Below are 226249 nucleotides of genomic sequence, written 5' to 3'. Positions count from 1 at the left end.
CCGCGGCCAGCCGCAGGCGCGCGTCGGCGAGTCCCGCGGCCTCCTGGGCCGCGTCCGGGACGATCCGCTTGGCCGCGTCCGTGGGCGTGGAGGCGCGCAGGTCGGCGACGTCGTCGAGGACCGGGCGGTCCGCCTCGTGGCCGATCGCCGAGACGACGGGCGTGCGCGCCACCGCCACGGCACGCACCAACGCCTCGTCCGAGAAGGGGAGCACGACCTCCTCGAGCGCCCCGCCGCCGCGGGCGATGACGATGACGTCCACGGTCGGGTCGGCGTCGAGCTCGGCGAGCGCGGCGGCCACCTGCCGAGGGGCCTCGGCGCCCTGCACGGCGACCTCACGGATCTCGAACTCGGCCGCGGGCCAGCGCAGCAGCGTGTTGCGCAGCACGTCCTTCTTCGCGTCCGAGTCGCGGCCGGTGATGAGCCCGATCCGGTGGGGGAGCAGGGGCAGGGGTCGTTTGCGCGCGGGGGAGGTCAGCCCCTCCTCGGCGAGGGCCCGGCGCAGCAGCTCCACGCGGGCCAGCAGATCGCCGAGGCCGACCGGGCGCATCTCCTGTACGTTCATGGACAGGCGCCCGGCCTTGAGCCAGAAGTTCGGCTTCACGCGCGCCACCACGCGGGAGCCCTGCTGGACGGTCCCGTCCAGGGTCGTGGCGACGTTCCGCCAGGCGGTGAGCGGCAGGGAGACCTCCTCCTCGAGGTCCCGCATGGTCATGTAGACGTTGCCGCGGTTGTTCTTGAACTCGATGAGCTGGCCCTCGATCCACGTGGCGGGCGCGCGCTCGATGTGGGCCTTGAGGTTCTCGGAGAACCGGCGCAGGGGCCACGGCCGCTCGGCGGAGGTCTCGCCCGCGCGGGCGGGCGCCGAGCCGGGCACGTCCGACGCCGCCGGGGCGCCCTCGGTCACGGGCTGGTCCATCCGGGTCCCTCCTGTCCGCGCCCGGTCCGCCCGGGCACGGGCCCACCGTACCGCCCTCGCCGGACGCGCAAGACGGCGCCCGGGCGTCCCCCGGGGCCGCCGCCGGACCGGTCGGGTGCTCAGACCGGGGAACATCCGGCCGGGATCAGTACGCTCGACGGGGTCGGAACGGAACGGAAAGGACCTCATGCGCACCACCCTCAGCTTCCTCGTCGCGGCCCTGGCGGGCCTGCTGGCGGTGCTCGCGACGGCCGGTGCCCTCGTCGACGAGGCGACGCACCGCCCGGAGCTGCTGCGCGGGGTGACGGAGCAGGTCGCGGTGGACCCCGAGGTCCGCGCCGCCGTGCCGGGGGTGATCGACGACGTCGTGCACGACGCCATCCCCGAGCAGGTGCCCGGCCCGCTGGCCCAGGTGGCCGAGGACCTGCTGCGCCCGCTGGCCCAGCGCGTGGCGGACGACCCGCAGGTGGTGCAGGGCTGGTCCGACACCGCTGACGAGGCCCGGCGCGCCTGGCTCGCCCAGCTCGAGGACCCGCAGGGCGCGGACGAGCCCGGCTCGGGCGCGGACGTGACCATCCCGTTCGGTCCCGTCGCACAGTCCGGGATCACCGCCGCCCTGGGCGACATCGAACGTGACCTGCGCGAGGACCGGTTCGACCTGCCCGGGCAGGCGCTGCTGGAGACGATCGCGGGCGCGGACGTCGGCGACTGGGCCGCGGACACGCTGCTGGCACCCCTGTACGACCGCGCCGCGGACCTGCGGGACAGCACCGCGCTGCGCATGGACGCGCGCATCGACGCCCTGGCCGGCACGGATCGGGCCACCGTGCACCGCTGGGTGGACGCCTCCGCGCACTGGCGTTGGGCTGCCGCCGCCTCCGTGCTGGCGCTCGTGGGCGCCCTGCTGCTCGCCCCCCGAGGGCGGCGGGGCCTCGCCGTGGCCGTGGCGGGTGCGGTCGCCCTGGCCGGCGGACTGATCGGCGGCGCCCGCCTGGGTCCGGACGCGGTCCACCTCACGGCACCCGAGGGGGCCTCCCCCGGGGTGGCCGCGTTCGTCCAGCAGATGGAGGAGGCCGCCCGCCCGGCGTTCGCGGCCGCCGTCGCCCCCTACCCCCAGACCCTGACCACCCTGGGCTGGATCGTGCTGGCCGCGGGCCTGCTGCTGGCCCTGGCCGAGCTGTGGGTCGCTCGGCGTGGCCGGGTCCGTGCCGCCCGGGCGGACGGTCCCCCCGCGGTGGGCCGCTCCCACACCGCCGCCGACGTCACGTCGCGCTGAGCCCGCGGCGAAGCCCGGGCCCGGTCTGCGTCCCGGCCGATAGCATGGAGGGCATGTCCGCTCCCTCCGTCTCCGCCCGTCCGTCCGCCGTCGGCCTCGGGATGCCGCAGGTCCCGCGCGTTCGTCGTTCCCGTGAGGAGGTGGAGGCGGCCGCGCCCGTGTCCGGTGAGAAGCGCGTGCTGCTGGCCGCCCCCCGTGGCTACTGCGCCGGCGTGGACCGTGCCGTCGTCGCCGTCGAGAAGGCCCTCGAGCACCACGGCGCCCCCGTGTACGTGCGCAAGGAGATCGTCCACAACCGGCACGTCGTGGACACCCTGACCGAGCGCGGCGTGGTGTTCGTTGACGAGCTGGACGAGGTGCCCGAGGGCGCCCTGACCGTGTTCTCCGCGCACGGCGTGTCCCCGGCCGTCGTCGAGGAGGCCGCCCAGCGCAACCTGCGCACCATCGACGCCACGTGCCCGCTCGTGACCAAGGTGCACCGCGAGGCCGTGCGCTTCGCCAAGCAGGACAAGCGGATCCTGTTGATCGGCCACGACGGCCACGAGGAGGTCGAGGGCACGTTCGGCGAGGCGCCCGAGCACACCACGGTGATCAACGACGTCGCCGAGGCCCGCACCGTCCAGGTGGAGGACCCGGACAACCTGATCTGGCTCTCCCAGACCACGCTCTCCGTGGACGAGACCCTCGAGATCGTCTCCGTGCTGCGCGAGCGGTTCCCGAACCTGCAGGACCCGCCCTCGGACGACATCTGCTACGCCACCTCCAACCGGCAGGCGGCCATCAAGTCGATCTCGCCGGAGTGCGACCTGGTGATCATCGTGGGCTCGGCGAACTCCTCGAACTCGGTGCGCCTCAAGGAGGTGGCCGCGGAGTACGGGGCCTCCCGCGCCGAGCGCGTGGACTTCGCCAACCAGGTGGACGAGTCCTGGTTCGAGGGCGTGGCCACCGTGGGCCTGTCCTCGGGCGCGTCCGTGCCCGAGGTGCTGGTCCAGGAGGTGCTCGCGCTGCTGGCCGAGTACGGCTACGGGCAGGTGGACGAGGTGGTGACCGCCGAGGAAGACATCATCTTCTCCCTGCCCAAGGAGCTGCGCGCCGAGATGAAGCGCGTGGGCGACGACGGGCGCGCCCTCGGCGGACGCCGCCGCGCCGCCGAGGCCTGAGCGCGCCCCTCGTCTCCTCGCTGAGGCCCGCAGACTCGCCGTCACGACGCCGGCGAAGCGGCGAGTCTGCGGGCCTCGGCGTGCCCGGGCCTCAGCGTGCCGGGCCGGCGGGTGGTCAGGACTCAGAGTCCGAAGACCCAGACGAGCAGGGTCATCGACGCGATGGAGATGAGCACGGCGGCGATGATGTTCAGCCACACGCCGCCCTTCACCATCTGGCCGATGGTCACATAGCCGGAGCCGTACGCGATGGCGTTCGGCGGGGTGGCCACGGGCAGCATGAACGCGCAGGTCGCGGCGAGGGCGACGGGCGCGGCCAGCATGAGCGGGGCGACGCCGGTGCCCAGGGCCACGCCGGAGGCGACCGGCAGGAACGTGGCCGCGGTGGCCGTGTTCGAGGTCATCTCGGTCAGTAGCAGGATGCCGACGGAGGCGATCACCACGAGCACCCACACGGGGATGTCACCGAAGCCCTTGACCTGCTCACCGAGCCACGTGGACAGGCCCGACTTGGAGAACTGACCGGACAGGGCCAGGCCGCCGCCGAACAGCAGGAGCACGCCCCACGGCAGGTCCTTCGCGGCCTCCCAGTCGAGGAGGCGCACGCCGCGCCCGGCCCCGCCACCGGCCGGCAGGAGGAACAGGATGAGTCCGACGACGATGGCGATGGCCGCGTCCGAGAGCAGCGGGGACTCCAGGTCCAGGACGTATTCGGAGATCAGCGGCACGGTGATCCAGGCCAGCGCGGCGAGGACGAAGACGGCGAGGACCTTGGCCTCGGGGGCGCTCATGCGGCCGAGGCGGGCCAGCTCGGTGGCGATCAGGTCGCGGCCGCCGGGGACCTCGTCGATCTCCGGGCGGAACAGCACGCGGGTGAGCAGGAACCAGCACGCGAAGAGCAGCACGACGGCGATCGGCACGCCGACCAGCATCCACTGGCCGAAGCCGATCTGCACGCCGTGCTCGGCGGCCATGTGGCCCGCGAGCAGGGTGTTGGGCGGGGTGCCGATGATGGTGCCGAGCGAGCCGATGGACGCGGCGTACGCGATGCCGAGCATGAGCGCGGTGCCGAAGTTCGACTTCGTGAGGGAGCGGATCTCGGCCTGCGTGGGGGCCTCGCCGGCCGCGGATGCGGGCGCGGCGGGGCGGTCGACCTGGTCCGCTCCCTCGTCCGCAGTCAGGGCGCCGTCCGTGCCGTAGCGCTGGACGAGCACGAGGATGGACACGCCGATGGGGAGCATCATCACGGCGGTGGCGGTGTTGGACACCCACATGGAGATGAACCCGGTGGCGATCATGAAGCCCAGGATGAGATTCACGGTCCTGGCGCCCATGAACGTCAGGACGCCGAGCGCGATGCGCCGGTGCAGGTTCCAGCGCTGCATGGCCAGGGCGAGCATGAAGCCGCCCATGAACAGGAAGATGATGTTGTTGCCGTAGCTCGCGCCGACGGCGTCGAAGGTGATGCCGCCGTCGGACTCCTCGGCGGGCACGCCGAGCGGGAAGACGACGAGCGGCAGCAGGGCGGTGGCGGGGATGGGCAGGGCCTCGGTCATCCACCACACGGCCATGAGCACCGCGGTGGCGGCGACGAGGCGGGGCCAGACGCCGAGGTCGCCCGGCATCAGCAGGAACAGGGCGACGGCGAGCAGGGGGCCGACCACGAGGCCGATGATGCGCTTGACGTTCTCGCCGCCGGGCAGCGGCTCGTCACGCATGCCCGGGGAGAGCTCGTGTTCGAACTCCTGGGCGGCCGCTCGGGGGTCGAAGCGGGAGACGTGCTCGTTGACGTTGCTCGGCGGGGGGAGTGGGCGGGACTCCATGGGGCCTCCTCTTCAGGTCAGGCCCTTGGCGCGGCCTGGCAATTCTCTGTGAGTTTCACGGTAGCAAGTGGCCCGGGACACGGAAAGACGACGTCGGGGCCGCGACGGCCCACCCGCCCGGCCCCCGTGCGGCCCCGCTCACGCCTCCCGCGCCGACTCCGCCCGACGACGGCGCAGCTCGTCCTCCTCCACGCCCGCGACCAGTTCCGGGGCGGCCAGGGGCCGGGGCGCGGACTCGAGCGTGCGGATGTCCGGCGTGGGGGCCAGGCCCGGGTCGGCGTCGCGGAGGCGCCGGGCGGCGGGGAGCACGCGCGACTCGACGCTGCCGACGAGCTGGTTGTAGCGGTCCACGGCGGTCTTGAGGGAGCCGCCCATGCGGTCCAGGTGAGTGCCGAGCGTGCCGAGACGCTCGTAGAGGTCCTTCGCGCTGGCCACCACGGTGTGGGCGTTCTCGGCCAGGGTGTCCTGCCGCCACGCGTAGGCCACGGACTTCAGGGCGGTCAGGAGGGAGACGGGGGCGACGAGCGCGACGTTCCGGGAGAACGCGTGGTCCAGCAGCCCGGGGTCCGCGTCCAGCGCCGCGGCCAGGAGCGACTCGGCGGGCAGGAAGCACAGGACCAGCTCGGGGGAGTGCTCGAGGCCGTCCCAGTAGGACTTCGCGGAGAGCTGGTCCACGTGGCGGCGCACGGCCGCGGCGTGCTGGGCGGCCAGCGCCTGGCGCCGCTCGTACGCCTCCTCGCCGGGCTCGTCCGCGAGGGCCTCGGCGGCCAGCGCGTCCCCGATGGGGGCCTTGGCGTCCACGGCCATGGCCTTGCCGCCGGGCAGGGACACCACGAGGTCCGGGCGGAGGCGCTCGCCGTCCCTGCCGGACAGCGTGGCCTGCTCCGTGAAGTCCACGTGGTGGAGCATGCCCGCCGCCTCGACGACCCGCCGCAGCTGCGCCTCGCCCCAGTGGCCCCGCGCGGAAGTGGACTTGAGCGTGGCCATGAGCGACGTGGTCTGGTTCAGCAGGTCCCGGTCGGTGGCTGCGGCGGCGCGGAGCTGCTCCCCGAGCCGGCCGAACTGGGACGCCCGATCCCGTTCCAGCACGCTCACCTGCTCCTGGAGCGCCGCCAGCCGCTGGCCCAGCGGCGCGAGCGTGGACATCACCTGGGACTCCGCGCGTTGGCGTTCGGCGTCCTCGGCGCGCGCGGCCGTGAGCGCACGCTGCTCCGCCCGGGCGGCCGCGAGCGCCTCTCGCGCCCCCTGGTGCTCGGTGCGCAGCGCGGCCAGCTCGGCCTGGGCCCGGCGGGCCTCCTCACCGCCGTCGGCCGCCCGGCGCCACATGAGCCACGCGCCCAGCAGGGCGCCCAGCACGAGTCCGAGGGTGAGGGCGAGCAGCAGGCTGAGGATCTCCATGACCCCACCCTCGCAGGCTGCACGGACACGGTAGGCCGCGGCGCGCCGTCGTCGTGGCGGGCGGCTCAGCCGAAGAGCGGGTTGGGGCCGTTGGCCACGACCTGCGGGTCGCCGTCGACGCGGGCGGCGATGCCCGCCGCGGCCACGCCGGGCAGGTACGGGAAGACCATGCGGGTCGAGGCCAGGGCGGCGGCGTCGAAGGCCTCCACCGCGACGGCCGGGCGGGGTCCGTCCGCCGTCTCGATCTCGCCGTCGAACACGGCCACCGCCCGCGTGGGGCGAGGGCTGATCTTCGCGACCGTGGCGGCCGCCTGCTCGGGCTGGAGGTCCGGGTGCTCCCACATGCCGCGCTGGCCGTCGGCCGTGACGGCGAGGATTGTGGGGGCGAACACGGGCTGCCGGCCGAGCGTGTTGAACACGTGCTCCACCGCGAGGCTGATCAGCGGCAGCAGCTCGCCGCCGGGAGGCGTGGGGGTCGGTCCGGTGGGCGTCGGGGTGCTCATGGGGCCGAGGCTACCGGCCCTGTCCGACGGCGCCCACCCGCGCCTAGCGTGAACCCATGCAGCTCACCATCGCCCCCGGGGACATCACGGCCACGCACGCGGACGCCGTCGTCAACGCCGCCAACTCCACCCTGCTCGGCGGCGGAGGCGTGGACGGCGCCATCCACCGGCGTGGCGGTCCCGAGATCCTGGCCGAGTGCCGCCGCCTGCGCGAGACCGACCTGCCGGAGGGGCTGCCCGCCGGCCAGGCCGTGGCGACGACGGCGGGGCGCCTGCCCGCGCGCTGGGTCATCCACACGGTGGGCCCGGTGTGGGCCAAGACGATCGACAAGTCCGACACCCTCGCCTCGTGCTACCGCGAGTCCCTGAAGGTGGCGGCCGGGCTCGGCGCCCGGACGGTCGCGTTCCCGGCGATCTCCGCGGGGATCTACGGCTGGCCCATGGAGGACGCGGCGCGGATTGCCGTCGAGACCTGCCACGCGATGGCGGACGAGGTGGGCGACACCGTGGACGAGGTGCTGTTCGTGCCGTACGGCGAGACGGCGGAGGCCGCGTTCCGTGCGGCGCTCGGGCACCTCGAGGCCCCCCAGACCACCGATGACGAAGGAGACACCGGACGATGACCATGCGTTTCTGGACCAGGACCGTCGCCGTGACTGCGGCGAGTCTGCTCGCGCTCACCGGCTGCGCGACGGGAGGGGAAGAGGCGGCGACGTCGTCCTCCCACGGCGGGCACGCGGGCCACGCGATGGACGGCGGCCCCGCCCCCGAGGGCATCGAGCCCGCCGCGGACCCGGCCCACCCCGTGGGCACCGAGGTCACCCTCATGGCGGACCACATGCCCGGGATGGAGGGGGCCGCCGCCACCGTCGTGGGCGCGTACGAGACCACCGCCTACTCCGTGGACTACCGGCCGACGACGGGCGGGCCCGAGGTGACGGACCACAAGTGGGTCGTCCAGGAGGAGCTGGAGGACGCGGGCGCCGAACGCCTGCCCGACGGCGCGGCGGTCACCCTCGCGGCTGACCACATGCCGGGCATGCAGGGTGCGGAGGGCACGGTGCACTCCTCGACGGATGAGACCGTCTACATGGTGGACTACGAGTCCGACGGCATGCGGATGAGGAACCACAAGTGGGTGGTGGAGAGCGAGATCGCCTCGGCGGGCTGACCCCGGGCCGGGAGGGTCCTGACCGCCCGCCTGGAAGTTGATCGAACTTCACGTAGATTTCTGGAATAGGCTCGCCGGGCGTGCTGTTGTAGTGGTCAGACGCCGCGGTGTCAGCGGCGCCCACCCGAATCCCGAGGAGAGTGAACCGACATGGCCCGTCCTATCGATCCGTTCCGTGAGATGGAGCGCCTGGTGAACGGTCTGACGCCCCGCGCGACCGGCACCGTGTCCATGCCCATGAACCTGTACCGCGAGGGCGACGTCTTCGTCGCCGAGGTCGAGCTGCCCGGCGTCGACCCGGCCTCCATCGACGTGGACGTGGAGGAGCGCACCCTCACCGTCCGCGCCGAGCGCAAGGAGGACCCGGCCCGCGAGGACCGACGCTGGCTCACCCGTGAGCGTTCCGCCGGCACCTTCGCCCGCCAGCTCACCCTGGGCGAGGGCCTCGCCCTCGACCGCATCCAGGCCGACTACAGCGACGGCGTCCTGACCCTCACCATCCCGGTGGCGGAGCAGGCCAAGCCCCGCAAGATCTCCGTCACCCACGGCGGTGCTGCCCCCGTGGCCGGGCAGACCGTGGAGGGCGAGACCGCCGAGACCACCGGCGAGTGACCGGCCTCTGACGGAGCCGCGCGCGGCCGGCGTGACCGGCGCGCGGTCCGTCCCCCGAACGCAGATGCGGCGGGCCCCCCACCGGGGGCCCGCCGCATCTGCGTGGCGGTCAGGCGCGATCGGCCAGGATCAGCTGCGCCGCCTTCTCACCGATCATGACGCACGTGATGTTGGGGTTCACGGTCACGTGCTCGGGCATCACGGAGGCGTCGGCCACGCGCAGACCCGTCACGCCCTTGACGCGCAGGCGGGCGTCCAGGGGGCTCATGGCGTCGTCGTCGGCGCCCATGCGCACCGAGCCCACCGGGTGGTACACGGTGTTGTGGGTGCGGCGCACGTAGTCGGCGATCTCCTCGTCCGTCTGCGCCTGCTCGCCCGGGGCCAGCTCGCGCCCCGCCCACGCCGCCATGGCCGGCTGGGAGACGATCTCCCGGGCCAGTCGGATGCCGGCCACCGCGACGGCCATGTCATGGCCCTCCGGGTCGGTGAAGTAGCGCGGGTCCACGGCCGGCTTGTCCCGGTAGTCGTTGAAGCGCAGGCGCACGGTGCCGCGGGACTTGGCGTCGGGAGGGCCCGGCGGCCCTGCGGTCTCGGCTGTCGTCCTCTGGTCGGCAGACACGGGTGTGCTTACTGTCGACGGGGTCTGGGCGGCCCGTCCACCCTACGGATCGGTCATCTGGACGGGGATGCGTGCTGGGCGGTGCGGGTCTCTGGGTTCCGTGGGCACGCCGGGCTGGGGCTGGGGCTGCCGGGCCCCGTGGCCGCCGGGCCTCTGGGTTCCGTGGGCAGAAAAGCAAGGGTTTCTGCCCCCGGAAGCGAAAACCCTGCCGGTTCTGCCCCCGGAACAGGGGAGAGCGCGCTTTCTGCCCACGGAGCGGGCGGGGCTGCCGGTTCTGCCCACGGAACGGGGCCGGTGCGGGACGCCTCCGCCGCGGCGGGCCCGCCGGTAGACTGCCGGACTGTGGCTTTGACTATCGGATTCGTGGGACTGCCCAACGTGGGCAAGTCGACCCTGTTCAACGCGCTGACGCGCCAGACCGTGCTCGCGGCGAACTACCCGTTCGCGACGATCGAGCCGAACGTGGGCGTGGTGAACCTGCCGGACGAGCGGCTGCCCCAGCTGGCCGAGATCTTCGGCTCCGAGCGCATCCTGCCGGCCACGGTGTCCTTCGTGGACATCGCCGGCATCGTGAAGGGCGCCTCGGAGGGGGAGGGCCTGGGCAATCAGTTCCTGGCCAACATCCGTGAGGCCCACGCGATCGCCCAGGTGGTGCGCGCGTTCGACGACGGCGACGTCGTCCACGTGGACGGCAAGGTGGACCCGGCCTCGGACATGGAGACCATCAACACCGAGCTGATCATCGCGGACATGCAGACCGTGGAGAAGGCGATCCCGCGCGTCGAGAAGGAGGTCAAGGGCAAGAAGAAGGAGCCCGCCGACCTCGAGGCGCTCAAGGCCGCGCTCGCGGTGCTGGAGCGGGGCGAGACGATCTTCGCGGCGAAGGACAAGGACAAGCTGGACATGGACCGGCTGCGCGAGCTGAGCCTGCTCACCGCCAAGCCGTTCATCTACGTGTTCAACTCGGACGAGGGTGTGCTGGGGGACGAGGCCAAGCAGCAGGAGCTGCGCGATCTGGTGGCCCCCGCCGACGCCGTGTTCCTGGACGCCAAGCTCGAGTCCGACCTCGTGGAGCTCTCCGAGGAGGAGGCCGCCGAGATGCTGGAGATGGCCGGGCAGGACGAGTCCGGGCTGGACCAGCTGGCCCGCGTGGGCTTCTCCACCCTCGGCCTGCAGACCTACCTGACGGCCGGGCCGAAGGAGACGCGCGCGTGGACCATCCCCGTCGGCGCGACCGCTCCGGAGGCCGCCGGCGTGATCCACACCGACTTCCAGCGTGGCTTCATCAAGGCGGAGATCGTGAGTTTTGATGACCTGATCGCCGCCGGGTCGATGGCCGATGCCAAAGCCGCCGGCAAGGTGCGCATGGAGGGCAAGGACTACGTCATGAAGGACGGCGACGTGGTGGAGTTCCGGTTCAACGTGTGATTCGTTGAAATCATGCGGTTTTTGGCGCCGTTAGTCTGTGGCATGACGCAGAATTATGGCGAGCCTATGGCAGTCGTGTCGTAGCGGTGGATGCCCTCACTGGCTGGTTCTGGTGGGGGCTTCGTCGTCTGTGGGACGTATGCACGTAACGTATATGTGGCACCCTCGGTCATGCCGCGTGAGCGGTCATGTGGTTCATGATCAGCTCGCACTCCACCGGGGCTAATCGGCCTACACTCATGACCTAAACGTAGCGCCCGTTGCGTCCTGACCCCGGAACGAAACCCGGGGCGCTGGAGGCACCTCGGCAACGGCCTTCACATGCGCGGGGCACACCACCTTTTCATGCGGGGATTGTCCCACGGTATCCCTGCAAATCAGTCTGCATGAGCCGCACCAGTGGCCAATCGACGAACTGATTTTAGACCCCATGCCCGCTTACGCGGTGTGACCAAGAATGTCACCTTTACGTGCATCAGTTCCAGGCGCGCCTCCAGTACCCTTGCGGGGTGAACGGCCGAGCATCACTTTTGTCGACATCTACACACCCCTACGCAGACACTCCGCGAGCAAACAATTCCGCCTGCTCGATCACCAGCTCGATTGCCTTAGCTTCCGCATCAGGCGGGTAGTCGTACTTGGCGAGGATGCGGCGTACCTTTGAGCGCATCGCAGCCAGCACAGACTCCTTCAGGTTCCAGTCGATCGTTGCTGATTGCCTGACAGACGTCACGAGCTCTTGAGCGATCGCCTTGAGTGTCTCGTCGCCCAGCTCCATCACCGCAGAGTCGTTCTGCACTACCGCGTCATAGAAAGCGACCTCATCTTCGCGCAGTCCGAGCTCCTCGTGCCGTTTCTGAGCGTCGCGCATCTGCTTCGCAAGTTTCACCAATTCCGCGATGATCTCAGCGGTCGTCAACGACCGGTTCGTATAGCGGTTCACGGTCTCTTCGAGCATCTCCGAGTACTTGCGCCCTTGGACGACGTTCGTTCGCTGCACCGTACGGATCTGGTCGTTCAGGAGACGCCGCAGCAGCCCCATCTGAAGGTTCGGCCTGTCCTTCTCCGCGAACGAATCGAGGAACTCCTCACTGAGGATTGAGATCTCGGGCGTCTCGATCCCAGCGAGCATGTACACGTCCACTACCTGATTAGCTGTGACCGCCTCGTTGAGAAGCTGACTGAGTGCTGTATCGACCTCTACTGCGCCCGAACCGCCTCGGCCAGAGTCGGGGTTTTGGATCTTCAGGATCGCTGCTCGGACGTCCGTGAATAGTCGGACATCGTTCCGGATCGCGGCTGCCTCATCGCGCGCGCCCGCCAGCGCGAACGCCTTCGCCAGAGCCAGCACCTGGTCATTGAACCGCGAGGTCCGGTCTGGGTCCGCCATGACGAAGTCGAGGACCTTTGCGTACTCGTTCAACCGCTGGGCAGCTGTCAGCTCCGGGGAAGAGTCGAACTGGACTCCGTGGAGGAGTCCGCGCACGATGTCGTGCTTCTCCAGCATCACCTGGACCATCTCGTCGATGGGCACGCCAGCCTGGTCGCGGTCGGACGGCGAGTATTCGCTCAGCGCGTTCTGGAGGTTCGCGAACACTCCGATGTAGTCGACGATCAGCCCGCCGGGCTTGTCACGGAACGTTCTGTTCACCCGAGCGATGGCCTGCATGAGCCCCGCGCCCTGCATGGTCTTGTCGACGTACATCGTGTGCATCGACGGGGCATCGAAACCGGTCAGCCACATGTCCCGGACGATGACCAGTTCCAGCGGGTCGTCCGCGTTCTTCGCCCGCAGCTTGAGGTCCTTGCGCACGTCCTTCGAGTGGATGTGCGGCTGGAACTCAGCAGGATCAGACGCGGACCCGGTCATGACGACCTTGATCTTGCCCTGCGCCGGATCATCCGAATGCCAGTCGGGTCGCAGTGCGATGATCTTCTCGTACAGCCGCACGGCGATCCGGCGACTCATGGTGACGATCATGCCCTTGCCGAACAGGGATTCGCGGCGCTTCTCCCAGTGCTCCACGATGTCGCGGGCCACGAGATCAAGTCGTGCCTCCGCTCCGACGACCGCTTCCAACCGCGACCAACGTGACTTCGCAGCTGTTGCGGTGTCTTTCTCGACGGACTCGGTGATCTCATCGGCGAGGTCGTCCAAGGCAGCGAGGTCCGCTTCCGACAGCTCGATTTTTGCCAACCTGGACTCGTAGAAGATCCGGACAGTCGCACCATCCTCCACTGCCCTTGTGAGGTCGTACACGTCCACGTAATCGCCGAACACAGCCCTTGTGGATTTGTCGTTCGACTCGATCGGAGTGCCGGTGAAACCGAGGTACGTCGCGCCGGGGAGCGCGTCGCGCATGTGCTTGGCCAGCCCGGACTTGAGTCGACCGTGGCGGTCGAGCGTCTCGCTGAATCCGTACTGACTCCTGTGCGCCTCGTCGGCGATCACGATGACATTCCGACGGTCAGTGAGCACGGGGTTGGCGTCTCCGTCCTCGCCCGGCGCGAACTTCTGCAAGGTGGTGAACACGATCCCACCCGACGCGCGCTTCAGCTTGGCCCGCAGATCCGAGCGCGTTGCTGCCTGCACCGGCGTCTCCGGCAGGATGCGCGCGGGGGCGAAAGTCTCGCCGAACAGCTGATCGTCGAGATCGTTGCGATCGGTTATGAACACCAGCGTCGGGTTCGCCATGCGCGGGTCGCGCATGATCTTTGCAGCGTAGAACACCATCTCGAAGCTCTTGCCGGAGCCCTGGGTGTGCCACACCACGCCGCCGCGTCGGTCCCCATCAGGGCTTGACGCTTGCACCGTGGACTCGACGGCAGCGTTGATCGCCCAGTACTGATGGTACTTCGCCACACGCTTCAAGAGCGCCCGCGTGGGCTGTCCTGTCGACTTGTCGGTGACTGTCTCGTCACTGAACACCACGAAGTTCTTCAGTAGGTCCAGGAACCGCTTCGGCTCGAACACGCCCTTGATGAGAACCTCAAGTGCTGGCCGGTTGCTGACGACCTCACGACCCTCGATGGTCTTCCACGGCGCGTAGTGCTCGAACGCACCCGAGTAGCTGCTCATCGCCGCCGACGTTCCGTCAGAGATCACTGTCACCGCGTTCGGCACAAATACCGACGGGATGTCGTGTCGGTACGTCTGCACCTGGTTCCACGCCGACTTTAGCGTCGCGTGCCCAGCGGCCGGATTCTTCAGCTCCAACAGCGCGAGCGGGAGCCCGTTAACCATCACGAGCACGTCAGGGCGGCGGTTCTTGCCGTTCTCGACGATCGTGAACTGGTTGACAGCCACCCAGTCGTTATTCGCCGGCTCGTCGAAGTCCACCAGCCACAAGCGTGTTGTGCGCAGCAGGCCATCGTCGCCGCGATGCTCGACAGGTACACCCTCCGTGATGAGCTTGTGCAGGCGAGCGTTCTCGTCTACAGCGCTCTGCGACCCGGCACGCTGCACGGTCTTCACAGCCTCGGCGATCAGCGCGGCGTCAGCGCTAGTGTTGATCCGCCGAAGCGCATCACGCAGACGCCCCCACAGCACGACGTCCTCGTACGAGTCCCGCTCTGCGTCAGGCTCTCCCGGCGCGATCTCAGGGGCGTGCACACGTCGGTAGCCCAGCTCGGCGAAGTGCTCTAGAGCGGCCAGTTCGACGACGTTCTCGTTGAAGGTGCTCATCCGCCACTCCTCACTGCGGCAGGCGACGTTGGTCCAGTGCGCTTCGCCAGATAGACCTCGACGAGGAAGCTCGCGACGGTCTTCGCTGAGTTCACAGCCACCCGGGCATGTCGCGCTTGTGGCTGCACGTGACGCGCGTGTCCGTCACTCGCCATGTTCCGGATCGCTGCCAGACCGTTGACGATCTGGACCAGGCCGCGTGCGATCTGCTTGAACCCTTCGTCGACCTGGTCATCCTTGTCGTCGATCCGAAGAATCTTCGCAACTGCCTTGTACTGTCGCTGGAGGTCACCGGCGTAGTTTCCGCTCTGGCCTGTTAAACGAATCTCCAGCTGTTCCAACACCGCCTCAACCAAGGTGCGCGACACTGTGATCGCCCCTTCGAGGTCTGAGGCTGCGAGACGACGCTCCGCCTTGTCGGACAGTTCTCGGACATACGCCAGCGTGAGAACTTCCGGTGCGACCGGCGCAGCACTCAACGGGACGGCGACGCCTTCCAGTCGCGAGACGATCGCGCGATACTTATCGATCGAGGCACTTTCATCGTCTCCGTCTTGCTCGCCTCTGTATTCGAGAAGTGCATGTAGAACACGAGCGCACTCTGACGTCGAAGCAGAGCGAAAGAACGCACGTAAACGCTTAGCCTTCGAGAGGCCGGAGTCTTCTGGCTCGATCTCGACATCCAGATCAGCAAAGAAATCCGCGAAGGTGCGGTTACTGAAGTCGAGTACGTAACCGTCACCCATGTCGAGGACTTGTTCAACGATGCGCATATCTGTCGCGCTCAAGACAGGTGTTTTCATGACGTCACCGGAACTCGTAGACCACCTGAGAGTAGTTCGGGGAGGAGAGCGTCGCGAAGAGCGACAAGACGATGAGACTCGAACGTCAACTGCGTGAGACGCTCAACGAGCGGGTCTACACGGGCTGATAGCTCGATTCGTTCGGTGGCGGTCAGGACCGGAACTCGCCATGCCGCGAGGTCTTTCCAAGAGGCACGGGGCATTCTTGTCCCAGTAGAACTGGCTGACAAAGAATCGATCAATGCATCAGATGCTGCGACGGCTGTCACCAAGGCAATGTCGCGAGGACTCTTCGGCCGGACTACCAAGATGTCAGTCGAGCACACGCCATCGATAGGCGCAATACCCACCTTCTTGAAGTACGGGCGAAGCTTACCGAAGAGGAGGTCCCCTCGCTTAAAGGCAGTCTTATTACTGCCAAGACCCTTAGCTTTCTTCCATTCAGTCAGGAAAATTGATCCTCTGGGCATGTGTTCAAGCCCAATATAGTTGTCATCGGGATCAATCTTGTCTATTTCTACTGGGGCCTTCACCAGTGCGCAATAATCGCCCAGTGTTCCGTCCTCGCCCTCGGAGGCATCGAGCGTAGATTCGACAACCGCGCGGATAAGAGATTCCCCAGTGGCCATTGCTTGTCGGTTCGACTCGATCTTGTCGTCGAACGCGCCGAGTGTCGCAGCGATCGCGCGTTGCTCCGGGAGGGACGGGACGTGCACCGGAATGTCTGCGAGAAGTTTTTGGCTCAGGTATGGAAGCGCGCTCCCTTGAGCCCATTCCGCGATATGGACACTTTCGATCAGATAGATCAAGAAGCCGCTATCGACAACAGCGGGCTTGGGTATGGCAGCCATCATGTTGTTGTCCATCGCGGTCGGTACCGTGATCCGCCTCAGGCGCTCAGCCTTCAGTCCCTCGCCAATTTTTGCGAATGCTACGGCGCCGGGAGGTGTTAGTTTCAACTTCATTCGCGCCGCGGTTTCAGCCGACACCCAGTTATTTGCCTCAATGATCCGTATGCTGTTAGCAGGAAGAGTCATATCGCTGACCTTGATGAACGGATGGTCGCCGGTCAAATGTCCTTGCTCGTGTCTCGGAAAAGCTCCTCCTGCCTGGAATGTACAGAGTTCCCCGAGCACGCTTTCCATCCACTGCGCGGTCACGAGAGCGATCCCATGCGCAGTCGAACCTCATTTTCCAGCTCGCGCCCACGCTCGAACTCCGCTAACAGCTCGTTCGTGAGGCGTTCAATCTTCTCATCGATCGGTTCGTCGTCGACTTCCGCCTCAGCTGCACCGACGTACCGGCCGGGTGTGAGGACGAATTCGTGTTTCTCAATCTCCCCGATCGTGGCCGACTTCGCGAAACCGGGGACGTCTTCATAGCAGCCGTCGTGGTTGCGCCATTCGTGGTAGGTGTCCGCGATCTGCGCAATGTCGTCGTCCGATAGCACGCGCAGGCGTCGCGACTGCATAGCTCCGAGCTTGCGGGCGTCTATAAACAGCACCTCACCTTTGCGCGCGCGGTGCCCATTGCCGTCACGCCCCTTGGAGATGAACCACAACGACACGGGGATGCCTGTGTTAAAGAAGAGCTTGTCTGGCATTGCGACGATGCAGTCGACCAGGCCAGCCTCGACGAGCCGCTGACGGATCTCGCCCTCGCCACTGCTCTTGGAGGACAGTGACCCGTTGGCGAGCACGAAACCTGCTGTGCCGTGAGGCGCAAGATGGTGAAGGAAGTGTTGCACCCATGCGAAGTTCGCGTTGCCCTTCGGTGGTGTCCCGTACTTCCATCGGGGGTCGTCGGCGAGCTTCGCATCCCACCAGTCAGAGACGTTGAAAGGCGGGTTCGCGATCACGTAGTCAGCACGCAGGTCGAGGTGAAGGTCCTCTGTGAACGAGTCCGCAGAATGCGAGCCCATGTCCGCCTCGACGCCACGCAAAGCCAGGTTCATCTTCGCGAGCTTCCATGTCGTATCGGTGAACTCCTGCCCATATACCGAGATGTCGGTGCGTTTGCCGCCGTGAGCCTTCACGAACTCAGCCGACTGTACGAACATGCCGCCCGAGCCCGCAGCTGGGTCGTACACGCGACCCTTGAACGGTTCCAGCATCTCGACAAGTGTCTTGACCACGGAGCGAGGCGTGTAGAAGGCTCCCGCATCCTTGCCGGTCTCCTTGCCTGCGAACTGGCCAAGGAAGTATTCGTACACGCGACCGAGCACGTCGTCTGCGCCGTGATCGTCGGTCTCAGTAAAGCCGATCGACCCGATGAGGTCGACCAGCTCACCGAGGCGTCGCTTGTCGAGGCCATCACGGCCATAGTTACGGGGCAGCACGCCGCGAAGCGACGGGTTCTCCTTCTCGATGAGATCCATCGCTTGGTCGATCTGCTGACCGATCTCCGGCTGCTTGGCCACCGACTGCACGTATCCCCACCGGGCGAGAGACGGCACCCAGAAGACGTTCTGACTCGCGTACTCGTCCCGATCCTCCAGGAACGACTCGATCCGCTCGGGCTTGATGCCCTCGGCGGCCAGCTCGTCCTTGAGCTGCTCGCGGCGCTCCTCGAACCGGTCGGAGACGTATTTGAGGAACACCAGGCCCAGCACGACGTGCTTGTACTCGCTGGGCTCCTGGTTGCCCCTGAGCTTGTCAGCGGCATCCCACAGTGTCTGTTCGAGCGTTTTCGCCGGCTTCGCTTTCGCGGCCCGTCTCGCCATAGTTCGTACTCCTTCGCGCGAGAAACGCGCCTTCGTCTGCAATTTTCAGCTCCATCTCAGGATACCGAGCACCACGGGCATCGTAGGGTCTCCAGGCAGCTGGCGCGCCGCGGAGCGGCGCCCGGGGGTCGACGTGAGAGCGGTTGACGCGGCGTAAGCGCGTCATTCCATCAGAGCCTGACTGCCTGTCGCGTTCGCCGCTCTCCTCGATCCGAGGAGGAGACCCATGGACACGGACACCCTGGACAACACGCCGCGCGTGTGGATCGGCTGCCTGCACTGCTACAACTCCGGAGGCCTCGTCGGGGAGTGGTTCGACGCCGTCGATGCCGAAGAGGTCACCCTGACCCATGTGCACCGGGGCGCGGGCGGTACCGCGCCGGTTGCAAGGAGTTGTGGTGCTTCGACCACGAGAATCTGCCCGTGCGCGGCGAGATGAGCCCGCACGAAGCCGCCGAGTGGGGCAGCTTGCTGGCATCAGTCCCGGAGCACCAGCGCGAGGCGTTGTGCGCGTGGGTGAGGAGCGGTGACTACGTGGCTGAGGGCACGGGCGACCTGCCGGGCATCCCGGACTTCGAGGACCGCTACTGCGGCGAGTGTGCGTCATTCCGCGAGTACGCGGAGGAGCTGGCCGACGGCACGGGCTTATTGTCGGCAGTCTCGGACGATGTCGCCTGGTACTTCGACTGGTCGATGCGGACCCGTGACCTGGCGTTCGACTACACGGTCGGGGGTGCCGAGCATCGCCAAGCGCGTGCTTGTCATGGCAGGGGATATGAGCATGCGCCAGGTCTAATGCGACCCGGAGCACGGGCCGTCGTCGAGCAAGCCGGCGGAACGCTCGGCGAGGGCACCGATCTCCTCGGCACTGAGCAGCTCCGCAAGCCGCCAACCATCCCACCCTCAAGTGCATCGATATCCTGCCCCACGCCGTCGCGCTTCTCCTCGGTCAGCTTCTCGCCCAGCCATCCCCACAGGACGGTGCGCAGCTTGTCCTCCATATGGAAGGTCAGCCCGTGGTCCACCCCGTGATGGTGCCCGCCGGGCACGGTAAGGATATGGGCGCCCTTGCGGTCGGCGTTGCTGAGGATCACGTCGAACACCGCCATGCGGCGTAGCGCCGCCGAGTCCTCGTGGGCCAGGGTCAGCCGATGCCCGCCCTCACCCTCCTCAACGTCTGAGCCCGGCGGGGGAGCAGGCCATCACCAGCCGCCCGACGTCGCGGGCGGTCGCGGTCAGGTCCTCTGCCGTACGACGGATCGCTGTCGCCAAGTCCTGGGGCCCGCGGCCGATGGGCACGATCGCGGTGATGCCCTCGTCGTAGAGGGTGTCCGTGTCCTGTCCCACGGAGCCGGCGAGGACGATCACCGGGATCGCACGACCGGCTGCGCGCACGGCCTGGGCCACGCCGATCGGCACTTTCCCGGCCAAGGACTGACCGTCAATGCGCCCCTCCCCGGTGATGACGAGGTCAGCGGTCTTCACGAGGTCGTGGAAACCCGCCGTCTCGAGGACGACGTCGATGCCCGGCTTCAAGGTGGCCCCGATGAAGGCGTGCAGGCCACCGGCCAGACCTCCCGCCGCCCCCGAACCGGGGAGCGCATCGATCGCGACCCCGAGGTCTCGTTCGACGATGCCCGCGAGATGGACCAGTCCGGTGTCCAGGCTCGCCACTGATGCAGGATCCGCCCCCTTCTGGGGGCCGAACACGTGGGCTGCACCCTGCGATCCCGTGAGGGGGTTGCTGATGTCGCACATCACCTCCACGTCGACGTCGCGGAGCCGGTCTCGTGCCGGGCTGGAGTCGATCCGCGCAATCCGGGTGAGGGTGTGGCCGGTGGGGACGAACTCCTCACCTGCGGCGTCCAGGAACCGGACGCCGAGGGCTGCGGCAGCGCCCGTGCCGCCGTCCGTCGTGGCGCTCCCGCCTGCCCCGACGATGACTCTGCCCGCGCCAGCGGACACCGCGTCGAGGATCTGCTCACCGACACCGAACGTCGTGGCCCGTCCCGTGTCCTCGCGTCCGGAGGCGAGAGGGAGCCCGGCACATGAGGCTGTCTCGACCACCGCCACGTCCGGGTCGATCAGTCCGTAGTGGACGGGCACGCGTTCGCCGTAGAACACCCCGCAGACGGTCGCGGATCGCAAGGCGCCCCCTGCGGCGGCCACGAAGGCCTCGACGGTGCCTTCCCCGCCGTAGGCGATGGGCACCACGAGAACTTCGGCGTCGGTGACCGACGCGAGACCCGCGGCGATCGCGGAGCCCGCCTCCCGCGACGACAGGGCCCCCTTGAACGAGTCTGGGATGACGATGATGCGCTGCACGCGTGGATCTCCTGAGTCAGGTGACGGGGTCAGACGAGGACGAGGCCGAGGAGCCAGATGAACACGATGGAGGTGAGTCCCATCAGAAGCGTGACCATCGTCTGGGTGCGGTAGCCCTGCGAGGGCGTCATGCCGCTGAAGTTGGTGACCACCCAGAAGTACGAGTCGTTGGCGTGGGAGACGGTCATGGCGCCGGCCGCAATGGCCATGACCACGAGCGCGCTGGCCACCGGGGTCTCGAAGCCCAGTGCAGGCATCATCGGGAAGACCATGGCCGACGTGGTCGTGAGTGCCACTGTGGAGGAGCCCTGCGCGGTCTTCAGGACGGCGGAGACGAGGAAGGGGAAGAACAGTCCGATGACCGACAACTGTGCAGCGTTGCTCTCGATGAAGGTGACGAGGTCGGTGGCGGCGATGACGCGCCCCAGCACACCGCCGGCCGCCGTGATGAACAGGATGGGGCCGACAACCCGGAGGGTCTCCTCTGTCAGGTCGTAGAACGTCTCGCCACGGCGCACGCTGAACAGCAGGCCGACTGCGCAGAGGGTGCCGACGGCGAGGGCGATCATCGGCGTGCCGAGGAATCGGGCGAAGTCACCCGCGGGGCCGGTCCACTTCAGGACGGATGCGAGCGAGCCGAGAGCCATGAGCAGGATGGGGGCGATGATGGGCGCGAAGGAGGCAGCAGTCCCAGGCATCCGCCCGTAGGACCGGCGTAGCGCGTCGTAGGCCGCCTCGAGCTCGTCCGCGTCCTCCGTGCCGGTCTCCTCAGGGGAGGTCACCCGCTTGCCGATGTAGAGGGCGTACAGGTACGCGACGAGGAGTGCGGGGATCGAGACGAGGACGCCGAGGCCGATCACCAACAGAAGGTGGTCGCCGATGCCGAGGTTCTGGGCGGCTGCGATGGGCCCCGGGGTCGGTGGAATGAAGACGTGCGAGGTGTACAGGCCCGCGGCCAGGGCCACGGTCATCGCCACGGGTGACGCCCCGGTGCGACGGGCCAGGGCCTTGCGGATGGGGTTGAGAATGACGAATCCGGAGTCGCAGAACACGGGGATGGAGACCACCCAGCCCATGAGCTGCATAGCCAGGACGGGGTAGCGCTTGCCGACGACCCTCACCAGCGCATCGGCGATCCTGAAGGCACCGCCGGTGCGCTCCAAGATGAGTCCGATGAGCGTGCCCAGGATGATGACGATGCCGATCGAGGTGAAGATCCCGGAGAATCCCTCCCCGATCACGTCGGCGATGCCCTTGACGGGCGCTTCCCCTTCGGCGCCGGTCGACTTCACCAGCGGGATCCCACCGATGATCCCCAAGGCGAAGGCGACGACCATGATCGAGAGGAAGGGGTGGATCTTCCATCGGGAGATCATGACGATCATCAGGGCGATGGCGAGGATGAAGACGAGCAGAAACGGTATTCCAGTCATCGGAAGTCCTTTGTGCGGCAGGGGATTCCAGCCAGAGTAGGACCGATGGGACTTCAGCGGCGATGTTCTGACGAACAGGGTTCGGCCGTCTCAATGGCCCTCTGCATCCCGCAGGGTGCCTCCTGAGTTCCACCTCACCGACTGGTACCATAAGCAAGTACCACATCGCACCCGAGGAGGCCAGCATGTCCATCAGCGCCAGTGAAGCCCGCAAGACCCTGTTCCCGCTCATCGAGCGAGTGAATGCGGACCGCGACGCCGTGGAGATCGTCTCCCGCAAGGGGAATGCCGTCCTCATGCCCGCGGACGAGTACGCCGCCTGGCAGGAGACCGCCTACCTGTTCCGCTCCCCGGCCAACGCCCGCCGGCTGCTGGACGCCTACGAGCGCGCCCGCGCAGGGAGCGTCGAGGAGCACGCTCTGGACCGCATGGACGGGGACGCCTGAGTGCGCCTCGTGTGGGACCGCTCGGCCTGGGAGGACTACACGCACTGGCAGACCACGGACCGCAAGGTTCTCAACCGGATCAACACCCTCATTGACGCCGCCCTGCGTGATCCCTTCGAGGGGATCGGCAAGCCCGAGCAGCTGAAGTACGGCGCAGCCGGGGCATGGTCCCGACGCATCACGGAGGAGCACAGGCTCGTCTACCTCGTCGACGGCGAGGACCTGATCATCCTCCAGGCGAGGTATCACTACTGACATGCGCTTCACCCAGGCCGAGCTCCAGCAGTTCCGCGACCGCACCGTCCCCGACCTGCTGCCGGACCCGCTGCGGCTGCTGTTCATCGGCATCAACCCCGGCCTGTGGAGCGCCGCCACCGGTGCGCACTTCGCCCGCCGCGGCAACCGCTTCTACCCGGCCCTGCACCGCGCCGGGCTCACCCGACACCTGGTCGACGCCTCCGACGGCTACAAGGCCGAGGACCTCGCCGAGCTGCACGCCCGCGGCATCGGGATCTCCAACCTCGTCCCGCGTGCCACCGCCCGCGCCGACGAGCTCACCGCGGAGGATCTCGCCGCCGCCCCCGCCCGCCTGGACGCGCTCGTGGCAGCGCATGCGCCGGCCGTCGTCGCCGTGTTGGGGGTGACGGCCTACCGGCAGGCCTTCGGACGTCCGAAGGCGGCGCTGGGGGAGCAGCAGACGCCGTGGCCGGGCACGCGGCTGTTCGTGGCGCCGAACCCCAGCGGGCTCAACGCTCACGCCACCCTGGACTCGCTCGCCGCGGATTACCGCGCGGCCGGTGCCGCGGCGGGGCTCGTGGACTGAGTGCACCCGCCGTCCCTGCGGCCGCGCTGGACGCCCGCTGGGATCTCCGATCGGGTGGGCGCCGTGCGCACACGAGTCACCATCTCGCTCGTGGGCCTCGGCCTGAGCGCCGCGGCCCTCGGGCGCTGCCAGACGTAGACGTGGACCTCGACGTGCTCCACAGATACCACCGTGCGCAGCTGCGGGATCTCCGTGTCAGGCAACGCGTTCCAGGACCTGCCCTTCCCCGTCTCCGGGCCGATCCTCGGCAGCGTCGGCGAGCGATTCCGGCTCGAGACGGCGAGCGATGAGGGGACGGCCACCTTCTCCGCCGGCGGCACCGAGGGGGGCACCTACTCCTGCGGAGCGGGGCAGACGCTCCTGATCGGCGACAGCGCGCTGCTGTGCCGCGCCGTCGGCGAGAACTCGCTGGACTTCACGATCAGCCGGCCGCGCTGACGCCTCAGGCCCGTCAGAACAGCGGCCAGGGCACGGCCGGCGTCAGCCCGCTCGGGGCAGGGAAGATCCCGTCGTCGAGCAACTGGGCACAGCGTGCGGCAAGGGCTTCGACTTCCTCGGCACCCAGCAGCTCCGCCAGCCCCTGCCCCAGCTCACCGTCGAGCCCGTCGAGAACCCGGGCGACGCCGTCGCGCTCCTCCTCGCTCAGCGCCTCGCCCAGCCACCCCCAGAGCACGGTCCGCAGCTTGTCCTGCACATGGAACGTCAGCCCGTGGTCCACGCCGTGGCGGTGGCCGCCGGGCATGGCGAGGATGTGGGCGCCCTTGCGGTCGGCGTTGTTGACGAGCACGTCGAACACCGCCATGCGGCGCAGCGCCGCCGAGTCCTCGTGGGCCAGGACCAGCCGATTCCCGCCCTCGTCCTCACCCTCCAGGACCGTGAGCCATCCCGAGGCCGGCACTTCGTCCGCCGGGAACAGGTCCACGGCGTCCTGCTCAGGATCCTGCTCCTGCCAGAGCTGCACCATGCCCTTACCGAACGGGCCGTCGCGCAGCCAGGTGCGCGGCACAATGTCCCACCCCAGCGCCTCGGACACCAGGGACGCGGCCACCTCCCGGCGGGCCAGGGTTGCGGCGGGGAAGTCCCAGAGCGGGGCCTCGCCGGCCACCGGCTTGTAGACCACCGGGGTGTCACCGATCGCGCCGAGGAACGTGGCGTTGGACGCCGTCGTGATGCGGCCGGTGAGCGTCAGCTCCCCGGACATCAGCTCGCCGGCGGGCACGTCCGCGGCGCTCATCAGGAGTCGGGGAGAGTGCAGTCGTGGCCGTCGGGGTCGATGGGCTGGCCGCAGTCCGAGCAGATCGGGCGCCCGGCGTCCACGACCTCCCGGGTGCGGCGGGCGAACGCCCGGGCGGCACCGACGGGCATCCGCACGCGCACGGCCTCGGCGTCCGCCTCGAGCGCCGGGGCGGCGTCGTCGTCGGTCAGCGGGTGCGCGTCGATGAGCACCTGCGCGGTGGTGGGGTCCCAGCCCAGGCCGATGGCCCCCACCCGGAACCACTCCTGCACCGGGTCCAGCGGATCGTTGTCCACGAGTTCCACGGGCGTGCTGGCCGGGACGCTGTGCGGATTGCCCTCCAACGCCATCAGATCGTCGAGGATCTCGTCGAGCATCTCCGCCATCAGGGCCGACTGCTGCTTCTCCAGGGCCAGGCTCACCAGCCGGGGCCCGGTGCGCACCTGCAGGTAGAACGTGCGGGCTCCGGGACGCCCGAGCGTCCCGATCACGACCCGATCCGGCCAGTCGAACTCATGGGCGGGGGCAGGTGCATCACTCATGCCACGATCCTAGGCGTCCGCTCGTCCACCGCGCCGGGGCCGGTGCCCGCGCCGCCGCCCACCGGGGCGTCGTCGGACGGGCCGAGGGCCGAGAGCCAGGACAGGTCCCCGGCGTCGGTGTTGGTCGCCCAGACCCGCGGGCGGCTCGGCCCGTAGCTCACGATGGACACGGAGGCGGGTCCCACCTCGATCCGCTGGAACAGATCCAGGTGCGTGCCGAGCGCGTCGGCCAGGATCGACTTGATGACGTCCCCGTGGCTCACCGCCACCCACACCGCCCCGGGCCCGTGCTCGGCCTCGACGGCGGCGTCGTGCCGGCGGATCGCCGCCACCGCGCGGGCCTGCATGCCCGCCATGGACTCCCCGCCGGGGAAGACGACGGCGGACGGCTGGGTCTGCACCGTCGCCCACAGGGGCTCGGTGGCCAGGTCGCTGAGCGCGCGTCCCTGCCACTGGCCGTAGTCGCACTCGGTGAGGTCGTCGTCGACCAGCGAGGGCACCGTCTCCGGCTGGCGATCGAGGAGGGCGTGGGCCGTCTGCGCGCACCGCTCCAGGGGGCTGGCCACCACTGCGGCCACGGGCACGGCCGCGATCCGATCCCCGGTGCGGGCCACCTGCTCCCGTCCATGATCGTCCAGGCTGACCCCGGGGGTGCGGCCCGCCAACAGTCCGGTCGCGTTGGCCGTGGTGCGGCCGTGCCGCACGAGAAGTACCGTCGCCATGGCCTCAGCGTAGCGAGGGGATGCCCGCCTCTCGCGGACAAAGCCTCGCGGCCATGACGCAAAGGGTCAGTGACGCAACGCGAGCACGCCTATGCCCGGCAAGGCTGACGCCCGTCTGCAGGCCTCGAACGCCCGGAGCAGGCCCTCGAGGCCTAGGACGGCGCCCTGCTGCTGGTCACCCACGACCGCCGCATGCTCGAGGCCGTCCGACTCGACCGCCGCTGATACCCTCCCCCGGTAGTCAACCTCCTGCTCTCGGTGACGTTCGCGTGCGGCGTGGCGATCGCCGGGCTCCACGTGGTGAACCGGCGGTTCATCGCGCCGATGTACGACGTCGTCCTCAACCTGGCCGCGTTCCTCGCCGCCGTCGCCTCCTCCGTGCTCCTGGGGCACGTGCTGCCCGCGGTGTTCGCCGCGCTGGCCGTGCTCGCCTGGCTGATCCTGGCCGTCCGCACGGTGCGCGCCCGCCGCGCGGGGCACGAGCCCGCCGGCCAGCGCCCCGCCGGCGCCCGCCTCTAGGCTGGCGCCATGTCCTTCCTGATTCCTTCCGTCCCCGTCTCCTGCGGCTGCCTCCTCTTCGACGAGGCCGGCCGCCTGCTCGTGCTCAAGCCCACCTACAAGAAGGGGTGGACCATCCCCGGCGGGATCATGGAGGACGACGGCGAGACCCCCTGGGACGGCTGCCGCCGCGAGGTCCGGGAGGAGACGGGCCTGGAGGTGACCGCCGGGCGGCTCGTCGCCGTCGACACGCGGCCCAGCAAAGCCAACGGCCGGACCGGCCTGCGCTTCCTCTTCCGCGCCGTCCACCCGCTCACTGCCGCGGACGTCGCCGCCATCGGCCTGCAGGAGGACGAGGCCTCCGAGCATCGCTTCGTGACGCGCCAGGAGGCCCGGAAGCTCCTGCGCCCGGCGATCGCCCGCCGCGTCGACGCCGCCTGGGACGCCGCGCACTGCGTCTACCTGGAGGACGGGCGTCCCGCCGCGGGGGTGGATCAGCCGGCGGGCTGAGGCCCGGCCCCCGGCCGGACGAGCGGTGCCCGGCGGCGTCCCCGTCCTGGATGAGGGCCGCCGTCTGATCTGCGGAGGTGATCGTGGCGGCCCGGCCAGGAGAGTGGACGCGGGACGAGACGGTGCGCCCAGGCAACGGCGGGACGGTCCCACGGACGGCGCTGCCGTGGCAGCGGAAGAGGTCGAGGACCCTCCGGGGAGGATGCCCCGGCTCGGGTACCGTAGCGAAAGGATCCCACCCCCCAGACCTTCTGACAGGACCACCATGAACGACTCCCCGCTCGTCTCCAAGCTCTCCGCCGAGCTCCTCGGCACCTTCGTGCTCGTCTTCGGCGGCGCCGGTGCGGCCGTGTTCTCCGCCTCCGTGATCGACGACGCCACAGGCGTCAACATGGGCATCGGCTTCCTCGGCGTCGCCCTCGCCTTCGGCCTGACCGTGGTGGCCATGGCCTACGCCGTAGGCCACATCTCCGGCGGTCACTTCAACCCGGCCGTCACGCTGGGTGCGGCGCTCGCGGGTCGTCTGCCGTGGAAGCTCACTGTGCCGTACTGGATCGCCCAGCTCGTGGGCGGCGTGGCGGCCGGCGGCGTGCTGCTGGCGATCGCCTCCGGTCGTCCGGGCTACTCGCTTGCGGAGAACGGCCTGGCCACCAACGGCTATGGCGAACTCTCGCCCGCGGGCTACTCGATGGGCGCGGTGTTCCTGACCGAGGTGCTGCTGACCGCCGTGTTCCTCTACGTCATCCTCGGCGCCACGGACCGCCGTGCTCCGTCCGGCTTCGCGCCGCTGGCCATCGGCCTGACCCTCACGCTGATCCACCTGATCTCCATCCCCGTGTCGAACACCTCCGTGAACCCCGCTCGCTCCTTCGGCGTGGCCCTGTTCGCGGGCGGGGACGCCCTCGGCCAGGTCTGGCTGTTCTTCGTGGCCCCGTTGTTGGGCGCCGCGGTCGCCGGTCTCAGCTACCGCTTCGTCTTCCCCAACACCTCCCGGGTGACCGAGGAGCTGCCCGAGCCCGCCGCCGACGGGACGCGGGACGCCGTCTGATCCCTGTCATTCGGGCCCTGCCCTCACCGCCCCGTCTCTTCCCGCACCTCCTTGGAACGCAGCAGGCGCGGCGCCGTCGTCAGCGCCAGCCCGCCGAGGATGTTCAGGGGGATCACCCACCACACCCAACTGAGCCACTCGAGCCACCCCACGCCGTGCGCTCCGGACAGGATGGCTCCGATGATGAGGATCGAGTCCATCACCGAATGGAAGAGCGAACCGCCGGCGAGGACGATGGCTCCGGCGACGGACGCGACGATCATCGCCGTCGGGCTGTCCGTCCCGGCCTGCATCCGCGTCACGAGGGTGATCGCCACCCCGGCCAGGACCGCCAGGGCGGCGCCCTGCCAGCTGAAGCCGATGTCCAGGAAGTGGTGGGCGCTCTCGGCCAGGGTGCCGTGCAGGTCGGGGAACCCCGCCACCACGAGGGCGATCATCACGGTGCCGCCGAGGAGGTTCATCACGAGGGTCACCGCCCACAGACGCAGCAGCTCCATCCACGTGCCCCGGCCGGCGGCGATCGCGGTGATCGGGTAGTAGAACCCCTCCGTGAAGAGCTCGGAGTGGGCGAGGAACAGGCTGACCAGGCCGATGGAGAACGCGAGTCCGGCCAGAAGGTGGCTGCCCGTCTCGTGGAGCGTGAGCAGGTACGCGAGCAGGCCGATCGTGATCTCGACGCCGCCCAGGAACCCGGTGGTCGTCAGGACGGTGAGGGACCGATGCAGGCGTTCCGCGCCCTCGTCTGCCGCCGCCCTGTGGGCCGCCGGCCTGCCGGAGACGGACTGACCGGCATCGCTCCCTTCACGGTCATGTCCGTGGCACACTGGGCCGATGATGCATGACGAACGGCCCACGGGTCGGCTGGGCCTCGCCCTGGGCGGCGGAGGAGCGCGCGGGCTGTGCCACATCGGGGTCTGGCGGGTGCTCGAGGAGCTCGACATCCGCCCGGACGTGCTCGCGGGAACGAGCATGGGCGGCCTCCTCGGCGCGCTCATAGCCGCCGGTCATGACGCCGCCTCGCTCGAGAAGATCGAGCGGAGCGTGGACTGGCCGCGGCTCATCAACTGGGGCCTGACCGGCGGCATCCTCTCCAGCGAGAGGCTGCGGGCCTGGCTCCGCGAGCTGCTCCCGGACACCTTCGAGGAGCTGCAGATTCCCCTGGTGCTCACCGCGGCCGACGTCGTCGAGGGCCAGACCCGCTACCTGCACACCGGGGACCTCATCACCGCGATCCAGGCGACCACCGCCTACCCCGGCGCGCTGGAGCCGGTGACCGTGGGGGACTCCGTGCTGGTGGACGGCGGCATCCTCAACCAGATCCCGGTGGACGGGGTGCGCTTCCTGGGCGCGCAGCGGGTGATCGCCGTCGATGCCACCACGCTCGAGCCCCTGGAGCGGCCGGAGCCCGGGGCGCGCACCCGCACCCGCCGTTCGCCCGCCACGTCGCTGCGCCAGGCCATGCGGGCGATCGACGTCATGCAGGCCCAGCTCACCACCGTCCGGCTCTCGCTCTACCGGCCGGACGTGCTCATCAGCCCGCCGATCGAGGGGATGACGGTCGCGGACTTCCGCAGCTCCGGCGTCGCCATCGCGGCGGGAGAGGAGGCGACGCGCGCCCGGGCCGAGAAGCTCGTGGAGCTCAGTCGCGGCAGAATGGCCTGACGCCCGCCGCACTTCCGTCAGGAGCACCATGACCGCCACCCTTGTCGCCTCCGGCCTCGCCGGCGGCCACGGCCACCGCACGCTCTTCGAGGATCTGGACCTCACGGTCGCGCCCGGGGACGTCGTCGGCGTCGTGGGGGCCAACGGCGCGGGCAAGTCCACCCTGCTGCGCATCCTCGGCGGGGACCTCGCGCCGCAGGCCGGCACGGTCAGCCTGGCCCCGGCCGACGCGTTCGTGGGCTGGCTGCCGCAGGAGCGCGAGCGGGTGCCGGGGGAGACGGTCGCCGGGTACATCGCCCGCCGCACCGGCTGCGCCGAGGCCACTCGAGAGATGGACGCCTCCGCTTCGGGCCTGGCGGACCCGGACGTCACGGACGCCGCCGCAGACCGCTACAACACCGCCCTCACCCGCTGGCTGGCCTCCGGCGCCGCGGACCTGGAGGAGCGCATCCCCGCCGTCCTGGCCGACCTCGGCCTCGACCTCTCCGCCTCCCCGGAACAGGTCCTCATGACCTCCCTCTCCGGTGGGCAGGCCGCCCGCGTCGGCCTCGCCGCGCTGTTGCTCTCCCGCTTCGACGTCGTGCTCCTGGACGAGCCCACCAACGACCTGGACCTCGACGGTCTGACCCGCCTGGAGGCCTTCGTGCAGGAGCTGCGCGGCGGCGTCGTGCTGGTGAGCCACGACCGCGAGTTCCTGGCCCGCTGCGTCACCCGCGTCCTGGAGCTCGACCTCGCCCAGCGCACCAACCGCGTCTACGGCGGCGGCTACGAGGCCTACCTCGAGGAGCGGGCCACCCTGCGCCGCCAGGCCCGGGAGAAGTACGAGGAGTTCGCCGAGCAGAAGCAGGACCTCGTCTCCCGCGCCCGCATCCAGCGGGAGTGGTCCAGCCAGGGCGTGCGCAACGCGATGAAGAAGTCCCCGGACAACGACAAGCTGCGCCGCAGGGCCAACAGTGAGTCGAGCGAGAAGCAGGCCCAGAAGGTCCGGCAGATGGAGAGCCGCATCGCGCGCCTGGAGGAGGTGGAGGAGCCGCGCAAGGAGTGGAGGCTGGAGTTCACCATCGGTGCGGCGCCGCGCTCCAGCTCGGTGGTCGCCACCCTCAACGACGCCGTCTTCCGGCAGGGAGGCTTCACGCTCGGCCCGGTGTCCCTCCAGGTGAACGCGGGGGAGCGGATCGGCATCACCGGGCCCAACGGGGCCGGCAAGTCCACCCTGCTGCGCGCGCTGCTGGGCCGCCAGGCCCCGGACGAGGGCACGGCCGCCCTGGGGTCCAGCGTGCAGATCGGGGAGATCGACCAGGCGCGCTCGCTGCTGGCCGGGACCGTCCCGCTCGCCGCGGCCGTCGAGGCGCTCGTGCCCGAGATGGCCTCCGGGGAGGTGCGCACCCTGCTGGCCAAGTTCGGCCTCAAGGCCGACCACGTGAACCGCCCCGTGGACGAGCTCTCGCCCGGCGAGCGCACCCGGGCATCCCTGGCCCTGCTCCAGGCCCGCGGGGTGAACGTCCTGGTGCTCGACGAGCCCACCAACCACCTGGACCTGGAGGCCATCGAGCAGCTCGAACAGGCCCTGGAGACCTATGAGGGCGCCCTGCTGCTCGTCACCCACGACCGCCGCATGCTGGACACCGTCCGCACCGACCGTCGCTGGCAGGTCCAGGACGGGCGGGTGACGGAGCGCTGACGACCCGGGCACCGTCACCCTTGCCCGAGATTCGGTTGTGTACGACCATGAGAGTTCAGTCCCCACCGACGAAAGGGCCCCAGACATGTCCCGCATCCTGATGATCCTCACCTCGCACGACCAGCTGGGCGACACCGGCCGCAAGACCGGGTTCTGGCTCGAGGAGTTCGCCTCGCCCTACTATGTCTTCACGGACGCCGGCCACGAGGTCACCCTCGCCTCGCCCCGCGGCGGCCAGCCGCCCATCGACCCGACGAGCTCGAAGCCGGAGATGCAGACCGAGGCCACCCGCCGGTTCGACCAGGACGAGGAGGCCAAGGCCGCCCTGGCCCACACCACGCCCCTGGCGCAGGTGGACGTGGACGGGTTCGACGCCGTCTTCTACCCGGGCGGTCACGGCCCGCTGTGGGACCTGGTGTCCGACGCCGACTCCACGCGGATCATCCTCGACAGCGACGCGGCCGGGCGCCCGCTCGGCCTCGTCTGCCACGCGCCCGGGATCCTGCACCCGATCACCGCCGCCGACGGCACCCCGTTCGTGCGCGGCCGTCAGGTCACCGGGTTCACCAACGGCGAGGAGGAGGCCGCCCAGCTGACGGACGTCGTCCCGTTCCTCGTCGAGGACTCGCTGATCGCCGCCGGCGCGGACTACCGCAAGGGCCCGGATCAGGAGAGCTTCGTGGTCACGGACGGCACCCTGGTGACCGGTCAGAACCCGGCCTCCTCCGCCGACGCCGCCCGCCGCGTCCTCGACCTGCTCGCGCGCTGACCCCCCCCGCCGAGCCCACCACTTCGACCCCGAGGAGACCACTCGATGAGCACCCCCACCCGCACGCGCGAGATCCACCTCGCCTCCCGCCCCCACGGCGCCCCGACGCCGGAGAACTTCCGCCTCACGGAGGTCGAGCTCCCCGAGCTCGCCGAGGGCCAGGTCCTCGTGCGCAACACCGTGATGTCCGTGGACCCGTACATGCGCGGCCGCATGAACGACGTCGAGTCCTACGTGCCCCCGTTCCAGCTCGACGCCCCCCTCGACGGCGGCGCGGTGGGCACCGTGATCGCCTCGCGCCACGCGGACGTGCCGGAGGGCACGTCCGTGCTCCACGGCCTCGGCTGGCGCGAGCACGCCGTCCTCGACGGCGACACCGTCCAGGTCGTGGACACCTCCCAGTTCTCGGACAGCACCTACCTGGGCGTGCTGGGCATGACGGGTCTGACCGCCTACACCGGCCTCGTGCACGTGGCCGAGATGCAGGAGGGCGACGCCGTCTTCATCTCGGGCGCCGCGGGGGCCGTCGGCTCGGTCGCCGGCCAGATCGCCCGCCTGCTGGGCGCCTCGCGCGTGGTCGGCTCGGCGGGCACGCCCGAGAAGGTGGCGCGGGTGAAGGAGCTGGGCTTCGACGCCGCGTTCGACTACCACGACGGCTCGCCCACCGATCTGCTGGCCGAGGCGGCGCCGGAGGGCATCGACGTCTACTTCGACAACGTGGGCGGCGACCACCTCGAGGCCGCCATCGCCGCGATGCGGGTCGACGGCCGCGTGGCGATGTGCGGCGCGATCGCCCAGTACAACTCGACGGAGCCGCCGGCCGCCCCGCGCAACCTCGCCCTGGCGATCGGCAAGTGCCTGACCCTGCGCGGCTTCGTCCTGCAGAAGTACGCAGCGCAGGTCCGCCCCGAGTTCCTGGAGCGCGTGGGCCCGTGGGTCGCCGCCGGGAAGATCCAGTGGGACGAGACCGTCCGGGAGGGGCTGGAGAACGCACCCCAGGCGTTCATCGACCTGCTCGAGGGTGCCAACACGGGGAAGATGCTCGTCCGGCTGTGACGGGCGACGGCGCACTCGGGGGCGGCATGGACACCTTCCGGCATCAGGGCCTGACCTTCGACGTCCGCGACGGCGGGCCGGCCGAGGGGGAGGTGGTCCTGCTGCTGCACGGCTTCCCGCAGGACGCCACGTCCTGGAGGCATGTCGAACCGCTGCTGCACGCCGCGGGGCTGCGCACGCTCGCCCCGGATCAGCGCGGCTACTCCCCGGGGGCCGCTCCGCGGGCGACGGCGGCCTATCGCCTCCCGGCGCTCGTGGGGGACGCCGTCGCGCTGGCGGACGCGGCGGGGGCGCGGCGCGTCCACGTCGTCGGCCATGACTGGGGTGGCGCCGTCGCCTGGGCGCTGGCCACCGCCCACCCCGAGCGCGTCGCGTCCCTGACGGTCCTGTCCACGCCGCACCCGGCCGCCCTGGCCCGCGCCCTGCGCGGCCCGGACCAGCTGCGCCGCAGCTGGTACATCGCCGCCTTCCAGGCACCGGCCCTCCCCGAACGGATCCTCTCGCGAAGGCTGGGCTCCCTGCTGCAGCGGGGGCAGGTCCCCGGGGCGGAGCACTACGCCCGCCGGTTCTCCACCCCGCAGAGCCTGCGCGGTCCGGTGAACTGGTATCGGGCGAACCCGGATCTGGTGACCACCACGCGCAGCGCGCCCGTGTCGGTCCCCACCACGTGTGTGTGGGGCACCCGGGACGCGGCCCTGGGGCCGCGGGCCGCCGAGCTCACGGCGGGGCAGGTGGCGGGGGAGTACCGGTTCGTGGCGCTCGACGCGGACCACTGGCTGCCCGAGCGCGAGGCGGACGCCGTCGCCCGGGCGATCCTGGACCGGGTGCGCTGACCCGCGCTCCGCGCGGGCCGCTCCCGCCGTCTCAGCGTGGCCCGACGGCCTCGGTGATCCGGTTCAGCTGGTCCATGAGGGCCCGGCGCTCGGCGACGTCGAGGGGGATCCGGGTGAGGGCGTCCGCCGGGACCGTCCGGGCGGACGCCCGCAGCGCCCGCCCCTCGTCCGTCAGCCGCACCAGCACGCGCCGCTCGTCGTGGACGTCGCGCTCCCGCGTGACGAGCCCCATGCCGGCCAGGCGCCGCACCAGGGGTGTGATCGTCCCGTTGTCCATGCCGAGCCGGTCCCGCAGCGCGCCGACCCCCAGCGCGCCGGCGGCGTCCGACGTCGACGCCTCCGTCTCGGCCGAGGCGTCACTCTCCACCTGCCACAGGGTGAGCATCACGAGGTACTGCGGGTAGGTGAGGCCGAGGCGGGAGAGCAGGGGGCCGTAGCCGCGCGTGACGGCGCGCGCCGCCCGGTGCAGGGCGAAGCAGAGCTGGTCCTCGAGGGCGAGGCTGGGGGTCGGCGCGGCATCCATGGGAGCGATTCTAGTGGTCGCTGGGGAGCGACTTGGTTGCGCGCGACCTAGCTGTTGTGGGTCATGAGGTTCTTGCCACGGGGTACGGGCTGAGATGAGACGAGCGGGCCTCTCCGGGCGTGTCAGATGGTCTGTGTAAGCCGTACCGAGAGGAACGGTAAGAATCATGACCATGATCGACGAGAAGAACCCAGGCGAGCCCTCGGGCCAGGACCTGGTCGAGCAGCTGAAAGCCTCAGGGCAGCTTGATGCCCTGTTCGCGCAGATCGACGCGGGCGGCGTCGAGCTCACCGGTGACGGCGGGTTCGTGCCCGCGCTGGTCAAGGCCGCGCTCGAGCGGGGCCTGCAGGCCGAGCTGACCAGCCATCTGGGCTACGAGAAGGGCTCGAGCGAGGCGCTGAAGCACGCCAACTCCCGCAACGGGACCACCCCGAAGACCGTGGAGTCCGAGGTCGGGCCGATCGAGCTGGACGTCCCGCGAGACCGGGGCGGGTCGTTCACCCCGCGCCTGGTGCCCAAGGGCCAGCGGCGCCTCGGGGGCCTGGATGACATGATCATCAGCCTCTATGCCGGCGGAATGACGATCCGGGACATCCAGCACCACCTGGCCTCCACGATCGGCACGGACCTGTCGCACGAGACGATCTCCAACATCACCGACGCCGTGAGCGAAGAGGTCCTGGCGTGGCAGTCGCGGCCGCTGGAGGAGTTCTATCCGGTGATCTATCTCGACGCAATCCGGATCAAGATCCGAGAGAACAGCCAGGTCCTCAACCGTGCCGCCTACATCGCCGTCGGCGTGGACCTCGAGGGCATCAAGCACGTGCTGGGGATCTGGGTCCAGGACACCGAGGGCTCGGCGTTCTGGGCCCACGTCTGCGCCGATCTCGCCAACCGGGGCGTGCAGGACGTGCTGATCGTGTGCTGCGACGGGCTCAAGGGCCTGCCGGAGGCGGTCGAGGCGACGTGGCCGGACTCGATGGTCCAGACCTGCGTGGTTCACCTGATCCGGGCCGCGATGCGGTTCGTGGCCTACCAGGACCGCAAGAAGGTCGCCGCCGCGCTGAAGCCGATCTACACCGCCCCCAACGAAGAGACCGCGAGGAAGGCGCTGGCCGAGTTCGAGGCCTCCGAGCTCGGCACGAAGTACCCGTCTGCAGCCGCGACCTGGGCGAACTCCTGGGAGCGGTTCATCCCGTTCCTGCAGTTCCCACCCATGCTCCGCAAGGTCATCTACACGACCAACAGCATCGAGTCGCTGAACTTCCAGCTACGGAAGGTGACCAAGAACCGCGGCCACTTCCCCTCGACCGAGGCGGCGGTGAAGCTGCTCTGGCTGGCGATCTGCAACATCGAAGACAAACGCGCCGCCGAACGCGCTCGGGACCGGGGCAAACCCGCCGGCCAGCGCAAAGCCCAGGGCCGGCTCGTCGAAGGTCAGGCCGTCACGAACTGGAAGCAGGCCCTCGCCCAGCTCGCCGCGGCCTACCCCGACCGGATCAACCCCTACCTGTGACCACCCCGCTTACACAGACAAGTTGACACGCCCGCCTCTCCCGCAGGATGGAAGTTCCTCAACAACCCACCTGCCCGAAAAGACCCACTCATGACTCACGCTAACGCACCCCTGACCCCGACCGGCCGTCTCAGGATGGTCCACCGCCACCTGCACGACGGGATCCCGCAGGCACACGTGGCCGCCGAGTTCCGGGTGAGCCGGCCCACGGTGGCCACCTGGGTCGCCCGCTACCGCGCCCAGGGAGAAGCCGGCCTTCAGGACCTGCCCAGCCGGCCGCACCGTTCACCTGCCCAGCTCGACCCCGAGGTGGTGGCCCAGATCCAGACCCTGCGCCGGGAGCGCAAGTGGTCAGCCCGCCGCATCCATCACCACCTCGTCTCCGAGGGCCACCGGGTGTGTCTTCGTACCGTGGGACGGTGGCTGCACCGGGCCGGGATCTCCCGCCTACGGGACCTGACCCCGGCCGGAGAAGACCTGCGCCAACGACCCCAGAAGATCACCGCGAGAGGGCCGGGGCACATGGTGCACCTGGACGTGAAGAAGATCGGGCGCATCCCCGAGGGGGGCGGCTGGCGTGCTCACGGCCGGGACTCCGAGAACGCGCGAGCAGCCAAGCGCGGGCCTGGCCGACGGGTCGGCTACACCTACCTGCACTCGGCGATCGACGGGTTCACCCGCCTGGCCTACACCGAGGCGTTGGAGGACGAGAAAGCGGTGACCACGATCGGGTTCTTCTGCCGGGCGCGGGCGTTCTTCGCCGCCCACGGGATCCGGATCGACAGGGTGATCACGGACAACGGCAACAACTACCGGGCCGTGGACTTCACCCGGAAGGTGGTCTCGCTCGGGGGCCGGCACCACCGGATCCGCCCCTACACCCCGCGCCATAACGGGAAGGTGGAGAGGTACAACCGGCTGATGGTGGACGAGGTCCTCTACGCCCGCCCGTACACCTCAGAGCAAGCTCGGCGTGAGGCCCTGGCGGTGTGGGTGAACCACTACAACTACCATCGGCCTCATACCTCCTGCGGAGACGCTCCTCCGGCCTCACTGGCCCCGGCCCGAGTCAACAACGTCATGCCCTCCTACACCTAGCCGGGTGGCAGGCTGGAGCCGACTCGTCCCGCACGGGGCGGGCGGATGAAAGGACCTCCCATGGAGACCATCTACACCGCCGAGGCGCTCAGCACCGGCGCCGGCCGCGACGGCCATGTCCGCACCACCGACGGGCGGGTCGACCTCGACCTCGCCGTGCCCACCGAAATGGGCGGCTCCGGCCAGGGCACCAACCCCGAGCAGCTGTTCGCCGCCGGCTACGCCGCGTGCTTCCACTCGGCCCTGCAGATGGTCGCCCGTGCCTCCCGTGCCGACATCACCGACTCCTCCGTCGGCGCGCGCGTGGGCATCGGCCGCCAGGGTGAGGGCTTCGGCCTGGAGGTCACCCTCGAGGTCGTGATCCCCAATGTCCCCGCGGATCAGGCCCGCGCCCTCATGGAGCAGGCGCATCAGGTGTGCCCCTATTCGAACGCCACCCGGGGCAACATCGACGTCGTCCTCGAGCTCGGGGAGGCGTGATGACGAAGCACCGGCAGTCCGTCCCCCTCTCCCAGACCGCCGCCCGCCTCGGCCTCGGTGGGTTCATGACCGCCGCGGGGCTGTCCCACCTCACCGTGGCGCGCCGTGAGTTCCGCGCCCAGGTGCCCTCGTGGGTCCCGCTCCCGGCAGACCTCGTGGTGCTCGGATCCGGCGTGGCCGAGATCGGCCTCGGGGCCGCTCTGCTGGCGCTCCCCGGGCAGCGCCGCCTGACCGGCACCGCCCTGGCGGCCTTCTACACCGCGATCTACCCCGGGAACATCGGGCAGTACGCCGAGCGCAAGGACGGCTTCGGGCTGGACACGGACGGTCGCCGCCTGGCGCGGCTGTTCGGCCAGCCCGCCCTCATCGCGGCCGCCCTGTGGGCCGCGGGAATCCCCGAGCGGGAGCAGGGCGGGCGCGGCTGACGCCGTCGCCGGTCCTGCGGCCCTGGGCCGGCTCCGGGCACGTGCCCGGAGCCGGCGTGATCTCACCCTGCCGCGAGGCGCGGCCCACTGTAGGGTGCCCCGTCGCAGGTGTCCCGCAGGTGTCCCGCAGGTGTCCGGACCGGCGGGCCGTCAGCCGTGACGCATCGTCCCGGTCTCGAGGAAGCGCTGGTGCCAGGACAGGGCCTCGCCCAACAGGTGCGGGGTGTGCAGGCCGCCCGACTCGCGCATCGCGCGGTCGAAGTAGTCCCGCAGCTGCTCCCTGTAGTCCGGGTGCGCGCACGTGTCGATGATCGTGCGGGCGCGCTGCTTGGGGGAGAGGCCGCGCAGGTCGGCCAGCCCCTGCTCCGTCACCACCACGTGCACGTCGTGCTCGGTGTGGTCCACGTGCGAGACCATCGGCACGATGCAGGAGATGTCCCCGCCCTTGGCCGTGGAGGGGGTGAGGAAGAACGACGTGAACGCGTTGCGGGCGAAGTCGCCGGAGCCGCCGAGACCGTTCATCATCTTCGTGCCCATCAGGTGCGTGGAGTTCACGTTGCCGTACAGGTCGGCCTCGAGCATGCCGTTCATGGCGAGGATGCCGAGGCGGCGCACGAGCTCGGGGTGGTTGGAGATCTCCTGGGTGCGCAGGATCAGCTTGTCCCGATACTTCGCGGCGTTGTCGTTGAACCGTTCGGCGGCCTCGGTGGACAGGGAGAACGCGGTCGCGGACGCGGTCGCCAGGGTGCCGGAGTCCAGGGCGTCGAGCATGCCGTCCTGCACCACCTCGGTGAACGCGGACAGGCCCGTGAACCGGGACTTCACCAGCTCGGACATCACCGCGTTCGCGATGTTGCCCACGCCCGACTGCAGCGGCAGCAGCCGCTCGTCGTACCGGCCCTGGGCCACCTCGTGCTCGAAGAAGTCCACGAGGTGCTGGGCGATCGCGATCGAGTCCGCGTCGGCGGGCTTGAAGGGGGAGTTGCGGTCCGGGGCGTGGGTCTCGACGACGGCCACCACCTTGGCCGGATCGCACCGCAGGTACGTCTCACCGATGCGGTCCGCGGGGTGGGTGAGCATGATCGGCGTGCGGTGCGGGGGCAGCGCGGTGCCGTAGTAGACGTCGTGCAGGCCCTCGAGGTCCTCGCTCTGCCATGAGTTGACCTCGAGGATCACCTGATCCGCCAGGTCGATCCAGGACTTGTTGTTGCCCACGGAGGAGCTGGGGACGAGACGGCCGTCCTCGCGGATCCCGGACACCTCGATCACCGCGGTGGTCATGGGCCCGTAGAAGCCGTTCCACACGGTCTGCGCCAGGTGAGACAGGTGCGTGTCGATGTACTCGATCGCGCCCGCGTTGATCTTGGCGCGCATCGTCGGGTCCGACTGGAACGGGGTGCGCAGCGCGACGGCGTCCGCCTCGGCCAGCGCACCGTCCATCTCCGCGGAGGTGGACGCCCCCGTGTGGAGGTTGATGCGGAACTCCTCGCCGCGCGCGTGCAGCTCCTTGGCCCGCTCGGCCAGCGCCATCGGCACGGCCTTCGGGTAGCCGGACCCCGTGAACCCGCTCATGCCCACGGTGGTGCCGTGCTGGATGAACGCCGCCGCCTCCGCGGCGGACATCACCTTCGACCGGAGGCCGGGGTGGTGGATGCGGGACGACATGGGTGAGGCCTCCGTGCGGGTGAGACGAGTCGAGCGAGAGCGCTGTGACGTGGAACAGCGATCAGCGTACCCGCGTCACGGGTGGCCGTGGGGATGATCACGCCGGAGGTCGCCGAGCCCGACCTGCGTGATCGACGACGGCGAACAGGGCTCGGCACTCCGGGTCGGCGCGCCTAGGCTCGGCGGCATGCGAGCACTCGTCCTCCAGTCCTACGGTGGCCGTGAGGCCATGGCCCTCACCGACGTCCCCGCCCCCACGGCCGGCGCCGGCGAGGTTCTGATCCGCACCCGCGCGGTCGGCCTCAACCCCGTCGACGCGATGCATCGCGAAGGCGACTTCAAGGCCATCGCCCCCGACGACTTCCCCACGGTCGCCGGCAACGAGCTCAGCGGCATCGTCGAGACCGTGGGCGCCGGGGTGACCGCGTTCGCCCCGGGTGACGCGGTCATCACCCGCGTGGACCCCTCCGGCCACGGGGCGTTCGCCGAGCTGGCCGCGGTGCGCGCGGACTGGGTGGCCGCCGCGCCCGCCCGCATGCCCCTGACGGACGCGGCCGGCCTGCCGCTCGCCGGCCTGACCGCTCAGCAGGCACTCGGCCCGGAGCACCTGGACCTGCGGCCCGGGGAGCGGCTGCTGATCACCGGGGCCGCCGGCGGCGTCGGGCTGATCGCCACGCGCCTGGCACACCTGCGCGGCGCGCACGTGACCGTGACCGCCTCCGCGGCGGGTGAGCCGTACGTCCGCGAGGCCGGCGCCGACGCGGTGATCGACTATCGCGCCCGCACCGTCGCAGAGGGGGGCGAGCGCTTCGACAAGGTGTTCGACCTCATCGGCGGTGATCAGATGGCCGAGCTGCTCGGCTCGATCGAGCCCGGCGGCCGGCTGGTGACCATCGCGGGCCCGCCGAGCCCCGGCAGCCTTCGTGAGACCGCGCGCCCGTCGCGTCGGCCGCTGGCCGCCGTCGTCTCCCGGGTGGCCAGTGCGAAGGTGCGCCGGGCCGCGAAGAAGGCCGGGGTGACCTACGAGTTCTTCCTCATGCATCCGGACGGGGCGGGCCTGGCCGAGCTCGTCCGGCTCGTGGACGCCGGCGAGCTGGCCGTGACCGTGGACAGCCGCTACCCCCTGGCCGACTGGGAGCAGGCGTTCGAGCGTCTCGAATCCCACCATGCCAAGGGCAAGGTGCTGCTCGAGTTCTGACCGGCGGGCGCGTCGGCGCCGGCCTGCCCGGGCCGGCACCGCCTCGTATCCTGGCCTCGTGCACCCGTCTGTGAGCGAGCCCCTCACCCGACTGCCGGACGGCACCGTCAAGCAGCGCAACCCCTTCACCGGCACCGAGGTCTGGACCGTGCCCGGCCGCGGCCACCGCCCGCTCGGCCTCGTCCGGCCCGCCCCGCAGCCGCTCGACCCCGCCCAGCACGGCCGGCACTGCGCCTTCTGCGAGCACCGGATGCTGGAGACGCCGCCGGAGAAGTCACGCATCGTCTCCATGAGGGCCGACGACGGCGCCCCGGCCTGGCAGATCCTGCGGCACCCGGCCGCGGAGCGGCTCGAGGAGACGACCCCGGCCTTTCGCCGGGTCCCCAACCTCTTCGAGATCCTCAGCTACGACTACTGGCGTCTCAACCACGGCTATGAACTTCCCCCGGACGCGCGCCGCCGCCGTGACGAGTACCTGGCCACCGAGGCCGGCCGCGCCCACGTGCGCGCCGTCGTCGCCGCGAAGCTGCGCGCCTCCGGCCGCTCCGCCGAGGAGGCGGCGGCGATGTCCGAGGCGGAGCTGATCGGGGCGTCGGCCGCATTCTTCGGCGGCACGCACGACGTCGTGATCGCTCGGCGGCACTTCGTCGACGGGGCCGTGGACGACCACCAGCTGGCCTCCTCGGGCACCCTCACCCCGGACGAGCACCACGCGTTCCTGGCCCTGACCGCCGACGCGATGCGGGACCTCTACGCAACCACGCCCGCCGTGCGGTACGTCTCCGTGTTCCAGAACTGGCTCAAGCCCGCCGGCGCCTCCTTCGACCACCTGCACAAGCAGCTCGTGGCCATCGACGAGGTCGGCGCGCAGAACGTCGCCGCCCTGGACCGGCTGCGGGAGGACCCGCAGGTGTTCAACCACGCCGCGCTGGACGTGGCCGTGGCGCACGACCTGATGATCGCCGCGAACGAGCACGCCGTGATGTTCGCCGGCTTCGGCCACCGGTATCCGACGGTCGAGGTCTACTCCACGAGCCCGGTGGGGCAGCCGTGGCGGCAGACCGCGGCCGAGCTGCGCGCCGTCTCCGACCTGCTGCACGCCGCCCACGCGGCCACCGGGCCCGATGTCCCCTCCAACGAGGAATGGCACACCCGCCCGCCCGGCGTCGCCTCCCCGATGCCCTGGCGCGTGATGCTCAAGTGGCGCGTCTCCACCCTCGCCGGCTTCGAGGGCGCCACCAAGATCAACGTCAACACGATCAGCCCGTGGGACGTGCGGGACCGGGTGCTGGCGCGGCTGCGGGAGCTGCGGGCGGCGGGCGCGCTCGCGGACGGGATGCGGATCGGGGCCGACGCGCGGGTCCGGCCGGGCGCCCTGCGGTACGCCGACGGAGCGGCGAGACTCACCCCTCCGCGCGGTCGGTAGCGTGGGCGCCATGGCCCTCCACCTGCAGCGCTACCGCGAGATCGCCCACGTCATGGCCCGCAACGGCCTCAGGGCCACGGCCGTGCAGGCCGGGCTCTCCCGGTGGCTGCCCCTCGAGGAGGGGGAGCCGCACCTGGGCATCGACGCCGAGGCCCGCCCCGAGCTGTTCGTGCGCACGTTCGAGGAGCTGGGCGTCACCTTCGTGAAGCTCGGGCAGCTGATCTCGGCGCGCCCGGACCTGTTCCCCGAGGCCTACTGCGCGGCGTTCGCCCGCCTCACGGACAGCACGACGGCGGTGCCCTTCGAGGCCGTCGCCCGGACGGTCGAGGAGGACCTCGGCGCCGACGTCGACACCCTGTTCGCCTGGTTCGACCGGGCGCCCCTGGCCACCGCCTCCATCGGTCAGGCCCACCGTGCGCGCCTGCACGACGGGCGCGCCGTCGTCGTGAAGGTCCGCAAGCCCGGTGTGGTGGAGCAGGCCCAGGCGGACCTGGAGATCCTGCGGACGCTGGCGGCCACGTGGTCGCGGGCCTCACGGACCTTCGCCGACCTGGACGTGCCGGCCATGGTGGACGAGTTCGACCGCTCGCTGCGCGCCGAGCTCGACTACGTGGTGGAGGCGCGGGCCTGCGAGGAGATCGCCGCCGGCTTCCGGGACACCCCGGGCGTGCGGTTCCCGTGGATCGAGTGGGACCTGACCACCTCGCGCGTGCTGACCATGCAGGAGCTCTCCGGGCTGCGCGTGGACGACCTGGCCGGACTCGACGCCGCCGGCATCGACCGGGAGGAGCTGGCGTACCGGGCCGCCGACGTGCTGCTGGCCATGGTGTTCGAGCACGGCGTGTTCCATGCGGACCCGCACCCGGGCAACCTGTTCATCGAGCCGGACGGGACCGTCGGGTTCATCGACTTCGGCTCCGTCGGGCGGATCTCCCCGTCCCTCCGGCGCCGGTTCGCGGGCCTGGCCATGGCGCTGGCCCGGCAGGACACCGACGGGCTGGTGCGGGCCCTGCTGGACATCGCCCCGCCGCGCGGCCCGGTGGACCGCCGTCGGCTCCGGCTGGAGGTGGCCCGGATCGTCGGCCGCCTCGAGGGGCGCGAGCTCGAGGACATCCGCGTGGCGCAGCTGGTCTCGGAGATCTTCGCCCTGGTGCGGCGCCACCGGCTGTCCCTGCCGCCCGAGCTCGTGCAGCTGCTGCGGATGCTGATCATCGTGGACGGCATCGGCCGCCGCCTGCACCCCGGCTTCGACTACACCCGCGTGCTCGACCCCTTCGCCCTACGCCTTGTGGGGGAGCACCTCGACCCCCGGCGGGTGGCGGGCCGGATCGGCCGGGCCACGATCGCGGCGGCCGAGCTCGGCATCGACCTGCCGGAGTACGCCCGCAAGGTGATGGAACGCATCGACGACGGCGGGATCGACGTCACCGTCCGCGCGAGCGAGCTCGAGCCGCTCGTGACGCGCCTCGAGCGGACGGGCGACCGGGTGGTGGCCGCCATGGTGGTGGCCGCGATGATCACCGGCGGCACGAACGTGCTCGTGGCGTACAAGGACCGGCTCGGCCGCTTCGCCGGGCCGGTGGTGGCCGCCGGCGGCGCCGCCCTGACCGGCGGCAGCGCCTATCTGGCCTGGATCAGCCGCCCGCGGCGTCGCCCCCGCTGAGGGCCGTGGGCGGGGTCAGTCGTCGGGATCATGCCCGCACCAGACCGGCCGCGGTGCAGGCCGTCTCGAAGTCGTCGAGGCCGAACGCCTGGATCGGGCTGACGACGCCGGCCTCGCGGGCCTGTCCTGCGGCGAGCTGCCGGGCGCCCCAGGCCATGAGGTCCCCGGTCAACGTGTAGGCGTTGGGGCCGCTCAGGTGGACGTCCGCCACGATGCGGCCGGCCGCGTCGCGCGCGATCGCCCCGACCCGGGAGCCCGTGCGGGCCCGGTCTGCGGCGTCGGGGCCACCCGGGTCGCCGGCCAGGGGCCGCAGCAGGGCCTGCACGCCGCGGGCGACGCCGGGGAGCCACCCCACCGCGCCGAGGGCGGCGGCGCCGATCTGCGTGGGCCGGGCCGGGAACCAGCCGTTGAAGACCTCGACCTCGTCCAGGCCGGGCTGCATCCGCGGCAGGAACAGGGACTCCGTGCCGCCGAACAGCACGCCGCGGCGGTCCTGCCCGTCGACCCGGAAGACGGCCGACCGGCTGGCCGGGCCCGTGGTCGCCAGCCGCCCGCCGCGCCACGTGATCGTCCGCTCGGTGAGGGCGCCCACCATCGTCTGGCGCGTCCCGTGGCTGAGGTCGACGCGCGGGTCCAGCTCGCCGTCGGCGAAGTAGCCGATCTGCAGGGACCGTGCGCGTCCACCGGCCTCCGCCAGCGCGAGCCCGCCCGCGAGCATGCCCGGCGCGTAGTCGAAGCCGAGGGCGGGCAGCAGGGTGGCGCCCGTGCGTCGGGCGGTGGCGTCCAGGTCCGCCTTGAGGTCCTTCACGAAGCCGACCTCACCGGTCGAGTCCACGTAGTGCGCGCCCCGCTCCGCGGCGGCGCGGGCGACCGGTCGGCCGTAGCGTTCGAAGGGGCCGACCGTGGAGACCAGCACATCGCCCTCCGTGACCAGGGCCCTCAGCGAGGCGGGGTCCCCGGCGTCGGCGACGGCGACCTCCAGCCCGTCGTGCCGCCTCGCCGCGTGCTGGAGCGAGTCCCGGTTCCTGCCCGCCAGCACGGGCCGTGCGCCCTGGGCCACGAGGGCGTCCACGACGAGGGATCCGGCGTAGCCCGTCGCGCCGAGCACGATGATGCGGGGGGCGTCGGGGTGGTCGAGGTGCAGGGGAGAATCCGTCATGGCCCCACGCTAGGCCGCGCACGCGGAGACCTCACGGGCTCGGCGACGCCGATCCGCGTGGACCCCCTCTCGCGCTCCCGGACCGGCGGACCCGGACATGGCGAGCCTGGCCCGGCACCCGCCTGCAGGGGCAGACTCGGGGGATGACCCGTACCCCGCCCGCCGTCGCCCCGCCCGCCGCCGAGTCCGGCGGCGAGAGCCTGCTGACCGTCCTGATCGCCCTCGGCGTGAACACGGTGATCGCCGTCGTCAAGTCGATCGTGGGCGCGGTCACCGGCTCAGCCGCGATGGTGGCGGAGGCCGCGCACTCCTGGGCCGACGCCGGCAATGAGGTCTTCCTGCTGCTGGCGGAGCGTCGGGCCGGCCGAGCCCCCGACGCGCGGCACCCGCTGGGCTACGGGCGGGCGGCCTACGTGTGGTCGATGGTCGCGGCCTTCGGCCTGTTCGCGGTGGGCTCGGCGGTCTCGGTCTGGCACGGGATCACGGCCTGGTCCGCCCCCGAGGAGGAGGCGGAGTACACGATCGCGTACATCGTGCTCGCCGTCGCGTTCGTGCTCGAGGGCATCTCGTTCCTGAACGCGCACCGGCGCGTCCGCCGCGACGCGGAGCGGCGGCACATCAGCGATGCCACGTTCCTGCGCCAGACCTCGGACCCCACGCTGCGCGCCGTGTGGGTGGAGGACGCCTCGGCCCTGATCGGCCTGGCCATCGCGGCCGCCGCCCTCGCCCTGCACCAGCTCACCGGGGACCCCCGGTGGGACGCCGCCGGCTCGATCCTCGTGGGCGTGCTGCTCGGGGTCGTCGCGATCTTCCTGCTCTCGCGGAACATGGCGTTCCTCGTCGGCGAGGTCGCCGACCCGGTGATCCGGACCCGGGTGCTGCGCTGGCTGCTGGAGCGGCCCGAGGTGCTCTCCGTGAGCTACCTGCACCTCGAGTACGTCGGCCCGGAGAAGCTCTTCGTCGTCGGGGCCGTGGACCTGGCCGGGGACGAGCGGGAGAGCGAGGCCGCGGTCCTGCTCCAGCGCGTGGAGGACGCCCTCCTCGAACACCCGCGCGTGGCCGCCGTCGTGCTCTCCCTGTCCAACCCCGCCCACGCGCCCCTGGCCCCGGAATCGCAGAACACCCGCGTCTGAGCCCGCGCGGCCGGCGGGCGAGCGGCCTCAGTCGAGGCCGGGGCGGCGGCGCGTGCGCTTCACCTCGGAGCGACGGTGTTTGGCCTCCAGGCGGCGCCGCCGAGAGCCGCGCGTCGGCTTGGTAGCCCGCCGCGGCGTCGGCGGGGCCAGGGCCTCGCGCAGCAGCGCCGCGAGCCGCTCGCGGGCGGCCACCCGGTTGCGCCGCTGGGCCCGGTGCTCCGCCACGCTGACGGTGAGCACCGTGCCGGCCAGCCGGGGTGCCAGCCGTGCGAGGACGCGGGCGCGCTGGACGTCGTCGAGGGCGGAGGTGGCCGCCAGGTCCAGGCTGAGCTGGACCCGCGAGTCCGCCGTGTTCACGCCTTGACCGCCCGGGCCGGAGGCGTGGGAGAAGCGCTCGACGAGTTCGCCCGCGGGGATGACCAGCCCGCGGGGTGCGCCGGGGCCGGGGGTGACGCGCACGTCGCCGGGGCGGGGCTCAGCCACGGGGCGCCGCCGTCCGTGGTCCGCGCAGGTCCGCGAGTGCGACGAGGAGCGCGAGCGCCATGCACCCCGCCACCAGGGTGAAGGCGGCCATGAACGCCCCGTCCCAGTCGGCACCGGAGGCGACGCCCAGGAACACCCCCACGATCACGGCGGTGCCGACGGCCGTGCCGACGCGCTGGCCGGTCTGCAGGACGCCGCCGGCCGTGCCGGAGTGCCGCGGCGGGACCTCGGCCAGGCTGAGGGTCTGGTTGGGGGAGACCACCAGCCCCTGCCCGGCACCCAAGATGGCGAGGGTGAGCAGCAGCCACCACGGGCTCAGGCCGAACTCCCGGTTGGCCCACGCCACCCCGATGGAGCCCACGACGGCGAGCAGCGCCAGCGCGATGCCGAGGACGACGATCTTCCGGCCCGTGCGCAGCACCACGCGACCGGCCACGGTGGACATCACGCTCGACATGACCGCCGAGGGAAGGCCGATGAGTGCGGCGTGCAGCGCCGGGTAGCCCAGCCCGTTCTGCATGAACATGGCGATCACCACGAACATGCTGGTCGAGCCGGTGAAGTAGATGGCGATCAGCAGGGCGCCGCACGCGAAGCTGCGGGTCTGGAACAGGCGCAGGTCCACCATCGGGGCGCGGCCCCGTCGGGCGTAGCGGGCCTCCCAGCGTGTCCAGAGGGCGGCCAGGCCGATGCCGACGGGCACGAGCACGAACCGCCACGGCCCGAGCTCACGGTCCAGGAACGGGAGCATGACGGCCACGAGGGCGCCGGCCAGCAGGACGACGCCGACCGGGTCCAGGTCCGGACGCCGCGCCCGCTCGGGGGCGGTGCGCGGCAGCCACTGGCGGGCCACGATCAGGGCGCCGAGGGCGATGGGCACGTTCACCAGAAAGGTCGCGCGCCAGCCGAGGTCGCCGCCGAGCCACGCGATGAGCCCGCCGCTGAGCAGCGGCCCCACCGCCACGGACACCCCGACGACGGCGCCGAGCGCCCCGAACGCCCGGGCGCGGGAGGCGCCGGAGAACTCGCCCTGGATGAAGCCGGTGACCTGCGGGTTGAGCAGGCCCGCGCCCACGCCCATGACCAGGCGCGCGAGCACGAGCAGGACGCCCGTGGGCGCCAGGCCGGACAGGAGCGCACCGAGCGCGAACACGCCGAGGCCCACCAGGAACAGCCGGCGGCGGCCGAAGAGGTCACCCGCCCGGCCCGCCGGCACGAGCACCATGCCGAACACGAGGGTGTAGCCGGAGATGGCCCACTGCAGCTCCGCGTCGCTGGCGTCCAGGCCCCGCTGCAGGGCGGGCAGGGCCACGTTGATGCTGGACACGGCCAGCAGGGACATGAAGATCGGGATGAGGAGCACCGCGAGGATGCGCTGCTGGTGCGGGGTGAAGACCGAGGACGCGGCGCCGTCGGACGGACGCGGGGCGACGGGCATGCGGTCTCCTTCACAAGGGTGTCTCGGGCGCTCTCCAGGATCGGCCCTCGTCCCGCATCGTGCCAGGTCCGAGGGTCCTCGGCCCGGTGCGGCGCACGGAGGCTGTGACCGCGACCGATGCCCTGCCGCCCCTCACTTCGCGTCCGCGTACGACCCCACGCTGGAGACGGTGAGCGGGAAGTCCACGGGGGCGGGGCCGAACAGCAGGCGGCCGGCGGCGCTCGCGGACTCCGCCACGACCGTCCGCACGGCCTCGGCCTCCGTGGCCGGGCCGTGCAGGACGACCTCGTCGTGGACGAAGAACACGAGTTCCGTGCGCATGCCGGCCGAGCGCAGTCGACGGCGGATCTCGCCCATCCAGCACAGCGCCCACTCGGCCGCGGTGCCCTGCACCACGAAGTTCCGGGTGAAGCGGCCCTGGGAGCGCCGCCGTCGCCGGGCCGCGGACTCGGCGGCCTGGGTGCCGACGTCGGACACGGACTCCTGCCACTTCCGCCCCGGCGCGGGGGACCAGCGGCCCAGCCACGTGGACACCTGGCCGCCTCCCTCGCCGACGGAGGCCGCCCGCTCGAGCAGGCCGATCGCTCGGGGGTAGAGCCGGCGCAGGTGCGGCATGAGCGCCGCGGAGTCGCCCGTCGTCGAGCCGTACATCGCACCCAGCAGGGCGATCTTCGCGCGCCCGCGGTCGGCCAGCGCGGTGCCGGCCGCCCGGCCCTGCTCCGCCACCTCCCGGTACAGGTCGGGCGTGGTCCCGGCACGGGCCAGCGCCTCGTCGGCGGCCATCGCGGCGAGGATGCGCGGCTCCACCTGGGAGGCGTCGGCCACGGTCAGCGTCCACCCGGGGTCTGCGCGGACGGCGTCGCGCACCCCGGCCGGGACCTGCATGGCCCCACCGCCGTGGGCGGCCCACCGCCCGGTCACCACGCCGCCGACCAGGTAGGCGGCGTGGAACCGGCCGTCGTCGCCGATCCACTGGTCCAGCCAGTGCCAGCCGTTGGCCGTCCACAGCCGGGCCAGGGCCTTGTACTCCAGCAGAGGCGCGAGCAGCGCGGCCCGCGCCTCGCGCTCCGCGCCGCCGGCGTCGATCCAGTGCTTCAGGTCCCACTGCCGCGTGGACTCCACGGCCACGCCCGCCGTCTGCAGCGCCCGCAGCAGGCTCGGCTGCGAGTCGGGGCTCAGCCCGGGGGAGCCCAGGACGTCGGCGATGCGTTCGGCCAGGGTCTGCAGGCGGGCCGGACGCTCGCCCGGTGCAGGCCGGGGGCCGAGCTGCTCGGCGAGGAGCGCCTCGTGCACGCCCCGGTCCCACGGCAGACCCGCCGCCCGGATCTCTGCGGCCACGAGTGCGCCCTGCGACTCCGCCGCCGCGAGCAGCCGCAGCCGGTGGGGGTGGGCTGAGCCCTCGACGGCCGCCCGCTGCGCGGCCAGCTCGGCCGCGAGCACGGTGACGTCCGGGGTGGGGCCGGACTCGTCCGGCAGGTCGAAGAAGGACTCCTGACCGGCGGGCACCCGCGCCGGGCGCTCGGGTTCCGTCGGGTCGGCGACCTCGAGCTGCGCCACGGGCGTGTAACGCACCCCGCTGCCCGGCGCCGTTGCCGCGTGCCGCAGGATCCGCTGGACGAGGGCCAGGTCCCAGCACCGATCCACCCGCACCCCCGCCACCAGCCAGGCGGCGTACTCCGTCCCGACGTCGGCGAGCACCCAGCGGACCGTGCTCGGGTCCACGCCCAGGCGGGCGGGCAGACCGGCCACGAGCCCGGCCACGGACCCGGCGGCGCAGGATCCCAGGGGAGAGGCGTCGTCCCCGTCCACGGCCCACCAGGCGCCGGGGCTGCCGACGGAGGCGGGGGCGGGGCCCAGGACGACGAACATGGCCCTCATTCTGCCCCGCCGCCTCCTCTGCGCGGGGCGAGGGGCTGTGCGACTTGCACGCTCGCCAAGCGAAGAACACACTGTGCGGACGCACCGGCGCGCAGCGGGCCGTCGGGCGCCACCCAGAGAGGACCCACCATGACAGCGACCCGGTCCGGCGGCGCCGCGACGTCTCGCCTCAACGCCAAGGTGGTCGGCATCTCGGTCGCCGCCGCGCTCGGCGGCTTCCTGTTCGGCTTCGACACCTCCGTTATCAACGGTGCCGTGGACGCCCTCGCCGGGGAGTTCGGCCTCGGCGCCGGTCTGACGGGCTTCGCCGTCTCGTCGGCGCTGATCGGCTGCGCGCTCGGCGCCTGGTTCGCCGGGCCGATCGCCAACCGCCGCGGCCGCGTGCCCGTGATGGTGATCGCCGCGATCCTGTTCCTGGTCTCCGCCATCGGCTCGGGCCTGGCGTTCGGCGTGGTCGACCTGATCGTCTGGCGCATGGTCGGCGGCCTGGGCGTGGGCGCCGCGTCCGTGATCGCTCCGGCGTACATCGCGGAGGTCAGCCCGGCCCATGTGCGCGGTCGCCTCGGCTCGCTCCAGCAGCTGGCGATCGTCCTCGGCATCTTCGCCGCGCTCCTCACGGGCGCGCTCTTCGCGACGATGGCCGGGGGAGCGGCGCAGCCGTTCTGGCTCGGCGTCGACGCCTGGCGCTGGATGTTCCTGGCCGAGGCCGTCCCGGCGGTGCTGTACGGCCTGTTCGCCCTGAAGCTGCCGGAGTCCCCGCGCTACCTGGTCGCCCGCGGCCGCACGGACGAGGCGGCCGAGGTCCTGCACGAGTTCACCGGTGTGGACCGGGTGAACCTGATGATCGAGGACATCCGGCGCTCGCTGGACTCGGAGCGCCGCGAGTCGCTGGCGGACCTGCGTGGACCGGCGGCGGGCCTGCAGCCGATCGTGTGGATCGGCATCCTGCTCTCGGTCTTCCAGCAGGCCGTGGGCATCAACGTGATCTTCTACTACTCCACCACCCTGTGGCGTTCGGTGGGCTTCGGGGAGTCGGACGCCCTCACGGTCACCGTGATCACCTCGGTCACGAACATCGCCGTCACCCTCATCGCGATCGCCCTGGTGGACCGCGTCGGCCGTCGCCCCATGCTGATCGCCGGCTCCGCCGGCATGACGGTCAGCCTCGGCCTGATGGCACTGGCCTTCTCCTTCGCGCAGACCGGCGGCGCCGAGTCCGTGTCCCTGCCGCAGCCGTGGTCCACCGTGGCGCTGGTGGCCGCGAACGCCTTCGTGGTGTTCTTCGGCGCCACCTGGGGTCCGCTGGTCTGGGTGCTGCTGGGCGAGATGTTCCCGAACCGCATCCGCGCCGGCGCGCTCGCCGTGGCCGCCGCCGCGCAGTGGGCGGCGAACTTCACCGTCTCCACCACGTTCCCGTGGTTGGCGGACATCGGCCTGACCCTCGCCTACGGCCTGTACGCGGTCATGGCGGCGCTGTCCCTGGCCTTCGTGGCGGCCTTCGTCCCCGAGACCAAGGGCAAGACGCTCGAGGAGATGAGCGACGTCGTCGTGCGCTCCCCGGGGCAGCGGCGCGCGGTGCGCGCCGAGGCGGAGCGGGACCTGCGCGGCTGACACCGCCCGTCCCGACGACGGCCCCCTCCCTGAGCTGCAGACAGGGAGGGGGCCGTGGTGTGTGCGGGGCGGGTCAGCCGGCGTCGGCGCCGGTCGCGGCCCCCTCGTCGTCGAGGCGCTCCAGGCCCTCGTCCTCGGAGTCCTCGATGAGACGGTCTCCGGCGATCTTGTCGACGATCATCGCGATGGCGGCGTCGCCGGTCACGTTGGTGGCGGTGCCGAAGGAGTCGATGGCGATGTACGTGGCGACCATGAGCGCGACCTGCGGCTCGGTGAAGCCGAGCATCGAGGTCAGCAGGCCCGAGGCCGCCACGATCGCGCCGCCGGGCACGCCGGGCGCCGCGACCATGGTGACGCCCAGCATGAAGATGAAGCCCACGAACACCGGGACGTCGATCGACTGGCCCGAGAGGAACAGCACCGCGATGGAGAACGAGACGATCTTCACGGTGGAGCCGGCCAGGTGGATCGTCGCGCACAGCGGCACGACGAACGAGGCGATCGGCCGGCGCACGCCGAGCAGCAGGGTCTGGCGCAGGGTCACCGGGATGGTCGCCGCCGAGGACGAGGTGCCCAGGGCCGTCGCGTAGGCCGGCAGCATCGTCTTCAGTGCCGTGAACGGGTTGCGGCCCGCGATCGCGCCCGCGACGACGTACTGGAGGAGCAGCAGCACCACGGTGAGGCCGAAGACCAGCAGGATCACGCCGAGGAACGTGGTGATGACCTTGAAGACCTCGCCGGCGGCGGTCATGTTCAGGAACACGCCGAAGATGTAGACGGGCAGCAGCGGCACGATCAGGCCCATGACGACCCGCTCGATGATCGATCGCAGCTGGTCGAAGCTCTCGTGCAGGGCGCCGCGCGGCAGCATCGTCAGGCCGATGCCGAGCACGAACGCGAGCAGCAGGGCCGTCATCACGCCGAAGGGCGGGTCCATCTGCACCTCGAACAGCGGGCCGAGCAGCGCGTCCTCAGGGTTGGCCATCCCCTCGAAGGACCCGGGCGTGAGGATCAGCGGGAAGACGAGCAGGCAGACCAGCAGGGCGCCGAAGCCGCCGACCAGGGTGGAGCCGTAGGCGATGCCGCCGGTCAGGGCCAGCAGCTTCCCCGCGCCCCGGCCGATGTCGCCGATCGCGGGGGCGACGAGCGCCAGGATCAGCACCGGGACGATGAAACCCAGGAAGTTCGAGAACAGCCCGTTGAAGGTGGCGAAGGCCTGCACGAGCCAGGTCGGCGCGACCAGGCCGACGAGGACGCCGGCCACGATCGCGACGAGGATGCGGGGCAGCAGGCCGACGCGGCGGCGGGGCACGGCGACGGCGCCCCCGGAGTCGGGGCCGGACGCGTCGAGGGCATCGGAGTGGGAGCGAGACATGGCCGACACGCTAGCGCAGGCCGTCCTGCCCGTCGCCCGGTCGGTAGGCCATCCTTGGCGGTGCCGGTGACCCCCTTCGTGGCGCAGAACACAGGGAGCGCCACCATCTCGGGGAGCGTGCAAGAGCACGCCCGACCCACCCGGACCGAAGGAGACGACGATGACGGTCCTGCCCCGCCCCGCAGACGCCCGGGCCGCCCAGGGGTGCGCTGCCGGCGTGGAGGCCGCATGAGCGAGTTCCTCGCCTCACGCTGGCCCGACATCCTCTTCCGGGCGTGGCAGCACGGGTGGCTCGTGCTGCAGGCGCTGGCCATCGCCACCGTGCTCGCCATCGCGCTGGCCGTGATCGCCACGCGGATCAAGGCCCTGACCCCGATCGCGAACGCCTTCACGGCCGTCGGGCTGACCCTGCCCTCCTTCGCGCTCATCGGCGTCCTGATCCCCCTGGTGGGCATCGGGACCGTCCCGGCCGTCGTGGTGGTGGTCTTCTATGCCCTGCTGCCCATCCTCCGCAACGCGCTCGTGGGTCTGCGCGGCGTGGACCCGGAGGTGCTGGAGGCCGCCCGGGGGATGGGCATGGGGCCGGTGGCGCTGTTCACCCGGGTGCGTCTCCCGCTGGCCTGGCCCGTGATCCTCACCGGCATCCGGGTCGCGGGCCAGCTCGGCATGGGCGTGGCCGCGGTCGCGGCCTACGTCCTGGGGCCCGGACTGGGCTCGTACATCTTCACGGGGCTGGTCTCCCTGGGCGGCGCCAACGCGTTGAACTACGCCCTCGTGGGCACCCTCGGCATCGTCGTCGTCGCCCTCGTCCTGGACGGGCTGCTCGTGCTGCTCGGCCGGCTCACCATCTCGAAGGGACTGCGCGCATGAGCACCGACCGTGACGCCGGGGCCGAGATCCGTCTCGAGTCCCTGACGAAGCTCTATCCGGGGCAGGACCGTCCCGCCGTGGACGCCCTGGACCTCGTCATCCCCGCGGGGGAGACGGTGGTGTTCGTCGGTCCGTCCGGCTGCGGCAAGACCACCTCGCTGAAGATGATCAACCGCCTCATCGAGCCCACCTCCGGGCGGATCCTGATCGGCGGGGAGGACATCACACGCCGTGACCCCACCCGGCTGCGCCGTCAGATCGGCTACGTCGTGCAGGGTGGCGGGATGATGCCCCACCTGTCCGTCGCCGAGAACGTCGGCCTGGTGCCGCGCCTGCTCAAGTGGGACCGCCGGCGCATCGCCGACCGCGTGGACGAGCTGCTCGACCTGGTCGGCCTGGACCCGGCGATCTATCGAGACCGTTTCCCGCGCGAGCTGTCCGGCGGACAGCAGCAGCGCGTCGGCGTGGCCCGGGGCCTCGCGGCGGATCCTCCCGTGCTGCTCATGGACGAGCCCTTCGGCGCCGTGGACCCCCTCACCCGCGAGCGCCTGCAGCAGGAGATGCTCGACATCCAGGCCAGGGTGGGCAAGACCATCGTGATGGTCACCCACGACGTGGACGAGGCCGTGCTCCTGGGCGACCGGATCCTGGTGCTCGAACCCGGCGCGCACGTGGCCCAGTACGCCACCCCCGAAGAGGTCCTGGCTCGGCCGGCCACCGAGTTCGTGGCCGACCTCGTGGGGTCGGGGGCGGGGCTCAAGCGGCTGGGGCTGCGGTCGGTCGACTCGCTGCCGCTGCGCCCGATCGCACACCACCCGACGGGCCCGCTGCCGGGCGGGCCCGTGCTCGACGCGGCCACCCCGATCAGCGAAGCCCTCGCGGCGCTGGTCATGGCCCCGACGGAGGAGATCGCCGTGGTCCGTGATGGCACGGTCATCGGTCTGCTCGACTATCCGACACTGCGCGCGCACGCCCGCGCCGCCGACGAGCAGGCTCAGCCATGATCGCCCGGCTGCGTTCGGCCTCCGCCGAAGACCGCCTGCTCCTGATCGGCCTGCCGCTGCTGGTGGCCGCCCTGCTGATCGGGTGGACCGTCTGGGTGCGCGGAGCCGCCCTCGACGACGTCGAGGCCCGGCTGCTGACCTGGCCCACCGTCCTGCGCCTCACCGCCGAGCACCTGGCCCTCGTCGGCGTGTCCACCGTTCTGGTCGTGGCGACGGCCGTCCCGCTCGGCGTGCTGCTGAGCCGCCCCGCCGCCCGGCGGTTCACCCCCGTCGCCATGGGGCTGGCCAACGCCGGTCAGGCCGCCCCCGTGATCGGTGTGATCGTCCTGCTCGCCATGGCGTGGGGGTTCGGCTTCCGGGTCGCCGTCCTGGCCCTGTCCCTCTACGCGTTCCTGCCCGTGCTGGCCAACACGCTGGCCGGGCTGCGGGGCGTCGACCCCACCGTCGTCGAGGCGGCCCGCGGCATGGGCATGTCGCCGCTGCAGACCCTGCTCCGGGTGGAGCTGCCCCTGGCCCTGCCCGTGATCATGGCGGGTCTGCGGACCGCCCTGGTGCTGCTGGTGGGCACCGGGGCGTTCGCGACGTTCATCGACGCCGGCGGCCTCGGCCTGCTCATCCAGACCGGGATCGTCCTGTTCCGTTTCCCGCTGCTCGTCTCGGGGGCGATCCTCGTGGCCGCCCTCGCCCTGATGATCGAGTGGATCGGCCGCCTCGTCGAGACGCTGGCCACCCCGAGGGGGCTCGCATGACCACCCCGCGCGCGACCACCCCATCCCGCCGCCGCGGCCGGACCCCCGCTCGTGCCGCGCTCGCCGCGCTCGGCCTGGCGGCCTCCCTGGTCCTGTCCGGGTGCGGGCTGAGCACCGCCGGCGGCTACCTGCCCTCGGGCACGCCCGCCGGCGACGTCGCCGGGATCGACCTCGAGGGCGCCCACGTGGCGGTGGGCTCCAAGAACTTCAACGAGGGCGTCGTGCTCGGCAAGATCACCGCGATCCTGCTGCGCTCCGCGGGGGCCGACGTCGAGGATCTGACCAACATGCCGGGTTCGCTCAGTGCGCGCCAGGCCCAGGTCGCCGGCGTCGTGGACGTCGAGTGGGACTACACGGGGACGGCCTGGATCACGTACCTGGGCCACACCGATCCGATCCCGGACGCCCAGGCGCAGTGGGCCGCGGTCCGGGACGAGGACGCGCAGCAGGGCCTGGTGTGGCTGCCGCCGGCCGAACTCGACAACACCTACACCTTCTCCGTGCGCCAGGACCGGGCGGAGGAGCTCGGCCTGGAGACGCTCGCGGACATCAAGGACCTCCCCGCGGAGGAGCAGTCCTTCTGCGTGAGCGCCGAGTTCGCCGCCCGCAACGACGGGTTCCTGCCCATGCTCGAGTCCTACGGGATCGAACGGCCCACCGGATCCCGGCTGCGCCAGATGGACATCGGGGCGGTGTTCGCCGCGGTGGCGGACGGGTCGTGCACCTTCGGGGAGGCGTACGCCACGGACGGGCGGATCGCCGCGCTGGACCTGACGACCCTGCAGGACCCGCTGAGCTTCTTCCCGAAGTACAACGCGGCCCCCATCGTGCGCGAGGAGGTCCTGGCCCAGCACCCCGAGATCGCCGACCTGCTGGCGCCCGTGACCGCGCGCCTGGACAACGCGACGGCCGCGCGCCTGAACGCGCGGGTGGACGTCGACGGCGAGGAGCCCACCCAGGTCGCGTGGGACTGGCTCCGCGAGGAGGGCCTGATCACCGACTGACGGCCCGCAGAATCAGGCCGCCGTCAGCGTGCGCGAGTAGACCGTCCGGCCGGCGGCGTTGATCAGACGCACTCGGAACTCGCGGCCGTCCTCGGGGATCTCGACGTGGCCGAAGTACTGGTGCTCGCCGGAGCGCGGTGAGCCCATGACCGGCCCGTGCGCCTCGAAGTCCAGGCGCGGGCCGAAGGTGCCGTCCAGCGTGTTCGGGCCGAACGATCCGGCGTTGATGGGGCCGGCCACGAACTCCCAGAACGGCTCGAAGTCGGTGAACGCCGCGCGCAGCCCGCGGATGAGCCACTGCAGCTGTTCCTCGCCCAGGATCGGGGTCTCGTGGGTCTCGAGACGCTGGGTGTTCTCGCCCTTGTGGGTGCGCATGTCCAGGGCGAACACGTCGAGCGTCGCGCCGCGGGGGATCCTGCGGTGGATGCGGGTGGGCGCGAGGCCGGAGCCGCGGTGCAGGGCCGTGGAGTCGGCGATCGGCATGTACTCCTGCCACGCTCGCCGGGCGCCGTCGTGAAGCGGGCCACGGCCGACTCGCCCAGGCGGCCGGTCTCGTCCTCGAACGCGTACGTCACCTCGAAGCGGGCGCCGGAGGGCAGCGTGTCCGCGAGGATCTTCGCGGTGTGCTCGGCGGCCCCGTCGACCCAGCCGGAGCGCAGGGTCAGCCCGCGAGCGAAGCGGCCGCGCAGCACCAGCCCGTCCTCGTCGACCGCGCGCAGCGTGGCGTGCAGGCGCGAACGGCCGGACTCGGCCAGGCCCCCGGGTGTGTGGCCTCGGGCTGACCCCCGGGTGAACGTCCGACGCCGGCCCCGGCGGCAGCGGGGTCGACCGGCCCGGGGCCGCTCAGCGCAGGGCGGCGACCGTCCGGACGGCGTCGACGATCGCGTCCGCCGCGGCCTCGAGCAGCGGGGCGTCGGCGTCCGGGCCGAACGTGCAGCGCAGGGCCGTGCGGGCCTCGTCCTCGCTGAGGCCCAGCGCGAGCAGGGCCGGGGACGGCTCGGCGTCGTGGGCCGAGCACGCGGACCCCGCCGAGGCCAGCACGCCCCGGCGGGCCGCCTCCTCCAGCACCGACTCGCCGTTCACGCCGGGCAGCACGAACGAGGCGTGGCGTGGCAGCCGTCGGGCGGGATGGCCGGTCAGCCGCGCGTCGGGCACGAGCTCCCGGACGCCGTCGAGCACGCGCGCCGCGAACCGGTCCCGCAGCCCGGCCCACGCGTCCGCGGCCGCGGCGCGCTCCGCCTCGGCCTCCTCGAAGGCGGCCGCGAACCCGGCCGCGCCGGCCACGTTCTGCGTCCCGGACCGCCGGCCCCGCTCCTGGCCGCCACCGGGCACGAGCGGTTCCAGGGCGTGACCCGGGCGCACCCACAGCGCGCCGACCCCCTTGGACCCGCCCACCTTGTGCCCGGACAGCGCCACCAGATCCGCCCCGAGGGCGCGCACGTCCACCGGGATCTGCCCCGCGGCCTGCACCGCGTCCACGTGCACCGGCACGCCCGCCTCCCGGGCGACGGCGGCCAGCTCGGCCACCGGCTGCACCGTGCCCACCTCGTTGTGGGCCAGGTGCACGCTGACCAGCGCGGTGTCCGGGCGCAGGCGGGCGGCGAGGTCGTCCGCCGAGGTCAGGCCGTCCCGGTCCAGCGCGAGGTGCTCGACCTCGACGCCGTGCAGCCGGGCCAGCTGGTCACAGGACTGCCGCACCGCGCTGTGCTCGATCCCCGTGGTCAGCACGTGGCCCGCCGGGCGGCCGGCGAGGATCCGGGCGCGCACCGTGCCGAGCACGGCGAGCGCGTCGGCCTCCGTGCCGCCCGAGGTGAACACGACCTGCCCGGCCCGGGCGCCGATCAGGCGGGCCACCCGCGCGCGGGCGTCCTCGAGCAGGGCCGCCGCCGCCCGGCCGGCCTCGTGCGCCGAGGACGGGTTGCCGTAGACGCCGGTGAGCGCGGGCCACATCGCCTCCAGCGCGCTGCGCCGGACGGGCGCGGTGGCCGCGTGGTCCAGGTCGAGGGTGGTGCTCATCGGCGCGGCGAGCCCTCCTCGACCACGGCGTCCAGGCCCAGGTCCAGGGACCGGACGGTATGGGTCAGCGCCCCCACCGAGATCACGTCCACGCCCGTGGCCGCGATCGCCCCGATCGTCTCCAGGCTCACCCCGCCGGAGGCCTCGACGACGGCCCGGCCCGCCACGAGCTCGACGCCGGCCCGCAGCTCGGCCGGCGAGAAGTTGTCCAGCATGATCGTGCCGACCCCGGCGGCGAGCACCGCCGGGATCTGCTCGAGCCGGTCGACCTCCACCTCCACGTGGGTGGTGTGCGGCAGGCGTGCCATCCCGGCGCGCAGGGCCGCGGTGAGGGCCTCGCCCGGGTCGCCGGCGCCGCCGAACCCCAGCGCGGCCAGGTGGTTGTCCTTGAGCATCACGGCATCTGAGAGGCTGGAGCGGTGGTTGTGCCCGCCGCCGTCCCGCACCGCCTGCCGCTCGAGCACGCGCAGACCCGGGGTGGTCTTGCGGGTGTCCACCACCCGCGCGTGCCCGCCGCCGGCGCGCGCGGCGGCCACGTGGGCGGCCGTCGTCGTGGCGATCCCGGACAGGCGCTGGACGAGGTTCAGCGCCACGCGCTCGGCGCGCAGCACCGAGCGGGCGGGGCCCGCGACCTCGGCGACGACGGCGCCGGGGGACAGGTCGGCGCCGTCGGCCAGGTGCAGGGTGACGGACACGGCCGGGTCGACGAGCCGGAAGGCGGCCTCGAGGGCGTTCGTGCCGGAGAGCACCCCGGCCTCGCGGGCCACCACGCGCGCGGTGATCCGGGCCTGCTCCGGGACGAAGGCCTCCGAGGAGACATCACCCCAGGGCGCGTCCTCGGCGAGCGCGGCGGCCACGATCCGCTCCACGTCCGGCTGCGGGGCCGGCGTCGCCGGGGCGCGGTCGGCCGGGGTCACGTCCCGGCCCCGGCGGACTGCGCGGCCGACTGCTTCGGCGCGACGGCCAGCATCCGCTCGAGCGCGGTGCGGGCCGGGTCGGCCACGGACGCGGGCACGGTGATCCGGTTGACCACGCGGCCGGCCACGAGCTCCTCGAGCACCCACGCGAGGTAGCCGGGGTGGATGCGGTACATCGTGGAGCACGGGCAGATCACGGGGTCGAGGCAGAAGATCGTGTGCTCGGGGTGCTGGGCGGCCAGGCGCTGCACGAGGTTGATCTCGGTGCCGATCGCGAAGGTCGAGCCGGCCGGCGCCGCCTGGATGGCCTTGACGATGAAGTCGGTGGACCCGGAGGAGTCCGCGGCCTCCACCACGGGCAGGGGGCACTCGGGGTGCACGATCACCTGGACGTCCGGGTGCTCGGCGCGGGCCTGCTCGATCTGCGCGACCGTGAAGCGGCGGTGCACCGAGCAGAAGCCGTGCCACAGCAGGACCTTCGCGTCCCGCAGGGCGTCCTCGGAGTTCCCGCCCAGCGGCAGGCGGGGATTCCACGTCGGCATCTGCTCGAGTGGGATCCCCCTGGCGCGGCCCGTGTTCCGGCCCAGGTGCTGGTCCGGGAAGAACAGGACGCGCTGGGCACGCTCGAACGCCCAGTCCAGCACGGCCGAGGCGTTGGAGGACGTGCACACGATGCCGCCGCGCTCGCCGACGAAGCCCTTGAGGGCCGCGGAGGAGTTCATGTAGGTCACGGGCAGCAGGGGCACGCGCCCGTCGTCGTCCGGCTCGGTGCCGTAGACCGCCTCGAGCTGCTCCCACGCGTCCTCGACCGAGTCCAGGTCGGCCATGTCCGCCATGGAGCAGCCGGCGGCGAGGTTGGGCAGGATGACGGCCTGGTCCGGGGTGGAGAGAAGGTCCGCGGTCTCCGCCATGAAGTGCACGCCGCAGAACACGATCGCCTCCGCCCCGGGCCGGCCCTGGGAGGCCCGCGCGAGCTGGAAGGAGTCGCCCACGAAGTCGGCGTGCTGGACGACCTCGTCGCGCTGGTAGAAGTGGCCCAGCACGACGACGCGTTCGCCGAGTGTCTGCCGCGCGGCGCTGATCCGGGCGTGGAGCTCCTCGTCGGAGGCCCGCTGGTACTCCTCGGGGATGCGGCCCTGCACGGGGGCGTCGGCCGGGACGACGTCGTCCTGCGATGCGCCGGGGCCGTAGGCGGGCAGGCCGGCGTCGAACGCCCAGGGGCCGCGGGTCAGGTCGGGGGAACACGAGGAGCCGCGCGCGGCGTCCTTGTCGATCAGGGTCAGGGTGCGGGCCACCGAGGCGGTGGTTCCGGTCGGGGTGGTCATGGGTGACTCCTGGGTCGGGGCTGGTGGGTCAGCGGCGGGCGTCCGGCCCGGCGGGATCGGGGTCGGTCCCGGGCCCGGCGGGCCGGTACCGGTAGAGCTTGGGCGGGCGGTGCGGGGTGCCGCCGCGGACCTCGCCGGTCTCCTCGAGGGTCCCGGCGGCGAGGGTGGCGCGGCGGAAGTTGGCGGCGTCGAGGCCGCGGCCGAGGACGGCCTCGTGCACGGCGCGCAGCTCGGCGAGGGTGAAGGAGGGCCCCAGCAGCGCGTGCCCGACGCCGGCTCGCGGCAGGTCCGCGCGCAGGCGCGCCACGGCCGCCGCCAGGATCTGCGCGTGGTCGAATGCCAGCGCGGGCGGCGCGTCGGCCCGGTGCCAGCGCACATGGACCCCGATGGGCAGCCCGGCCACGTCCGGGTCCGGGCTGGACGCCGGGGCGGCGCCGTCGTCGTCCAGGGCGGGGCTGAGCGCCCAGTGGGCCACCGTGAGGACGCGTCCGGTGGGGGAGCGGTCCACGGCGCCGAACGCCGCCAGTTGCTCGAGGCGACGGACGGGACCGGGCACGCACTCGGCGGCCACGCGTGCGGCGACGTCGGCCAGCTCCTCGTCCGCGCCGAGCCACGCGCCCGGCAGCGCCCACCGGTCCAGGAACGGCTCGCGCATCCGCGGGACGAGGGCGACGCAGAGGCGGGGCACGCCGTGCGGGTCCGGGCGCACGCCGAAGACGGCCGTGGACACGGCGACGCTGACGCGGGCCTCATCGACCGGCATGGGACCTCCCGGAGTGGACTGGCGGGGCTGTTCTGGTCAGTATGACACTGTTCCCGCCCATCTCAGAGGGTCAAGATGACTGGAAGTCGGGGGAGGCGCCGGCGCGGTCCCGCGCTAGCCTGAGTCGGGTGAACACGACCGCCGCCTCCGCCCCGTCCGACGCACCCCTGGCCTCCACCCGCATCGGGGAGGGCCCGCGCCGCGTCGCGTTCCTGCACGGCCTCATGGGCCGCGGCCGGAACTTCACCGGCCCGGCCAAGGAGCTGGGCGACGACTTCACGGTGGAGCTGATCGATCTGCCGGACCACGGCGCCTCGCCCTGGACGGACCGGGTGGACTACCGCGAGATCGCGGACCGGGTGGCCGCCCACCTGCGCGCCGGCCTCGCCGCCGACGGGCCGGTCCACCTGCTGGGCCACTCGATGGGCGGCAAGGTCGCCATGGTGCTCGCCCTGCGGCACCCGGAGCTCGTGGACCGGCTGATCGTGGAGGACATCTCCCCGCGGCTCTCACCGCAGGCCACGGACGAGTTCGTGCACCTGCTCGGCACCATGCTGCGCATGGACCTGGACGCGTACGACACGCGGGCCGAGGCCGACACCGCCATGGCCGAGCACGTCCACGACGCGCGGGTGCGCGGCTTCCTGCTGCAGAACCTGCGGCGCACGGCCGGCCACTTCGCGTGGCAGCCCAACGTGGCCATGCTCTTCGAGCACCTGCGGGAGATCGGCTCGTTCCCGGACCCGGTGGTCCCCGAGGATCCGGAGCGCGTGTTCGACCATCCGGTCCTGTGGCTGGCCGGCGCCGAGTCGGACTACGTCCAGGATGAGGACGTGCCGCGGATGAAGGAGCTGTTCCCGCGCGTCGTGCGCGTGACCGTCCGTGACGCCGGCCACTGGCTGCACGCCGACCAGCCCGAGGCCTTCGTCTCCGCGGTGCGCACCTTCCTCACCGCCGACTGACGGGGCCCGTCGGGAGACGGAGCCAGCGCCGAGGCCCGCAGACGCGCCGCCACGTTCCGTGCGTAGCGGCGCGTCTGCGGGCCTCAGCGTCGGGCGCGGGTGGTGGCGGACCCGTCAGCCGCCGCATCAGTGGGCGGGCGCGGCCTTCTTTCCGCGCAGGCGTCCGACGAGCAGGACCACCCCGAGCGCGACCGAGCCCCAGAGCAGGCCCCACACAGCCGACGTCGCAGTCTCCGTGAGCCAGCCGAGGAACGCGCCGGCGGCGTGCGTGACGGGCTCGACGATCCCGTGCTGCACGGCGTAGGGCCACGGCACGCCCAGCGCGTCCAGCTCCACGAGGGCGATGTGGCCGCCCACCCAGAGCATCGCCACGGTGCCGATGACGGTCACCACGCGCAGCACGTGCGGCATGGCCTTGACCAGCCCGGCGCCGAATGAGCGGCCGCCGGAGGTCGAGGCGTTCTGGTGCAGGTGCAAGCCGACGTCGTCCATCTTCACGATCAGCCCCACGGCCCCATACACGCCCACGGTGATGAGGACGGCCACCACCGCCAGGACCGCCGCCTGCATCCAGAAGCCCAGGTCGGCCACCTCGTTCATGGAGATGACCATGATCTCCAGGGACAGGATGAAGTCCGTGGTGATGGCCCCGCGCACCACGGTGTCCTCGGCCTCCGGACCCCGCTCGACGGCGGGCTCCTCGTCGTCGGCATGCCCGTGGCCGGTGAGCTTGCCCCACACCTTGTGCGCGCCCTCGTAGGACAGGTAGGTGCCGCCGGCCAGCAGCAGCCACGGCAGGATCCAGGGGGCGAGCCAGTCGAGCAGCAGCAGCGCGGGCAGGATGAACACGAGCTTGTTGCGCAGGGAGCCCTTGGTGATCCGCCAGATCATCGGCAGCTCGCGGGCCGCGGCCGCGCCGGCCATGTACTGCGGGGTCACCGCGGCGTCGTCGACCACCACGCCCGCCGCCTTGGCCGCGGCTCGTCCCGCTCCGGCGGCCACGTCGTCCACGCTCGCGGCGGCGAGGCGGGCGAGGGCGGCGACGTCGTCGAGCAGGGCTACGAGTCCGACCATGGTTCCTCCTGGGGTGGGTCCGACGGGCGCGCCGGTGCGCGGGCAGGGCGCAGGTTGAGCATAGCGGCGAGGACGGACACGCACCGGCCCGGTCCCGTGGGGGACCGGGCCGGTGCGTGCGCGGCCGACGAGGCCGCCGGTGGGCTCAGGCGTCGTTCTCGGTGGTCTCCACGGGACGGGAGCCCAGGCGACCGTCGATGCGGAGCAGGCCCGAGCCGTCGTCGCCGACGAGCTCGAGCTGGCCCACGATCTCGGAGACGGTGGCCTCCTCCTCGATCTGCTCGTCCAGGAACCAGTTCAGCAGCGGGCGCGAGTTGAGGTCGCCCGCGGACTCGGTGGCCCGGTACAGCTCGCGGATCGCCTCGGAGACCTTCTGCTCGTGCGCGAGCGCGGCCCGGAAGATCTCCAGGGCCGACAGGCCGGCCTGCACGGGCGGGGCCGGGATGGCGCCGATCGTCGGGAAGCTGTCCCGGTCGGCGACGTGGTCGATGAACTTGTTCGCGTGGACGATCTCCTCGTCCGCCTGGTGCCGCAGCCACGCGGCCATCCCGGACAGGTCCAGGTCGTCGGCGGCGATCGCGAGCTGGCGGTAGACCATGGACGCCTCGAACTCGAGGGTGATCTGGTCGTTGAACTTCTGCAGCAGGTCATCGGTGAGCTTCATGCCTCGAACTCTAGGCAGGCGGCCGGGGCGCGGTGAAGGCGCGCCCGCCCCTCATCGAGGAGCGACGACGGCGGGCGGCCGGTCCCGCCGGATTCGGCGCCCCGCGGACCCGGCCCTAGGCTGGGCGCCGTGTCCGAGACCCACCGCGCCCGCCCGGGCGTCGACCCCGCGTCGGCGCCGCCCTCCGACGTGCCGCGTGGCCCGGGAGGCCGGGACGCGCTCGTCCGCCGCCGCGTGTTCCAGACGCCCCTGCTGCGCCGCGTGGTCTACGCGGTGGTCTTCGAGCTGCTCGCCATCCTCTTCACCACCGGGATCCTGGCGGCGCTCGGCAACGGCGGCGGGCCCTCGCTCGCCGTGGCGGTGGTGTCCTCGACCGCGGCCCTGCTGTGGAACATCGTGTTCAACTCGGTGTTCGAGACCCTCGAACGCCGCCTCGGGATCACGGGCCGACCCTGGTGGGTGCGCGTGGCCCACGCCGTCGGCTTCGAGGGCGGGCTGATCGTGTTCCTCGTGCCCGCGGTGGCGCTGATCCTCGGCATCGGGCTGGGGGAGGCGTTCCTCATCGAGGCCGGCCTGCTCGTGTTCTTCCTCGTCTACGCCGCGGTGTACGCCTACGCGTTCGACTCGGTGTTCGGCCTGCCGGACTCGGCCGCCCGCGCCGAGGCCTGACCCGCCGATCGGAGCAGGCGCGGCTCAGCGGGGCGCCGGCAGCCCCAGGAAAGCGCGGATCGCCGGCATCTCGCGGCGCACCTGGTCCAGGCCGAGCTCGTGGGCGGCGGCCAGCTTGGCCACGGACCGCTCGCCGTTGGCGATGGGCATGGTCTCCGGCACGAACAGATAGGCCCGGCCCTGCCGCTCCATCTCGAACAGGCGCTCGCGGGTCGCGTTGTACCGGCGCCAGCGCGTGAGCAGGGCGTCCGCGACGGCGGGGTAGCGCCGGAAGGTGCGCTGGTAGAACGAGGGGAACCGCTCGGGCCGCTTCACGTACCCGCGCTCCCGGGTCAGGACCACGAGGACCTTCTCGAACCCCGCGTCCTCCGCCGCGGTCAGCGGGATCCCGCCGTCCACGCCGAGGGCGCCGTCCACGAACACGGTGCCCTCGGCGTGCACCGGGGGCATGAGGACCGGCATCGTGGACGACGCGCGGACGCGGACCATCAGATCGGTCAGGGTGGTCATGTCGGAGCGGTCCCACCAGCGGGTCTCGCCGCTCGCGGCGTCGAACCCGCCCAGCACGAGCCGGGCGGGGTTCGCGCGGAACGTGGCGAAGTCGTAGGGCAGGTCCGCCTCGGGCAGGCCGGCGTGCTCGTAGATGTACTCGGCGTTGAACAGGCCCTTGCCGCGCACGAAGCTCAGCCAGTTGCCGAACCGAGGATCGTCGGCGAAGTCCACGAACGAGCGCCGCGCGCGGGCCGGGTCGCGGGACAGGTAGTTCACGGCGTTGGACGAGCCCGCCGAGATGCCGGCCACGAAGTCCACGTGGATCCGCTCGCGCAGCAGCTCCGCCACCACGGCCGAGGTGAGCGCGGCGCGCATCCCCCCGCCCTCGAACAGCAGCGCCGTGTCGGTGACGTTGGACGTCATGGGCTCGGTCATGGTCGGTACCTCCGTGTTCGCCGTCCGCCGAGCCGGGCGCGGAGTGCTCCCGTCCGGCCGCGCCCATCCTAGGCTGTCCCCATGGCGACGACCCACATGAAGAGCACCCCCGTCCACACCGTCGGTGAGCTGCCCCCGGTGGGTGCCCCCGCCCCCGACTTCACCCTCACCGGGGCGGACCTGTCCCCGGTGACCCTGCGGGAGCTGCGCGGCCGCCGCGTGATCCTGAACATCTTCCCGTCCCTGGACACGGGCGTGTGCGCCGCCTCCGTCCGCGAGTTCGACTCCCGCGTCGCGGACCTCGAGGACACCACCGTCGTGGCCGTGTCCGCGGACCTGCCGTTCGCCGCCGCACGCTTCTGCTCGGTCGAGGGCATCGACCACGTCCGCAGCGGCTCCGTGTTCCGCTCGTCCTTCGGCGACGACTACGGCGTGCGCATGACCGACGGTCCGCTCGAGGGCCTGCTGGCCCGCGCCGTCGTCGTGGTCGATGCCGACGGCGTGGTCCGTCACGCCCAGCTCGTCCCCGAGATCTCCGAGGAGCCGGACTACGAGGCCGCCCTGGCGGCCGCCCGGGGCTGAGCGTGACGCCGCCGGGCTGGCCGCCGCGCGCACGACGCGCGCCCCTGGCGTTCGTCATCGCGCTGTTCGGCGTGCTCGGCGCGCTGGTCCTGGCCGGGGGCCTCACCGCGCTCCTCGCCGGCCGGATGGTCGACGTCGCCGCGGACTCCGCCCCGACCGTGCCCGCCGCCGAGGCCCCCGCCCGGGAGGCGGGCGAGCTCGCGGCGGGCCTGACGCACGTCCACGACGGCGTGGCGGTGGACTGGTCCGCGTCGGCCCACGACGGATCGTCCCTGGATCCGGGCCAGCCGGTCGCGGACGCCCCGGGCATCCTCCTCGTGGAGACCGCCCTCGGCGCCCGCACCGGCACGGGGACGGGCATGGTGCTCTCCCCGGACGGACTGGCGGTGACCAACTACCACGTGGTCGAGGACTCCTCGGAGGTGCACGTGGTGGTCGCGGACACCGGCGCGCGGCACACGGCCACGGTGCTCGGGCGCGATGCCGAGCACGACATCGCGGTGCTCGACGTCGAAGGCGTCTCAGACCTGCCGGTGGCCAGCGTCTCGCTGGACCCTGTGCGTCGCGGGGAGACGGTGGCCGCCGTCGGCAACGGCGGGGGCCAGGGCCACCTGACGGCCGTGCGCGGCACCGTGCTCGGCACGGACCGCTCGATCATGGCCGCGGCCGAGGGCACCGATCAGTACGCGCGCCTGTCCGGCCTGATCCAGACGGACGCGGACGTCGTGCCCGGCTACTCCGGCGGCCCGGTGGTGGACGACGCCGGCCAGGTGGTCGGCGTGACCGTGGCGGCCAGCGATGGGACCACCGCAGAGGAGGTGGACGGCTTCGCGATCCCGCTGGACGTGGCCTTCGACGTGGTGGACCAGGTCCTCTCGGGTGAGGAGACGGACACCGTGAGCATCGGCGCGGACGGCGCCCTGGGCATCATGGTCGGCGCGGATCCCGACGTCGGCGTCGTGGTCATGCAGGTGGACGCGGGCTCGGCGGCCGAGCAGATCGGCCTGGTCGAGGGCGATGTGATCCTCGAGATCGAGGGGCGGCCCGTCGGCGACGACGCCTTCCGGATGTCCCGCCTGGTCAACGACCACAACGTGGGGGACCGGATCACCGTCCAGTGGCGCACCGCCAGCGGCGAGGTGCGCGAGGCCGAGGCGGTCCTGCAGCCGGCCCTCGTGAACTGACCGGCGCCCGCGCTCAGGCGAGCAGGTCCAGCGAGAGGGCCATCGCGGCCACGCCCAGCAACACGCCGCCCAGCGCTGCGCCACGGCCCCCGGCCGCCCGGGCGGCGGGCAGCAGCGCGTCGAGGCTCACGGTCACCATCACGCCCGCCACGGCCGCGAAGACGGCGGCCACGAGCGCGGGCGTGAGGAACGGGGCCAGCAGCAGCCAGCCGATCAGCGCGCCCAGCGGCTCCGCGATCCCCGTGAACGCGGCCCACGCGAAGGCCTTGCACCGCGACCCGGTGGCCTGCCGCACGGGCACGGCCACGGCCACGCCCTCGGGCACGTTGTGCACGGCCATCGCGACGGCCAGCGCGAGGCCCACCGACGGATCCTGCAGGGTGCCGGCGAAGGTGACGAAGCCCTCCGGCAGATTGTGCAGGCCGATCGCCAGGGCCGTCACCGTGCCCAGGCGCAGCATCCTCCGCCGGTCCAGGCCGGCCGGGTCGTCGACGTCGCCCGGCATCTCCGAGACGGGGTCGGGGACGGCGCGCTCGAGCAGCACGTAGGCGCCTGCGCCGAGGGCCAGGGCGGCCACCGCGACGGCGGTCGCCGCGGGGCCGACCGCCCCGCCCAGCCCCTCGACGGCGGCCGGCAGCATCTCCAGGAAGGAGACCGCGAGCATGACGCCCGCGGAGAGGCCGAGGGCGGCCCCCAGCCCGCGGCCCGAGGGCTCGCGTCCGACGATCGCCAGGACGCCGCCCAGCACCGTGGCCAGCCCGGCGAACGTCGTGAGAGCGAGCGCGGTCCAGAACGGGTCCACGGGGGAGGGCCTCCTGACGGGCGGCGGGCGGGGTGGGACCATCCTAGGGACCACAGGAGGAGACCATGACCGACACCGCCGCCGGCCCCGGATTCGCGCTGCCCCGGGGCGTCGAGCCGGGCCGCGCCGTCGTCGTGGGCGCCGGCCCCAACGGCCTGACCGCCGCCGCCCTGCTGGCCCGCGAGGGCTGGGAGGTGGACGTGTTCGAGCGGGCCCCGGTGCCCGGCGGCGCGTGCGCGTCCGCGCCGGTGCTGGGGGAGGGGACCGTGGTGGACCTCGGGGCGGCGGGCCATCCGTTCGGCGTCGCCAGCCCCGTGTTCCGGGAGCTGGGGCTGACGGACCACGGGCTCGCCTGGCTGCACCCGGCCATGCCGATGGGACATCCGCTGCCGGACGGGCCGGCCGCCCTCCTGCACCGGGACCTCGAGGCCACCGCCGCGGGTCTCGGCGTCGACGCGCGGGCCTGGCGGGCCGTGCACGGGGCCCTGGTCGCGCACGTCGACGAGATCCTGGCGGGCGCGCTCGGCCCGGTGCTGCGACCCCCGCCCCATCCGGTGGCGATGGCCCGCTTCGGCCTGCGCGCCCCGTGGCCGGCCGATCTGCTGGGCCGGGCGATGTTCCGCACGGAGGCCGCCCGCGCCCTGTTCACGGGCTCGGCCGCCCACGCGATCCTGCCCTCGAGCCGGCCCCTGACGGCGGCGTTCGGTGCGCTCTTCGGCGCGCTCGGGATGAGCTCGGGCTGGCCGGTGGCGCGCGGCGGGTCGGGGGCGATCGTCGACGCGCTCGTGGCGGTGCTGCGGGCGCACGGCGGTCGGCTGCACCTGGGCCACGAGGTCACGGACCTGCGCGCGCTGCCCGCCGCGGACGCCGTCGTGCTGGACCTGACCCCGCGCCAGGTGCTGCGCGTCGCCGGCACGGGCCTGCCGCCGCGATACGCCGCGGCCCTGCGCCGGTGGCGCCCCGGGCCGTCCGTGTCCAAGGTCGACTTCCTGCTCGACGGGCCGATCCCGTGGCGCGACGCCCGGCTCGCGGGCGCGGGGACGGTGCACCTGGGCGGGACCGCCGCCGAGATCCGGCGGGCCGAGGACGACGTCGCGGCCGGCCGGATGCCGACGCGGCCCTTCGTCATGCTCTGTCAGCAGCAGGCGGCGGACCCCTCACGGGCCACCGGGCCCGCCCGGGGGCACACGGTCGTCTGGTCCTACGCCCATGTGCCCCACGGCCACCCCGGCGACGTCCGTCCGCTGATCGAGGCGGAGGTGGAGCGGCACGCACCCGGCTTCCGGGACCGGATCGGGGCCGCGGTCGCGATGCGCCCGGCCGATCTGGAGGCGTGGAACCCGGACCTCGTGGGCGGTGACATCGCGGGGGGATCGCTCGCGGGAGCGCGCGCGCTCCTGCGCCCCACCGCGTCGCCCCGGCCGCACCGGGCGGGTCGGACCGGGCTGTATCTGGCCTCCGCCTCCACCCCGCCGGGCGCCGGCGTCCATGGCATGGGCGGGGCGTGGGCCGTGCGGACTCTGCTGGCGGACCGTCGTCGCTGACCGCGCCGGCGCCACGGACGGGACGGATCCAGATTCGGACTTTCGCGAACCTGAATGTTCCCGCTACAGTGTGCTCCATCTCACGGAACGTCCCGTCTCGACGGAACGGCCCGGGGGTCGTCTCGCACCACCAGGTCCCCACAGGGATGCGGGCGCGCGACGTCCTTGCACCTCTCATGAACGGAAGCACCTTCCATGAAGTACACGAAGCTCTCCGCTGCCGCGGCCCTGGCCGCCGGCTCGGCCCTCATCCTCTCCGCGTGCGCCCCGGGCGGCGGCAATGCAGGCGACTCCAGCAGCAACAGCGCCTCCGGCGCCAGCCAGGGCGGCGACTCGGGCGCCGGCAACGTCATCGAAGGGGACAAGGGTCAGAAGCTCACCGCCGAGGCCTCCGGGCCGGGGAAGGCCGACCTGGGCGACGTCAAGACCCAGGACGGCTCCATCGCGTACTCGGTGGGCGCCGACGACTTCCTGTCCTACAACGGCCTGCAGTCGAACACGTACACCACGTACAACTCGGCCGTCGCGGACCGCATGTTCTCGTCCTTCTGGTACTTCGGCACCGACGGCTCGATCATCCCGGACAAGGACTTCGGCACGTACGAGAAGACCTCGGACGACCCGCTGACCGTGAAGTACACCATCAGCGACGACGCCAAGTGGTCCGACGGCACCCCCGTCACCGCGGGCGACTTCATCGTCCACTGGGCCGCGAACAACGACACGATCAAGGCCGAGGGTGCCGAGACCCCGCTGTTCGACTCGATCTCCTTCGAGCAGGGCAAGTACATCCCGGAGGCGCCCGAGGGCGAGGCCGACGGCAAGGAGTTCACCGTCACCTACCCGGAGCCCTACGCGGACTGGGAGATCCTCATCAGCACCGCGCTGCCGGCGCACATCGTCGCCAAGGAGGCGGGCATGAGCTTCGAGGAGCTCGTCACCGCCGCGAAGGAGAAGGACGTCGAGGCGCTCACCCCGGCGGCCGAGTTCTGGAACGACGGCTGGGACTTCAGCCCCGGCGAGCTGCCGGACGCCTCGCTGGTGCCCTCCATGGGCCCCTACAAGTTCAAGGACGGCGGCTGGCAGGCCGGCCAGTCCATCACCCTTGAGGCCAACCCCGAGTACTGGGGCACCCCGGCGGCCACCAAGGAGCTCGTCCTCCGCTTCGCCGACCCGAAGACCCACGTGCAGGCCCTGCAGAACGGCGACCTCGACGTCATCGAGCCGCAGGCCACCGTGGACACCCTCCAGCAGCTCGAGGGCCTCGGCGAGGACGTCAACGTCCAGACCGGTGACCAGCTGACCTGGGAGCACGTGGACTACAACCGCGGCGAGGGCTCGGTCTTCGCGGACTCCCCGGAGCTGCGCGAGGCCTTCGCCCTCTGCCTGCCCCGCCAGCAGATCGTGGACAACCTGATCAAGCCGATCTACGCGGACGCCCAGGTCATGAACCTGCGCGAGGTCTTCCCCTTCCAGGACAAGTACCAGGAGGTCGTGGACGCGGCCTACCCGAAGGAGATGGACCAGCCGAACATCGAGAAGGCCAAGGAGCTCGTCGAGAAGTCGGGCGTCTCCAAGCCCACGGTCCGCCTCGGCTACCAGGCCGGCAACCAGCGTCGCACCGAGACCGTCGCGCTCATCAAGAGCTCCTGCGACCAGGCCGGCTTCGACGTGCAGGACGCCAACTCGCCGGTGTTCTTCAAGGAGGTCATGCCGGCCGGTGACTACGACGCCGCCCTCTTCGCCTGGGCCGGCTCGGGCCAGAAGGCCTCCGGCGCGAACATCTACCAGTCGGACGGCGCCCAGAACCAGCAGAGCTACAACAACCCCGAGGTGGACGCGGCCTGGGACAAGCTCGCCACCTCGCTGGACGAGAACGAGCAGCTGGAGCAGGTCAAGACCATCGAGAAGCTGCTGTGGGAGGACTTCCAGGCCATCCCGCTGTACGCTCACCCGGGTCTGGTCGGCCACAAGGCCGACGTCGCCAACGTGCGCGACACCGCCGCCCAGTCGGGTGCGCTGTGGAACGTGGAGCAGTGGGTCCGCGTCCAGGAGTGACACCCCGCTGACCTCTGACCCGGCGGTCCGCCTCCCGCGGACCGCCGGCGTCGGGATCGAGGACAGAGCCCGGCCGGGCACCGGCCGGGCTCTGGCCGTGAACCGCGGCGAACCCGCACCCCTCCCTTTCCCTTGCACGCGCACGGAAGGTCACCCCCTGTTGTGCTGAAATTCATCCTCAAGCGCCTCGGCAGCTCCCTCCTGGTGCTGTTCGGCGCGTCGATCCTGCTCTTCTTCCTCGTGGCCCACTCGGGTGACCCCCTCCAGGACCTGCGAGAGTCACAGAACCCCAACCGCGAGACCCTCATCGCCGCCCGCACCGCGTTCATGGGGCTGGACCAGCCCTGGTACGCCCGGTACTGGGACTGGCTCCAGGGCATCGGCGGCTGCGTCACCGGTCAGTGCGACCTCGGCCTCAGCCGAAACGGCCAGTCCGTCGCCGACCTGCTGAGCAACGCCGCGGCCTCCACGCTGCGCCTCGTGGTGCTCGCGACCGTCCTGGCGATCATCATCGGCATCGCGATCGGCATCGTCACCGCGATCCGCCAGTACTCCGGCCTCGACTACGTGGTCACGTTCCTGATCTTCCTCTTCTTCTCGCTGCCCGTGTTCTGGGCGGCCGTGCTCCTGAAGGAGTACATGGGGATCCGGTTCAACGACTGGATCCGCAGCCCCGAGCTGAACTGGCCCCTCCTCATCGGGGTCGCCGTCCTCGCGGGCCTGGTCCTGCAGGCCGTCATGGCGGGCGACCTCAGGCGGCGCGCCTTCACGTTCGGCGCCACCGCCGCGTTCATCCTCCTCGCCGGCTGGGTGCTGTTCGCCGTCGACTTCTGGCGGCATCCGCAGATGGGCCCGGTCGTGCAGCTGGTCATCGGCCTGGCCGCCGCCGTCGGCGCCACCGCGGTGATCTCCGGTCTGCGCAACCGGTCGGTCCTCAAGGCCGCTCTGGTCACGGTCGCGATCGGCCTCGTCGCCTACTACGCCACCTACGGCCTGCTGTGGCGGACGCCGTCCGCACTGCTGCTGGCCGGCCTCGGCGTCATCCTCGTGCTGGTGGCCATCCTGGTGGGCCGGCTGCTCGGCGGCTTCTCCAAGGGCTCGGCCGTGTCTGCCTCGCTGGTGACCGCCCTGATCATGGGCGTGGCGATCGTGGCGGAACACCTGATGAACTACTGGCCGACCTTCCTGAAGGTCAAGCCGCGCCCGATCTCCACGATCGGCTCGGGCACCCCGAACCTGGACGCCCACTTCTGGGTGGTGTTCCTGGACCGCGGTGCGCAGCTTCTGCTGCCCACCATCCTGCTGACCATCATCTCGGTGGCCACGTACTCGCGGTACACGCGCTCTTCCATGCTCGAGGTCTCGCGCCAGGACTACATCCGCACCGCGCGCGCCAAGGGCCTGCCGGAGCGCCAGGTGATCCTGAAGCATGCGTTCCGCAACTCCCTGATCCCCATCACCACGATCATGGCCTTCGACTTCGCCGGCCTGATCGGCGGCGCCGTGATCACGGAGCAGGTGTTCGGCTGGAAGGGGATGGGCGAGCTGTTCGCCACCGGCCTGCGCGACGTGGACCCCATGCCCGTGATGGCGTTCTTCCTCGTGACGGGCACCGCCGCCGTGCTGATGAACCTCGTGGCGGACGTGCTCTACGCCGTCCTCGACCCCCGGATTCGAGTGTGAGCCAGATGACCACCAACAACTCCTCGATGACGGGCGCGCAGCTCGACGAGAAGCAGATCTTCGACCTTGCGGAGGCGGAGGACGCCAAGCTCCGCGCCAAGGCCGGGAAGTCCTACTCCCAGGGCGCCCTGGTCCGCAAGCGGTTCTTCCGCCACAGGGCGGCGATGATCTCCCTGATCGTGCTGGTCTTCATCACGCTGATGGCGTTCTCCTCCATCGGCTTCGCCGGCATCCCCGGCTGGTGGGACAAGTCCTACACGGCCGCGGCCTCCGTGGTGAACGGCGGTCGCCCGACGCTGTCGGTCGTGCCGCAGGCCTTCGGGGGCGAGGGCCTCCGCTGGGGCGAGCACCCCTTCGGCCAGGACACCACGGGCAAGGACTACTTCGCCCTCGTGATGCGCGGGACCCAGCAGTCCATGATCATCGCGGCCATCGTGGGCCTGCTCTCCACCGTGATCGGCGCGATCGTCGGCGCCGTGTCCGGGTACTTCGGCGGCTGGGTCGACTCCGTGCTGATGCGCCTGACCGACCTGATCATCGTCATCCCGCTGCTCGTGCTCGCCGCGGTGCTCGGCCAGATGGCCAGCGGCATGAAGATGGGCATCCTCCCGCTCGCGGTGGTGCTCGGCCTCGTGTCCTGGACGTCCCTGGCCCGCCTCGTGCGCGGCGAGGTCCTGTCCCTGCGCGAGAAGGAGTTCGTGGCGGCCGCCGTCGCCATGGGCGCCAAGCCGGGCCGCCTGATCTTCAAGCACCTGCTGCCCAACACGATCGGCGTGATCGTCGTGAACGCGACGTTCGCGATCGCGGGCGCGGTGCTGCTGGAGACCTCGCTGTCCTTCCTCGGCTTCGGCGTGAAGGCGCCGGACTCGTCTCTGGGCCTGCTCATCTCCGACTATCAGAACGCGTTCACCACCCGTCCGTGGCTGTTCTGGTGGCCCGGCATGATCATCCTGGCGATCGCCCTGTCCGTGAACTTCCTCGGTGACGGCCTGCGCGACGCCTTCGACCCGCGCCAGGGTGCGGGCGCCCACCGCAGGCCCCGCTTCTTCGGCCGCCGCGCGGCCGCCACCGAGGCCGGTGCGACGACGGCGGGCGGTCTGGCCGCGGCCCCGACGGCCGGCCGGATCGAGGCCCCCGTGGAGGCGGCCGGCGGATCCGCACGGATCTCCGACGCGGACGAGGACGGTCAGCGATGAGCGCGAACGACAAGAAAGGCCGATCCATGTTCGGCAAGAAGAACCAGAACGACGTGACCGCCGGCGGGCAGGGCTCGCACGCGGCGTCGTCGGCCGACCTCGAGGCGCGCGGCGCCGCCGTGCCCGGCTCCTCCGGCGCCGGCGGCGTGCCTCCGGGCCCCGCGACGAGCGCGATGGGCGTCGTGGCCCGCCACGACGACCTGGGCGGCGAGCCGGTGCTCGCCTTCCGCGACGTGGACGTGAAGTTCGCGACCGAGTTCGGCGAGGTGCACGCGGTCAAGGGCGTGACGTTCGACGTCAAGCCCGGCGAGGTCGTCGCCCTCGTGGGCGAGTCCGGCTCCGGCAAGTCCGTCACGAGCGCCACCGCCATGGGCCTGCTCCCGGGCAATGCGGACATCACCGGCTCCGTGCAGCTGGCCGGCCGCGAGGTGCTCACCATGACCCCGGGGCAGCTGCGCGACATCCGCGGCGACGAGGTGGCGATGGTGTTCCAGGAGCCCATGACGGCCCTGAACCCCGTCCTCACCGTGGGCGACCAGCTCACGGAGGCCCTCGAGCTGCACGGCATCGCCTACGGCACCGAGGCGGACAAGCGCGCCGTCGAGCTGCTCACCATGGTGGGCATCCCCGACGCCGCCACCCGGCTCAAGCAGTACCCCCACCAGTTCTCGGGCGGCCAGCGCCAGCGCATCGTCATCGCGATGGCGATCAGCTGCTCGCCGAAGGTGATCATCGCGGACGAGCCCACCACGGCGCTCGACGTGACGGTCCAGGCCGAGATCCTGGAGCTGCTGCGCTCCCTGAAGAACAAGATGAACACCGGCATCCTGCTCATCACGCACAACATGGGCGTGGTGGCGGACATGGCGGACCGGGTGTGCGTGATGCTCCACGGCGAGCTCGTGGAGCAGGGCTCGGTGCACCAGGTGCTCCAGCACGCCCGGCACCCGTACACCCAGAAGCTGCTCTCGGCGGTGCCGCGCCTCGGCGTGCCCCTCGAGGTGGCGGAGCCGGAGCCGGTCACGGCCACGCAGACGCAGGCCCGGTACGCGATCGAGGCGGAGAACCTCCACCTCGAGTACGACCACCGCGGCAAGAAGAACCGCGTGGTCCACGACGTCAGCTTCCAGGTGGCCCCGGGCGAGATCCTGGGCCTGGTGGGCGAGTCCGGCTCGGGCAAGTCCACCATCGCCAAGTCGGTGCTCGGCCTGCTCACCATCGCGGAGGGCTCGCTGCGCATCCAGGGCCACGACCTGGCGACGATGCCCAAGGCCGAGCAGCGCGCCCTGCGCAAGAACATCGGCGTGGTCTTCCAGGACCCGGCGGCCTCGCTGGACCCGCGGTTCCCGATCGGCGACATCATCACCGAGCCGATGGTCGTGCACAAGGTGGGGGACCGGCGCTCGCGCCTGGCCCGCGCCGAGGAGCTGCTGGACGCGGTGCGTCTGCCGCGCTCCGTGGTGAACCGGTACCCGCACGAGCTCTCCGGCGGTCAGCGCCAGCGCATCTCCATCGCCCGCGCCCTGACCCTGGACCCCCAGGTGCTCATCGCGGACGAGCCGACCTCGGCCCTGGACGTGTCCGTCCAGGCCGCCGTGCTGGACATGTTCGCGGAGCTGCAGCAGCGCTACGAGTTCGCGTGCCTGTTCGTGTCCCACGACCTCGCGGTGGTGGACATGCTGGCCCACAAGGTGCTCGTCCTCAAGGACGGCCGCCAGGTGGAGCAGGGCCCCACGGAGGAGGTGCTCCACCGTCCGAAGGAGGAGTACACCCGTCGCCTCCTGGCGGCGGCGCCCGTGCCGGACCCGGACCAGCAGGCGGAGCGTCGCCAGGAGCGCCGCGAGTTCCTCGCCTCCCTCGGCGAGGGCGTCTACTGACCGCGCGGGTCGGCGGCGGGCGCGTCCCGCCGCCGACCCCGGGCCCACCGGCCCGCCTGTCCACGGCGGCCCCTGCGCGTACAATCGCACGGGGGCCGCCGTCGTCGTGTGCCTCCACCCCTTTGATGTCGAACCGGACAGGACGCCCATGACCTCGACCGAAACCCGCCGCTCCGATCTGCGCAACGTGGCCATCGTGGCCCACGTGGACCATGGCAAGACCACGATGGTGGACGCCATGCTGCGCCAGACCGGTGCCTTCAACACGCACGGCGACGTCGCCGAGCGGGTCATGGACTCCGGGGACCTGGAGAAGGAGAAGGGGATCACGATCCTCGCCAAGAACACCACGGTGTTCTACTCCGGCCCGTCCGCCCCCGAGGGCGAGACCGTCACCATCAACGTGATCGACACCCCCGGCCACGCCGACTTCGGCGGCGAGGTGGAGCGCGGCCTGTCCATGGTGGACGGCGTCGTGCTGCTCGTGGACTCCTCCGAGGGCCCGCTGCCCCAGACCCGCTTCGTGCTCCGCAAGGCCCTCGCGGCCAAGCTGCCCGTGATCCTTGTGGTCAACAAGACGGACCGCCCCGACGCGCGCATCGACGGGGTCGTCTCCGACTCCATGGACCTGCTGCTCGGCCTGGCCTCGGACCTGGCCGAGGAGGACCCGGACCTGGACCTCGACTCGGTGCTGGACGTCCCCGTCGTCTACGCCTCGGGCAAGGCCGGCCGCGCCTCCCTGACCCAGCCCGCCGACGGCGCCCTGCCGGAGGCCGAGGACCTCGAGGCCCTCTTCAACGTGATCATGGAGCACATCCCGGCCCCGTCCTACACCGAGGGCGAGGTCCTCCAGGCGCACGTCACCAACCTGGACGCCTCCCCGTTCCTCGGCCGCCTCGCGCTGCTGCGCATCTTCAACGGCACCCTTCGCAAGGGCCAGCAGGTCGCGTGGGCCCGCCAGGACGGCGCCCTGAAGACCGTGAAGATCACCGAGCTGCTGGCCACCAAGGGCCTCGGGCGCGTGCCCGCGGAGGAGGCCGGCCCGGGCGAGATCGTCGCCGTCGCCGGCATCGAGGACATCATGATCGGCGAGACCCTCACCGACGCGGAGAACCCGAAGCCGCTGCCGCTGATCACGGTGGACGACCCGGCCATCTCCATGACCGTGGGCATCAACACCTCCCCGCTGGCCGGCCGCGTCAAGGGCGCCAAGGTCACGGCCCGCCAGGTGAAGGACCGCCTGGACAAGGAGCTGATCGGCAACGTCTCGCTCAAGGTGCTCCCCACCGAACGCCCGGATGCGTGGGAGGTGCAGGGCCGCGGCGAGCTCGCCCTGGCCATCCTCGTGGAGCAGATGCGCCGCGAGGGCTTCGAGCTCACCGTGGGCAAGCCGCAGGTGGTCACCCGGACCGTGGACGGCAAGGTCCACGAGCCGATGGAGCGCATGACCATCGACATCCCCGAGGAGTTCATGGGCGCGGTCACGCAGCTCATGGCCGCCCGCAAGGGCCGCATGCAGGAGATGTCCAACCACGGCACGGGCTGGATCCGCATGGAGTTCCTGGTCCCGGCCCGCGGCCTGATCGGCTTCCGCACCCGCTTCCTCACCGAGACCCGCGGCGCGGGCATCGCCTCCTCCTACGCGGCCGGCTACGAGCCGTGGACCGGTGAGATCGAGTACCGCACCAACGGCTCCCTCGTGGCCGACCGGGCGGGCTCCGCCACGCCGTTCGCCATGATCAACCTGCAGGAGCGCGGCACCTTCTTCGTGCAGCCGGGCGCCGAGGTGTACGAGGGCATGATCGTGGGCGAGAACTCGCGCGCCGACGACATGGACGTGAACATCACCAAGGAGAAGAAGCTCACCAACATGCGTGCGGCCTCCTCCGAGTCGTTCGAGGGCCTGACGCCCCCGCGCCGGCTCACCCTGGAGGAGTCCCTCGAGTTCGCCCGCGAGGATGAGTGCGTGGAGATCACCCCCGAGGACATCCGCATCCGCAAGGTCGTCCTGGACGCCAATGAGCGCCTGAAGGCCGCGCGCGCCCGCGCCCGTGCCTGAGCGTCCCCGCCGCCGCGCCCGGCCCGCCGACGTGGTGGGCGGGGCGTTGCTCGGCGTCGTCGCCGGCGCGCTCGGCACCGCCGTCCATCTGAACCTGGCCTCCCTGCCGGGCGGCTGGACCCTGCCCTGGGGTGCGGTGCTGGCGCTTGTGCTCGTGGGCTCGACACAGCGCTGGTGGATGGTCCGACGCGCGGGCCGCGGCGGGCGCGCCCTGCCGGCGGGGGCCGCGGTCGTCGCCGGCGCGTTCACCGTCGTCCTGGCCCTGCAGCGCCTGCCGGTGGACGACGCCCTGGGGTTGTCCTGGACGGCCGGCCTGTGGGCGGCGGCGCCGGGCGCCGTCGTCGCCTCCGTGGCCTGGAACGTCGGCCAGCCGGCGCTCGGTATGGTCCTGTTGGCCGCGGGCCGGCGGCTGGACCGCCGACCCGCGGAGGCCGCCGAGGCCGCCACGCGCCCCCGCCGGGCCACTGTGACCGCCCGCGAAACGCGTCCGGGGGAGCGAGTACCCTGGACCGCAGCCCCGCAACCCCGTGCCCAGAGAGAGGTGGACGGTCAGCCATGACCTACGTGATCGCGTTGCCGTGTGTGGACGTCAAGGACAAGGCGTGCATCGACGAATGCCCCGTGGACTGCATCTACGAGGGTGAGCGCATGCTCTACATCCACCCGGACGAATGCGTCGACTGCGGTGCGTGCGAGCCGGTGTGCCCCGTCGAGGCCATCTACTACGAGGACGACACCCCCGAGGAGTGGGCCGAGTACTACAAGGCCAACGTCGAGTTCTTCGACGACCTGGGCTCCCCGGGCGGCGCCGCCAAGCTGGGCATGATCGCCAAGGACCACCCGATCATCTCCGCTCTGCCCCTGCAGAACGCGGACGCCTGAGCCCCATGCTGACGCTGCCGGACTACCCGTGGGACACGCTCACCCCCTACCGTGAGCGTGCCGCCGCCCACCCGGACGGTGTCGCGGACCTGTCCATCGGCACGCCCGTGGATCCGACGCCGGCGCTGATCCGCCGGGCCCTGACCGAGGCCGCCGACGCGCACGGCTACCCGACGACGCACGGCACGGACGCCCTGCGCCGCGCGGTCGTCGACTGGTACGCCCGGCGCCGCGGGGTGTCCGGGCTGGACCCGGCGGCCGTGGTGCCCACGGTCGGGTCCAAGGAGTTCATCGCGTGGCTGCCCACGCTGCTCGGGCTGGGTGCAGGCGACGTCGTCGTCCACCCCGAGGCCGCCTACCCCACCTATGCGGTGGGCGCGCTGCTGGCCGGGGCGGAGGCCGTGGCCGCGGACGACCTCGACGCGCTGGCGCCCGAGGTGCGTGAGCGGGTGCGCCTCGTGTGGACCAACTCGCCGGCCAACCCCACCGGTGCCGTGCTGGACGCCGCGGCGCTGCGCCGCACGGTCGACGCCGCCCGTGGCGTGGGCGCCGTGGTGTGCGGGGACGAGTGCTACGCCGAGCTCGGCTGGGACGCGTGGGACGGGGCCGTCGTGCCCTGCATCCTGTCCGACGAGGTCTCCGGCGGCGACCTGACGGGCCTGCTGAGCGTCTACTCGCTGTCCAAGCAGTCCAACCTCGCCGGCTACCGCGCCGCGTTCGCCGCGGGGGATCCGCAGCTCGTGGCGACCCTGGTCAACACCCGCAAGCACGCGGGCATGATCGTGCCGGCCCCGGTGCAGCATGCGATGGCCGTGGCCCTGGCCGACGACGCGCACGTCGCGGAGCAGAAGGACCGCTACCGCCGCCGTCGGGACGCGCTGCGCACCGCGCTGGAGGCCTCCGGCCACACGGTGGACCACTCCGAGGCGGGGCTGTACCTGTGGACCCGGCGGGCGGACCTGGACCCGGCCGACGCCACGGCGCAGGACTCGTGGGACCTGCTGGGCGAACTGGCGGACCTGGGCATCATCGCCGGGCCCGGCGTGTTCTACGGTGCCGGCGGCGACGGCTACGTCCGCGTGGCGATCACCGCCACGGACGAGGCGGTCGCCCGGGCCGCGGCGAGACTCACCGCCCGCGGGCCGCGGACCGGCTGAGCCGGGGTCGGGGGCCGTCGTCGGGGGAAGCGACCGCGCGTCCCGGGCCGGTCCTTGATAGTTTGGAGCAGAGTCGTCCCCGCGTGGGCGCGCCCACATGGGCGTGCGAACCCGGGCCATCGAGAAGACAAGACGAGGGAGCACACCCGTGACCCATCACGAGTCCGTCCGGCTGACCGTCGGCGAGCAGAGCCTGGACCTGGGCGTCGAGCACGCCACAGAGGGCAACAACGGCATCAACATCGCCCCGCTCCTGAAGGAGACCGGCGACGTCACCTACGACCCGGGCTTCATGAACACGGCGAACGCCAAGTCGGCCGTCACGTACATCGACGGCGACCAGGGCATCCTGCGCTACCGCGGCTACGCCATCGAGGACCTCGCCGAGCACTCCTCCTTCATGGAGGTGGCCTACCTGCTGATCTACGGCGAGCTGCCCGAGTCCAAGGAGACCCTGGAGGCCTGGGAGACCAACATCCTGCGCCACAACATGGTGCACGAGGACCTCAAGCTGTTCTTCAACGGCTTCCCGCGGGATGCGCACCCCATGCCGGTGCTGTCCTCCTCCGTGTCCGCGCTGTCCACGTTCTACCCGGACTCCCTGGACCCCCACGACCCGGAGCAGGTCCACATCTCCACCGTGCGCCTGCTCGGCAAGCTGCCGGTGCTGGCCTCCTACGCGTTCAAGAAGTCGCTGGGCCAGCCGTTCATGTACCCGCACAACTCGCTGAACTACGTGGAGAACTTCCTCCGCCTGTGCTTCGGCGTGCCGGCCGAGGAATATGACATCGACCCGGACGTGGTCAAGGCCCTCGACCTGCTGCTCATGCTGCACGCCGACCACGAGCAGAACGCCTCCACCTCCACGGTGCGCCTGGTCGGCTCCACCCAGGCCAACCTGTTCGCCTCGGTGTCCGCCGGCATCAACGCCCTCTACGGCCCGCTGCACGGTGGCGCCAACGAGGCCGTGCTGAACATGCTCCGGAAGATCAAGTCGGAGGGCATCACGCCCGAGGACTTCATGGAGAAGGTGAAGAACAAGGAGGACGGCGTCCGTCTGATGGGCTTCGGGCACCGCGTGTACAAGAACTACGACCCGCGGGCCAAGATCATCAAGAAGACCGCCGAGGACATCCTGGGCAAGATGGGCGGCAACGACGAGCTGCTGGAGATCGCCCAGCGTCTCGAGGAGAAGGCCCTCGCCGACGACTACTTCGTGGAGCGCAAGCTCTACCCGAACGTCGACTTCTACACCGGCGTGATCTACAAGGCCATGGGCTTCCCGGAGAAGATGTTCACCGTCCTCTTCGCCCTGGGCCGCCTGCCCGGCTGGATCGCCCAGTGGCGCGAGCTCATGGAGGACCCGGCCACCAAGATCGGCCGCCCGCGCCAGATCTACGTGGGCGAGCAGCTGCGCCAGTACCCGCAGCGCTGACCCGGGGGCGCTGACCCTGGGGCGCTGACCCTGCGTTTGGGGGCGGTTTCGGGTGGTATTCCGACGGAATACCACCCGAAACCGCCCCCAATGCGTTCGCCGGAGCGTCTTCATGTCGAGGCGGAGTGGCCGAGGCGGCGTCGGACCACCGCGACGACGCCACGGAAGTCCTCGCGCCCATCGGCCCAGGTGACGCGGAGCGTCGTCCAGCCGCGCGCCTGCCCGTAGCGGTCCCGGCGGGCGTCGCGCGCCTGCTGCTCCCGCGTGCGGTGCCCCGCACCGTCGTACTGCAGGGCCAGGCGCACGTGACGGTAGGCCACGTCGGCCACGGGGGAGAAGGGGTCCTCGGGTTCGAGCGCGGCCTGCAGCCCCGGCTCCGGCAGCCCGCCGGCCACGAGGGCGAGGCGCAGGCGGGTCTCGGGCGGCGAGTCCGCCCCGACGCGAACGGAATCCAGCGCCTCCCGGGCGGCCGGGCGGCCGTGGAAGCGTCCGGACGCGTGCAGCGCCGACCGCAGCGCGGCGATCGTGGTGGCCGGATCCGTCCGGCCCGCGGGCGTCCACGGGTGCCGGACGGCGTGGTCCCCGGCGGCCACGAGGTCCTCGAACGTCCACGGGGGAGTCAGGGAGCACAGGTCCAGCCAGGTGCGATCGACCGTGGTGACGCGCAGGCCGTGCACGTGCGTGACGAACTCGGGCGCCAGCGGCCGCCGGTGGTCCATCAGACCAGCCCGCCGGACGCGTCGTGTCCCCCGGGCCACGGTGAGGTGAACCGGCGGGTCGACGTCGAGCTCGCCGGTCGCCGGGTCGCGCCGCCGCCAGGCACGCGCGGGCATCGGCAGACCGTGCAGGTGGGCCGCGGTCTCGTGGGAGAGGACGGCATCCGGGCGTCGGCGCAGAAGCGCGGCAAGGTGATCGGGGGAGAAGCCGTGCCCGGGCTCGGGCAGGCCCAGGTCGGCCCATCCCGTGCCAGGGTGCGCCCGCTGCCGGTGGAAGCCCTGTCCGACCCGCTCCAGGTCCGACCGGCGGGCGCGGTCGGGCGGCAGCCCCAGTCGGGCCAGGTCCGTGGCCAACAGGACGGCGGGCTGGTCGGGCGGCAGAGGAGTCACGACGCGCGGCATGCACCCATCGGACGACGCCGGCGGGGCGCCCGGGGCGCGCTGGCCGCGGCACGGGGATGACGCGCGGGGCGGGCGCTGCTGTGCAGGAGCCGACGGCCCGCGCCGCGTGCCGCCGTCGTCGCCCCGCCCCCGGACCGCCGTGGAGCTCCGGGGGCGATAGTGGGCGTTATCCCGACGGGATACCACCGGAAATCGCCCCCAAACGCGGCGCGGAGGGAAGGGTCGCGGGCTGGCAGCCGGGTGCGCCGGGTCAGTTCGCGTGCAGCGCCGCGTTCAGTTCGACGGTCCGGCCGGCGCGGGGGAGGGCCTCGACCCCGCCCGTGGTGGAGTTGCGGCGGAACAGCAGGTTCGGCACGCCGGAGAGGTCCACGGCCTTCACGGTCCGCGCCGCCTCGCCGTCCTGCAGCACGCTCACGCGCGTGCCTGCGGTGACGTACAGACCGGCCTCGACCACGCAGTCGTCGCCGACGGAGATGCCCACGCCGGAGTTCGCGCCGAGCAGCACGTGCTCGCCGATCACGATCCGCTGGGTACCGCCGCCGGAGAGCGTGCCCATGATGGACGCGCCGCCTCCGACGTCGGACCCGTCGCCCACCACGACGCCGGCTGAGATCCGGCCCTCCACCATCGAATGCCCCAGGGTGCCCGCGTTGAAGTTCACGAAGCCCTCGTGCATCACGGTCGTCCCCTCGGCCAGGTGGGCGCCCAGGCGCACCCGGTCCGCGTCGCCGATGCGCACCCCGGAGGGCACGACGTAGTCCGTCATGCGCGGGAACTTGTCCACGCCGTACACCTGCACGGCGCCGCGGGCACGCAGCCTCGCCCGCGTCAGCTCGAAGTCGGCGACCGCACAGGGGCCGTGGTTCGTCCACACCACGTTGGTGAGCAGCCCGAAGACACCGTCGAGGTTGAGCTCGTTCGGCCGCGCCAGGCGGTGCGAGAGGGCGTGCAGGCGCAGCCACGCGTCCGCGGTGGAGGCCGGGGCGGCGTCCAGGTCGACCTCCAGCTCGACGACGGCCTGCGTGGTTCCGCGGTCCGCGTCGTCCGCGGCGAGGGCCCGCAGGGTGTCGCGCAGCGAGGCGTCCGCAGCGGATAGCGGGCCGGCCACGGGGGTGGGGAACCACACATCCAGGACGGCGCCGTTGGCGGCGGTGGTGGCCAGGCCGTGGCCGGAGACGAGACGGGGGGAGGGCTGCTGTGCGGCGGTCTGGGTCATGCGCCTCAGCCTAATGAGCGGCCGGGGCACGCTGCAGGGCGGCGAGAGGCGCGTCCGTAGACTGGACACATGAGTCTCACCCCCGTGTCCCTGCCCGACCTCGCCGATCCGGACCTCGACGTCGCGGCGCTCACTGCCACCCTGCTGGACGTGCGCTCTGTCTCAGGGGAGGAGGGGCCGCTGGCCGACGCCGTCGAGCATGCCCTGCGCGCCCTCGGCGGCCTCGAGGTGCGGCGGTTCGGGGACGCCGTCGTCGCCCGCACCGCTCTGGGGCGGCCGACCCGCGTGATCCTCGCCGGGCACCTGGACACGGTGCCCCTGCCCACCGTGCCGGGCTCGCGCGGGACCGTGCCCTCGGCGTGGGACGGGGACGTGCTGTACGGCCGCGGGGCCGTGGACATGAAGTCCGGCGTCGCCGTGCAGCTGGCCCTGGCCGGCCGCTTCGGCCGCGCGGACGGCCCGACCCCCGTGCACGACGTCACGTGGGTGTTCTACGACCACGAAGAGGTCTCCTCGGACCTCTCGGGCCTCGCCCGCGTGGCCCGCCAGGCCCCCGAGCTGCTGGAGGGCGACTTCGCGGTGCTGCTCGAGCCGACCGACGGCGTCGTGGAGGGCGGCTGCAACGGCACGTGCCGGTACCGCGTCACCTTCTCCGGTGTCGCGGCGCACTCGGGCCGCGCCTGGCGCGGCGACAACGCGATCCACAAGCTGGCCCCCGTGCTCACCGCCCTGGCGGCGTACGAGCCGGCCACGGTCACGGTGGAGGGCCTGGAGTACCGCGAGGGGCTGCACGCGATCCGCGTGGCCGGCGGCGTCGCGGGCAACGTCATCCCGGACGAGGCGTCCGTGGAACTGAACTACCGGTTCGCTCCGGACAAGACCCTCGAGCAGGCCCACGCGCACGTGCGCGCGGTGCTGGAGGGGGCCGGCGTGGACTGGGACGCCCAAGTGCGGATCGACGACGCCTCGCCCGCCGCCCGCCCCGGTCTGGACCGACCGGCCGCCGCCGCGTTCGTCGCCGCCGTCGGGGGAGAGCCCCAGCCCAAGTACGGGTGGACGGACGTGGCCCGGTTCTCCCAGCTGGGCGTGCCCGCGGTCAACTTCGGCCCCGGAGACGCCCTGCTGGCCCACACGGACGACGAGCACGTGTCCCGCGAGGCGGTCCACGCGTGCCTCGCGGCGCTCACGGCCTGGCTGGCCGGCTGACCCGACGACGTCGGCCGGTGCCAGCCGCCCGACCCGCGGGCCCGCCTCGCCCGCCGCCCGGTCAGCCCGCTGTGTCCGTGGGCGCCCCGACGCGCGGGGTCGTGGGGGCGCTGGCGTCGCCGGCCGTCCGCGACGACAGCCGCCGCGAGAGCCGGGTGGCCGCCCAGGTGAGGAGGGAGTTGATCACGATGAAGATCATCGCGGCCACCACGAGGGACTGCAGGATGTTGCCGTTGCCGGAGCCGAGCTGGCGGGCGTAATGCAGGAGTTCGAAGAAGCCGATGAGGTAGCCCAGCGCCGAGTCCTTGAGGATCACCACGAACTGGCTCAGCAGCGACGGCAGCATGGCGATGAGGGCCTGAGGCACCTCCACGAGCCGCAGGGACTGGGTGCTCGTCATGCCCACCGCCGCGGCCGCCTCGCGCTGGCCGCGCGGCAGCGAGCGCACCCCGGAGCGCACCAGCTCCGCGATCACAGACCCGTTGTACAGGGTCAGCGCCGCGATCACCGCGTAGTACGGGCCGTCCTGGGGCTGGATCGCCCCGGAGCGCGCGACCTGTGCGAACAGCTGGTAGAAGAACACCATCATCACGAGCACCGGCACGGCCCGGAAGAACTCCACGACGACGGCGGCCAGCCAGCGCACCGGGCCGACCGGGGCCAGCCGCAGGAAGCCGAACACCAGGCCGAACACCACGGAGGAGACCACGGCGATGCCCGCGGCCTGCAGGGTGAACTGCAGGCCCGGCAGGTAGTAGTTCCGCCACGCGTCGCCGTCGACGGCGGCCAGCCAGCGGCGGCCGGAGAGCTGGCCGGTGGCGTTCATCTGGATCAGCACGAGCACCGCCACGGCCAGCACCGCGGCGAGGGCGACGAGGTTGGCGAGGAGGATCCTCCGGCGGGCGATGGGACCCGGGGCGTCGAAGAGGACGGAGGCCTGGGCGCTCATCGGGCCACCGCCCATTTCTCCGAGGCCCACGTGGTCAGCAGGCCGATGGGGATGACGATCAGGCAGAAGCCGATCGCGAAGGTCAGGAAGATCGCCACCATCACGTCCGGGCTGAACTCGATCATGCGCTTCATCAGGCCCGAGGCCTCCGCCACCGACGCCGCAGCGGCGACGGTGGTGTTCTTGGTCAGCGCGATCACGGTGTTGCCCAGCGGGGTGATGGCCCCGCGCAGCGCCTGGGGCAGGATCACGTGGCGGGCCGCAGGCAGGAAGCCCAGGCCGATGGAGCGGGCGGCCTCGGCCTGCCCGAGGGGGACGGTGTTGACGCCGGAGCGGATCGCCTCGCACATGAACGCCGCGTGGTAGAGCGAGAGGGCGATCACGGCGTAGATGAAGAAGTTCAGCGTGAAGTCGGACGAGAAGCTGATCTTCAGCTGCCCCCAGACGGCGAGCACGCCGAGCAGCATGATGATCGTCAGCGGGGTGTTGCGGACCACGTTGACGTAGCCGGTGCCGAGGGCGCGCAGCGAGGGGACGGGCGAGATGCGGAACAGGGCGAGCACCACGCCGAGGGCGAACGAGCCGAGGGTCGCGAGGAACGCGAGCCTGATGTTCGTCCAGAACGCGAGCGGGATGTCCGCGCCGTAGTCCGCGAGGAGCGAGGAGATCGATTCCATGACTTCTCCGAGGGTCGGGACGGGGCTGACGGGCAGGGGAGCCGCCGGGCGGGCCGAGGGTGACCGTTCAGGTCACGTCCCCGGCCCGACCGGCGGCGGAGGTCGTCAGGCGCAGGGCTCGAACTCGGCGTCCTTGCCGGAGTTCAGCGTCTCGTCGTAGGTGTAGCCCGTGCCCTCGGTGTTGGACTCGAGGGCCTTCTTCCACTCGCCGGAGTCCTTCATCTCCTTGATGGCCTCGTTGATGTCCTCGCAGTGCTCCGAGTCCTTCGGCAGGCCGACGCCGTAGCGTTCCGTGGTGAAGGTGTTGCCGACGACCTTGAACTTGCCCTTGTTGGCGTCGGCGGCGGCCAAGCCCGCGAGGATGATGTCGTCCGTGGTCACGGCGTCCACCTGGCCGGACTCGAGGTAGGTCACGCATTCGGCGTAGCCGCCCTGCTCCACCAGGTTCACGCCGGAGGCGAACTGGTCCTTGATCTTCTGAGCCGAGGTGGAGCCGGTGACGGAGCAGAGGTTCTTCCCGTCGAGGGACTCGGGGCCGGTGATCGCGGTGTCGTCCGCGCGGACCAGCAGGTCCTGGCCGGCCACGAAGTACGGGCCCGCGAAGTCGACGCGCTCCTTGCGGGCGTCCGTGATGGAGTACGTCGCGAAGATCATGTCGACCTCGCCGTTCTCCAGGGCGTTCTCCCGGTTCGCGGACGGGGTCTGGACCCACTCGATGTCCTTCTCGGCCACGCCGAGCTTGCCCGCCACGTAGCGGGCCACGTCCGTGTCGAAGCCGGTGGGCTGGGCCGAGCCCTCGCGGTAGCCCAGGCCCGGCTGGTCGAACTTGATGCCGATGCGCAGGCTCTCGCCGGAGCCGGACGACGTCGACTCGCCGGCCGAGGACGAGCCGGCGGCGTCGCCACCGCCGCCCTGCGACGAGGAGGGGGAGCAGGCGGTGAGGGACAGGGCGGCCGCGGCCGTGACGGCGGACAGGGTCAGGAGCTTCGTGCGGAGCATGGTGCTCTCCTCTGGTTCGGTGCGGTGGGGTGCGACGGGGGACGGGGTCAGTGCGCGAGGATCTTGCCCAGGAAGTCCTGGGCGCGCTCGTGCTGGGGGTTCGTGAAGAAGGTGTCGGGGTCGGTGTCCTCGAGGATGGCGCCGTCGGCCATGAAGACCACGCGGTCCCCGGCCTTGCGGGCGAAGCCCATCTCATGGGTGACCACGACCATGGTCATCCCGCCCTCGGCGAGCTGGACCATGACGTCGAGGACCTCCTGCACCATCTCAGGGTCGAGGGCGGAGGTCGGCTCGTCGAAGAGCAGGGCCTTCGGCTCCATCGCCAGGGCGCGGGCTATGGCCACGCGCTGCTGCTGCCCGCCGGAGAGCTGGGCCGGCATCTTCCTCGCCTGCTGGGCCACGCCCACGCGCTCGAGCAGCTCCATGGCGTGCCGCTCGGCGTCCGCCCGACGCTTGCCCTTGACCTTGATGGGCCCGAGGGTCACGTTCTCCAGGATCGACTTGTGCGCGAAGAGGTTGAAGGACTGGAAGACCATGCCGATCTCGGCGCGCAGCTGGGCGAGCTGCCTGCCCTCGGTGGGGAGCGGCCGCCCGTCGACCAGGATGCGGCCGCCGTCGTCGTCGATGGTCTCGAGCCGGTTGATCGTGCGGCACAGCGTCGACTTGCCGGAGCCGGACGGGCCGAGGACGATCGCCACCTGGCCGCGCGGGATCCGCAGGTCGATCTGTCGGAGGGCGTGGAAGTCGCCGAAGTGCTTGTTGACGCCCTCGAGGACGATCAGGTCATCGCCCGCGGCACCGCGACGGCGCCGCACACCGGCCTCGTCGGGGAGGTGGGCGCCGTGGGGCTGCTCAGGCGTGATCTGCGTCATGCCAATGGAATATAGCGCACGCCACACCCGGCGGGGTGCGCCGTGCGACGCCGGCCCTGGCGGCCCGCCGGCTCGTTAGGCTGACGCCATGGCCCCACATGAGCACCCCTCGGGCGGCGACGTCGCCGCCGCGCCCCAGCGCGTCCGCCGCGGCGGGCAGGTCCTGCGCGGGGAGGCGGCGCACACCCCCACGTTCGACCAGCTCCTCCTCGACGGCCGGCGGCCCGGCGACGCGGCACGCCCCGCCGCCGACGTCACCTCGACGACGTCCGAGGCCTGGCGTGTCCTGCGCATCCAGGCGGAGTTCGTGGAGGGCTTCGGCACCCTCGCGAGGCTGGGTCCCGCGGTCTCCGTGTTCGGCTCGGCGCGCACGCCCGAGGGCAGCGCCGAGTACGCCCTGGCCCACGAGGTCGGGAGCCGCTTGGCCCAGGCCGGGTACACGGTCATCACCGGCGGGGGGCCCGGCACCATGGCGGCCGCCAACCGGGGCGCCCACGAGGCCGGTGGAGAGTCCGTGGGCCTGGGCATCGAGCTGCCGTTCGAGACCGGCCTGAACCCCTGGGTGCACGTGGGCGTGGACTTCCGCTACTTCTTCGTCCGTAAGGTCATGTTCCTCAAGTACGCGCAGGGGTTCATCGTGCTGCCCGGCGGCCTCGGCACCCTGGACGAGCTCTTCGAGGCCCTCACCCTCGTGCAGACCGGCACCGTCACCCGCTTCCCCGTGGTCCTCGTGGACCGCGGCTTCTGGAGCCCGCTTGTGGACTGGATCCGCGGCACGCTCGTGGAGCGCGGCATGATCTCGCCCGAGGACCCGGACCTGTTCCACCTCGTGGACACGGCCGAGGAGGCCGTCGCGTGCGTGCTCCGCTCGGCGGGGAGGGCCGACGCGTGAGCGGGCCGCAGTGGATCGTCCTGGTGGCCGTGCTCGTCGTCGTGCTGGCGGCCCTGGCCGCCGCCCTCGCGGGCCGGCTCACGCTCCGGGCCGACGACCCGGCCGGGCGGACGCCGGGGCACCCCGTGCTGCTGCCGGAGCGGCCGCGCGCGGCGGATGTCGACCTGCTGCGGTTGGCCGTCGCGGTGCCCGGCTACCAGCGGGACCAGGTGGACGCCGTCCTGCTGCGGCTGCGGGACGCCCTGGCGCAGCGCGAGGACGAGGTGACCGCCCTGCGGGCCCGGGTGGCCGAGCTCGAGGCCGCCGACCCGTCCCGGAGCGATCCGGCGGGGCGTGCCTGAGTCGCGGGCCGGGCTCGGTGCGGGCCATCGTTTGGCGCGAGCACGCGGAATCCGCGATAATGGTGATGTGACCGGCCTCGCGCACGCTCGCGTGCGGGGGCGCCGGAGGCGTCCGGACAGTGCCCGCTCCCGCGGTCACCGGACGCCGTGACGGGAACATCATCCAGAAGGGAAGTCGCAATGGCCGCCATGAAGCCCCGCACCGGGGACGGTCCCATGGAAGTGACCAAGGAGGGGCGCAGCCTGATCATGCGCGTGCCGATCGACGGCGGCGGCCGTCTCGTGCTGGAGATCAACGCGGACGAGGCCCGCGAGCTCAAGGAGTGCCTCGAGGGCGTCATCCAGGCCTGAGCCCTGACCCCTTCGACGCGGACGCCCCGCGCACCGTCACGGTGCGCGGGGCGTCCGCATCCGCGTCCCCGCCGCGGATCAGCGGCGCACCGCGATCAGCACGCCCGTGCCGGAGGGGACGACGGCGGACAGCCAGTGCTCGTCCTCCCGGATGAGGCGGTCCACCGCCCGGGCGGACACGGTGGACTCGTCGCGCACGGCGGGCCGGGGAACGCGGTCGCCGTCGAGGGCGTCCACCACGACGAGCACGCCGCCGGGGGCGAGCATGCGCGCGGCCTGCTCGACGTCGAACTGACGTGCGGCCGGGTCCCCGTCCACCAGGACCATCTCATAGGCGCCGCTCGTGAGCCGGGGGAGGACGAGCCGGGAGCGCCCCGTGATCATGCGGGTGCGGCTCGTGGGCAGGCGGGCCTCCGAGAACGCCTCGCGGGCCGCGCGCTGTGCCTCCGCGTCCGGGTCCACGGTGGTGAGGACCGTGCGCTCGGGCAGACCGCGCATCAGGGCGAGACCCGAGACGCCGGCGCCCGTGCCCACCTCCACGACCGCCGCGGGGGCACGCGTGGCCGCCAGCACCGTCAACAGGGCCGCCGTCCCCTCACTCACCGGCGGCACCTCCAGCTCGGCGGCGCGCTCGCGGGCGCGCAGGACGACGTCGTCTTCGGTGGCCCGGCTCTCCGACCAGGCCCAGGACGCGTGCTTGTCGGTGGGCTGGGGCTGCAGGGCGCTCATGGGTGACTCCGGGACGACGACGGCGGGACCTCGCCCGCGGCACGGGCGACGCGGGCCAGTGTACGGGTCGGCACGCGGCCGCGACCCAGAGTTCTCCCAGGAGGCGGGCCGATGATGGGAGATGGCACGAACCGGCTCCCGCCATGTGGGAGGCCGTTCGCCGGGCCGAGGACGCGAGGACCGAGGAGGTGGCCGCATGGGACGTCGACACACCCAGCGCCACATGGACGCCTACCTCGAGGGCGCCCTCCCCGCCGCGTCCCGGGCGCGCATCGCCCGCCACCTGGACCGCTGCCCCGAGTGCCGCGCCACGGTCCAGGCCCGGGCCCGCGTGCTCGACGCCGCCCGCACGGTGCACCAGCGTCCGGCGGGCGCCGTCGTCGCCCCGGTGCTGCGCGCCCGCGGCGTCTCCGGCCGCCTCGTGGTGGGGCTGCTCACCTTCGTCGTCCTGCTCGGCGGGCTGTTCACCGCGGTCTGGGTGGCCGGCGCGCCCCGCGCCACGGCCGTGCGCACGGCCCCGACCCCGACGGACACCGTCGCCCTGCCGGCAGCCGGGACCGCGTCGACGGACCGGCGCGGAACCGTCGCGGAGCTGCGGGGTCAGGGCTGGACGGTGCCCTCCCTCGTGGGGGCCGGCCTGGAGCCGCTCACCGTGGACACCGCCCAGACGGCCGAGGACGTGGAGGTCGTCGTCGGCTGGGGTCGGGACGAGCCGACCGTGACCGTCCGCGAGTGCCGACCCCGGATCGTGGGAGCCGCCCCGGAGGGCTGTGCCTCGACCGCGCCCCTGAGCACGGGGGCGCAGGAGCGTCGACTGGCCGGCGGCGGCGTCTACCGGATCGTCCCGGCGGGGGGCGAGGACGGCTGGACGGCCGAGCTGACCACGCCGCAGGCCGCCTACCGCGTGGAGGCCACCCTGCCGGACGAGCGCGCGGACGCGGTCCTCACCCACCTGCTGGTCTCCGAGCGGGCACGGGTGCTCGAGCTGGGCGGCGGAGACGCCGTCGAGGAGCGCCTCGAGCGAGGCCTCGAACGCATCGCGGACGCCGTGCCGCGCCCCCGCGGCTGAGCCGCCCCGCCCCCGCGGCTCCGGGCTGTGGGGCGGTGCCGCTCTAGTAGAGTTCGGAGGGTGTTAGGTATCAACGGCAGCGAGTTCATCATCTTGGCGGTGCTCGCGATCGTCATCCTCGGGCCGGAGAAGCTCCCCGAGTACACGCGCGCCTTCACCGACTGGCTGCGCGTCATGCGCGACAAGGCCGAGGGTGCCAAGGCGCAGTTCAAGGAGGAGACCGGCACGGACTTCGACGAGGTGGACTGGCGCAAGTACGACCCCCGCCAGTACGACCCGCGCCGCATCATCCGCGACGCGCTCCGCGAGCCCGCCGACGGCTCGTCCACGCCCGCGTCCCGGGCGGCGCAGGCGACGGGCATCAGCGCCGAGGACGTGCACGGCGGCCTCACCCACCAGGACCTGGCGGACATGGATCCGCGCACGCTCTTCCGCCGCCCCGCCGGGGGCGGCAGCACCGCCGCCGCGGAGTCCGTCGCCGCCGCACAGACTCGGTCCACCGCGCCCGCCGCGGGGGCGGCCGCCGTGGGCGGTGCCGCCGCAGCCCTGATGGCCTCCGGCCGCGCCGAGGCCCTCGCAGAGGAGCGTCCTGCCGCCGTCGAGACCGAACCGGACCCCCTCGAGCTGCTCGGGCTGGCGCCCGCCCCCTTCGACGTCGACGCGACCTGACGCCGTCGCGCGCGTCGGGTGCCCCGGCCGGGGCGCCGGCACCCGAGGTCAGCGAGGGGTGAACGGCAGGGGTCGCCCGGCCAGCCCGCGCGGTCGCACGGCCACCCGCTGCGCGATCTGCGTCAGCGCCCGGCCCGCGGGGCTCTCCGGCGCGGACACCACCACGGGTTCGCCGGCGTCGCCGCCCGCGCGCAGCGCCGGGTCCAGGGGAACGGTGCCCAGCAGCGGCACCTGCGTGTCCAGCACCCCGGACAGCCGCTCCGCCACCTCGGCGCCGCCGCCGGTCCCGAACACATCCAGGACGGTGCCGTCTGGCAGGGTCATCGGCCCCATGTTCTCCACGACGCCGGCCACGGTCTGGCCCGTCTGCTCCGCCAGCTGACCGGCGCGCGCGGCCACCTGCGCGGCGGCGTGCTGCGGCGTGGTCACCACGAGCAGCTCCGAGGCGGGCAGCAGCTGCGCCGTCGAGATCGCGATGTCCCCGGTGCCCGGGGGCAGGTCCACGAGCAGGACGTCCAGGTCGCCCCAGTGCACATCCGTGACGAACTGCTCGAGCGCGCGGTGCAGCATCGGCCCGCGCCAGGCCACCGGTCGGTCCGCGTCGAGGAACATGCCGATCGAGATGACCTTCACGTCCCGCACCACGGGGGGCAGGATCATCCGGTCCAGCTTCGTCGGGGTGCCGGTCACGCCCAGGAGCCCGGGGATGGAGTAGCCGTGCACGTCCGCGTCGATCAGGCCGACGGCGAGCCCGCGCGCGGCGAGCGCGACCGCGAGGTTGGCCGTGACCGAGGACTTGCCCACGCCGCCCTTGCCCGAGGCCACCGCGAGGACGCGCGTGAGCGTCCCCTCCCCGAACGGGTTCGTCGGCCGAGTCGCGCGCAGGGCGTCCTGCAGCGCCAGGCGGCGCTCGGGCTCCATGACCCCGACGCGAACGTCCACGGATTCACAGCCGGGCACGACGGCGACGGCGGCGGCCACGTCCGTCTGGATCGTCCCGCGCAGGGGGCACGCGGCGATCGTGAGCAGGACCGCGACCTCGACGACGCCCGGGGCGGTCTCCACGACCGACTCCACCATGCCGAGGTCGGTGATCGGGCGGCGGATCTCGGGGTCCTGGACCGTGGCGAGCCGTTCCAGCACCCGGCGCTCGAGGTCGGTGCGGACCTCGGGCACGGGCAGGCCCAGGGCGCTCATCGGCCGCCCCCGTCCACCGGGCCCGCACCGTCGGCGGTACCGGCCGCCGGACCGGACCCCCCGGCCTCGCGGGCCTCCTGGGCCGCGAGGGTGGCGAGCGTGGTGGTCGTGGGCTCGGCGCCGGCGTCGCCGCGCCGCGCATCCCGGCCGCGGCCCTTGGTCTTCTTGTTCTTGCGGGGCTGGGCCTCGGCGCCCGGGAGGCCGGCGCGCAGCTCCTCCCGGATCTCCTCCCGGATCTCCTCCCGGATCTCCTCCCGCAGCTCGGCGCGCAGCGCCTCGCGGAGGTCGTCCCTGAGGTCGTCCTGGACGCCGCGCAGCTCGCCGCGCACGAAGTCGCGCGTGGCGACCTCCTGGACGGCCAGCCGCAGACCGGCGATCTCGCGGGTGAGGAACTCGGTGTCGGCGAGGTTGCGCTCGGCGCGGTCACGGTCCTCGCGCAGCGCGACTTTGTCCCGGTCGTCCTGGCGGTTCTGCGCCAGCAGGAGCAGGGGTGCGGCGTAGGACGCCTGGAGGGAGAGCATGAGCGTGAGCGCGGTGAAGCCGAGCTCGGCGGAGTCGAACCGCCACTCCATCGGGCCGAACGTGTTCCAGCCCAGCCAGGCGGCGCAGAACAGCGTCATCCAGACGAGGAACTGCGGGGTGCCCATGAAGCGGGCGATGCCCTCGGTGGCCTCGCCGAAGGCGTCCGGGTTCGGGGCCAGCCGGGGCACGCGGCGCCCGCTGGCGCTCAGCGGGGTGTCCAGGCCGGTGCCGCGGCCCGGGCGCAGGTCTCGCGCGGTCTGGGTCATGCTCACACCTCCGGTGTCGTGCGGCGGCGGGCCGCGGGGTCAGGTTGCGGGGCGGGTCTCGGCGTCGTCGAGGTCCATGGCCCGCCAGTCGTCGGGCAGGATGTGGTCGAGCAGGTCGTCCACGCTCACAGCCCCGACGACGCGGTCCTGCTCGTTCACCACGGGGATGCACGTGAGGTTGTAGGTCGCGAGCTCGCGGGTCACGTGGGCGATGGGGGCGAGGTCCGAGACGGCCTCGAGATCCTTGTCCATGATGTTGCCGATCGCCTCCGGCGGCGGGTACCGCAGCAGGCGCTGGAAGTGGACGACGCCGAGGAACCGGCCCGTCGGCGTCTCCAACGGCGGCCGGGCCACGATCACGAGCGAGGCCAGCGCGGGGGAGATCTCCTGCTGTCGGATGGTCGCCATGGCCTCGGCCACGGTGGCCTCCGGGGGGAGGATGACCGGCACGGGGGTCATGAGCGAGCCCGCCGTGCCCTCCTCGTACTCGAGCAGGCGCCGGACGTCCTCGGCGTCCTCCGGCTCCATGCGTTCGAGCAGCAGCTCCTGCTGGGAGTCGGGCAGCTCGTGGAGCAGGTCCGCCGCGTCGTCCGGGTCCATCTCCTCCAGGACGTCGGCGGCGCGGTCGATGTCCAGCTGGGAGAGGATCTGCACCTGGTCGTCGTCGGGCAGCTCCTGGAGCACGTCCGCGAGGCGTTCGTCCTGCAGCTCGCTGGCGACCTCGACGCGGCGCTTCTCCGACATGTCGTGGAGCATGTCCGCCAGGTCGGCGGGCTTGAGGTCCTCGTGCGCGGCGAGGAAGCTCGTGGCCCCCTGCGGGTCGGCCTGCGCCGTCCAGCGGGCCTCGTCCCAGTTCAGCAGGAGGTGCTCGCCCCGCTGGGCGCGGCCGAAGGGGCCGCGGCCGACGATGCGGCGCACGTACAGGTCCGAGACCAGCCAGTCGCCGTTGCGCTGCTGCTCCAGCCCGATGTCCTCCAGGAAGGCCTCGCCCGACCCGTCGGAGAGGCGCACCTTCCGGTCGAAGAGGTCGGCGGCCACCATCTGCTCGGCGCCACGGCGGGAGAACCGGCGCAGGTTGATCAGCCCGGTCGTGATGATCCGGCCCGAGTCCATGGACGTCACCCGCGTCATCGGGACGAAGACGCGCTTCTTGCCGGGGACCTCGATCACGAGGCCGGTGGCGAACGGGGCTGCGGCGGGGCCGCGGTCCAGCACGACGACGTCGCGCAGCCGTCCCAGGCGGTCGCCGAGGGGGTCGAAGACGTCCAGGCCCAGCAGGCGGGCCACGAAGATCTTGGGGGAGCTCACCGACCCAGCCTACGGCGTGCCGGACCGCGGCTCCGTGTCCGCGTACGGCGGACCGCCGCCCGCCCGGGCGCCGGGCCGGGCACAATGGGTCCATGTCGTTCATGATGTCCAACCCTCAGCCCGGCGCCGAGCAGGGCCTGCCCCGCGGAGAGCTGCTGGCCACCTACGCCACCTACGCGCAGGCGCGCGAGCAGGTGGACCGCCTCGCCGCCACGGACTTCCCCGTGAGCGCCGTGTCGATCGTGGGCAAGGACCTGCGGGTCGTGGAGCGGGTGCGCGGCCGGCTGAACTACGCCCAGGTGGCGTTGTCCGCGGGAGTGCGCGGCGTGTTCTTCGGTGGACTGATCGGCGTGTTCCTCTACCTGCTGGCCCCCGAGGCCGGCCCGGGGCAGATCCTCACCTCCATGCTGCTGGGCCTGGCGGTGTGGCTGATCTTCGGCGTGATCGGCTTCGCGATGCGTCGGGGCCAGCACGGCTTCGCGTCCTCGCAGGCCGTCGTGCCGACGGCCTTCGACCTCGTGGTCGCGTTCGACCACGCCGCCCGCGCCCGCCAGGAGCTGGGCCTGGGCGGTGCCGCGGCCCCGACGCCGCAGCCGGCCCCGCAGCCGGCGCCCGCCCCCGCCGCGGAGGAGGCCGGGGGCGGGTCCGTGCAGGCCACCCCGGCCGCCGCGCCGTCGTCGGGCGGGTCCCACGCGGCGCCGGCCCCCGGCGGGCCCGAGGCGTCGGCCCGGCCCACTCCGGAGGCGGACACCGCGCCCACCGGCCTGGACCGCTCCTACGGCGTGACCCTGCCCCCGGAGGAGGTCGCCAAGCTCATCGAGGCGCGCGGCGGCCACCCGCCCCGGCCCCAGGACGAACCGCGCGGCTGAGCCCCGTCAGAGGGACCAGGACTCGAGTCGCCGGAGCATGTCGCGCTTCTTGCTCGCATGACCGTGCATCCGGCCCAGGATGTCGCCGAGGACGGTGACGGCGCGGTCGATGTACGGGCCCTTGTTCAGCATCGCGGCCTCGGCCCGCTGCGCCATCGCGGCGTCCGTGATCTCCGCCCGTGAGGGCAGGCCGGTCTTGGCGAGGGACTCGAGGACCTGGGTGGCCCAGATCGCGGGCACGTGCGCGGCCTCACACAGCCACAGGATCTCCTCCTGCAGCTCGGCCATGCGTGCGAAGCCGGCCTCCACCGCCAGGTCGCCCCGGGCGATCATCACCCCGACGTCCCGCCAGCGCATCGCCTCGAGCAGCATCCGCGGCAGCTGCCGGAAGGCCTCCACCGTCTCGATCTTCAGCGTGATGTCCACGTCCGGCGCGTCCTCGGCCTCGAGCGCGTCGATCAGCTGGGCCACGTCCTCGGCCGAGCGGACGAAGGACATGTTCACCATGTCCGCCTGGCGGGCCGCGAACGGGATGTGGGCGAGGTCCTCGTCCGTGAGGGCCGGGATGTCCAGGTGCGTGTCCGGGAAGTTCACGCCCTTCTCCGCCTTGAGCTTCGCCCCGCGCGGGCCGGCCTGGGTCACCTCGAGGGTGATCTCGTCGTCGGACACCGCCGTGATCCGCGCGCCGATCCGCCCGTCGTCGAGGGAGACCCGGTCGCCGACCGCCGCGTCCGCGAACGCCTGCGCCAGGGTGAGGCCGATCCGGTAGGGCGGCGTGTCGACCGCGGGGACCGGCTCGAGCGAGCGGGCCAGCACGATCTCCTCGCCCTCGTGCACGCGCATGGACTGCTCGAGCGGGGGCAGCGGCCCGACCTCGAGCGGCCCGTGCGGCGTCGTCAGCGCCGTGCCCGTCGCCCAGTAGACCGTCTTGTCCGCCTGCACGAGCACGCCCTCGCCGTCCACCTGCTCGACCTCGAGCCTGCGGTGAGCGCCACGCGCGTCGGTCAGCTCGATCTCGTCGCCGCGCTGCAGGACCGCCAGGGTCTTCCCCTCCGGGTCCGCGAGCGGCACGACGACGGCGCCGTCCGGCCGGTCCGCTGTGGCCACGGCGTCGTGGGGCCCGGCGGCGAGCCACACGCGGGAGGGCTCGGTGACGATCCCGGAGGGGTCCCGGGCGGGCTTCACCTTCACGACGCGCGGTCCCGGCTCGATGGGGCCGGTGCGCACCTTCGGCCCGGCCAGGTCCATCGCGACCAGGGGTGCGGGCCGGCCCGCACCGGCACACCGGCGGACCGCCGCGATCATGGCGGCCCACGCCTGCTCGTCGTCGTGGGCGCAGTTCACGCGCGCCAGGTCCATGCCGGCCTCGGCGATCCGGGCCACGAGCTCTGGGTCCGTGGCGGCCTCGGAGGGCATGGTCACCATGATGCGCGCGTCCCGGTCGCCGCGGGCCGGACCGAGCAGGCTCGCCGCGTTGCGGGCGAGGATGGCGCGGCCCTCGGCGGAGGTCAGGGCGTCGTCCTCGGGCGCGGGGGCGGGGTCGCCGTCGAGCGCGCGGGCGGCGGCCAGCACCGCGTCCACGTGGCCCAGCACGCCGGCCTCCATGCGGCCCAGAGAGGACAGTCCGGCGTCGCTCAGCGCCTCCTGCAGGGGCCGCAGGTCGGTGCCGCGCAGGGCGACGTAGTGCACGAGGTTCCGGGCCGAGGCCCGGTGGCGCTCCCGGACGCGGGAGATGAGGTCGGCGTGCTCCGCCTCGGCGGAGAGGAGGCGGTCGCGGAGGGCGGTGAGCTCGGTGGTCAGGTCGATACCCATGGTCCGAACCCTAGGGGCGCCCTCCGCGCCGGATCACGCCTGGAGCCGCGCCATCCAGGCCTCGATCTCGTCCGGGGTGCGGGGGAGGACCGCGGAGAGGTTCTCGGCCCCGTCCTCGGTCACGAGGATGTCGTCCTCGATGCGCACGCCGATGCCGCGGTACTCCTCGGGGACGGCCAGGTCCTCCTCCTTGAAGTACAGACCCGGCTCGATCGTGAAGACCATGCCCGGCTCGAGCACGCCGTCCAGGTAGAGCTCCCGCTTGGCCTGCGCGCAGTCGTGCACGTCGAGGCCGAGGTGGTGCGAGGTGCCGTGGGGCATCCAGCGCCGGTGGTGCTGGCCCTCGTCCGAGAGCGCGACCTCGGCCGAGACCGGCAGCAGGCCCCAGCCGTCGAGGCGGTCGACGAGCACCCGCATGGCCTCGGCGTGGAGCTCGCGGAACCGGATGCCGGGGCGCACGATCGCGAAGGCGGCGTCCGCGGCGTCGAGGACCGCATGGTAGATGCGGCGCTGCACGTCCGTGAACGTGCCGGACACGGGCAGGGTGCGGGTGATGTCCGCGGTGTAGAGGGAGTCGTCCTCGACGCCGGCGTCGAGCAGCAGCAGCTCACCCGGGCGCACGGCGCCCGTGTTGCGGATCCAGTGCAGGATCGTGGCGTTGTTGCCGGAGGCCGCGATCGTGTCGTAGCCCAGGTCGTTGCCCTCGAGGCGGGCGCGGGCGAAGAAGGCGCCCTCGACCACGCGCTCGCCGCGGTCGTGGCCCACGGCGCGCGGCAGGGCCCGCACGACGTCCTCGAAGCCCGCGATCGTGGCGGCCACCGAGGCGCGCATCCGCTCGATCTCCCACGCGTCCTTGACCAGGCGCAGCTCGGAGAGGAACTCGGCGGTCTGGGCGTCGGCCTCGGCCGCGGCGGCCAGGTCCACGCCGGCCTCGGTCCGGACGGCGGCCAGCAGGGCGTCCACGTCCTGGTCGGTCTCGGCCAGCAGCCGCACCGCGGTGCCGTCCGCGGCCACGTTCTTGGTGACGGCGGACTCGAGCTCCTCGAGCCCCGCCGTGCGCAGACCCGTGCGGGCGGCCAGGCCGGCCAGGGTCGGACGGGGGCCGATCCAGAACTCGCCCGAGCGCGAGTCCGCGTAGAACTGCTCGGTGTCCCGGCCGGCCAGGGGACGGAAGTACAGGGTGGCGGTGTGGTCCGTGCCGTCGTCGCCGGCGCCCGGGTCCGTGGGCTCGAGCACGAGCACGGCGTCTGGCTCGTGGTCCACGCCGAGGCCCGTCAGGTGGGCGAACGCGGAGTGCGCGCGGAAGCGGTAGTCGGTGTCGTTCGAGCGGACCTTGAGGCGGCCGGCCGGCACCACGATCCGCTCGCCCGGGAAGCGCGCGGACACGGCGGCCCGCCGCCGGGCGGCGTACGGGGCCGCGGCGTCGGCGTCGGGCAGGGCGTCCGACGACGGCGCCCAGTCGGAGGCCATGAAGTCGCGGAAGGCGTTCGAGGCGGGGCGCTGCGAGCGGTTGTCGACGCGCTCGGCCAGCGGCTGGGGGTTCACCGCGCCGGTGCCGTCGGCGCCCGCCTCGGGGGTGGCGGCGGGCTGGTCGGGGGCGGTCTGGGCGGGGTGCTGTGCGGCATCGGTCATGCCCTCCATCATGGCACCGGTGGGCGCGGGCGGGTCGGGCCGCCGCGCGCGGGTCTCGGTACCATGGCCGCCATGGCCCGCTACGACCTGCACACGCACTCGACCGAGTCCGACGGCACCGAGCCGCCGGCCGACGTGGTGCGTGCGGCGGCGCGGGCCGGGCTGGACGGCCTCGCGCTCACCGACCACGACACGACCGCCGGCTGGGCCGAGGCCGCCCACGCCGCGCGGGAGACCGGGCTGACGCTCGTGCCCGGCATGGAGATGTCCTGCACCTCCGCCGACGGCGTGAGCGTGCACGTGCTCAGCTACCTGCACGACCCCGAGGACCCCGCCCTGCTGCGGGAGGTCGGCCTGGCCCGCGACGCGCGGCTGATCCGGGCGCAGGAGATGGTGCGGCGCCTGGGCGCGGACTTCCCGATCACGTGGGAGCTGGTCCAGGAGCACGCGGCGGAGAACGCGACGATCGGCCGGCCCCACCTGGCCGACGCCCTCGTGACGATCGGGGCCGTCCCGGACCGCTCCGCGGCGTTCCGGGAGATCCTCGCCGGCCGGTCCAAGTACTACGTGCCGCACTTCGCCCCGGACCCGGCCGAGGCGGTCGCGCTCATCCGGGCCGCCGGCGGGGTGCCGGTGTTCGCGCATCCCCGGGCGCGCATGCGGGGCCGCGTGGTGGGCGACGAGGTGTTCGAGCAGATGGCCGAGGCCGGACTGGCGGGGGTCGAGGTCGAGCACCGGGACAACCCGGCGGAGGAGCGCACCTGGCTGCGCGCATTCGCGGACCGGCACGGACTGTTCGTCACCGGCTCGTCCGACTACCACGGCACCGGCAAGCCCAATCCGATCGGCGAGCACACCACGGGCGCGGAGGTGCTCGCCGAGATCGAGCGGCAGGGCACCGGCACGGCGATCATCCGCGGCTGAGCCCGGACGGCCCGGGCGACGGCGGAGGATCCGTTGCGCGAATGACCCTTCCAGCCGCCGCGCAGGCGGTCAGAAGGGTCATTCGCGCAGAAGATTCCCGGGGCCCGGGAGGGACGGTCAGCCGTCCACGACCTCACCGTTGCTGCGGCGCGTGCGGGTGCGGCCGCCCCGGCGACGACGGGCCTCGGCCCGGGCCTCGGCGCGCTCGGCCCGGCGGGCCTCCGTGAGCTCGACGCCGGCCACCGGCTCCGGCGTCCGGGCCGCGGGGGTCTCGGGGCGTGAGGCGGTGCGCTCGCGGCCCTCGCCGCGACCACGGCCCCGGCCCTCGGCGCGCTGCTCGGCGGGTGCCTCACCACGCCCGCGGCCCTCGGCGCGCGCCTCGTCACGACCGCGAGGAGAACGCTCGGTCCGTTCGCCACGGCCTCCGCCGCGCGCCCGGTCACGGCCCTCGCCGGAGCGCCCGCCCCGGCCTCGGCCGCCGCGCTCGCCGTCACGGGACCGGCCGCCCTCGCGACCCCGTCCGCGGCCGCCGTCGCGCTGCTTCGCCTCGGGTCCGCCCAGGTCCTCGAGCGTCTCGCCCTCGAGGCCCTCGAGCACGCGCTTGGCCTGGGGCAGGCGGCCCTTCGTGCCCTTCGGGATGTCGAGGTCGGAGAACAGGTGCGGGGAGGAGGAGTAGGTCTCCACCGGCTCGGGCTGGCCGAGGCCGAGCGCCTTGTCGATCAGGGACCAGCGCGGCATGTCCTCCCAGTCCACGAGGGTCACCGCCACGCCCTTGTTGCCGGCGCGGCCCGTGCGGCCCACACGGTGCACGTAGGTCTTCTCGTCCTCCGGCGCCTGGAAGTTGAACACGTGGGTGACGTCGTCGACGTCGATGCCGCGCGCCGCGACGTCGGTGGCCACGAGGATGTCCACCTTGCCGTTGCGGAACGCGCGCAGCGCCTGCTCACGGGCGCCCTGGCCGAGGTCGCCGTGCAGCGCGCCGGCCGCGAAGCCGCGCGCCGTCAACTCGTCCGCCACGCGGGCTGCCGTGCGCTTGGTGCGCGTGAAGATGATGGTCCGGCCGCGGCCCTCCGCCTGCAGGGCGCGAGCCACGAGCTCGTCCTTGTCCATGTGGTGGGCGCGGTAGACGAGCTGACGGATGTCCTTCTTCGTCAGGCCCTCGTCCTCCGGGTCCGCCGCGCGGATGTGGGTGGGCTGCGTCATGTAACGGCGCGCCATCGCGACCACGGGACCCGGCATGGTGGCCGAGAACAGCATGGTCTGGCGCACGGCCGGGACGGCGGCGAGCAGGGTCTCGACGTCCGGGAGGAAGCCGAGGTCCAGCATCTCGTCGGCCTCGTCCAGCACCACGGTGTTCACCAGGTCCAGGCGCAGGTGGCGCTGGCGCATCAGGTCGATGAGGCGGCCGGGAGTGCCGACGACGATCTCGACGCCGCGCTGCAGCTCCTCGATCTGCGGCTCGTAGGCGCGGCCGCCGTAGATGGTGGCGATGCGCAGGGGGCGCCGGGCCGCGGCGGCCGTGAGATCGCCGGCCACCTGGACGGCGAGCTCGCGCGTCGGGGCGACGATCAGGGCCTGCGGGGCGCCCGCGGTGCCCTTGGCCTCGAGGCCGTCCCAACCGGGCTCACCCGGGCCGATGGCGCGCTGCAGCGCGGGGATGCCGAAGCCGAGGGTCTTGCCCGTGCCGGTCTTGGCCTGGCCGATGATGTCGTGGCCGCCGAGGGCGACCGGCAGGGTCATGGCCTGGATGGGGAAGGGGTGGACGATGCCCTTGGCCTCCAGGGCCTCGACGATCTTGGGGTGCACCCCGAAGTCGGCGAAGGTCTGCTCGGGGGCCACGGGGGCGGCGTCCTCGGTGACGATGTCCTCCGCGATCTCCGCGACCGTCGGGTCGACGTCGGCGGGGGCGGGGGTGTGCTCGGAGTTCTGGGTCATGGCGACTCGCGTTCCTGGTCAGGCGTCGTCACGGCGGGCGGAAGGCCCGGCTCCGCCGTGCGCGCGGTTCAAGCGGAAGCCGATCGCGAGGCAAGCACGCGGAGCGGCCGACGGGCGGTGCCCCGTGGAACCGGGCGGGCGCGCCGTACGCGGCGGGCCGTGCCGGATCCGGCAGGTCATGGTGCCGTCCCGGGCGTCAGGGGCGCGGGCGGCGGGTCAGGGTGATCAGAGAGCGACCGGTCATCCTGGGTCAGCGTGAGCTGTGCGGCCAGTCTACCCCCGCGGCCGTGATCGCACCCGAGGCACGGTCCACGCCCTCGATCCGCACGCGCACCCGGGTGCCCGCCGGGATGCTGCCCGGCACCCGCAGGCTCACGGCCGGGTCGAGCAGCCACACTTCCGTGCCGTCCTTGGCCTCGCGCACCGCGATCCCCTCGAGCTCCGCGCCGACGCGGGACTCGAGTGCCGCCGCCTCCACGAGGTCCGCCGCCGTCCGGCTCGCGGCCGAGGCCCGGCGGGACGAGTCCGCCATGAGGGCGGGCAGCTCGGGCAGGGCGTCGCGGACCCATGCGGGGGCGGGGGCGCCGACGGCGTGGGCGTGGCACAGGGCCAGGACGAAGCGGTCCACGAGCCGGCGCAGGGGAGCGGTGGCGTGGGCGTAGGGGGCGGCGAGCGCGGCCTGGGCCGGTTCGTCCGGCGGGGTGCGCAGGGCCGGGTCCTCGGCCTGCGCGTCGAAGGCCGTGTACCCGGCGCCGCGGAACAGCCCGGTGGCCGCGTGCAGTACCGCCAGGTGCCGCGCGTCGGCGGGGTCGAGGGAACGCAGGTAGGCGCCGTAGTCCTGGCCCTCGTCCCACGGGGCGCCCAGGGCGCGCGTGCGCTCTCGGAAGGCGGCGACGGCGTCGGTGTCCGGCGCCGGCATCGTACGCAGGATCCCGACTCCGGCGGCCAGCATCAGCTCGGCCGCGGCCATGCCGGTCAGCAGGGAGAGCTGGGCGTTGTGCTCCTCCGCCGGCAACGGCGCCCGGTGCACGAGCTCGTGCGCCCCGTCCTCGGTGACACGGACCTCCTGGTCCGGCAGGTTCAGGGAGGCACCGCCGCGGGCGGCCTCCTGTGCGGCCCGCCGTCGGCCCACCTCCGGCAGCAGCGCCAGCGAGTCGCGCACCTCGGCCGGCCACCCCTCGGCGGCGGCCCGGTCCGCGTCGGTGACCCCGGGGCGCGGCGTCGTCGGCGCCTGTGCCCCCGGCTGCGCGTCGAGGAAGGCCTGCACCTGCCCGTACGTCAGCTGCGCCCGGGAGCGGATGCGGGCGCGTTCGAGGCCGGTCTCCACGACGGCGCCCGCGGCGTCCAGCAGGAACGTCCAGACGAACGCCGGGCGTTCGCGGTCCGGCAGCAGGGAGGCGGCGTCCTCGCTCAGCACCTCCGGGTGCAGGGGGACCCGGCCGTCGGGCAGGTAGACGGTCTGGCCGCGGCGGCGGGCCTCGGCGTCCACGGCGCCGTCCGGGGTCACGAAGGCGGGCACGTCCGCGATCGCGTAGCGGACGAGGATGCCGTCGTCGTCGGCGGGGGTCAGGAGCAGGGCCTGGTCCAGGTCCGTGGAGCCGGCGGGATCCACGGTGACGAACGGCAGGGCCGTGCGGTCCGCGTGGTCCGGGCTCCCGGTCAGGCCCGCGTGCACCTCACGCGCGGCCGCCTCCGCCTCGGCCAGGACGGGGGCGGGGAAGGCCGGCTGCAACTCGAGCTCCGTCCGCAGGGCGGCGAGACGCTCGAGCAGGGCCGGGTCGGCGGGGCCGCGGAGGCCGAGGGCGTGAGGCGACATGGCGATGCTCCTGGGCAGGGGCCGAGACGACGCACGCCCCGGCGGATCACCGGGGCGTGCGGGCGGGTCAGGAGGCGGCGAACCCGAGCGGGCCCGACTTCTTCGCGCCGATCTCCACGAAGCCGATGCGGTCGCCGGGGACGACCACCTGGCGGCCCTTGGCGTCCGCCAGGACCAGCGGGGTGCCGTCGGCGACGGCGGCGTCCACGAGGGAGCGGACCTCGTCCGCCGACTGCTCGCTGTCGATGACGACCTCGCGGCCGACGTGCTGCACACCGATGCGGATCTCCATGGGGAACCTCTTCTCTTCGTCGCGTCCTGTGCGGTCCGCCGTCAGCCTACGGGACCGCTCGGCGGGGTGGACGGGCGCCCACGAGGTTCACCCGCGGGCGAAACGGGCCGGACGGCCGGGTCAGCGCGGCGCGTCGTCCGCGGAGGGCAGCGAGGCGAGGCCGCGCCAGACGAGCGCGTCCACCGTGCGGGCCATCTCGGCGGCGGCGGGGCGGGCGTCGGCGTCGAGCCGGTCCGCCCAGTGGCGGGCGGCGCCCAGGAGATAGCCGACGAGTCCGCGGGAGAGCACCTCGGCCTCGGCCTCGGCTACGGTGGTGTCCGCGCGGATGGTGCGCGCGACCTCGGAGGAGAGCAGCCGGTGGACGGCCTCGCTGCGCGTGCGCACCTCCGGGTCCGCGTCGATGCCGGAGTCGAAGATGAGGCGGTGGGTCCGCTCGGGGGAGGCCATGTACTCGAACACGGCGGCGACGGTGGCCCGCACCCGTTCGCGGTTGTCCCGGCGGGTGTCCATCGCCGCCTCGAGGAGCGCGCGCAGGCTCGCGACCTCGGCGTCCAACAGCTCGAGGAAGAGCTCGTGCTTGCTGGGGAAGTGCTGGTAGAGGACCGGCTTGGAGACCTCGGCCCGCTCGGCGATCTGCTCCATGGAGGCCCCCGCGTACCGCTCGGCGGCGAAGACCGCGCGGGCGCAGTCCAGCAGCTGGCGGCGACGCTCGTGCCGGGGCAGACGACGGCCTCGCCCGGGCTCGTCGGGCGCGGTGGCGGCGGGGTGGGCGGTCACGGGGTCTTCCTGGCGCGGGGCGGGCTCACGCGATGCGCGCGGCGCCGCCGTCGTCCTCGTGCGCGGGGCAGGCCGCCTCGACCGTGCCCACGGCGGGGGCGGGGCGGCCGGGGGCCTCGATCCCGAAGACCGCCTCGAGGGCGTCCTCATAGCGGTCGAGCCGGCCCTCGGCGGCGAGTCGCTTGGCGCGCACGCTGGGTTCGTGCAGGAGCTGGTTCACCATGCGGCGCAGGGCGAACTCCACCTCCTCGGCGGCCGCCGTGCAGCCGTGGCGGGCGCGCACGCGCTCGAGCTCCCGGTCGAGCACGCCGAGGGTGTGGCGGCGCAGGGCCTTGATGGCCGCGTCGGCGCTGCGGCCGCGCTGCGCGGCGCGGTACTCCTCGACGGCGTCGTCCACGAGCGCGCGGGCCTCGGCGACGGCGACCTGGGCCTGCTCGGGGGCGGCCAGCCGCACCGACTCGAGGGTGATGAGATCGACGTCCGGCAGGTCCGCGACGGCGGGGTCGAAGTCGCGCGAGAGGGCCAGGTCGACCACCGTGAGCGGGCGCCGTCCGCCCTCGCGCAGCTCCTGCAGGCGCTCGGGGCTGATCTGGCGCTCGCCACCGGAGGAGCCGATGATCACGTCCGCCTCGGCGACGGCGCCGGCCACGGCCTCGCCGCCGAGCGCGAGGGCCCAGCCGCCGCGGTCCGCGACGAACTGCTCCGCGCGGCCTGAGGCCGAGTGCACGCCGACGGTGGTCGCACCCCGGTCCGCCAGCTGCGCCAGCGTGGTGCCGGCGTAGGCGCCCGTGCCGATCAGCAGGATGGTGGCCCCGGCCCAGAAGTCGCGCTGGGCCGCGGCGTCGGTGAGACCGCGCAGCTCCTCCGCGAGGTCCAGGGCGACGGAGACGACCGAACGGCCGGCCGCGCCGAGCGCCGTGCGGGAGCCGACGTCCTTGGCCGTGCGCGTGGCGGACTCGAAGAGGCGGACGAGCGGGCCCGAGGCGGTGCCGGCCTCCTGGGCCGCCGTCAGGGCGCGCCGTACCTGACCGGCGATCTCGCGCTCGCCCACCACGGCGGAGTCCAGTCCGGCGCCGACCTCGAAGAGGTGACGGGCCGTGGCGTCGGCGTCGAGCGTGCGGAACGCGGTGTGCACGTCCTCGTCCGGCAGGGAGGTGGAGGCGGCGACGGCGGACAGCAGCCCCGTGCGGGCGGCCTCGACGCCGGCCCCGTCGGCCTCGGCGTAGATCTCCACGCGGTTGCACGTGGCCAGCACGATGGCGCCCGCCGCGCCGCTGCCGGGCAGGGCGGGCCCGACCCCGGTCGCGCCGGCGCTGAGGCGGGCGACCGTGTCCAGGTCCAGGTCATGGTGGGAGGCGACGAGAGAGAAGACAGTCACAGCGGGCCAAGTCTAGCCCCGACCGCCCCGCCCGTCCGGGAAGGCGGGCCTGACCCGGGTGCCGTCGGCCAGTGTGACGGCGCTCACGGAGGACGCGGATGTGCCACCGCGACACGACCGGTGGGACACTGGGGGCATGTCCGCCCTGTCCCAGACCCCCGAGACCCCCGCGGCCGTCCCGGCACTGCCCGCCGAGCACCCGCTGCGCACCGAGGATCCGTCACGCTCGACCGTGGCCAGCCCGCTCCTTCGCGCGCTACGCGGCCAGCGCCCCGACCGCCACCCCGTGTGGTTCATGCGGCAGGCCGGCCGTTCGCTGCCCGAGTACCGCCGGGTGCGCGAGGGGATCGGGATGCTCGACTCCTGCCTCATGCCGGACCTGGTCCGGGAGATCACGATGCAGCCGGTGCGCCGCCACGACGTCGACGCGGCGATCTTCTTCTCGGACATCGTGGTCCCCCTGCGCCTGGCGGGCGTGGACGTGGAGATCCAGCCCGGCGTGGGCCCCGTGCTCGGCCAGGCCGTCCGCACCGCCGACGACGTCGCCGCGCTGCCCGTCCTCGAGGACGCCGCCCTGGACGTCATCCGCGAGGCCGTCGCGGCCACCGTCGCCGAGCTGGGCCCGCGCCCCCTGATCGGCTTCGCCGGTGCCCCCTTCACGCTGGCGGCGTACATGGTGGAGGGCCGTCCCTCCCGCGACCACTTCGGCCCGCGGCGCATGATGCACGCCGACCCCGAGACCTGGGCCGCCCTGGCCGGCTGGGCGGCCACCGTGTCCGGCCAGTTCCTGCGCGCCCAGCTCGAGTCCGGCGCCTCCGCCGCGCAGCTGTTCGACTCGTGGGCCGGTTCGCTCTCGGCGGACGACTACCTCGAGCACGTGCAGCCGCACTCGACGGCGGCCCTCGCCCATGTCGCCGACCTCGCCGGGCCCGGCGTCCCCGACGGCGCCCCGCTCCTGCACTTCGGCACGGGCACCGGAGAGTTCCTGCACCACATGCGTGACGCGGGCGCGACCGCCGTCGGCGTGGACCACCGCCTCACGCTCGCCGAGGCGCACCGCCGTCTCAGCGCGAACCCCGGCCCCGACGGACGCGGCGCCGTGCCCCTGCAGGGCAACATCGACCCGGCCCTGCTCGCCGCCCCGTGGGAGGTCCTCGAGGCCCACGTGCGCGACGTCGTCGCCTCCGGCGCCGTCGCGCCCGGTCACGTCGTCAACCTCGCCCACGGCGTGCCGCCGGAGACGGACGCGGCCGTGCTGACCCGCGTGGTCGAGCTGATCCACTCCCTGCCCGTGCCGGAGCGGGAGGGCCAGGACCCGGCACCGGGGGCCGAGACCGCCGAGCGGGAGGAGCGCGCATGAGCGGCACGGCGCTCGTGGTCGGCGGCGGCATCGCCGGCCTCGTCGCGGCCCACCGACTGTCCGCGGCGGGCTGGGACGTGACCCTCGCCGAGGCCACCTCCGTGCTCGGGGGCGCGGTCTCCCCGCGCTTCCTCGACGTCCCCTCGCACGGCGAGACCGGGGCCCCCGAGACCCAGACCCTCGAACTCGACGGCGGCGCCGAGTCGTTCGCCGTCCGCGGCGCCGCCGTGCGCGCGCTCGTGGAGGAGCTCGGGCTGGGCGAGAAGATCGTCGCGCCCGAGCCCCTCGGCTCGTGGCTGCACGGTCCCGCCGGCCCCGTGCGCGCCCCGCGTCTCGGCATCGTCGGCATCCCCGGCGACCTCGACGCCGAGGACCTCGCCGCCGCCCTCACGCCGGCCGGCCTGGAGCGCGCCCGGCAGGACGCCGAGGCCCCCATGGATCGCTGGGCCGCCGCGCTCGCGGCCGGCGAGCCGGTGACCGTCGCGCAGGTCGTGGCCGACCGCCTCGGCGACGAGGTGCTCGACCGCCTCGTGGCCCCCGTCGTCGCCGGAGTCCACTCGGCCGACCCCGCGGTCGTCGAGCTGGAGCGCGTGGCCCCCGGCCTGCTCGCCGCCGCCGTGGAGCACGGCGGGCTGGCCGCGGGCGTCGCCGCGCTGCGGTCCACCGGGACCCCCGGCTCGCTCGTGGCCGGTCTGGACGGCGGCATGGTCCGCCTCACCGGCCGGCTCGTCGAGGCGCTGCGCGAGGACGGGGCCACCGTCCTGCGCGGTGTCCGGGTGGCCGCCCTGTCCCGCGTGCCCGCCACCGGCGGCTGGTGGGCCCAGATCTCGGACCGGGACGACGAGGTCGTCCGCGGGCTCGACGTGGACCGCGTCGTGCTGGCCGTGGACGGCGTCACCGCCTGGGACCTGCTGGCCCCGCTCTCGGCCGAGGCCCTGGACCCCGACGCCGGCCCCGCCCTCGGCGAGGGCATCGCGCTGGCCACGCTCGTCGTCGAGGCCGCGGGCCTGGACGACGCGCCACGCGGCACCGGAGTGCTGGTCGGCGCCGGGACGGACGTGGCCGCCAAGGCCCTGACCCACGTCACCGCCAAGTGGGCGTGGCTGCGCGAGGTCGTCGCGCGTCCGCAGGAGGACGGTGTCGCCCGCCATCCCCACCGCCACGTGCTGCGCCTGTCCTACGGCCGCCAGGGCGGCGGGCCCGAGGCCCTGGGCCATCGCAGCGCGGACGAGGAGCTGCTCGCGCAGGCGCTCGTGGACACGGCGACTCTCACCGGGGTGCCGCTGGCGGAGGAGGACGTCGTCGCCCGCACCGTCACCCGCTGGCGCCGCTCCATCCCGCCGCAGGCCGGCCCCGACCGCGCGAAGGCGGACACGCTGATCGACTGGGCACGGGACGTGCCCGGCCTCGACCTCGTGGGCAGCTGGGTGCACGGCACCGGGCTGGCCGCCGTCGTCGCCGGCGTGGACCGCACCCTCGGCGCCGACGCACCGCCCGCCGGCTGACCTCGCCCCCAGACCACCCCTGACGCAATCGGATCCCAAGGAAGAGGACCATGACCAAGGACAGCACCACCACCCCTGCCGAGGCCGGCAAGGACTGGTTCACCACCTACACCGTGTTCGCCCGCCCGCAGGGCGAGCCAGGCTGGCTGGGACTGGAGGGCCGCGACGCGAAGAAGGCCGCCAAGGAGTTCGACGAGGCCGTCGCGCGGGTGGCCCAGACCGGCGTGACCGTGCGCGGCGTCTACGACGTCTCGGGCATGCGCGAGGCCGGCGACGTCATGGTGTGGATGTACGGCCAGGTGCCCGAGGACCTGCAGGCCGCCATCCGCGAGCTGCGCCGCACCCGTCTGCTCGAGGGCACCACGATGGTGCTCTCGGCCATGGGCGCAGATCGCATGGCCGAGTTCAACAAGGACCACGTCCCCGCCTTCGCCATGGGCCGCAAGGCCCTGAAGTGGCTGTGCTTCTACCCGTTCGTGCGCTCGTACGACTGGTACCTGCTGGACCCGAAGGAGCGGGCCCGCATGCTCCGCGAGCACGGCCAGCTCGGCCAGGACTTCCCGCAGGTGTGGGCGAATACCACCAGCGCGTTCGGCCTGAACGACTGGGAGTGGCTGCTGGGCCTCGAGGCGGACGAGCTGACGGACCTGGTGGACATGATGCGCCACCTGCGCAACAACGAGACCCGCCTGCACGTGCGCAGCGAGGTGCCGTTCTACACCGGACGCCGTCTGGAGACCGCCGAGATCGCGGAGGTGCTGGCCTGATGACTACCGCCCCCGAGCCCCGCGCCAACGCGCCCGTCCACACCGGCCCGGACGCCGGCGTCGCCCCGGCCCTCCGGACGCCCGAGAAGGCCGCCGCCGGCGTCGACTACGACGTGTGCGGCGTGATGGCCCCCAAGGACTACGACGCCCTGCTGCTCGCCTCCTTCGGCGGGCCCGAGGGCCAGGACGACGTGATCCCGTTCCTGCGCAACGTCACGCGCGGGCGCGGCATCCCGGACGAGCGCCTCGAGGAGGTCGCCACCCACTACCGCGCCAACGGCGGCGTCAGCCCCATCAACGCGCAGAACCGCGCGCTGAAGGCGGCCATCGAGGCCGAGCTGGCCGCCCGCGGCCTGGACCTGCCCGTGTACTGGGGCAACCGCAACTGGGAGCCCTACTTCCCGGACACCCTCGCGCGGATGCACGCCGACGGGCACCGCCGCATCCTGACGGTCACCACCTCCGCGTACTCCTGCTACTCCTCGTGCCGCCAGTACCGCGAGGACATGGGCATGGCCATGGAGCAGACCGGCCTGACCGGGAAGGTGGACCTGGACAAGACGCGCCAGTACTTCAACCACCCCGGCTTCATCGAGCCGTTCCGGGACGGCCTGCGCGCGGACCTGGCCTCGCTGCGCGCGGAGCTGGGGGACGACGCGCGGATCCACGTGCTCTTCGCGACCCACTCGATCCCCACCTCCGACGCCGCCGCCGCCGGCCCGCGCGGCCTCGCCGCCGACCTGCGCGCGCAGGCGGGGGCGGAGCCGGGCGATGAGGGTGCGGACGTGTACTCGGCGCAGCACCTCGACGTGGCCCGCGAGATCCTCGCCGGCGTGCCCGAGGCCGCGGACGTGCCGTGGTCGCTCGTGTACCAGTCGCGCTCCGGCCCGCCCTCGGTGCCGTGGCTTGAGCCGGACATCAACGACGCGATGGAGCACCTCGCGGGCGAGGGCGCCGAGACGGACGCGCAGGGGCGTGCCGTGGCGGGCTTCATCGTCGTGCCGCTGGGGTTCGTCTCGGACCACATGGAGGTGGTCTGGGACCTCGACACCGAGGCCAAGGAGACCGCCGAGGGGCTGGGCGTGGGGTTCCGTCGCAGCCCCACCCCGGGCACCGACCCGCGGTTCGTGGCCGGGCTCGTGGACATCGTGGAGGAGCGGCTGGGCCGGCGCGAGGGTCGCGCCGCGGTCGGCTGCTTCCCGGCGTGGTACGACGTGTGCCGGCCGGACTGCTGCGTCAAGGTGATGCGGGACGGCTCGACGCGGCCGACGACGTCCGCTGTCGACGCCGCCGTGCGCGGGCTGGCCGAGCACGAGGCGGGCGCCGCGGCCCCCGCCGAGGAGGCCTGAGACCGTGACCCCCCTGCGCATCGGCACCCGGGGCTCCGCCCTGGCGACCACGCAGACCACCCACGTGGCCGAGACGCTCACGGAGCGCTCCGGCCTGGCCCACGAGCTGGTGGTGATCCGCACCGAGGGCGACGTCACCACCGGCTCGCTGGCCTCGCTGGGCGGCACCGGCGTGTTCGCCTCGGCGCTGCGGGCCGCCGTGCTCGACGGCGTCGTGGACGCGGCCGTGCACTCGCTCAAGGACCTGCCGGCCGCCCAGCCGGAGACCCTCGAGATCGCCGCGGTGCCGGCCCGGGCCGACCTGCGGGACGCCCTGTGCGCCCGCGACGGCCTCACCCTGGCGACCCTGCCCGAGGGCGCCCGGGTGGGCACGGGCTCGCCGCGCCGCGTGGCCCAGCTCAAGGCGCTGCGCCCGGATCTGGAGCTGGTGGACATCCGCGGCAACGTGCAGACCCGCCTGGCCCGCGTGCCCGGGCTGGAGCAGCACGACGATCACGCCCCGGCCGCCGCGGGTTCGCCCCGCGGTGACCTCGACGCCGTGATCCTGGCCTGTGCCGGGCTCGACCGGCTCGGCCTGGACCACGTGATCACCGAGCGGATCGACCCGGAGGTCATGGTGCCCGCCCCCGGGCAGGGCGCCCTGGCCGTGGAGATCCGGGCCGAGGACGAGTCCTTCCTCGGTCGGGCGCTCCTGGACCCCGAGGCGCCGGTCGGGAGGCTGCACGCCGCCCTCGAGCTGGTCGACGATCGGGACACCCACGTGGCGGTCACCGCCGAGCGGGCCCTGCTGCGCCGCCTCGAGGCCGGCTGCGCCGCGCCGATCGGGGCCGTGGCCCGCGTGACCGACGGCGAGGCCGGCGCGCCGCGCATCGAGATGACCGCGATGGTGGCCGCCCTCGACGGCTCGCGCGTGCTGCGCCGGACCTCGTCCGTGCAGCTCGACCCGGTGCCGACCGACGTGGCCGGCGACCCGGCGGCCGGCGACGAGTGGCTCGAGGACACCCTGTTCGTGGCCGCGGAGGCACTCGGCGTGCACGTGGCCGAGCAGTTCGTGGCCGAGGGCGCCGACCTGCTGCCCGGCACGGTGCGCGGGGTGGACCGGGGCGACGGCGCCCCGCGCCCCGACGACCCGGCCTGAGATGCGCGTCCTGCTCACCCGCCAGCCGGCCCAGGCCGGCGACCTCGAGGCCGGTCTCGCCGGCACCGAGGTGGCGGGGCGGCGGCTGCGGGTCGGCTTCCTGCCGCTGACCGACTTCGCACTGCCCGACGACGACGGCCCCCTGCGCGCGCTGCTCGCGGACTGGGCGGGGGCCGACGGTGATGCGGCCGGGCCGGTGCGCTCGGACGGGTCCCGCTGGCTCGTGGTGACGAGCCCCAACACCGTGCGCGCGCTCAGGGCCGTCGGCTGGGACGGCCATGTCCCGGCGGGCGCGCGGATCGCGGTCACCGGACCGGGCACGGCACGGGTGCTGACCGAGGCGGGCTGCGACGCGGCGCCGTGGCTGCCGCCCGAGGACCGCTCCGCCGAGGGCCTGATCGCCGGACTCGCCGCCCTGCATCCCCGCGGCGCCCGCGCGTGGCTGCCCCAGTCCGATCGGGCCCGGTCCCGCCTCGCCGACGGCCTGCGCGCGGCGGGCTGGGACGTGCGGACCGGGCTCGCCTACCGGACGGTGCCGTATCCGGCGCAGGCCGGCAGGCGGCTGCTCGACGGGGCGGCGGACGAGGGCCGGGGGGACGTCGTGACGCCCGCGCGGCTGGCCGAGGTCGCGGCGGGGACCGCCGTGGTGCTCACCAGCTCGTCCGCGGCGGAGGAGTTCGTGGCCGCGGGTCTGACGCCGCTGGTGGGGGAGCGGGTGCGGCTCGTGGCGATCGGCGCGCCGACCCGGGACACATGCGCGCGGCGGGGTCTGCCCCTGCTCGGGACGGCCCCCACGCCGGATGCGGCCGGAGTGCTGGCCGTGCTGCGCGCTGCGGCCTGAGCCGCCCGTCCGCACTCGAGGCGAGGCTCAGTCGGGGCGGCCGCCGTCCGGGTCGGGCGCGTCGTCCTCCGTCGGCGCCGGGCCGGCGTCGTGCCTCTCGTCCTGCGGCACGCCGGTGGCGGCGGCCATGATGTCCACCCGCGGGCCGCGCAGGATGGCGACCGAGACGTTGGTGAAGCCCGTGTTGGCGAGCAGCTCCGAGGCTTCCTCATCCGTCAGGTCGTACGCGTGCGCGAGCATGCGCACGTTCTCCGTGTAGAAGGCGTGCAGGCGGTCGACGCCGCGCAGGAAGTCCAGAGTGTTCCCCATGCCGGGGAGCCTACCGAACGGGCGTGGTGGGCGGGTGGCCGGCGGGTGAACGGCCGGTGGACCGGCCCGCCGGCCGCGGGGGACGACGGGCCGTGCCGCTCAGCCCTCGGCGCGGCGGCTGCGGCGGCGGACCAGCGAGACCTCCATGGTCCGGCCCTCGGTGCGGGTGCGCAGGTACGGCTGGTCCTCCACGAGGGTGGAGAGCTTGGAGTGTCCGAAGTCGCGCGGGTCGAAGTCCACGTGGGTGCGGCTCAGGTGTTGGCCGATCAGGGACAGCGTGGCCCAGCCGTCGTCGGTGCTCGTGGCGTTGACGGCCTTGGTGAGCGCGGCCTGCAGGTCGATGCGCGGGGCGGCGTCGGCCTCGTCGTGCTCGGGCTCGGCCTCGACCGGCACCTCGGGCGGGGTCGGGTCCTCGGTGACGTCCGACGACGACGCACGGCGGCCCCGCCGACCGGCCCCGGACTTCGCCTCCGCGGCCTTCCCGTCCTTGCCGGCGGCGGCGTCCCCGGCGGGCGCCGCGTCCCCGGCGGGCGCCGCGTCGGCGGCGGGGGCCTCGGCGTCCGCGTCCGTGGCCTCGGGGGACTCGGCGGCGTCGGTGGTCTTGGACCCGCGACCGCGGCCTCGACCGCCGCGGCGGGACCCCGAGCGGCCGGAGCCCTCGGACGCCTTGGCGTTCTCCTCCTTGGCGGGGGCGTCCTCGCCGGTCTCGTCGTCGTCGACGTCGTGGTCCGTGGCGGTGCCGAGCAGCTCGAGGTAGATGAACTGGTCCACGGCGTTGCGCAGCGAGGCGGGGGTCTTGCGGGCGCCCAGGCCGATCACGCGCTTGCCGCCCTCGCGCAGGCGGGTGGCCAGGCGCGTGAAGTCGGAGTCGGAGGAGACGAGGGCGAACGCGTCCACGTTGCCCATCCAGAGCAGGTCCATCGCGTCGATGATGAGCGCGGAGTCCGAGGAGTTCTTGCCCACGGTGTAGGCGAACTGCTGGACCGGCTGGATCGCGTGGTGGTTCAGCGCCTTCTTCCAGCCGTTGAGGTTGGTCGTGGTCCAGTCGCCGTACGCACGCTTGATCGTGGGGGTGCCGTAGGTGGCGAGCTCCTCGAGGATCAGGGGGGCGAACTTGGGGGAGACGTTGTCGCTGTCCATCAGGACGGCGATGCGCAGGGATGCGGGGGTGGGTTCGGGCATGTGTCCCACCCTAGTCGGCGGCGGTGCGCCCGTGGCCGGCGGTGACCGGGATCGCCTCCCGCTCGCCCCGGCGCGGGCGGGGCCGCGAGGCGGCGGCCAGCGTGCCGACGACCAGCCCGACGAGCGCCGGGACCACCCAGCCGAAGCCGACCGCGTAGCCGGGCAGCACCCGGCCGGCCAGGCCCGTCAGGGCGGTGACGGGCGGCGTCGTCGCGAGCGCCTCCGGCAGGGCGCCCAGCAGGTCGAAGAAGGCGGCGAGCCCCGTGCAGGCGACCACCCAGCGGGCCACCGCCGGGTGGTCCCGCACCCAGGCCCAGGCGAGACCGAGCAGGATGACGACGACGGCGATCGGGTAGAGGAACATCAGCACCGGGACGGACCAGGCGATGATCGCCTCCAGGCCCAGGTTGGCGAGCGCGAAGGACACGACGAGGAAGAGGCTCGCCCACAGCCGGTAGGACCCGGGGAACATCTCCGCGAACATCTCGGTGCACGCCACGATCAGTCCGATGCAGGTCTTCAGGCACGCGACGACGACGATGGCCGCGATGAGGTACACGCCCGCCGCGCCGAAGAAGTGGCTCGCGCTGCGGGCGAGGACGTCGCCGCCGTTCGCGGCCTGCGCGAACGCGCCGTGGCTCGTGGCGCCGACGTACGCCAGGGAGGCGTAGACCACCGCCATCGCCGCACCGCCGAGCAGCCCCGCCTTGCCCAGCTCCACCGCCATGCGGCGCGGGCCCGTCACGCCCAGGCGCCGGGCGGCGTCGACGATCACGACCGCGAAGGCGAGCGAGGCGAGCGCGTCCATGGTGTTGTAGCCGTCCAGCAGGCCCCGCACGAGCGCCCCGTCGGCGTAGGCGGGGGTCGGCGAGGGCAGGGCGCCCGTGCTCATCGGGGCCACGACGGCGGCCGCCACCAGGGCGCCGAGCAGGACCAGGAACGCCGGGGTCAGGTAGCGCCCCACCCACTCCATGAGCCGGCCCGGACGGAACGCCGCCACCGCGGCGACCGCGAAGAACGCCGCCGTGAAGCCGAGCAGCCGCAGGCCGCCGTCGCCCGCCAGGGGCGCGACACCGATCTCATAGGACACCGTGGCGGTGCGGGGGATGGCGAAGAGGGGGCCGATCGTCAGGTACAGCAGGCACGTGAACGCCACGGCGAAGCGCCGGGAGACGGGCGCCGTCATCTCACGGACCGAGCGCGCCCCCGTCACCGCCGAGGCGACGATGCCCAGGACCGGCAGCCCCACCGCCGTGACGAGGAAGCCGAGCGTGGCCGGCGTGACCGCGGCGCCCGCATCCCGGCCCAGGCCGGCGGGGAAGATCAGGTTGCCGGCGCCGAAGAACAGGCCGAAGACGAGCGAGGCCAGCAGCAGGGTCTGACCGGGGCGCAGGCGCGGGGGCATCACGGGCCTCTCGACGGCGAACGGGGCGCCATGACTGTACCCGGCGCGCGGTCAGCCTCCGCGCCTAGACTGGACGGGTCCCCGAACCAGGAGCGTGTGACCCCGTCATGTCCTTCCCGCTGCACCGTCCCCGGCGTCTGCGCCGGTCCGCCGCGATGCGCCGCCTCGCCGCCGAGACGCGCCTGCACCCCGCCGAGCTGATCCTGCCGGCCTTCATCAAGGAGGGCGCCGCCGAGCCCGTGCCGATCGCCTCGATGCCGGGCGTCGTGCAGCACACCGCGGACTCGCTCAAGGCCGCCGCGGCCGAGGCCGCCGAGCTGGGCCTGGGCGGCATCATGCTGTTCGGCGTGCCGACCACGCGCGACGCCGTCGGCAGCGCCGCCCTGGACCCGGACGGCGTCCTGAACCGGGCCATCCGGGACGTGAAGGCGGAGGTGGGGGACGGGCTCGTCGTGATGTCCGACCTGTGCCTGGACGAGTTCACCGACCACGGCCACTGCGGCGTGCTCACCGCCGAGGGCGCCGTGGACAACGACGCGACGCTGGAGATCTACGCCCGGATGGGCGTCGCGCAGGCCGAGGCCGGTGCGGACGTGCTCGGCCCCTCCGGGATGATGGACGGCCAGGTCCGCGTGATCCGGGAGGCCCTCGAGGGCGCCGGCCACCACGAGACCGCGATCCTCGCCTACGCCGCGAAGTACTCCTCGGCGTTCTACGGGCCGTTCCGCGACGCCGTCGACTCCCAGCTCACGGGCGACCGCAAGACCTACCAGATGGACGCCGCCAACCGGAGCGAGGCCCTGCTCGAGGTCGCCCTCGACCTCGAGGAGGGCGCGGACATGGTGATGGTCAAGCCCGCGATGAGCTACCTGGACATCGTGCGCGACGTGGCGGACATGGCGGACGTGCCCGTCTCCGCGTACCAGATCTCGGGGGAGTACGCGATGATCGAGGCCGCCGCCGCGCACGGCTGGATCGACCGGAAGGCCTCGATCGTCGAGTCCGTGCTCTCCATCCGGCGCGCCGGCGCCGACTCCGTGCTCACCTACTGGGCGGCCGAGCTCGGCCGCTGGATGAAGGAGGGGTCCCTGTGACCGCGTCCCAGCCGACCACCAACGCCGCCGCCTTCGCCGCGGCCCAGGCCGTCATCCCCGGCGGCGTCGACTCACCCGTGCGCGCCTTCGGCTCGGTGGGCGGCACGCCCCGGTTCATGGCCGGCGCACGCGGCCCGTACCTGACCGACGTCGAGGGCAACGAGTACGTGGACCTGGTCTGCTCGTGGGGCCCCATGCTGCTGGGCCACCAGCACCCCGAGGTCGTCGAGGCCGTGCACGCCGCCGTGGACCGCGGCCTCGGCTTCGGCACCTCCACGCTGGAGGAGACCGCGCTGGCCGAGCTGATCGCCTCCAAGGTCCCGGTCGAGCGCGTGCGCTTCGTGTCCACCGGCACCGAGGCCACCATGACGGCCCTGCGCCTGGCCCGCGGCGTGACCGGCCGCAACCTGATCGTGAAGTTCGCCGGCTGCTACCACGGCCACTCGGACGGCCTGCTGGCCGCGGCCGGCTCGGGCGTGGCGACCGCCGCCCTGCCCGGCTCCGCGGGCGTCACCGAGGCCGCCGCCTCCGAGACCCTCGTGGTGGACTACAACGACCGCGCCGCCGTCGAGGCCGTGTTCGCCGAGCACGGTGAGCGCATCGCCGCGCTCATCACGGAGGCCGTGCCCTGCAACATGGGCGTCGTGGAGCCCGCCGAGGGCTTCAACGCGTTCCTGCGCGAGATCACCCGCCGCCACGGCGCGCTGCTGATCTGGGACGAGGTGCTCACCGGCTTCCGCGCCACCGCCACGGGCGGCTGGGGCCTGTCCGGACAGCCCGAGGGCTGGACCCCGGACATCTGGTGCTTCGGCAAGGTGATCGGCGGCGGCATGCCCGCGGCCGCGCTGGGCGGCTCCGCCGAGATCATGGACCACCTGGCCCCGCTCGGTCCGGTGTACCAGGCCGGCACCCTCTCCGGGAATCCGGTGGCCATGGCCGCCGGCCACGCCACGCTCTCCCGCGCCAACGAGGCCGTCTACGCGGCCGTGACGCGCGCCTCGGACGCCGTGCGCGAGGGCCTCGTGGCCGCGCTCGACGCCGAGGGCGTGGACCACTCGATCCAGCGGGCCGGCACCCTGTTCTCCCTGGCGTTCGGCACCTCCGGCACCGGCGTGCGGGACTACCGGGACGCCCAGGGCCAGGAGGTCTTCCGCTACGCCCCGTTCTTCCAGTCGATGCTGGCCTCCGGCGTGTACCTGCCGCCGTCCGTGTTCGAGGCCTGGTTCGTCTCCGCCGCCCACGACGACGCGGCGGTCACCCGGGTGCTCGACGCGCTGCCGGCCGCGGCGAAAGCGGCCGCGGCGGCGACGCCCCAGGGCTGAGACCCGGGTGCGGGTCGGGGCCGGGCGCTCAGCGCTCGGCCTCGACCGGCCAGTGGCGCGAGACGGTGGCCTGCGGGTCCTTGCGTCGCAGGTACTGCTCGAAGCTCTCCGCCTGCTCGGCCTTCCAGCGGACCTGCCGCTCGTGCAGGTCCGTCGGCGCCACGCGCAGCTGCTCGTACCGGGCGGCCAGGGCGTCGGCCACCTGGACGGCGGCGAGGGCGTCCGCCGCGGAGGTGTGCGCGTTCTCCAGGGTCACCCCGTAGTGCTCGGACACCGCGGAGAGCGTGCGCTTGCCCTTGCGGAACCGGTCCACCTGCTTGTCCAGCACGAACGGGTCGATCACGGGGCGGGCCTCGAGCGGCGTCAGCCCGTGGCGGCGCGCCTCCCGGTCCATCACCGTGAAGTCGTACACGCCGTTGAAGGCCACCACGGGGATGCCCGCGGCGAACAGGTCCCGCAGGGTCTCGGTGATCTCCGCGACGCCCTGCGCGGCGGGCATGCCCTCCGCCTGCGCCCGCTCCGTGGTGACGCCGTGGACCTCGGCCGCCTCGGCGGGGATGGGCACGCCCGGGTCCACGAGCCACTCGGCCGACGACGCGGCGCGGCCGTGCTCGTCCACCATCACCAGGGTGGCGGTCACGATCAGCGCGGTGCGCGGATCACGTCCGGTGGTCTCGAGGTCGAAGCCGGCGCGGATGCTCTCATGCCAAGTCACGCGCCTCACGCTACCCGGACCGGCGGACACGACAGGATGGGGTCGTGACCGATCACCCTGTGCTCCCCGGCGCTCGCCACCGCGACGACGGACCGCTCACCCTCGGCGAGGGGCTCGAGGCGCTCGCCCGTCTGGTCCCGCCCGGACGCGCCGTCAGCTACGGGGGGCTGGCCGGCCTGCTGGGGGTCGGCGGTCCGCGGCACGCCGGCCGGGCGCTGGCCGAATCGAGCCCCGGCACGCCGTGGTGGCGCGTGGTCCGGGCCGACGGCTCGCTGCCCCCGGAGCTGGCCGCGCGGGCCGCCGTCGAGCACGAACGGGAGGGCACGCCCCGCACCCCGGCCGGGCGCGTGGACCTGCGCCGGGCCCGCTGGGAGCCCGACGACGGCGCCGCGCGGGCGATCCGTGCGATCGCCGACCGTATCGTGTCCGGGCCCGGTGCGAGGATGAGGCCATGACCAGGGAACACGGGGAGGACCCCGTCGACGACGACGCGGCGGCGCCGGAACGGGCCGCCCGGCTGGTGCGCACGGCCGCCGCGCCCGAGGACCGGATCACGCTCACGGACGAGCAGGAGGCGATCGCCTCGCTCGCCCCCGGGCACGGCGCCGTGCTCGTGCTGGGCGCCCCCGGCACGGGGCGCACCACCGTGGCGGTCGAGTACGCGGCCCGCCGGATCGAGGCGGGGCTGGACCCCGAGTCCCTCCTGCTGCTGGCCCCGAGCCGGGACGCGGCGGCGCGGCTGCGCGACGCCCTGACCCGCCGGCTCGCCGCCGCCGGGCGGGGCACCCGCGCCGTCACTCCCGTGCGGACCTGGTCCTCCTACGCGTTCGACCTGCTGCGCCGTGCCCGCGTCACGGGACCGCTGCGGCATCTGGAGGTCGCCCCCCGGCTGCTCACCGGCGCCGAGCAGGACACGGTCATCGCCGAGCTGCTCGAGGGCTACGCCGCCGGCCTCGCCGCCGCGCCGGACTGGCCGGCCGACGTCGCCCCCGCCGTGGAGGCGAGGGGATTCCGCCGTGAGGTCCGCGAGCTCGTGGACCGCATGAGCGAGCTCGGCCTCGAGCCGGGCCGCCTGCAGGAGCTCGGCACCGCCCACGGGCGCCCCGAGTGGGAGGCCGCGGCCGTGCTGCTGCAGGACTACCGGGACCGGATCGACCTGGGCATGGCCGAGGCGTTCGACGCCGCCGGGCTGCTGTCCGCCGCCGTCCGCGTGCTCACCGAGCGGCATCCCGAGGACCCGGAGCGCGACGCCGCGGCGCAGGCGTTCGTGGCGGCGGAGCGGGACCGCCTGGCCGTGCTCGTGGTCGAGGACCTCCACGAGGCCACCCCCGCCGTGCACGACCTGCTCACCGTGCTCGGACGCGGGCGGGACGTGCTGCTCACCGCGTCGCCGGACACCACCGTGGAGGGCTTCCGCGGCGCCCGGCCCGACCTCCTCGCCCGGTACCCCGGGGTCCTCGACCCCGATCCCGTGCCGGGGGCCGCCCCGCCCGCGTCCCCGGACGGGCGCGTCCGGGTGCTGACGCGCGGGCACCGCATGCGCGCCGAGGTCCAGGACGCCTACCTGCGCGTGGCCCGCCGGGTCCGCCAGCGCACCGCCGGCGTCGAACGGACCCGGACCGAGACCGTCCCGGCGGACGGTGACGGCGCCGTCCGCGCGCACGTCGTGCCCACCCGCGCCCACGAGGACCAGCTCGTCCTCGAACGGGTGCTGCGGGTCCACCACGAGGACGGGGTGCCCCTGGACCGGATCCTCGTGGTCGCCCGCTCCGGCTCCCGTGTGGCCGCGCTCGCCCGCCACCTGGAGGCCGAGGGCGTCCCCGTGCTGCGCGACGCCGCCGGGCTCGTGCTGAAGGAGGAGCCCGCCGTCGCGCCCCTGCTCACGCTGGTGGACGCGGCGGGGGCGCTCGCGGAGGATCCGGAGGCCCGGGTCGAGGACGTGCTCGACCCGGACGAGGTCGTGGGACTGCTCACCGGCCGGTACGGGATGGCCAGCGCGCTGCACGTGCGGCGGCTGCGCCAGGACCTGCTGGCCGCCGAGCGGGGCCGGGGCGGCCGGCGCACCTCGGACGCGCTGCTCGCCGCGGCCCTGCTGGACCCGAGCCTGGCCGGCCCCGAGCACGAGCGGCACCGCGCCCTGCGCCGCGTCCACTGGATGCTCCGGGACGGCCTGGAGGCCGCCCGCGCCCCCTCGGCCTCGCCCGAGACCGTGCTGTGGGCGCTGTGGTCCGCCTCCGGTCGGGCCGAGCGGTGGCGTTCGCTCGCGCTGCGGCCCGCCGAGCACGCGAACGAGCGCCGCGAGTCCCGCCGGGCGGACGCGGACCTCGACGCCGTCGTCGCCCTGTTCAAGGTGGCCGAGCGCTTCGTGGACCAGTTCCCGGGCGCGTCGCCCGAGTCGTTCGCCGTCTACATGGAGTCCCAGGACCTGCCCGTGGACACCCTGGCCCGCCGTGCCGAGTCCGGTGACGCCGTGCACGTGCGCACCCCTGCCGCGGCGGCCGGCCAGGAGTGGGACACGGTGATCGTCGTGGGCCTGCAGGAGGGCGTGTGGCCGAACACCCGGCTGCGCGGCCAGCTGCTCGGCGCCACCGACCTCGTGGACCTCGTGACCCTGCCCGCGGACGCCCCGTGGCCCACGGATCACCGCACCCGGCTGCGCGAGGTGCGTCAGGACGAGCTGCGCATGCTCGCGGCCGCGGTCTCCCGGGCACGGCGTCAGGTGGTCGTCACGGCCGTCCGCTCGCCGGATGAGGGCCCCTCCGACTTCCTCGACCTGGTGGACCCGCCCGAACGGCTGCCCGCCGAGGCGCGCGACGCCGCCGGCGTCCGGCGGCTCACCGCGGTCCCCGACCCGATCACGGCGTCCGCGCTCGTCGGCCGGCTGCGCCGCGTCCTGGAGGCCGGGGACGAGGCGGACGCGGCCGACGGGGCGACATCCCGGGCCGCGGCGGCCGCCGGCCTGGCGGTCCTCGCCGAGGACGGCGTGACCGTCGCGGACCCCCGACGCTGGTGGGGCCTGCTGCCGCTGTCCACCGAGGCCGCGCTCGTCGACCCGGAGCGCGAGGTCGTCGCGCTCTCGCCCTCCCGCGTGGAGACGGCCCTGCGCAATCCGCTGAACTGGGTGCTGTACCACGTCGGCGCGAACGCGGGCGGAACCCTCGCCCAGTCCGTGGGCACGCTCGTGCACTCGGTGGCCGAACACCACCCCGAGGGCGTGCCCGAGGACGTGCGCGCCGAACTGGAACGCCGCCTGCCCGAACTCGGCCTGCCGGAGGGCTGGATCACGGAGATCGAGCACGACCGGGCCCGCGGCCTGGTGGACGCCTACATCGGCTACTGGAGCATCGCCCGGGCGGCCGGGCGTCGGCCCGTGGCCCAGGAGGTGCGGCTCCTCGCGGACCTGACCTGGGGCGGGACCACCGTCCGGATCACCGGCGTCGTGGACCGGCTCGAGGCGGATGCGCAGGGCCGACCCTTCATCGCCGACCTCAAGACCGGCCGCAGCGCCCCCACCGGCGCGGAGATGGCGCGCCAGCCCCAGCTGGCCGCCTATCAGGTGGCCGTCCGCGCCGGCGGTCTGGAGCAGGTCCGGGACGACCCCGCCACGGACCCCGCCCTGCGCGCCGCGCTCGCCGGTCTGGAGCACCCCACGACACCGGCCGGCGCGGCCCTCGTCCAGCTCGGCGCCGGCACCCAGAAGACCAAGGTGCAGGACCAGCCGGCCCTCGAGGACGAGGACACCTGGGCGCTCGAGCAGGTGTTCACGGCGGCCCGCCGCACCACGGGGCCGCGCTTCCTCGCCCTCCACGAGGCCGGCGCCCGCCGGTGCGCGCTGCCCTCCGTCTGTCCGCTCTGCTCCGAAGGAAGGCAGGTCACCGAATGGCCCCGCTGACCGGCGATCCCGCCGCCCAGACCGATCGTCCGCGCGTCGAGGACGCGGTCCACTCGCCGGAGGACATCGCGGCGCGGCTGCGGCTGCCCCCGCCCACGGAGGAGCAGGCCGAGGTGGTCACCGCCCCGCTCACTCCGCGCCTGGTGCTGGCCGGCGCCGGCTCCGGCAAGACCGCCACCATGGCCGACCGCGTGGTCTGGCTCGTGGCCAACGGTCTCGTGCGCCCGGACGAGGTCCTCGGCGTCACGTTCACCCGGAAGGCGTCCGGTGAGCTCGCCGAGCGGATCAACGGGCGCGTGGACGCCCTGCTGCGCTCCGGCCTCGAGATCCCCGGCTTCGACGGGGAGCCCGAGGACCTGGGCCGCGCCTCGGTGTCCACGTACCACTCCTACGCCGGCGCGCTCGTCAGGGACCACGGCCTGCGGATCGGCGTGGAACCGGAGGCGCGGCTGCTCGGAGGCGCGGACGCCCACCGGCTCATGGGCGCCGTCGTGCGTTCGCATCCGGTGGTCGCGGACACCCTCGGCGTGGCCCCGTCCCGGCTCATCACGCAGGCGTTGCGGCTGGCCGGGGACATGGCCGAGCACCTGGTGAGTGCGGACGAGGTGCGCGAGTTCCTCGCCCGGCTGGCCGAGCAGGGGAGCGCCCTGCCGCTGCCCCCGCGCGCCAAGACCCCCTCGAAGGAGATCCAGGAGTTCCTGACCGGCCTGGCGGACCGCGCCCTCATGGCGGACCTCGTGGCCCGCTACGACGAGGTCAAGCGCGAGCAGGACGTGATGGACTTCGGCGACCTGCTGCGCCACGCGGCGCGCATCGCCGTCGAGGTGCCGGCGGCCGGCGAGCAGGAGCGCGCGCGGTTCCCCGTGGTGCTGCTGGACGAATTCCAGGACACCTCCCACGCCCAGATGCGGATCTTCGCCGGGCTGTTCGGCCCGCGCGGCCCCGAGGACGACGCGCCCGGGTTGGGGCACTGCGTCACCGCGGTGGGTGACCCCCACCAGTCGATCTACGGCTTCCGCGGCGCCTCCGCCGGGCAGCTCTTCGCCTTCCCGCACGCCTTCCCCCGACTGGAGACCGGCCCCGGCGGCGCCCCGCGGCGCGTGAACGCGGACGTCTCGCACCTGACGATCGCGTGGCGCAACGAGGAGTCGATCCTGGCGGTCGCCAACGCCGTCGCCGCACCGCTGAACGCCCACGCCGCCGCGACGGGCGGCGCGCCGGTGGAGGTGCGCACCCTGCGGCCCCGGCCGGGCGCGGGGGAGGGCGTCGTCCGGGTGGACCGGTTCGTCACCGCGGAGGAGGAGGCCGCCGACGTCGTCGCCCGCCTCGGCGCCCTCACCGGGTCCGGGCCCGGGGGGACCACCCCGAGCCGCGCCGTCCTGTGCCGCACCCGCGCCCAGTTCGGCCCCGTGCTGGACGCGCTCGACGCCGCCGGCCTGCCCTACGAGGTGCTCGGGCTCTCCGGGCTGCTGGCGCTGCCGGAGGTCGCCGAGGTGCTCGCCGTCCTCCACGTGCTGGCCGACCCCACGCGCAGCGACCAGCTCGTCCGCCTGCTCACCGGCCCGCGCTGGCGCATCGGCGTGGCCGACCTCGAGGTGCTGCAGGAGCGCGCCCGGTTCGTCTCGCGGCTGCGGGCCCGGCGGGCCGGCGGTGGGCGGGAGGACCCCGCCGGGGACGCCCCGGACCCGGCCCGGGACGTGAGCCCCGAGGAGGACGCCGACGCCGCCGCCCTGCTGGAGGCCCTCGACTCCCTGCCCGGGGAGGGGACGGACTGGGTCGGCTCGCGCGGCCGCGGCTTCTCACCCGAGGGCCTGGCCCGGCTGAGGGCCGTCAACGCCGAGCTGCGCCGGCTCTCCACGCGCACCGGGGAGGACCCGGCCGACCTCATCGCGGAGGTGATCCGTGAGACGGGGTTGGACGTCGAGGTGGCCCTGCGGCCCGGCGTCTCCGCGGCCGCGGCCCGGCGGCACCTGAACGCGTTCCAGGACGCGGCCCGCGACTTCGGCGCCGGCACCACGGCGACGGACCTGACGGCGTTCCTGGCCTGGACGGAGTCCGTCCTCGAGCACGAGGACGGCCTCGGCGTCGAGAACGCCGAACCCACCCCCGGCCTGGTCCAGGTGCTCACCGCGCACGCCTCGAAGGGGCTCGAGTGGGACGTCGTCGCGGTCCCCGGCCTGCAGGAGGGCACGTTCCCGTCCACGCGGGCGGACCGCTGGACCAGCCCCCGGGCCGGCGCGCTGCCGTGGCCCCTGCGCGGGGACCGCGCGTCGCTGCCGCAGTGGGACGGCTCGTGGGCGCAGGACCAGCGGGACTGGGTCCAGTCGGCCGGCACCGGATACAGCTCGAAGGCGGCCCAGGAGGGCAACCCGGACCCCTATGCCGTGGCCGTGGCCGCCCACGCCGAGCGCGAGGAGCGGCGCCTGGCCTACGTCGCGTACACGCGCGCGCGATCCGCCCTGTGGCTGAGCACCTCCCTGTTCAAGGGAGTCAACAAGGAGCCCCTGCCGGCCTCGGCCTTCCTCGAGGAGGTGGCCGGTCTGGCGGGGGAGGTGCCCGGCGTCGCGCTCGGCCCCGCCCCGGCCGAGGACGACCTGCCCGAGGCCAACCCCGCCGCGGCCCGGACGCTGGTCGCCCGCTGGCCCTTCGACCCGCTCGACGGCCCGGAGGCCTTCGTCGCCGACCCGGAGGACCCCGAGGACGAGGAACGCTGGCAGCCGCTGCCGCGCCGCTCCCGGGCCCGCCGGCACGGGGTGGAGGCGGCCGCCGCGGCCGTGCACGCCGCGGACCCGGCGGCGCTCGGGGACGACCCGGAGCTGGCCCGCCAGGTGGACTGGGTGCTGCTGCGCCGCCGGGACGTCGCCGGGACGGGCGGGGAGACCGCCCTGCCCGAGCACGTCTCCGTGTCCCTCTACGGCGAGCTCGCCGCCGACCCGCAGGCCGTGGCCGAGCAGCTGCGCCGGCCCCTGCCCCGGCCGCCCGCGCACGCGGCGCGACGCGGCACGGCGTTCCACGCGTGGCTCGAGGAGCGCTTCGGGGCCACCGGCATGCTGGACATCGACTCGGCCGAGGACGCCGCGGACCTGTGGGTCGACGAGGCCCTCGACCTCGGCCCGATGCAGGAGTGGTTCCGCTCCTCGCGCTGGGCGGAGCGCACCCCGGCCTTCGTCGAGGCCCCGGTCGAGACGACGGTCGGCGGGATCACACTGCGGGGCCGGGTCGATGCGATCTACCGCTCCGGCGGCGACCCCCGCCTGCCCTTCGACCCCGAGGCCGACTGGGAGCTCGTCGACTGGAAGACCGGCGCCGTGCCGCGGGGCCGCGACCTCGAGCTCAAGTCGCTGCAGCTGGCCGTCTACCGGCTCGCCTGGTCACGGCTGCACGGGATCCCGCTGGAACGGATCGGGGCCAGCTTCGTGTACGTGGCCCACGGGCAGGAGCGCTCCTTCCCGGACCTGCCGGGGGAGGAGGAGCTCGAGCGTCACATCACGGACGCCCTGGCCCGCCGTTGATCGGCCGCACCACCTCGACGGCGGGCAGCGACCCCGTCTCCGGGTCCGCGCTCCTCACGGCCGCGGCCTCCCGGGCGTCCTCCGCCGCATCCCGGGCGTCCTCGGCGGCGTCGGCGGCCGCGTCGGCCTCCGCCTGGCGCGCGGCCGCCTCCTGCGCGGAGCGCACGTCGCCCTCGAGCTCGGCCAGCATGGCCTCCGCCTCGGCGACCATCCCCTCGTCGTGCCGGTCCAGGCCCCGCGTGAGCCACTGGGCGAGGGCGAACTCGGCGAGCAGCGCCGCACGGCGCATCAGGTGGGCGTCGCCGTCGTCGGCGGCCCCCGCGTCGGCCCGCCGGGCCGCGTAGGCGTCGAGGACGCGGTCGGCCAGGTCCGGGTCCGTGGCGGCGGCCAGCCAGGCGACGTCGCCGGCGGGGTCGCCCACGTGCAGGTCCGTCCAGCCCGTCACGCCCACCACGCGGCCGCGCTCGAGGAGCAGGTTGTCCTCGTGCAGGTCACCGTGCACGGGCACCGGGGTGAACCGCCACAGGGCCTCCTCCTCCATGGCCTCCTCCCAGCGGCGCAGCAGCAGGGGCGGCACGCGGCCGGAGGTGGCCGCCTGGTCGAGGGCGTGGAGGTGACGCTGCCGGATCTGCTCCGCCGTGTAGGAGGGCAGGTCCGCGTGGTCCACGACGTCCGAGGGCAGCGTGTGGATCGCGGCCAGCACACGGCCCACGTCCTGCACCGCGGGCTCGCCGAGCCGGGCCAGCTCGTCCAGGGTGACGGGACGCCCGGGCATGTCCTGGTAGACGAAGGTGCGCAGCCCCTCGAGCCGCACTGCGCCCGCCACGGAGGGCGTGCGGAACGGCAGGCCGGCGCGCACCGCCGGGGTCAGGCCCGCCAGCACCTGCAGCTCCGTCTCGAGACGGATGCCCGCCTCCGGGGTGCGGGGCGAGCGGACCCGCCACCGCTGGCCCTCACCGTCCACGACGACGGCGGTCGAGAAGTCCGCGGGGTCGTCCGGGCTCGCCTCCACGGAGACGGGGGCGAGGCCGGGGACGGCCGCGGCGGCCAGGGCTGCGAGACGAAGGGGCTGACGATCCACCCCTCCAGCCTAGGCGCGGAACGCCCTCCCCCGTCGTCGGGCGCACCGGAGACGGGTCGCTAGCCTGGACGCATGGCCTCCTGCCCCCCGTCGTCGTCCGACCCCACCGCCGCACCGCCCCTGGCCCTGCCGCTGGCCCGCGAGGAGCTGGACCGCGGTGCCGTGGCCCGCCTCGACCCGGGCCACCTGGCGGCGTCCTGGGCGCGCGAGGGGACGGAGGTCCTGTGGCTGCAGGGCGGCCGCGCACCGGTCGCGGACGGCCGGCTCGTCTTCACCGCGCCCTCCGGCCCCGTGCCGGCCGAGGCCGCGTATCTGGGCCGCGGCACCGCGGCGGACCGGGGCCCGCACGGGCGGGAGCGCGAGGTGGTCTCCGTCGCCGTCGAGCCGCCGGCGGCCCTGCCGGAGGACGCGGCCACCGCGCTCGCGGACGCCGTGTGGGTCGGCCTCCGCGATGCGGCCGCCGCCCTCAGCGACGCGGACACCGGGCTGTTCGTGGCCGCTGTCGCGAACGCCAACTGGCACGCCACCCACCGCTTCTGCGCGTTCTGCGGCGGCGCCACGGACGTCGAGGCGGCCGGCTGGGTGCGTCGCTGCCGCAACTGCTCCCGGGAGCAGTTCCCGCGCACGGACCCGGCGGTGATCGTGGCCGTCATCGACCCGGCCGGGCGGATCCTGCTGGGCCGCAACGCGGCGTGGCCCGAGGGGCTGTACTCCTGCCTGGCCGGGTTCGTGGAGCCGGGGGAGTCCCTCGAGCACGCGGTGGTCCGGGAGATCGCGGAGGAGTCCGGGATCACGGTGACGCAGCCGCGCTACCGCGGCTCCCAGCCGTGGCCGTTCCCGCGCTCGCTCATGCTCGGTTTCACCGCGCTGGCCCCGGCCGGTGCCGAGCCGGTCCCGGACGGCGAGGAGATCCTCTCCGTGCGCTGGTTCGAGCGGGAGGAGCTCGCGCATCTGGCCCGCGAGGGCGACGTCACCCTGCCCGGGGCCGTGTCCATCGCGCGGGCACTCATCGAGGATTGGTACGGTGGGACGCTGCCCGATGCGCAGACCCTGATCACCTAGGAGGACTCGTCCCGCATGAGCACTCCCGACGAGATCCTCCGCGGCCTCGACCCGGAGCAGCGCCGGGCCGCCACGGCCCTGCACGGGCCCGTCTGCATCCTGGCCGGCGCCGGCACCGGCAAGACCCGCGCCATCACGCACCGCATCGCCTACGGCGTGGCCTCCGGCGTCTTCGACCCGCACCGCACCCTCGCCCTGACCTTCACGGCGCGCGCCGCCGCGGAGATGCGCACCCGCCTGCGCGACCTCGGCGTGGCCGGCGTCCAGGCCCGCACGTTCCACTCGGCGGCCCTGCGCCAGCTGCAGTACTTCTGGCCCCAGGCCGTGGGCGGGCCCATGCCCTCGCTGATCGAGAACAAGGTGCGCCTGCTCACGGAGGTCGCCCAGCGCATGCGCATGACCGTGGACCGGGCCGGCCTGCGCGACCTCGCCGGCGAGATCGAATGGGCCAAGGTCTCCCTGCACGCCCCCGAGGGCTACGCGGAGGCCGCCAAGGAGCGGGAGATGCCCGCCGGCTGGACCGCCACCACCGTCGCCCGTCTCTACACGGGCTACGAGGAGGCCAAGACGGCCCGGAACATGATCGACTTCGAGGACGTGCTGCTGATCCTCGTGGGGATCCTGTCCACCGAGCCGCAGATCGCGGCCACGATCCGGGACCAGTACCGGGTGTTCGTGGTGGACGAGTACCAGGACGTCTCGCCGCTGCAGCACCGCCTGCTCGACCTCTGGCTCGGCGACCGCGGCGACCTGTGCGTCGTCGGCGACGCCTCTCAGACGATCTACTCGTTCACGGGCGCGACCTCCCGCTTCCTCACCGACTTCCGTGAGCGGTATCCCGCGGCCACGGTGGTCCGTCTCGTGCGTGACTACCGGTCCAGCCCGCAGATCGTGGAGGCGGCCAACCGCCTGCTGGCGGACCGCACCAAGGCGGGGGAGCGGGACCGCACGATGCCGCGCTGGCCCGACCCCCTCGAGCTCGTCTCCCAGCGGCCGGCCGGCCCCGACCTCGTGTTCGCGGAGTGCACCGACGACGAGGCCGAGGCCGGCTGGGTCGCAGACCGGATCGCGGCGCTGATCGACGACGGCGTGCCGGCCTCCGAGATCGCCGTCCTGTTCCGCACCAACGGCCAGTCCCAGGCCTTCGAGACGGCGCTGTCCTCGGCGGGCATCGGCTACCAGCTGCGCGGCGGCGAGCGGTTCTTCTCCCGGCGCGAGGTGCGCGACGGCATCCTGCAGCTGCGGGCCGCCGCCCGCGCCGCCCAGGACCTGACGGGCGACGACGTCACGGACCGGGTGCGGGACGTGCTCTCCTCGCTCGGCTACTCCGCCGAACCGCCGGCGGCCTCCGGCGCGGCCCGTGAACGGTGGGAGTCCCTGCACGCCCTCGTCAACCTCGCCGACCAGCTCGCCACGACGCGCGGGGCCGAGTTCACGCTGACCGAGCTCGTGGCCGAGCTCGACGAGCGCGCCCAGCACCAGCACGCGCCGACGGTGCAGGGCATCACCCTGGCCTCGCTGCACTCCGCCAAGGGCCTCGAGTGGGACGCGGTGTTCCTCGTGGGCCTGTCCGAGGGGCTCATGCCGATCTCCTTCGCGGAGACCCAGGCCGAGGTGGACGAGGAACGGCGCCTGCTCTACGTGGGGATCACGCGTGCCCGCCAGCACCTGTCGCTGACGTGGACGCTCTCGCGGGGCACGGGCGGGCGCTCCACCCGGCGGCCCTCCCGGTTCCTGTGGGCCATCGACCCGACCCTCGGCGGCACCCGCGAGCACGCCCCGGCCCGCGGATCCGCGGCCGGCCCGACGGCGCCGCGGCGCCGGGGTGCGAAGGTCGCCGTGTGTCGCACGTGTGGCAAGCCCCTCGAGACGGGAGCGGAGCGCAAGGTCGGCCGCTGCCTGGACTGCCCCGCCACGTACGACGAGGCGGTGCTCGAGGAGCTGCGCGACTGGCGCACCCGCACGGCCGCCGAGATGCGGATGCCCGCGTTCGTGGTGTTCACGGACGCCACCCTCGTGGCCATCGCCGAGGCCATGCCGAGGACCCCGGCAGAGCTCCTGAAGGTGCCCGGCCTCGGCAAGGCCAAGCTGGAGAAGCACGGACCGGAGCTGCTCGAGCTGCTGCACGGCACCCCGGCGGCCTGAGCCGCGGGCCCGCACCCCGTTCCGCCGGCGGCGCCGACCCTGTCAGAACGCCCAGCCGAGCGCGTCCGGGTCGCAGGCGCAGCCGGGCCGGGGGCGGACCTTCACCCGGCGCGTGCGTCCCGTCACCCGATCGGCCCGCAGCACGCCGGGGGCCGGTCCGGTCCGCAGCGCGTCAACGGTCAGCACGGCGGCCCGCAGCGCCGCGAGCCCGTCCACCTGTCCCCGGTGCGCCGACGGGCCGGGCGCCGTCGGGGCACCGGGGACGCCCGCCGGGTCCACGGGCCATCGGCACAGCGGGCACCCGCGCACCCCGGGGGCGCACCACGGCCCGACCGTGACCGCCTTCGGCCCCACCGTGACCGGCAGCAGCGGGTGGTCGGCGGCCAGGGCCTGCGCGGCCAGGTCCGCGTCGAGCACGGACCCCACCGCCACCGTCGCCTGCCCCACGAGCACCGGCACCGGGCCGTGGTGCGCGAAGACGCGCAGCCCGGGGGCCACATCGCCCAGCCGGCGCTCGAGCGCACCCGCCCGGGGCCGACCGAGGTCCCCGGGCAGCAGGCCGGTCCCCAGGTCCGCGGCGTCGACGGGCCGCGGATCCCACAGGGCCAGGCGCAGCGCCCCGGCCCCCGCCAGCGCGTGGGCGATCGCCGCGCCCACCGCGTCGAGGCCCGCCACGTGGACGTCCGTCGGCGGGGCCCACGCCCCCGGCTCCAGCGCTGACGCGGCGGCATCATGAGGGACGGTGGTGACGGTCTCGGCGACGGTGCGCACGGCTCTCCTCTCGGCTCGGTGCCTCCCACCCTGCCAGGGCGCTCCCGGACCGCGCCGGATTGTCCACAGCCTGCGGCCCATGCCGGACAATGGCCGGATGCGCCCTGTCCCGCCCGCCCCCGGCCGCCCTCCGCGTGCCGTCCCGGCCGCCCACCGCGGTCCCGCCCGCGAGAGCATCCATCTGGACTGGGAGGGCACGCCCGTGCGGCTCGTGCGCTCCACGGCCCGCACCCGCACCGTCTCGGCGGCGTGGCGCGACGGCCGCCTGCAGGTCAACGTCCCGGCCCGGCTCTCGGCCGCGCAGGAGCGCGAGTGGATCGGCCGGATGGTCGCGAAGGTGGGCGCACGCGGCGGGACGGGGCAGCCGGCGGCCGACCCGGACGGCGGCCCCGCCGACGCCCGCTCCGACGACGCGCTCCTGGCCTGGGCGGGACGGCTCTCGGCGGCGCACCTGGGTGGGCGGGCCCGTCCGGTCTCGGTCACGTGGTCGGCCCGGCAGCGCCGCCGCTGGGGCTCGTGCACGCCGGCCCGCGGCACCATCCGGCTCTCGACGCAGCTGCGCGGCATGCCGGACTGGGTGGTGGCGGCGGTGCTCGTCCACGAGCTGGCCCACCTGCTGGAGTCCGGACACGGCCCGGCCTTCCGACGCCTCGTGGACCGGTACCCGCGCTACGCCGAGGCGATGGCCTTCCTCGAGGGGGTCACCTTCGCGGAGGGCCGCGGTCGCACGGCGCCAGACCGGTGGGCGGAGGACGAGGACGCGGGCTGACACGACGGCGGGCGGCCCGCACCCGAGGTGCCGGACCGCCCGCCGCCGTCGTGCCGGGAGGGGCTCAGCCCTCGCGCGGCGCGTCGCCGAAGCCGCCCTCGAGGAGCTTGCGCAGCTCGTCGTCGAGGGACTCGGCGCTGGCGTCCGCGGCGGAGCGGCGCCCGGCGTACCCGGCGGGGTCCTCGAGGTCCTCCGCCGTGGGCTGACGCTCGGGATGGCGCCAGATCTCCTCGCGGTACTCCGTGCCGTGCTCGGCCGTGACGTGCTCCCAGAACGCGGCGGCCTCGCGCAGGCGGCGCGGGCGCAGCTCGAGGCCCACGAGGGCGGCGAAGGCCTGTTCGGCCGGGCCACCCGAGGCGCGGCGGCGGTTCATGGTCTCGCGCAGGGCGGCCGCCGACTCGAGGGGGCGCGCGGCCTCGGCGACCACCACGTCCACCCAGCCCTCCACGAGGGCGACGAGCAGCTCCAGCTGGTCCAGCGCGGCCTGCTGGGTGGCGTCCGGGGCGGCGATGAAGGACGCCCCGTCGAACACGGCCTGCAGGGAGCCGGGGTCCATCGGGTCCACCGACTGCGCGGCCCGCTCGATGCCCTCGGTGTCCAGGCGGATGCCCGCGGCGTACTGCTCGACGGCGGCGTACAGGTCCCGCTCGAGCCACGGCGAGTGCAGGAACAGGCGCATGCGTGCGGCCTCGCGCAGGGCCAGGTAGATGCGGATCTGGTCGTCCGGCACCGAGAGCCCGTCGCCGAACTCCTCGATGTTCACGGGGACGAGGGCGAGACGGTGGCCGGCGACGGGCAGGCCGATGTCCGTGCCCGAGAGCACCTCCTTGCCCAGGGCGCCCACGGCGCCGCCGAGCTGCAGGCCGAACATCGTGCCGCCCATGTTCTTCAGCATGGGCTGCAGCCCGCCGAGCAGGGAGGCGTCCATGCCCTCGGGGAGCTGGCCCGGCAGCTGCTGCTCGATGGCCGCGGACATCGCGCGGGACATCGAGACGGCCACGGGCTCGGTGAGCCGGCGCCACTGGTCCATGGTCGCCTCGACCCACTCGGCACGGGACCAGGCCACGCCGACGCTGCCGACGGGCTCGGTCTGCGTGACGCCGTCGAGCCACAGCTCGGCCAGCCGCAGCGCCTCGTCCACCTCGCGTCGCGCGAACGAGCCGACGGCCGGGTCCTCGCCGGCCACGGCCTGGCGGGCGGCCTGCTTCGCCAGAGCCCAGTTCACGGGGCCGTCCGAGCCGGAGCCGGAGCTCACCATCGCCTGGAACTGGGCCATGGCCTGCTGCATCATGGCCGGATTCAGCTGGGACGGGTCGAAGGGCACCCCGCCGGGGCCGCCCAGGCCCTCCATGGCGCGTCGGACTTCGTCCGGGTCGGGGCCCTGGCCGCCGAAGAGCTGCCGCAGCATCTCCTCCAGGGGGTCGCGGCCGTCGTCGGATCCGGGCGTGCGCGCGTCGTTGCTCATGTCTCCAGCGTATCCGCGTCGGCGCGGCGCGCCCGCCCTCCCGACGTCGCGGCGGCGCGGTTCGCCCATGGCGCACGGCGTCGCGCGGGGCAGGCGGGGGTCGCGGCCCCGCGTAGACTGGTGTGACCGTCGCCGCGCGGCCCGTGCCCGGCGGCGAGGACGGCCCGATCAGGACCCCCAGGAAAGACGGTGTCGCGTGCGCGCAGTGCCCTCGAGGACCACCCGCGCCGCCCGCGTGCCCTTCTCCGGATGGCTCGCCCTGGGCAGCGCCGGGCTGGCACTGCTGGCCCCCACCCCCTACATCCTCGAGGGCCCCGGCCCCGCCGTGGACCTGCTGGGCGAACGCGAGGGTCGACCCGTGCTGCGCGTCGAGGGCGGCGAGGCGGACCCGGGTGAGGGGACCCTGCACATGACCACCGTGATGGTCGGGGGTCCTCCCATCGGCACCACCTCCCTGCTCGACCTCGGCCGCGGCCTGACGGACCCCGCCGTGGACGTGGCCCCGCGCGAGCTGATGTATCCCACCGGCGTCACCTCCGACGAGGTCGGCGAGGCCAATTCGGCGGCCATGTCGGACTCCCAGCAGACCGCGACCGCCGCGGCCCTGCACGAGCTCGGACGCGAGGTGCCCCAGCGGCTCGTCGTGCAGCAGCTCGTGCCCGGCGGGCCCGCCGAGGGCGTCCTGCGGGCCGGGGACGAGGTGATCGCCGCCGAGGGACGGCCCGTGGCCGACCTGGAGGCCGTGCGCGCCGCCGTCGGGGCCGCGGGGCCCGACCCGGTCACGCTGACGGTCCGCCGCGACGGCGTGGAGCAGGACCTCGAGGTGCCGGTGGCGGCCGCCCCCGAGGGCGCGCCCCAGCCGTGGCAGATGGGGGCCCTGATCGAGACCGCCTACGACGTCCCGGTGGACGTCGAGCTGACCGTGCCGGACATCGGCGGACCTTCGGCGGGTCTGATGTTCGCGCTCACCGTGATCGAGCGGCTGACCCCGGGGGCGATGACGGGGGGCGCCCCGATCGCGGGAACGGGCACGATCACGGGGGACGGCGTCGTGGGTCCCATCGGCGGGATCCCGCAGAAGGTGCGCGGCGCCGCCGAGGCGGGGGCCACGACGTTCCTCGCCCCCACGGCGAACTGCGAGGAGCTGGCCGGCCGTGTGCCCGAGGGCCTGACGGTGTACCCCGTGGACACGCTGGGCCAGGCCCGCGACATCGTCGAGGCGGTGGCCCGGGGGGAGACCCCGGCCGCCGCCCGGACGTGCGGCTGAGCCGACGCACACCAGGACCACCAGACCACCAGACCACCAGACCACCAGACCGGACGACATGTCCGGGGCGCAGCGCCCCGGACCGGAGCAGAGCCCCGCGGACGCGGGAGGGAAGAGGACAGAGCAGTGAGCTTCGGACAGGGAGGCGGCGGACCGTTCGGCGGCCCGCCCCGTGACGGCGGCGGGACCGCCGGGGGCCAGTCCGGCCCGTTCGGGGCGTTCGGCCCCTTCGGCGGCGCCCCGCGCGGCCCGGGCGACGACGGCGACCGCGGTCCTGGTGGCCCGTTCGGCGGGGGCGGGTCCTCCGCCGCGCGCGGCAGGGGCCGGCCGGGCCGGCCGAGCGCGCTCGTGCTGACCATCATCGCGGTGGCCGTGCTCGTGGGGCTGTTCGTGGTGTTCACGAACGTCTACACGGACGTGCTGTGGTTCTCGCAGCTGGGCTTCACCGAGGTCTTCTGGACCGAGGTCGTCGCCAAGGCCGCGCTGTTCCTGATCGCCGGGCTCGGGATGGCCCTCGCCGTGTGGCTGGCGATCCGCACGGCCTGGCGCCACCGCCCCGCGGACGCGTCCGCGGCCGCGCGGGACTCGCTCAGCCAGGCCCAGCGCCAGCTGGAGCCCATCCGGCGCCTGGTGTTCCTGGGTGTCCCGCTCGTGCTCGGCGTGTTCGCCGGCTCCACCGCGATGAACGGGTGGAACACGGTCCTGCTGTTCCTGAACCAGGTGCCCTACGGCCAGGCGGACCCGGAGTTCGGCCTGGACCTCATGTTCTTCATGGCCACCCTGCCGTTCCTGACGCTCGTGGTCGGGTACCTGATCTCGGTGGTCCTGGTCTCCGGCATCACCGGTCTTCTGGTGCACTACCTGTACGGCGCGGTGCGCGTGGAGGAGGGCGGCGGCGTGCGGATCACCCCGGCGGCGCGCGCCCACATCGGCATCACCCTGGCCGTGTTCCTGCTGCTGCAGGGCGTCAACTTCTGGCTCAACCGCTACCGCACCACGCAGTCGCAGACCGGCAACTGGGCCGGCGCGCTCTACACGGACGTGAACGCGGTCATCCCGACGTCGGCGATCCTGGCGGTCACGGCCGTGATCGTGGCCGGCCTGTTCGTGTGGACGGTGGTCTCGGGCCGGTGGCGGCTGTCGCTGATCGGCACCGCGGTCCTGGTCATCACGGCGCTCGTGGTGGGCACGGCGTACCCCTTCATCGTGCAGGAGTACCAGGTGAAGCCGTCCGAGCGCACGCTCGAATCCCAGTACATCGAGCGGAACATCGCCATGACGCGCGAGGCGTACGGCCTGGACGACGTCGAGGTGACGAACTATGAGGGCGCCACGGACACCGAGGCCGGGGCCCTGGCGGGCGAGGAGGCCAACACGGCCAACGTCCGTCTCATGGACCCGAACCTGATCTCCCAGACCTTCGGGCAGCTCCAGCAGTTCCGTCCGTACTACGCGTTCCCCACCACCCTGCACGTGGACCGCTACGAGGTGGACGGCCAGACGCGGGACACCATCCTGGCGGCCCGTGACGTCAACGTGGACGACTCCCAGTCGTGGGTGAACCGCCACACCATCTACACGCACGGCTACGGCATGGTCGTGGCCGACGCCTCCGAGGTCGCGGCCGGCGGCCGGCCCCAGTGGCTGCTCTCCGAGATCCCCACGCGCGGGCCGCTGGCCTCCGACCAGGACTACGAGCCGCGCATCTACTTCGGGCTCAACTCGCCCTCGTACTCGGTGGTGGGTGCGCCCGAGGGCGCGCCGGCCGTCGAACGCGACCGGCCGCAGACGGCCGACTCCCAGGAGGACACGGCGTACACCTTCTCCGGCGACGGCGGCCCCTCGGTGGGCAACCTGTTCAACCGGCTCGCGTACGCGGTGAAGTTCGGCTCGCCCGAGCTGGTGCTGTCCTCGGACGTGAACGAGGCCTCGCAGATCCTCTACGACCGCGACCCGGCCGAGCGCGTCCGCAAGGTCGCGCCCTACCTGACGGTGGACACCGCCCCCTACCCGGCGATCGTCGACGGCCGCGTGCAGTGGATCGTGGACGCCTACACGACCTCGGACCAGTTCCCGTACTCCACCGCGCAGCAGCTGGGCGAGGTCACGGTGGACTCCCTGAGCCAGGGCCAGAACCCGGCGCTCCAGGGCCGGGTGAACTACATCCGCAACTCGGTGAAGGCGACGGTGGACGCGTACGACGGCTCGGTGTCTCTCTACGCGTGGGACGACCAGGATCCGCTGCTGCAGGCCTGGCAGAACGTCTACCCGTCCTCGCTGCGCCCGTACTCGGAGATGAGCGCCGGACTCCTGGACCACGTCCGCTACCCGGAGGACATGTTCAAGGTCCAGCGCGAGCTGCTCGGCCGCTACCACGTGACCGATGCGGACGACTTCTACGAGAACAACGACGCGTGGTCCGTGCCCTCGGACCCCACGCGCGAGGAGGACGTCAAGCAGCCGCCGTACTACATGACGCTGCAGATGCCCGGCCAGGACGAGCCGGCGTTCTCCCTCACCAGCAGCTACATCCCGCAGATCACGGACGGTGCCCAGCAGCGCAACGTGCTCTACGGCTTCCTCTCCGCCACCGGCGACGCCGGCTCGGGGGAGGACGGCGTGAAGGCCGAGGGCTACGGGCAGCTCCGACTGCTCGAGCTGCCGCGGTCCACCACGGTGCCCGGCCCGGGCCAGGCGCAGGCCAACTTCGACTCGAACGCGGACGTCTCGCGGGAGCTGAACCTGCTGCGCCAGGGCGCGTCCGAGGTGCTCAACGGCAACATGATCACCCTGCCGGTGGCCGGCGGCATCCTCTACGTCCAGCCGGTGTACGTCCGCTCCTCGGGCGGCACCACCTACCCGACGCTGCGCAAGGTGCTCGTCTCCTTCGGCGACAAGGTCGGCTTCGCGGACACCCTCCAGGAGGCCCTGGACCAGGTGTTCGACGGGGACTCGGGCGCGGTCACCCCGGAGGAGAAGCAGGCGGAGGCGCCCGCGCCGGGCGAGGAGCCGACGGCTCCGGGCACCGTCGAGGAGGAGCTCTCGGCGGCCCTCGAGGAGGCTCAGGACGCCCTGACCCAGGGCCAGGAGCGTCTGGCCGAGGGCGACTGGGCCGGCTACGGCGAGCAGCAGAAGCGTCTCAACGAGGCCCTGAAGCGTGCCACCGCCGCCGACGACGCCCTGGGCGGCGACGCGCCTGCCCAGGAGCAGGCCCCGGCCGAGGCGAGCCCCGCGCCGTCGTCGAGCCCCAGCCCGACGCCGAGCGGCTGAGTCGGCGCCGGCGGGCCGGGCCCGCCGGACCGTCGACGACGGCCCCGGCCACGCACCGCGCGTGGTCGGGGCCGCTGTCGTCTCGGGGCAGGTGGCCGCCGCATGGCCGCCGGGTGGCGGGGTGCTGACGCCGATTTGAACTCGACGGAACAGGTGTGTATAGTTCTAGAAGTCGCCGCGGGGTGGAGCAGTTCGGTAGCTCGCCGGGCTCATAACCCGGAGGTCGCAGGTTCAAATCCTGCCCCCGCAACGAGAAGGAGAAGGCCCCCAGCATCTGCTGGGGGCCTTCTCGCATGTCCGGACCCGGTCGCCCCGGCCCGCCGGCACGGTGCCGGCGGGCGAGCCGACCGCCCTCGGGCGATCAACGCGGGGGAGCGGGAGCGTCAGCGGCTCGAGGCCCGGACCGCCTGCTGGGCCGGGGTGCGGCGGCCCGGGTCGGTGCGGCGCAGCCAGACGGCAGCGATGATCGCGATGACCGCGATGGCGCCCCAGATGCCGACGACGGCCCAGGACAGGCCCGCGAGGAGCAGCAGCGGCACGAAGGACACGGCCGCGATCTCCACGGGCACCACCGGGATGTAGGCCACGCCGAACTGCTCCATGGTCCCGGACTTCAGCTTCGGGTCCACGATGCGCAGCATGGCCACGCCCGTGGCGACGGCGCCGGTGGCCCAGCCCCACGTGAACAGCTGCTTCTCGAACCACGCGTCGGTCATGACGCGCGGCGCCACGACGATCCCCAGGAACAGGGCCAGCGCGAGGCCGATCACGAACAGGAGCAGCAGCGGCTGCCAGTAGTCCACGACCACGGTCGGGGCGATCGCGGCGATGCCGCAGACGATGAGGATGTCCGTGGCGGTGCCGGACACCGAGTTCAGCGAGCCCGGGTCGAGGAACTTCGCCGTCTTCGTGGCCTGGAACAGGACGCGAGCGATCAGGCCGAGGAGGAACGCGATCGCGAACGCGGGGATGATCAGCTGGGGTCCGTCCTCGCCCACGACGCTCGGCCACACGGACGTGATCCAGGAGACCACGCCGTGCGCGGCCGCCGCGATCATCGCGACGACGCCGACCTGGAAGGCCAGTGACTCCACCGAGGCCGCCGAGAAGGTGTGCCGGCCGATGACCGGGCGTTCCTCCACCTGGTTCAGCACCCCGGTGCGCAGCTCCTCCGGGATGGAGGTCAGGCCCGCGAACTCCCGCGCGTGGCCGCGCTGCGCGCCGATCTTGGCCTGGATGATGCCACCCACCACGCCGACGATCATGCCGACGGTGGCCGAGGTGTAGGCCAGCGAGGTGACGGTCGCATCACCGTTGGCCGCGTATGCCTGGCCCACGGCGGCCGCGGAGCCGAAGCCGCCCGCCCAGCCGGCGAACAGCAGGGCGGCGAACGAGTCGGGCGCGTCGAACAGCGGCTGCAGGAGGACCAGCGTGACGAGGGCGCCGATGGCCACCTGGGAGGCGTAGATCAGCACGCCGTAGGACGCGAACGCACCCACGGGGCGGCCGATCTTGCGGACGTCGAAGTCGTCGGTGAGCGCGATGCACACGAACACGATGACGATCAGGATCGAGCCGTACGTGCCCAGCTGGGAGCTGAACGGCAGCCAGCCCAGGCCGTTCGGGCCGAGGACCAGGCCCAGGATGCCGGCGATGACGGAGGCCGGGATCATCAGGGTCTGGAGGGGCGTGATGACGGCACGGGCCAGCGTGCCCACGGCCAGGAGCGCGCCGATGAGGCCGGCGTCGACCAGCACGGACCAGGCCGTGAACTGCTCTTGCATGGGGTTCTTCCTCTGTGCGGGGACGGGGGCGTCCCGCGGAGCGTGCCGAGGGACCCCGGGACAGTACCAAAGGAGCGCGGGGGCCGGGGCGCGTCCGGGAGGAGCACCGGGCCGGGGCGCACGAGGACGGCCCGCCGCGCCGGCGTGGGCCGGGCGACGGGCCGTGGGGAGGGGCGGGGTCAGCCGCGCGCGGTGCCGGTCTCCTCGGCGGTCCCCTCGGCCGCGTAGTCGAGGGTCAGGGTCTCATCGGCGTCGACGTCGCCCGAGGTGAGGGCGGCCTGGCCGGCGCCGCCGGCCTTGAGGGCGGCGAGGCGGGCCTCCACCTCGGTCTTCTCGCCGAGGTCCTCGAGGGACTCGAACTGGGCGTCGAGGGAGGAGGCGGCGATCTCCTGCTGGCCGCGCACGCGGGCCTCCTCGCGACGGACCTTCTCTTCGAAGCGGGAGACCTCGGAGGTCGGGTCCAGCAGGTCGATCGACTTCACGGCGTCGGCCACCGCGGACTGGGCGTGGGCGGACTTGGCGCGGGCGGTCAGCTCGTCGCGCTTGGCGACCAGCTGCTGACGCTTGACCTTCATCTGGTCCAGACCGGTCTTCAGGCGCTCCACGATCTCGCGCTGCGAGGCGATGGTCGGCTCCGCGGACTTCGCCTGGCGCTCGAAGTCCATCTGGCGCTCGATGGCCACCTTGGCGAGGTTGTCGAACTTGTCCGCCGAGGCGGTGTCACCCTTGGTGCGGAAGTCGTCGGCCTTCTGGGAGGCGGCCAGCGCCTTCTGGCCCCAGCTGCGGGACGCGTCCTGGTCCTCGCGGTAGTCGTCCTCGATCATTCGCAGGTTGCCGATCGTCTGGGCGACGGCGGCCTCGGCCTCCGCGATGTTGTTCGTGTAGTCGCGGACCATCTGGTCCAGCATCTTCTGGGGGTCCTCGGCCTTGTCCAGCATCGCGTTGATGTTGGCCTTCGCCAGCGTGCTGATGCGGCCGAAGATGGACTGCTTGACCATGGTGTCTGCCTTTCGTCGGTCTTTCACGTCAGCGCAGACCGTCGGCCTGCGTCCACCCCGTCCCGCGCGTGCGGGCCGGGCCGGCGCCCGGGGCGCCGGAGTTCATGGGGCGGCGGTCAGAAGCCGCCGCCGGAGATGTCGCCGAACCCGCCGAAGTCGCCGCCGCCGAGGCCGCCGCCGTCGAACCCGCCGAAGCCACCGCCGCCCCAGCTGCCGCTGTTCAGGATCGAGTTCATCAGGATGCCGCCGAGCAGTGCGCCGCCGAGGCCGCCGCCGAAGCTGCCGCCCACTCCGGCGCGCGGGCGTGCACCGTACATGCCGCCCACCATGCCGGGGCCGTAGCCGAAGCCCTCGACGTCCGCGCGGGCCAGCTCGCTCGCGCGCTCGGCCAGCTGGGAGGCGCGCTGCGCCTGCTGGAGGGCGGCCACGGGGTCGGTGCGGCCGAGGCTGATCGCCGAACGCAGCGTGTGGTCGGCCTCCGCGAGCCGGGTCCGGGCCTCCGAGCCCACCGCACCGCGCCGGGCGCCGATGAAGTCGGCCGTGCCGTCGATCTGCGCCTGGGCCTGGGCGATCGTGGAGGTGAGCACCTGGGAGGCCTGGCGGGCCTGCTCCCGAGCGTCGCGGACGCCGGCCAGCGGGGTGTTGAGCTGGCGGTGCGCGGCCTCGAGCTGGTGCAGCAGCTCCAGGGGGTCCGGGCGGCCGGCCGCGAGGGCTCGGCGCACCGCGTTCACAGCGTTCTTCATCCCCGCCACCGGGCCGGCCAGCTCGGGGTTCGACCCGTTGGCCACGAGCGCCTCGGCCTCGGCGACGTCCTGCTCGGACTGGGCGAGGCCCGTCTGCAGGTTGCCCAGCATGGCCCGCAGGGACCCCTCGGCCTTGCCCACCGCCTCCGTGAGCGTGTCCACCTGGCTGAGCGCCTCCTCGGCGGCACGCACGGCCAGCGCCGCCGTGGAGCGGTCCTGGGCGTCCCACGCGCTCCGCGCCTTCGCGACGGCGGTCTCCACGAACTCGAGCCGCTCCCGGGCCTGCGCCGCGTTGTCCGCGACCTCGGCGAGGGCGGACTCCGCGTACTGGCCGTGCAGCGCGGCGATCGCCGACTCGGACTCCTGCACCCGGGACCGCGCCTCGGGCAGGCGGGCGTCGACGCGCTCCAGGGCCTCGGGCACCTGGTTCTCGAGGTCGCGCAGGGAGTCGAACTCCTTCTTGTGCGCCGCGAGGGCCGCACCCACGGCCTCGCTGCGCTGGATGATCTCCTTGAGCCAGGCGCGCTGCTCGGCCTCGGTGTCCGGGATCTCGTCGTCGAGCTGGTGCTGGAGCTGGAACGAGGCCCGCATGTGCTCCTTGGCCCGATCGATGTCCTCGCGGAACGTCGCCACGGACTTCTCCCCGTAGGACGCCTCGGCGAAGCCCAGCTCCTGCTCCGAGGAGCGGATGGCGTCGTCCGCGGCCACGAGCTTCGAGCCGGCCTGGGTGCGCAGCTGCTCCACGCTGAGCTCGTCGAGGGGGTCGCGGCGGACCTCCTCGGTGCGGCCCCCTTCGACCGCGCCGCCCTGCGTGCGCTTCCGGCTGCGGGCCACGAGCACGCCGCCGCCCACGGCCGCGGCCACCGCGCCCGCGCCGAGCACCGCCGTCAGGGCCCCGCCGCCGGAGGCGCCCTGGGCCGTGCTCCCGTCGCCCGCGGTGCCGGCCGGCAGGGCACCGGCCGGATCGTACTCGGCCCCGCTGGCCCCCGTGCCGTCGAGCGTGCCGTCGGCGGCGTCGTCGAGCCCCTGCACCGCGGCGGTGCCCGCCGCGAGCCATTCCGCCGAGCCGGGGTCCGTGCCGATCTTGGACAGCTCCGGGCCCACGTAGGTGCGCGTCACCTGGTTCTGCAGGTCCGCGTCCCCGCCGCTGTCCAGCCCATAGGCGCGGTCCTCGACCGCGATCGCCAGGACCGAGTCGTTCGTCCCGAGCCCGCGCTGGCGCGCCACGTCCTGGGCCAGCGTCTGGGCGTCCGTGCTGAACTCATCCACGTAGACGACGTACAGCCCCTGCCCGGTGTCCCGGCGCAGGTCCTGGATCTCCTGGGTCAGCCGCTGCTCATCGGAGGTCGAGAGCACCCCGGCCTCGTCCACCACGTACACGCCCGGCGGCACCGTCACGGCGTGCGAGGCGGGTGCCGCCACCAGGAGGCCCAGGCCTCCCAGACCCGCGGCGGTCACGGCGCGCGCCAGACGGCCGACATCGGCGGGGCGGGTGGGCACGGTCATGCGGGGTCTCCTTCGACGGCGGAGGCGAGCCGCCGCACCGGGCGGACCCGCCGGATCCTGGGGTTGAGTGTAGGGCGGCGTGGGAATCGGGCACCAGGGATCCGGCGCGGCCGGGACCGTGGGAGGAGCGGACGTTCGGCCTCTAGGCGGCGTTCAGTCATGCACGCTAGCGTGGACGTGCCCCGGGGCGCGCGTCCGCAAGACGACGGGCGTCTGTGTCGACCGCCCGGGGCCCGACCCGAAGCGAGGACCCCGTGGACCAGACCGCCGCCCCCACCCAGCCCCCCGTGCCGACGGCCCGCACCGTCGCGCGTCCCCGGCCCCAGTCCCGCGCCCGTGCCGGGGCGGGCCTGCTCGCCGCAGCCGTGCTCATGGTGGGGCTCTCCGGTTGCGCGGTCGCGGAGGACGGCGGCGAGGCCGCGTCCGAGGCCGCGAGCTCCTCCTCCTCGCAGGCGACGGACACCTCGGCCGAGGCCGGGGGACAGCCCGTGGCGGACACCGCCGTCGGGAACGCCGCGAGGACCGCGCTGCCCTCCGTGGTGACCATCTCCGCGACGTCGAGCTCCGCCTCCGGTTCCGGTTCCGGGTCGATCCTGGACACGGAGGGGCACATCCTCACGAACACCCACGTGGTCACCCTCGGCGGCCAGGCCAACGACGCCGAGCTGACGGTGCGCACCTCGGACGGGGAGGTCTACGCTGCCACCGTCGTGGGCACCGACCCGCTGTCCGACCTGGCCGTCATCAAGATCGACGCCCCGGACCTCACCCCCATCCAGATCGGCCGGTCCGGGGATTTGAAGGTCGGGGACGAGGCCGTCGCCATCGGCGCCCCCCTGGGCCTGCCGAACACCGTGACCGACGGGATCATCTCCACCCTGGACCGGACCATCGCGGTGGCGTCCTCCGAGGCGCCCGAGCCGCAGGGCGAGAGCTCCGGCTCGTCCTCCGGCACCGATCAGTACCGTTTCCAGCTGCCGGGCACCCCGCAGGGCACCCGGGGCGAGGTGTACATCAACGTGCTGCAGACCGACGCGGCCATCAACCCCGGCAACTCCGGAGGCGCGCTCGTCGACGCCGAGGGTCGCCTGGTGGGCGTGAACGTCGCGATCGCCTCGGCCGGCCAGGACCCGAGCGAGGCGGGCAACATCGGGGTCGGCTTCGCCATCCCCGTGGACTACGCCCAGCGGGTCGCACAGGACCTGATCGACCACGGCAAGGCCACGCATGCCATGCTCGGCGTGAGCGTCACCCCGGAGCCCGCCGAGGTGCAGGGCGGCAGCGAGAACGCCCGGACCGTGTTCAGCGACGGCGCCCGCGTCCAGCAGGTCGTGGGAGAGTCGGCGGCCGACGCGGCCGGGCTGAAGGAGGGCGACGTGATCACCGCCGTCGGCGACCGCGCGGTGATCGACTCCGAGTCCCTCACCGCCGTCGTCCGCGAGCACCGCGTGGGAGACTCGGTGGACGTCACCTACCTCCGCGACGGCGCGGAGCAGACGACCGAGGTGACGTTCACGGAGGACACCCGCTCGTGACCACCACGCTCACCACCCCCGCCGCGCTCGCGGCCCACCACGGCTGGCGCCGGGTCCTGGCCGTCGGCGCCCACCCGGACGACCTCGACTTCGGGGCCGCCGCCACCCTGGCCGGCTTCCGCGCGGCCGGGCTGCACATCGAGCTGTGCATCGTGACGGACGGGGACGCCGGCGGCTTCGACTCGGAGGGCCCGGAGGCGATGACCGCCCGCCGGCACGCCGAACAGCGCGCGGCCGCCGCCGTCGTCGGTGCCGCCGAGGTCCACTTCCTCGGCGAGCGCGACGGACACCTCGAGCCGGACCACGGCGTGCGCCGCAAGCTCGTGGCGCTGATGCGCCGCGTCCGCCCGGACGTGGTGCTCAGCACCCACCCGGAGCGGGACTGGGAGCGGATGCAGGCCGCCCACCCGGACCACCTCGCCTGCGGCGAGGCCGTGGTGCGCGCCGCGTACCCGGCGGCCGAGAACCCGTACGCGTACCCGGAGCTCGCGGCGGAGGGGCTCGAGGCGTTCAAGGTCCGGAACCTGCTGCTGTACGCCGCCCCCGCCGCGCGCCGGAACACGGTCGTGGACGTCACGGGCCTGGCGGAGCAGAAGCTGCGCGCCCTCGACGCCCACCTCTCCCAGCACCCGGACGTCGACGCGATGCGGCGGCACGTGCTCGCCCAGATGGCCGAACATCACCGGCGCGCCGCCGGCCCGGCCGCCGCGCCGGGTCACGCCGAGGCGTTCCACCTGGTCACGGTCAACGGTCCGAGCACCATCGCCGGGTTCTGAACCGCCCCCACAGCAGAAGGGCCGACGACGCGCCGCGTCGTCGGCCCTTCTGCTCCGGGGACTCAGTTGTTGCTCGGCCGCCCGCCGTAGCGCGGGCCGGTCTGCGCGGTGGGGTCGAGGTCCACGCCGACGACGGGCTCCGACGTCGGCACCTCCGAGCCCGAGCTGGGCTCCACGGAGATGCCCATCGCCGCGAAGCGGTCCAGCCCCCGGAAGGTCACGGGCTCGCCGAAGCCGTTGGCGTCGAACGTGCCGAGCGAGGCCGGGGCCGTGCCGTCCGAGGGGTAGAGCCACAGCTGGTAGGACTGACCCTCCGGCAGCTGGGGCATCCCGCTGATCATCAGGTAGCCGCTGTTCTGCTCCCGGGACAGGAACGCCTGGACCGTGCCGCCGTCCTGGGCCGGGTACTCCGAGGTCGTGAACAGGTCCTTCGACTGGTCGATGCGGTGCACGATGCCCGGCCGCGTGAACTGACTCCACACCGTCCACCCGCCGACGCCGAGCACGAGGGCCGCGAGCAGCAGGAGGGCGGTCACCTTGAGCCAGCGCAGGCGGTCCCGCGGCGGGCCGGCGGGGGCGGACTCGTCGCCGATCAGGTCCATGCCCACGTCCTGGGCGGGCAGGCGACGCAGGACCTCGTCGAGCAGGGCCGACGGCGGCTCGGCCGTCACGGACCGGAACGCCCAGGCCACCGCCTGGCGCGCACCGTCCACCCGGGAGCGCCACCGGGCCAGCTCGCCGCCCCGCCGCTGCACGGCGGAGAAGGCCGCGGTGTGCCCGGCCGTGTCGAGGGCGTGCACGGCCGAGAGGTCGGCCAGCTCGAGTGCGCGGCCGGCGTCCACGTCCTCGCGCACGTCCGCGCCGAGTGCCGGGCCGGTCGCCGGGGCCGGCGCGGACGGCCGGGCGGCGTCCTGCGTGAGGTCGCGGCGGGCCGCCACGACCTGCCGCACGCCGTCACGCAGGAGGGTGCGGGCCTGGTCGGCCGGCAGACCCAGCCGATCGGCGACCTCCCGGTCGGTGCAGCCGCCCAGCCACGCCAGTCGCACGGCCTCGTAGGCGTCCGGGGCCACGCGGTCGACGAGGTCCTCGGGCAACGGCGCGGGCCCGGCCGGGCCGGGACGACGCCCACGTTCCGCCGCGGAGCCGCCGGCGCGGCGCAGCGAGGTCATCACACGGTGGGCGAGGACCTCGAGCCACGTGAACACCTGGCGCTCGCGGTGGGTCGCGTCGTCACGCTCGCTCAGGTCGAGCCCGGCCTCGGAGGCCTCCTCCCATGCCGTCAGGTAGGTGCGGACCGTGGCCGCGGCGGCGTCGTCGCCGGGGCCGAACATCGCTTCGGCCAGGCCGTGCACCCACGGGACCGTGGCGTCGTAGAACGCGGAGAACGCGGCCCGGTCACCCTCGGCGCTGCGGCGCAGGAGGGTGTCCAGGGCGGGCTGGCCGGCGTCATCGGGGCGGTCGGCGTGGGGCTCGGACGCGTCAGGAGTCTGCATGGTGGCCTCAGTCTAGGGAATCGGGGCGGGCAGCGGACCCGGCGAAGTCGTGCTGGCGCCAGGCCTCGTACACGGCGATGGAGACGGCGTTCGCCAGGTTCAGGGACCGACGGGCCGGCTGCATGGGCAGGCAGACGGTCTCGGTGACCCGCGGATCGGTCAGCACCTCCTCGGGCAGGCCGGTGGACTCGCGGCCGAAGAGCAGCACGTCGCCGGGCCGGTAGGCGACCCGGTCGTGCCGCACGGACCCGCGCGCGGTGAAGGCCAGCACACGGGCGGGGGCGAGGGCCGCGAGCGCAGCGTCGAGGTCCGGGTGCACCGTCACCACCGCGAGGTCGTGGTAGTCCAGGCCGGCGCGGCGCAGGTGGGCGTCCTCGAACCCGAAGCCCAGCGGCTCCACGAGGTGCAGCTCGGCCCCCGTGAGGGCGGCGAGCCGGATCGCGTTGCCGGTGTTGCCGGGGATCTCCGGGGTGAGCAGCAGGATCCGGAAGCCGGGGGTGCCGGGCGCCGGGGCGCGGTCGGCGCCCTCGTGCGGGTTCGGTCGGGGTGGGGTGGGGGAGTCGGGCACGCGCCCAGCCTAGTGGGGCGCCGCCGGGCGGGGGCGTGCCTCAGTGGAGCCGGTCGACCAGCGCGCCGAGCGCGCGCCGGTCCACGAGGTCCGGGTCCGTGCCGGTGCCCAGGAAGAGCGCGACCTCGCGCGCGAACGCGATCCCGGGTGCGGGCGGGGCGGTGAGCAGGTCGGCCTGCGCCTCCGGCGCGTCGGCGCCGCGCGTGTGGCGGATCACGGGTGCGTGCCGCGCGTCGCGGTCCGTCATCACGTGCACGAATCCGCCGACGGTGACTTGGGGCAGGGCCTGCTGCCACGCCATCATCGCGGGGCCGAGCAGCGGCGGGGCCACGGGGCGGCCCCGGGAGCGCAGGTCCGCCCCGTCCCAGGTGTAGGTCCCTTCCGGGACCATGACGGAGCCGATCAGCGCCAGGCGGTGGCCGCACAGCACCGCGTGGTCCACGTCGAGGTGCCGTCCCCAGCGCCCGCCCAGCCGCAGCCCGGTCAGGACCCGGGCGGCCGGGAGCGCGTCCGCCACGTGGCGCAGCAGCACGTCGAGGGTGCGGGCCTGCCGCAGCACCCGGTGCTCGTCCGGCAGGATGCCGCGCGGCCGCGGCGCCCCGTGGACGCGTTGGCTCGATCGCGGCAGGTCCAGCACGGTCGGGTCCGTCTCCGCCTCGCCGGGCGGGGGCTCGTAGCGCACGGGGCGGGCGGCACGTCCGCCGGGTCCGGACCGTCCCGACGGTCTCGCCGGCCCTGATCCGGCCGTCGCGCGGGGGCTGCGGGGACCGACGTCCGGGCCGGGCAGCGAGAGGTCGTACCGGCGCCGGGCCTCGGCGTCGCCGAGCAGGTCCCACGCCCGCGTCACGGCCCGGAAGGCGGCGGGGTCGCCGCCGACGTCGGGGTGCGCGGCCCGGGCCGCGCGGCGGTAGGCCCGCCGGACCTCCTCGGCCGTCGCGTCGCGGGGCACGCCCAGGACCTCGTAGGCGGTGCGGTGCTCCTCGGCCGCGCTCACGGCGTGGGGTCCGGGCCGGGGGAGGCGTGCCCCTCGTGGTGCAGGCGCAGGAACAGCATGCCGTCGTCGTGGAGCACCTGGACCAGCTGCAGCCGGGCCGGGAGGCCGGGGCCGTCCTCCCCGGTCAGGACGCGGCCGGGAGCGGGTCCGGCCAGCAGCGGCGCCACGGTGAGGAGCACCTCGTCCACGAGGCCGGCCGCCGCGAGGCTGCCGAACAGGCGCGGTCCGCCCTCGCAGTGGACGACGCGGGCGCCGCGCGCGTGCAGGGTCCCCACCACGGTCTGGGGGTCCACGTGCTCCTCGCCGACCGCCAGCACGTCCGCGCGCGCGGCCAGCGCCGTCGCCCGCTCCGGCTCAGCCGCGAGGGCGGCCCGGGACGTGAGGATCCAGGGGCGCACCGGGGCGGCCGTGAAGAACGCGGACTCCGGGTCCAGGTCCAGGCTGCCGCTGACCACGGCCACGGGCGGGTCCGCGGGCCCGCCGGCCTCCGCGCGTCGACGCCGGTCCTCCTCGGACAGCAGCGCTCCCTCGTAGCCCTCGGCCCGGATGGTCCCGGCCCCCACGAGCACGACGTCGGCGTCGTGCCGGGACAGGGACAGCAGCCGCTGGTCCGCGGGGGAGCCGAGCCCGCCGGCACGGCCGTCCAGGGTGGCCGCGCCGTCGGCGGAGGCGATGAACACGACGCGGACCCAGGGTCCGGGGCCGGTGTCCTCGGCCGCCGGGGCCGCGAGGGCGGCGCGGAGGGCGTCGTCGTCCAGGCCGGGGCCGGTCTCGGTCAGCCGTCTCATGCCCGCCCCCCGCGGTGGGCGCGGTGTCCGGCCAGGGTGCTGCGGTCCGGCGGCGGGTTCTCCGCGCCCATGTTGTGGACCAGGCGCGCCGGCTCGCGCCACCCGAACACGCACTCGAGCATGCGGGCCGCCGAGACGGAGGCGTCGGCGTCGTGCATGCGCAGGATCCGGGCGCCGCCGTACACGCAGGCCGCGGCCGCGGCCAGCGAGCCGGGCAGGCGCTCGTGCCGGTGCCGGTCCAGGCTCTCGCCGATGAAGTCCTTGTTCGAGACCGCGGCCAGCACGGGCAGCCCCAGGGTGGCGATTTCGTCCAGCCGCCGCGTGATCTCGAGGGTGTGCCGGGTGTTCTTGTTCAGATCGTGGCCGGGGTCCACGATGATCCTCTCCTCGGGGACGCCGAGCGCCACGGCCCGGTCGACGGTGCGCCGCAGGTGGTCGCGGACCTCCCTGACGACGTCGCCGTAGGTCGGCCGGGGGACCACGGCCCGGGGTCCGCGCACGTGGGCGAGGGAGTGGGTGACCACGAGGTGCGCGCCCGCGGCGGCCACCACCCGGCCCAGGTCCGCGTGGAACAGTCCCGTGGTGTCGTTGACGACGTCCGCCCCCGCCGCCAGGGCCGCCTCGGCCACGGCCGGCTGGAACGTGTCCGCCGAGAGGATCAGCCGGCGCGATGCCTCGGACGACCCGGCCCCGTCCCCGCTCCGCAGGGCCGCGATCAGGGGGACCACCCGCGCCGCCTCCTCGGTCGGGTCGAGCTCCGCCCCGGGCGCGAACGGCACGCCGCCGACGTCGACCCACTCGGCTCCGGCGTCCGCCGCGGCGTGGGCCTGGGCGAGGGCGTCCTCCAGGACGGCGCCGGCGCCGTCGTCGTAGAAGGAGTCCGGGGTGCGGTTGACCACGGCCATCGTGACGATCCGGCGGCGGAAGTCGATCTCGTGGTGGGCGAACCGGTGCACCGGGTGGACGAGCGGGACGGAGGGGGTCGGCACCCGGCCATTCAACCACCGGCGCCGCACGGTGACAGTGCGCCCCGGAAGGACTATGTTTCCCTCCCGTGACATTTACCTCGTCGCCGCGGGTCGGCCCGCGCCGGCCCCGCATCCGTCCGACCCAGCTCGTGGTCGGGTCCTTCCTCGTCGCCATCGTGACGGGCACCGGCGCACTGCTGCTGCCCGCCTCGTATCAGGGCCGCGCGCCCACCCCGCTGGAGGCCGCGTTCACGGCGACCAGCGCCACCACGGTGACGGGCCTCGGCGTCGTGGACACCCAGACGTTCTGGACACCCCTGGGTCAGCTCGTGATCCTCACGCTCATCAAGCTCGGTGGCCTGGGCGTCATGACGTTCACGTCGCTGCTGGGGCTGGTGATCCTCCGGCGGCTCGGCCTCACCCAGCGCCTCGACGCCGCGGCCTCCACCCGGGCCGAGGGGATCGGGGACCTGCCCCGGGTGCTGCGGGCCCTGATCCTGTACTCCACGGCCGTCGAGGCCTCGGTGGCGCTGCTGCTGAGCCTGCGCTTCTGGCTGGGCGCGGGAATGTCCCCGGGCCAGGCACTGTGGCAGGGGGTCTTCCACGCGGTCTCCGCATTCAACAACGCCGGGTTCGCGCTGTTCAGCGACAACCTCATGGGCTTCGTCTCGGACCCGTTCATCTGCCTGCCGATCGCGGCGGCGATCATCTTGGGCGGCCTGGGCCTGCCGGTCGTGCTGACCCTGCGGCGAGACCTGCGCCGACCCGAGCGGTGGAACCTCACGGTCCGGCTCGTGCTCGTGGGCACCGCGGTGCTGCTGGTGGGCGGCACGCTCATGTACCTCGTCCTCGAGTGGTCCAACCCGCGGACCCTGGGCGGTCTGGACCCGGCCTCGCGCGTGCTCGCGGCGTTCTTCCAGTCCGTCACGACCCGCACCGCCGGCTTCAACACCCTGGACTACGGGCAGATGCACCCCGTGACGCTCTTCGCCACCGACGTGCTCATGTTCATCGGCGGCGGCCCCGCCGGCACCGCCTCGGGCGTGAAGATCACGACGGCGAGCGTCCTGCTGTTCATCGTGCTCGCGGAGATCCGGGGGGAGGGCGCCGTCCATGCGTTCGGCCGCCGGCTCTCCCGGACCACGCACCGCGAGGCGATCACCGTGATCATGCTCTCCGCGACCGCGATCGCCGTCGCCACGATGGCGCTCATGGGCCTGTCCTCGTTCACGACCGACCAGATCCTGTTCGAGTGCGTGTCCGCGTTCAGCACGGTGGGCCTGTCCACCGGCATCACCGCCCAGCTGCCGCCGGCCGCGCAGGGCATCCTGATGCTCCTCATGTTCGTCGGCCGCATCGGCCCCGCCACCGTCGCCGGCAGCCTGGCCCTGACCGACCGCACCCGCCACTTCGAGTACCCGAAGGAGAGACCCCTCATTGGCTGATCTCACCCGTTCCCTGTTCGCCCCCCGCCGGGGCGACCGCCCCACCGTGGCCGTCCTCGGGCTCGGCCGGTTCGGCTCAGGGGTCGCCCGCGAGCTCATGGAGTCCGACTGCCACGTGCTGGGGGTCGACGCCGATGCCGAGGCCGTCCAGGCGCTCAACGGCCGGCTGACCCACGTCGTCCGCGCGGACAGCACGGACGAGGAGGCGATGCGCCAGCTCTCGGTCCACGAGATGGACCACGTCGTCGTCGCCATCGGCGGCGACCTCGCGGACTCGATCCTCACCGTCTCGCTGATGCGGCGGTTCGGGACGCACCAGCTCTGGGCCAAGGCCAATGACGACCGCCACGGCGAGATCCTGCGTCAGCTCGGCGTGGAGCACGTGGTCCACCCGGAGCGGGACATGGGCCGCCGCGTGGCGCACCTGGTCAGCACGTCCTTCCAGGACTTCGTCGAGGTCGAGCCGGGCCTGGCCATGGTCCGGGCCACGCCGCCGTCGCGCCTGCTGGGCAGGGACCTGCGAGCCACCGGGCTCGCGGGGGAGCGGGGCATGCGCGTGGTCGCGGTCCGCAGCCGCGGCACGTGGCTCTACCCGCCGAGTCACTACGTCCTCGAGCCCGAGGACACGATCCTCCTGGTGGGCCCGACCCGCGACGTCGAGCGGTTCCTCGCCCGGGACTGATCCGGGCACATCCGGCGCGGCTCCTAGACTGGCCGGGTGACCACCCCGGACCGCGTGCACCTGGACCACGCCGCCACCACGACGGTGCGCCCCACCGCGCTCGCGGCCCTGGCCGAGGCGGCCGCGCTGCCGGGCAACCCGGCCTCCCTCCACGCCTCCGGCCGCCGGGCCAAGCTGCACCTCGAGGAGGCGCGGGAGCGCATCGCCGCGGCGCTCGGGGCGCACCCCCCCGAGGTGATCCTCACGTCCGGGGGCACCGAGGCGGACAACCTCGCCGTCCAGGGGCTGTACCGGGCCCGCCGCGCGGTCGCGCCGGAGCGCACCCGGATCGTGCTGACCGGCATCGAGCACCACGCGGTCCTCGACGTGGTGGACTGGCTCGCTGCGCACGAGGGTGCCGAGCCGGTGCTCGTCCCGGTCGACGACGACGGGCGGGTCGACCTCGCCGCATGGGGGGCCGCGCTGGCGGCCGCGCCCGAGCGGACCGCCCTGGCCACGCTGATGTGGGCCAACAACGAGATCGGCACGGTCCAGCCCGTCGCGGAGGCCGCCCGGCTCGCGGCCGACCACGGGATCCCGTTGCACACCGACGCCGTCCAGGCCCTCGGGGCGGTGCCCGTGGACTTCGCCGCGTCCGGGGCCGCGACCCTGGCCGTCTCGGGGCACAAGGTCGGTGCCCCCGTGGGTGTCGGCGCCCTGTTCGTGCGCCGGGACGTCACCCTGGAGGCCGTGGTGCACGGCGGCGGTCAGGAACGCCGCCTGCGCTCGGGCACGGTGTCGGTGGCGCTGGCCGCCGCGCTGGCGGCCGCCGTGGCGGAGGCCGTCGCGGAGCAGCCCGCCGAGGCCGCCCGCCTGGGCGGGCTGCGGGACGAGGTGATCGCCGCCGTCGACGCCCTGGACGGGGTGCGCCTGACCGGGCCGCGGGACCTCGACCCGGCGACGGGGGAGCCGCTGCCGCCGGGGACGCGCCGACTGCCCGGCAACGTCCACATCACCGTGCCGGGCCGGACGGCGGACGCGCTGCTGTTCTCCTTCGACATGGCCGGACTGGACACCTCGTCCGGGTCGGCGTGCACCGCCGGGGTGGCCGAGCCGTCGCACGTGGTCGCGGCCCTGCCGGGGCGGACGGAGGCCGACGCGCGGGCCACCCAGCGGTTCACCCTCGGCCGGACGACGACGCTGGCCGAGACGGCCGCGCTCATCGACGCGCTGCGGACGCTGCTGGGGCCGGGCGTCTAGACTGGAGCGCCCGTCCGTCGTCGAGAGAGGAGTCCGCCCGTGAAGGTCCTGGCCGCCATGTCCGGGGGAGTCGACTCCGCCGTCGCCGCGGCGCGTGCCGTGGACGCCGGGCACGACGTCGTCGGCGTCCACCTGGCCCTGTCCCGCATGCCCGGCACCCTGCGCACCGGCTCGCGTGGCTGCTGCACCATCGAGGACGCCTCGGACGCGTGGCGCGCGTGCGAGCGGCTCGGCATCCCCTTCTACACGTGGGACTTCTCCGAGCGGTTCGCGGAGGACGTCGTGGACGACTTCGTGGCCGAGTACGAGGCCGGCCGCACGCCCAACCCGTGCATGCGCTGCAACGAGCGCATCAAGTTCGCGGCGCTGCTCGAGCGCGCCCTCGAGCTGGGCTTCGACGCCGTCTGCACCGGCCACTACGCCGCCGTGCGGCCCGGTCCGGACGGCTCGCTGGAGCTGCACCGCGCCGCGGACGACGCGAAGGACCAGTCCTACGTGCTCGGCGTGCTGACCGCGGATCAGCTCGCCCACTGCCTCTTCCCGCTCGCGGACACGCCGTCCAAGGAGCTCGTGCGCGCCGAGGCGGCCGAGCGCGGCCTGTCCGTGGCGGCGAAGCCGGACTCCCACGACATCTGCTTCATCCCCGACGGCGACACCCGCGGCTGGCTGGCCGAGCGCATCGACCTGGCCCCCGGCCCCATCGTGGACCCGGAGGGGCGGGAGCTCGGCACCCACGCGGGCGCCCAGGCGTTCACGGTCGGCCAGCGCAAGGGCCTGGCCATCGGCCGTCCCGCGCCCGACGGCAAGCCCCGGTTCGTGCTCGAGGTGCGGCCGAAGGAGAACACGGTGGTCGTCGGCGGCCGCGAGCTGCTCGACGTCGACCGCATCACCGGCATCCGCCCGTCGTGGGCCGGCGCCCCGGTGCCCGAAGCCCGCACGGGCGCCTGGTTCGACTGCGCGCTGCAGTTCCGGGCCCACGGCGAGATCGTCGAGGCCCGCGCCCGCCAGCGCGCCGACGCGGCGGGGCATCCGGGGTGGGAGATCGAGCCGGGGCGCCCCCTGCGCGGCGTGGCTCCCGGTCAGACGGCCGTCCTGTACCGGGGCACCCGCGTGCTCGGCCAGGCCACCATCGACACCGCCCGCAATGCCCGGCTGTCGGCCCCCGCGGATGCGTAGGCTTCGGCCATGAGCCCGGACTACGACCCCCACGCCAGCTCGCTGCCCGGCACCGCGGACCCGGCGGTCCTCGACGAGCTCTTCGCGATCCGCGGCAGCATCGACAACATCGACGCCTCGCTCGTCTACCTGCTGGCCGAGCGGTTCAAGTTCACGCAGCGGGTCGGCGCGCTGAAGGCCCGGCACGACCTGCCGCCCTCGGACCCCGGGCGTGAGGCCGCCCAGATCGCGCGGCTGCACCGGCTCGCGCTCGAGGCGGACCTCGAGCCCGCGTTCGCCGAGAAGTTCCTGAACTTCATCATCGCCGAGGTCATCCGCCACCACCGCGCGCTGGCGGCCGAGGGCCGGCCGGACGCCGAGGCGGAGCCGGGGGAGAGCCCCGGGGACGCGGATGACTGAGGCCGCCCACGACGACGGCGCCACCGGCCCCGTCGCCCTCGGCGGCACGCCGTGGCGCGGCACCGACGTCGCCGAGGCGCAGCGCGTCACGCTCGGCGAACTCGGCGCAGACCACTGGCCGGTGCTTCCCGAGCTGCCCGATCGCGGACCCGGCGCCGACGCCACCGGCCGCTCGGCCGCCCTCCTGCAGGAGCTGGCCGTCGACCTGCAGCCGCACGGCTGGCGGGTCAGCCCGCCCGGGGCCGCCGGCTCCGGCCGAGACCGACGCCGCGCCGTCTCCCTCTGGCACGAGGACGCGCACCGCTGGGCGGACACCGCGGGGGCCGAGGGCGCCGTCGTCGAACGTCTGGCCGTGCGGGTGCGCGGCCCGCTCAGCCTGCTCGCCGGCCTCTGGCTGCCCGGGGGAGAGCGCGTCCTCGGCGACCACGGCGCGCGCCGCGACGTCGCCGAGTCCTATCTCGAGGGACTGCAGGACGCCCTGCCCCGCCTCCGGAGGGCCACCGGCGCGGGACGCCTCGGCGTCGTCGTCGACGAGCCGTGGGCGGCGGCCGTCCTCGCCGGGACCCTGCCCACCGCGAGCGGGTACCGCACCGTCCGGTCGCTGCCGCGCGAGGAGGCCCGCGGGCTGTGGCGCGCCGCCCTCGACGGGCTCACCGCCCTGCCCGACGTCGCCCGGGTGTGGCTCGCACCGGGCCGCCGCGCCGCCTCCCCGGGGGCCGAGCTGCCCGGGCCCGCCGCGCTGGCGACGCTGACGGGAGAGTCCCTGCCCAGGCCCGACGCAGCCGCGGACGCGCCCGTCCCGGCCCCGGTCTCCCTCGTGGTGGGCGTGGGCGCCCTCGACGACGGCGCGGACGGCACGCCCGGCACCCGCGAGGCGTGGGAGGCGGCGGCCGGCTGGGCCGACATCGGGCGCGGGCTGACGCTGGCCCCCGAGCCGGGCGTGCGTCCGGTCGACGTCGTCCGCACGTGGGAACGGCTGGGGGTGGACCCCGGACGCGTGGGCGACGTCGGCCTCACGGCGGCGGGGTCGCACGACCCCGCCGTGCTCCGCACTCTGCGGCGGGACGCGGAGGAGCTGACCGCACGGCTCGCCGAGCTGCGCGGCTGAGCCGGCGCCCCGACAGACCGGGGCGACCTCCGGCGTCGTCCGCCGGGGACGGGCCCGCCCGGCGGGTATCATCGGGCTGATCCTGAAAATTTCCTGTGCCCGGGGCCGGTCCCGCCCGCGGCGCCGGGGGGAGCGCTGACGAGGAGGTCAGGATGGGCAAGGCCAAGATCCTGGTGGTGGACGACGACGAGGCGCTGGCCGAGATGATCGGCATCGTCCTGCGCAACGACGGCTTCGAGCCGACGTTCGCCGCAGACGGCACCTCCGCACTGCCCGCGTTCCACCGCGAGCGCCCCGATCTGGTGCTGCTGGACCTCATGCTCCCCGGCATCGACGGCATCGAGGTCTGCAAGCTCATCCGAGCCGAGTCGGACGTGCCGATCGTGATGCTCACGGCCAAGTCGGACACGGCGGATGTGGTGCGCGGCCTCGAGTCGGGTGCGGACGACTACGTGCCCAAGCCGTTCAAGCCCGCCGAGCTCGTGGCTCGCGTCCGGGCGCGCCTGCGTGAGGGGGAGGCCAAGCCGGCGGAGGTCCTGCACATCGGGGACCTCGAGATCGACGTGGCGGGCCACCAGGTCACCCGCGCCGGCGTCGGCATCGCCCTCACCCCGCTGGAGTTCGACCTCCTCGTGGCCCTCGCCCGGCGGCCGCGCCACGTCTTCACTCGCGAGATGCTCCTGGAGGAGGTCTGGGGCTACCGGCACCAGGCCGACACCCGGCTCGTGAACGTCCACGTCCAGCGCCTGCGCTCCAAGGTCGAGCCGGATCCCGAGAACCCGTGCGTCGTGCTGACCGTCCGCGGCGTCGGGTACAAGGCCGGCCAGGGCTGAGCGCATGACCGTGTCCGGCCCGGATGTGAGCGCGGCCCCGGCGGCCGAGTCCGGTGCCGAGCCGGTCGAGCCCGCCGCCGCCCGCCCACGGTCGTGGGGCCCCGGCCCCGCGTGGCGTGCGCTGCGCCGCCGGTGGCGTCGGTCCCTGCGGCTGCGCACGGCGGTGCTCGCGGCCCTGCTCTCGATCCTCGCGGGCCTCGTGGTCGCCGCGTTCCTCACGCAGCAGATCACCCAGGCCCTCTTCGAGGCCCGCTACGAGCAGGTCCAGTCCGAGGCACGCCGTGGCCTGAGCCAGGTGCGCGAGACGTTCGCGCAGACCACCGCCACGGACGCGCAGAGCACGGACGTGCTGGTGACCCAGACCCTGCGCGCCCTCGAAGGCGACTCCGGCACGACGATCCGCCGCCGCTACCACCTCGCCCCGCTGCCGGACTCCGAGTCCGCGTACGTGGGGACGATCTCCTCCGCCGGGCTCGATCCCGCGGTGATCCCCCAGGAGCTGCAGGACGCGGTCGCCTCCGGGCCGGGCGTGTACGACGCGAGCGTGGCGCTGCCGAACCCCGGCGGCGGCACCCGGCCCGGCCTCGTGTTCGGCGCCCAGGTGGTGCTGCCCCCGGGTGCCACCTACGGGCTCTACCTCGTCTACGACCTCGCGGACGTCCAGAGCTCGCTCGACTCGGTGCTCGGGGTGCTGCTGGTGTTCGGCGTCGGCTTCCTGGTGATCAACGTGCTGGTCTCGTGGTGGGTCTCGCGGCGTGTGACCCTGCCCGTGCAGCAGGCGGCCCGGGCGGCCGAGTCCCTCTCGAGCGGCAACCTGGCCGTGCGGATGCCGGTCGACGGTGAGGACGAGATGGCCCGCCTGGGCATGTCCTTCAACCGGATGGCGGACAGCATCCAGGACCAGATCGGCCAGCTCGCCCAGCTGTCCCAGATGCAGCAGCGGTTCGTCTCGGACGTCTCCCATGAGCTGCGCACGCCGCTGACGACCGTGCGGATGGCGGCCGACGTGCTGCACGGCTCACGCGAGGACTTCGACCCGGTCAGCCGACGCTCGACCGAGCTGCTCTACCACCAGGTGGACCGCTTCCAGGCCATGCTCGCGGACCTGCTGGAGATCACCCGGTTCGACGCCGGCGCCGCCACCCCGGCCCTCGAGGCCACGGACATGCTCGAGCTGGCCCGCGACGTCGTGCTCACCTCTCAGCCGCTGGCCGATCAGATCGGCGTGCCCGTGTACATGGTGCCCATGGACCGGGACCGCGCCGACGGCCACGTCGCCTGGGTCGACCCGCGGCGGATCGAACGGATCCTGCGCAACCTGGTGAACAACGCGATCGAGCACGCCGAGGGCCGGCCGGTGGACGTGCTCGTGGCGGCCGACGAGGGGGCCGTCACGTTCGCCGTCGTGGACCACGGCATCGGCATGAGCCCCGAGCAGGTGCAGCGCGTGTTCGACCGGTTCTGGCGCGCCGACCCCTCACGCAAGCGCACCACCGGCGGGTCCGGACTGGGTCTGGCGATCGCCACCGAGGACACCCGGCTGCACGGCGGTCGGCTCGAGGCGTGGGGCGAGCTGGGGGAGGGGTCCACCTTCATGGTGACCCTGCCGCGGGCGCCGCGCCCGGCCACGCAGGGCGCCGAGGCCCCCGAGCCGATCGGCCGCTCCGTGCTGCCCATTCCGCCCCGCTACAGCACGGCGGACCGCCGGTACGCCGATGACCTGTCCCGGCCCGTCCCGCAGGAGGCGGACGCCGACGCCGTCGGCACGGTCGCGGACGTCGCCGCGGCGGCCGCGGCCGCCCCGCCGTCCGCGCGCCAGACCGAGCAGGCCCTGACCGCACCGACCCGGCCGGTGCGCGTGGTCCCTGCGGAGGATCCCGCCCACGGGTCGGCCCCCGGGGACCCGACCGGCGACGACCCGGCCGAGGAGGCCCGATGACCACCGTGGATCCGCAGCCGCCCCGCCCGCCGCGGGTCGCCGTCGTCGGCGTGATCGTCGCCCTGATGCTCGCCCTCAGCGGCTGCACCCAGATCCCCCAGAGCTCCGAGGTGCGCAGCGCCGACCCGGTCGACGGGGCCACCGCAGACGCCGACGCGCCGCAGTTCCATCCGCCGGGACCGGCCGAGTCGGACACGGCGGAGGAGGCCATCCGGGGCTTCCTGCTCGCGGGCACGAGCCCGCAGGACGACTACGCGGTGGCGCGCCAGTTCCTCGACGGGCCCGCGGCCACCCAGTGGACGCCCGGGCAGCGCACCCTCGTGTACTCGGCGGAGCCGCGCATCACCCGGGGCGACGGCGCCGGGGACTACCAGATCCAGGTCGAGGTCGACTCGGAGATCGACGAGTACGGCCTGCGGACCATCGCGCCGCCGGGGACCACGCAGGCCTGGGCGGTCACGGTGCAGGAACGGCCGCAGGGCATGCGGATCACGTCCACGGAGAACGGCACGCTGCTCTCCCAGGCGCAGTTCGGACAGCTGTTCGCCCCGCACGAGCTCGCCTTCTACGACACCGCGAAGCGCTACGTCGTGCCGGACGTGCGGTGGTTCGTCAATCGGGGCACCACCGTGACCGCGGTGACGCGAGCGCTGCTGCGCGGGCCGGCACCGTATCTGGCCGGGGCGGTGGACACGGCCTTCCCGCTGCGCACCGGCACCGACCTGGCCGCACCCACGGTGCCCGTCGACGACGACGGCGTGGCCCACGTCGACCTCACCCAGGCGGCCGCCGAGGGGGCCGACGCCGACCGGCGGCACCGCATGCGGGAGCAGCTGGAGCTGACCCTGACGGGCCTCCAATCGGTCAAGGAGGTCGAGGTGACCGTCGCCGGCGCCCAGCTGTCCACGTCGGGAGACGACGGCCCCGCCCCGGTCCAGACCGACCCCGCCGTCGGCTCAGTCCAGGTGGGCATCGACACGGCGACGGGCGGACTCGTGTACGTGCAGGGGACCAGCGTCACGCCGGTGGGCGGCGCCCCGGACGTCACCGCGCTCGATCCGGTCCGCCCGACCATGTCCGGCGACCGCAGCCGCTTCGCGTTCGTCACCCGTGACCGGACGGCGGTCCACGTCGCCGGCACGGACGGCTCCCTGCGGGAGGTGCTGCGCGGCACCGGGCTCACCGTCCCGTCGCTGGACCTCCTGGGCTGGGTGTGGGCGGCCGACCGGGGCACGACCTCGCGGATCCGCGCCGTCTCGGCCCAGCCCGGCGGGCAGGAGCGCATCGTGACGGCCACCTGGCTGCGCCCCGGCGAGCGGATCGTCGACCTGCGGTTGGCCCGGAGCGGGGCCCGGGCCGCGATGCTCGTCGACGACGGCCAGCGGACCACCCTGCGCGTGTCCGGCGTCGTGCGCGGTTCGGACGGGGTGCCGAACGCCCTGACCGAGCCGATCCTGCTGCCCTCCTCCGGGTCGGAGGACTCGGTGGAGTGGGCCGGCGACACGAACCTGCTCGTCTCGGCGTACGCCGCGAAGCCCGACGAGCGCGTGGTGCCGCGGATCGTCTCGGTCGATGGCACCGTCCGGGAGCTCAACCCACTGGGCGGCCTGCGGGGGATCTCCGCCGGCGACGACGGCGCCTATTACGCGGAGACGGAGGAGTTCGTGTTCCTGCTGGTGGGCTCCTCGTGGCGGGCGCAGGAGCTCGACCGCGGGGTACGCGACCTCTCGTTCCCGGACTGAGCCGGGCCGGCGCCGGGCGCCCATCGTCCATTCCTGCACAGCCGCCCCGTCCCGCACAGTGGCCCGCCCCGGCGCCCGGACGGCGGTGGCGTGCGGTGGACTCATCGCCATGCATTCCCCGCCGTCCTCCCCGTCCCCGGCGTTCGGCGCCCTCGGTCGGGCCCTGGCCGACCTGGTCCTGCCCGCCGAGTGCGCGGTGTGCGCGGCGCCGGGCCACCGGCTCTGCCCGGCCTGCGCGGAGGGACTGACCGCCGCCCTGTCCCGGCCCTTCCGGGCGGAACAGGACGCCCCGGCCCTGCCCGTGGGCCCCGGCGGCGCTCCCCTGCCGGTGATGGCGGCCGGCCGCTACGCAGACCCGCTGGCGGCCGCCGTGCTCGCGTTCAAGGACCATCACGCGCTGCACCTGCGCGGCGTGCTGGGCGAGGCCCTCTGCCGGACCGTCGCCGCGGCGCGCCTCGAGCCGGACCTGCCCGGGGCACCGCACGCCCTGCTCGTTCCGGTCCCGGGCGGCGCGGTCGGATTCCGACGGCGCGGCTACGACCCGCTCGCCGAGCTCACCCGGGCGCTGCCGGCGCCGTGGCTGGTCTCCGACGCCGTCCGCGCTCGGCTGCTGCCCCGCGCGAGCACACTCCGGGGCGGCGGCCCGTCCCATGCGGGCACCGGGGCGGGCCAGCGCCGCCGGCGGGCCCGGGACTGGCGCGTCCTCGCCGCACGGCTGCCGGCCGGCGCGCCCGTCCTGCTCGTGGACGACGTCCTCACCACCGGCGCCACCCTCGCCGCGCTCGCGGAGGCGGTGCGCCGCGCCGGCGGGCACCCCGTCGGGGCCGTCGTGCTCGCGGCGGTGGCCCCGCCGCGGGACCCCGCCGAGCCTGGCCCCCGGCCAGGCCCCCGGGTAGGGTGAACGGCACGGAATCGCCCCTACGGTTCCCGTCCTGCCGACGGCTGGAAGGAGGTCGCCCCCTCGGACCCGACGCCCCCCTGCGGACGCGACACCGAGGCGCACCTCCCCTCCCGAGGCCGGACCCGTGAGAGTCGGACCAGGAGGACGCCATGACCATGGATGTCAGCTACATCGCCCGCAACATCAGCCTCTCGGAGAGCTTCCGCGACCACGTCGTCGAGCGCACCGAGCGCCTCCAGCGGCTCGCCGAGGGCGCCGACACGCTCGAGGTCCGCGTGACGAAGGAATCCCACCACAAGCACTCAGACGAGGCGGTCCGCGTGGAACTGACGGTCCGCGGCCCGCGGGACGTCGTGCGGGCTGAGGCCGCCGCGGACGACGAGCTGGCAGCCTTCGACAAAGCCGCCGCCCGACTGACCGAGCGCCTGCGGCGCCTGCGCGACCGGCGCAAGGACCGTCGCCGCGGCAAGCTCGGCGCCTCCCGCGGCGCGGGCGAGGTCGGCTTCGTGCCACCGCTGCCGCCGTCGGGCGCCGCGCTGGCCGCGGAGGACGCCTCCGCGCAGGACGCCCCCGAGGCGGGCACCCCGGTGCGCATCCGGCAGAAGGCGTTCCCCGCGACCCCCATGAGCGTGGACGACGCCGTGGACGCGATGGAGCTGGTCGGCCACGACTTCTACCTCTTCCAGAACGCCGAGACCGGCGTGCCCTCCGTCGTCTACCGCCGCCGAGGCTGGAGCTACGGCGTGATCCGCCTGGACGAGTCCCTCCCTCAGGATCACGTCTCCGCCTCCGAGGGGGAGCAGGCATACCAGACGCGGGAGGACTGACCGCCCCGCCGACGTCGACCACGACCTGCTGACGCCGCGACGCCCCTCCCCTCCGGGACGGGCGCCGCGGCCCGTCCGGACTCGGCCCGTACACTGTCCCGGAGACCGCGCCACGGCCGCGCGCGAGGGGCATCCCGTCCCGCCCCGGCCACACCGCAAGGGAGCAGAGAACCAGTGCCTTCGATCATCGACCGCGTCCTGAAGATCTCGGACAACCGCGTCCTCAAGCGCATGCAGGCCACGGTGGACGCCGTGAACCTCCTCGAGGACGACTTCCGGGCGCTCAGCGACGCGGAGCTGCGTGCCGAGACGGACACGCTCCGGGCCCGGCATGCGGACGGCGAGTCGTTGGACCTGCTCCTGCCGGAGGCCTTCGCCGCGGTCCGCGAGGCCGCGGGACGCACGCTCGGCCAGCGGCACTACGACGTCCAGCTGCTCGGCGGCATCGCGCTGCACCAGGGCAACATCGCGGAGATGAAGACCGGCGAGGGCAAGACCCTCGTGGCCACCGCTCCGGCCTACCTCAACGCGCTGTCCGGCAGGGGCGTGCACGTGGTGACGGTCAACGACTTCCTCGCCTCCTACCAGGCCGACCTCATGGGCCGCGTGTTCCGCTTCCTCGGCATGCAGACGGGCGTCATCGTGGCGGGCCAGACCCCGGCCGTACGGCGCGAGCAGTACGCCGCGGACATCACCTACGGCACGAACAACGAGTTCGGCTTCGACTTCCTCCGCGACAACATGGCCTGGTCCCTCGACGAGCTCGTGCAGCGTGAGCACCACTACGCGATCGTCGACGAGGTGGACTCGATCCTCATCGACGAGGCCCGCACCCCGCTGATCATCTCCGGCCCCGCCCAGGGCGAGGCCAACCGGTGGTACGGCGAGTTCGCCCGGCTGGTGCGCCGCCTCGAGGCGAACACGGACTACGAGGTGGACCACAAGAAGCGCACCGTCGGCATCCTCGGCCCCGGCATCGAGAAGGTCGAGGACCACCTCGGCATCACGAACCTGTACGAGACGCAGAACACCACGCTCATCCAGTTCCTGAACAACGCGGTCAAGGCCAAGGAGCTGTTCAAGCGGGACAAGGACTACGTGGTCCTCGACGGCGAGGTGCAGATCGTCGACGAGCACACGGGCCGCGTGCTCAAGGGACGCCGCTACAACGAGGGGCTCCACCAGGCCATCGAGGCCAAGGAGGGCGTGGAGGTCAAGCCCGAGAACCAGACGCTGGCCACGGTGACCCTGCAGAACTACTTCCGCGGCTACGAGAAGCTCGCCGGCATGACGGGCACCGCCGAGACGGAGGCCGCCGAGTTCACGTCGACCTACGGCCTCGGCGTCGTCGTGATCCCGCCGAACCGGGAGCCACAGCGTGTGGACCGCAACGACGTGGTGTACAAGAACGAGAAGGTCAAGTTCGACGCCGTCGTCGACGACATCGCCGAGCGGCACGCGAAGGGCCAGCCGGTCCTGGTGGGCACCACCTCCGTGGAGAAGTCCGAGTACCTCTCCACGCTGCTGGCCAAGCGCGGCATCCGCCACGAGGTCCTGAACGCGAAGAACCACGCCCGCGAGGCCGCCATCGTGGCGCAGGCGGGCCGCCCGGGCGCCGTCACCGTGGCCACCAACATGGCCGGCCGCGGCACCGACATCATGCTCGGCGGCAACGCCGAGTTCACGGCGGTGGCCCGCATGCAGGAACTGGGCCTCGACGCCGCCGAGGACCCGGAGGCGTACGAGGCCCGCTGGCCCGAGGTGCTGGCGGAGGCCGAGGCCGCCGTGGAGGACGCGCACCGCGCGGTCATCGAGGCCGGCGGCCTGTACGTGGTGGGCACCGAGCGCCACGACTCGCGCCGCATCGACAACCAGCTGCGCGGTCGTTCCGGCCGTCAGGGCGACCCGGGCGAGTCCCGGTTCTACCTCTCCCTCACGGACGAGCTCATGCGCAACTTCAACCCGGGCGTGGCCCAGCGGATCATGAACAGCCCGTCGATCCCGGACGACATGGCGCTCGAGTTCGGCTTCGTCTCGAAGGCGATCCAGAACGCGCAGGCGCAGGTCGAGGGGCGCAACGCCGAGCAGCGCAAGAACGTGCTCAAGTACGACGACGTGATGAACCGCCAGCGCGAGGCCATCTACACGGACCGCCGTTCCATCCTCGAGGGGGAGGACCTGCAGGACCGGGTGCGCCGCTTCGTGGAGGACGCCGTCGGGAACATCGTGGACGCGGCCACCGAGGAGGGCCACGCCACCGACTGGGACCTCGACCAGCTGTGGCGGGACCTGGCAGAGCTCTACCCCGTGGGCATCTCGCAGGAGGACGTCCTCGACGAGGTCGGCGGCCGGGGCCGGCTCAAGGCCGAGGTCCTCAAGCGCGAACTCGTCTCCGATGCGCTCCTGGCGTACGAGGACCGGGAGGCGCAGGTGGGGTCCGAGGCGCTGCGGGAGGCGGAGCGTCGCGTGGTGCTCGCCACCATCGGGCGCCGCTGGCAGGAGCATCTCTACGAGATGGACTACCTCAAGGAGGGCATCGGGCTGCGCGCGATGGCCCAGCGCGAGCCCCTCGTGGAGTACCAGCGCGAGGGCTACACGATGTTCCAGAACATGCTCGCCGCCATCCGCGAGGACGCCGTGCGCACGCTGTTCCAGGCGCAGATCAGTGCGGCCCCCGCGCCGACGTCGCTGCCCGGCGTCCAGGACGCCCGCGCCGTGACGATGGCCCCGCAGATCTCCGTGGAGGGCATCGACGCCCCGCAGCAGCCGGCGCAGCTGCGTTTCACCGGTCCGTCCGAGGACGGGCAGAGCGCGGTCACCCGCAGCGGCACGGACTCCGGCGCCACGGTCGCGGCGGGCACGAACCGCCGCTCCCGCCGTCAGGCGGAGCGCCGCGGCCGCCGCGGCTGACCGGCATCCCGCCACGACGCAGGACGAGGGCCCGCAGACCTCCAGGTCTCCGGGCCCTCGATCGTCGGTCCGACGGGACGATCCGGCTCAGCCGATCTCGACCGACGTCACCTTCCACCGGCTGAGCCGCCGCTCGAGTCGGAGCGCGAAGGCCCGGGCCCGGCCCTCCCACAGCACCGTCGCGCTGGCCTCCACCCGGCCGGGCGCGACCTCGCACACGCGGGCACCCACCGGGCGGGGTGCGGACGCGGGCGTCCGGGGCGGGACGGCCGCGGAGGGCCGTCGACCGGGCCCGGTCGGCGCGACGGCGCCCAGCAGCTCCATGCGACGGGTCAACTTGTCCAGGACCTCGGGCGAGAGCCAGGCGGAGAGGTCCCGCAGGGCACGGCGGCCCGTCTCGACCTCGACGCAGGCGACGGCGATCACGGCGGCGAGCGAGCGGACGCGGCGCAGCTCCTCGCGCCCCTGTTCGGTGCGGGCCCGCCGGGCGATCTCCTCACCGCGGGGCAGGACTGCGGGGCTGTGGGCGGGCCCGTGGAGGAGGGTGTCGGCGGTGCGCCGGTCGGAAGCGGCGCGGGGGCGGGTGGCGAGGGTGGTCATGGCGGTCTCCTGAGGACGAGGCGAAGCGGGGGAGTGCAGGGTCGTGGATGTCATGGCCGTGGTCCGTCCACGCCGGCGTGCGGGGTGAACACGGGGGAGGTCAGCACGGTGCCGGGCAGCAGCAGGTGCGGGTCGTCGCCGATCACCCGTCGGTTGGCCTCGTACCAGCGGCGCCAGCGGGCGTCGATCTCTCGGGGGGTCGCGTCCGGGCCGAGCTCGGCGGCGGCGAGGTGCCACAGGCAGTCGCCGCGCCGGACGGTGACGGTCGGGTGGTCCGGATCCGCACGGCCGGTGCCGGCGCCCGGTGGGGCCGGCGCCGGGGGCCGGGGCGTCCACGCGGCGTCCGGCGCCGGGGCCTCGACGCCGGTGGCGTGCGCAGGCACCGCAGCCACGGTCCAGGAGGCGTCCGGCACGGGATGAGCCGCGTCCGCCCACGCGGCCGGTGCCGCGAGCAGCTGGGCACCGACGACGGCGCCTGCCACGCGTCCGAGCAGGGCGGGAGTGAGGCTCCGGCCCAGGCGGGCCCAGGCCGGCCGACCCGCGCGGCGCCCCAGCGCGACGAGCGCCAGCCCGATCAGGCCCACCGCCCACCATGCGAGCAGTCCGAGCCCGGCGAGACCGGCACCGAGGCCCAGCACGCGGGTCAGTTCCGCCCCGGGCGCGCTGGTGCCCGTCTGCAGCAGCGCCGCGGCACAGGCGAGCAGACCGGGACCGGCCAGAAGCAGGACGGTGAGGCCGACGGCGTCCGCCGCGTCGACCGGACGGGTCGGGGCCGGGCCGGCCGGTGATGTCGAGCGCTCCATGGATTCCCCTCCTGTGCGTCCGTCCGGCCGGGATCCCGCGATCAGGCCGGTGATGATGATCACAGTGAACTGCACGGGCCGATAGGTGTCAAGAGTGATGTTTGATGATGTTTGATGACGACCGATGTCCGGCGCTGAGCCTCCTATGCTGAGCGCATGCGGTGGAACGGACTCTTCGACGACCTGGAGGCGCACTGGGCCGACCTCGGCTGGCAGGAGACGGTGGCCGAGGCCGCGGAGCTGACCCGAGCGGAGTGGATGGCGCTGTCCCTGGCCGACCGCCTGCGCGGAGCTCGAGGGCGGCAGGTCCGGCTGCACCTGGCCTGGGGCGAGGTCGTGGACGGCGTGGTGCACACGGTGGGCCAGGGCTGGGTCGGCGTGCACGTCGACGGCTCGGGGTCGGCGATCGTCGCGGTGGACTGCGTGGCGGCCGTGGAGGCCGACCTGACCCGGGCCGCGGTCGCGCCCGAGCTCGCCGCGGCCGGCTGGGGGACGGTGCTGCGCGGCATCGCGCGGACGCGCCAGCCGGTGGCGGTGACGGGGCGCCTCGGCGCGGCACTGGCAGAGGGCACCGTGGACCGGGTCGGCGGCGACCACCTCGACATCGCCCGCCACCCGCGGGACGAGGCCCGGCGGGCCGCCGCCGTCCGCGGGCGGCTCGTCATCCCGTTCGGGGCGCTGGGGACGGTCCGGACCGCGCTGCGCCCCGCCTGAGCAGACCGTGTGGGCTCAGCGGGCCTGCGCGTCCGCCTCGGTCCACTCCCGGACGCGGGCGCGCGTCACTTCCTTCTGACGCTCCACGTAGTCCTCGAGCCAGGACACCTCGATGCGCCACTGACCGCGGCCCCCGACCTGGATGGCCTGCAGCTCACCCGAGCGGACCAGGGCACGGGCGGCCTGACCGGAGATGTTCAGGGTCTCCGCCACGTCGGTCAGGGTGAGAAAGCGCTGCACGGTGCTCCTTCGGTCGAGGCGTCCAGGACGGTCGCGGGCGGCCCACGACGTCGACCCATTCAACCCCGGGAACACCCGGAGGCGACACTTTTCCACAGCGTACGCGGCGGATCCGGCGATCCACGGCCCCTGTGGTTACTCTGGGCGCAGCGCGGAGGGGCCGACACCGACGGGGTGCCGGGGCCGCGGCGGCCCGAGAGGCCGGTCCGAAGGGGGGAACATCCGGTGTCCACGACCATGTCCGCGTCCGCCGAGGGCGGCCGTCTGCGCCGGCCCCGCTGGCGGGATCCCCGGCTCCTCGTCGGTCTCATGCTCGTCCTCGCCTCGATCGCCGGCGTCGTGGCGCTGGTCGCCTCCTCCCAGCGGACCGCCGCGTACTGGACGGCTGCGGAGGACCTGCCCCCGGGCACACCCATCGCGGCCGGGGACCTGCGGCCCGTGGAGGTGAACCTCAGCGAGGCCGGCGAGCGGTACCTCAGCGCCGATGCTCCGGCGCCCGAGGGGCGGATGGTCTCCGGGACGGTCCGGGCCGGCGAGCTGCTGCCGGCGGCGGCACTGGTGGACGCGGACCCGGACGGCCGTCGTCCCGTCGGGGTGGCCCTGGACGAGCCGCTGCCGTCCGGCGTGGGCGTGGGAGACCGCGTGGACGTCTGGGTGGCCATGCCCGCGGAGGGAGGCCGCGGCCATGCGGACCCGGCCCGGCTGGCCGAGGCGCTCGAGATCTCCGAGGTCACGGCGGAGCAGAACGGCTTCGGCGGCTCGGGCACCACCCGGGTACAGCTGCTGGCACCGGAGGAGACCCTGCCGCGCATCGTGGACGCGAAGGTCAAGGACGCGCGGGTCACCCTCGTGCCGGCCCACGGGGTGCGCTGACCGTGCGCATCGCCCTGGCCACCACCGTCCAGCCGGGCCTGGACCACATCGGCCCGCTCGAGCGGCACCAGACGGACATCACGGTCCTCCGCCGGGCCGAGGACCTCGCCGAGCTGCTCGCGATCGCCCGCTCCGGTCTCGTGGACGCGGTCCTCGTAGCCGGGGACACCGAGTCCCTCACCGCCGCCTTCCTGGAGGAGACGGCCCGGCTGCCCCGACCCGTGGGCGTGGCGGCGCTCAGCGAGGTTCGCACCGAGCGCCGTCGCCTCCGCAGCATGGGGGTGCCCTGCGTGCGCGCCGACGCCGACCCCGAGCAGATCGCGGCCGTCGTCGTGGAGTCCGCGAGCGCCGCCGCGGAGGGCCGCCGGCCGGAGACCTCGCACGGGGAGGACGCCGACCACGCCCGGGATCACGCCGAGGACCTCGACGACCTGCCGATCACCCTGGAGACGCTCGGCGCGGACGAGGTGCCCGGCCTCACGGACCCCTGGCGCGACGCCGACGAGCCCGACGACGCCGGGCCGGGCGCCGCCCCCGCCGCGGCCACCCCCGACGACGGCCCCGCCACCGCGGACGAGGGAGCCGACCCCGCACCCTCTCCGGAGGAGGGCGAACCGACCGCACCCGCGCGGGAGTCCCTGGTGACCGTGGTGTGGGGTCCCACCGGCGCCCCGGGACGCACCACCGTCGCCGTGAACCTCGCCGCCGAGCACGCCGTGGCCGGCCGGAACACGCTGCTGGTCGACCTGGACACGTACGGCCCCGCCGTCGGTGTGCACCTGGGGCTGACGGAGGAGTCGGCCGGCGTGGCGCGGGCCGTACGGCGGGCCGACCACGGCCGACTGGGCGCCGCCGACCTGGCGGCCGCGGGCGTCCGCGTCCGCGTCGCCGGCGCGGACCTGACGGTTCTGACGGGACTCACCCGCGTGGACCGGTGGCCCGAGCTGCGCCCCGCCGCCGTCACCGCGCTGATCGCGGCCGCCAGGGAACACTGGGACCGCGTGGTCGTCGACGTCGGGTTCGGTCTCGAACAGGACGAGGAGCTGTCCTTCGACGTGCCCGCCCCACAGCGCAACGGTGCGACCCTGGCGGCGCTCGCCGCGGCCGACGAGGTCATCGCGGTCGGCGGGCCGGACGCCGTCGCGCTGCCCCGCCTGGTCCGCGCGGTCGAGGAGCTGGCGGAGGCGGCCCCGGCGGCACGGCTGCGCGTCGTGGTCAACCGGCTCCGGCCCGCCGCCGCCGGCGTCGCCCCGCGCGGGCAGGTCGAGGCCGTCTGGAACCGCTACGCCTCGCCGGCCACGCCCCTGGAGGCGTTCCTGCCGTGGGACCCGGCCGCCGCGGACCCCGCGCTGCTCGCCGGCCAGGTGCTCGCCGAGGCCGCTCCGAACAGCCCGCTGCGTCGCGCCCTCGCCACGCTGGCCGGTGTCCCCGCCCGCCCCGCCCGCCGCAGACGGCACCGCGCACGGCCCTCGCAGACCATCGCCGCCGTGTCGTCCGACGCCGCCCGCGACGCCACGGACCCGGGCCGCCCGGCACGTCGCCGTACCCTGATCCCATGGTCAGTTCGCTCGCGCAGGACCCCCTGACGTCGCACCCGGACATCGGAGACGAGGACCGCGCCTGGCTGCAGCGGCTCGTGGGGGACTGGCAGCTCGTGGCAGACCTGGCGCTCGCGGACCTCGTGCTCTGGTGCCCCGTGCCCCGCCGCGACGAGGCCGGAGGGTTCGTCGCGCTCGCCCAGGTCCGGCCCTTCACCGCTCCCACCCTCTTCCACCGCGACATCGTGGGCTCGCGCGCCCGCGCGGACCTGCGGGCCGTCGTCGGGCAGACGTGGCATGGCGGGGAGCGGGCCGAGGGGGCCGGCCCCGTCGAGGCCCCGGGCGGCACGCTGCAGGTGCGTCTGTGGCCGGTGGTCCGCGCCGGGAGGGTCATCGCGGTCGTCTCCGCGCACGCGGACCCGAACGGCCGGCCGGCGCGCTCGGTGATCGAGGAGAACTACAGCCGGACGGCCAGCACCCTGCTGGACATGATGCAGCACGGCCGCTGGCCGGCGCCCGAGGAGCCCTCCGGCCTCTGGGCGGGCGGCACGCCGCGGGTGGGGGACGGCCTCGTCGTGCTCGGGCCGGACTCGGTCGCCGAGTTCACCAGTCCCAACGCGGTCTCCGCCCTGCGCCGGCTGGGCATCGCCTCGACCCTCGAGGGGCACCGGCTCACCGACGTCCTGGCCAGCACCGACGCCGCCCGCGTTCCCACCGACGAGGGGACGTGGGCCGTGCTCACCGGGCTGCGTGCCGGACGGCGGGAGGTGCAGTCCGGCGGGGTGTCGCTGACGGTGCGCTCCGTCCCCCTCCTCGGTCCGGACGGCTGGCAGGGGGCGCTGCTGCTGCTGCGCGACGTGACCGAGCTGCGCCGCCAGGAGCAGCGTCTGCTCACCAAGGACGCGACCATCCGCGAGATCCACCACCGCGTCAAGAACAACCTGCAGACCGTGGGATCGCTGCTGCGCATGCAGGCGCGGCGCACGTCCTCGCCCGAGGCGGAGCGTGCGCTGCGTCAGGCGATGCAGCGCGTGGACACGATCGCCCTCGTCCACCAGACGCTGAGCGAGGAGATCGAGGACCAGGTCCCCGTGGACGGTCTGCTGCAGCGGCAGTTCCGCCTGGCCGTCGAGGTGGCCGGGGACGGGCGGCCGCTGCAGGTCGCGGTCACGGGCGAGTTCGGTGAACTGCCCTCCCACGTGACCACGCCGCTGGCGCTGGTGCTCAATGAGCTGGCGGCCAACGCCGTCGAGCACGGCACGGCGCCGGGCGGTGGCTGCGTGGGCCTGCACGCCGACCGCGAGTCGACCCCCGCAGGAACGGTGCTGGTCGTGTCCGTGACGGACAGCGGCCCCGCCGCCCCCGACGGATGGGTGCCGGGGGAGTCCCCCCGCGCGGGCGAGGGATCGGGGCTCGGCCTGCGCATCGTGCACTCGCTCGTGGAGGGGGACCTGCGCGGCACCCTGCGCTGGGAGCGGTCCGACGACGGCGGCACGCGCGTCGTGCTGCGACTGCCCCTGACGTGAACCCGGCCGGGCATGACGACGGCCCCGTCGACGAGGTCGACGGGGCCGGTGGTCCGGGTGGGTCAGGAGGCGCGGCGGGCGCGCGCCGCGCGGCGCTTCATGGCGCGCCGCTCGTCCTCGCTCATGCCGCCCCAGACGCCCGAGTCCTGGCCGGACTCCATGGCCCACTTCAGGCACGTGTCCACGACCTCACACGAACGGCACACCGCCTTGGCCTCCTCGATCTGCAGGAGGGCGGGGCCGGTGTTGCCCACGGGGAAGAACAGCTCCGGGTCCTTGTCCAGGCACGCTGCTTTACTGCGCCAATCCATCGGTCCGCTCACTTTCTGTCGGAAGAGCCGGAGCCCGCGGGCGCCGGTGGTCACGGCCTCCGCCGGCGGCGGGCGCGGGGGCCTGCGCGGACGACGCGCGGCACGACCGATACGGAGGGCGACCCTGGTCATTGCAACGGGGACCGCTTTCGTACGAACGCGGCCCCCGGAAATCTTTCGCGTGCCATCCTCGCACGGCCCTCACGAGTGAACAAGAGGTGAATGAGGTGCATCACCGCACCTCCCAGTGAGTCCTTGGTCACACCCATGCCCGGGGCGGCGCGTCGCCGCGGACCTGGCCCGCGCACCGCCCGGCGTACGGTGGGGGACACGTCCGTCCCCGCAGCCGTCCCGCAGGAGAGGCCCCATGGCACAGTCCCGCCGCCCCGACCCCGTCGCCCCGTCCGAGTCGTCGGGCGCCGACGCGACGACGGTCCCGCCCCGCCCCGGCCGGGGCCTGCCGGTGGCCGTCCTCGTGGTCGCCGCGGCGCTCGTGCTCGAGGCGGGCGCGCTCCTCTGGCTCGCCGTGGACGCGGTGGTGCATGCGGCGGACGGGGTGCTCCCGGCCGGCGCCCGCGTGATGCTGGTCGTCATCTACGCGCTGCTCACCCTGTGGATCCTTGCGACCGCCGTCGCCCTGCTGCGCGGTCGGGCGTGGAGCCGCGGCGCCGCCGTCGCGATCCAGCTCTTCGGTGTGCTCCTGTCCTCGTGGCTCTTCAGCGTGGACGCCGCCGCTCTGGGTGGGCCGCTGCTCGCGGTCTCCGGCGTCGCGCTGCTCACCCTCTTCACGACGCCGGTCACCCGGCATCTCACCCCCGCCCCGGAGGCCTCGACGGACGCCTGAGCCCCGCCCCGACGACGACGGCGCGCCCCCGGCCAGGGGCGCGCCGTCGTCGTCATCGGGGCCGTGGTCAGTTCACCGGGCCGGTGAACTTCTCGCCGGGGCCCTTGCCCGGGGCGTCCGGGAACGGGGAGGCCTCACGGAACGCCAGCTGCAGCGAGCGCAGCCCGTCGCGCAGCGGTCCGGCGTGCTGGCTGCCGATCTCGGGGGCCGCGGCCGTGACCAGCCCGGCGAGGGCCGTGATGAGCTTGCGGGCCTCGTCGAGATCGATGAGCTCGCGGGCGTCGGGGGAGTCGGCCAGGCCGCACTTGACGGCGGCGGCGGTCATCAGGTGCACGGCGGTGGTCGTGATGACCTCGACGGCGGGGACCTCGTGGATGTCGCGGATCTCGGCGGGGGCGTCCATGGGGGTGGCGTCCTGGGCCTGACGTTCGTCTGTCATGGTGGTAAGCTTCCCATAGACCACTCGTGGTCCGCGCAAGACCTCGTCATCCGGCGACCCCGGGGCGGGCATGCACGGGCCAGGAGCAGCAAAGTGGAGGCCTCTCTCCCACCCGCGTCAGCAGGATGTCCGGTTCGCCCCGGGCCGAGTTGCCGGGTCGCCGGTCGGGACCGCCGCGTCGTGGCGCGCAGCCCGCACCGAGGGTCCCGTCCGACGGGATCGTGTCGAGGCCTCCGTCTGCGTCCGCGCAGGGGAGGCCTTCCTCGTTTCCGAGGGCCCCTCCGGTGGGCGCGGGGTCACCCGTCGTCTCACACAGAGGAGTACCACCATCAGCGATCCCCGCATCAACGAGCGTATCCGCGTTCCGGAAGTCCGCCTGGTCGGCCCGAACGGCGAACAGGTCGGCATCGTCCGCGTCGAGGACGCCCTCCGGCTCGCCGCCGAGGCGGACCTGGATCTCGTGGAGGTGGCCCCCACGGCCAAGCCTCCGGTGTGCAAGCTGATGGATTTCGGCAAGTACAAGTACGAGGCCGCGGTGAAGGCCCGTGAGTCGCGCAAGAACCAGGTGAACACGGTCCTCAAGGAGGTCCGCTTCCGCCTGAAGATCGACAAGCACGACTACGAGACCAAGACCGGCCACGCCAAGAAGTTCCTGAGCCAGGGCGACAAGGTCAAGGCCATCATCCAGTTCCGCGGCCGTGAGCAGCAGCGTCCCGAACTCGGCATCAAGCTGCTGCAGCAGTTCGCCGAGGACGTCGCCGAGCTGGGCACCGTCGAATCGCAGCCGCGCCAGGACGGCCGCAACATGGTGATGGTGGTCGGCCCGCTGCGCACCAAGGCCGATGCGCGGGCGGACCAGCGCAAGAACTCGGCCGAGAGCCACCGCGAGCGTCAGGGCGGCGGTTCGCGTCGCGACCAGGCCGCCCGCGAGGCCAAGGAGCGCGCCGCGCAGAAGGCGGCGTCCGACTCCGCCCCGGTGCGGAATTCGGTCGGGGATGCGTTCCCCGAGCAGCTGAAGGCCATGGCCGCCCGGACGCAGGAGAACGCCTCCGCGGCCCCGGCCGAGACGACGCAGGCGCCGAAGACCCCGGCCCCGGCGGCTCCCCGCCCGGCCGCGGCCGCCCCGGCTGCGAAGCCGGCCGCGACGCCGAAGCCGCAGTCCTCGGCTGCGCCGGCTGCCACGCCGAAGCCGCGGTCCGCCGCCAAGCCGGCCGCGCCGTCGTCGGCTCCGAAGCCGGCGGCCAAGCCGATGCCGGCCCCGCCCAAGCCCGCCGCCCCCCGCGGCGGTGCCCCCAAGCCCGGTCCTCGGGCCTGACCCCCCGGGGTCGCCACAGACCAGCCCGGTCCGGACGGACCGGGGTGACCAGCACTGCCGTGCGCGCCGCGCACGGCAGCGATGAGTGAAGGAGAACGGCAGCCATGCCGAAGATGAAGACCCACAGCGGTGCCAAGAAGCGCTTCCGCGTGACCGGCTCCGGCAAGATCATGCGCCAGCAGGCGAACCGCCGCCACTACCTGGAGCACAAGTCCTCGCGCCTGACCCGCCGTCTCAAGGGCGACCAGCTCGTCTCCAAGGGCAGCATCAAGCAGATCAAGCGGATGCTCGGCATCTGACACCCCCCCGGCCTCGCCGGAACCCCTTCCTCCTCGGCCGTGACGCGCCAGTGCGCGCCCCGGGGACCACACAGATTGGAGTACGCACGTGGCACGTGTGAAGCGGGCAGTGAACGCCCACAAGAAGCGTCGGACCATGCTGGAGCGCGCCTCCGGCTACCGCGGCCAGCGGTCTCGCCTGTACCGCAAGGCGAAGGAGCAGATGCTCCACTCGTTCACCTACAACTACCAGCATCGCCACAAGCGCAAGGGTGACTTCCGTCGCCTGTGGATCACCCGCATCAACGCGGCCGCCCGCGCCAACGGCATGACCTACAACCGCTTCATGCAGGGCCTCAAGCTGGCCGGCGTCGAGGTGGACCGCCGCATGCTGGCCGAGATCGCCGTCTCCGACGCCGCGACCTTCGCTGTGCTGGTGAAGACCGCCCGCGAGGCGCTGCCCGCGGACGTGAACGCCCCCGCCGTCTCCCGCTGAGCCGGCTCCGGGGCCCTGAGAGCCCCACCACCACGCCCCAGGCGTGAGCACCACCGCCGACGGGGCGGGTCCTCCACCGAGGCCCGCCCCGTCGGCGTCTGCGCACCCGCAGCCGAGCCCCGACCAGGAAGACCCCATGACCCCGCACGCCGAGCCGATGACCCATCCCCGCGCCGAGCGCGTGCGCGCGGTGGCAGCCCTCGCGGGCCGCTCCGCCCGACGCCGGACGGGCACGTTCCTCGTCGAGGGGCCGCAGGCCTGCCGCGAGGCCTTGCGCGCCCACCTGGGGGAGGGGCCGACGGCCGCCGCGGGGCAGTGGCGCGCCGGGCGGGTGCTGACCCAGGTGTACGTGTCCGGCGGACTCGTGGACCGGGACCCCGCGCTGGCCGAGCTCGTGGCGCGCGTCCGGGACCGCCCGACGCCGGGTGGTGAGCGCGTCCTGGTGCGCGAGGCCAGCGACGAGGTGCTCACCGCCATGGCCGACGCCGTGACGGGGCAGGACATCGTCGCCGTGGCGCGGATGCCGGAGCCGCAGGCCGTCGAAGCGGTCCTCGAGGAGGCGCGCCTGGCCGCCGTGCTGTGCCGCGTGCAGGACCCGGGGAACGCCGGCACGGTCATCCGGGCCGCGGACGCGGCCGGGGCGGACGCGGTGGTCCTCACCCCGGGCTCCGTCGACCCGTTCAACCCCAAGGTGGTCCGGTCCACCGCCGGGTCGCTGTTCCACCTGCCCGTGGCCACCGCCGTCCCCGCAGAGGCGGCGGCGGCCGCAGCCCGGGCCGCAGGCCTCCAGGTGTGGGCCGCCGACGGCTACGCCTCGGACCGGCTCGACGCCCTCGCCCCCGGCGTGGTTGCCGCGCCGACCGCGTGGCTGTTCGGCAACGAAGCTCAGGGCCTGGACGACGGTGAGCTCGCACTGGCGGACCGCCGGGTGGCGGTGCCGCTGTATGGGGCCGCGGAGTCCCTGAACGTGGGGACCGCCGCCACGGTGTGCCTGTACTCGTCCGCGATGGCGGGGGCGCGGCGCGCCGGCTGACGTGGCGCACGAGGCGGCGCCAGCCGTCCGGACACGCAGAAGGGGCGGGGATCCGCGTGGATCCCCGCCCCATCTGCGTGTTCCCGGGTGGAACCCGGGCCGCTCAGCTCGCTCAGGCGCGGGTGCCGGTGCGGCGGGTGATGGCCTGCCACACTGCGGCGACGATAACGCCGCCGATGATCGCGAAGATCCAGGTGCCCAGATCGAAGAACTTCTCGTTCACGTCGAAGTCGAACAGCAGGGAGGCGATCCAGCCGCCGAGGAGAGCGCCGACGATGCCGGTGAGGAGGGCGCCGAGCCACCCGCCGCCCTGACGTCCGGGGAGGATGGCGCGAGCGATGGCGCCGGCGATGAGACCAAGCACGATCCAGCCAATGATGCCCATGATGATGGTTCCTTTCGGGTTGCGAATCTGACGTACGAGAAGGAACGTAGCAAGGGATTTTCACGGGGGGCCACCTCTGGCGCCCCGACTTTTTCGAGATTCTCCGACGTGACGAGGTTCGCCCCGGCCTCGTGTGGGAGATTCAGCGGGGCGAGCCGCCGTCGTCAGCCCGGACGCCGGGCCGCGCCGCGACGTCGCGGCGCACGAGCAGGAACGCCAGCACCAGGCCCGCCAGGGCGATGCCCGCGCCGACCAGCGGCGGGGTCCGCAGCGACGCACCGGCCCCGATCGCGGCGGCCCCGACCCACGCGCCCATCGCGTTGGCCATGTTCAGCGCGGAGTGGTTGAGCGAACCGGCCAGCTGGGGTGCGGTGGGCGCGGAGTCCACGAGCAGCACCTGCAGGGACGGGGCGATCCCGGAGCCGCTGACGGCCACGCAGAAGAGGAACACGATCATCACCGGCGCCCACGGGGCCGTCAGTGCGACGGCGGCCAGCGAGACCGCGCTGAGCCCGAAGCTCAGGCGCAGGGTGCCGACCGGGTCGCGGTCCGTGAGCGCGCCGCTGACGAGCGTGCCGATCACCATGCCGACGCCGTAGAGGGCCAGCACGGCGGGGACCCACCGTTCCTCGAGGCCCGCGACCTCCGTGAGCAGCGGCGCGATGTAGGTGTAGAGCGCGAACATGCCGGCGAAGCCGATCACGCCCACGGCCACCGTCGCCCACAGGCGGCCGGAGGCCAGACCGCGCAGCTCGCGGCCGACCGAGGCGCCCGCGGGGGCCGGCACGGACGGGACGAGCCACGCGGTCGCCCCGACGCACAGGGCCGCGCAGACCGCCACGATGACGAACATCCAGCGCCAGCCGACGGCCTGCCCGAGCGCCGTCGCGCCCGGCACGCCCAGCACGTTGGCCACGGACAGCCCGGCCATCACCCACGCCACGGCCTGGCCGCGGCGGGCGGGCCCGGCGAGGTCCGCCGCGGCCAGGGCGGCCGCGGAGAAGTAGGCGCCGTGGGGCAGGCCCGACACGAACCGGGCCGCCATCATGCTCCCCATGTCCGGGGCGAGGAACGCGGCCACGTGTCCCACGACGAACAGCAGCATCAGCACGATGCTCGTGACCCGCCGGTCGACGCGAGCGAACGACGCGGCCAGCAGGGGAGCGCCGATCACGACGCCCAGGGCGTACATGGAGATGAGCACGCCGCCGGCCTCGAGACCGACGCCGAGGTCGGCCACCGCCTGCGGCAGCAGGCCCATCATCGCGAACTCCGTGGTGCCGATCGCGAAGCTGCCCAGGGCCAGCGCGAGGATGGCCGGCAGCAGACGCACACGGCGGCCGCCCAGCAACGCGCCCGGGCCCGGCGGCACGGTCGGCGGAACGGACGGGTCTGGGCGCGTCGGACGCGGGGCACGGGGGGAACGGTCGTGGGCGCCGTCGGCGGCGGGAGTGGGGATGGGCACCGACCCAGCCTACGGACTCCGGTCTGCGGGGGCGGGGGCCTCGCTAGCCTGGGCTCATGACCTCCGCCACACCTGTGCGCCCCGCGCCCGCCGCCAGCCCGACGACGTCGCCCCGGGACGGTGCGCGACCGCGGCAGGTCGTGGGGCTCGCGCTGCTCGACGATGTGGCCGCGCCGACCCGCCTGCTGGCGGCCCGTCGCAGCGCGCCTGCCCCGCTGCGGGGGCTCTGGGAGTTCCCCGGGGGCAAGGTCGAGCCGGGGGAGGGCGTCCAGGAGGCGCTGCTGCGGGAGTGCCGGGAGGAGCTCGGGGTCGCCGTGCGGCTCGGCCCCGAGGTGGCGGCGCCGGAGCCGGACGGGTGGGAGCTGGCCAACGGCGCCCGGATGCGGGTGTTCTGGGGCGTCCTGGCGGAGGAGGGGGCGACGCCCCGAGCCCTCCAGGACCACGACCTGCTGGCGTGGCTGCCGCTCGCCGGGCCGGGCGTGCGGCACCTGGACTGGATCCCGGCGGACCGGCCGATCGTGGCCGAGGTGCTCCGTGGCGCCGCCACGGCGTTCTCCGCGGGGCGCTGAGTCGACACGCGGCCGGCCGCGCCCCGCGGACCGGTCAGAACAGCGCGGGCTGCGCCGCCGGAGCGGAGGGCCGGGACGCCGGCCGGCGCCGGGCCGGGGGACCGTCCTCGCGCCGGATGCCGTGGGCGCCGCCGCGGGCCAGGCCGTGCCGTGCGGCGGCCTCCCCGGCCATCCGGGTGAGCATGCGGCGGTACGACTCGGGCGCGTAGGCGGACCGGGCGTACATCTGCTCGTAGCCGGCCAGCAGATCCGGGTGCTCGCGGCGGATCCAGTCCAGGTACCACTCCTTCGCGCCCGGCCGCAGGTGCAGGGCGCCCGGCATGACGCGCGCGGCTCCGGCGTCCGCCAGCGCGCGCATGAGGGCGTCGATCTCGCGGTCCCCGTCCGTGAGCCACGGCAGCAGGGGCATGGCCATGACGGTGACGTCCGCACCCGCGGCGGCGAGCCGCTCGATCAGGCGCAGGCGTGCGGTCGGCGACGGCGTGCCCGGCTCGACCGCGGCGGCGATGGCGGGGTCGAGCATCGCCAGGGACAGCGAGACCTGCACCGGCACCTGGCGCGAGGCCGCCTGCAGCAGGGGCACATCCCGCGCGAGCAGGGTCCCCTTGGTCAGCACGGAGAACGGGGTGCCGGAATCGGCCAGGGCCCGGATGATCCCGGGCATCAGCGCGTAGCGGCCCTCGGCCCGCTGATACGGGTCCGTGTTCGTCCCCAACGCCACCGCCTCGCGGCCCCACGTGGGGCGGGCGAGTTCGGCGCGCAGCACCTCGGCGACGTTGACCTTCACGACGATCTGCCGGTCGAAGTCGGCCCCGGCGTCGAGCTCGAGGAAGGTGTGGGTGCTGCGGGCGTAGCAGTACCGGCAGGCGTGGGTGCAGCCGCGGTACGGGTTCACGGTCCAGCGGAACGGCATGGCCGAGGCGGACGGCACCGAGTTCAGTGCGGTCTTGGCGAGCACCTCATGGAAGGTGACGCCCGCGAACTCCGGGGTGGTGACACTCCGCTGCAGGTCCGAGAGCGGCAGCAGGGCGGCGGAGCCGGCCGGTGTGCCGGCCGTCGCCCGCTGGGCTCCGCCCTCGGACCGCAGGGTCTGCGCTTCCCATCGCATGGCCAGAAGTAGAACACATGTTCGAATCGACCCGCAAGCGTGTTCGAGTCCGGGCGTGGCGCGGGCGCCGAGACGCGCCTACCGTGGTCGCCATGACCTCCCGTGCACCCGCCCCGGCCGCCCGCGTCCTGCTCACGGGCTTCGAGCCCTTCGGCGGCGATGTCCACAACCCGTCGATCGCCGCCGCGCGGGACGCCGTGGGCATCCTGGCGGACCGGGGTGTGACGGCCGAGGCGGTCGAGCTGCCGTGCGCGTTCGGCGCGGCCGGGCCGGCCCTGACCGCGGCCCTCGACCGGGTCCGGCCGGAGGTGGCGATCGCCGTCGGGCTGGCTGGCGGCACGGCGACGGTCCGGGTCGAACGGGTGGCCGTGAACCTGCAGGACGCCCGGATCCCGGACAACGCGGGGGAGCAGCCCGTGGACCGGCCCGTGCGCGCCGACGGTCCCGCGGCCCTGTTCGCCACCCTGCCCGCCAAGCGTGCCGTCGCCGCGATCCGGGAGGCCGGCGTCGCCGCGGAGCCGTCCCTGTCCGCGGGCGCGTTCGTGTGCAACCACGTCATGTACTCGCTCCTCGACGGCCCCGGCACCGCCCGGGCCGCCGGCTTCATCCACGTGCCGTGGGACACCGAGCACCGCCCGACGCCGGACACCCCGGCCCTGCCCGCGGCCGACCTGGCGCGCGCGGTGGCCGAGGCCGCCCTGACGGCGCTGGCCGGCGGCCCCGACCTCGACGTCCCCGGCGGCACCCTGCACTGACCTCCCCGGACCCCGGGTCCGTGTCGGCGCGATCGCCCGTGCCCGTCAGCGGCGGCGCCGCAGGCCGCGGACCACGGGCCGCTCGATGTAGCCGCCCAGGGCCAGGCTCGCGCGTCGTTCGAAGACGTTGCGCGAGGCCGGATCCCCGGTCCGCCACATCGACCACGCCGCCGCCAGCGCGTACGCCGGCAGGAAGGGCAGACCCAGCAGGAGGGCGTACTGGTCCGCATGGCCGGCCTCGTGCCGCCACAGCGCGGGCGTCATGCGCAGGCCGGGGCGGGTGAACACGACGTCGCCGACCGTGAACGCGGCCCCGCCCGGGAACCGGTGCGTCCAGCCGTGGGCCTCGATCAGCCCGTGCGGTCCGGGCCGCAGCGCGCAGCCGGCGACGACGGCGCCCACCAGCCCCAGCGGCGTCGCCAGGTTCAGCAGGTTCCACAGCCCGCGCGCCCGCACGTGCGCCGGAGGCGACGGCCGGGAGGGGGCCGCGGTCATGGCTGTGCCGCAGGATCGGCGTCCCCGGCGGGGGACCCGGACGCGGGGACGTCGAAGTAGAGCGGGGCATGGGCGGCGCAGCCCGGGTTGAACGGCGCCCCGCAGGCCGGGCACGCAGGATCAGCGGTGGCCTCGAGGGCGAGGTAGGCGGTCACGCTCAGCTCGGTGCGGCACACCCCGCACAGCACATGCGGCCGGTCGAACTCGCCGGCAGGCACCGGCACGGCCGGGTGGTCGGCGAGCTCCGCGTGGCAGCGGTGGCAGGACCAGTACGCGGGGCAGCAGGCGAAGCGCAGGGCGACGACGTCCCGCGCCGTGGCGTAATGGGCGCAGCGGGTCTGCGCGTCCAGGCCCACGCCCCGCAGCAGCGGGTCGGTGCCGTCGAGGGAGTCCGGGGCGGTCATGCGCCTCAGCCTAGGTGTTGTGGGTCATGAGGTTCTTGACACGAGGCACGGGCTGAGATGAGACGAGCGGGCTCCGCCCCGCAGGATGGGAATTGCGACATCCACTCATCCGCGGAAGGAAGCCCGCTCGTGACTCACGCTAACGCACCTCTGACCCCCACCGGCCGGCTGCGCATGGTCCACCGCCACCTGAACGACGGGATCCCGCAGTCCCACGTGGCCGCGGAGTTCCGCGTCAGTCGGCCCACGGTGGCCACCTGGGTCGCCCGCTACCGTGCCGAAGGCGAGGCAGGACTGCAAGACCGGTCGAGCCGGCCCCATCGCTCACCTGCCCGGCTCGACCCCGCGATCGTGGCCGAGCTGGAGGCCCTGCGCCGGGCCGAGAAGTGGTCCGCCCGGCGCATCCATCACCACCTCGCCTCCGAAGGCCACCAGGTGTGCCTGCGCACCGTGGGGAGGTGGCTGCACCGACTCGGGATCTCCCGCCTACGGGACCTGACCCCAGCCGGAGAAGACCTCCGCCAACGACCCCAGAAGATCACCGCCCGCGGCCCGGGGCACATGGTGCACCTGGACGTGAAGAAAATCGGGCGCATCCCTGAAGGGGGAGGCTGGCGCGCCCACGGAAGAGACAGTGAGGCAGGGCGTGCTTCCAAGCGGGGGTCTGGCCAGCGGGTCGGCTACACCTACCTGCACTCGGCGATCGACGGGTACACCCGCCTGGCGTACACCGAGGCGTTGGAGGACGAGAAGGCGGTGACCACGATCGGGTTCTTCTGCCGGGCGAGGGCGTTCTTCGCCGCCCACGGCATCACCGTGGACCGGGTGATCACGGACAACGGCAACAACTACCGGGCCGTGGACTTCACCCGGAAGGTGGTCTCGCTCGGGGGCCGGCATCACCGGATCCGCCCCTACACCCCGCGTCACAACGGGAAGGTCGAACGTTACAACCGGCTGATGGTCGATGAGGTCCTCTACGCCCGCCCCTACACCTCAGAGCGGGCTCGGCGTGAGGCCCTTCAGGTGTGGGTGAATCACTACAACTACCATCGGCCGCATACCTCCTGCGGAGATGCTCCACCGGCCTCGTTGGCCCCGGTGCGTGTCAACAACGTCATGCCCTCCTACACCTAGGCCGAGCGGGCCCGGGGCGGACACTAGACTGACGGGCGTCCCACCGTCCCCCATGCGAAGGTCGTTGCCCTGATGACACCCAGCCCCGAGACCGGCGCGGAGCCCACCGCGCCCGTGGCGGAGATCTCCCCCGTGGACGCGGAGGCGGTGGAGGCCGCCGTGCAGGCCGCGCTCGCCGCGTACGAGGCCGCGGCGGACCTCGATGAGCTCAAGGCCGCCCGCCTGGCCCACACCGGCGACCGGGCCCCCCTGACTCTCGCGAACAAGGCGATCGGCGCTCTGCCCAAGGAGCGCAAGGCGGAGGCCGGCAAGCTCATGGGCGCCGCACGCGGCCGCCTGGGCAAGGCCCTGGCCGCCCGCACCGAGGTGCTCGAGGCGGAGCAGGCCGCGCGGATCCTGCGCGAGGAGACGGTGGACGTGACCACCGCGGTCCGTCGCCGCCGCGTCGGCGCCCGTCACCCGCTCTCGCTGACGATGGACCGTGTCTCGGAGATCTTCGTCGGCATGGGCTGGGAGATCGCGGAGGGCCCCGAGCTCGAGTCCGAGTGGTTCAACTTCGACTCCCTCAACTTCGCGCCGGACCATCCGGCCCGCGAGATGCAGGACACCTTCTTCGTGGCCCCGGCCGAGGCCCACCTGCTGCTGCGCACCCACACCTCCCCGGTGCAGATGCGCTCCCTGCTCGAGCGGGGCGCCCCCACCTACGTGCTGTGCCCGGGTCGCACCTTCCGCACGGACGAGCTGGACGCCACGCACACCCCGGTGTTCCACCAGTTCGAGGGCCTGGCCGTGGACAAGGGCCTGACCATGGCCCACCTGCGCGGCACCCTCGAGTACTTCGCCCGCCAGATGTTCGGGGCCGAGGCGGCCATCCGCCTGCGCCCGAACTTCTTCCCGTTCACCGAGCCCAGCGCCGAGCTGGACATCTGGCACCCCGGCGCCAAGGGCGGGCCCCGCTGGATCGAGTGGGGCGGCTGCGGCATGGTGCACCCGAATGTGCTGCGCGCCGCGGGCCTGGACCCGGAGGAGTACTCCGGGTTCGCGTTCGGCATGGGCGTGGAGCGCACGCTCATGTTCCGCAACGAGGTCCCGGACATGCACGACATGATCGAGGGCGACGTCCGCTTCTCCCAGCACTTCGGAATGGAGGTCTGATCCATGCGCATCCCCCTGGACTGGCTGCGGGAGTTCGTCCCCGTGCCCGCGGAGCACCGTGCCGAGGACGTGATGGCCGACCTCGTCCGCGTCGGCCTCGAGGAGGAGGACGTCCACCGTCCGGCCGCCGAGCTGCAGGGCCCGATCGTCGTCGGGCAGGTGCTCTCCAAGGAGCCCGAGCCGCAGAAGAACGGCAAGACCATCAACTGGTGCTCCGTGCGGGTGGTTCCCGAGGGCGCCGCCCAGCCGCTCACCGGCGAGGGCATCGAGCCCTCCGGCGTGCAGGGCATCGTGTGCGGCGCCCACAACTTCGAGGTCGGGGACAAGGTCGTCGTGACCCTGCCCGGCGCGGTGCTGCCCGGCGACTTCCGCATCAGCCCCCGCAAGACCTACGGGCACGTCTCGGCCGGGATGATCGCCTCCAGCACGGAGCTGGGCGTGGGCGACGACGGCACGGACGGGATCATCGTGCTCGGCGACCTCGGGCTCGACCCCGAGCCGGGCACCGACGCCCGGGACGTCCTGGACCTGCACGGCGAGGCCGCCGAGATCAACGTGACGCCCGACCGCGGCTACGCGTTCTCGATGCGCGGCGTCGCGCGCGAGTACGCGCACGCCACCGGCGTGCCCTTCACGGACCCGGCCGCCGCCGTCCACCCGCCCGCGGCCGACGACGCCGGCCCGGCCGTCCGCATCGACGACGACGCGCCGATCCACGGCGAGCCCGGGGCCACCCGGTTCGTGGCCCGCACGGTCTCCGGCGTGGACGCGACCCGCCCGACCCCGCCGTGGCTGGCCGCGCGCCTGCGCCTGGCCGGCATCCGCACCATCTCCCTGCCGGTGGACATCTCCAACTACGTCATGTGGGAGCTGGGCCAGCCCCTGCACTTCTACGACGCGGACACGCTCTCCGGCGAGATCGTGGTGCGCCGCGCGCGGGCCGGAGAGACCCTGACCACCCTCGACGGCAAGGAGCGCGAGCTCGACCCCGAGGACCTGCTCATCACGGACGACTCCGGCCCCATCGGCCTGGCGGGCGTCATGGGCGGGGCCGCCACCGAGGTCACGGACGCCACCACCACGATCGTGGTCGAGTCCGCGAACTTCGACCCCGTGTCGATCGCCCGTACGCGGCGCCGGCACCGCCTGCCCTCGGAGGCGTCGAAGCGCAACGAGCGCGGCGTCGACTGGGAGATCGCCGACGAGGCGGCCGAGCGGGCCGTGCAGCTGCTCGTCGAGCTCGCCGGCGGCACCGCCGAGCCCGGGGTCACCGACGTCGGGACGCGGCCGCAGCCGGCCGTCGTCGAGATGGCCGCCGACTTCCCCTCCGCCCTGGTGGGCGTGGCGTACACGACCGACGAGGTCGTGGAGACGCTGCGCGCCCTGGGCGCCGAGGTGGCCGTCGCCGAGGCCGCCGCCGACGTCGCCCCGCGGCTGACCGTGACCGCCCCGTCGTGGCGCACGGACCTGCGCATCCCCGAGGACCTCGCCGAGGAGGTCGCGCGCCTGCGCGGCTACGACGCGATCCCCTCCGTGGTGCCCGTGGCCCCGCCGGGCCGCGGCTTCACCCGCCGCCAGGCCCAGCGTCGCCGCGTGTCGGCCGCGCTCGCGGCCGCGGGACTCACCGAGGTGCTGGCCTACCCGTTCGTCTCCGAGGAGCAGAACCGGCGTTTCGGGGCGGACTCGGACGCGCAGGGCCAGGCCCTGGCGATGGTGGCCCTGGCCAATCCGATCGCTTCCCAGTACCGGTACCTGCGCCTGTCGCTGCTGCCGGGCCTCGTCGAGACCGCGCGCCGCAACCTCGGACGCGGCTTCCGCGATCTGGCGCTGTACGAGATGGGGCTGGTCTTCCTGCCCGGCGCGCAGCTGGGCTCGGCGACGATCCCCCCGCGCGCGGTCCACCCCTCCGCCGAGGTCCTCGCCGACCTCGAGGCCGGCATCCCCGCTCAGCCGTGGCACGTGGCCGGTCTGTACGCCGGGCACGACTCGGCGCCCGGGCCGGACCACGACCCCCGCCCGGTGGACTGGCAGGACCCGATCGCCGGGGCCCTCGACGTGGCCGACGTCCTCGGCGTCGAGCTGACCGTCCGGCAGGGCCGGCACCACGCGTTCCACCCGGGCCGGGTGGCCGAGCTCGTCGTCGTGACCGAGCACGGGGACCGGGTGGTGGGCGTCGCCGGCGAGCTGCACCCGCAGTGGCTCGAGGCCGAGGACCTGCCCGCCCGCACGAGCGTGTGGGAGCTGGACCTGGACGCGCTGTGCGCCGCGGCCCCCGAGATCGTGGTCGCCGCACCGCTGTCCACGTTCCCCGTGAGCACGCAGGACGTGGCGCTCGTGGTGGACGAGGCCGTCGTGGCCGGGGACGTGCGCGCGACCCTCGCCGAGGGTGCCGGGGAGCTGCTCGAGGCCGTCGAGCTGTTCGACGTCTACCGGGGCGCGGGCGTGCCGGAGGGGCGGAAGTCCCTCGCGTTCTCCCTGCGCTTCCGCGCCCCTGACCGCACGCTCACCGCGGAGGAGGTCTCCGAGGCCCGCGCCGCGGCCACCGCGCTCGCGGCGCAGCGGCACGGGGCGGTCCAGCGCTGACCGTGTCCGTCGCGACCGGCCCGTGGGGCCTGACCTCGGCCGTCCCCGCCTCGGCGGGGGCGGCCGACGCCGTCTCCGCGCTGCTCGGTCAGGTGCGCACCGCCCTGACGGCGGCCTGGGGCGTGCCGGTGGGGCCGCTCGGGCTCCGGCACGCCTGCCCGCGCTGCGGCTCGGCCGCGCACGGCGTCCCCGCGCTGACCGGCCTGCCCCCCGGCCGGGTCGCCCTCGTCTCGTTCACGCGCGTCCGGATGCCCGGCACTGAGGACCGGGCTCGGATCGGGGCGTGGTGGGCGCCGGCACGGCCCGCCGACGGGCTCGGCCTCGGGGTGGACGTCGAGCGGGCGGACGCCGCGGCCTTCGCGGACGAGGACGGCCTGGGCGGGGTGGGCTTCTCGACGGCGGAGCGCGCCCGGGTGCGGGAGCTTCCCGCCCCCGAGAGGCCCGCCGCGCGGGCCCGGCTGTGGACGCGGAAGGAGGCGCTCGTGAAGGCCGCCGGCACCGGCTTCACGGGCGACCCCGCCGCCGTCGACGCACTGACCGTGCCGGCCGACGTCGTGCTGGTGGACCTCACCGACCGGCTGCCGGGCGGTCTCCTCGGGGCGCTGGCGCTGCGGGGCCGCTGAGTCGACCGCGCGGGCGCCTCAGCCCGGGAACGGCGGCAGCTCGGGCCGCAGCGTCCACGCGTCGAAGAGCTCGTCCACCTGCGCTCGGCTCACCCCGGCGTGCGGGGCCCACGCGTGCACGTGCGTGCGCAGCCCCAGGGAGTCGACGGTGCCGAACCGGTGCTCCCGCACCCAGGCGCGCAGCATGGAGCCGAAGAGGTCCGTGCCCAGCAGGTGCCGCAGCGCCTCCACGGTGAGCGCGCCGCGCTTGTACACCCAGTCCTCGAACATCTCCTCCGGCCCGGGCTCGGCCAGCGCCTGCTCCACCGGGTGCGCGGCCAGCTTCTGCCAGGCCCGCCGCGCCATCGAGGTGATGCTGGACCGCCCCGAGGCCTCGGCCCACAGCCACTCGGACCAGCAGGCGAAGCCCTCGTGCAGCCACAGGTCGGACCAGCGGCCCAGGGTCACGGCGTTGCCGAACCACTGGTGGGACATCTCGTGGGCGATCAGCCGCTCGGACTCCCACGAGCCGTCCAGGTGGTTGGTGCCGAACAGCGACATGCTCGCGGCCTCGAGCGGGATCTCGAGCTCCTCGTCGGCCACGACCGCGGTGTAGTCCTCGAATGGGTATGGCCCGTAGGCGTCGATGAACGTGGCCATCATGGCCGGCTGGGGGGCAAGGGCCCGGAGGGCCCGCTGCTCGGTCCGCGGGGAGACCACGAGGCGCAGCGGCGGCAGGCCCTCGGCGGGAGGGGCGGCGTCCACGAGCCGGTAGCGGCCGATCTGCACGCTGAGCAGGTAGGCGGGCACGGGCTGGTCGAGCCGCCACCGCCACGTGACCCGCGAGCCGCGCGTGCGCACGGGCGCGCCCACGCCGTTGGCGACGGGCAGGTAGCCCGCGTCGCAGGTGAGGGTGATCTCCGCCGTCGAGCGGGAGGTGGGGGAGTCCACGCACGGCAGCCACGTGGAGGCGCCGTGGGGCTGCCCGGCCACGAGCACGCCGTCCGTGAGCTCCTCCCAGCCGATCGTGCCCCACGGGCTGCGCCGCAGCGTGGGCGTGCCCGCGTAGACCACGGTCAGCTCCACGAGCGTGCCCTCCGGCCGGCTCTCGTCCAGGTCGACGACGAGGCGGCTCGGGGCGCGGCCCGGCTGGGTGAACGAGGAGGCGACGGCGCGGCCGTCGACGACGGCGTCCACCCGGGACACGCGCAGCCGGTACAGGTCCAGCTCGATGCGGCGGCTCTGCTTCGTCAGGCGCACGCGCAGGACGGCGGTGCCGGAGACCCGGTTCGCGGCCAGGCGCACGTCGAGGTCCAGTGCGATGTGCTCGACGGTGGCGGCGTCGGTGCCGACGCCCGGGACGTAGGGATCGGTGCTCATGCTTCCTCTCGGGAGGGGGTGGCCGCGGCGGCGGGGTCGCCGTCGGGACGACGCCACGGGGAGACCGGGTTGCCGAGCCACCACGTGCCGGCGGGCAGCTCCTCGCCGCGCATCACGAGGGACCCGGCACCGACGGTGGTGCCGCGGCCCAGGCGGGCGGCGGGCAGCACCACGGAGTGGGGGCCGAGGGTGGCGCCGTCCTCCAGGACGACGGCGTCCAGGGACATCACGCGGTCGTGGAACAGGTGGGTCTGGACGACGCAGCCGCGGTTCACGGTGGCGCCGTCGCCGAGCTCCACGAGGTCGGCCTCGGGCAGCCAGTAGGACTCGACCCAGGCGCCGTGGCCGATGCGGGCGCCCATCGCGCGCAGGAACCAGACCAGGGCGGGGGTGCCGGCCGCGGCCCGGCTGAACCACGGGGCGGCGAGGAACTCGGTGAAGGTGTCCGCGACCTCGTTGCGCCAGATGAACGAGGACCACAGCGGGTGCTCGCCCGCGCGGATCCGGCCGACGAAGACCCGCTTGGCGAGCACGGTCAGGCTCGCCGCGACCGCGCCGGCCGCGAGCAGGACGACGCCGCCCAGGACGAAGGCCAGCGCCCACGTGCCGACCGCGATGAGGGCGGCCAGCGTCGCGCCGACGGCGAGGGACAGGGCCACGTGCAGCCACACCGGGATCGCGCGCAGCAGCTCCCAGGCGGTGCGGGCGGCCTTGAGTCGGGCCGGCGGGTCGTAGGTGAGGGCGGCGTCTGCGGTGACCTCGTTGCGGCGCAGGCGCACGGGCGGGGAGCCCATCCAGGACGTGCCCGCCTTGGTCTTGGCCGGGGTGGTGGACAGCACCGCCACGAGCGAGTCGCGGCGCAGGGTGCGGCCGCCGGGCACCATGCCGGAGTTGCCCACGAACGAGCGCTTGCCGACCTTCGCGGGGGCCACGTGCATCCACCCGCCGTCGAGGGAGTAGGAGGAGACCATCGTGTCGTCGGCGAGGAACGCGCCGTCGCCCACGCGGGTCATGCAGGGCAGGAGCACCACGGTGGAGGCCTCGACGCCGCGGCCCACCTCGGCGCCCAGCAGGCGCAGCCACGTCGGCGTGAAGCGGGAGGCGTAGATCGGGAACAGCTGGTCGCGGGCGGCGTCGAGGACGCGCTCGGTGGCCCACACCTGCCAGCCGACCCGGGAGCGCACGGGGTGGTGCCCCTCCGTGATGCCGAGCGCGAGCAGGCGCACGGTGACGAGCACGAGCAGCATCTGGGTCAGGAACCAGACGCCGGCCACCAGGGGGCTTGCGGCCAGCAGGCGCGCCGCGGTGGTCCCGACGGCGGCCAGCGGCCCCGCCTCCGGGGCCGGCGGCCACCAGGTCAGCGACCACGCGGCCACCGCGGCCGCCGCGGCGGCGGAGACGAGCGGAAGGAGGGAGATGAGGGTCGAGAGGACGGTCGCCATCAGGCGCCAGCCCGGGGTCTCCCGCGGCGCCTCGGCGGGGCCGCGGGACTTCACCTTGCCCACCTTGACGGCGGGGGAGCCGGCGTGGCGCTGGCCGCCGCGCACCCGCCCGGCGACGGTGGACCCGGCCTCGACGTGCGCCCCGGCGCCGACCTGGGCGCCCGGCAGGAGCGTGGAGCGGGCGCCCACGACGGCGTCCGCGCCGATGCGCACCTCGCCGAGCCGGACGACGTCGCCGTCGACCCAGTAGCCGGACAGGTCCACCTCAGGCTCGATCGCGGCGCCCTCCTCGACCGTGAGCATGCCGGTGACCGGTGGCACGGTGTGCATGTCCACGTCCTTGCCGATCCGGTTGCCCAGCAGTCGCGCGTAGGCGGGCACCCACGTGGCGCCGGCCAGCGAGTAGGGGTCCACGAGGTCGCTGATCTGCTGGGCGAGCCACAGGCGCAGGTGGACGCGGCCACCGCGCGGGTAGGACCCGGGGCTCACGCCGCGCAGCAGCAGCCGGGCCGTCGCGGCGGTGAGCAGCATGCGGCCGGGCACGGTCACCACCAGCAGACCGGCCACGATCAGCACCCACCACGGCACGGTGGGCAGCCCGGGCGCGAGCCCGGAGAGCGTCAGCAGGTTCAGGGCCAGGCCGGTCCACACGCCCAGGCGCAGGGCGGGCAGGACGAACACGGGCAGTCCCACGAGGGTCTGGACCCACTGGGTGCGGTGGCGGGTGCGGTCGACGTGCCGGTCGTGCACCTCGATGCCGCGGGGGCCGTCGTCGCCCACGACGGCGGCCACGAGGGCCCCGGCGGTGGGGTTGCGGTAGACGTCCTGGACGGTCACGGCCGGGTGGCGCAGGCGCAGGCGGGCCACGAGCTGGGCAGCGGCGAGCGAGCCGCCGCCGGCCTCGAAGAAGTCGGTGTCGGCGTCCTTGGGGGGCGCGCCGAGCACGTCCGCCCACTGGCGCAGCACCCAGCCGTCGGCGGTGTCCTCGTTCGGCTGGGGCGCGTCCTCGTCCACCTCGGCGCCGGGCAGGGGCCACGGCAGCGCGTGGCGGTCCACCTTGCCGGAGGTCTTCGTGGGCAGGGAGTCCACGACGGCCAGCCGGGGCACGAGTGCGGCCGGCAGCTCCGCCGCGAGGTGCTCGCGGGCCATGTGCAGGTCGAGCTCGGCCTCGGGGTCCGCGGGGACGAGGTAGCCGACGAGGATCTGGTGGCCCGCCGGGGTGGTCTGCACGGCCGCGGCGCCGCCGTGGACGCCGGGCAGGGCCTGGAGCGCCGCGTCCACCTCGCCGAGCTCGATGCGGCGGCCGCCGAGCTTCACCTGGTCGTCGGCGCGGCCGACGAACAGCAGGCCCTCCGGCTCGAAGACCACGAGGTCACCGGAGCGGTAGGCACGCTCCCAGCCGAGGGAGGGCATGGGGGCGTACTTCTCGGCGTCCTTGGCCGGGTCGAGGTAGCGGGCCAGGCCGACGCCGCCGATGATCAGCTCGCCCGTCTCGCCCTCGGCCACGGGCAGCGTGGTCTGCGGGTCGACGACGGCCAGGTCCCAGCCGTCCAGGGGCAGGCCGATGCGGACCGGGCCGAGACCCGTGAGCGGGGCCGCGCACGCGACGACGGTGGCCTCCGTGGGGCCGTAGGTGTTCCAGACCTCGCGGCCGTCCTCCGCCAGGCGCGCGGCGAGCTCGGGCGGGCAGGCCTCGCCGCCGAAGATCAGCAGCCGGACGTTGTCCATGGCCTCGGTGGGCCACATCGCGGCGAGGGTCGGCACGGTGGACACGGCGGTGATGCGCCGCTCGGCGAGCCACGGGCCGAGGTCCATGCCGGAGCGCACGAGCGAGCGGGGGGCCGGGACCAGGCACGCACCGTGACGCCAGGCGAGCCACATCTCCTCGCACGAGGCGTCGAACGCGACGGACAGTCCCGCCAGCACGCGGTCGCCCGGGGCGAGCGGATCGTCCGCCAGGAAGATCCGCGCCTCGGCGTCCACGAAGGCCGCGGCCGAGCGGTGGCTCACCGCCACGCCCTTGGGGGTGCCCGTCGAGCCAGAGGTGAAGATGATCCACGCGTCGTCCTCGAGCCCGGGGGCGCGGGCCTCCGCGGCCGGGTCCGCGGTGTGCTCGGGGTGCGGGGCGTAGACCCGCTCGTCGGTGAGGACGCCGGCCACCTTCGCCTCGCCGAACACGAGGCGGGCGCGCTCCTCCGGATCGTCCGCGTCCACGGGGACGTAGGCCGCGCCGGCGGCGAGCACGCCGAGGATCGAGACGTACAGCGCGGCCGTGCCCGAGGCGATCCGCACGCCGACCCGGTCTCCCGCCCGCACGCCGGCGGCCCACAGGTGGCGGGCGGTCTCGTCGACGCGCTCCCGCAGCTCCGCGTACGTCAGCGGCTCGACGCCGTCGTCCAGGGCGGTCGCGTCCGGGTGCTCGCGCGCCGTGGCGTCGAAGAGCTCCACGAGCGTCCGGGCGGGCGGGGTGCGCTCGGAGCCGGGCAGCTGCGGCCGATGCGGCGCGCCCGCGGGGTCGAGGGGGACGGAGGGCGGGGTGGGCGCGGCGGACGAAAGGGACACAGGGGCCTCCGGGGGTGTGAGCGGCAAACCGAGGGTCGGACGCGGACCAGGCCGCAGCGGGACATTCTATGCCCCGCCCGCGGCCGCGCGGGGCGCCTGGAAGGCACCGGGCGGGTCCGGCTCAGGACAGGGTGAGCAGCACCTTGCCCGTCGTCGACCGGGACTCGAGGGCGGCGTGCGCGGCGGCCGCGTCCGCCAGCGGGAAGCGCTCGCCGATCCGTACGTCGAGCTCGCCGGAGGCCCACGCCCCGAACACCTCTCCACCACGCCAGCGGGTCTCCTCGCCCGTGCGCGTGTAGTGCACCAGCGAGGGCCGGGTGACGTACAGCGAGCCGGCCGCGTTGAGCCGCTGCAGGTCGAAGGGGGGCACCTGCCCGGAGGCCCCGCCGAAGAGCACGAGTGTGCCGCGCACGCGCAGCACCTCGAGCGAGGTGTCGAAGGTGTCCTTCCCCACGCCGTCGTACACGACGTGCGCGCCCTCGCCGTCCGTCAGCTCCGCCACCGTGGCGGCGAGGTCCGGATAGTCCACCGCGGCGACGGCGCCCGCGCCCCGGGACAGCTCCCGCTTCTCCTCCGTGGACGCCGTGGTGACCACGCGGGCGCCGCGGGCCGTCGCGAGCTGGGTGAGCAGGAGCCCCACGCCGCCGGCACCGGCCGTCACGACCACCGTGTGGCCCTCCTCCACCGGGAAGGTGGACCGGCAGAGGTAGTGGGCCGTCATGCCCTGCAGCGGAAGGGCGGCGGCCTCGGCCAGGTCGATGCCCTCCGGGACGGCGAGGAGACGATCCGCGGGGGCGGTGAAGTGCTCGGCGTACGCACCGGTGGCCGTCGCGGTGGCGACACGGGCCCCCAGGAGCCCGGCGTCCACGCCCTCGCCGAGCGCGACGACCTCGCCGGAGCCCTCCGTGCCGGGGGTGAAGGGCAGGTCCATCGCGTAGGTCCCGGAGCGCTGGTACGTCTCGATGAAGTTCAGGCCCGCCGCGGCGGTCCGCACCAGCACGTGCCCCGGCGCGGGGGAGGGCACCTCCGTCTCGGTCCACTGCAGGACCTCGGGGCCGCCCGTGGCGGACACGACGACGGCGTGGTGGGTGCGGGGGACGGCGGGGGTGTTCGCAGTGGTCATGGCCCCACTCTAGGAGCGGGCCGGGCCATCCGGCCCGTCCCGGGGGACCCGAGGCACCGCATAGATATTCCGTGCAACGCATATCTACGCTAGGATGGGGCCATGACCCACACCGTCGCCGTCTCCGGAGCCAGCGGCTACGCCGGGGGAGAGGCCCTGCGCCTGCTCGCCGGCCACCCGTCCGTCACCGTCGGAGCCATCACGGCCCACTCGAACGCGGGGGAGCGCCTCGGCGCCCTCCAGCCGCACCTGCACGCCCTGGCGGACCGCGTCCTCGCCGAGACCACCGCGGACGTCCTCGCCGGTCACGACGTCGTGATCCTCGCGCTGCCCCACGGGGCCTCCGGGGCGCTCGCGGCCGAGATCGCCGAGCGCTCCCCGGACACCCTGGTGATCGACGCGGGCGCCGACCACCGCCTCGAGTCCGCCGCGGACTGGGAGGCCTTCTACGGCACCGCGCACGCCGGGACCTGGCCCTACGGCCTGCCCGAGCTGCCCGGTCAGCGCGAGCGACTCGCCGGCACCCGCCGCATCGCCGTCCCCGGGTGCTACCCGACCACCTCGATCCTCGCCCTCGCGCCCGGCTTCGCCGCGGGGCTGCTCGAGCCGCAGGACGTGGTGATCGTCGCCGCCTCGGGCACCTCCGGGGCGGGCAAGGCGCTGAAGCCGCACCTGCTCGGCGCCGAGGTCATGGGCGGGATGAGCCCGTACGGCGTCGGCGGCGGGCACCGGCACACCCCGGAGATCGAGCAGGGCCTGGCCCAGGCGGCCGGCGAGCCGGTCCGCGTCTCCTTCACGCCCACGCTCGCGCCGATGTCGCGCGGCATCCTCGCGACAGCCACGGCGCGCCTGCGTCCCGGCGTCGCCGCCGCGGACGTACGCGCGGCGTGGGCCGCGGCCTACGGCGGCGAACGCTTCGTGCACCTGCTCCCCGAGGGACAGTGGCCCACCACGAAGGCGGTCCTCGGCTCCAACCACGTGCAGCTGCAGCTCGCCGTGGACGAGCGGGCCGGCCGCGTGATCGTCTGCGCGGCGCTCGACAACCTCACCAAGGGCACGGCCGGCGGCGCCGTGCAGTCCATGAACATCGCCCTGGGCCTGCCGGAGCAGGCGGGGCTCGAGCAGCAGGGGGTCGCGCCGTGAGCGTCACCGCAGCACAGGGGTTCCGGGCGGCCGGCGTCACCGCGGGGCTGAAGGCCTCGGGCACGCCCGACGTCGCCGTCGTCGTCAACGAGGGCCCGCGCGACGCGGCCGCCGCCGTCCTCACCGAGAACCGGGTGGCGGCCGCCCCCGTGGTCTGGACCCGCCGCGCCGTGCGGGACGGCCGCGCGACCGCGGTCGTCCTGAACTCCGGCGGGGCCAACGCGGCCACCGGCGCCGAGGGCCTGGAGGACGCCCGTCGCACCGCCGAGCACGCGGCCGCGGCCCTCGGGACCGCCGCCGACGACGTGCTCGTCTGCTCGACCGGCCTCATCGGCGAGCGCCTGCCGATGAACACCCTCACCGCGGGCGTGTCCGAGGCGGTCGCCACCCTGAGCCCGGACGGCGGCGAGGACGCCGCCGTCGCGATCAAGACCACGGACACCGTGGCCAAGACCGCCGTGGCTCGCGGCGAGGGCTTCACCGTGGGCGGCATGGCCAAGGGCGCGGGCATGCTGGCACCCGGCATGGCCACCATGCTCAGCGTCATCACCACGGACGCCGACGTCCCCGCACCCGCCCTCGACGCGGCCCTGCGCGAGGCCGTGCGCGCCACCTTCAACCGGGTCGACTCGGACGGGTGCATGTCCACCAACGACACCGTGATCCTGCTGGCCTCGGGCGCGTCCGGGACCGCGCCCGAGCCCGAGGCGTTCGCCGCGGCCCTCCACGAGGTCTGCGCGGACCTGTCCCGCCAGCTCGTCGCCGACGCCGAGGGCGCCCGGCACGACATCGCCGTGCGCGTGGTCCACGCCGAGACCGAGGAGGCGGCCGAGGCCGTCGCGCGCGCCGTCGGCCGCTCCAACCTGTTCAAGACCGCGATCTTCGGCCAGGACCCGAACTGGGGACGCGTGATCGCCGCCGTCGGCACGGTCCCGGAGTCGGTCGCCGCCTTCGACCCGTACGCCCTCGACGTGCGCTTCAACGGCGTCCAGGTGTGCCGCGCCTCCGGCGTGGGAGAGGACCGCTCCCGCGTGGACCTCTCGGCCCGCGAGGTGCTCGTCGAGGTCGACCTGCACGCCGGCGACGCCGAGGCCACGGTCTGGACCAACGACCTGACGCACGACTACGTCCACGAGAACTCCGCCTACTCCACGTGAGGACCCCCAGCATGAGCCCGCACACCGATCCGGCCACGGCGGCCGCGCCCGTCCTGTCCACCGCGGACCGGCTCGACCGCGCCGAGTCCAAGGCGGAGGTCCTCGTCGAGGCCCTGCCCTGGATCCGGCGGTTCGCCGGCACCGTCATGGTCGTCAAGTACGGCGGCAACGCCATGGTGTCGGAGGAGCTGCGCCGGGCGTTCGCCGAGGACATCGTGTTCCTGCACCACGTGGGGGTCCACCCCGTGGTGGTGCACGGCGGCGGCCCGCAGATCAACGCGATGCTCGACCGCCTCGGCATCGCCTCGGAGTTCCGCGGCGGCCTGCGCGTGACCACCGAGGAGGCCATGGACGTGGTCCGCATGGTGCTCACGGGACAGGTGGGCCGCGAGCTGGTCGGCCTCGTGAACTCCCACGGCCCGTACGCCGTCGGCTTCTCCGGCGAGGACGCGGGGCTGCTGCGCGCCCGCCGCACGGGCGCCGTCGTCGACGGCCAGGAGGTGGACCTCGGCCTCGTGGGAGAGGTCACCGGAGTCGACCCGACCGCGATCCTCGACGTGATCGAGTCCGGGCGGATCCCCGTGGTCTCGTCGGTCGCCCCCGAGATCAACGACGACGGCGAGCCCACCGGGCAGGTCCTCAACGTCAATGCGGACACCGCCGCCGCGGCCCTGGCCGCCGCCCTCGGCGCCGCGAAGCTCGTGCTGCTCACCGACGTCGAAGGCCTCTACGCCGACTGGCCGGACCGCGACTCCCTCATCAGCTCGCTCACCGCCGCCCAGCTGCGCGCGCTGCTGCCCTCCCTGGCCTCCGGGATGATCCCGAAGATGGCCGCGTGCCTGGCGGCCGTGGACGCCGGCGTGCAGCGCGCCCACGTCGTGGACGGCCGCCGCCCCCACTCGATGCTGCTCGAGGTCTTCACCTCTGCGGGCGTCGGCACCCAGGTGGTGCCCGACGCCGAGCCCACCGCCCCGACCACCCCCGAGGAGGACGCATGAGCACCGACCAGTCCGCGCTGCTGGAGCGCTACCACGCCGCCCTGACCGGAGTCTTCGGCCGCCCCACCCGCGTGCTCGTGCGCGGCGAGGGGGTCCACGTGTGGGACGCCGACGGCCGGCGCTACACGGACCTGCTGGCCGGCATCGCCGTGAACGCGCTCGGCCACGGCCACCCGGCGCTGGTGCGGGCGGTGTCCGAGCAGGTCGCCACGCTCGGCCACGTGTCCAACCTCTTCACCTCCGAGCCGCAGATCCGCCTGGCCGAGCGCCTGCTGGAGCTGGCCGGCGCGCCCGCGGGCTCCACCGTGTTCTTCGCGAACTCCGGCACGGAGGCCAACGAGGCCGCGTTCAAGCTCGCCCGCCGCCACGGTGCGGACGACCCGTCCGGCCGCCGGACGCGGGTGATCGCGCTCGAGCGGGCCTTCCACGGCCGCACGATGGGCGCCCTCGCGCTCACGCACAAGGAGGCCTACCGGGCGCCCTTCGAGCCGCTGCCCGGCGGCGTGGAGCACGTGCCGGGCGGGGACGCCGCAGCCCTGCGGGCGGCCCTGGCCCCGGACGACGACGGCGCCACCGTCGCTGCCGTCATCCTCGAGCCGGTCCAGGGCGAGGCCGGCGTGCACGGCTGGCCGGCCGGCTACCTGGCCGAGGTGCGGGCCGCGACCCGCGGGGCCGGCGCCCTGATGATCCTCGACGAGGTGCAGTCCGGCGTGGGCCGCACCGGCACGTGGTTCGGCTTCCAGAACCCGGCCGTCACCGGTGCGGCCGAACCGGTGGTGCCCGACGCCTTCACCCTGGCGAAGGGACTGGGGGGCGGCGTGCCCATCGGGGCGCTCGTGTGCGTCGGCCCCGCCGTCTCCGGGCTGCTCACGGCCGGCCAGCACGGCACCACGTTCGGCGGCAACCCCCTGGCCACCGCCGCGGGCCTGGCCGTGCTCCAGACCGTCGAGGACGAGGGCCTGCTCGGTCACGTCCGCGCCGCGGGCGAGGCCGTGGCCGCCCTGCTGGAGGACCTGCCCGAGGTGGCCGCGGTGCGCGGTCACGGCCTGTGGATCGGCGTCGACCTGGCCGACCCCGCCGGACCGGCCCCGGCCGGCGGGCTGGCCCCCGCCGTCGTCGCCGCCGGCCTCGAGGCGGGCTGGATCCTCAACGCCACCGGCCCCTCCACCCTGCGTCTGGCCCCGCCGCTGACCGTGCCCGTGGCCGAGCTCGAGCGCTTCGCCGCGGCCCTTCCCGGGCTCGTGGCCGCCGCCCTGACCCCCGCCGAAGGAGACCGCCCATGACCCCCGCTGCCGCCGTCCGCCACTTCCTGGTGGACACGGACCTCACCCCGGCCGAGCAGGCCGAGGTGCTCGACCTCGCCGCGCAGATGAAGGCCGACCGGTTCCGGCACCGCCCGCTGGCCGGGCCCCGGACCGGCATCGTGTTCTTCGACAAGACCTCCACGCGCACCCGCGTCTCGTTCGCGGCCGGCATCGCCGAGCTCGGCGGGACGCCGCTGATCGTGAACCCGGGGGAGTCGCAGCTGGGCCACAAGGAGTCCGTGGCGGACACGGCCCGCGTGCTGGAGCGGATGGTCGGCGTCATCGTCTGGCGCACGTTCGCGCAGGCCGGTCTCGAGGAGATGGCCGCCCATTCCTCGGTGCCCGTGGTCAATGCACTCAGCGACGACTACCACCCCTGTCAGATCCTCGCCGACCTGCTGACGGTGCGCGAGCACCTCGGCGGCACGGCGGGCCGCACTCTGACGTATCTGGGGGACGCGGCGAACAACATGGCCCACTCGTATCTGCTCGGCTGCGCGACGGCCGGCATGCACGTGCGGGTCGCCGGCCCCGAGGGGCACCTGCCTGCCGAGGACGTCGTGGCCGCCGCTCGACAGCGGGCGGCGGAGACGGGCGGTTCCGTCCTCGTCACGACGGACGCGGCCGAGGCCCTGGCGGGCGCGGACGTCGTCGTGACCGACACGTGGGTGTCCATGGGCCAGGAGGAGGAGAAGGAGGCCCGCCTGGCGCTGTTCCGGGACTACCAGGTGGACGCCGCCGCGATGGCGCGGGCGGCCGACGACGCGATCTTCCTGCACTGCCTGCCCGCGTACCGGGGCTACGAGGTCACGGCCGAGGTGATCGACGGGCCGCGGTCCGTGGTGTTCGACGAGGCCGAGAACCGGCTGCACGCGCAGAAGGCGCTCATCGCCTGGCTGCTGTATCGCTCCGGCCTGGCCGAGGAGCCGCGCTGATGGCCGCCCCCACGACGAAGATCGCCCGTCAGGCCGCGATCCGGGAGATCCTGGCCACCCGGGGCATCCGCTCCCAGGCCGAACTCTCGGACGCCCTGGGCGATCGCGGGCTGTCCGTCACCCAGGGCACGCTCTCGCGGGACCTGGTGGACCTCGGCGCGGTGCGGACGCGCGGGCCGGCCGGCATGGTCTACGCCCTGCCGGCGGAGGGCGACGACGCCGCCGTGCCGGGCCGCGGCTCGGACGCGCAGCTGAATCGGCTGGCGAGCATGGCCCGCGAGCTGCTCGTCTCCGCCGAGCCCACGGCGAACCTCGTGGTCCTGCGCACGCCCCCGGGTGCGGCGCAGTTCCTGGCCAGCGTGATCGACCAGGCGCGCGTGGAGCACGTGATGGGCACGATCGCCGGCGACGACACCATCCTCCTCATCACCACGGGGACCACGTCCGCCCCGGCCGTCGCGGCCCACCTGCTGGGTCTGGCGGGCTAACCGACCCGTCCGGCCCCGCCCGCGCGGGTGACGGGCACCAGGCACGAGGAAGGCCCCCGCCGATGGCGGGGGCCTTCCTCGTGTGGCACCGGTCCGGGGGACCGGTCAGGCGTCTCAGGCCTGCGGCAGGACGAGCTCCTGGCCGACGTAGATCACGGCGGCGTCGGAGACGGCGCCCTTGTTGGCCTCGTAGAGGGCGGTCCAGCCACCCTCCACCTCGTACTCGTTGGCGAGCTTCCAGAGGGAGTCACCGGACTTGACGACGATGGTCTCGGCCTCGGCGACGACGGCCTGCTCCGCGGCAGCGGCCTGCTCAGCGGCGGCAGCCTTCTGAGCGGCGGCCTTCTCCGCGGCGGCGGCACGCTGGGCAGCGGCCTTGTCGGCGGCGGCCTGCTCGGCAGCAGCCTGCTCGGCGGCCCAGCGCTCGGCGGCGGCCTTGTCGGCGGCGGCCTGCTCGGCAGCAGCCTGCTCGGCGGCCCAGCGCTCGGCGGCGGCCTGGTCGGCAGCAGCCTGCTCAGCAGCGGCCTCGGCGGCAGCGGCCTGCTCGGCAGCAGCCTGCTTGGCGGCCCAGCGCTCGGCGGCGGCCTGGTCGGCAGCAGCCTGCTCAGCCGCGGCCTGGTCGGCAGCAGCCTGCTCAGCCGCAGCCTGGTCGGCAGCAGCCTGCTCAGCCGCAGCCTGGTCGGCAGCAGTCTCGTCCGCGGCGGACTGGCGCTGCACGGTGGCGGTGCGCTCCACGGCGACCGGGGCGGCGTCCACGTCGCCGGCGTCCGCGTCAGCCTGGGTCAGGCCCAGCTTCTGCGAGCACAGCGGCCAGGCGCCCCAGCCCTGCAGGTCCTGGAGGATCTCGGCGCGCTTGATCTGCTCGGCCTTCGAGGCCTGATGCGGGTAGCCCTCGCCGCCGACGGCCTGCCAGGAGGACAGGGTGAACTGCACGCCGCCGTAGAAGCCGTTGCCGGTGTTGATGTCCCAGGTGCCGCTGGACTCGCACTCGGCGAGGCGGTCCCAGGTGTCCACGGTGGCGGCCTGGGCCGGGGCGGAGAAGCCCACGGCGGCGGCGCCGGCGAGGGTCATGCCCGCGACGATCGAGGCGGTGGCACGGCGGGAGCGGGTGGCGGAAGTGGTGAAGAGAGTCATGGTGTCCATGGCGAGTCCTCGCTGATCGGCGGCCGAGGCACACCGGGGTCGTCCTTCTCCTTGGTCGGGTCATGCCCTCCGTCGGTTCGAGACGACCCAGCAGCGGGCGACCGTCGGAGGGGGTTCGATGTCGTGGCCTCCCCGTCCCCGACCTCTCGGTCAGATCACGGTTCGATCACGAATCGGCTACGGAAGAGTCAACGACGGGAGCCCCCCTCGCGTCAAATCATGGGTCGACGGATTCTTGCCCGTCTGTCTGAAATTTGAGAACGGGTGACGAATCGATCCCTAGAGTCGTGGGCGCGTGGATGAAATGCACGCTACTGGTCGGATTTGCTGTCATGGTGTCTGATCCGCCGGTGTGGACAACCTCCGTCACAGGGGCATGGGCGAAGGTCACGATCGACGGCCGAGGCCGTGACCTGAGTCGCGTTCGACCCGGGATTCGAGGGCGGAGCGATGGTCGCCCGTGGCCGTCGCTGTCGGCGCAGAGGGGCTGCACAGGGGCCATCGGGAGCTGATATTCCGTCAGTTGCATATTTATTCAAGATCCGGGTAGGATCGCCACCGAGCACGCCTCCGACGGCCACGTGCCGCGCTGGGAGACCCCCCCTATATAAAGAGGAGAAAACGTGAAGGAACGCATCATCCTTGCCTACTCGGGCGGCCTGGACACCTCGGTGGCCATCGGCTGGATCGCCGAGGCCACGGGCGCCGAGGTCGTCGCCGTCGCGGTCGACGTGGGCCAGGGGGGCGAGTCCCTCGAGACGATCCGCCAGCGCGCCCTGGACTGCGGCGCCGTCGAGGCCTACGTCGCCGACGCGCGTGACGAGTTCGCCGAGCAGTACTGCATGCCCACGCTCAAGGCCAACGCCCTCTACATGGACGCCTACCCGCTGGTCTCCGCGATCTCGCGCCCGGTGATCTCCCGCCACCTGGTCGCGGCGGCCCGCCAGTTCGGCGCCTCGACGGTGGCGCACGGCTGCACCGGCAAGGGCAACGACCAGGTCCGCTTCGAGGTCTCCATTCAGACCCTCGGGCCCGACCTGAAGTGCATCGCCCCGGTGCGCGACCTCGCCCTGACCCGCGAGAAGGCCATCGAGTACGCCGAGCGCAACGACCTGCCGATCGTCACCACCAAGAAGAACCCGTTCTCGATCGACCAGAACGTGTGGGGCCGCGCCGTCGAGACCGGCTTCCTCGAGGACATCTGGAACGGCCCCACGAAGGACGTCTACGACTACACGGACGACCCCGCCTTCCCGCCGGCGCCGGACGTGGTCACGATCGCCTTCGAGCGCGGCGTCCCCACGGCCCTCGACGGCCGCGCGCTGAGCCCGCTGGAGATCATCGAGGAGCTCAACCGCCGGGCCGGTGCCCAGGGCGTGGGCCGGATCGACATCGTCGAGGACCGCCTCGTGGGCATCAAGTCCCGCGAGATCTACGAGGCACCGGGGGCCATGGCGCTGATCGCGGCCCACCGTGAGCTCGAGAACGTCACCCTGGAGCGGGAACAGGCGCGCTTCAAGAAGCATGTGGACCAGCGGTGGACCGAGCTGGTCTACGACGGCCAGTGGTACTCCCCGCTGAAGCGGAACCTGGACACGTTCATCGACGCGACCCAGGAGCACGTCAACGGTGAGATCCGCCTGGAGCTCCACGGTGGCCGCGCCACGGTGCAGGGTCGCCGGTCCGAGACCGGCCTGTACGACTTCAACCTCGCCACGTACGACGAGGGCGACTCGTTCGACCAGTCCTCGGCCCGCGGGTTCATCGACATCTTCGGCCTGTCCGCGAAGACGGCCTCCGAGCGCGAGCAGCGCCTGCGCGGCGGCGCCGACCTCCAGGACGTCGCCCGCCTGTCCAACGACTGACCCCGCACGCCCCGTGCACGACGGCGGCCCGCCCGCGACCGGGCCGGCCGCCGTCGGCCTGTCACCGACCTCGAGGAGACCTTCGATGACCGAGAACACCGATGCCCGCCACGGGACCAACGAGGGCGCCCTGTGGGGCGGCCGCTTCGCCGGCGGCCCTTCCGAGGCGCTCGCCGCGCTCAGCAAGTCCACGCACTTCGACTGGCGCCTGGCGCCCTATGACATCGCCGGCTCCCGTGCCCACGCCCGGGTGCTGCACACCGCCGGTCTGCTCAGTGCGGACGACCTGGACGGGATGATCGCGGCCCTCGACCGGCTCGAGGCGGACGTGCGTTCCGGTGCCTACACCCCGGCAGCGTCCGATGAGGACGTGCACGGCTCGCTCGAGCGCGGCCTCATCGAGCGGGCCGGTCCCGAGCTCGGCGGCCGCCTGCGGGCCGGCCGATCCCGCAACGACCAGGTCGCCACCCTCGGCCGGATGTTCCTGCGCGACCACGCCCGCATCATCGCGCGGGGCGTGATCGCCACGGTGGACGCGCTCCTCGATCAGGCGCGGGCGCACCCGTACGCGCCGATGCCGGGCCGCACCCACCTGCAGCACGCGCAGCCCGTCCTGCTCTCGCATCACCTGCTCGCGCACGCCTGGGCATTCGCGCGGGACCTGCAGCGGCTCGTGGACTGGGACGCACGCGCGGCCGTCTCGCCGTACGGCTCCGGGGCCCTGGCCGGCTCCTCCCTGGGTCTGGACCCGAACGCCGTGGCCGCCGAGCTCGGCTTCGAGTCGGCCGTGTGGAACTCGATCGACGGCACCGCCGCACGCGACGTGTACGCGGAGTTCGCGTGGGTCGCCGCGATGGTCGGCGTCGACCTGTCCCGCATCTCGGAGGAGGTCATCTTCTGGGCCACCAAGGAGGCGGGCTTCGTGAGGCTCCATGACGCGTACTCCACGGGGTCCTCGATCATGCCGCAGAAGAAGAACCCGGACGTCGCCGAGCTGGCCCGCGGCAAGTCCGGCCGCCTCATCGGCGACCTCACGGGGCTGCTGGCCACGCTCAAGGGCATGCCGCTGGCCTACAACCGCGACCTGCAGGAGGACAAGGAGCCCGTCTTCGACGCCGCGGACACCCTCGAGCTGCTGCTGCCCGCCGTCTCCGGGATGATCGCCACCCTCGAGTTCCAGACGGAGCGCATGGCGGAGCTGGCCCCGCAGGGCTTCGCGCTGGCCACCGACGTCGCCGAGTGGCTCGTCCGCCAGGGGGTCCCGTTCCGCGAGGCCCACGAGCTGTCGGGCGAGGCCGTGATGGCGGCCGAGGCCCGGGGCGTGGAGCTGTGGGACCTCACGGACGACGAGTACGCCGCCATCTCGCCGGCGCTGACCCCGCAGGTCCGCGAGGTGCTCAGCACGGAGGGCTCGCTCGCCTCTCGCGACGCCCAGGGCGGGACCGCGCCGACGGCCGTCGCGGCGCAGATCGGGGCGCTCGAGGACGCCCTGGCGCCGCTGCGCCGCTGGGCCGACACGCCGGGCTCCGTCGTCGACGCCCGCTGACGCGGTCGCCCGGCCGAGGCGGCGCCGACCGGGCCGGACGCGGCGGCGCCCCCAGGGCACCGCCGCGTCACCCGCCGTTCACCGCGGTCGGCGTAGCATGGGTGGTCACTTTTCCGCCGGGCGGGCCGCAGCATGGTCCGCCCCTCACCGCACCGCGAGGGCCCCCGATGACCGATACCGTGTCCGTCCGCCAGTCCGAGCTCGACCTCGAGCGGGGTCGGGTCGCCGAGCGGTACGCCCGCCTCGACGCCCTGCGTGAGGAGAAGGAGCGCCAGCTCGCGGCCGTGCGCCGGACCGGCCCGCAGGGGTCGCTGCAGAACCACTCCGAGCGCGACGCCTTCGCCAGCCTCTACGAGGACCGACTCGCCCAGCTCTACGCCGTGGACGACCGCCTCGTCTTCGGCCGGCTCGACCTCGACGCCGAGCGGGAGGGTGGGGCCAACGAGCAGCGGTACATCGGGCGCATCGGCCTCACCACCGAGGACCACGAGCGCCTCCTCGTCGACTGGCGCGCGGCCGAGGCCGGCGCCTTCTACCAGGCGACGGCGGCCCACCGGGGCCGCGTGCGCCGTCGTCGTCACCTGATGCTGCGGGGGCGCGAGGTGCGCGACCTCGAGGACGACATCCTGGACCCGACGCTGCTGGGCGAGGACGGCGTGCGCGCCGATGCCCAGGGTGCGCTGCTGGCCGCCGTCACCGCCCGACGCACGGGACGGATGGGGGACATCGTCGCCACGATCCAGGCGGAGCAGGACGAGGTGATCCGCGCGCCCCTGCCCGGGGCGGTCGTGGTGCAGGGCGGGCCCGGCACGGGGAAGACCGCCGTCGCCCTACACCGTGCGGCCTACCTGCTGTACACCCACCGGGAGCGCCTCGCGCGCTCGGGCGTGCTGATCGTCGGCCCGTCGACCGCGTTCATGCGGTACATCGAGCGGGTGCTGCCCTCGCTGGGCGAGACCGGTGTCGTGATGTCCTCGCTGGGGACGCTGATGCCGGGTGTGCGGGCCGTCCCGGAGCGGGACCTCGACGCGGCGGCGGTGAAGGGCCGGCTGGACATGGTGGACGCCGTCGCCCACGCGGTCGCGCAGCGCCAGCGCCTGCTCGTCGAGCCGCGGCGCCTGATGATCGACGGCACGGCCGTCAAGCTCAAGCCGGCCATGGTCCGGCGCGCCCGGGACAAGGCACGGGCCACCCGCAAGCCCCACAACGAGGCCCGGGTGACGTTCGTGAAGATCCTCGTCCGCGAGCTCGCGGAGAAGCTGCGCAAGAAGCTGGAGAAGTCCTCGGGCACCCCGGTGCAGCGTGACCTCCTGCTCGAGGACGTGCGCACCTCGCGCGACGTGCGCATCGCGCTCAACCTCTGCTGGATGCCGCTGACGCCGGAGAAGCTCATCGGCGACCTCCTCACCCGGGAGGACCTGCTCCGGGCGGCCGCCCCGTGGCTGTCCGACGTCGAGGTCGGCGCGCTCCTGCGCCCGGCCGACGCCCCCTGGACCGAGGCCGACGTGCCCCTGCTGGACGAGGCGGCCGAGCTGCTCGGACGGCTCGAGACCCCGGGCCGGGGCGGCGAGTCCGCGGCCCAGCACGAGCGCAACCTCGAGAACGCCCGGGCGTCCCTGGAGAACATGCACCAGACGCTCGCGGACCTGGGCGTCGACGGCGTCGTGGACGCCGAGCAGCTGGCCGCGGCCAATGAGACGCGCGGCGTACGACGGACCACCGCCGAGACCGCCGCCCACGACCGCACCTGGACGTACGGCCATGTGGTGGTGGACGAGGCCCAGGAGCTCTCTCCGATGCAGTGGCGCCTGCTGGCGCGCCGCTGCCCGATGAAGTCGTTCACCATCGTGGGCGACATCGCGCAGTCCTCCCGTCGCGACGCGGCCGGCTCGTGGGCGTCCGTCCTCGCCCCGGAGTTCGGGGACCGCTGGCGCCTGGAAGAGCTGACCGTGAACTACCGCTCGCCGGCGCGCGTGATGCGCTGGGCCGCGCAGGTCGCACGGGCGGCCGGGCTCGAGGTCTCCCATCCGCGCGCCGTGCGCGAGGGCGACCACCGCCCGCGTCTGGTGACGGAGCCGGGCGGTGACGTCGCCGCCCTGGCCCTCGAGGCGGTCGAAGTTGAAAGGGACCGCGTGCCCGAGGCCCTGACCGCCGTGATCGCCCCCGCCGGGCGGACGGGGGAGCTGCTCACGGTCCTCCGGGAGCGGTGGGGGGAGGCGGCCGTGGACACCGCGCCGCTGCCCGGCGTCGAGATCGTCGTTGCCACCCCGTGGGAGACCAAGGGACTGGAGTTCGACACCGTCGTCCTCGTCTCGCCCGAGCGGATCGTGGCCGACGCGCGCGGCGTGGTGGGCGATCTGTACGTGGCGATGACCCGCGCCACCCAGTCGTTGTCCGTCGTCGCCGGGACGGACGCGGCCGCGCTGCCGGCCGGGCTGGCGGACGTCCCGGAGTGAGCCCCGCGGGCGACGTCGCACGTGCGCGGCGTCGCGGAGGCGCGCGGGCGCGTCGCTAGGCTGGGGCCATGGCACCCCAGAACGAGGAGCGCGCGGCCCGACTGCGCGCACAGGCGAACGACCCGAGCTTCGAGAACGTCTGGCAGGAGCTGCGCTGGCGCGGGCTCGTGCACGTCTCGACGGACGAGGCCGCGCTGGAGCAGGCGCTGGCCGGGGAGCCCGTCTCGTATTACTGCGGCTTCGACCCGACCGCTCCGTCCCTCCACCTGGGACACCTCGTCCAGCTGCTCACCCTGCGCCGCCTGCAGCTCGCCGGCCACCGCCCGTACGCCCTCGTGGGCGGCGCCACCGGGCTCATCGGCGACCCGCGGCAGACCTCGGAGCGCGTTCTGAACTCGCAGGAGACCGTGGCGGCGTGGGTGGAGTCCCTGCGCGCGCAGATCGAGCCGTACCTCTCCTTCGAGGGGGAGAACGCGGCGACCATGGTCAACAACCTGGACTGGACCGCGGGCATGAGCGCGCTGGACTTCCTGCGGGACGTCGGCAAGAACTTCCGCGTCGGCACCATGGTGAAGAAGGAGATCGTGGCCAAGCGCCTGAACTCTGATGAGGGCATCTCCTACACGGAGTTCTCCTACCAGGTGCTGCAGGGCAACGACTTCCTCGAGCTGCACCGCCGGCACGGCGTGACCCTCCAGACCGGCGGCTCCGACCAGTGGGGCAACCTCACCGCCGGCACCGAGCTGATCCGCAAGGTGGAGGGGACCCACGCCCATGCGCTGGGCACGCCGCTGATCACGAACGCGGACGGCACCAAGTTCGGCAAGTCCGAGGGCAACGCCGTCTGGCTCGACGCGAAGATGTGCTCCCCGTACGCCTTCTACCAGTTCTGGCTCAACACGGCGGACGCGGACGTCGTCGACCGGCTCAAGGTCTTCACGTTCCTGACCCGCGCGGAGATCGAGGAGTACGCGCAGAAGGTGGCCGACGAGCCGTTCCGCCGGGAGGCCCAGAAGCGCCTGGCGTGGGAGGTCACGGCGCTGGCCCATGGAGAGGAGACGACGACGAAGGTCATCGAGGCCTCCCATGCCGTGTTCGGAGGCGGCGACCTCACCACCGTGGATCCGGACACGCTGACCGCCGTGCTGGCCGAGCTGCCGCAGGCCGACCGGACCCAGTGGGAGGGGGAGCCGGGCACCGTGACCGCGGTCGAGCTGCTGGTCTCCACCGGGCTGGTCGCCTCGCGCTCCGAGGCGCGTCGGACGGTGCGCGACGGCGGCGCCTCGGTGAACAACGTGCGGGTGACGGATGCCGACCAGGTGTTCACCCGAGACGACGCCCTCGCCGGCCGACACCTGCTGGTGCGCCGGGGCAAGAAGAGCATGGCGGGTGCGGACCTGGGGGAGGGCTGACCGCGGCTGCAGACCACCGGTGTCCACCGTGAGTCGCGAAAAGTGACCGAGGACACGACGGGCGGCGACGGCGAAGCAACCGCCCACGGGAGGAGCACAGGGCCCCGTTCCCCGCAGGATTCTGCGGAGAACGGGGCCCTCCTTCGTGCCCGGACGCCGGGTGTCGCCCCTGGTTTTGTGTTCGGTGGGATTCGTGTGTAGAGTTCCATCTCGTGCTCAAGACGCCGACCGGGTGACCGGGAGGCGGGGTGAAGAACACAGAATCCGCGGATTCATGCCGAGAATGGCAGGTCCAGGGCGGGTGGTGCTCACCGGGTGCGCGGCCGGCAGTGATGCGGGTCGGAATTCCTGAAGAAGATGATCTGGTTTGACAGCCGGGAATCATGTGGTAAGCTTTGCGAGGCCTTCCACGTGGATGGTCCGGTGAGTGTCTGACACCGCGTTGAGCGGAGTTGACATGGTCGGATCATGTGGTAAGGTTTTCTAGCCCGACCATGTGAACGGACGGTGAATGCTTCGGACACGGAGTTGACACGGTCGAAACGGATGGTCTAGGATGGAGAAGTTGCTCCAGAGCGAAACGGCCCGCGGAGCGGGTCGCTGAAGCTGGAAGCGCCTGTTGTTTGAGAACTCAATAGTGTGCCAAGTTTGTTGATGCCAATTGTTTTAACACATATTGGTTGATCATCGCCTGCCACCCCCGTGGTGTGGTGATGGTCTACCAGGTATTGAATGGATGTCGTGGTGGTTATTTCCGGCTGCCACGGTGTTGTTCTGTAATTTTTTTACGGAGAGTTTGATCCTGGCTCAGGATGAACGCTGGCGGCGTGCTTAACACATGCAAGTCGAACGATGAAGCCCAGCTTGCTGGGTGGATTAGTGGCGAACGGGTGAGTAACACGTGAGTAACCTGCCCTTAACTCTGGGATAAGCCTGGGAAACTGGGTCTAATACCGGATAGGAGCGTCCACCGCATGGTGGGTGTTGGAAAGATTTATCGGTTTTGGATGGACTCGCGGCCTATCAGCTTGTTGGTGAGGTAATGGCTCACCAAGGCGACGACGGGTAGCCGGCCTGAGAGGGTGACCGGCCACACTGGGACTGAGACACGGCCCAGACTCCTACGGGAGGCAGCAGTGGGGAATATTGCACAATGGGCGCAAGCCTGATGCAGCGACGCCGCGTGAGGGATGACGGCCTTCGGGTTGTAAACCTCTTTCAGTAGGGAAGAAGCGAAAGTGACGGTACCTGCAGAAGAAGCACCGGCTAACTACGTGCCAGCAGCCGCGGTAATACGTAGGGTGCGAGCGTTATCCGGAATTATTGGGCGTAAAGAGCTCGTAGGCGGTTTGTCGCGTCTGTCGTGAAAGTCCGGGGCTTAACCCCGGATCTGCGGTGGGTACGGGCAGACTAGAGTGCAGTAGGGGAGACTGGAATTCCTGGTGTAGCGGTGGAATGCGCAGATATCAGGAGGAACACCGATGGCGAAGGCAGGTCTCTGGGCTGTAACTGACGCTGAGGAGCGAAAGCATGGGGAGCGAACAGGATTAGATACCCTGGTAGTCCATGCCGTAAACGTTGGGCACTAGGTGTGGGGACCATTCCACGGTTTCCGCGCCGCAGCTAACGCATTAAGTGCCCCGCCTGGGGAGTACGGCCGCAAGGCTAAAACTCAAAGGAATTGACGGGGGCCCGCACAAGCGGCGGAGCATGCGGATTAATTCGATGCAACGCGAAGAACCTTACCAAGGCTTGACATGTTCTCGATCGCCGTAGAGATACGGTTTCCCCTTTGGGGCGGGTTCACAGGTGGTGCATGGTTGTCGTCAGCTCGTGTCGTGAGATGTTGGGTTAAGTCCCGCAACGAGCGCAACCCTCGTTCCATGTTGCCAGCACGTAATGGTGGGGACTCATGGGAGACTGCCGGGGTCAACTCGGAGGAAGGTGAGGACGACGTCAAATCATCATGCCCCTTATGTCTTGGGCTTCACGCATGCTACAATGGCCGGTACAATGGGTTGCGATACTGTGAGGTGGAGCTAATCCCAAAAAGCCGGTCTCAGTTCGGATTGGGGTCTGCAACTCGACCCCATGAAGTCGGAGTCGCTAGTAATCGCAGATCAGCAACGCTGCGGTGAATACGTTCCCGGGCCTTGTACACACCGCCCGTCAAGTCACGAAAGTTGGTAACACCCGAAGCCGGTGGCCTAACCCTTGTGGGGGGAGCCGTCGAAGGTGGGACCAGCGATTGGGACTAAGTCGTAACAAGGTAGCCGTACCGGAAGGTGCGGCTGGATCACCTCCTTTCTAAGGAGCATTAGTGCCCGTTGCATCACCGCGTGTGTGATGGCGGGTTGCTCATGGGTGGAACATCAATGAATGGTGCCAGTGGTGGTGCCGGCAGTGCTCGAGTACGTCATGCCTGTGAGGGTGTGGTTGGAATGGGTGGTGTTGGTGGCTGCGAGCTGGTGTTGGCACACTGTTGGGTCCTGGAACAGCAGGCACCCTGATCTGTGAGGGTTGGGGTTGTTGTTTCTGGTCTCCGTATCTTGTGAAGCTGGCCTTGTGGGTTGGTGGATGGGGTGTGGGTTGTTGTTTGAGAACTGCATAGTGGACGCGAGCATCTTATTTTTTTGTTGCTGCATCGTTGATCGCACTGTTCCCCCTGGGGTGGTGTGTGAGGTGTGGTGATGCCGAGAATGACATCTTAGTTAGATATTGCTCATTTGAGGACTTTCATTGTGTGTGAAAGTTTCCAAGGGCGCATGGTGGATGCCTTGGCAACAGGAGCCGAAGAAGGACGTGGGAATCTGCGATAAGCCTGGTGGAGTCGATAACCGGACGTTGAGACCAGGATTTCCGAATGGGGAAACCCCGCACGACGTGTCGTGTGACCCCCGGTTGAACACATAGACCGGGTGGAGGGAACGTGGGGAAGTGAAACATCTCAGTACCCACAGGAAGAGAAAACAAAAGTGATTCCGTTAGTAGTGGCGAGCGAACGCGGATGGGGCTAAACCGTATGTGTGTGATACCCGGCAGGGGTTGCATGTGCGGTGTTGTGGGCCCCTCCTTGTCATGTCTGCCGGCATGGCGCAGTGAGGTGCGGGCATATAGACGAACCAGTGTGGATGCTGGACCGTAGAGGGTGAGAGTCCCGTAGTCGAAATGTGTTCCGCCGCTGTTGGAGGGTTGCCCGAGTAGCACGGGGCCCGAGGAATCCCGTGTGAATCTGCCAGGACCACCTGGTAAGCCTGAATACTACCTGTTGACCGATAGCGGATCAGTACCGTGAGGGAATGGTGAAAAGTACCCCGGGAGGGGAGTGAAATAGTACCTGAAACCATGTGCCTACAAACCGTTGGAGCCTCCTTGTGGGGTGACAGCGTGCCTTTTGAAGAATGAGCCTGCGAGTTAGTGATACGTGGCGAGGTTAACCCGTGTGGGGAAGCCGTAGCGAAAGCGAGTCTGAATAGGGCGATTGAGTCGCGTGTCCTAGACCCGAAGCGGAGTGATCTACCCATGGCCAGGTTGAAGCGCGTGTAAGAGCGCGTGGAGGACCGAACCCACTTCAGTTGAAAATGGAGGGGATGAGCTGTGGGTAGGGGTGAAAGGCCAATCAAACTCCGTGATAGCTGGTTCTCCCCGAAATGCATTTAGGTGCAGCGTCACGTGTTTCTTCCCGGAGGTAGAGCTACTGGATGGACGATGGGCCCTACAAGGTTACTGACTTCAGCCAAACTCCGAATGCCGGGAAGTGAGAGCGTGGCAGTGAGACTGTGGGGGATAAGCTTCATAGTCGAGAGGGAAACAGCCCAGACCACCGGTTAAGGCCCCTAAGCGTGTGCTAAGTGGGAAAGGATGTGGAGTTGCTGAGACAACCAGGAGGTTGGCTTAGAAGCAGCCACCCTTGAAAGAGTGCGTAATAGCTCACTGGTCAAGTGATTCCGCGCCGACAATGTAGCGGGGCTCAAGTACACCGCCGAAACCGTGGCATTCAGTTTTGCTGGATGGGTAGGGGAGCGTCGTTCACGAGGTGAAGCCAGCGGGTAACTTCTGGTGGATTGTGGACGAGTGAGAATGCAGGCATGAGTAGCGAAAGACGGGTGAGAAACCCGTCCGCCGGATGACTAAGGGTTCCAGGGTCAAGCTAATCTGCCCTGGGTAAGTCGGGACCTAAGGCGAGGCCGACAGGCGTAGTCGATGGACAACGGGTTGATATTCCCGTACCAGTGAAGAACCGTCCATGTTGAGCCGGTGATACTAACCGCCCGAACCATCCCGAACCCCGTCTTTGACGGGGTCGGTGATGGGGAGCGCGGGACCTGAACCGGGGAGGCAAGCGCATTAACAGGTGTGACGCAGGAAGGTAGCCGGGCCGGGCAATGGAAATGACCTGGTCTAAGGGTGTAGGGCTGCCGGTAGGTAAATCCGCCGGCTGTATGCCTGAGACCTGATGGGCGCCCACATGGTGGGTGATCCGGTGATCCTATGCTGCCTAGAAAAGCATCGGCGTGAGGTTCAAACTGCCCGTACCCTAAACCGACACAGGTGGTCAGGTAGAGAATACTAAGGCGATCGAGAGAATCATGGTTAAGGAACTCGGCAAAATGCCCCCGTAACTTCGGGAGAAGGGGGGCCCCAACCTTGAGCACCACGTGCTGGTGTGAGGGGATCGGGGCCGCAGAGACCAGGGGGAAGCGACTGTTTATCAAAAACACAGGTCCATGCGAAGTCGTAAGACGATGTATATGGACTGACTCCTGCCCGGTGCTGGAAGGTTAAGGGGACCCGTTAGCTTCGGCGAAGCGGAGAACTTAAGCCCCAGTAAACGGCGGTGGTAACTATAACCATCCTAAGGTAGCGAAATTCCTTGTCGGGTAAGTTCCGACCTGCACGAATGGAGTAACGACTTCCCCGCTGTCTCAACCATGAACTCGGCGAAATTGCATTACGAGTAAAGATGCTCGTTACGCGCAGAAGGACGGAAAGACCCCGTGACCTTTACTATAGTTTGGTATTGGTATTCGGTGTGACTTGTGTAGGATAGGTGGGAGACTGTGAAGCGGGCACGCCAGTGTTCGTGGAGTCGCCGTTGAAATACCACTCTGGTCACTCTGGATATCTAACTTCGGCCCGTGATCCGGGTCAGGGACAGTGCCTGATGGGTAGTTTAACTGGGGCGGTTGCCTCCTAAAATGTAACGGAGGCGCCCAAAGGTTCCCTCAGCCTGGTTGGCAATCAGGTGTCGAGTGCAAGTGCACAAGGGAGCTTGACTGTGAGAGTGGCAGCTCGAGCAGGGACGAAAGTCGGGACTAGTGATCCGGCGGCTCGTTGTGGAACGGCCGTCGCTCAACGGATAAAAGGTACCTCGGGGATAACAGGCTGATCTTGCCCAAGAGTCCATATCGACGGCATGGTTTGGCACCTCGATGTCGGCTCGTCGCATCCTGGGGCTGGAGTAGGTCCCAAGGGTTGGGCTGTTCGCCCATTAAAGCGGTACGCGAGCTGGGTTCAGAACGTCGTGAGACAGTTCGGTCCCTATCCTCTGCGCGCGTTGGAAATTTGAGAAGGTCTGTCCTTAGTACGAGAGGACCGGGACGGACGAACCTCTGGTATGTCAGTTGTACCGCCAGGTGCATGGCTGATTAGCTACGTTCGGGATGGATAACCGCTGAAAGCATCTAAGCGGGAAGCCGGCTTCGAGATGAGATTTCCTTGCCCCTTTGAGGGTGTGAGGCCCCCAGCTAGAACACTGGGTTGATAGGCTGGATGTGGAAGCGAGGACTGAAGACTCGTGAAGCTGACCAGTACTAATAGGCCGATGACTTACACACACTCTTATCCTATTGCTTGCTTCAAGGTGATGGGTTGGTGTTCGCGTCCACTGTGCGGTTGTCTGATTGCAACCGGCTGTCTGCTTGTTGGTGGGTGGTTGGGGTGTTTTGAGTTGAATAGTGTCACTGTTGTGTGACCCGTAGGTTTCCCTGCTGTTGCCCGTGTTGAGGGTGGTGGTGTGGGGTTAGGGTTACGGCGGTCATAGCGTGGGGGAAACGCCCGGTTCCATTCCGAACCCGGAAGCTAAGGCCCACAGCGCCGATGGTACTGCAGCCGGGAGGTTGTGGGAGAGTAGGTCGCCGCCGGACATTCTTTGAGGGAGGGCCTCGCACTGTTGGTGCGAGGCCCTTCCCGCATTTCTGGACTGTTTTCCCCGCAAGGACGGTCTGCCACAGGCTCCGGGCACTAGCCTGGTCCCCTGAGGACCCGGCCGCGAGGCCGGCACATGAGGAACAGAGACCGCGTTCCCGCGGACCGTCGCGGCGTGACGCCCAGGAAGGACACCATGGCTGAGGACACCCCCCGAGAGCGCCGCGAGGACCGCGGATCCGAGGGCCGCGGGCCCCGTGGTGGCGGTGATGGCCGGCGTCGTGGTGGTGACCGCGACGGACGTCCTCGCAGCGGTGCCGGTGACCGGCGCCGCTCCGGCGGGCCTCACGAGGACCGGCGGCGCGGCCCGGGCCAGGGGGGCGGACGCCCCGAGCGCCGCGGTGCGCCGACGGGCCCTCGTCGCGAGGACCGCGCCGAACGACCCGCGCACAATCCCGGTGACCTCCGAGCGGCGAATCGTGCGGACCAGGAGCGCTCTCCGGACATCGACCCGGACGTGACGGGCCAGGAGCTCGACCGCGGCACGCTCAAGGAGATCAACGGCCTTGACGAGCGTCCTGCCAGCTGGGTCGCCAAGCATCTCGTGATGGCCGGCCGCTACCTGGACGTCGACCCGGCGCTGGCGTTCCAGCACGCCCTCGCCGCGTCCCGTAAGGGCGGCCGCCTCTCACGCGTGCGCGAGGCAGTCGCGCTCACCGCCTACGCGGCGGGGGAGTACGCCGACGCGCTGCGCGAGTTCCGCACCTACCGGCGCATGACGGGCGACGACACCCACATCGCCGCGCAGGTGGACAGCGAGCGTGCCCTCGGCCGCACGGAGAAGGCCCTGCAGCTGGCCGCCGAGGTGGATGCCTCGCGTCTGGACCGGGCGGCGCGGGCCGAGCTGGCCATGGTCGTCTCCGGCATCCGCGAGGACGCCGGCGACCTTCAGGGTGCCCATGAGGCCCTGCAGATCCCGGAACTGGACCGGCGGCGCGGCTACCCCTTCTCTCCCCGGCTGTTCCAGCGTCAGGCCGACGTGCTGCTCGCCCTGGGGCGCCGCGACGAGGCTCGGCTCTGGGCGCGTGCCGTGCGCGTCGCGGAGAAGGCCCTCGGCGTGGGCGGGTTCGCGGACCCGGAGATCATCGACGTGGACACCGAGCCGGTCGAGGACCCCCGGGACCGCCGCCCGTCCCCCCGCGACCGGCGCCACGAGCGGTATGCGGCCGAGGCCGGTGCGGAGCCGACGGCGGACGGATCCCCGGCCGAGGAGCCGGAGGCCGCCACGGAGCCGACCGAGGCGCCCCGGCCGGAGGCCGCCGCAGAGCCGCCGGCCGCCGTCGACGCGCCGGACGAGGTCGACCCGAACCAGCTGTCGCTGTTCGACGCCCTCGAGGCCCCGGAGGCAGACGAGCGGTGAGCGCCACGTTCTTCGCCGGTCACGACGGGCTGCTCTGCGACCTGGACGGCGTCGTCTACGCCGGAGGCGGCGCGATCGCCGGGGCGGTCGAGACGCTGTCGACGCTGCAGGAACGGGGCGTGCCGGTCGGGTTCGTGACGAACAACGCCTCCCGCGCGCCGGAGTCTGTGGCCGAGCATCTCCGCACGCTCGGGGTGCCCGCGCAGGCGGGGCAGGTCTTCGGCTCCGCACCGGCGGGCGTCGACCTGCTCGAGGAGACGCTCGGCCGCCGCACCGGCCGGGTGCTCGTGGTCGGCTCGGCGTACCTGCGCGCCGTGGTCGAGGAGCGGGGCTACGAGGTGGTCGCGTCCGCGGCGCAGCGCCCCGACGCGGTGATCCAGGGCTTCGACCCCGGTCTCGGCTGGGCCGATCTGGCGGAGGCGGCGTACGCCGTGCGCGCCGGGGCCACCTGGGTCGCCACCAACCTGGACACCTCGATCCCGCGCGCGGAGGGGATCGCCCCCGGCAACGGGGCCCTCGTCGAGGCGGTGGGCCGGGCCACCGGCACCGCGCCCGTCGCGGCGGGCAAGCCCGAGCCACGACTGTTCCGGACGGCGGCCGAGGCCCTCGGCCTGGCCCGTCCCCTCGTGGTCGGCGACCGCCTGGACACGGACATCCGCGGCGGCAACGCGGCGGGGTTCGACACGGTGCTCGTCCTGACCGGCATCGACACGCGCGAGACCGCGGCCGCCGCCCCCGGGCCGGACCGGCCCACGTGGGTCCGTGCGCACCTGCCCGCTCTGCTCGCCGGCGGGGCCGAGGGCTCCGCGGACCCACGGCGTGGCTGAGACCGCACGCGCCGACGTCGCCCTGGCCGCCCGGGGCCTGGCCCGCTCCCGCACGGAGGGCGCGGCGCTCATCCGCGCGGGGCAGGTCCTCCTCGACGGCCGCCCGGTGCGCCGGCCCTCCGACCGCGTGGCCGCCGACGCCACGCTGCGCCTGCGCGACCCGGGCCCGCGGTACGTCTCCCGTGCGGCCCACAAGCTCGTCAGCGCGCTCGAGGCGTTCCCGGACGTCGCCGTGGCCGGCCGCCGGGCGCTCGACGCCGGGGCCTCCACCGGCGGATTCACCCAGGTCCTCCTCGAGCGGGGCGCCGAACGGGTGGCCGCCGTGGACGTGGGCCACGACCAGCTGGCCCCGACCGTCCGGGCCAACCCCCGCGTCCTCGTGCGCGAGGGGCTCAACGTCCGCGACCTCAGGGCCGAGGACATCGACGGTCCGGTGGACCTGGTGGTCTCCGACCTGTCCTTCATCTCGCTGCGCCTCGTCCTCGCCCCGCTCGCGGGCGTGTGCCGACCCGGCGCGGAGCTGCTGCTCATGGTCAAGCCCCAGTTCGAGGTCGGGCGGCGCGCCCTGCCGCGCTCCGGCGTCGTCACCGATCCGGACGCCCGCCGCGACGCCGTCGCCGGGGTGGCCGCGGCCGCGCTGGGCGCCGGCCTCGCCCCCCGCGGCCTCACCCGATCCGGCCTGGCCGGCCAGGACGGGAACGCCGAGTTCTTCCTGCGGCTCCACCGCCCCGACGCCACCGCGGCCGACGACCCGGCCGGCAGGACGAGCCCGGCCACGCCCGCCGACGAGCGCGCCGCCGGGTGGGTCCGGGGCGCCCACATCGACTGGTCCTGACCCGCGTCCGGGGGGGCGCCGCCCGTCCACGGGCGCGGGGCCACCGGTTCGCGTGTCCGATCTCGTGGCTATCCTGGAGCGCAGTGCCCGGCACCCCGGCTCGCGGAAGGAACCATGCCCTACACCCCCGGACGTCGTGTCCTCGTCCTGACCCACACGGGCCGCGAGGACGCCATCAGCGCGGCGCTGCAGGCCACCCGCATGTTCGCGGAGGAGGGCCTGGTCAGCGTCATGCTCGAACAGGACGTGGCCGCCATCCGCGCGGCCGCGGGGGACCCCCCGGAGTTCGCGCCGGAGGCCCTCGGGGTCGACTGCGAGCTCGAGGACATCACCCTCGGCCTCGTCCTCGGCGGCGACGGCTCGGTGCTGCGGGCGGCCGACTTCGTCCGCGGCCACAACGTGCCACTGCTGGCGGTGAACCTGGGCCACGTCGGCTTCCTCGCCGAGTCCGAGCGCACCGACCTGCACCGCACCGTCCAGGCGATCGCCTCGGAGTCCTACGTAGTGATCGAGCGCATGGCCCTGGACGTCGTCGTGCTCGTGGAGGGCCGCGAGGTGGCCCGCACGTGGGCCCTCAACGAGGCCTCCGTGGAGAAGTCCCACCGGGAGCGGATGCTCGAGGTGGTCGTCTCCGTGGACAACTCGCCGCTGACGGCCTTCGGCTGCGACGGCGTCGTCCTGGCCACCCCCACCGGCTCCACCGCCTACGCCTTCTCCGGCGGGGGCCCCGTCGTGTGGCCCTCCGTGGAGGCCCTGCTGTGCGTGCCCATCAGCGCCCACGCCCTGTTCACCCGCCCCCTCGTGGTGGGTCCGCGCTCCACGATCGGCGTGGACGTGCTCACCCGCACCCGCGAGACCGGTGTGCTGTGGTGTGACGGCCGGCGCACCGTCGAACTGCCGCCGCAGGCCCGGATCGAGGTGTCCCGGTCGGCGGAGCCGGTGCGCCTGGCCCGTCTCAACCCGACGCCCTTCGCGGAACGGCTCGTGCGCAAGTTCCGGCTGCCCACGGACGGCTGGCGCGGCCCCGTCACCGCCCAGGAGCGGGCGGGCGTGCTCCACGCGGTGGAGACCGTCGAGCCGCGGCACGCGGGGCCGCGTCCCGACGTCGTCGAACCGGCCACCATGCCGCTGTCGGTGCTCTCGCCCGCGGACATCCAGCGCCACCGCGACCGCGGGGCGCGTCACCCCGGGGAGGACGCATGATCGACCATCTGAGGATCTCGGGGCTCGGCGTGATCGGCGAGGCCACCGTGGACCTGGACCCCGGCTTCACCGTCGTCACCGGCGAGACCGGCGCCGGCAAGACCATGGTGGTCACCGCCCTGGGCCTGCTGCTCGGCGCTCGCGCCGACGCGGGCGCGGTCCGCCGGGGCTCGTCCCGTGCCGTCGTGGACGCCGGCGTCCGCCTGCCCGAGGCGCACGCCGCGCTCGCCCTCGCCGAGGACGCCGGGGCCGTGCTGGACGAGGCCGACGAGGGCGTCCGGGAGCTCGTCCTGAGCCGCAGCGTCACGGCGTCCGGGGAGGGGACCCGCTCGCGCGCCGCCGCCGGCGGGCGGACCGTGCCCGTCGGCCTGCTCGCCGAGATCGGGGCGACCCTCGTGGCCGTGCACGGCCAGAACGACCAGGTCCGCCTCCAGGGCGCCGACGCCCAGCGGCACGCCCTCGATGCGTTCGGCGGCGCCGAGCTCGCCGCGGCCCTGCGCGCCTACCGCGCGGACCACGCCGCCTGGACCGCCGCGCGTCGGGAGCGCGAGGAGCTCACCGCCCACCGCCAAGAGCGGGCCCGCGAAGCCGAGGCGCTCCAGCGCTCGCTCGAGGAGATCGACCTCGCCGAGCCGCAGGAGGGCGAGGACGAGGAGCTGCGGGCTCTCATCCGCCGGCTCGAGGACGTCGAGGAGCTGCGCGCCGCCTCCGGGGAGGCACACGCCCGACTGGCCGGCCCCGACGTGGACACGATGGACGAGACCCCCGGCGCCGTCAGCCTCGTGGAGGCGGCGCAGCAGGCCGTGCTCGCCGCCCCCGGCGACGACCCCGAGCTCGCCGCCGCGGCCGCGCGCCTGGCCGAGGCCGCCGTCGTGCTCACGGACATCGCCGGCGACCTGGCCCGCTACACCGCTGACCTGGACGCCGACGCGGCCTCCGACCTCGACGCGGCCCAGTCGCGGCTGGCCGAGCTCACACGACTGCAGCGGCTCTACGGGCCGGAGCTCGCCGACGTGATCGACTGGGCCCGGACCCAGCGTCCGCGCCTGGACGAGCTGCAGGGCGACTCCGGCCGCCTCGAGGAGCTCGAGGCGGAGGTCGACCGGCTCGACGCCGCGCTGCGCGAACGGGCCGCGACCCTCACCGCCCTGCGCACCGCGGCCGCCGAGCGGCTCGAGACCGCGGTGACCGAGGAGCTGCACGCCCTGTTCATGCCGGACGCCTCCTTCCACGTGGGACTGACGCCGGTCGCCGGGGACGGTCTCGGCCCGTACGGCGCTGAGGACGTCACGCTCGCCCTGCGCCCCCACGCGGGCGTCGAGCCCCGGCCCCTGGGCCGCGGCGCCTCCGGCGGCGAGCTCTCCCGCGTGATGCTCGCCCTCGAGGTGGTCCTGGCCGCCACGGACCCGGTGCCCACCTTCGTGTTCGACGAGGTCGACGCCGGCGTGGGCGGTGAGGCCGCCGTGCGGATCGGGGCCCGCCTGGCCCGGCTCGCCCGCCACGTGCAGGTCATCGCCGTGACGCACCTGCCCCAGGTCGCCGCCTACGCGGACCGGCACGTGCGGGTGGAGAAGAACTCGGACCCGGCCGCGGGTGTGACCACCTCCGACGTCGTGACGCTGACGGCCGACGAACGGGTCGAGGAGCTCGCCCGCATGCTCGCCGGGCACGGGGACTCCGCGGCGGCCCGCGAGCACGCCCGGGAGCTGCTCGAGTCCTCCGCCCGCGAACGCGGCTGACCCGGTCCGCGGACGCCGCCCCGACATGAAAGGATCGCCCCATGCCTGAGATCCCCGCGTCCGCGGGACGCTCGCCCCTGCGCGACCTGCACGTCCCCCGCCCGGTGAAGAAGTCGAAGACCGTCTACGAAGGCCGAGTGTGGGACATCGCCCGGGAGTCGTTCCGCCTGGACCCGGCGGACAAGTCCCAGGATCCCCTGACCCGGGAGCTGATGGTGCACCCGGGCGCCGTGGCGATCCTCGCGGTCCGCACCAAGCTCACCACCACCGGCCCCCGCGAGCAGGTGGCCCTCGTCCGCCAGTACCGCCACCCCGTGGGCATGGAGCTGTGGGAGATCCCGGCGGGCCTGCGGGACGTGGACGGGGAGGACCTCCACCAGGTCGCCGTCCGTGAGCTGGCCGAGGAGGCCGACCTGCGCGCCCTCGAGTGGCACACCCTCGTCGACTACTACACGACCCCGGGCGGCTCCAGCGAGGCGATCCGCGTGTTCCTGGCCCGTCAGATCGAAGAGATCCCCGACGGCGAGCGGCACACCCGGCAGGACGAGGAGGCCGCCATGCCGCTCGTGTGGGTCGGCGTCGACGAGGTGACCGACGCCGTCCTGGATGGGCGCGTGCACAACCCCTCCACGGTCGTGGCGATCCTCGCCCTGTGCGCCCACCGCGCCCAGGGGTGGCGGCGCCTGCGCCCCGTGGACGCCCCCTTCGTCCCGGACCGCCACGGCCCCGGGGCGGACTGGCCCGCGTGAGCACCGACCCGGCCGCCCGGGGGAGCGGCGAGGCCGAGGCCCGTGGGGGCCGGGGCGCGGAGTCCGCGCTCGCGGCCCCGTTCCGCCGCCACCTGGAGCACCTGGCCGTCGAGCGGGGCCTCGCCGCGAACACGCTGGCCGCCTACCGCCGCGACCTCGAGCGCTACCGCCGCTGGCTCGAAGCCCACGGGGTGCGCGCCCCCGCCGACGTCGACCCCGGCCACGTCTCCGGCTTCCTGCGGGCGCTGGGCACCGGCGAGGACGGCGGGCGGCCCCTCGCGGTCCGCTCGGCGGCCCGCGTGCTCGCGGCCGTGCGCGGCCTGCACCGGTTCTGGGCCCTCGAGGGACTCACGCCCGCCGACCCCGCCCGCGACGTCCACCCGCCGAAGCCGGGCGACCGCCTGCCGAAGGCGCTCCCCGTGGAGCAGGTGACGGCGCTGCTGGAGGCCGTGCCCGTCGACACCCCCGCCGGACTGCGGGACCGCGCGCTGCTCGAGTTCCTCTACGGCACCGGCGCCCGCATCTCCGAGGTGGTCGGCCTCGACGTCGACGACGTGGTGGGGCTCGCGCAGACCGGGGACGACGGCGGCCAGCCCGTGGTCCGCCTGTTCGGCAAGGGGTCCAAGGAGCGCGTGGTGCCGATCGGCTCCTACGCGGCCGCCGCGCTCGACGCATGGCTGGTGCGGGGACGGCCCACGATCATGGCGGGAGTCACACGCTCCACGCCCGCCCTGTTCGTCAACGCCCGCGGGGGCCGGCTCTCCCGGCAGTCCGCGTGGGCCGTGCTGAAGCGGGCGGCCGAGCGCGCCGGCCTCGAGGCGGACGTCTCGCCCCACACCCTGCGCCACTGCTTCGCCACGCACCTGCTGGCCGGCGGCGCGGACGTCCGCGTGGTCCAGGAGCTGCTCGGGCACGCGTCCGTGACCACCACGCAGGTGTACACCCTCGTCACCGTGGACTCCCTGCGCGAGGTCTACTCCGCCGCGCATCCGCGCGCGCGCTGAGCCCCGCACCTGATACGCTCAAAATCCGTGGTGAAACGAACTTCTCGTACTCAGACGTCCACGCGCGTCACCCGTCACGTGTTCGTGACCGGCGGTGTCGCCTCCTCCCTCGGCAAGGGGCTCACGGCCTCCTCGCTCGGCCACCTGCTCAAGGCGCGCGGGCTCAGGGTGGTGATGCAGAAGCTCGACCCCTACCTCAACGTGGACCCGGGCACCATGAACCCGTTCCAGCACGGCGAGGTGTTCGTCACCGAGGACGGCGCCGAGACGGACCTGGACATCGGCCACTACGAGCGCTTCCTCGACGAGGACCTCGACGGCCTGGACAACGTGACCACCGGCCAGGTGTACTCCACCGTGATCGCCCGCGAGCGCCGCGGCGAGTACCTCGGGGACACCGTCCAGGTCATCCCGCACATCACCGACGAGATCTGCCGCCGGATGCGCCTGCCCGCGGAGCCCCGCGGCGACCGCCCCGCCCCGGACGTGATCATCACGGAGATCGGCGGCACCGTCGGCGACATCGAGTCGCAGCCCTTCCTCGAGGCCGCCCGCCAGGTCCGCCAGGACGTCGGCCGCGACGACGTCTTCTTCCTGCACGTCTCCCTCGTGCCGTACATCGGCCCCTCGCAGGAGCTCAAGACCAAGCCCACCCAGCACTCCGTGGCCGCCCTGCGCTCGATCGGCATCCAGCCGGACGCGATCGTGCTGCGCTCGGACCGGGCCGTCCCCGACGATGTCCGCGGCAAGATCGCCCGCATGTGCGACGTCCCGCAGGACGCCGTCGTCAACTGCGCCGACGCCCCCTCCATCTACGACATCCCCCGCGTCATCCACGACCAGGGCCTCGACGCCCACGTGGTGCAGTCCCTGGACCTGAAGTTCAAGGACGTGGACTGGACCGCGTGGGATGCCCTCATGGACGCCGTGCACCACCCGGAGCACGAGCTCACGGTGGCGCTCGTGGGCAAGTACGTGGACCTGCCGGACGCCTACCTGTCCGTCACCGAGGCGCTGCGCGCCGGTGGCTTCGCCCACCGGGCCAAGGTGGGCATCCGCTGGGTGGCCGCGGACGAGTGCGCCACCCCCGAGGGCGCGGCGGTGGCGCTCGCGGACGTCGACGCCGTGTGTGTGCCCGGCGGCTTCGGCGTGCGCGGGCTCGAGGGCAAGCTCGGCGCGCTGCGGCACGCCCGCGAGCAGCGGATCCCGACGCTGGGTCTGTGCCTGGGCCTGCAGTCCATGGTCATCGAGTACGCCCGCAACGTCCTCGGCCTGGAGGACGCGGACTCCACCGAGTTCGACCCGGAGACCGCCTCGCCCGTGATCGCCACCATGGCCGAGCAGGAGCAGATCGTGGCCGGCGAGGGGGACCTCGGCGGCACCATGCGCCTGGGCGCCTTCCCCGCGACCCTGCGCCCGGGCTCCGTGGTGGCCGAGGCCTACGGCACCACCGAGGTGACCGAGCGCCACCGCCACCGCTACGAGGTGAACAACGCCTACCGCGACCGCCTCGAGGAGGCCGGTCTCGCGATCTGCGGCACCTCCCCGGACGGCGCCCTCGTGGAGTTCGTGGAGCTGCCCCGGGACGTGCACCCGTACTACGTGTCCACGCAGGCCCACCCGGAGTTCTCCTCCCGGCCGACCCGCCCGCACCCGCTGTTCGCCGGCCTCGTCGCCGCCGGCCTGGCCCGCCGCGCCGACGCGGCGGCCCGGCGCTGAGGGGCCGACGACCGGCCCGACACAGTGGTCACGACACGCCGTCGCCGCGCCCGGCACGCGGCGTGTCGTGACCACTCTGCGAGGGCGTCGCACCGATGACGACACGACGACGGCGGGCCGCCCCACCCGGGGCGACCCGCCGTCGTCGTGCACGCGGCACCGCGCCGCGAGCGAATGGGGCGACGTGTCGGAGGTGATCTGCGTCTACACCTCCGACAAGTCGCCCCGACCGCCCCTCACGAGGCTCAGCCCGCCGGCAGCTCCCGCTGCTCGGGGCCGTCGTAGGCCGAGAGCGGGCGGATCAGCGCGTTCGCGGCGCGCTGCTCCATGATGTGGGCGGTCCAGCCGGTGATGCGTGAGGCGATGAAGATCGGCGTGAACAGCTCGGTGTCGAAGCCCATGAGGTGATACGTCGGGC

At 73.3% G+C, this 226249-nt stretch carries 194 protein-coding genes, 1 tRNA gene, 3 rRNA genes and 4 pseudogenes (2 of these 202 only partly in view); 123 read left to right on the top strand and 79 right to left on the bottom strand.

Annotated features, from left to right (window positions below; genetic code table 11):
- Window positions 1-919, bottom strand: partial view of an exodeoxyribonuclease VII large subunit gene (xseA, locus tag AC0VX2_RS08370; protein ID WP_221846258.1) — the 5' portion only. 395 nt of this gene lie to the left of the window's left edge; only the first 919 of its 1314 coding nucleotides appear in the window; it begins with the start codon at window positions 917-919; the stop codon falls past the left edge of the window.
- Between the two features lie 187 nt (window positions 920-1106).
- Here xseA and AC0VX2_RS08365 point away from each other — a divergent pair, with 187 nt between their 5' ends.
- Entirely contained in the window at window positions 1107-2195 is a 1089-nt protein-coding gene (locus tag AC0VX2_RS08365; protein WP_036340353.1) for a hypothetical protein, read from the top strand.
- 53 nt (window positions 2196-2248) lie between these two features.
- Window positions 2249-3355: a 4-hydroxy-3-methylbut-2-enyl diphosphate reductase gene (locus tag AC0VX2_RS08360; protein WP_036340356.1), complete on the top strand. Its 1107-nt coding sequence runs from the start codon at window positions 2249-2251 to the stop codon at window positions 3353-3355.
- Between the two features lie 122 nt (window positions 3356-3477).
- Here AC0VX2_RS08360 and AC0VX2_RS08355 read toward each other — a convergent pair whose 3' ends face one another.
- From AC0VX2_RS08355 to AC0VX2_RS08345, 3 genes are all read right to left on the bottom strand, one after another.
- Window positions 3478-5178, bottom strand: a complete 1701-nt coding sequence (locus AC0VX2_RS08355; protein WP_475432549.1) for an SLC13 family permease — start codon at window positions 5176-5178, stop codon at window positions 3478-3480.
- Between the two features lie 138 nt (window positions 5179-5316).
- Window positions 5317-6576, bottom strand: a complete 1260-nt coding sequence (locus AC0VX2_RS08350) for a DNA recombination protein RmuC (protein WP_078025886.1) — start codon at window positions 6574-6576, stop codon at window positions 5317-5319.
- Window positions 6577-6641: 65 nt separating this feature from the next.
- Window positions 6642-7079 carry a hypothetical protein gene (locus tag AC0VX2_RS08345; RefSeq protein ID WP_052001240.1) on the bottom strand — a complete coding sequence of 146 codons (438 nt, stop codon included), beginning with the start codon at window positions 7077-7079 and terminating at the stop codon, window positions 6642-6644.
- 56 nt (window positions 7080-7135) lie between these two features.
- Between AC0VX2_RS08345 and AC0VX2_RS08340 the strand changes: the two genes are divergently transcribed.
- From AC0VX2_RS08340 to AC0VX2_RS08330, 3 genes are all read left to right on the top strand, one after another.
- On the top strand, window positions 7136-7702 hold the full coding sequence (locus AC0VX2_RS08340; RefSeq protein WP_036340380.1) for an O-acetyl-ADP-ribose deacetylase: 567 nt from the start codon (window positions 7136-7138) through the stop codon (window positions 7700-7702).
- Window positions 7699-8250, top strand: coding sequence for a YdhK family protein (locus AC0VX2_RS08335; protein ID WP_020626858.1), 552 nt, complete (start codon window positions 7699-7701; stop codon window positions 8248-8250). Before AC0VX2_RS08340 ends, AC0VX2_RS08335 begins: the two co-directional genes overlap by 4 nt.
- 150 nt (window positions 8251-8400) lie before the next feature.
- Window positions 8401-8862, top strand: a complete 462-nt coding sequence (locus AC0VX2_RS08330) for an Hsp20/alpha crystallin family protein (RefSeq protein WP_036317045.1) — start codon at window positions 8401-8403, stop codon at window positions 8860-8862.
- Window positions 8863-8971: 109 nt separating this feature from the next.
- On the opposite strand, the pseudogene AC0VX2_RS08325 reads toward AC0VX2_RS08330, so the two are convergent.
- Window positions 8972-9424: pseudogene (locus tag AC0VX2_RS08325) on the bottom strand (GMC oxidoreductase); the annotation flags it as partial.
- 399 nt (window positions 9425-9823) lie between these two features.
- Here AC0VX2_RS08325 and ychF point away from each other — a divergent pair.
- Complete coding sequence (gene ychF / locus AC0VX2_RS08320) at window positions 9824-10909, top strand: redox-regulated ATPase YchF (protein ID WP_036340374.1); 1086 nt, start codon at window positions 9824-9826, stop codon at window positions 10907-10909.
- Window positions 10910-11459: 550 nt separating this feature from the next.
- Here ychF and AC0VX2_RS08315 read toward each other — a convergent pair.
- The 4 genes from AC0VX2_RS08315 to AC0VX2_RS08300 are packed head-to-tail and all read right to left on the bottom strand — an operon-like array spanning window position 11460 to window position 18119.
- Window positions 11460-14594 (bottom strand): type I restriction endonuclease subunit R, encoded by a 3135-nt coding sequence (locus AC0VX2_RS08315; RefSeq protein WP_145015303.1) that lies wholly within the window; start codon window positions 14592-14594, stop codon window positions 11460-11462.
- A complete protein-coding gene (locus AC0VX2_RS08310) occupies window positions 14591-15397 on the bottom strand; it encodes an abortive infection family protein (RefSeq protein ID WP_078025884.1) in 807 nt (268 codons plus the stop codon). The genes AC0VX2_RS08315 and AC0VX2_RS08310 overlap by 4 nt, the downstream gene beginning before the upstream one ends.
- Window positions 15394-16557 (bottom strand): restriction endonuclease subunit S, encoded by a 1164-nt coding sequence (locus AC0VX2_RS08305; protein ID WP_078025883.1) that lies wholly within the window; start codon window positions 16555-16557, stop codon window positions 15394-15396. Before AC0VX2_RS08305 ends, AC0VX2_RS08310 begins: the two co-directional genes overlap by 4 nt.
- The gene (locus AC0VX2_RS08300; RefSeq protein ID WP_036340367.1) at window positions 16554-18119 is read right to left on the bottom strand and encodes a class I SAM-dependent DNA methyltransferase; all 1566 of its coding nucleotides are present in this window, start codon (window positions 18117-18119) and stop codon (window positions 16554-16556) included. The genes AC0VX2_RS08305 and AC0VX2_RS08300 overlap by 4 nt, the downstream gene beginning before the upstream one ends.
- A gap of 226 nt (window positions 18120-18345) precedes the next feature.
- Between AC0VX2_RS08300 and AC0VX2_RS08295 the strand changes: the two genes are divergently transcribed.
- Window positions 18346-18558 carry an antirestriction protein ArdA gene (locus AC0VX2_RS08295; RefSeq protein ID WP_052001236.1) on the top strand — a complete coding sequence of 71 codons (213 nt, stop codon included), beginning with the start codon at window positions 18346-18348 and terminating at the stop codon, window positions 18556-18558.
- Window positions 18555-18791: pseudogene (locus AC0VX2_RS08290) on the top strand (antirestriction protein ArdA); the annotation flags it as partial. The gene AC0VX2_RS08295 and the pseudogene AC0VX2_RS08290, both read left to right, overlap by 4 nt.
- Window positions 18792-18911: 120 nt before the next feature.
- On the opposite strand, the pseudogene AC0VX2_RS08285 reads toward AC0VX2_RS08290, so the two are convergent.
- From AC0VX2_RS08285 to AC0VX2_RS08275, 3 genes and pseudogenes are all read right to left on the bottom strand, one after another.
- A pseudogene (locus AC0VX2_RS08285) lies at window positions 18912-19288 on the bottom strand (protein kinase family protein); the annotation flags it as partial.
- A gap of 1 nt (window position 19289) precedes the next feature.
- The gene (locus AC0VX2_RS08280) at window positions 19290-20444 is read right to left on the bottom strand and encodes a glycerate kinase family protein (protein ID WP_052001283.1); all 1155 of its coding nucleotides are present in this window, start codon (window positions 20442-20444) and stop codon (window positions 19290-19292) included.
- Window positions 20445-20473: 29 nt separating this feature from the next.
- Complete coding sequence (locus AC0VX2_RS08275; RefSeq protein ID WP_036340863.1) at window positions 20474-21877, bottom strand: GntP family permease; 1404 nt, start codon at window positions 21875-21877, stop codon at window positions 20474-20476.
- 185 nt (window positions 21878-22062) lie between these two features.
- On the opposite strand from AC0VX2_RS08275, the gene AC0VX2_RS08270 reads away from it, so the two are divergent.
- From AC0VX2_RS08270 to AC0VX2_RS08255, 4 genes are all read left to right on the top strand, one after another.
- Window positions 22063-22323 carry a type II toxin-antitoxin system Phd/YefM family antitoxin gene (locus AC0VX2_RS08270; RefSeq protein ID WP_036340860.1) on the top strand — a complete coding sequence of 87 codons (261 nt, stop codon included), beginning with the start codon at window positions 22063-22065 and terminating at the stop codon, window positions 22321-22323.
- The gene (locus AC0VX2_RS08265; protein WP_036340857.1) at window positions 22324-22578 is read left to right on the top strand and encodes a Txe/YoeB family addiction module toxin; all 255 of its coding nucleotides are present in this window, start codon (window positions 22324-22326) and stop codon (window positions 22576-22578) included.
- Between the two features lies 1 nt (window position 22579).
- Window positions 22580-23146 (top strand): mismatch-specific DNA-glycosylase, encoded by a 567-nt coding sequence (locus tag AC0VX2_RS08260; protein WP_036340854.1) that lies wholly within the window; start codon window positions 22580-22582, stop codon window positions 23144-23146.
- A 192-nt stretch (window positions 23147-23338) separates the two neighbouring features.
- Window positions 23339-23584, top strand: a complete 246-nt coding sequence (locus AC0VX2_RS08255) for a hypothetical protein (protein ID WP_078025880.1) — start codon at window positions 23339-23341, stop codon at window positions 23582-23584.
- 13 nt (window positions 23585-23597) lie between these two features.
- Here AC0VX2_RS08255 and AC0VX2_RS08250 read toward each other — a convergent pair whose 3' ends face one another.
- The 3 genes from AC0VX2_RS08250 to AC0VX2_RS08240 are packed head-to-tail and all read right to left on the bottom strand — an operon-like array spanning window position 23598 to window position 25644.
- A complete protein-coding gene (locus AC0VX2_RS08250; RefSeq protein ID WP_036340845.1) occupies window positions 23598-24380 on the bottom strand; it encodes an SCO1664 family protein in 783 nt (260 codons plus the stop codon).
- Entirely contained in the window at window positions 24380-24922 is a 543-nt protein-coding gene (locus AC0VX2_RS08245; protein WP_036340843.1) for a DUF3090 domain-containing protein, read from the bottom strand. The genes AC0VX2_RS08250 and AC0VX2_RS08245 overlap by 1 nt, the downstream gene beginning before the upstream one ends.
- Window positions 24919-25644 carry a histidine phosphatase family protein gene (locus AC0VX2_RS08240; RefSeq protein WP_152744175.1) on the bottom strand — a complete coding sequence of 242 codons (726 nt, stop codon included), beginning with the start codon at window positions 25642-25644 and terminating at the stop codon, window positions 24919-24921. Before AC0VX2_RS08240 ends, AC0VX2_RS08245 begins: the two co-directional genes overlap by 4 nt.
- Window positions 25645-25767: 123 nt before the next feature.
- Between AC0VX2_RS08240 and AC0VX2_RS08235 the strand changes: the two are divergent.
- From AC0VX2_RS08235 to aqpZ, 4 genes and pseudogenes are all read left to right on the top strand, one after another.
- Window positions 25768-25869 (top strand): annotated as a pseudogene (locus AC0VX2_RS08235) (ATP-binding cassette domain-containing protein); the annotation flags it as partial.
- A gap of 33 nt (window positions 25870-25902) precedes the next feature.
- The gene (locus tag AC0VX2_RS08230; RefSeq protein WP_052001280.1) at window positions 25903-26163 is read left to right on the top strand and encodes a hypothetical protein; all 261 of its coding nucleotides are present in this window, start codon (window positions 25903-25905) and stop codon (window positions 26161-26163) included.
- 9 nt (window positions 26164-26172) lie between these two features.
- Window positions 26173-26652, top strand: a complete 480-nt coding sequence (locus AC0VX2_RS08225; protein WP_475432541.1) for an NUDIX domain-containing protein — start codon at window positions 26173-26175, stop codon at window positions 26650-26652.
- Window positions 26653-26917: 265 nt separating this feature from the next.
- Window positions 26918-27700 (top strand): aquaporin Z, encoded by a 783-nt coding sequence (gene aqpZ, locus AC0VX2_RS08220; protein WP_080695007.1) that lies wholly within the window; start codon window positions 26918-26920, stop codon window positions 27698-27700.
- Window positions 27701-27723: 23 nt separating this feature from the next.
- Here aqpZ and AC0VX2_RS08215 read toward each other — a convergent pair whose 3' ends face one another.
- Window positions 27724-28524 (bottom strand): formate/nitrite transporter family protein, encoded by an 801-nt coding sequence (locus tag AC0VX2_RS08215; RefSeq protein ID WP_078025878.1) that lies wholly within the window; start codon window positions 28522-28524, stop codon window positions 27724-27726.
- A gap of 7 nt (window positions 28525-28531) precedes the next feature.
- On the opposite strand from AC0VX2_RS08215, the gene AC0VX2_RS08210 reads away from it, so the two are divergent.
- From AC0VX2_RS08210 to AC0VX2_RS08190, 5 genes are all read left to right on the top strand, one after another.
- Entirely contained in the window at window positions 28532-29362 is an 831-nt protein-coding gene (locus AC0VX2_RS08210; protein WP_010080497.1) for a patatin-like phospholipase family protein, read from the top strand.
- A 28-nt stretch (window positions 29363-29390) separates the two neighbouring features.
- The gene (gene abc-f / locus AC0VX2_RS08205) at window positions 29391-31043 is read left to right on the top strand and encodes a ribosomal protection-like ABC-F family protein (RefSeq protein ID WP_036340837.1); all 1653 of its coding nucleotides are present in this window, start codon (window positions 29391-29393) and stop codon (window positions 31041-31043) included.
- Window positions 31044-31128: 85 nt separating this feature from the next.
- Complete coding sequence (locus AC0VX2_RS08200; protein WP_221844836.1) at window positions 31129-31812, top strand: type 1 glutamine amidotransferase domain-containing protein; 684 nt, start codon at window positions 31129-31131, stop codon at window positions 31810-31812.
- A 45-nt stretch (window positions 31813-31857) separates the two neighbouring features.
- Window positions 31858-32868, top strand: a complete 1011-nt coding sequence (locus tag AC0VX2_RS08195) for an NADP-dependent oxidoreductase (protein ID WP_144869076.1) — start codon at window positions 31858-31860, stop codon at window positions 32866-32868.
- Window positions 32869-32894: 26 nt separating this feature from the next.
- Window positions 32895-33701, top strand: coding sequence for an alpha/beta fold hydrolase (locus AC0VX2_RS08190; RefSeq protein WP_069941702.1), 807 nt, complete (start codon window positions 32895-32897; stop codon window positions 33699-33701).
- A gap of 31 nt (window positions 33702-33732) precedes the next feature.
- Here the strand turns inward: AC0VX2_RS08190 and AC0VX2_RS08185 are convergent, their stop codons facing one another.
- Window positions 33733-34224, bottom strand: a complete 492-nt coding sequence (locus tag AC0VX2_RS08185; protein ID WP_069941692.1) for a MarR family winged helix-turn-helix transcriptional regulator — start codon at window positions 34222-34224, stop codon at window positions 33733-33735.
- 172 nt (window positions 34225-34396) lie between these two features.
- Between AC0VX2_RS08185 and AC0VX2_RS08180 the strand changes: the two genes are divergently transcribed.
- The 4 genes from AC0VX2_RS08180 to AC0VX2_RS08165 all read left to right on the top strand — a co-directional run bounded on the left by AC0VX2_RS08180 (window position 34397) and on the right by AC0VX2_RS08165 (window position 37743).
- A complete protein-coding gene (locus tag AC0VX2_RS08180) occupies window positions 34397-35740 on the top strand; it encodes an IS256-like element ISMlu11 family transposase (protein WP_044658726.1) in 1344 nt (447 codons plus the stop codon).
- Between the two features lie 90 nt (window positions 35741-35830).
- Complete coding sequence (locus tag AC0VX2_RS08175) at window positions 35831-36838, top strand: IS481 family transposase (protein ID WP_447126998.1); 1008 nt, start codon at window positions 35831-35833, stop codon at window positions 36836-36838.
- Window positions 36839-36898: 60 nt separating this feature from the next.
- Window positions 36899-37318: an organic hydroperoxide resistance protein gene (locus AC0VX2_RS08170; protein ID WP_063190262.1), complete on the top strand. Its 420-nt coding sequence runs from the start codon at window positions 36899-36901 to the stop codon at window positions 37316-37318.
- Entirely contained in the window at window positions 37318-37743 is a 426-nt protein-coding gene (locus tag AC0VX2_RS08165) for a DoxX family protein (protein ID WP_069941691.1), read from the top strand. The genes AC0VX2_RS08170 and AC0VX2_RS08165 overlap by 1 nt, the downstream gene beginning before the upstream one ends.
- A gap of 150 nt (window positions 37744-37893) precedes the next feature.
- On the opposite strand, the gene AC0VX2_RS08160 is transcribed toward AC0VX2_RS08165, so the two are convergent.
- Window positions 37894-39408 carry an acetyl-CoA hydrolase/transferase family protein gene (locus tag AC0VX2_RS08160; protein ID WP_069941690.1) on the bottom strand — a complete coding sequence of 505 codons (1515 nt, stop codon included), beginning with the start codon at window positions 39406-39408 and terminating at the stop codon, window positions 37894-37896.
- Between the two features lie 187 nt (window positions 39409-39595).
- Here AC0VX2_RS08160 and AC0VX2_RS08155 point away from each other — a divergent pair, with 187 nt between their 5' ends.
- The 3 genes from AC0VX2_RS08155 to AC0VX2_RS08145 all read left to right on the top strand — a co-directional run bounded on the left by AC0VX2_RS08155 (window position 39596) and on the right by AC0VX2_RS08145 (window position 43695).
- Entirely contained in the window at window positions 39596-40606 is a 1011-nt protein-coding gene (locus AC0VX2_RS08155; protein ID WP_049145898.1) for an NADP-dependent oxidoreductase, read from the top strand.
- 70 nt (window positions 40607-40676) lie between these two features.
- Complete coding sequence (locus tag AC0VX2_RS08150) at window positions 40677-42032, top strand: DUF4921 family protein (protein ID WP_182488745.1); 1356 nt, start codon at window positions 40677-40679, stop codon at window positions 42030-42032.
- A gap of 10 nt (window positions 42033-42042) precedes the next feature.
- Window positions 42043-43695, top strand: coding sequence for an ABC1 kinase family protein (locus AC0VX2_RS08145; RefSeq protein WP_069941701.1), 1653 nt, complete (start codon window positions 42043-42045; stop codon window positions 43693-43695).
- A gap of 28 nt (window positions 43696-43723) precedes the next feature.
- On the opposite strand, the gene AC0VX2_RS08140 is transcribed toward AC0VX2_RS08145, so the two are convergent.
- Entirely contained in the window at window positions 43724-44854 is a 1131-nt protein-coding gene (locus AC0VX2_RS08140) for a saccharopine dehydrogenase family protein (RefSeq protein WP_122054477.1), read from the bottom strand.
- 143 nt (window positions 44855-44997) lie between these two features.
- Here AC0VX2_RS08140 and AC0VX2_RS08135 point away from each other — a divergent pair, with 143 nt between their 5' ends.
- A complete protein-coding gene (locus tag AC0VX2_RS08135) occupies window positions 44998-45987 on the top strand; it encodes a cation diffusion facilitator family transporter (RefSeq protein WP_020626298.1) in 990 nt (329 codons plus the stop codon).
- A 27-nt stretch (window positions 45988-46014) separates the two neighbouring features.
- On the opposite strand, the gene arfB is transcribed toward AC0VX2_RS08135, so the two are convergent.
- The 3 genes from arfB to AC0VX2_RS08120 form a co-directional block, all read right to left on the bottom strand.
- A complete protein-coding gene (gene arfB / locus AC0VX2_RS08130; RefSeq protein ID WP_036338705.1) occupies window positions 46015-46470 on the bottom strand; it encodes an alternative ribosome rescue aminoacyl-tRNA hydrolase ArfB in 456 nt (151 codons plus the stop codon).
- Window positions 46463-47908, bottom strand: coding sequence for an MFS transporter (locus AC0VX2_RS08125; protein WP_063190258.1), 1446 nt, complete (start codon window positions 47906-47908; stop codon window positions 46463-46465). Before AC0VX2_RS08125 ends, arfB begins: the two co-directional genes overlap by 8 nt.
- 132 nt (window positions 47909-48040) lie before the next feature.
- A complete protein-coding gene (locus AC0VX2_RS08120; protein WP_221844985.1) occupies window positions 48041-49777 on the bottom strand; it encodes a bifunctional 3'-5' exonuclease/DNA polymerase in 1737 nt (578 codons plus the stop codon).
- Between the two features lie 138 nt (window positions 49778-49915).
- Between AC0VX2_RS08120 and AC0VX2_RS08115 the strand changes: the two genes are divergently transcribed.
- Window positions 49916-51397, top strand: a complete 1482-nt coding sequence (locus AC0VX2_RS08115; RefSeq protein WP_221844986.1) for a sugar porter family MFS transporter — start codon at window positions 49916-49918, stop codon at window positions 51395-51397.
- A 73-nt stretch (window positions 51398-51470) separates the two neighbouring features.
- On the opposite strand, the gene AC0VX2_RS08110 is transcribed toward AC0VX2_RS08115, so the two are convergent.
- Window positions 51471-52772 carry a dicarboxylate/amino acid:cation symporter gene (locus AC0VX2_RS08110; protein WP_036316429.1) on the bottom strand — a complete coding sequence of 434 codons (1302 nt, stop codon included), beginning with the start codon at window positions 52770-52772 and terminating at the stop codon, window positions 51471-51473.
- Between the two features lie 228 nt (window positions 52773-53000).
- Between AC0VX2_RS08110 and AC0VX2_RS08105 the strand changes: the two genes are divergently transcribed.
- From AC0VX2_RS08105 to AC0VX2_RS08090, 4 genes are read left to right on the top strand one after another with little or no spacing between them, the layout of a single operon-like run.
- A complete protein-coding gene (locus AC0VX2_RS08105; protein WP_002855197.1) occupies window positions 53001-53642 on the top strand; it encodes an ABC transporter permease in 642 nt (213 codons plus the stop codon).
- Window positions 53639-54646: an ABC transporter ATP-binding protein gene (locus AC0VX2_RS08100; protein WP_070709188.1), complete on the top strand. Its 1008-nt coding sequence runs from the start codon at window positions 53639-53641 to the stop codon at window positions 54644-54646. The genes AC0VX2_RS08105 and AC0VX2_RS08100 overlap by 4 nt, the downstream gene beginning before the upstream one ends.
- Complete coding sequence (locus tag AC0VX2_RS08095; RefSeq protein WP_036382910.1) at window positions 54643-55395, top strand: ABC transporter permease; 753 nt, start codon at window positions 54643-54645, stop codon at window positions 55393-55395. The genes AC0VX2_RS08100 and AC0VX2_RS08095 overlap by 4 nt, the downstream gene beginning before the upstream one ends.
- Window positions 55392-56399, top strand: a complete 1008-nt coding sequence (locus tag AC0VX2_RS08090) for a glycine betaine ABC transporter substrate-binding protein (protein WP_060973550.1) — start codon at window positions 55392-55394, stop codon at window positions 56397-56399. The genes AC0VX2_RS08095 and AC0VX2_RS08090 overlap by 4 nt, the downstream gene beginning before the upstream one ends.
- Window positions 56400-56411: 12 nt before the next feature.
- Here the strand turns inward: AC0VX2_RS08090 and AC0VX2_RS08085 are convergent, their stop codons facing one another.
- The 5 genes from AC0VX2_RS08085 to AC0VX2_RS08065 all read right to left on the bottom strand — a co-directional run bounded on the left by AC0VX2_RS08085 (window position 56412) and on the right by AC0VX2_RS08065 (window position 61420).
- Window positions 56412-56882: an alkaline phosphatase D family protein gene (locus tag AC0VX2_RS08085; RefSeq protein WP_241253971.1), complete on the bottom strand. Its 471-nt coding sequence runs from the start codon at window positions 56880-56882 to the stop codon at window positions 56412-56414.
- Between the two features lie 360 nt (window positions 56883-57242).
- Window positions 57243-58415, bottom strand: a complete 1173-nt coding sequence (locus tag AC0VX2_RS08080; RefSeq protein WP_136940143.1) for a cysteine desulfurase family protein — start codon at window positions 58413-58415, stop codon at window positions 57243-57245.
- Entirely contained in the window at window positions 58412-59332 is a 921-nt protein-coding gene (gene nadC, locus AC0VX2_RS08075; RefSeq protein ID WP_136940142.1) for a carboxylating nicotinate-nucleotide diphosphorylase, read from the bottom strand. The genes AC0VX2_RS08080 and nadC overlap by 4 nt, the downstream gene beginning before the upstream one ends.
- Window positions 59329-60657, bottom strand: a complete 1329-nt coding sequence (gene nadA / locus AC0VX2_RS08070; RefSeq protein ID WP_144820100.1) for a quinolinate synthase NadA — start codon at window positions 60655-60657, stop codon at window positions 59329-59331. Before nadA ends, nadC begins: the two co-directional genes overlap by 4 nt.
- A 28-nt stretch (window positions 60658-60685) precedes the next feature.
- Complete coding sequence (locus tag AC0VX2_RS08065) at window positions 60686-61420, bottom strand: NUDIX hydrolase (protein ID WP_136940140.1); 735 nt, start codon at window positions 61418-61420, stop codon at window positions 60686-60688.
- 128 nt (window positions 61421-61548) lie between these two features.
- On the opposite strand from AC0VX2_RS08065, the gene AC0VX2_RS08060 reads away from it, so the two are divergent.
- On the top strand, window positions 61549-62382 hold the full coding sequence (locus AC0VX2_RS08060; RefSeq protein ID WP_136940139.1) for an alpha/beta fold hydrolase: 834 nt from the start codon (window positions 61549-61551) through the stop codon (window positions 62380-62382).
- Between the two features lie 126 nt (window positions 62383-62508).
- Here the strand turns inward: AC0VX2_RS08060 and AC0VX2_RS08055 are convergent, their stop codons facing one another.
- Complete coding sequence (locus tag AC0VX2_RS08055; RefSeq protein WP_041105414.1) at window positions 62509-63456, bottom strand: DUF808 domain-containing protein; 948 nt, start codon at window positions 63454-63456, stop codon at window positions 62509-62511.
- A gap of 145 nt (window positions 63457-63601) precedes the next feature.
- Complete coding sequence (locus tag AC0VX2_RS08050; RefSeq protein WP_020626453.1) at window positions 63602-64120, bottom strand: ferritin; 519 nt, start codon at window positions 64118-64120, stop codon at window positions 63602-63604.
- Between the two features lie 129 nt (window positions 64121-64249).
- On the opposite strand from AC0VX2_RS08050, the gene AC0VX2_RS08045 reads away from it, so the two are divergent.
- Window positions 64250-64789, top strand: a complete 540-nt coding sequence (locus AC0VX2_RS08045; RefSeq protein ID WP_095347499.1) for a PACE efflux transporter — start codon at window positions 64250-64252, stop codon at window positions 64787-64789.
- A 24-nt stretch (window positions 64790-64813) separates the two neighbouring features.
- On the opposite strand, the gene AC0VX2_RS08040 is transcribed toward AC0VX2_RS08045, so the two are convergent.
- Window positions 64814-65716 carry a patatin-like phospholipase family protein gene (locus AC0VX2_RS08040; protein ID WP_144820099.1) on the bottom strand — a complete coding sequence of 301 codons (903 nt, stop codon included), beginning with the start codon at window positions 65714-65716 and terminating at the stop codon, window positions 64814-64816.
- An 81-nt stretch (window positions 65717-65797) separates the two neighbouring features.
- Here AC0VX2_RS08040 and tpx point away from each other — a divergent pair, with 81 nt between their 5' ends.
- Window positions 65798-66298, top strand: a complete 501-nt coding sequence (gene tpx, locus AC0VX2_RS08035) for a thiol peroxidase (protein WP_036316450.1) — start codon at window positions 65798-65800, stop codon at window positions 66296-66298.
- 2 nt (window positions 66299-66300) lie between these two features.
- Window positions 66301-67482 (top strand): S1C family serine protease, encoded by a 1182-nt coding sequence (locus AC0VX2_RS08030; RefSeq protein WP_036316452.1) that lies wholly within the window; start codon window positions 66301-66303, stop codon window positions 67480-67482.
- A gap of 13 nt (window positions 67483-67495) precedes the next feature.
- Here AC0VX2_RS08030 and zupT read toward each other — a convergent pair whose 3' ends face one another.
- Window positions 67496-68284: a zinc transporter ZupT gene (gene zupT / locus AC0VX2_RS08025; RefSeq protein ID WP_036316454.1), complete on the bottom strand. Its 789-nt coding sequence runs from the start codon at window positions 68282-68284 to the stop codon at window positions 67496-67498.
- A gap of 65 nt (window positions 68285-68349) precedes the next feature.
- Here zupT and AC0VX2_RS08020 point away from each other — a divergent pair, with 65 nt between their 5' ends.
- The 10 genes from AC0VX2_RS08020 (at window position 68350) to AC0VX2_RS07975 (ending at window position 82175) form a co-directional block, all read left to right on the top strand.
- Entirely contained in the window at window positions 68350-69828 is a 1479-nt protein-coding gene (locus AC0VX2_RS08020; protein ID WP_475432528.1) for a phytoene desaturase family protein, read from the top strand.
- Between the two features lie 195 nt (window positions 69829-70023).
- Entirely contained in the window at window positions 70024-71886 is a 1863-nt protein-coding gene (locus AC0VX2_RS08015; protein ID WP_036339161.1) for an ABC transporter family substrate-binding protein, read from the top strand.
- 162 nt (window positions 71887-72048) lie between these two features.
- On the top strand, window positions 72049-73569 hold the full coding sequence (locus AC0VX2_RS08010; RefSeq protein ID WP_036339165.1) for an ABC transporter permease: 1521 nt from the start codon (window positions 72049-72051) through the stop codon (window positions 73567-73569).
- Between the two features lie 5 nt (window positions 73570-73574).
- Complete coding sequence (locus AC0VX2_RS08005) at window positions 73575-74765, top strand: ABC transporter permease (protein ID WP_070709048.1); 1191 nt, start codon at window positions 73575-73577, stop codon at window positions 74763-74765.
- On the top strand, window positions 74762-76642 hold the full coding sequence (locus AC0VX2_RS08000; protein WP_144820098.1) for an ABC transporter ATP-binding protein: 1881 nt from the start codon (window positions 74762-74764) through the stop codon (window positions 76640-76642). Before AC0VX2_RS08005 ends, AC0VX2_RS08000 begins: the two co-directional genes overlap by 4 nt.
- A gap of 148 nt (window positions 76643-76790) precedes the next feature.
- On the top strand, window positions 76791-78701 hold the full coding sequence (gene typA / locus AC0VX2_RS07995; RefSeq protein WP_070709618.1) for a translational GTPase TypA: 1911 nt from the start codon (window positions 76791-76793) through the stop codon (window positions 78699-78701).
- Complete coding sequence (locus AC0VX2_RS07990; RefSeq protein ID WP_119217186.1) at window positions 78694-79260, top strand: hypothetical protein; 567 nt, start codon at window positions 78694-78696, stop codon at window positions 79258-79260. The genes typA and AC0VX2_RS07990 overlap by 8 nt, the downstream gene beginning before the upstream one ends.
- Window positions 79257-79583: a ferredoxin gene (fdxA, locus tag AC0VX2_RS07985; protein WP_036316465.1), complete on the top strand. Its 327-nt coding sequence runs from the start codon at window positions 79257-79259 to the stop codon at window positions 79581-79583. The genes AC0VX2_RS07990 and fdxA overlap by 4 nt, the downstream gene beginning before the upstream one ends.
- Before the next feature lie 5 nt (window positions 79584-79588).
- Entirely contained in the window at window positions 79589-80740 is a 1152-nt protein-coding gene (gene dapC, locus AC0VX2_RS07980; protein WP_044659396.1) for a succinyldiaminopimelate transaminase, read from the top strand.
- Window positions 80741-80888: 148 nt separating this feature from the next.
- Window positions 80889-82175 (top strand): citrate synthase, encoded by a 1287-nt coding sequence (locus tag AC0VX2_RS07975; protein WP_081339279.1) that lies wholly within the window; start codon window positions 80889-80891, stop codon window positions 82173-82175.
- 110 nt (window positions 82176-82285) lie between these two features.
- Here the strand turns inward: AC0VX2_RS07975 and AC0VX2_RS07970 are convergent, their stop codons facing one another.
- Both AC0VX2_RS07970 and dapD read right to left on the bottom strand, forming a co-directional pair.
- Entirely contained in the window at window positions 82286-83293 is a 1008-nt protein-coding gene (locus tag AC0VX2_RS07970; protein ID WP_122054469.1) for a PDDEXK family nuclease, read from the bottom strand.
- 250 nt (window positions 83294-83543) lie between these two features.
- Window positions 83544-84509, bottom strand: coding sequence for a 2,3,4,5-tetrahydropyridine-2,6-dicarboxylate N-succinyltransferase (dapD, locus tag AC0VX2_RS07965; RefSeq protein WP_475432521.1), 966 nt, complete (start codon window positions 84507-84509; stop codon window positions 83544-83546).
- A 69-nt stretch (window positions 84510-84578) separates the two neighbouring features.
- On the opposite strand from dapD, the gene dapE reads away from it, so the two are divergent.
- Window positions 84579-85715, top strand: coding sequence for a succinyl-diaminopimelate desuccinylase (gene dapE, locus AC0VX2_RS07960; RefSeq protein ID WP_036316472.1), 1137 nt, complete (start codon window positions 84579-84581; stop codon window positions 85713-85715).
- 61 nt (window positions 85716-85776) lie between these two features.
- Here the strand turns inward: dapE and AC0VX2_RS07955 are convergent, their stop codons facing one another.
- The 4 genes from AC0VX2_RS07955 to AC0VX2_RS07940 all read right to left on the bottom strand — a co-directional run bounded on the left by AC0VX2_RS07955 (window position 85777) and on the right by AC0VX2_RS07940 (window position 89122).
- On the bottom strand, window positions 85777-86664 hold the full coding sequence (locus tag AC0VX2_RS07955) for an amino acid ABC transporter permease (protein WP_102708450.1): 888 nt from the start codon (window positions 86662-86664) through the stop codon (window positions 85777-85779).
- Entirely contained in the window at window positions 86661-87341 is a 681-nt protein-coding gene (locus AC0VX2_RS07950; RefSeq protein ID WP_036339190.1) for an amino acid ABC transporter permease, read from the bottom strand. The genes AC0VX2_RS07955 and AC0VX2_RS07950 overlap by 4 nt, the downstream gene beginning before the upstream one ends.
- Before the next feature lie 105 nt (window positions 87342-87446).
- On the bottom strand, window positions 87447-88340 hold the full coding sequence (locus tag AC0VX2_RS07945; RefSeq protein ID WP_036339193.1) for a glutamate ABC transporter substrate-binding protein: 894 nt from the start codon (window positions 88338-88340) through the stop codon (window positions 87447-87449).
- Window positions 88341-88387: 47 nt separating this feature from the next.
- Window positions 88388-89122: an amino acid ABC transporter ATP-binding protein gene (locus AC0VX2_RS07940; RefSeq protein WP_475432825.1), complete on the bottom strand. Its 735-nt coding sequence runs from the start codon at window positions 89120-89122 to the stop codon at window positions 88388-88390.
- Between the two features lie 178 nt (window positions 89123-89300).
- Here AC0VX2_RS07940 and AC0VX2_RS07935 point away from each other — a divergent pair, with 178 nt between their 5' ends.
- The 3 genes from AC0VX2_RS07935 (at window position 89301) to AC0VX2_RS07925 (ending at window position 90796) form a co-directional block, all read left to right on the top strand.
- Entirely contained in the window at window positions 89301-90104 is an 804-nt protein-coding gene (locus AC0VX2_RS07935; RefSeq protein ID WP_036339200.1) for an LOG family protein, read from the top strand.
- Window positions 90101-90445, top strand: a complete 345-nt coding sequence (locus AC0VX2_RS07930) for a hypothetical protein (RefSeq protein WP_036339289.1) — start codon at window positions 90101-90103, stop codon at window positions 90443-90445. Before AC0VX2_RS07935 ends, AC0VX2_RS07930 begins: the two co-directional genes overlap by 4 nt.
- A gap of 180 nt (window positions 90446-90625) precedes the next feature.
- Complete coding sequence (locus AC0VX2_RS07925; protein WP_002855133.1) at window positions 90626-90796, top strand: DUF3117 domain-containing protein; 171 nt, start codon at window positions 90626-90628, stop codon at window positions 90794-90796.
- A gap of 78 nt (window positions 90797-90874) precedes the next feature.
- Here the strand turns inward: AC0VX2_RS07925 and AC0VX2_RS07920 are convergent, their stop codons facing one another.
- Entirely contained in the window at window positions 90875-91525 is a 651-nt protein-coding gene (locus AC0VX2_RS07920; protein WP_036339203.1) for an O-methyltransferase, read from the bottom strand.
- 196 nt (window positions 91526-91721) lie between these two features.
- Here AC0VX2_RS07920 and AC0VX2_RS07915 point away from each other — a divergent pair, with 196 nt between their 5' ends.
- Together AC0VX2_RS07915 and AC0VX2_RS07910 are read left to right on the top strand one after the other, a co-directional pair.
- Window positions 91722-92594, top strand: a complete 873-nt coding sequence (locus AC0VX2_RS07915) for a zf-HC2 domain-containing protein (protein ID WP_036316484.1) — start codon at window positions 91722-91724, stop codon at window positions 92592-92594.
- 60 nt (window positions 92595-92654) lie between these two features.
- Window positions 92655-93263, top strand: coding sequence for a twin-arginine translocase TatA/TatE family subunit (locus tag AC0VX2_RS07910; protein WP_036316486.1), 609 nt, complete (start codon window positions 92655-92657; stop codon window positions 93261-93263).
- A 48-nt stretch (window positions 93264-93311) separates the two neighbouring features.
- Here the strand turns inward: AC0VX2_RS07910 and AC0VX2_RS07905 are convergent, their stop codons facing one another.
- From AC0VX2_RS07905 to AC0VX2_RS07895, 3 genes are read right to left on the bottom strand one after another with little or no spacing between them, the layout of a single operon-like run.
- The gene (locus AC0VX2_RS07905; protein WP_036339206.1) at window positions 93312-94460 is read right to left on the bottom strand and encodes an Mrp/NBP35 family ATP-binding protein; all 1149 of its coding nucleotides are present in this window, start codon (window positions 94458-94460) and stop codon (window positions 93312-93314) included.
- The gene (locus AC0VX2_RS07900) at window positions 94457-95248 is read right to left on the bottom strand and encodes a DUF1003 domain-containing protein (RefSeq protein WP_036339209.1); all 792 of its coding nucleotides are present in this window, start codon (window positions 95246-95248) and stop codon (window positions 94457-94459) included. The genes AC0VX2_RS07905 and AC0VX2_RS07900 overlap by 4 nt, the downstream gene beginning before the upstream one ends.
- A 39-nt stretch (window positions 95249-95287) precedes the next feature.
- A complete protein-coding gene (locus tag AC0VX2_RS07895; protein ID WP_036316492.1) occupies window positions 95288-96556 on the bottom strand; it encodes a magnesium transporter MgtE N-terminal domain-containing protein in 1269 nt (422 codons plus the stop codon).
- Window positions 96557-96648: 92 nt separating this feature from the next.
- Between AC0VX2_RS07895 and AC0VX2_RS07890 the strand changes: the two genes are divergently transcribed.
- The gene (locus AC0VX2_RS07890; RefSeq protein WP_119217190.1) at window positions 96649-97425 is read left to right on the top strand and encodes a YflT domain-containing protein; all 777 of its coding nucleotides are present in this window, start codon (window positions 96649-96651) and stop codon (window positions 97423-97425) included.
- 6 nt (window positions 97426-97431) lie between these two features.
- On the opposite strand, the gene AC0VX2_RS07885 is transcribed toward AC0VX2_RS07890, so the two are convergent.
- Together AC0VX2_RS07885 and AC0VX2_RS07880 are read right to left on the bottom strand one after the other, a co-directional pair.
- Window positions 97432-99237, bottom strand: a complete 1806-nt coding sequence (locus AC0VX2_RS07885) for a pyruvate kinase (RefSeq protein WP_069942062.1) — start codon at window positions 99235-99237, stop codon at window positions 97432-97434.
- A 33-nt stretch (window positions 99238-99270) separates the two neighbouring features.
- Window positions 99271-100869, bottom strand: a complete 1599-nt coding sequence (locus AC0VX2_RS07880; RefSeq protein ID WP_144818690.1) for an aminopeptidase P family protein — start codon at window positions 100867-100869, stop codon at window positions 99271-99273.
- A gap of 63 nt (window positions 100870-100932) precedes the next feature.
- On the opposite strand from AC0VX2_RS07880, the gene AC0VX2_RS07875 reads away from it, so the two are divergent.
- The gene (locus AC0VX2_RS07875; protein WP_049147253.1) at window positions 100933-101793 is read left to right on the top strand and encodes a PHP domain-containing protein; all 861 of its coding nucleotides are present in this window, start codon (window positions 100933-100935) and stop codon (window positions 101791-101793) included.
- A 117-nt stretch (window positions 101794-101910) separates the two neighbouring features.
- Here the strand turns inward: AC0VX2_RS07875 and AC0VX2_RS07870 are convergent, their stop codons facing one another.
- From AC0VX2_RS07870 to AC0VX2_RS07850, 5 genes are all read right to left on the bottom strand, one after another.
- Window positions 101911-103728: a DEAD/DEAH box helicase gene (locus AC0VX2_RS07870; protein WP_036339221.1), complete on the bottom strand. Its 1818-nt coding sequence runs from the start codon at window positions 103726-103728 to the stop codon at window positions 101911-101913.
- Window positions 103729-103978: 250 nt separating this feature from the next.
- Window positions 103979-105544 (bottom strand): RNB domain-containing ribonuclease, encoded by a 1566-nt coding sequence (locus AC0VX2_RS07865; RefSeq protein ID WP_073117085.1) that lies wholly within the window; start codon window positions 105542-105544, stop codon window positions 103979-103981.
- Between the two features lie 67 nt (window positions 105545-105611).
- Window positions 105612-105836 carry a DUF3107 domain-containing protein gene (locus AC0VX2_RS07860; protein WP_002854967.1) on the bottom strand — a complete coding sequence of 75 codons (225 nt, stop codon included), beginning with the start codon at window positions 105834-105836 and terminating at the stop codon, window positions 105612-105614.
- 120 nt (window positions 105837-105956) lie between these two features.
- Complete coding sequence (locus AC0VX2_RS07855) at window positions 105957-106613, bottom strand: TetR/AcrR family transcriptional regulator (RefSeq protein ID WP_036318026.1); 657 nt, start codon at window positions 106611-106613, stop codon at window positions 105957-105959.
- A 25-nt stretch (window positions 106614-106638) separates the two neighbouring features.
- On the bottom strand, window positions 106639-107991 hold the full coding sequence (locus tag AC0VX2_RS07850) for a glutamyl-tRNA reductase (RefSeq protein ID WP_044659418.1): 1353 nt from the start codon (window positions 107989-107991) through the stop codon (window positions 106639-106641).
- Between the two features lie 136 nt (window positions 107992-108127).
- Here AC0VX2_RS07850 and hemE point away from each other — a divergent pair, with 136 nt between their 5' ends.
- From hemE to AC0VX2_RS07820, 6 genes are read left to right on the top strand one after another with little or no spacing between them, the layout of a single operon-like run.
- A complete protein-coding gene (gene hemE / locus AC0VX2_RS07845) occupies window positions 108128-109351 on the top strand; it encodes a uroporphyrinogen decarboxylase (RefSeq protein WP_036314314.1) in 1224 nt (407 codons plus the stop codon).
- The gene (locus AC0VX2_RS07840; RefSeq protein ID WP_036314317.1) at window positions 109348-110856 is read left to right on the top strand and encodes a protoporphyrinogen/coproporphyrinogen oxidase; all 1509 of its coding nucleotides are present in this window, start codon (window positions 109348-109350) and stop codon (window positions 110854-110856) included. The genes hemE and AC0VX2_RS07840 overlap by 4 nt, the downstream gene beginning before the upstream one ends.
- A gap of 50 nt (window positions 110857-110906) precedes the next feature.
- Window positions 110907-111623: a hydrogen peroxide-dependent heme synthase gene (gene hemQ, locus AC0VX2_RS07835; protein ID WP_036314319.1), complete on the top strand. Its 717-nt coding sequence runs from the start codon at window positions 110907-110909 to the stop codon at window positions 111621-111623.
- A complete protein-coding gene (locus tag AC0VX2_RS07830; RefSeq protein ID WP_475432510.1) occupies window positions 111623-112972 on the top strand; it encodes a ferrochelatase in 1350 nt (449 codons plus the stop codon). Before hemQ ends, AC0VX2_RS07830 begins: the two co-directional genes overlap by 1 nt.
- Window positions 112973-112976: 4 nt before the next feature.
- Complete coding sequence (hemC, locus tag AC0VX2_RS07825) at window positions 112977-114110, top strand: hydroxymethylbilane synthase (protein WP_377662945.1); 1134 nt, start codon at window positions 112977-112979, stop codon at window positions 114108-114110.
- Window position 114111: 1 nt separating this feature from the next.
- Window positions 114112-114951, top strand: a complete 840-nt coding sequence (locus AC0VX2_RS07820) for a uroporphyrinogen-III synthase (RefSeq protein ID WP_119217196.1) — start codon at window positions 114112-114114, stop codon at window positions 114949-114951.
- Window positions 114952-114978: 27 nt separating this feature from the next.
- On the opposite strand, the gene AC0VX2_RS07815 is transcribed toward AC0VX2_RS07820, so the two are convergent.
- The 3 genes from AC0VX2_RS07815 to brnQ form a co-directional block, all read right to left on the bottom strand.
- Window positions 114979-115260: a hypothetical protein gene (locus AC0VX2_RS07815; RefSeq protein WP_036314326.1), complete on the bottom strand. Its 282-nt coding sequence runs from the start codon at window positions 115258-115260 to the stop codon at window positions 114979-114981.
- Between the two features lie 99 nt (window positions 115261-115359).
- Window positions 115360-116442: an NYN domain-containing protein gene (locus tag AC0VX2_RS07810; protein ID WP_036339251.1), complete on the bottom strand. Its 1083-nt coding sequence runs from the start codon at window positions 116440-116442 to the stop codon at window positions 115360-115362.
- 10 nt (window positions 116443-116452) lie between these two features.
- Entirely contained in the window at window positions 116453-117847 is a 1395-nt protein-coding gene (gene brnQ / locus AC0VX2_RS07805) for a branched-chain amino acid transport system II carrier protein (RefSeq protein ID WP_036339253.1), read from the bottom strand.
- Between the two features lie 107 nt (window positions 117848-117954).
- On the opposite strand from brnQ, the gene hemB reads away from it, so the two are divergent.
- Both hemB and hemL read left to right on the top strand, forming a co-directional pair.
- Entirely contained in the window at window positions 117955-118941 is a 987-nt protein-coding gene (hemB, locus tag AC0VX2_RS07800) for a porphobilinogen synthase (protein WP_036314332.1), read from the top strand.
- Window positions 118938-120263: a glutamate-1-semialdehyde 2,1-aminomutase gene (hemL, locus tag AC0VX2_RS07795; protein WP_475432507.1), complete on the top strand. Its 1326-nt coding sequence runs from the start codon at window positions 118938-118940 to the stop codon at window positions 120261-120263. Before hemB ends, hemL begins: the two co-directional genes overlap by 4 nt.
- A 28-nt stretch (window positions 120264-120291) precedes the next feature.
- Here hemL and AC0VX2_RS07790 read toward each other — a convergent pair whose 3' ends face one another.
- On the bottom strand, window positions 120292-120978 hold the full coding sequence (locus tag AC0VX2_RS07790; RefSeq protein WP_036381094.1) for a 3'-5' exonuclease: 687 nt from the start codon (window positions 120976-120978) through the stop codon (window positions 120292-120294).
- A gap of 44 nt (window positions 120979-121022) precedes the next feature.
- On the opposite strand from AC0VX2_RS07790, the gene AC0VX2_RS07785 reads away from it, so the two are divergent.
- The 3 genes from AC0VX2_RS07785 to AC0VX2_RS07775 are packed head-to-tail and all read left to right on the top strand — an operon-like array spanning window position 121023 to window position 128382.
- A complete protein-coding gene (locus tag AC0VX2_RS07785; protein WP_357012411.1) occupies window positions 121023-121433 on the top strand; it encodes an MGMT family protein in 411 nt (136 codons plus the stop codon).
- Entirely contained in the window at window positions 121430-124870 is a 3441-nt protein-coding gene (locus tag AC0VX2_RS07780) for an ATP-dependent helicase (RefSeq protein WP_377662946.1), read from the top strand. The genes AC0VX2_RS07785 and AC0VX2_RS07780 overlap by 4 nt, the downstream gene beginning before the upstream one ends.
- A complete protein-coding gene (locus AC0VX2_RS07775) occupies window positions 124858-128382 on the top strand; it encodes an ATP-dependent helicase (RefSeq protein ID WP_475432505.1) in 3525 nt (1174 codons plus the stop codon). Before AC0VX2_RS07780 ends, AC0VX2_RS07775 begins: the two co-directional genes overlap by 13 nt.
- Here the strand turns inward: AC0VX2_RS07775 and AC0VX2_RS07770 are convergent.
- Entirely contained in the window at window positions 128357-129463 is a 1107-nt protein-coding gene (locus tag AC0VX2_RS07770) for a phosphotransferase (protein ID WP_136940059.1), read from the bottom strand. The two genes, AC0VX2_RS07775 and AC0VX2_RS07770, sit on opposite strands and share 26 nt — an antisense overlap.
- 72 nt (window positions 129464-129535) lie before the next feature.
- Between AC0VX2_RS07770 and nudC the strand changes: the two genes are divergently transcribed.
- Together nudC and AC0VX2_RS07760 are read left to right on the top strand one after the other, a co-directional pair.
- Window positions 129536-130525: an NAD(+) diphosphatase gene (nudC, locus tag AC0VX2_RS07765; RefSeq protein ID WP_136940060.1), complete on the top strand. Its 990-nt coding sequence runs from the start codon at window positions 129536-129538 to the stop codon at window positions 130523-130525.
- A 15-nt stretch (window positions 130526-130540) separates the two neighbouring features.
- Window positions 130541-132670: an ATP-dependent DNA helicase UvrD2 gene (locus tag AC0VX2_RS07760; RefSeq protein ID WP_136940061.1), complete on the top strand. Its 2130-nt coding sequence runs from the start codon at window positions 130541-130543 to the stop codon at window positions 132668-132670.
- Window positions 132671-132712: 42 nt separating this feature from the next.
- On the opposite strand, the gene AC0VX2_RS07755 is transcribed toward AC0VX2_RS07760, so the two are convergent.
- Window positions 132713-133441, bottom strand: a complete 729-nt coding sequence (locus tag AC0VX2_RS07755) for a ThiF family adenylyltransferase (protein ID WP_136940062.1) — start codon at window positions 133439-133441, stop codon at window positions 132713-132715.
- Between the two features lie 97 nt (window positions 133442-133538).
- Here AC0VX2_RS07755 and AC0VX2_RS07750 point away from each other — a divergent pair, with 97 nt between their 5' ends.
- Window positions 133539-134210: a M48 metallopeptidase family protein gene (locus AC0VX2_RS07750; RefSeq protein ID WP_036314354.1), complete on the top strand. Its 672-nt coding sequence runs from the start codon at window positions 133539-133541 to the stop codon at window positions 134208-134210.
- A gap of 64 nt (window positions 134211-134274) precedes the next feature.
- On the opposite strand, the gene AC0VX2_RS07745 is transcribed toward AC0VX2_RS07750, so the two are convergent.
- Window positions 134275-135675, bottom strand: a complete 1401-nt coding sequence (locus tag AC0VX2_RS07745) for a zinc-dependent metalloprotease (RefSeq protein WP_069941440.1) — start codon at window positions 135673-135675, stop codon at window positions 134275-134277.
- 196 nt (window positions 135676-135871) lie between these two features.
- On the opposite strand from AC0VX2_RS07745, the gene AC0VX2_RS07740 reads away from it, so the two are divergent.
- From AC0VX2_RS07740 to AC0VX2_RS07730, 3 genes are all read left to right on the top strand, one after another.
- Window positions 135872-136942, top strand: a complete 1071-nt coding sequence (locus AC0VX2_RS07740; protein ID WP_223247460.1) for a YlbL family protein — start codon at window positions 135872-135874, stop codon at window positions 136940-136942.
- 126 nt (window positions 136943-137068) lie between these two features.
- Entirely contained in the window at window positions 137069-140212 is a 3144-nt protein-coding gene (locus AC0VX2_RS07735) for a UPF0182 family membrane protein (protein WP_475432501.1), read from the top strand.
- A 176-nt stretch (window positions 140213-140388) separates the two neighbouring features.
- Window positions 140389-140462 (top strand) — tRNA-Met (locus AC0VX2_RS07730).
- 133 nt (window positions 140463-140595) lie between these two features.
- Here the strand turns inward: AC0VX2_RS07730 and AC0VX2_RS07725 are convergent.
- The 3 genes from AC0VX2_RS07725 to AC0VX2_RS07715 all read right to left on the bottom strand — a co-directional run bounded on the left by AC0VX2_RS07725 (window position 140596) and on the right by AC0VX2_RS07715 (window position 145243).
- Entirely contained in the window at window positions 140596-141996 is a 1401-nt protein-coding gene (locus AC0VX2_RS07725; RefSeq protein WP_049147311.1) for a sodium/glutamate symporter, read from the bottom strand.
- A gap of 179 nt (window positions 141997-142175) precedes the next feature.
- Window positions 142176-142994, bottom strand: coding sequence for a PspA/IM30 family protein (locus tag AC0VX2_RS07720; protein WP_002854906.1), 819 nt, complete (start codon window positions 142992-142994; stop codon window positions 142176-142178).
- A gap of 116 nt (window positions 142995-143110) precedes the next feature.
- Window positions 143111-145243, bottom strand: coding sequence for a TPM domain-containing protein (locus tag AC0VX2_RS07715; RefSeq protein WP_101966055.1), 2133 nt, complete (start codon window positions 145241-145243; stop codon window positions 143111-143113).
- Window positions 145244-145497: 254 nt separating this feature from the next.
- Between AC0VX2_RS07715 and AC0VX2_RS07710 the strand changes: the two genes are divergently transcribed.
- Window positions 145498-146778, top strand: coding sequence for a S1C family serine protease (locus tag AC0VX2_RS07710; RefSeq protein WP_051995236.1), 1281 nt, complete (start codon window positions 145498-145500; stop codon window positions 146776-146778).
- A complete protein-coding gene (locus tag AC0VX2_RS07705; RefSeq protein ID WP_036314367.1) occupies window positions 146775-147554 on the top strand; it encodes a PIG-L deacetylase family protein in 780 nt (259 codons plus the stop codon). The genes AC0VX2_RS07710 and AC0VX2_RS07705 overlap by 4 nt, the downstream gene beginning before the upstream one ends.
- Window positions 147555-147616: 62 nt before the next feature.
- Here AC0VX2_RS07705 and AC0VX2_RS07700 read toward each other — a convergent pair whose 3' ends face one another.
- Genes AC0VX2_RS07700 through folP form a run of 5 tightly spaced genes read right to left on the bottom strand, consistent with a single transcriptional unit; the run spans window position 147617 to window position 152386 of the window.
- Window positions 147617-149047, bottom strand: a complete 1431-nt coding sequence (locus AC0VX2_RS07700; protein WP_101966054.1) for an anti-sigma factor — start codon at window positions 149045-149047, stop codon at window positions 147617-147619.
- A 7-nt stretch (window positions 149048-149054) separates the two neighbouring features.
- A complete protein-coding gene (locus tag AC0VX2_RS07695; protein WP_044659766.1) occupies window positions 149055-149615 on the bottom strand; it encodes a tRNA (cytidine(34)-2'-O)-methyltransferase in 561 nt (186 codons plus the stop codon).
- Between the two features lie 40 nt (window positions 149616-149655).
- Window positions 149656-150609, bottom strand: coding sequence for a J domain-containing protein (locus AC0VX2_RS07690; protein WP_049147346.1), 954 nt, complete (start codon window positions 150607-150609; stop codon window positions 149656-149658).
- Window positions 150606-151397 (bottom strand): pyrimidine reductase family protein, encoded by a 792-nt coding sequence (locus AC0VX2_RS07685; protein ID WP_136940064.1) that lies wholly within the window; start codon window positions 151395-151397, stop codon window positions 150606-150608. Before AC0VX2_RS07685 ends, AC0VX2_RS07690 begins: the two co-directional genes overlap by 4 nt.
- Window positions 151394-152386 (bottom strand): dihydropteroate synthase, encoded by a 993-nt coding sequence (gene folP, locus AC0VX2_RS07680; protein ID WP_136940065.1) that lies wholly within the window; start codon window positions 152384-152386, stop codon window positions 151394-151396. Before folP ends, AC0VX2_RS07685 begins: the two co-directional genes overlap by 4 nt.
- A gap of 65 nt (window positions 152387-152451) precedes the next feature.
- Here folP and AC0VX2_RS07675 point away from each other — a divergent pair, with 65 nt between their 5' ends.
- The 12 genes from AC0VX2_RS07675 to secA all read left to right on the top strand — a co-directional run bounded on the left by AC0VX2_RS07675 (window position 152452) and on the right by secA (window position 167566).
- Entirely contained in the window at window positions 152452-153810 is a 1359-nt protein-coding gene (locus AC0VX2_RS07675; protein WP_162833775.1) for a TrkH family potassium uptake protein, read from the top strand.
- Window positions 153803-154492, top strand: a complete 690-nt coding sequence (locus tag AC0VX2_RS07670; protein ID WP_036315984.1) for a potassium channel family protein — start codon at window positions 153803-153805, stop codon at window positions 154490-154492. Before AC0VX2_RS07675 ends, AC0VX2_RS07670 begins: the two co-directional genes overlap by 8 nt.
- A gap of 36 nt (window positions 154493-154528) precedes the next feature.
- Window positions 154529-155731: a cysteine desulfurase family protein gene (locus AC0VX2_RS07665; protein WP_049147342.1), complete on the top strand. Its 1203-nt coding sequence runs from the start codon at window positions 154529-154531 to the stop codon at window positions 155729-155731.
- Window positions 155732-155770: 39 nt separating this feature from the next.
- On the top strand, window positions 155771-156907 hold the full coding sequence (gene mnmA, locus AC0VX2_RS07660) for a tRNA 2-thiouridine(34) synthase MnmA (RefSeq protein WP_049147340.1): 1137 nt from the start codon (window positions 155771-155773) through the stop codon (window positions 156905-156907).
- A gap of 9 nt (window positions 156908-156916) precedes the next feature.
- Window positions 156917-157306, top strand: a complete 390-nt coding sequence (locus AC0VX2_RS07655; RefSeq protein WP_060974202.1) for a chorismate mutase — start codon at window positions 156917-156919, stop codon at window positions 157304-157306.
- Window positions 157299-158414, top strand: coding sequence for a hypothetical protein (locus tag AC0VX2_RS07650; protein WP_101966051.1), 1116 nt, complete (start codon window positions 157299-157301; stop codon window positions 158412-158414). Before AC0VX2_RS07655 ends, AC0VX2_RS07650 begins: the two co-directional genes overlap by 8 nt.
- A 152-nt stretch (window positions 158415-158566) precedes the next feature.
- Window positions 158567-159247 (top strand): MtrAB system response regulator MtrA, encoded by a 681-nt coding sequence (mtrA, locus tag AC0VX2_RS07645; protein WP_060974204.1) that lies wholly within the window; start codon window positions 158567-158569, stop codon window positions 159245-159247.
- 4 nt (window positions 159248-159251) lie between these two features.
- On the top strand, window positions 159252-161186 hold the full coding sequence (gene mtrB, locus AC0VX2_RS07640) for an MtrAB system histidine kinase MtrB (RefSeq protein WP_475432495.1): 1935 nt from the start codon (window positions 159252-159254) through the stop codon (window positions 161184-161186).
- Entirely contained in the window at window positions 161183-162928 is a 1746-nt protein-coding gene (locus AC0VX2_RS07635) for an LpqB family beta-propeller domain-containing protein (RefSeq protein ID WP_049147329.1), read from the top strand. Before mtrB ends, AC0VX2_RS07635 begins: the two co-directional genes overlap by 4 nt.
- Window positions 162929-163037: 109 nt before the next feature.
- Window positions 163038-163829: a ComF family protein gene (locus tag AC0VX2_RS07630; protein ID WP_049147327.1), complete on the top strand. Its 792-nt coding sequence runs from the start codon at window positions 163038-163040 to the stop codon at window positions 163827-163829.
- Window positions 163830-163978: 149 nt separating this feature from the next.
- Complete coding sequence (gene hpf, locus AC0VX2_RS07625; protein WP_036316002.1) at window positions 163979-164656, top strand: ribosome hibernation-promoting factor, HPF/YfiA family; 678 nt, start codon at window positions 163979-163981, stop codon at window positions 164654-164656.
- Window positions 164657-164830: 174 nt separating this feature from the next.
- Window positions 164831-167566, top strand: a complete 2736-nt coding sequence (gene secA, locus AC0VX2_RS07620) for a preprotein translocase subunit SecA (RefSeq protein ID WP_049147323.1) — start codon at window positions 164831-164833, stop codon at window positions 167564-167566.
- A gap of 87 nt (window positions 167567-167653) precedes the next feature.
- On the opposite strand, the gene AC0VX2_RS07615 is transcribed toward secA, so the two are convergent.
- Together AC0VX2_RS07615 and AC0VX2_RS07610 are read right to left on the bottom strand one after the other, a co-directional pair.
- Window positions 167654-168166 carry an Rv3235 family protein gene (locus AC0VX2_RS07615; protein WP_049147321.1) on the bottom strand — a complete coding sequence of 171 codons (513 nt, stop codon included), beginning with the start codon at window positions 168164-168166 and terminating at the stop codon, window positions 167654-167656.
- A 50-nt stretch (window positions 168167-168216) separates the two neighbouring features.
- Window positions 168217-168969 carry a LysM peptidoglycan-binding domain-containing protein gene (locus AC0VX2_RS07610; protein WP_044659782.1) on the bottom strand — a complete coding sequence of 251 codons (753 nt, stop codon included), beginning with the start codon at window positions 168967-168969 and terminating at the stop codon, window positions 168217-168219.
- A 156-nt stretch (window positions 168970-169125) separates the two neighbouring features.
- Here AC0VX2_RS07610 and AC0VX2_RS07605 point away from each other — a divergent pair, with 156 nt between their 5' ends.
- Entirely contained in the window at window positions 169126-169683 is a 558-nt protein-coding gene (locus AC0VX2_RS07605) for a hypothetical protein (RefSeq protein ID WP_049147319.1), read from the top strand.
- A gap of 15 nt (window positions 169684-169698) precedes the next feature.
- Here the strand turns inward: AC0VX2_RS07605 and AC0VX2_RS07600 are convergent, their stop codons facing one another.
- Window positions 169699-169923: a helix-turn-helix domain-containing protein gene (locus AC0VX2_RS07600; RefSeq protein ID WP_049147317.1), complete on the bottom strand. Its 225-nt coding sequence runs from the start codon at window positions 169921-169923 to the stop codon at window positions 169699-169701.
- A 225-nt stretch (window positions 169924-170148) separates the two neighbouring features.
- On the opposite strand from AC0VX2_RS07600, the gene AC0VX2_RS07595 reads away from it, so the two are divergent.
- The 3 genes from AC0VX2_RS07595 to AC0VX2_RS07585 are packed head-to-tail and all read left to right on the top strand — an operon-like array spanning window position 170149 to window position 173860.
- On the top strand, window positions 170149-170796 hold the full coding sequence (locus tag AC0VX2_RS07595; RefSeq protein WP_113914377.1) for an SAF domain-containing protein: 648 nt from the start codon (window positions 170149-170151) through the stop codon (window positions 170794-170796).
- A 2-nt stretch (window positions 170797-170798) separates the two neighbouring features.
- Window positions 170799-172382, top strand: a complete 1584-nt coding sequence (locus AC0VX2_RS07590) for a tyrosine-protein kinase family protein (RefSeq protein ID WP_049145978.1) — start codon at window positions 170799-170801, stop codon at window positions 172380-172382.
- Window positions 172352-173860, top strand: a complete 1509-nt coding sequence (locus tag AC0VX2_RS07585; RefSeq protein ID WP_049145975.1) for a sensor histidine kinase — start codon at window positions 172352-172354, stop codon at window positions 173858-173860. The genes AC0VX2_RS07590 and AC0VX2_RS07585 overlap by 31 nt, the downstream gene beginning before the upstream one ends.
- 62 nt (window positions 173861-173922) lie before the next feature.
- On the opposite strand, the gene AC0VX2_RS07580 is transcribed toward AC0VX2_RS07585, so the two are convergent.
- Window positions 173923-174171: a WhiB family transcriptional regulator gene (locus AC0VX2_RS07580; RefSeq protein ID WP_002854852.1), complete on the bottom strand. Its 249-nt coding sequence runs from the start codon at window positions 174169-174171 to the stop codon at window positions 173923-173925.
- A 367-nt stretch (window positions 174172-174538) separates the two neighbouring features.
- On the opposite strand from AC0VX2_RS07580, the gene AC0VX2_RS07575 reads away from it, so the two are divergent.
- Window positions 174539-175015 carry a hypothetical protein gene (locus AC0VX2_RS07575; protein ID WP_041105247.1) on the top strand — a complete coding sequence of 159 codons (477 nt, stop codon included), beginning with the start codon at window positions 174539-174541 and terminating at the stop codon, window positions 175013-175015.
- Window positions 175016-175082: 67 nt separating this feature from the next.
- On the opposite strand, the gene AC0VX2_RS07570 is transcribed toward AC0VX2_RS07575, so the two are convergent.
- Window positions 175083-175454, bottom strand: coding sequence for a DUF1844 domain-containing protein (locus tag AC0VX2_RS07570; RefSeq protein ID WP_036313345.1), 372 nt, complete (start codon window positions 175452-175454; stop codon window positions 175083-175085).
- Window positions 175455-175782: 328 nt separating this feature from the next.
- On the opposite strand from AC0VX2_RS07570, the gene infC reads away from it, so the two are divergent.
- The 4 genes from infC to AC0VX2_RS07550 all read left to right on the top strand — a co-directional run bounded on the left by infC (window position 175783) and on the right by AC0VX2_RS07550 (window position 178576).
- On the top strand, window positions 175783-176769 hold the full coding sequence (gene infC, locus AC0VX2_RS07565; protein WP_049145980.1) for a translation initiation factor IF-3: 987 nt from the start codon (window positions 175783-175785) through the stop codon (window positions 176767-176769).
- A gap of 104 nt (window positions 176770-176873) precedes the next feature.
- The gene (gene rpmI / locus AC0VX2_RS07560; RefSeq protein WP_002853699.1) at window positions 176874-177068 is read left to right on the top strand and encodes a 50S ribosomal protein L35; all 195 of its coding nucleotides are present in this window, start codon (window positions 176874-176876) and stop codon (window positions 177066-177068) included.
- An 88-nt stretch (window positions 177069-177156) separates the two neighbouring features.
- On the top strand, window positions 177157-177543 hold the full coding sequence (gene rplT, locus AC0VX2_RS07555) for a 50S ribosomal protein L20 (protein WP_041105250.1): 387 nt from the start codon (window positions 177157-177159) through the stop codon (window positions 177541-177543).
- A 136-nt stretch (window positions 177544-177679) separates the two neighbouring features.
- Entirely contained in the window at window positions 177680-178576 is an 897-nt protein-coding gene (locus AC0VX2_RS07550; RefSeq protein ID WP_049145970.1) for a TrmH family RNA methyltransferase, read from the top strand.
- A gap of 112 nt (window positions 178577-178688) precedes the next feature.
- Here AC0VX2_RS07550 and AC0VX2_RS07545 read toward each other — a convergent pair whose 3' ends face one another.
- Complete coding sequence (locus AC0VX2_RS07545; RefSeq protein WP_101966042.1) at window positions 178689-178961, bottom strand: GlsB/YeaQ/YmgE family stress response membrane protein; 273 nt, start codon at window positions 178959-178961, stop codon at window positions 178689-178691.
- A gap of 142 nt (window positions 178962-179103) precedes the next feature.
- Complete coding sequence (locus AC0VX2_RS07540; protein WP_136940066.1) at window positions 179104-180426, bottom strand: MFS transporter; 1323 nt, start codon at window positions 180424-180426, stop codon at window positions 179104-179106.
- Window positions 180427-180482: 56 nt separating this feature from the next.
- Between AC0VX2_RS07540 and AC0VX2_RS07535 the strand changes: the two genes are divergently transcribed.
- Window positions 180483-180995, top strand: a complete 513-nt coding sequence (locus AC0VX2_RS07535) for a (deoxy)nucleoside triphosphate pyrophosphohydrolase (protein WP_061866992.1) — start codon at window positions 180483-180485, stop codon at window positions 180993-180995.
- Between the two features lie 34 nt (window positions 180996-181029).
- Here AC0VX2_RS07535 and AC0VX2_RS07530 read toward each other — a convergent pair whose 3' ends face one another.
- The gene (locus AC0VX2_RS07530) at window positions 181030-182103 is read right to left on the bottom strand and encodes an Rv2578c family radical SAM protein (RefSeq protein ID WP_020624690.1); all 1074 of its coding nucleotides are present in this window, start codon (window positions 182101-182103) and stop codon (window positions 181030-181032) included.
- Window positions 182104-182195: 92 nt separating this feature from the next.
- On the opposite strand from AC0VX2_RS07530, the gene AC0VX2_RS07525 reads away from it, so the two are divergent.
- Window positions 182196-182858 (top strand): pyroglutamyl-peptidase I, encoded by a 663-nt coding sequence (locus tag AC0VX2_RS07525; RefSeq protein WP_060974027.1) that lies wholly within the window; start codon window positions 182196-182198, stop codon window positions 182856-182858.
- Window positions 182859-182903: 45 nt separating this feature from the next.
- On the opposite strand, the gene AC0VX2_RS07520 is transcribed toward AC0VX2_RS07525, so the two are convergent.
- Both AC0VX2_RS07520 and AC0VX2_RS07515 read right to left on the bottom strand, forming a co-directional pair.
- Entirely contained in the window at window positions 182904-183353 is a 450-nt protein-coding gene (locus AC0VX2_RS07520) for a hypothetical protein (RefSeq protein ID WP_049147952.1), read from the bottom strand.
- Window positions 183350-183757, bottom strand: coding sequence for a CHY zinc finger protein (locus AC0VX2_RS07515; protein WP_049147953.1), 408 nt, complete (start codon window positions 183755-183757; stop codon window positions 183350-183352). The genes AC0VX2_RS07520 and AC0VX2_RS07515 overlap by 4 nt, the downstream gene beginning before the upstream one ends.
- A 129-nt stretch (window positions 183758-183886) precedes the next feature.
- On the opposite strand from AC0VX2_RS07515, the gene AC0VX2_RS07510 reads away from it, so the two are divergent.
- From AC0VX2_RS07510 to AC0VX2_RS07495, 4 genes are all read left to right on the top strand, one after another.
- Window positions 183887-184894, top strand: coding sequence for an IS481 family transposase (locus AC0VX2_RS07510; protein WP_136940067.1), 1008 nt, complete (start codon window positions 183887-183889; stop codon window positions 184892-184894).
- A 72-nt stretch (window positions 184895-184966) separates the two neighbouring features.
- The gene (gene pheS / locus AC0VX2_RS07505; RefSeq protein WP_012750956.1) at window positions 184967-186049 is read left to right on the top strand and encodes a phenylalanine--tRNA ligase subunit alpha; all 1083 of its coding nucleotides are present in this window, start codon (window positions 184967-184969) and stop codon (window positions 186047-186049) included.
- Between the two features lie 3 nt (window positions 186050-186052).
- Window positions 186053-188632 (top strand): phenylalanine--tRNA ligase subunit beta, encoded by a 2580-nt coding sequence (gene pheT, locus AC0VX2_RS07500; RefSeq protein ID WP_036337486.1) that lies wholly within the window; start codon window positions 186053-186055, stop codon window positions 188630-188632.
- Window positions 188633-188634: 2 nt separating this feature from the next.
- Complete coding sequence (locus AC0VX2_RS07495) at window positions 188635-189255, top strand: 4'-phosphopantetheinyl transferase family protein (protein WP_036337488.1); 621 nt, start codon at window positions 188635-188637, stop codon at window positions 189253-189255.
- 18 nt (window positions 189256-189273) lie between these two features.
- Here the strand turns inward: AC0VX2_RS07495 and AC0VX2_RS07490 are convergent, their stop codons facing one another.
- The 3 genes from AC0VX2_RS07490 to AC0VX2_RS07480 form a co-directional block, all read right to left on the bottom strand.
- Window positions 189274-190614, bottom strand: coding sequence for a M1 family metallopeptidase (locus AC0VX2_RS07490; RefSeq protein WP_036337490.1), 1341 nt, complete (start codon window positions 190612-190614; stop codon window positions 189274-189276).
- A complete protein-coding gene (locus AC0VX2_RS07485; protein ID WP_041104187.1) occupies window positions 190611-194618 on the bottom strand; it encodes a Pls/PosA family non-ribosomal peptide synthetase in 4008 nt (1335 codons plus the stop codon). Before AC0VX2_RS07485 ends, AC0VX2_RS07490 begins: the two co-directional genes overlap by 4 nt.
- A 121-nt stretch (window positions 194619-194739) precedes the next feature.
- Complete coding sequence (locus tag AC0VX2_RS07480; RefSeq protein ID WP_475432487.1) at window positions 194740-195741, bottom strand: quinone oxidoreductase family protein; 1002 nt, start codon at window positions 195739-195741, stop codon at window positions 194740-194742.
- Window positions 195742-195843: 102 nt separating this feature from the next.
- Here AC0VX2_RS07480 and argC point away from each other — a divergent pair, with 102 nt between their 5' ends.
- The 6 genes from argC to argR are packed head-to-tail and all read left to right on the top strand — an operon-like array spanning window position 195844 to window position 201766.
- Window positions 195844-196884 carry an N-acetyl-gamma-glutamyl-phosphate reductase gene (gene argC, locus AC0VX2_RS07475; protein WP_036315659.1) on the top strand — a complete coding sequence of 347 codons (1041 nt, stop codon included), beginning with the start codon at window positions 195844-195846 and terminating at the stop codon, window positions 196882-196884.
- Complete coding sequence (gene argJ, locus AC0VX2_RS07470) at window positions 196881-198041, top strand: bifunctional glutamate N-acetyltransferase/amino-acid acetyltransferase ArgJ (RefSeq protein ID WP_363735375.1); 1161 nt, start codon at window positions 196881-196883, stop codon at window positions 198039-198041. Before argC ends, argJ begins: the two co-directional genes overlap by 4 nt.
- A gap of 11 nt (window positions 198042-198052) precedes the next feature.
- Window positions 198053-199039 (top strand): acetylglutamate kinase, encoded by a 987-nt coding sequence (gene argB / locus AC0VX2_RS07465; protein WP_179288539.1) that lies wholly within the window; start codon window positions 198053-198055, stop codon window positions 199037-199039.
- Window positions 199036-200322 carry an acetylornithine transaminase gene (locus AC0VX2_RS07460; RefSeq protein ID WP_101966038.1) on the top strand — a complete coding sequence of 429 codons (1287 nt, stop codon included), beginning with the start codon at window positions 199036-199038 and terminating at the stop codon, window positions 200320-200322. Before argB ends, AC0VX2_RS07460 begins: the two co-directional genes overlap by 4 nt.
- On the top strand, window positions 200319-201278 hold the full coding sequence (argF, locus tag AC0VX2_RS07455) for an ornithine carbamoyltransferase (protein WP_078025583.1): 960 nt from the start codon (window positions 200319-200321) through the stop codon (window positions 201276-201278). Before AC0VX2_RS07460 ends, argF begins: the two co-directional genes overlap by 4 nt.
- Complete coding sequence (argR, locus tag AC0VX2_RS07450; RefSeq protein ID WP_036337506.1) at window positions 201278-201766, top strand: arginine repressor; 489 nt, start codon at window positions 201278-201280, stop codon at window positions 201764-201766. Before argF ends, argR begins: the two co-directional genes overlap by 1 nt.
- Window positions 201767-201880: 114 nt before the next feature.
- Here the strand turns inward: argR and rpf are convergent, their stop codons facing one another.
- Window positions 201881-202909: a resuscitation-promoting factor Rpf gene (gene rpf / locus AC0VX2_RS07445; RefSeq protein WP_475432484.1), complete on the bottom strand. Its 1029-nt coding sequence runs from the start codon at window positions 202907-202909 to the stop codon at window positions 201881-201883.
- Between the two features lie 623 nt (window positions 202910-203532).
- Here rpf and AC0VX2_RS07440 point away from each other — a divergent pair.
- The 15 genes from AC0VX2_RS07440 to AC0VX2_RS07370 all read left to right on the top strand — a co-directional run bounded on the left by AC0VX2_RS07440 (window position 203533) and on the right by AC0VX2_RS07370 (window position 225831).
- A complete protein-coding gene (locus tag AC0VX2_RS07440; RefSeq protein WP_095694719.1) occupies window positions 203533-204774 on the top strand; it encodes an argininosuccinate synthase in 1242 nt (413 codons plus the stop codon).
- A gap of 85 nt (window positions 204775-204859) precedes the next feature.
- Window positions 204860-206320, top strand: coding sequence for an argininosuccinate lyase (gene argH / locus AC0VX2_RS07435; RefSeq protein WP_036315677.1), 1461 nt, complete (start codon window positions 204860-204862; stop codon window positions 206318-206320).
- 167 nt (window positions 206321-206487) lie between these two features.
- A complete protein-coding gene (locus AC0VX2_RS07430; RefSeq protein ID WP_036337508.1) occupies window positions 206488-208776 on the top strand; it encodes a HelD family protein in 2289 nt (762 codons plus the stop codon).
- A gap of 68 nt (window positions 208777-208844) precedes the next feature.
- Entirely contained in the window at window positions 208845-210188 is a 1344-nt protein-coding gene (tyrS, locus tag AC0VX2_RS07425) for a tyrosine--tRNA ligase (protein WP_036315682.1), read from the top strand.
- Between the two features lie 784 nt (window positions 210189-210972).
- Window positions 210973-212495, top strand: a 16S ribosomal RNA gene (locus AC0VX2_RS07420).
- 438 nt (window positions 212496-212933) lie between these two features.
- A 23S ribosomal RNA gene (locus AC0VX2_RS07415) occupies window positions 212934-216025 on the top strand.
- Between the two features lie 192 nt (window positions 216026-216217).
- Window positions 216218-216334 (top strand): 5S ribosomal RNA (gene rrf / locus AC0VX2_RS07410).
- The 16S, 23S and 5S rRNA genes sit together here, the layout of an rRNA operon.
- 518 nt (window positions 216335-216852) lie before the next feature.
- A complete protein-coding gene (locus AC0VX2_RS07405; protein ID WP_231866285.1) occupies window positions 216853-217755 on the top strand; it encodes a hypothetical protein in 903 nt (300 codons plus the stop codon).
- A complete protein-coding gene (locus AC0VX2_RS07400; RefSeq protein WP_051995271.1) occupies window positions 217752-218582 on the top strand; it encodes an HAD-IIA family hydrolase in 831 nt (276 codons plus the stop codon). The genes AC0VX2_RS07405 and AC0VX2_RS07400 overlap by 4 nt, the downstream gene beginning before the upstream one ends.
- Window positions 218575-219417, top strand: coding sequence for a TlyA family RNA methyltransferase (locus AC0VX2_RS07395; protein WP_475432481.1), 843 nt, complete (start codon window positions 218575-218577; stop codon window positions 219415-219417). The genes AC0VX2_RS07400 and AC0VX2_RS07395 overlap by 8 nt, the downstream gene beginning before the upstream one ends.
- Window positions 219418-219531: 114 nt before the next feature.
- Window positions 219532-220620, top strand: coding sequence for an NAD kinase (locus tag AC0VX2_RS07390; protein WP_036383271.1), 1089 nt, complete (start codon window positions 219532-219534; stop codon window positions 220618-220620).
- Window positions 220617-222359, top strand: a complete 1743-nt coding sequence (gene recN, locus AC0VX2_RS07385; RefSeq protein ID WP_036383274.1) for a DNA repair protein RecN — start codon at window positions 220617-220619, stop codon at window positions 222357-222359. The genes AC0VX2_RS07390 and recN overlap by 4 nt, the downstream gene beginning before the upstream one ends.
- A 41-nt stretch (window positions 222360-222400) precedes the next feature.
- Entirely contained in the window at window positions 222401-223108 is a 708-nt protein-coding gene (locus AC0VX2_RS07380; RefSeq protein ID WP_101966169.1) for an NUDIX domain-containing protein, read from the top strand.
- Window positions 223105-224112, top strand: coding sequence for a site-specific tyrosine recombinase XerD (xerD, locus tag AC0VX2_RS07375; RefSeq protein ID WP_475432478.1), 1008 nt, complete (start codon window positions 223105-223107; stop codon window positions 224110-224112). Before AC0VX2_RS07380 ends, xerD begins: the two co-directional genes overlap by 4 nt.
- A 9-nt stretch (window positions 224113-224121) precedes the next feature.
- Complete coding sequence (locus tag AC0VX2_RS07370) at window positions 224122-225831, top strand: CTP synthase (protein WP_080695883.1); 1710 nt, start codon at window positions 224122-224124, stop codon at window positions 225829-225831.
- A gap of 245 nt (window positions 225832-226076) precedes the next feature.
- Here the strand turns inward: AC0VX2_RS07370 and AC0VX2_RS07365 are convergent, their stop codons facing one another.
- Window positions 226077-226249 carry the end of a bifunctional 2-methylcitrate synthase/citrate synthase gene (locus AC0VX2_RS07365; RefSeq protein WP_044659885.1) on the bottom strand. 973 nt of this gene lie beyond the right edge of the window, so the window shows 173 of its 1146 coding nt (coding positions 974-1146); the start codon falls outside the window, past its right edge; the stop codon is at window positions 226077-226079.

It is taken from the genome of Micrococcus sp. iso_239 (assembly GCF_056173395.1).
Note: the sequence above shows the minus strand (reverse complement) of the source record. Positions and strands in the feature narration are given on the sequence as shown.

What these genes read in the sequence shown, in the direction of transcription:
- AC0VX2_RS08365 (WP_036340353.1), top strand. Translation starts at nt 1,107, where the DNA reads ATGCGCACCACCCTCAGCTTCCTCGTCGCGGCCCTGGCGGGCCTGCTG.
- AC0VX2_RS08360 (WP_036340356.1), top strand. Translation starts at nt 2,249, where the DNA reads ATGTCCGCTCCCTCCGTCTCCGCCCGTCCGTCCGCCGTCGGCCTCGGG.
- AC0VX2_RS08355 (WP_475432549.1), bottom strand. Translation starts at nt 5,178, where the DNA reads ATGGAGTCCCGCCCACTCCCCCCGCCGAGCAACGTCAACGAGCACGTC.
- AC0VX2_RS08350 (WP_078025886.1), bottom strand. Translation starts at nt 6,576, where the DNA reads ATGGAGATCCTCAGCCTGCTGCTCGCCCTCACCCTCGGACTCGTGCTG.
- AC0VX2_RS08345 (WP_052001240.1), bottom strand. Translation starts at nt 7,079, where the DNA reads ATGAGCACCCCGACGCCCACCGGACCGACCCCCACGCCTCCCGGCGGC.
- AC0VX2_RS08340 (WP_036340380.1), top strand. Translation starts at nt 7,136, where the DNA reads ATGCAGCTCACCATCGCCCCCGGGGACATCACGGCCACGCACGCGGAC.
- AC0VX2_RS08335 (WP_020626858.1), top strand. Translation starts at nt 7,699, where the DNA reads ATGACCATGCGTTTCTGGACCAGGACCGTCGCCGTGACTGCGGCGAGT.
- AC0VX2_RS08330 (WP_036317045.1), top strand. Translation starts at nt 8,401, where the DNA reads ATGGCCCGTCCTATCGATCCGTTCCGTGAGATGGAGCGCCTGGTGAAC.
- AC0VX2_RS08315 (WP_145015303.1), bottom strand. Translation starts at nt 14,594, where the DNA reads ATGAGCACCTTCAACGAGAACGTCGTCGAACTGGCCGCTCTAGAGCAC.
- AC0VX2_RS08310 (WP_078025884.1), bottom strand. Translation starts at nt 15,397, where the DNA reads ATGAAAACACCTGTCTTGAGCGCGACAGATATGCGCATCGTTGAACAA.
- AC0VX2_RS08300 (WP_036340367.1), bottom strand. Translation starts at nt 18,119, where the DNA reads ATGGCGAGACGGGCCGCGAAAGCGAAGCCGGCGAAAACGCTCGAACAG.
- AC0VX2_RS08295 (WP_052001236.1), top strand. Translation starts at nt 18,346, where the DNA reads ATGGACACGGACACCCTGGACAACACGCCGCGCGTGTGGATCGGCTGC.
- AC0VX2_RS08275 (WP_036340863.1), bottom strand. Translation starts at nt 21,877, where the DNA reads ATGACTGGAATACCGTTTCTGCTCGTCTTCATCCTCGCCATCGCCCTG.
- AC0VX2_RS08270 (WP_036340860.1), top strand. Translation starts at nt 22,063, where the DNA reads ATGTCCATCAGCGCCAGTGAAGCCCGCAAGACCCTGTTCCCGCTCATC.
- AC0VX2_RS08260 (WP_036340854.1), top strand. Translation starts at nt 22,580, where the DNA reads ATGCGCTTCACCCAGGCCGAGCTCCAGCAGTTCCGCGACCGCACCGTC.
- AC0VX2_RS08250 (WP_036340845.1), bottom strand. Translation starts at nt 24,380, where the DNA reads ATGAGCGCCGCGGACGTGCCCGCCGGCGAGCTGATGTCCGGGGAGCTG.
- AC0VX2_RS08245 (WP_036340843.1), bottom strand. Translation starts at nt 24,922, where the DNA reads ATGAGTGATGCACCTGCCCCCGCCCATGAGTTCGACTGGCCGGATCGG.
- AC0VX2_RS08240 (WP_152744175.1), bottom strand. Translation starts at nt 25,644, where the DNA reads ATGGCGACGGTACTTCTCGTGCGGCACGGCCGCACCACGGCCAACGCG.
- AC0VX2_RS08225 (WP_475432541.1), top strand. Translation starts at nt 26,173, where the DNA reads ATGTCCTTCCTGATTCCTTCCGTCCCCGTCTCCTGCGGCTGCCTCCTC.
- aqpZ (WP_080695007.1), top strand. Translation starts at nt 26,918, where the DNA reads ATGAACGACTCCCCGCTCGTCTCCAAGCTCTCCGCCGAGCTCCTCGGC.
- AC0VX2_RS08210 (WP_010080497.1), top strand. Translation starts at nt 28,532, where the DNA reads ATGATGCATGACGAACGGCCCACGGGTCGGCTGGGCCTCGCCCTGGGC.
- abc-f (WP_036340837.1), top strand. Translation starts at nt 29,391, where the DNA reads ATGACCGCCACCCTTGTCGCCTCCGGCCTCGCCGGCGGCCACGGCCAC.
- AC0VX2_RS08200 (WP_221844836.1), top strand. Translation starts at nt 31,129, where the DNA reads ATGTCCCGCATCCTGATGATCCTCACCTCGCACGACCAGCTGGGCGAC.
- AC0VX2_RS08195 (WP_144869076.1), top strand. Translation starts at nt 31,858, where the DNA reads ATGAGCACCCCCACCCGCACGCGCGAGATCCACCTCGCCTCCCGCCCC.
- AC0VX2_RS08190 (WP_069941702.1), top strand. Translation starts at nt 32,895, where the DNA reads ATGGACACCTTCCGGCATCAGGGCCTGACCTTCGACGTCCGCGACGGC.
- AC0VX2_RS08185 (WP_069941692.1), bottom strand. Translation starts at nt 34,224, where the DNA reads ATGGATGCCGCGCCGACCCCCAGCCTCGCCCTCGAGGACCAGCTCTGC.
- AC0VX2_RS08180 (WP_044658726.1), top strand. Translation starts at nt 34,397, where the DNA reads ATGATCGACGAGAAGAACCCAGGCGAGCCCTCGGGCCAGGACCTGGTC.
- AC0VX2_RS08175 (WP_447126998.1), top strand. Translation starts at nt 35,831, where the DNA reads ATGACTCACGCTAACGCACCCCTGACCCCGACCGGCCGTCTCAGGATG.
- AC0VX2_RS08170 (WP_063190262.1), top strand. Translation starts at nt 36,899, where the DNA reads ATGGAGACCATCTACACCGCCGAGGCGCTCAGCACCGGCGCCGGCCGC.
- AC0VX2_RS08165 (WP_069941691.1), top strand. Translation starts at nt 37,318, where the DNA reads ATGACGAAGCACCGGCAGTCCGTCCCCCTCTCCCAGACCGCCGCCCGC.
- AC0VX2_RS08160 (WP_069941690.1), bottom strand. Translation starts at nt 39,408, where the DNA reads ATGTCGTCCCGCATCCACCACCCCGGCCTCCGGTCGAAGGTGATGTCC.
- AC0VX2_RS08155 (WP_049145898.1), top strand. Translation starts at nt 39,596, where the DNA reads ATGCGAGCACTCGTCCTCCAGTCCTACGGTGGCCGTGAGGCCATGGCC.
- AC0VX2_RS08145 (WP_069941701.1), top strand. Translation starts at nt 42,043, where the DNA reads ATGGCCCTCCACCTGCAGCGCTACCGCGAGATCGCCCACGTCATGGCC.
- AC0VX2_RS08140 (WP_122054477.1), bottom strand. Translation starts at nt 44,854, where the DNA reads ATGACGGATTCTCCCCTGCACCTCGACCACCCCGACGCCCCCCGCATC.
- AC0VX2_RS08135 (WP_020626298.1), top strand. Translation starts at nt 44,998, where the DNA reads ATGACCCGTACCCCGCCCGCCGTCGCCCCGCCCGCCGCCGAGTCCGGC.
- AC0VX2_RS08125 (WP_063190258.1), bottom strand. Translation starts at nt 47,908, where the DNA reads ATGCCCGTCGCCCCGCGTCCGTCCGACGGCGCCGCGTCCTCGGTCTTC.
- AC0VX2_RS08120 (WP_221844985.1), bottom strand. Translation starts at nt 49,777, where the DNA reads ATGTTCGTCGTCCTGGGCCCCGCCCCCGCCTCCGTCGGCAGCCCCGGC.
- AC0VX2_RS08115 (WP_221844986.1), top strand. Translation starts at nt 49,916, where the DNA reads ATGACAGCGACCCGGTCCGGCGGCGCCGCGACGTCTCGCCTCAACGCC.
- AC0VX2_RS08110 (WP_036316429.1), bottom strand. Translation starts at nt 52,772, where the DNA reads ATGTCTCGCTCCCACTCCGATGCCCTCGACGCGTCCGGCCCCGACTCC.
- AC0VX2_RS08105 (WP_002855197.1), top strand. Translation starts at nt 53,001, where the DNA reads ATGAGCGAGTTCCTCGCCTCACGCTGGCCCGACATCCTCTTCCGGGCG.
- AC0VX2_RS08100 (WP_070709188.1), top strand. Translation starts at nt 53,639, where the DNA reads ATGAGCACCGACCGTGACGCCGGGGCCGAGATCCGTCTCGAGTCCCTG.
- AC0VX2_RS08095 (WP_036382910.1), top strand. Translation starts at nt 54,643, where the DNA reads ATGATCGCCCGGCTGCGTTCGGCCTCCGCCGAAGACCGCCTGCTCCTG.
- AC0VX2_RS08090 (WP_060973550.1), top strand. Translation starts at nt 55,392, where the DNA reads ATGACCACCCCGCGCGCGACCACCCCATCCCGCCGCCGCGGCCGGACC.
- AC0VX2_RS08085 (WP_241253971.1), bottom strand. Translation starts at nt 56,882, where the DNA reads ATGCCGATCGCCGACTCCACGGCCCTGCACCGCGGCTCCGGCCTCGCG.
- AC0VX2_RS08080 (WP_136940143.1), bottom strand. Translation starts at nt 58,415, where the DNA reads ATGAGCACCACCCTCGACCTGGACCACGCGGCCACCGCGCCCGTCCGG.
- nadA (WP_144820100.1), bottom strand. Translation starts at nt 60,657, where the DNA reads ATGACCACCCCGACCGGAACCACCGCCTCGGTGGCCCGCACCCTGACC.
- AC0VX2_RS08065 (WP_136940140.1), bottom strand. Translation starts at nt 61,420, where the DNA reads ATGCCGGTCGATGAGGCCCGCGTCAGCGTCGCCGTGTCCACGGCCGTC.
- AC0VX2_RS08055 (WP_041105414.1), bottom strand. Translation starts at nt 63,456, where the DNA reads ATGGTCGGACTCGTAGCCCTGCTCGACGACGTCGCCGCCCTCGCCCGC.
- AC0VX2_RS08050 (WP_020626453.1), bottom strand. Translation starts at nt 64,120, where the DNA reads ATGAAGCTCACCGATGACCTGCTGCAGAAGTTCAACGACCAGATCACC.
- AC0VX2_RS08040 (WP_144820099.1), bottom strand. Translation starts at nt 65,716, where the DNA reads ATGACCGAGCCCATGACGTCCAACGTCACCGACACGGCGCTGCTGTTC.
- tpx (WP_036316450.1), top strand. Translation starts at nt 65,798, where the DNA reads ATGGCGACGACCCACATGAAGAGCACCCCCGTCCACACCGTCGGTGAG.
- AC0VX2_RS08020 (WP_475432528.1), top strand. Translation starts at nt 68,350, where the DNA reads ATGACCGACACCGCCGCCGGCCCCGGATTCGCGCTGCCCCGGGGCGTC.
- AC0VX2_RS08015 (WP_036339161.1), top strand. Translation starts at nt 70,024, where the DNA reads ATGAAGTACACGAAGCTCTCCGCTGCCGCGGCCCTGGCCGCCGGCTCG.
- AC0VX2_RS08005 (WP_070709048.1), top strand. Translation starts at nt 73,575, where the DNA reads ATGACCACCAACAACTCCTCGATGACGGGCGCGCAGCTCGACGAGAAG.
- AC0VX2_RS08000 (WP_144820098.1), top strand. Translation starts at nt 74,762, where the DNA reads ATGAGCGCGAACGACAAGAAAGGCCGATCCATGTTCGGCAAGAAGAAC.
- typA (WP_070709618.1), top strand. Translation starts at nt 76,791, where the DNA reads ATGACCTCGACCGAAACCCGCCGCTCCGATCTGCGCAACGTGGCCATC.
- fdxA (WP_036316465.1), top strand. Translation starts at nt 79,257, where the DNA reads ATGACCTACGTGATCGCGTTGCCGTGTGTGGACGTCAAGGACAAGGCG.
- dapC (WP_044659396.1), top strand. Translation starts at nt 79,589, where the DNA reads ATGCTGACGCTGCCGGACTACCCGTGGGACACGCTCACCCCCTACCGT.
- AC0VX2_RS07970 (WP_122054469.1), bottom strand. Translation starts at nt 83,293, where the DNA reads ATGCCGCGCGTCGTGACTCCTCTGCCGCCCGACCAGCCCGCCGTCCTG.
- dapD (WP_475432521.1), bottom strand. Translation starts at nt 84,509, where the DNA reads ATGACCCAGACCGCCGCACAGCAGCCCTCCCCCCGTCTCGTCTCCGGC.
- dapE (WP_036316472.1), top strand. Translation starts at nt 84,579, where the DNA reads ATGAGTCTCACCCCCGTGTCCCTGCCCGACCTCGCCGATCCGGACCTC.
- AC0VX2_RS07955 (WP_102708450.1), bottom strand. Translation starts at nt 86,664, where the DNA reads ATGAGCGCCCAGGCCTCCGTCCTCTTCGACGCCCCGGGTCCCATCGCC.
- AC0VX2_RS07950 (WP_036339190.1), bottom strand. Translation starts at nt 87,341, where the DNA reads ATGGAATCGATCTCCTCGCTCCTCGCGGACTACGGCGCGGACATCCCG.
- AC0VX2_RS07945 (WP_036339193.1), bottom strand. Translation starts at nt 88,340, where the DNA reads ATGCTCCGCACGAAGCTCCTGACCCTGTCCGCCGTCACGGCCGCGGCC.
- AC0VX2_RS07935 (WP_036339200.1), top strand. Translation starts at nt 89,301, where the DNA reads ATGGCCCCACATGAGCACCCCTCGGGCGGCGACGTCGCCGCCGCGCCC.
- AC0VX2_RS07925 (WP_002855133.1), top strand. Translation starts at nt 90,626, where the DNA reads ATGGCCGCCATGAAGCCCCGCACCGGGGACGGTCCCATGGAAGTGACC.
- AC0VX2_RS07920 (WP_036339203.1), bottom strand. Translation starts at nt 91,525, where the DNA reads ATGAGCGCCCTGCAGCCCCAGCCCACCGACAAGCACGCGTCCTGGGCC.
- AC0VX2_RS07915 (WP_036316484.1), top strand. Translation starts at nt 91,722, where the DNA reads ATGGGACGTCGACACACCCAGCGCCACATGGACGCCTACCTCGAGGGC.
- AC0VX2_RS07905 (WP_036339206.1), bottom strand. Translation starts at nt 94,460, where the DNA reads ATGAGCGCCCTGGGCCTGCCCGTGCCCGAGGTCCGCACCGACCTCGAG.
- AC0VX2_RS07900 (WP_036339209.1), bottom strand. Translation starts at nt 95,248, where the DNA reads ATGACCCAGACCGCGCGAGACCTGCGCCCGGGCCGCGGCACCGGCCTG.
- AC0VX2_RS07890 (WP_119217190.1), top strand. Translation starts at nt 96,649, where the DNA reads ATGTCGTTCATGATGTCCAACCCTCAGCCCGGCGCCGAGCAGGGCCTG.
- AC0VX2_RS07885 (WP_069942062.1), bottom strand. Translation starts at nt 99,237, where the DNA reads ATGGGTATCGACCTGACCACCGAGCTCACCGCCCTCCGCGACCGCCTC.
- AC0VX2_RS07880 (WP_144818690.1), bottom strand. Translation starts at nt 100,869, where the DNA reads ATGACCGATGCCGCACAGCACCCCGCCCAGACCGCCCCCGACCAGCCC.
- AC0VX2_RS07875 (WP_049147253.1), top strand. Translation starts at nt 100,933, where the DNA reads ATGGCCGCCATGGCCCGCTACGACCTGCACACGCACTCGACCGAGTCC.
- AC0VX2_RS07870 (WP_036339221.1), bottom strand. Translation starts at nt 103,728, where the DNA reads ATGACCCAGAACTCCGAGCACACCCCCGCCCCCGCCGACGTCGACCCG.
- AC0VX2_RS07865 (WP_073117085.1), bottom strand. Translation starts at nt 105,544, where the DNA reads ATGTCGCCTCACGCCCTCGGCCTCCGCGGCCCCGCCGACCCGGCCCTG.
- AC0VX2_RS07860 (WP_002854967.1), bottom strand. Translation starts at nt 105,836, where the DNA reads ATGGAGATCCGCATCGGTGTGCAGCACGTCGGCCGCGAGGTCGTCATC.
- hemE (WP_036314314.1), top strand. Translation starts at nt 108,128, where the DNA reads ATGTCCGCCCTGTCCCAGACCCCCGAGACCCCCGCGGCCGTCCCGGCA.
- AC0VX2_RS07840 (WP_036314317.1), top strand. Translation starts at nt 109,348, where the DNA reads ATGAGCGGCACGGCGCTCGTGGTCGGCGGCGGCATCGCCGGCCTCGTC.
- hemQ (WP_036314319.1), top strand. Translation starts at nt 110,907, where the DNA reads ATGACCAAGGACAGCACCACCACCCCTGCCGAGGCCGGCAAGGACTGG.
- AC0VX2_RS07830 (WP_475432510.1), top strand. Translation starts at nt 111,623, where the DNA reads ATGACTACCGCCCCCGAGCCCCGCGCCAACGCGCCCGTCCACACCGGC.
- AC0VX2_RS07820 (WP_119217196.1), top strand. Translation starts at nt 114,112, where the DNA reads ATGCGCGTCCTGCTCACCCGCCAGCCGGCCCAGGCCGGCGACCTCGAG.
- AC0VX2_RS07815 (WP_036314326.1), bottom strand. Translation starts at nt 115,260, where the DNA reads ATGGGGAACACTCTGGACTTCCTGCGCGGCGTCGACCGCCTGCACGCC.
- AC0VX2_RS07810 (WP_036339251.1), bottom strand. Translation starts at nt 116,442, where the DNA reads ATGCCCGAACCCACCCCCGCATCCCTGCGCATCGCCGTCCTGATGGAC.
- brnQ (WP_036339253.1), bottom strand. Translation starts at nt 117,847, where the DNA reads ATGCCCCCGCGCCTGCGCCCCGGTCAGACCCTGCTGCTGGCCTCGCTC.
- hemB (WP_036314332.1), top strand. Translation starts at nt 117,955, where the DNA reads ATGTCCTTCCCGCTGCACCGTCCCCGGCGTCTGCGCCGGTCCGCCGCG.
- AC0VX2_RS07780 (WP_377662946.1), top strand. Translation starts at nt 121,430, where the DNA reads ATGACCAGGGAACACGGGGAGGACCCCGTCGACGACGACGCGGCGGCG.
- AC0VX2_RS07775 (WP_475432505.1), top strand. Translation starts at nt 124,858, where the DNA reads ATGGCCCCGCTGACCGGCGATCCCGCCGCCCAGACCGATCGTCCGCGC.
- nudC (WP_136940060.1), top strand. Translation starts at nt 129,536, where the DNA reads ATGGCCTCCTGCCCCCCGTCGTCGTCCGACCCCACCGCCGCACCGCCC.
- AC0VX2_RS07760 (WP_136940061.1), top strand. Translation starts at nt 130,541, where the DNA reads ATGAGCACTCCCGACGAGATCCTCCGCGGCCTCGACCCGGAGCAGCGC.
- AC0VX2_RS07750 (WP_036314354.1), top strand. Translation starts at nt 133,539, where the DNA reads ATGCGCCCTGTCCCGCCCGCCCCCGGCCGCCCTCCGCGTGCCGTCCCG.
- AC0VX2_RS07745 (WP_069941440.1), bottom strand. Translation starts at nt 135,675, where the DNA reads ATGAGCAACGACGCGCGCACGCCCGGATCCGACGACGGCCGCGACCCC.
- AC0VX2_RS07725 (WP_049147311.1), bottom strand. Translation starts at nt 141,996, where the DNA reads ATGCAAGAGCAGTTCACGGCCTGGTCCGTGCTGGTCGACGCCGGCCTC.
- AC0VX2_RS07720 (WP_002854906.1), bottom strand. Translation starts at nt 142,994, where the DNA reads ATGGTCAAGCAGTCCATCTTCGGCCGCATCAGCACGCTGGCGAAGGCC.
- AC0VX2_RS07715 (WP_101966055.1), bottom strand. Translation starts at nt 145,243, where the DNA reads ATGACCGTGCCCACCCGCCCCGCCGATGTCGGCCGTCTGGCGCGCGCC.
- AC0VX2_RS07700 (WP_101966054.1), bottom strand. Translation starts at nt 149,047, where the DNA reads ATGCAGACTCCTGACGCGTCCGAGCCCCACGCCGACCGCCCCGATGAC.
- AC0VX2_RS07685 (WP_136940064.1), bottom strand. Translation starts at nt 151,397, where the DNA reads ATGAGACGGCTGACCGAGACCGGCCCCGGCCTGGACGACGACGCCCTC.
- AC0VX2_RS07655 (WP_060974202.1), top strand. Translation starts at nt 156,917, where the DNA reads ATGAGCCCGGACTACGACCCCCACGCCAGCTCGCTGCCCGGCACCGCG.
- AC0VX2_RS07650 (WP_101966051.1), top strand. Translation starts at nt 157,299, where the DNA reads ATGACTGAGGCCGCCCACGACGACGGCGCCACCGGCCCCGTCGCCCTC.
- mtrA (WP_060974204.1), top strand. Translation starts at nt 158,567, where the DNA reads ATGGGCAAGGCCAAGATCCTGGTGGTGGACGACGACGAGGCGCTGGCC.
- mtrB (WP_475432495.1), top strand. Translation starts at nt 159,252, where the DNA reads ATGACCGTGTCCGGCCCGGATGTGAGCGCGGCCCCGGCGGCCGAGTCC.
- AC0VX2_RS07635 (WP_049147329.1), top strand. Translation starts at nt 161,183, where the DNA reads ATGACCACCGTGGATCCGCAGCCGCCCCGCCCGCCGCGGGTCGCCGTC.
- AC0VX2_RS07630 (WP_049147327.1), top strand. Translation starts at nt 163,038, where the DNA reads ATGCATTCCCCGCCGTCCTCCCCGTCCCCGGCGTTCGGCGCCCTCGGT.
- hpf (WP_036316002.1), top strand. Translation starts at nt 163,979, where the DNA reads ATGACCATGGATGTCAGCTACATCGCCCGCAACATCAGCCTCTCGGAG.
- AC0VX2_RS07615 (WP_049147321.1), bottom strand. Translation starts at nt 168,166, where the DNA reads ATGACCACCCTCGCCACCCGCCCCCGCGCCGCTTCCGACCGGCGCACC.
- AC0VX2_RS07610 (WP_044659782.1), bottom strand. Translation starts at nt 168,969, where the DNA reads ATGGAGCGCTCGACATCACCGGCCGGCCCGGCCCCGACCCGTCCGGTC.
- AC0VX2_RS07605 (WP_049147319.1), top strand. Translation starts at nt 169,126, where the DNA reads ATGCGGTGGAACGGACTCTTCGACGACCTGGAGGCGCACTGGGCCGAC.
- AC0VX2_RS07585 (WP_049145975.1), top strand. Translation starts at nt 172,352, where the DNA reads ATGGTCAGTTCGCTCGCGCAGGACCCCCTGACGTCGCACCCGGACATC.
- AC0VX2_RS07580 (WP_002854852.1), bottom strand. Translation starts at nt 174,171, where the DNA reads ATGGATTGGCGCAGTAAAGCAGCGTGCCTGGACAAGGACCCGGAGCTG.
- AC0VX2_RS07575 (WP_041105247.1), top strand. Translation starts at nt 174,539, where the DNA reads ATGGCACAGTCCCGCCGCCCCGACCCCGTCGCCCCGTCCGAGTCGTCG.
- AC0VX2_RS07570 (WP_036313345.1), bottom strand. Translation starts at nt 175,454, where the DNA reads ATGACAGACGAACGTCAGGCCCAGGACGCCACCCCCATGGACGCCCCC.
- rpmI (WP_002853699.1), top strand. Translation starts at nt 176,874, where the DNA reads ATGCCGAAGATGAAGACCCACAGCGGTGCCAAGAAGCGCTTCCGCGTG.
- AC0VX2_RS07550 (WP_049145970.1), top strand. Translation starts at nt 177,680, where the DNA reads ATGACCCCGCACGCCGAGCCGATGACCCATCCCCGCGCCGAGCGCGTG.
- AC0VX2_RS07545 (WP_101966042.1), bottom strand. Translation starts at nt 178,961, where the DNA reads ATGGGCATCATTGGCTGGATCGTGCTTGGTCTCATCGCCGGCGCCATC.
- AC0VX2_RS07535 (WP_061866992.1), top strand. Translation starts at nt 180,483, where the DNA reads ATGACCTCCGCCACACCTGTGCGCCCCGCGCCCGCCGCCAGCCCGACG.
- AC0VX2_RS07530 (WP_020624690.1), bottom strand. Translation starts at nt 182,103, where the DNA reads ATGCGATGGGAAGCGCAGACCCTGCGGTCCGAGGGCGGAGCCCAGCGG.
- AC0VX2_RS07525 (WP_060974027.1), top strand. Translation starts at nt 182,196, where the DNA reads ATGACCTCCCGTGCACCCGCCCCGGCCGCCCGCGTCCTGCTCACGGGC.
- AC0VX2_RS07520 (WP_049147952.1), bottom strand. Translation starts at nt 183,353, where the DNA reads ATGACCGCGGCCCCCTCCCGGCCGTCGCCTCCGGCGCACGTGCGGGCG.
- AC0VX2_RS07515 (WP_049147953.1), bottom strand. Translation starts at nt 183,757, where the DNA reads ATGACCGCCCCGGACTCCCTCGACGGCACCGACCCGCTGCTGCGGGGC.
- pheS (WP_012750956.1), top strand. Translation starts at nt 184,967, where the DNA reads ATGACACCCAGCCCCGAGACCGGCGCGGAGCCCACCGCGCCCGTGGCG.
- pheT (WP_036337486.1), top strand. Translation starts at nt 186,053, where the DNA reads ATGCGCATCCCCCTGGACTGGCTGCGGGAGTTCGTCCCCGTGCCCGCG.
- AC0VX2_RS07490 (WP_036337490.1), bottom strand. Translation starts at nt 190,614, where the DNA reads ATGAGCACCGATCCCTACGTCCCGGGCGTCGGCACCGACGCCGCCACC.
- AC0VX2_RS07480 (WP_475432487.1), bottom strand. Translation starts at nt 195,741, where the DNA reads ATGACCACTGCGAACACCCCCGCCGTCCCCCGCACCCACCACGCCGTC.
- argC (WP_036315659.1), top strand. Translation starts at nt 195,844, where the DNA reads ATGACCCACACCGTCGCCGTCTCCGGAGCCAGCGGCTACGCCGGGGGA.
- argB (WP_179288539.1), top strand. Translation starts at nt 198,053, where the DNA reads ATGAGCCCGCACACCGATCCGGCCACGGCGGCCGCGCCCGTCCTGTCC.
- AC0VX2_RS07460 (WP_101966038.1), top strand. Translation starts at nt 199,036, where the DNA reads ATGAGCACCGACCAGTCCGCGCTGCTGGAGCGCTACCACGCCGCCCTG.
- argF (WP_078025583.1), top strand. Translation starts at nt 200,319, where the DNA reads ATGACCCCCGCTGCCGCCGTCCGCCACTTCCTGGTGGACACGGACCTC.
- argR (WP_036337506.1), top strand. Translation starts at nt 201,278, where the DNA reads ATGGCCGCCCCCACGACGAAGATCGCCCGTCAGGCCGCGATCCGGGAG.
- rpf (WP_475432484.1), bottom strand. Translation starts at nt 202,909, where the DNA reads ATGGACACCATGACTCTCTTCACCACTTCCGCCACCCGCTCCCGCCGT.
- argH (WP_036315677.1), top strand. Translation starts at nt 204,860, where the DNA reads ATGACCGAGAACACCGATGCCCGCCACGGGACCAACGAGGGCGCCCTG.
- AC0VX2_RS07430 (WP_036337508.1), top strand. Translation starts at nt 206,488, where the DNA reads ATGACCGATACCGTGTCCGTCCGCCAGTCCGAGCTCGACCTCGAGCGG.
- tyrS (WP_036315682.1), top strand. Translation starts at nt 208,845, where the DNA reads ATGGCACCCCAGAACGAGGAGCGCGCGGCCCGACTGCGCGCACAGGCG.
- AC0VX2_RS07390 (WP_036383271.1), top strand. Translation starts at nt 219,532, where the DNA reads ATGCCCTACACCCCCGGACGTCGTGTCCTCGTCCTGACCCACACGGGC.
- recN (WP_036383274.1), top strand. Translation starts at nt 220,617, where the DNA reads ATGATCGACCATCTGAGGATCTCGGGGCTCGGCGTGATCGGCGAGGCC.
- AC0VX2_RS07380 (WP_101966169.1), top strand. Translation starts at nt 222,401, where the DNA reads ATGCCTGAGATCCCCGCGTCCGCGGGACGCTCGCCCCTGCGCGACCTG.